This is a genomic window from Streptomyces sp. NBC_00209 (genome assembly GCF_045206345.1).
Taxonomy (GTDB): Bacteria; Actinomycetota; Actinomycetes; order Streptomycetales; family Streptomycetaceae; genus Streptomyces.
The window spans coordinates 3,587,825-3,813,012 of record NZ_CP108121.1; the positions used below are offsets into that span (position 1 = coordinate 3,587,825).

At 70.6% G+C, this 225,188-nt stretch carries 207 protein-coding genes, 2 tRNA genes and 10 pseudogenes (2 of these 219 running past the window's edge); 106 read left to right on the top strand and 113 right to left on the bottom strand.

What is annotated here, in order from left to right:
* Together OG867_RS16190 and OG867_RS16195 are read right to left on the bottom strand one after the other, a co-directional pair.
* Positions 1-110, bottom strand: partial view of a pyridoxamine 5'-phosphate oxidase family protein gene (locus tag OG867_RS16190; protein ID WP_328901109.1) — the beginning only. The gene continues 316 nt to the left of window position 1, outside the view; the window shows 110 of its 426 coding nt (coding positions 1-110); the start codon lies at positions 108-110; the stop codon falls past the left edge of the window.
* A gap of 75 nt (positions 111-185) precedes the next feature.
* Positions 186-845, bottom strand: a complete 660-nt coding sequence (locus OG867_RS16195; RefSeq protein WP_328901108.1) for a response regulator transcription factor — start codon at positions 843-845, stop codon at positions 186-188.
* A 339-nt stretch (positions 846-1,184) separates the two neighbouring features.
* Between OG867_RS16195 and pdhA the strand changes: the two genes are divergently transcribed.
* The 4 genes from pdhA to OG867_RS16215 all read left to right on the top strand — a co-directional run bounded on the left by pdhA (position 1,185) and on the right by OG867_RS16215 (position 5,544).
* Complete coding sequence (pdhA, locus tag OG867_RS16200; RefSeq protein WP_406286089.1) at positions 1,185-2,348, top strand: pyruvate dehydrogenase (acetyl-transferring) E1 component subunit alpha; 1,164 nt, start codon at positions 1,185-1,187, stop codon at positions 2,346-2,348.
* A 2-nt stretch (positions 2,349-2,350) separates the two neighbouring features.
* Positions 2,351-3,331 (top strand): alpha-ketoacid dehydrogenase subunit beta, encoded by a 981-nt coding sequence (locus OG867_RS16205; protein WP_406286091.1) that lies wholly within the window; start codon positions 2,351-2,353, stop codon positions 3,329-3,331.
* Between the two features lie 12 nt (positions 3,332-3,343).
* The gene (locus OG867_RS16210) at positions 3,344-4,744 is read left to right on the top strand and encodes a dihydrolipoamide acetyltransferase family protein (protein WP_406286093.1); all 1,401 of its coding nucleotides are present in this window, start codon (positions 3,344-3,346) and stop codon (positions 4,742-4,744) included.
* A gap of 149 nt (positions 4,745-4,893) precedes the next feature.
* Complete coding sequence (locus tag OG867_RS16215; RefSeq protein WP_406286095.1) at positions 4,894-5,544, top strand: DUF4232 domain-containing protein; 651 nt, start codon at positions 4,894-4,896, stop codon at positions 5,542-5,544.
* Between the two features lie 34 nt (positions 5,545-5,578).
* Here the strand turns inward: OG867_RS16215 and OG867_RS16220 are convergent, their stop codons facing one another.
* The gene (locus tag OG867_RS16220) at positions 5,579-6,241 is read right to left on the bottom strand and encodes a TetR/AcrR family transcriptional regulator (RefSeq protein ID WP_406286097.1); all 663 of its coding nucleotides are present in this window, start codon (positions 6,239-6,241) and stop codon (positions 5,579-5,581) included.
* A gap of 60 nt (positions 6,242-6,301) precedes the next feature.
* Here OG867_RS16220 and OG867_RS16225 point away from each other — a divergent pair, with 60 nt between their 5' ends.
* A complete protein-coding gene (locus OG867_RS16225; protein WP_406286099.1) occupies positions 6,302-6,925 on the top strand; it encodes a class I SAM-dependent methyltransferase in 624 nt (207 codons plus the stop codon).
* Here the strand turns inward: OG867_RS16225 and OG867_RS16230 are convergent.
* Entirely contained in the window at positions 6,897-7,340 is a 444-nt protein-coding gene (locus OG867_RS16230; protein WP_406286101.1) for an ATP-binding protein, read from the bottom strand. The two genes, OG867_RS16225 and OG867_RS16230, sit on opposite strands and share 29 nt — an antisense overlap.
* A gap of 210 nt (positions 7,341-7,550) precedes the next feature.
* Here OG867_RS16230 and OG867_RS16235 point away from each other — a divergent pair, with 210 nt between their 5' ends.
* The 7 genes from OG867_RS16235 (at position 7,551) to OG867_RS16265 (ending at position 11,906) form a co-directional block, all read left to right on the top strand.
* Positions 7,551-8,429, top strand: a complete 879-nt coding sequence (locus tag OG867_RS16235; protein ID WP_406286103.1) for a helix-turn-helix domain-containing protein — start codon at positions 7,551-7,553, stop codon at positions 8,427-8,429.
* Positions 8,430-8,431: 2 nt separating this feature from the next.
* Positions 8,432-8,611: a DUF397 domain-containing protein gene (locus OG867_RS16240; RefSeq protein ID WP_406286105.1), complete on the top strand. Its 180-nt coding sequence runs from the start codon at positions 8,432-8,434 to the stop codon at positions 8,609-8,611.
* 96 nt (positions 8,612-8,707) lie between these two features.
* The gene (locus OG867_RS16245) at positions 8,708-8,974 is read left to right on the top strand and encodes a hypothetical protein (protein ID WP_018101969.1); all 267 of its coding nucleotides are present in this window, start codon (positions 8,708-8,710) and stop codon (positions 8,972-8,974) included.
* Positions 8,955-9,473 (top strand): DUF6879 family protein, encoded by a 519-nt coding sequence (locus OG867_RS16250; RefSeq protein WP_406286107.1) that lies wholly within the window; start codon positions 8,955-8,957, stop codon positions 9,471-9,473. Before OG867_RS16245 ends, OG867_RS16250 begins: the two co-directional genes overlap by 20 nt.
* A gap of 13 nt (positions 9,474-9,486) precedes the next feature.
* Positions 9,487-10,338, top strand: a complete 852-nt coding sequence (locus tag OG867_RS16255) for a helix-turn-helix domain-containing protein (RefSeq protein ID WP_406286109.1) — start codon at positions 9,487-9,489, stop codon at positions 10,336-10,338.
* 120 nt (positions 10,339-10,458) lie between these two features.
* Positions 10,459-10,914: an NUDIX domain-containing protein gene (locus tag OG867_RS16260; protein WP_406286111.1), complete on the top strand. Its 456-nt coding sequence runs from the start codon at positions 10,459-10,461 to the stop codon at positions 10,912-10,914.
* A 41-nt stretch (positions 10,915-10,955) separates the two neighbouring features.
* The gene (locus OG867_RS16265; RefSeq protein WP_406286113.1) at positions 10,956-11,906 is read left to right on the top strand and encodes a hypothetical protein; all 951 of its coding nucleotides are present in this window, start codon (positions 10,956-10,958) and stop codon (positions 11,904-11,906) included.
* Between the two features lie 45 nt (positions 11,907-11,951).
* Here OG867_RS16265 and OG867_RS16270 read toward each other — a convergent pair whose 3' ends face one another.
* The 3 genes from OG867_RS16270 to eno all read right to left on the bottom strand — a co-directional run bounded on the left by OG867_RS16270 (position 11,952) and on the right by eno (position 15,901).
* On the bottom strand, positions 11,952-13,667 hold the full coding sequence (locus OG867_RS16270) for a GAF domain-containing SpoIIE family protein phosphatase (RefSeq protein ID WP_406286115.1): 1,716 nt from the start codon (positions 13,665-13,667) through the stop codon (positions 11,952-11,954).
* 89 nt (positions 13,668-13,756) lie between these two features.
* Entirely contained in the window at positions 13,757-14,539 is a 783-nt protein-coding gene (locus OG867_RS16275; RefSeq protein WP_406286117.1) for a DUF4097 family beta strand repeat-containing protein, read from the bottom strand.
* 75 nt (positions 14,540-14,614) lie between these two features.
* Positions 14,615-15,901, bottom strand: coding sequence for a phosphopyruvate hydratase (gene eno / locus OG867_RS16280; protein ID WP_406286119.1), 1,287 nt, complete (start codon positions 15,899-15,901; stop codon positions 14,615-14,617).
* 169 nt (positions 15,902-16,070) lie between these two features.
* On the opposite strand from eno, the gene OG867_RS16285 reads away from it, so the two are divergent.
* A complete protein-coding gene (locus OG867_RS16285; protein WP_328901092.1) occupies positions 16,071-16,493 on the top strand; it encodes a MarR family transcriptional regulator in 423 nt (140 codons plus the stop codon).
* Positions 16,494-16,546: 53 nt separating this feature from the next.
* On the opposite strand, the gene OG867_RS16290 is transcribed toward OG867_RS16285, so the two are convergent.
* Entirely contained in the window at positions 16,547-17,095 is a 549-nt protein-coding gene (locus OG867_RS16290) for a DUF1062 domain-containing protein (protein WP_406286122.1), read from the bottom strand.
* A 377-nt stretch (positions 17,096-17,472) separates the two neighbouring features.
* Here OG867_RS16290 and OG867_RS16295 point away from each other — a divergent pair, with 377 nt between their 5' ends.
* Positions 17,473-18,621, top strand: a complete 1,149-nt coding sequence (locus tag OG867_RS16295) for a serine hydrolase domain-containing protein (protein ID WP_406286124.1) — start codon at positions 17,473-17,475, stop codon at positions 18,619-18,621.
* Between the two features lie 63 nt (positions 18,622-18,684).
* On the opposite strand, the gene OG867_RS16300 is transcribed toward OG867_RS16295, so the two are convergent.
* On the bottom strand, positions 18,685-19,623 hold the full coding sequence (locus OG867_RS16300; RefSeq protein ID WP_406286126.1) for a D-alanyl-D-alanine carboxypeptidase family protein: 939 nt from the start codon (positions 19,621-19,623) through the stop codon (positions 18,685-18,687).
* A gap of 219 nt (positions 19,624-19,842) precedes the next feature.
* On the opposite strand from OG867_RS16300, the gene OG867_RS16305 reads away from it, so the two are divergent.
* The 4 genes from OG867_RS16305 (at position 19,843) to OG867_RS16320 (ending at position 22,738) form a co-directional block, all read left to right on the top strand.
* On the top strand, positions 19,843-20,163 hold the full coding sequence (locus OG867_RS16305; protein WP_406286128.1) for a hypothetical protein: 321 nt from the start codon (positions 19,843-19,845) through the stop codon (positions 20,161-20,163).
* Between the two features lie 22 nt (positions 20,164-20,185).
* Positions 20,186-20,686: a GNAT family N-acetyltransferase gene (locus OG867_RS16310; RefSeq protein ID WP_406286130.1), complete on the top strand. Its 501-nt coding sequence runs from the start codon at positions 20,186-20,188 to the stop codon at positions 20,684-20,686.
* A gap of 70 nt (positions 20,687-20,756) precedes the next feature.
* Entirely contained in the window at positions 20,757-21,431 is a 675-nt protein-coding gene (locus OG867_RS16315) for a GntR family transcriptional regulator (RefSeq protein ID WP_406286132.1), read from the top strand.
* Positions 21,428-22,738 (top strand): nitrate/nitrite transporter, encoded by a 1,311-nt coding sequence (locus OG867_RS16320; RefSeq protein WP_406286135.1) that lies wholly within the window; start codon positions 21,428-21,430, stop codon positions 22,736-22,738. Before OG867_RS16315 ends, OG867_RS16320 begins: the two co-directional genes overlap by 4 nt.
* Positions 22,739-22,806: 68 nt before the next feature.
* On the opposite strand, the gene OG867_RS16325 is transcribed toward OG867_RS16320, so the two are convergent.
* The gene (locus tag OG867_RS16325) at positions 22,807-23,631 is read right to left on the bottom strand and encodes a maleylpyruvate isomerase family mycothiol-dependent enzyme (RefSeq protein WP_406286137.1); all 825 of its coding nucleotides are present in this window, start codon (positions 23,629-23,631) and stop codon (positions 22,807-22,809) included.
* A gap of 180 nt (positions 23,632-23,811) precedes the next feature.
* On the opposite strand from OG867_RS16325, the gene OG867_RS16330 reads away from it, so the two are divergent.
* Positions 23,812-24,606, top strand: coding sequence for a carbon-nitrogen family hydrolase (locus OG867_RS16330; protein ID WP_406286139.1), 795 nt, complete (start codon positions 23,812-23,814; stop codon positions 24,604-24,606).
* Between the two features lie 66 nt (positions 24,607-24,672).
* Here the strand turns inward: OG867_RS16330 and OG867_RS16335 are convergent, their stop codons facing one another.
* Positions 24,673-25,164: an LURP-one-related family protein gene (locus OG867_RS16335; RefSeq protein ID WP_328901082.1), complete on the bottom strand. Its 492-nt coding sequence runs from the start codon at positions 25,162-25,164 to the stop codon at positions 24,673-24,675.
* A 64-nt stretch (positions 25,165-25,228) separates the two neighbouring features.
* Here OG867_RS16335 and OG867_RS16340 point away from each other — a divergent pair, with 64 nt between their 5' ends.
* Positions 25,229-27,034: an NHL domain-containing thioredoxin family protein gene (locus tag OG867_RS16340; protein WP_406286141.1), complete on the top strand. Its 1,806-nt coding sequence runs from the start codon at positions 25,229-25,231 to the stop codon at positions 27,032-27,034.
* Between the two features lie 46 nt (positions 27,035-27,080).
* Here the strand turns inward: OG867_RS16340 and OG867_RS16345 are convergent, their stop codons facing one another.
* From OG867_RS16345 to OG867_RS16360, 4 genes are all read right to left on the bottom strand, one after another.
* Positions 27,081-29,909: a BTAD domain-containing putative transcriptional regulator gene (locus tag OG867_RS16345; RefSeq protein WP_406286143.1), complete on the bottom strand. Its 2,829-nt coding sequence runs from the start codon at positions 29,907-29,909 to the stop codon at positions 27,081-27,083.
* Positions 29,910-30,020: 111 nt separating this feature from the next.
* Positions 30,021-30,239: a DUF6458 family protein gene (locus OG867_RS16350; RefSeq protein ID WP_328901079.1), complete on the bottom strand. Its 219-nt coding sequence runs from the start codon at positions 30,237-30,239 to the stop codon at positions 30,021-30,023.
* Between the two features lie 122 nt (positions 30,240-30,361).
* Positions 30,362-31,660, bottom strand: a complete 1,299-nt coding sequence (locus tag OG867_RS16355; RefSeq protein ID WP_328901078.1) for a M18 family aminopeptidase — start codon at positions 31,658-31,660, stop codon at positions 30,362-30,364.
* Between the two features lie 129 nt (positions 31,661-31,789).
* Positions 31,790-33,616 carry an acyl-CoA dehydrogenase gene (locus OG867_RS16360; protein ID WP_406286146.1) on the bottom strand — a complete coding sequence of 609 codons (1,827 nt, stop codon included), beginning with the start codon at positions 33,614-33,616 and terminating at the stop codon, positions 31,790-31,792.
* A gap of 148 nt (positions 33,617-33,764) precedes the next feature.
* Here OG867_RS16360 and OG867_RS16365 point away from each other — a divergent pair, with 148 nt between their 5' ends.
* From OG867_RS16365 to OG867_RS16375, 3 genes are all read left to right on the top strand, one after another.
* A complete protein-coding gene (locus OG867_RS16365) occupies positions 33,765-34,205 on the top strand; it encodes an SseB family protein (protein WP_161210872.1) in 441 nt (146 codons plus the stop codon).
* Positions 34,206-34,357: 152 nt separating this feature from the next.
* Positions 34,358-35,314 carry a pirin family protein gene (locus OG867_RS16370; protein WP_328901076.1) on the top strand — a complete coding sequence of 319 codons (957 nt, stop codon included), beginning with the start codon at positions 34,358-34,360 and terminating at the stop codon, positions 35,312-35,314.
* A 95-nt stretch (positions 35,315-35,409) separates the two neighbouring features.
* Entirely contained in the window at positions 35,410-36,471 is a 1,062-nt protein-coding gene (locus tag OG867_RS16375) for an AI-2E family transporter (RefSeq protein WP_328901075.1), read from the top strand.
* Here the strand turns inward: OG867_RS16375 and OG867_RS16380 are convergent.
* A complete protein-coding gene (locus OG867_RS16380; RefSeq protein WP_406286150.1) occupies positions 36,468-38,582 on the bottom strand; it encodes a SpoIIE family protein phosphatase in 2,115 nt (704 codons plus the stop codon). The genes OG867_RS16375 and OG867_RS16380 overlap by 4 nt on opposite strands.
* A gap of 151 nt (positions 38,583-38,733) precedes the next feature.
* Between OG867_RS16380 and aspS the strand changes: the two genes are divergently transcribed.
* The 3 genes and pseudogenes from aspS to OG867_RS16395 form a co-directional block, all read left to right on the top strand.
* Positions 38,734-40,515, top strand: coding sequence for an aspartate--tRNA ligase (gene aspS / locus OG867_RS16385; RefSeq protein WP_328901073.1), 1,782 nt, complete (start codon positions 38,734-38,736; stop codon positions 40,513-40,515).
* Positions 40,516-40,717: 202 nt separating this feature from the next.
* The gene (locus tag OG867_RS16390) at positions 40,718-41,584 is read left to right on the top strand and encodes a L,D-transpeptidase family protein (RefSeq protein ID WP_406286152.1); all 867 of its coding nucleotides are present in this window, start codon (positions 40,718-40,720) and stop codon (positions 41,582-41,584) included.
* A 76-nt stretch (positions 41,585-41,660) separates the two neighbouring features.
* Positions 41,661-41,861 (top strand): annotated as a pseudogene (locus OG867_RS16395) (ATP-binding protein); the annotation flags it as partial.
* Here OG867_RS16395 and OG867_RS16400 read toward each other — a convergent pair.
* Entirely contained in the window at positions 41,810-43,210 is a 1,401-nt protein-coding gene (locus OG867_RS16400) for a VWA domain-containing protein (RefSeq protein ID WP_406286154.1), read from the bottom strand. The pseudogene OG867_RS16395 and the gene OG867_RS16400 overlap by 52 nt on opposite strands.
* 266 nt (positions 43,211-43,476) lie before the next feature.
* On the opposite strand from OG867_RS16400, the gene OG867_RS16405 reads away from it, so the two are divergent.
* Complete coding sequence (locus OG867_RS16405; protein WP_328901070.1) at positions 43,477-43,884, top strand: S4 domain-containing protein; 408 nt, start codon at positions 43,477-43,479, stop codon at positions 43,882-43,884.
* A 28-nt stretch (positions 43,885-43,912) separates the two neighbouring features.
* Here OG867_RS16405 and OG867_RS16410 read toward each other — a convergent pair whose 3' ends face one another.
* Together OG867_RS16410 and OG867_RS16415 are read right to left on the bottom strand one after the other, a co-directional pair.
* Positions 43,913-44,878 (bottom strand): NADP-dependent oxidoreductase, encoded by a 966-nt coding sequence (locus OG867_RS16410; protein ID WP_406286156.1) that lies wholly within the window; start codon positions 44,876-44,878, stop codon positions 43,913-43,915.
* A 43-nt stretch (positions 44,879-44,921) separates the two neighbouring features.
* Positions 44,922-45,812, bottom strand: a complete 891-nt coding sequence (locus OG867_RS16415) for a hypothetical protein (protein WP_406286158.1) — start codon at positions 45,810-45,812, stop codon at positions 44,922-44,924.
* 121 nt (positions 45,813-45,933) lie between these two features.
* Here OG867_RS16415 and OG867_RS16420 point away from each other — a divergent pair, with 121 nt between their 5' ends.
* Together OG867_RS16420 and OG867_RS16425 are read left to right on the top strand one after the other, a co-directional pair.
* Positions 45,934-46,332 carry a hypothetical protein gene (locus tag OG867_RS16420; protein ID WP_406286160.1) on the top strand — a complete coding sequence of 133 codons (399 nt, stop codon included), beginning with the start codon at positions 45,934-45,936 and terminating at the stop codon, positions 46,330-46,332.
* Between the two features lie 92 nt (positions 46,333-46,424).
* Positions 46,425-47,546 (top strand): MerR family transcriptional regulator, encoded by a 1,122-nt coding sequence (locus tag OG867_RS16425; protein ID WP_406286162.1) that lies wholly within the window; start codon positions 46,425-46,427, stop codon positions 47,544-47,546.
* 67 nt (positions 47,547-47,613) lie between these two features.
* Here the strand turns inward: OG867_RS16425 and OG867_RS16430 are convergent, their stop codons facing one another.
* The 3 genes and pseudogenes from OG867_RS16430 to OG867_RS16440 all read right to left on the bottom strand — a co-directional run bounded on the left by OG867_RS16430 (position 47,614) and on the right by OG867_RS16440 (position 49,426).
* On the bottom strand, positions 47,614-48,036 hold the full coding sequence (locus tag OG867_RS16430; RefSeq protein WP_406286165.1) for a universal stress protein: 423 nt from the start codon (positions 48,034-48,036) through the stop codon (positions 47,614-47,616).
* Between the two features lie 97 nt (positions 48,037-48,133).
* Positions 48,134-48,486, bottom strand: a pseudogene (locus OG867_RS16435) (hypothetical protein).
* A 2-nt stretch (positions 48,487-48,488) separates the two neighbouring features.
* Positions 48,489-49,426 (bottom strand): annotated as a pseudogene (locus OG867_RS16440) (LLM class flavin-dependent oxidoreductase).
* Positions 49,427-49,613: 187 nt separating this feature from the next.
* Between OG867_RS16440 and OG867_RS16445 the strand changes: the two are divergent.
* Positions 49,614-50,036 carry a VOC family protein gene (locus OG867_RS16445; RefSeq protein ID WP_328901064.1) on the top strand — a complete coding sequence of 141 codons (423 nt, stop codon included), beginning with the start codon at positions 49,614-49,616 and terminating at the stop codon, positions 50,034-50,036.
* Positions 50,037-50,070: 34 nt separating this feature from the next.
* On the opposite strand, the gene OG867_RS16450 is transcribed toward OG867_RS16445, so the two are convergent.
* The 4 genes from OG867_RS16450 to OG867_RS16465 form a co-directional block, all read right to left on the bottom strand.
* Complete coding sequence (locus OG867_RS16450) at positions 50,071-52,008, bottom strand: NAD-binding protein (RefSeq protein WP_328901063.1); 1,938 nt, start codon at positions 52,006-52,008, stop codon at positions 50,071-50,073.
* Positions 52,009-52,038: 30 nt separating this feature from the next.
* Entirely contained in the window at positions 52,039-56,925 is a 4,887-nt protein-coding gene (locus tag OG867_RS16455; RefSeq protein ID WP_406286168.1) for a DNA repair ATPase, read from the bottom strand.
* A 168-nt stretch (positions 56,926-57,093) separates the two neighbouring features.
* Complete coding sequence (locus tag OG867_RS16460; RefSeq protein WP_406286170.1) at positions 57,094-59,190, bottom strand: flotillin family protein; 2,097 nt, start codon at positions 59,188-59,190, stop codon at positions 57,094-57,096.
* A gap of 117 nt (positions 59,191-59,307) precedes the next feature.
* Positions 59,308-59,952, bottom strand: coding sequence for a hypothetical protein (locus tag OG867_RS16465; protein WP_328901060.1), 645 nt, complete (start codon positions 59,950-59,952; stop codon positions 59,308-59,310).
* A 306-nt stretch (positions 59,953-60,258) separates the two neighbouring features.
* Between OG867_RS16465 and OG867_RS16470 the strand changes: the two genes are divergently transcribed.
* Together OG867_RS16470 and OG867_RS16475 are read left to right on the top strand one after the other, a co-directional pair.
* Entirely contained in the window at positions 60,259-61,344 is a 1,086-nt protein-coding gene (locus OG867_RS16470) for a helix-turn-helix domain-containing protein (protein WP_328901059.1), read from the top strand.
* Positions 61,345-61,444: 100 nt separating this feature from the next.
* Complete coding sequence (locus tag OG867_RS16475; protein ID WP_328901058.1) at positions 61,445-62,941, top strand: MFS transporter; 1,497 nt, start codon at positions 61,445-61,447, stop codon at positions 62,939-62,941.
* 4 nt (positions 62,942-62,945) lie between these two features.
* Here the strand turns inward: OG867_RS16475 and OG867_RS16480 are convergent, their stop codons facing one another.
* A complete protein-coding gene (locus OG867_RS16480) occupies positions 62,946-63,458 on the bottom strand; it encodes a nitroreductase family deazaflavin-dependent oxidoreductase (protein ID WP_328901057.1) in 513 nt (170 codons plus the stop codon).
* A gap of 131 nt (positions 63,459-63,589) precedes the next feature.
* Here OG867_RS16480 and OG867_RS16485 point away from each other — a divergent pair, with 131 nt between their 5' ends.
* Positions 63,590-64,135: a MarR family winged helix-turn-helix transcriptional regulator gene (locus OG867_RS16485; RefSeq protein ID WP_406286173.1), complete on the top strand. Its 546-nt coding sequence runs from the start codon at positions 63,590-63,592 to the stop codon at positions 64,133-64,135.
* A 37-nt stretch (positions 64,136-64,172) separates the two neighbouring features.
* On the opposite strand, the gene OG867_RS16490 is transcribed toward OG867_RS16485, so the two are convergent.
* The 6 genes from OG867_RS16490 to OG867_RS16515 all read right to left on the bottom strand — a co-directional run bounded on the left by OG867_RS16490 (position 64,173) and on the right by OG867_RS16515 (position 70,029).
* Positions 64,173-65,411 (bottom strand): cation:proton antiporter, encoded by a 1,239-nt coding sequence (locus OG867_RS16490; protein ID WP_406286175.1) that lies wholly within the window; start codon positions 65,409-65,411, stop codon positions 64,173-64,175.
* 2 nt (positions 65,412-65,413) lie between these two features.
* The gene (locus OG867_RS16495) at positions 65,414-65,884 is read right to left on the bottom strand and encodes a cation:proton antiporter regulatory subunit (protein ID WP_018102023.1); all 471 of its coding nucleotides are present in this window, start codon (positions 65,882-65,884) and stop codon (positions 65,414-65,416) included.
* Positions 65,885-66,101: 217 nt separating this feature from the next.
* Complete coding sequence (locus tag OG867_RS16500) at positions 66,102-67,565, bottom strand: flotillin family protein (RefSeq protein WP_406286177.1); 1,464 nt, start codon at positions 67,563-67,565, stop codon at positions 66,102-66,104.
* Between the two features lie 69 nt (positions 67,566-67,634).
* Positions 67,635-68,144, bottom strand: coding sequence for a hypothetical protein (locus tag OG867_RS16505; protein WP_328901053.1), 510 nt, complete (start codon positions 68,142-68,144; stop codon positions 67,635-67,637).
* 108 nt (positions 68,145-68,252) lie between these two features.
* Positions 68,253-68,738 (bottom strand): peroxiredoxin family protein, encoded by a 486-nt coding sequence (locus OG867_RS16510; RefSeq protein ID WP_406286179.1) that lies wholly within the window; start codon positions 68,736-68,738, stop codon positions 68,253-68,255.
* A gap of 82 nt (positions 68,739-68,820) precedes the next feature.
* The gene (locus OG867_RS16515; RefSeq protein WP_406286182.1) at positions 68,821-70,029 is read right to left on the bottom strand and encodes an MFS transporter; all 1,209 of its coding nucleotides are present in this window, start codon (positions 70,027-70,029) and stop codon (positions 68,821-68,823) included.
* 77 nt (positions 70,030-70,106) lie between these two features.
* Between OG867_RS16515 and OG867_RS16520 the strand changes: the two genes are divergently transcribed.
* Positions 70,107-70,859, top strand: a complete 753-nt coding sequence (locus OG867_RS16520) for an AraC family transcriptional regulator (RefSeq protein ID WP_406286184.1) — start codon at positions 70,107-70,109, stop codon at positions 70,857-70,859.
* Between the two features lie 104 nt (positions 70,860-70,963).
* Complete coding sequence (locus OG867_RS16525; RefSeq protein WP_406286186.1) at positions 70,964-72,673, top strand: SpoIIE family protein phosphatase; 1,710 nt, start codon at positions 70,964-70,966, stop codon at positions 72,671-72,673.
* A gap of 32 nt (positions 72,674-72,705) precedes the next feature.
* On the opposite strand, the gene OG867_RS16530 is transcribed toward OG867_RS16525, so the two are convergent.
* Genes OG867_RS16530 through OG867_RS16545 form a run of 4 tightly spaced genes read right to left on the bottom strand, consistent with a single transcriptional unit; the run spans position 72,706 to position 75,604 of the window.
* The gene (locus tag OG867_RS16530) at positions 72,706-73,302 is read right to left on the bottom strand and encodes a hypothetical protein (RefSeq protein ID WP_406286188.1); all 597 of its coding nucleotides are present in this window, start codon (positions 73,300-73,302) and stop codon (positions 72,706-72,708) included.
* Positions 73,299-74,546, bottom strand: coding sequence for an MAB_1171c family putative transporter (locus OG867_RS16535; RefSeq protein WP_406286190.1), 1,248 nt, complete (start codon positions 74,544-74,546; stop codon positions 73,299-73,301). Before OG867_RS16535 ends, OG867_RS16530 begins: the two co-directional genes overlap by 4 nt.
* A 47-nt stretch (positions 74,547-74,593) precedes the next feature.
* Positions 74,594-75,154, bottom strand: coding sequence for a toxin (locus OG867_RS16540; protein ID WP_328901046.1), 561 nt, complete (start codon positions 75,152-75,154; stop codon positions 74,594-74,596).
* 3 nt (positions 75,155-75,157) lie between these two features.
* Positions 75,158-75,604 carry a hypothetical protein gene (locus OG867_RS16545; protein ID WP_406286192.1) on the bottom strand — a complete coding sequence of 149 codons (447 nt, stop codon included), beginning with the start codon at positions 75,602-75,604 and terminating at the stop codon, positions 75,158-75,160.
* A gap of 479 nt (positions 75,605-76,083) precedes the next feature.
* Between OG867_RS16545 and OG867_RS16550 the strand changes: the two genes are divergently transcribed.
* The gene (locus OG867_RS16550; RefSeq protein ID WP_328901044.1) at positions 76,084-77,526 is read left to right on the top strand and encodes a DEAD/DEAH box helicase; all 1,443 of its coding nucleotides are present in this window, start codon (positions 76,084-76,086) and stop codon (positions 77,524-77,526) included.
* Here the strand turns inward: OG867_RS16550 and crcB (OG867_RS16555) are convergent.
* The 3 genes from crcB (OG867_RS16555) to crcB (OG867_RS16565) are packed head-to-tail and all read right to left on the bottom strand — an operon-like array spanning position 77,498 to position 78,638.
* Positions 77,498-77,872, bottom strand: a complete 375-nt coding sequence (gene crcB / locus OG867_RS16555; protein ID WP_328901043.1) for a fluoride efflux transporter CrcB — start codon at positions 77,870-77,872, stop codon at positions 77,498-77,500. The genes OG867_RS16550 and crcB (OG867_RS16555) overlap by 29 nt on opposite strands.
* Positions 77,869-78,222: a DUF190 domain-containing protein gene (locus OG867_RS16560; protein WP_328901042.1), complete on the bottom strand. Its 354-nt coding sequence runs from the start codon at positions 78,220-78,222 to the stop codon at positions 77,869-77,871. Before OG867_RS16560 ends, crcB (OG867_RS16555) begins: the two co-directional genes overlap by 4 nt.
* Entirely contained in the window at positions 78,219-78,638 is a 420-nt protein-coding gene (gene crcB, locus OG867_RS16565) for a fluoride efflux transporter CrcB (RefSeq protein ID WP_406286194.1), read from the bottom strand. Before crcB (OG867_RS16565) ends, OG867_RS16560 begins: the two co-directional genes overlap by 4 nt.
* Before the next feature lie 264 nt (positions 78,639-78,902).
* Here crcB (OG867_RS16565) and OG867_RS16570 point away from each other — a divergent pair, with 264 nt between their 5' ends.
* The 4 genes and pseudogenes from OG867_RS16570 to OG867_RS16585 all read left to right on the top strand — a co-directional run.
* On the top strand, positions 78,903-79,679 hold the full coding sequence (locus OG867_RS16570; RefSeq protein ID WP_406286196.1) for a peptidoglycan recognition protein: 777 nt from the start codon (positions 78,903-78,905) through the stop codon (positions 79,677-79,679).
* 47 nt (positions 79,680-79,726) lie between these two features.
* Entirely contained in the window at positions 79,727-80,311 is a 585-nt protein-coding gene (locus OG867_RS16575; RefSeq protein ID WP_406286198.1) for a GNAT family N-acetyltransferase, read from the top strand.
* A gap of 213 nt (positions 80,312-80,524) precedes the next feature.
* A pseudogene (locus OG867_RS16580) lies at positions 80,525-80,704 on the top strand (hypothetical protein); the annotation flags it as partial.
* A 113-nt stretch (positions 80,705-80,817) separates the two neighbouring features.
* Positions 80,818-81,087, top strand: a pseudogene (locus OG867_RS16585) (LuxR C-terminal-related transcriptional regulator); the annotation flags it as partial.
* 4 nt (positions 81,088-81,091) lie between these two features.
* Here the strand turns inward: OG867_RS16585 and OG867_RS16590 are convergent.
* The 3 genes from OG867_RS16590 to OG867_RS16600 all read right to left on the bottom strand — a co-directional run bounded on the left by OG867_RS16590 (position 81,092) and on the right by OG867_RS16600 (position 84,501).
* Positions 81,092-81,430: a P-II family nitrogen regulator gene (locus OG867_RS16590; RefSeq protein ID WP_406286200.1), complete on the bottom strand. Its 339-nt coding sequence runs from the start codon at positions 81,428-81,430 to the stop codon at positions 81,092-81,094.
* Positions 81,427-82,731: an ammonium transporter gene (locus tag OG867_RS16595; RefSeq protein WP_406286202.1), complete on the bottom strand. Its 1,305-nt coding sequence runs from the start codon at positions 82,729-82,731 to the stop codon at positions 81,427-81,429. Before OG867_RS16595 ends, OG867_RS16590 begins: the two co-directional genes overlap by 4 nt.
* Positions 82,732-82,926: 195 nt before the next feature.
* Positions 82,927-84,501 (bottom strand): hypothetical protein, encoded by a 1,575-nt coding sequence (locus tag OG867_RS16600; protein ID WP_406290983.1) that lies wholly within the window; start codon positions 84,499-84,501, stop codon positions 82,927-82,929.
* A gap of 333 nt (positions 84,502-84,834) precedes the next feature.
* Between OG867_RS16600 and OG867_RS16605 the strand changes: the two genes are divergently transcribed.
* Complete coding sequence (locus tag OG867_RS16605) at positions 84,835-85,851, top strand: glycoside hydrolase family 11 protein (RefSeq protein ID WP_406286204.1); 1,017 nt, start codon at positions 84,835-84,837, stop codon at positions 85,849-85,851.
* Positions 85,852-85,993: 142 nt separating this feature from the next.
* On the opposite strand, the gene OG867_RS16610 is transcribed toward OG867_RS16605, so the two are convergent.
* The 3 genes from OG867_RS16610 to OG867_RS16620 all read right to left on the bottom strand — a co-directional run bounded on the left by OG867_RS16610 (position 85,994) and on the right by OG867_RS16620 (position 88,521).
* A complete protein-coding gene (locus OG867_RS16610) occupies positions 85,994-86,914 on the bottom strand; it encodes a glycosyltransferase family 2 protein (RefSeq protein WP_406286206.1) in 921 nt (306 codons plus the stop codon).
* Positions 86,915-87,044: 130 nt separating this feature from the next.
* Positions 87,045-87,803, bottom strand: coding sequence for an SDR family NAD(P)-dependent oxidoreductase (locus tag OG867_RS16615; protein ID WP_406286208.1), 759 nt, complete (start codon positions 87,801-87,803; stop codon positions 87,045-87,047).
* Between the two features lie 133 nt (positions 87,804-87,936).
* Positions 87,937-88,521: a TetR family transcriptional regulator gene (locus OG867_RS16620; RefSeq protein ID WP_328901027.1), complete on the bottom strand. Its 585-nt coding sequence runs from the start codon at positions 88,519-88,521 to the stop codon at positions 87,937-87,939.
* 193 nt (positions 88,522-88,714) lie between these two features.
* Between OG867_RS16620 and OG867_RS16625 the strand changes: the two genes are divergently transcribed.
* Positions 88,715-89,497 (top strand): hypothetical protein, encoded by a 783-nt coding sequence (locus OG867_RS16625; protein ID WP_406286210.1) that lies wholly within the window; start codon positions 88,715-88,717, stop codon positions 89,495-89,497.
* 60 nt (positions 89,498-89,557) lie between these two features.
* Here OG867_RS16625 and OG867_RS16630 read toward each other — a convergent pair whose 3' ends face one another.
* The 3 genes from OG867_RS16630 to OG867_RS16640 form a co-directional block, all read right to left on the bottom strand.
* Positions 89,558-89,905, bottom strand: a complete 348-nt coding sequence (locus tag OG867_RS16630; protein ID WP_406286212.1) for a hypothetical protein — start codon at positions 89,903-89,905, stop codon at positions 89,558-89,560.
* Between the two features lie 34 nt (positions 89,906-89,939).
* On the bottom strand, positions 89,940-90,680 hold the full coding sequence (locus tag OG867_RS16635) for a GPP34 family phosphoprotein (protein WP_406286214.1): 741 nt from the start codon (positions 90,678-90,680) through the stop codon (positions 89,940-89,942).
* 136 nt (positions 90,681-90,816) lie between these two features.
* Positions 90,817-91,155: a MerR family transcriptional regulator gene (locus OG867_RS16640; RefSeq protein WP_328901023.1), complete on the bottom strand. Its 339-nt coding sequence runs from the start codon at positions 91,153-91,155 to the stop codon at positions 90,817-90,819.
* A 673-nt stretch (positions 91,156-91,828) separates the two neighbouring features.
* Here OG867_RS16640 and OG867_RS16645 point away from each other — a divergent pair.
* Positions 91,829-92,188 carry a hypothetical protein gene (locus OG867_RS16645; protein ID WP_328901022.1) on the top strand — a complete coding sequence of 120 codons (360 nt, stop codon included), beginning with the start codon at positions 91,829-91,831 and terminating at the stop codon, positions 92,186-92,188.
* 85 nt (positions 92,189-92,273) lie between these two features.
* On the opposite strand, the gene OG867_RS16650 is transcribed toward OG867_RS16645, so the two are convergent.
* From OG867_RS16650 to OG867_RS16660, 3 genes are all read right to left on the bottom strand, one after another.
* Positions 92,274-92,585 (bottom strand): SCO5918 family protein, encoded by a 312-nt coding sequence (locus OG867_RS16650; protein WP_328901021.1) that lies wholly within the window; start codon positions 92,583-92,585, stop codon positions 92,274-92,276.
* 116 nt (positions 92,586-92,701) lie between these two features.
* Positions 92,702-94,120 (bottom strand): DEAD/DEAH box helicase, encoded by a 1,419-nt coding sequence (locus OG867_RS16655; RefSeq protein WP_406286217.1) that lies wholly within the window; start codon positions 94,118-94,120, stop codon positions 92,702-92,704.
* A 253-nt stretch (positions 94,121-94,373) separates the two neighbouring features.
* Entirely contained in the window at positions 94,374-94,577 is a 204-nt protein-coding gene (locus tag OG867_RS16660) for a cold-shock protein (RefSeq protein WP_020113641.1), read from the bottom strand.
* 372 nt (positions 94,578-94,949) lie between these two features.
* Between OG867_RS16660 and OG867_RS16665 the strand changes: the two genes are divergently transcribed.
* Complete coding sequence (locus OG867_RS16665) at positions 94,950-95,441, top strand: YdeI/OmpD-associated family protein (RefSeq protein ID WP_406286220.1); 492 nt, start codon at positions 94,950-94,952, stop codon at positions 95,439-95,441.
* Positions 95,442-95,489: 48 nt separating this feature from the next.
* Here the strand turns inward: OG867_RS16665 and OG867_RS16670 are convergent.
* From OG867_RS16670 to OG867_RS16680, 3 genes and pseudogenes are all read right to left on the bottom strand, one after another.
* Positions 95,490-95,858, bottom strand: a pseudogene (locus tag OG867_RS16670) (ATP-binding protein); the annotation flags it as partial.
* Between the two features lie 231 nt (positions 95,859-96,089).
* Positions 96,090-96,428 (bottom strand): thioredoxin family protein, encoded by a 339-nt coding sequence (locus OG867_RS16675; RefSeq protein WP_406286223.1) that lies wholly within the window; start codon positions 96,426-96,428, stop codon positions 96,090-96,092.
* Positions 96,429-96,553: 125 nt separating this feature from the next.
* A complete protein-coding gene (locus tag OG867_RS16680; protein WP_406286226.1) occupies positions 96,554-97,693 on the bottom strand; it encodes a PucR family transcriptional regulator in 1,140 nt (379 codons plus the stop codon).
* Between the two features lie 131 nt (positions 97,694-97,824).
* Between OG867_RS16680 and OG867_RS16685 the strand changes: the two genes are divergently transcribed.
* Both OG867_RS16685 and OG867_RS16690 read left to right on the top strand, forming a co-directional pair.
* Entirely contained in the window at positions 97,825-98,835 is a 1,011-nt protein-coding gene (locus OG867_RS16685; RefSeq protein ID WP_406290986.1) for a ferredoxin reductase, read from the top strand.
* A gap of 7 nt (positions 98,836-98,842) precedes the next feature.
* Entirely contained in the window at positions 98,843-99,961 is a 1,119-nt protein-coding gene (locus OG867_RS16690) for a fatty acid desaturase family protein (protein ID WP_406286228.1), read from the top strand.
* Between the two features lie 433 nt (positions 99,962-100,394).
* Here OG867_RS16690 and OG867_RS16695 read toward each other — a convergent pair whose 3' ends face one another.
* The 8 genes from OG867_RS16695 to OG867_RS16730 form a co-directional block, all read right to left on the bottom strand.
* Positions 100,395-101,087: a response regulator gene (locus OG867_RS16695; protein ID WP_406286230.1), complete on the bottom strand. Its 693-nt coding sequence runs from the start codon at positions 101,085-101,087 to the stop codon at positions 100,395-100,397.
* 28 nt (positions 101,088-101,115) lie between these two features.
* Positions 101,116-102,285, bottom strand: a complete 1,170-nt coding sequence (locus OG867_RS16700; protein ID WP_406286232.1) for a sensor histidine kinase — start codon at positions 102,283-102,285, stop codon at positions 101,116-101,118.
* A 17-nt stretch (positions 102,286-102,302) separates the two neighbouring features.
* Positions 102,303-103,091 carry a hypothetical protein gene (locus OG867_RS16705; RefSeq protein ID WP_406286234.1) on the bottom strand — a complete coding sequence of 263 codons (789 nt, stop codon included), beginning with the start codon at positions 103,089-103,091 and terminating at the stop codon, positions 102,303-102,305.
* A 349-nt stretch (positions 103,092-103,440) separates the two neighbouring features.
* Positions 103,441-103,842 (bottom strand): DNA-binding protein, encoded by a 402-nt coding sequence (locus OG867_RS16710; RefSeq protein ID WP_406286236.1) that lies wholly within the window; start codon positions 103,840-103,842, stop codon positions 103,441-103,443.
* The gene (locus OG867_RS16715) at positions 103,839-104,087 is read right to left on the bottom strand and encodes a hypothetical protein (protein WP_406286238.1); all 249 of its coding nucleotides are present in this window, start codon (positions 104,085-104,087) and stop codon (positions 103,839-103,841) included. The genes OG867_RS16710 and OG867_RS16715 overlap by 4 nt, the downstream gene beginning before the upstream one ends.
* Positions 104,088-104,216: 129 nt before the next feature.
* Positions 104,217-104,963 (bottom strand): hypothetical protein, encoded by a 747-nt coding sequence (locus OG867_RS16720; protein WP_406286239.1) that lies wholly within the window; start codon positions 104,961-104,963, stop codon positions 104,217-104,219.
* Between the two features lie 601 nt (positions 104,964-105,564).
* Positions 105,565-105,966, bottom strand: coding sequence for a DNA-binding protein (locus tag OG867_RS16725; protein WP_406286241.1), 402 nt, complete (start codon positions 105,964-105,966; stop codon positions 105,565-105,567).
* Positions 105,963-106,211, bottom strand: coding sequence for a hypothetical protein (locus tag OG867_RS16730; protein ID WP_406286243.1), 249 nt, complete (start codon positions 106,209-106,211; stop codon positions 105,963-105,965). Before OG867_RS16730 ends, OG867_RS16725 begins: the two co-directional genes overlap by 4 nt.
* Positions 106,212-106,637: 426 nt before the next feature.
* Between OG867_RS16730 and OG867_RS16735 the strand changes: the two genes are divergently transcribed.
* On the top strand, positions 106,638-107,492 hold the full coding sequence (locus OG867_RS16735; protein ID WP_406286246.1) for a DUF4231 domain-containing protein: 855 nt from the start codon (positions 106,638-106,640) through the stop codon (positions 107,490-107,492).
* Between the two features lie 688 nt (positions 107,493-108,180).
* Here OG867_RS16735 and OG867_RS16740 read toward each other — a convergent pair.
* Entirely contained in the window at positions 108,181-109,227 is a 1,047-nt protein-coding gene (locus OG867_RS16740; RefSeq protein WP_406281429.1) for an ISAs1 family transposase, read from the bottom strand.
* A gap of 1,331 nt (positions 109,228-110,558) precedes the next feature.
* On the opposite strand from OG867_RS16740, the gene OG867_RS16745 reads away from it, so the two are divergent.
* Together OG867_RS16745 and OG867_RS16750 are read left to right on the top strand one after the other, a co-directional pair.
* Positions 110,559-110,834, top strand: coding sequence for a hypothetical protein (locus tag OG867_RS16745; RefSeq protein ID WP_030595208.1), 276 nt, complete (start codon positions 110,559-110,561; stop codon positions 110,832-110,834).
* 77 nt (positions 110,835-110,911) lie between these two features.
* The gene (locus OG867_RS16750) at positions 110,912-111,607 is read left to right on the top strand and encodes a hypothetical protein (protein ID WP_225994950.1); all 696 of its coding nucleotides are present in this window, start codon (positions 110,912-110,914) and stop codon (positions 111,605-111,607) included.
* Between the two features lie 283 nt (positions 111,608-111,890).
* On the opposite strand, the gene OG867_RS16755 is transcribed toward OG867_RS16750, so the two are convergent.
* On the bottom strand, positions 111,891-112,907 hold the full coding sequence (locus OG867_RS16755; protein ID WP_406286249.1) for an ArsR/SmtB family transcription factor: 1,017 nt from the start codon (positions 112,905-112,907) through the stop codon (positions 111,891-111,893).
* A 56-nt stretch (positions 112,908-112,963) separates the two neighbouring features.
* On the opposite strand from OG867_RS16755, the gene OG867_RS16760 reads away from it, so the two are divergent.
* The 3 genes from OG867_RS16760 to OG867_RS16770 all read left to right on the top strand — a co-directional run bounded on the left by OG867_RS16760 (position 112,964) and on the right by OG867_RS16770 (position 117,625).
* A complete protein-coding gene (locus OG867_RS16760) occupies positions 112,964-114,271 on the top strand; it encodes an MFS transporter (RefSeq protein ID WP_406286252.1) in 1,308 nt (435 codons plus the stop codon).
* Between the two features lie 1,194 nt (positions 114,272-115,465).
* A complete protein-coding gene (locus OG867_RS16765; RefSeq protein WP_406286254.1) occupies positions 115,466-115,798 on the top strand; it encodes a DUF4352 domain-containing protein in 333 nt (110 codons plus the stop codon).
* A 99-nt stretch (positions 115,799-115,897) separates the two neighbouring features.
* The gene (locus tag OG867_RS16770; RefSeq protein ID WP_406286256.1) at positions 115,898-117,625 is read left to right on the top strand and encodes an ATP-dependent nuclease; all 1,728 of its coding nucleotides are present in this window, start codon (positions 115,898-115,900) and stop codon (positions 117,623-117,625) included.
* Between the two features lie 480 nt (positions 117,626-118,105).
* On the opposite strand, the gene OG867_RS16775 is transcribed toward OG867_RS16770, so the two are convergent.
* The 6 genes from OG867_RS16775 to OG867_RS16800 all read right to left on the bottom strand — a co-directional run bounded on the left by OG867_RS16775 (position 118,106) and on the right by OG867_RS16800 (position 123,156).
* Positions 118,106-118,435, bottom strand: coding sequence for a MazG-like family protein (locus OG867_RS16775; RefSeq protein ID WP_406286259.1), 330 nt, complete (start codon positions 118,433-118,435; stop codon positions 118,106-118,108).
* Between the two features lie 26 nt (positions 118,436-118,461).
* On the bottom strand, positions 118,462-119,784 hold the full coding sequence (locus OG867_RS16780) for a UDP-glucose dehydrogenase family protein (protein WP_406286261.1): 1,323 nt from the start codon (positions 119,782-119,784) through the stop codon (positions 118,462-118,464).
* A 104-nt stretch (positions 119,785-119,888) separates the two neighbouring features.
* Positions 119,889-121,121: a hypothetical protein gene (locus OG867_RS16785; RefSeq protein ID WP_406290987.1), complete on the bottom strand. Its 1,233-nt coding sequence runs from the start codon at positions 121,119-121,121 to the stop codon at positions 119,889-119,891.
* 97 nt (positions 121,122-121,218) lie between these two features.
* The gene (locus OG867_RS16790) at positions 121,219-121,431 is read right to left on the bottom strand and encodes a hypothetical protein (protein ID WP_406286263.1); all 213 of its coding nucleotides are present in this window, start codon (positions 121,429-121,431) and stop codon (positions 121,219-121,221) included.
* Complete coding sequence (locus OG867_RS16795) at positions 121,428-121,643, bottom strand: hypothetical protein (RefSeq protein ID WP_406286265.1); 216 nt, start codon at positions 121,641-121,643, stop codon at positions 121,428-121,430. The genes OG867_RS16790 and OG867_RS16795 overlap by 4 nt, the downstream gene beginning before the upstream one ends.
* A 283-nt stretch (positions 121,644-121,926) precedes the next feature.
* Positions 121,927-123,156, bottom strand: coding sequence for a helix-turn-helix domain-containing protein (locus OG867_RS16800; RefSeq protein WP_406286268.1), 1,230 nt, complete (start codon positions 123,154-123,156; stop codon positions 121,927-121,929).
* Positions 123,157-123,374: 218 nt separating this feature from the next.
* On the opposite strand from OG867_RS16800, the gene OG867_RS16805 reads away from it, so the two are divergent.
* Complete coding sequence (locus tag OG867_RS16805; protein WP_406286272.1) at positions 123,375-124,214, top strand: DUF1932 domain-containing protein; 840 nt, start codon at positions 123,375-123,377, stop codon at positions 124,212-124,214.
* A gap of 20 nt (positions 124,215-124,234) precedes the next feature.
* Here the strand turns inward: OG867_RS16805 and OG867_RS16810 are convergent, their stop codons facing one another.
* From OG867_RS16810 to OG867_RS16825, 4 genes are all read right to left on the bottom strand, one after another.
* Complete coding sequence (locus tag OG867_RS16810; protein WP_406286275.1) at positions 124,235-125,938, bottom strand: relaxase/mobilization nuclease domain-containing protein; 1,704 nt, start codon at positions 125,936-125,938, stop codon at positions 124,235-124,237.
* Complete coding sequence (gene mobC / locus OG867_RS16815; RefSeq protein ID WP_406286277.1) at positions 125,935-126,459, bottom strand: plasmid mobilization relaxosome protein MobC; 525 nt, start codon at positions 126,457-126,459, stop codon at positions 125,935-125,937. Before mobC ends, OG867_RS16810 begins: the two co-directional genes overlap by 4 nt.
* A gap of 229 nt (positions 126,460-126,688) precedes the next feature.
* The gene (locus tag OG867_RS16820) at positions 126,689-127,513 is read right to left on the bottom strand and encodes a DUF2637 domain-containing protein (protein ID WP_406286279.1); all 825 of its coding nucleotides are present in this window, start codon (positions 127,511-127,513) and stop codon (positions 126,689-126,691) included.
* A gap of 188 nt (positions 127,514-127,701) precedes the next feature.
* Positions 127,702-128,904 carry a DUF3631 domain-containing protein gene (locus OG867_RS16825; protein WP_406290989.1) on the bottom strand — a complete coding sequence of 401 codons (1,203 nt, stop codon included), beginning with the start codon at positions 128,902-128,904 and terminating at the stop codon, positions 127,702-127,704.
* 295 nt (positions 128,905-129,199) lie between these two features.
* Here OG867_RS16825 and OG867_RS16830 point away from each other — a divergent pair, with 295 nt between their 5' ends.
* The 5 genes from OG867_RS16830 (at position 129,200) to OG867_RS16850 (ending at position 133,215) form a co-directional block, all read left to right on the top strand.
* Positions 129,200-129,688, top strand: coding sequence for a helix-turn-helix domain-containing protein (locus tag OG867_RS16830; protein ID WP_406286281.1), 489 nt, complete (start codon positions 129,200-129,202; stop codon positions 129,686-129,688).
* Between the two features lie 180 nt (positions 129,689-129,868).
* The gene (locus OG867_RS16835; protein WP_406290991.1) at positions 129,869-130,087 is read left to right on the top strand and encodes an excisionase family DNA-binding protein; all 219 of its coding nucleotides are present in this window, start codon (positions 129,869-129,871) and stop codon (positions 130,085-130,087) included.
* Entirely contained in the window at positions 130,087-131,226 is a 1,140-nt protein-coding gene (locus OG867_RS16840) for a tyrosine-type recombinase/integrase (RefSeq protein ID WP_406286283.1), read from the top strand. The genes OG867_RS16835 and OG867_RS16840 overlap by 1 nt, the downstream gene beginning before the upstream one ends.
* Positions 131,227-131,379: 153 nt before the next feature.
* The gene (locus tag OG867_RS16845; RefSeq protein ID WP_406286286.1) at positions 131,380-132,030 is read left to right on the top strand and encodes a hypothetical protein; all 651 of its coding nucleotides are present in this window, start codon (positions 131,380-131,382) and stop codon (positions 132,028-132,030) included.
* Positions 132,031-132,060: 30 nt separating this feature from the next.
* Entirely contained in the window at positions 132,061-133,215 is a 1,155-nt protein-coding gene (locus OG867_RS16850) for a helix-turn-helix domain-containing protein (RefSeq protein ID WP_383292831.1), read from the top strand.
* Positions 133,216-133,448: 233 nt separating this feature from the next.
* Here OG867_RS16850 and OG867_RS16855 read toward each other — a convergent pair.
* Positions 133,449-133,519 (bottom strand) — tRNA-Gly (locus OG867_RS16855).
* Between the two features lie 452 nt (positions 133,520-133,971).
* Between OG867_RS16855 and dcd the strand changes: the two genes are divergently transcribed.
* Together dcd and OG867_RS16865 are read left to right on the top strand one after the other, a co-directional pair.
* The gene (gene dcd, locus OG867_RS16860; protein WP_018102070.1) at positions 133,972-134,547 is read left to right on the top strand and encodes a dCTP deaminase; all 576 of its coding nucleotides are present in this window, start codon (positions 133,972-133,974) and stop codon (positions 134,545-134,547) included.
* A 7-nt stretch (positions 134,548-134,554) separates the two neighbouring features.
* Positions 134,555-135,055 (top strand): phosphoribosyltransferase, encoded by a 501-nt coding sequence (locus tag OG867_RS16865; protein WP_328901008.1) that lies wholly within the window; start codon positions 134,555-134,557, stop codon positions 135,053-135,055.
* A gap of 65 nt (positions 135,056-135,120) precedes the next feature.
* On the opposite strand, the gene OG867_RS16870 is transcribed toward OG867_RS16865, so the two are convergent.
* The 3 genes from OG867_RS16870 to OG867_RS16880 all read right to left on the bottom strand — a co-directional run bounded on the left by OG867_RS16870 (position 135,121) and on the right by OG867_RS16880 (position 139,289).
* Entirely contained in the window at positions 135,121-136,053 is a 933-nt protein-coding gene (locus tag OG867_RS16870; RefSeq protein WP_328901007.1) for a Yip1 family protein, read from the bottom strand.
* A gap of 209 nt (positions 136,054-136,262) precedes the next feature.
* Positions 136,263-138,530 (bottom strand): (Fe-S)-binding protein, encoded by a 2,268-nt coding sequence (locus OG867_RS16875; protein WP_406286290.1) that lies wholly within the window; start codon positions 138,528-138,530, stop codon positions 136,263-136,265.
* 141 nt (positions 138,531-138,671) lie between these two features.
* Entirely contained in the window at positions 138,672-139,289 is a 618-nt protein-coding gene (locus tag OG867_RS16880; protein WP_406286292.1) for a sugar transferase, read from the bottom strand.
* Between the two features lie 254 nt (positions 139,290-139,543).
* Here OG867_RS16880 and dnaK point away from each other — a divergent pair, with 254 nt between their 5' ends.
* From dnaK to OG867_RS16900, 4 genes are all read left to right on the top strand, one after another.
* On the top strand, positions 139,544-141,403 hold the full coding sequence (gene dnaK / locus OG867_RS16885) for a molecular chaperone DnaK (RefSeq protein WP_328901004.1): 1,860 nt from the start codon (positions 139,544-139,546) through the stop codon (positions 141,401-141,403).
* On the top strand, positions 141,400-142,050 hold the full coding sequence (grpE, locus tag OG867_RS16890) for a nucleotide exchange factor GrpE (RefSeq protein ID WP_328901003.1): 651 nt from the start codon (positions 141,400-141,402) through the stop codon (positions 142,048-142,050). The genes dnaK and grpE overlap by 4 nt, the downstream gene beginning before the upstream one ends.
* Positions 142,051-142,182: 132 nt before the next feature.
* Entirely contained in the window at positions 142,183-143,370 is a 1,188-nt protein-coding gene (gene dnaJ / locus OG867_RS16895) for a molecular chaperone DnaJ (protein WP_328901002.1), read from the top strand.
* Position 143,371: 1 nt separating this feature from the next.
* The gene (locus OG867_RS16900) at positions 143,372-143,818 is read left to right on the top strand and encodes a heat shock protein transcriptional repressor HspR (protein WP_328901001.1); all 447 of its coding nucleotides are present in this window, start codon (positions 143,372-143,374) and stop codon (positions 143,816-143,818) included.
* A 19-nt stretch (positions 143,819-143,837) separates the two neighbouring features.
* Here OG867_RS16900 and OG867_RS16905 read toward each other — a convergent pair whose 3' ends face one another.
* The 5 genes from OG867_RS16905 to OG867_RS16925 all read right to left on the bottom strand — a co-directional run bounded on the left by OG867_RS16905 (position 143,838) and on the right by OG867_RS16925 (position 148,929).
* Positions 143,838-144,854 (bottom strand): LuxR C-terminal-related transcriptional regulator, encoded by a 1,017-nt coding sequence (locus OG867_RS16905; RefSeq protein ID WP_328901000.1) that lies wholly within the window; start codon positions 144,852-144,854, stop codon positions 143,838-143,840.
* Complete coding sequence (locus OG867_RS16910; protein WP_328900999.1) at positions 144,851-145,819, bottom strand: LuxR C-terminal-related transcriptional regulator; 969 nt, start codon at positions 145,817-145,819, stop codon at positions 144,851-144,853. Before OG867_RS16910 ends, OG867_RS16905 begins: the two co-directional genes overlap by 4 nt.
* Positions 145,816-146,787, bottom strand: coding sequence for a LuxR C-terminal-related transcriptional regulator (locus tag OG867_RS16915; RefSeq protein WP_328900998.1), 972 nt, complete (start codon positions 146,785-146,787; stop codon positions 145,816-145,818). The genes OG867_RS16910 and OG867_RS16915 overlap by 4 nt, the downstream gene beginning before the upstream one ends.
* Positions 146,784-147,776, bottom strand: coding sequence for a LuxR C-terminal-related transcriptional regulator (locus OG867_RS16920; RefSeq protein ID WP_406286297.1), 993 nt, complete (start codon positions 147,774-147,776; stop codon positions 146,784-146,786). The genes OG867_RS16915 and OG867_RS16920 overlap by 4 nt, the downstream gene beginning before the upstream one ends.
* A gap of 184 nt (positions 147,777-147,960) precedes the next feature.
* Entirely contained in the window at positions 147,961-148,929 is a 969-nt protein-coding gene (locus OG867_RS16925) for a helix-turn-helix transcriptional regulator (RefSeq protein WP_328900996.1), read from the bottom strand.
* Positions 148,930-149,075: 146 nt separating this feature from the next.
* Here OG867_RS16925 and OG867_RS16930 point away from each other — a divergent pair, with 146 nt between their 5' ends.
* Both OG867_RS16930 and OG867_RS16935 read left to right on the top strand, forming a co-directional pair.
* Complete coding sequence (locus OG867_RS16930; protein WP_406286300.1) at positions 149,076-149,264, top strand: hypothetical protein; 189 nt, start codon at positions 149,076-149,078, stop codon at positions 149,262-149,264.
* Positions 149,261-149,581: a (2Fe-2S)-binding protein gene (locus tag OG867_RS16935; protein ID WP_328900994.1), complete on the top strand. Its 321-nt coding sequence runs from the start codon at positions 149,261-149,263 to the stop codon at positions 149,579-149,581. Before OG867_RS16930 ends, OG867_RS16935 begins: the two co-directional genes overlap by 4 nt.
* Before the next feature lie 105 nt (positions 149,582-149,686).
* Here the strand turns inward: OG867_RS16935 and OG867_RS16940 are convergent, their stop codons facing one another.
* Positions 149,687-150,091, bottom strand: a complete 405-nt coding sequence (locus tag OG867_RS16940) for a pyridoxamine 5'-phosphate oxidase family protein (protein ID WP_406286303.1) — start codon at positions 150,089-150,091, stop codon at positions 149,687-149,689.
* Between the two features lie 227 nt (positions 150,092-150,318).
* Between OG867_RS16940 and clpB the strand changes: the two genes are divergently transcribed.
* Positions 150,319-152,913 carry an ATP-dependent chaperone ClpB gene (clpB, locus tag OG867_RS16945; protein WP_406286305.1) on the top strand — a complete coding sequence of 865 codons (2,595 nt, stop codon included), beginning with the start codon at positions 150,319-150,321 and terminating at the stop codon, positions 152,911-152,913.
* 169 nt (positions 152,914-153,082) lie between these two features.
* The gene (locus OG867_RS16950) at positions 153,083-153,643 is read left to right on the top strand and encodes a YbjN domain-containing protein (RefSeq protein ID WP_328900991.1); all 561 of its coding nucleotides are present in this window, start codon (positions 153,083-153,085) and stop codon (positions 153,641-153,643) included.
* A gap of 61 nt (positions 153,644-153,704) precedes the next feature.
* On the opposite strand, the gene OG867_RS16955 is transcribed toward OG867_RS16950, so the two are convergent.
* Positions 153,705-154,883 (bottom strand): pyridoxal phosphate-dependent aminotransferase, encoded by a 1,179-nt coding sequence (locus tag OG867_RS16955; RefSeq protein WP_406286309.1) that lies wholly within the window; start codon positions 154,881-154,883, stop codon positions 153,705-153,707.
* Positions 154,884-155,000: 117 nt separating this feature from the next.
* Here OG867_RS16955 and OG867_RS16960 point away from each other — a divergent pair, with 117 nt between their 5' ends.
* From OG867_RS16960 to OG867_RS17035, 16 genes are all read left to right on the top strand, one after another.
* Positions 155,001-155,336 carry a hypothetical protein gene (locus tag OG867_RS16960; RefSeq protein WP_406286311.1) on the top strand — a complete coding sequence of 112 codons (336 nt, stop codon included), beginning with the start codon at positions 155,001-155,003 and terminating at the stop codon, positions 155,334-155,336.
* Positions 155,337-155,674: 338 nt separating this feature from the next.
* Entirely contained in the window at positions 155,675-156,196 is a 522-nt protein-coding gene (locus OG867_RS16965; protein ID WP_018102088.1) for a DUF2617 family protein, read from the top strand.
* A gap of 84 nt (positions 156,197-156,280) precedes the next feature.
* On the top strand, positions 156,281-157,879 hold the full coding sequence (locus tag OG867_RS16970) for a polyamine aminopropyltransferase (protein ID WP_406286314.1): 1,599 nt from the start codon (positions 156,281-156,283) through the stop codon (positions 157,877-157,879).
* 118 nt (positions 157,880-157,997) lie between these two features.
* The gene (locus OG867_RS16975; protein WP_406290994.1) at positions 157,998-159,170 is read left to right on the top strand and encodes an SRPBCC domain-containing protein; all 1,173 of its coding nucleotides are present in this window, start codon (positions 157,998-158,000) and stop codon (positions 159,168-159,170) included.
* A gap of 21 nt (positions 159,171-159,191) precedes the next feature.
* Positions 159,192-159,989: an aldose 1-epimerase gene (locus OG867_RS16980; RefSeq protein ID WP_328900987.1), complete on the top strand. Its 798-nt coding sequence runs from the start codon at positions 159,192-159,194 to the stop codon at positions 159,987-159,989.
* A 35-nt stretch (positions 159,990-160,024) separates the two neighbouring features.
* The gene (pyrE, locus tag OG867_RS16985; protein ID WP_018102092.1) at positions 160,025-160,564 is read left to right on the top strand and encodes an orotate phosphoribosyltransferase; all 540 of its coding nucleotides are present in this window, start codon (positions 160,025-160,027) and stop codon (positions 160,562-160,564) included.
* Between the two features lie 199 nt (positions 160,565-160,763).
* The gene (gene fbaA, locus OG867_RS16990) at positions 160,764-161,786 is read left to right on the top strand and encodes a class II fructose-bisphosphate aldolase (RefSeq protein WP_406286318.1); all 1,023 of its coding nucleotides are present in this window, start codon (positions 160,764-160,766) and stop codon (positions 161,784-161,786) included.
* A 94-nt stretch (positions 161,787-161,880) separates the two neighbouring features.
* Positions 161,881-163,047 carry a MalY/PatB family protein gene (locus OG867_RS16995; RefSeq protein WP_406286321.1) on the top strand — a complete coding sequence of 389 codons (1,167 nt, stop codon included), beginning with the start codon at positions 161,881-161,883 and terminating at the stop codon, positions 163,045-163,047.
* Between the two features lie 45 nt (positions 163,048-163,092).
* On the top strand, positions 163,093-164,613 hold the full coding sequence (locus tag OG867_RS17000) for an MFS transporter (protein WP_328900984.1): 1,521 nt from the start codon (positions 163,093-163,095) through the stop codon (positions 164,611-164,613).
* 91 nt (positions 164,614-164,704) lie between these two features.
* Positions 164,705-165,118, top strand: coding sequence for a DUF3151 domain-containing protein (locus OG867_RS17005; protein WP_328900983.1), 414 nt, complete (start codon positions 164,705-164,707; stop codon positions 165,116-165,118).
* Positions 165,119-165,275: 157 nt separating this feature from the next.
* Positions 165,276-166,124: a tryptophan 2,3-dioxygenase family protein gene (locus OG867_RS17010; protein ID WP_328900982.1), complete on the top strand. Its 849-nt coding sequence runs from the start codon at positions 165,276-165,278 to the stop codon at positions 166,122-166,124.
* The gene (gene kynU, locus OG867_RS17015) at positions 166,117-167,313 is read left to right on the top strand and encodes a kynureninase (protein ID WP_406286324.1); all 1,197 of its coding nucleotides are present in this window, start codon (positions 166,117-166,119) and stop codon (positions 167,311-167,313) included. The genes OG867_RS17010 and kynU overlap by 8 nt, the downstream gene beginning before the upstream one ends.
* 188 nt (positions 167,314-167,501) lie before the next feature.
* Positions 167,502-168,377, top strand: coding sequence for an alpha/beta hydrolase family protein (locus tag OG867_RS17020; RefSeq protein WP_406286326.1), 876 nt, complete (start codon positions 167,502-167,504; stop codon positions 168,375-168,377).
* Between the two features lie 179 nt (positions 168,378-168,556).
* Positions 168,557-169,816 carry a sensor histidine kinase gene (locus tag OG867_RS17025; protein WP_406290997.1) on the top strand — a complete coding sequence of 420 codons (1,260 nt, stop codon included), beginning with the start codon at positions 168,557-168,559 and terminating at the stop codon, positions 169,814-169,816.
* Positions 169,813-170,493, top strand: a complete 681-nt coding sequence (locus OG867_RS17030; protein WP_328900978.1) for a response regulator transcription factor — start codon at positions 169,813-169,815, stop codon at positions 170,491-170,493. The genes OG867_RS17025 and OG867_RS17030 overlap by 4 nt, the downstream gene beginning before the upstream one ends.
* 185 nt (positions 170,494-170,678) lie before the next feature.
* Complete coding sequence (locus OG867_RS17035; RefSeq protein ID WP_406286328.1) at positions 170,679-171,902, top strand: cytochrome P450; 1,224 nt, start codon at positions 170,679-170,681, stop codon at positions 171,900-171,902.
* Between the two features lie 39 nt (positions 171,903-171,941).
* Here OG867_RS17035 and OG867_RS17040 read toward each other — a convergent pair.
* Positions 171,942-172,793: pseudogene (locus tag OG867_RS17040) on the bottom strand (ABC transporter permease); the annotation flags it as partial.
* 14 nt (positions 172,794-172,807) lie between these two features.
* Here OG867_RS17040 and OG867_RS17045 point away from each other — a divergent pair.
* On the top strand, positions 172,808-173,212 hold the full coding sequence (locus tag OG867_RS17045; protein WP_406286330.1) for a GbsR/MarR family transcriptional regulator: 405 nt from the start codon (positions 172,808-172,810) through the stop codon (positions 173,210-173,212).
* A gap of 13 nt (positions 173,213-173,225) precedes the next feature.
* On the opposite strand, the gene OG867_RS17050 is transcribed toward OG867_RS17045, so the two are convergent.
* The gene (locus tag OG867_RS17050) at positions 173,226-174,077 is read right to left on the bottom strand and encodes a diacylglycerol kinase (RefSeq protein ID WP_406286332.1); all 852 of its coding nucleotides are present in this window, start codon (positions 174,075-174,077) and stop codon (positions 173,226-173,228) included.
* Positions 174,078-174,263: 186 nt separating this feature from the next.
* On the opposite strand from OG867_RS17050, the gene OG867_RS17055 reads away from it, so the two are divergent.
* The 4 genes from OG867_RS17055 (at position 174,264) to dnaN (ending at position 179,009) form a co-directional block, all read left to right on the top strand.
* Complete coding sequence (locus OG867_RS17055) at positions 174,264-175,547, top strand: adenylosuccinate synthase (protein WP_328900973.1); 1,284 nt, start codon at positions 174,264-174,266, stop codon at positions 175,545-175,547.
* Between the two features lie 195 nt (positions 175,548-175,742).
* The gene (locus tag OG867_RS17060) at positions 175,743-176,633 is read left to right on the top strand and encodes a glycoside hydrolase family 19 protein (protein WP_406290999.1); all 891 of its coding nucleotides are present in this window, start codon (positions 175,743-175,745) and stop codon (positions 176,631-176,633) included.
* Between the two features lie 187 nt (positions 176,634-176,820).
* Entirely contained in the window at positions 176,821-177,717 is an 897-nt protein-coding gene (locus OG867_RS17065) for a glycoside hydrolase family 19 protein (RefSeq protein ID WP_328900972.1), read from the top strand.
* A 149-nt stretch (positions 177,718-177,866) separates the two neighbouring features.
* The gene (gene dnaN / locus OG867_RS17070; RefSeq protein WP_406286336.1) at positions 177,867-179,009 is read left to right on the top strand and encodes a DNA polymerase III subunit beta; all 1,143 of its coding nucleotides are present in this window, start codon (positions 177,867-177,869) and stop codon (positions 179,007-179,009) included.
* 71 nt (positions 179,010-179,080) lie between these two features.
* Here dnaN and OG867_RS17075 read toward each other — a convergent pair whose 3' ends face one another.
* Positions 179,081-181,312, bottom strand: coding sequence for a protein kinase domain-containing protein (locus OG867_RS17075; RefSeq protein ID WP_406286339.1), 2,232 nt, complete (start codon positions 181,310-181,312; stop codon positions 179,081-179,083).
* A gap of 142 nt (positions 181,313-181,454) precedes the next feature.
* Between OG867_RS17075 and OG867_RS17080 the strand changes: the two genes are divergently transcribed.
* Positions 181,455-182,171 carry a GntR family transcriptional regulator gene (locus OG867_RS17080; protein ID WP_406286341.1) on the top strand — a complete coding sequence of 239 codons (717 nt, stop codon included), beginning with the start codon at positions 181,455-181,457 and terminating at the stop codon, positions 182,169-182,171.
* Between the two features lie 123 nt (positions 182,172-182,294).
* Positions 182,295-182,945, top strand: coding sequence for a hypothetical protein (locus OG867_RS17085; RefSeq protein ID WP_018102114.1), 651 nt, complete (start codon positions 182,295-182,297; stop codon positions 182,943-182,945).
* A 48-nt stretch (positions 182,946-182,993) separates the two neighbouring features.
* On the opposite strand, the gene OG867_RS17090 is transcribed toward OG867_RS17085, so the two are convergent.
* Complete coding sequence (locus OG867_RS17090) at positions 182,994-183,773, bottom strand: SLATT domain-containing protein (RefSeq protein ID WP_406291002.1); 780 nt, start codon at positions 183,771-183,773, stop codon at positions 182,994-182,996.
* A 383-nt stretch (positions 183,774-184,156) separates the two neighbouring features.
* Here OG867_RS17090 and OG867_RS17095 point away from each other — a divergent pair, with 383 nt between their 5' ends.
* From OG867_RS17095 to OG867_RS17125, 7 genes are all read left to right on the top strand, one after another.
* Positions 184,157-184,495 (top strand): YbaB/EbfC family nucleoid-associated protein, encoded by a 339-nt coding sequence (locus OG867_RS17095; RefSeq protein WP_328904383.1) that lies wholly within the window; start codon positions 184,157-184,159, stop codon positions 184,493-184,495.
* Between the two features lie 79 nt (positions 184,496-184,574).
* A complete protein-coding gene (gene recR / locus OG867_RS17100; protein ID WP_406286344.1) occupies positions 184,575-185,174 on the top strand; it encodes a recombination mediator RecR in 600 nt (199 codons plus the stop codon).
* A 92-nt stretch (positions 185,175-185,266) separates the two neighbouring features.
* On the top strand, positions 185,267-185,926 hold the full coding sequence (locus OG867_RS17105; RefSeq protein WP_328900967.1) for a DUF5063 domain-containing protein: 660 nt from the start codon (positions 185,267-185,269) through the stop codon (positions 185,924-185,926).
* 212 nt (positions 185,927-186,138) lie between these two features.
* Positions 186,139-187,410: an aspartate kinase gene (locus OG867_RS17110; RefSeq protein ID WP_018102119.1), complete on the top strand. Its 1,272-nt coding sequence runs from the start codon at positions 186,139-186,141 to the stop codon at positions 187,408-187,410.
* Positions 187,407-188,471: an aspartate-semialdehyde dehydrogenase gene (locus OG867_RS17115; RefSeq protein ID WP_328900966.1), complete on the top strand. Its 1,065-nt coding sequence runs from the start codon at positions 187,407-187,409 to the stop codon at positions 188,469-188,471. The genes OG867_RS17110 and OG867_RS17115 overlap by 4 nt, the downstream gene beginning before the upstream one ends.
* Before the next feature lie 382 nt (positions 188,472-188,853).
* Positions 188,854-189,429, top strand: a complete 576-nt coding sequence (locus OG867_RS17120) for a SigE family RNA polymerase sigma factor (RefSeq protein WP_328900965.1) — start codon at positions 188,854-188,856, stop codon at positions 189,427-189,429.
* Positions 189,430-189,548: 119 nt separating this feature from the next.
* On the top strand, positions 189,549-190,697 hold the full coding sequence (locus tag OG867_RS17125) for a hypothetical protein (RefSeq protein WP_406286347.1): 1,149 nt from the start codon (positions 189,549-189,551) through the stop codon (positions 190,695-190,697).
* A gap of 34 nt (positions 190,698-190,731) precedes the next feature.
* On the opposite strand, the gene OG867_RS17130 is transcribed toward OG867_RS17125, so the two are convergent.
* Together OG867_RS17130 and OG867_RS17135 are read right to left on the bottom strand one after the other, a co-directional pair.
* Positions 190,732-191,610 carry an SURF1 family protein gene (locus OG867_RS17130; protein ID WP_328900963.1) on the bottom strand — a complete coding sequence of 293 codons (879 nt, stop codon included), beginning with the start codon at positions 191,608-191,610 and terminating at the stop codon, positions 190,732-190,734.
* Between the two features lie 72 nt (positions 191,611-191,682).
* Complete coding sequence (locus OG867_RS17135; RefSeq protein ID WP_406286349.1) at positions 191,683-193,569, bottom strand: S9 family peptidase; 1,887 nt, start codon at positions 193,567-193,569, stop codon at positions 191,683-191,685.
* A 70-nt stretch (positions 193,570-193,639) separates the two neighbouring features.
* Between OG867_RS17135 and OG867_RS17140 the strand changes: the two genes are divergently transcribed.
* Positions 193,640-194,476 carry a class I SAM-dependent methyltransferase gene (locus OG867_RS17140; protein ID WP_406286351.1) on the top strand — a complete coding sequence of 279 codons (837 nt, stop codon included), beginning with the start codon at positions 193,640-193,642 and terminating at the stop codon, positions 194,474-194,476.
* Between the two features lie 45 nt (positions 194,477-194,521).
* On the opposite strand, the gene OG867_RS17145 is transcribed toward OG867_RS17140, so the two are convergent.
* Positions 194,522-195,328: an SGNH/GDSL hydrolase family protein gene (locus OG867_RS17145; protein ID WP_406286353.1), complete on the bottom strand. Its 807-nt coding sequence runs from the start codon at positions 195,326-195,328 to the stop codon at positions 194,522-194,524.
* A 217-nt stretch (positions 195,329-195,545) separates the two neighbouring features.
* Between OG867_RS17145 and OG867_RS17150 the strand changes: the two are divergent.
* Positions 195,546-195,875: pseudogene (locus tag OG867_RS17150) on the top strand (ATP-binding cassette domain-containing protein); the annotation flags it as partial.
* Between the two features lie 312 nt (positions 195,876-196,187).
* Here OG867_RS17150 and OG867_RS17155 read toward each other — a convergent pair.
* From OG867_RS17155 to OG867_RS17170, 4 genes are all read right to left on the bottom strand, one after another.
* Entirely contained in the window at positions 196,188-199,874 is a 3,687-nt protein-coding gene (locus OG867_RS17155) for a SpaA isopeptide-forming pilin-related protein (RefSeq protein WP_406286355.1), read from the bottom strand.
* 169 nt (positions 199,875-200,043) lie between these two features.
* Complete coding sequence (locus OG867_RS17160) at positions 200,044-200,793, bottom strand: L,D-transpeptidase family protein (RefSeq protein ID WP_406286357.1); 750 nt, start codon at positions 200,791-200,793, stop codon at positions 200,044-200,046.
* Between the two features lie 122 nt (positions 200,794-200,915).
* Positions 200,916-201,776 carry a hypothetical protein gene (locus tag OG867_RS17165; protein ID WP_406286359.1) on the bottom strand — a complete coding sequence of 287 codons (861 nt, stop codon included), beginning with the start codon at positions 201,774-201,776 and terminating at the stop codon, positions 200,916-200,918.
* 52 nt (positions 201,777-201,828) lie between these two features.
* Complete coding sequence (locus tag OG867_RS17170; protein WP_406286362.1) at positions 201,829-202,959, bottom strand: Dyp-type peroxidase; 1,131 nt, start codon at positions 202,957-202,959, stop codon at positions 201,829-201,831.
* Between the two features lie 125 nt (positions 202,960-203,084).
* Here OG867_RS17170 and OG867_RS17175 point away from each other — a divergent pair, with 125 nt between their 5' ends.
* Positions 203,085-204,317: a nitrous oxide reductase family maturation protein NosD gene (locus OG867_RS17175; protein ID WP_406286364.1), complete on the top strand. Its 1,233-nt coding sequence runs from the start codon at positions 203,085-203,087 to the stop codon at positions 204,315-204,317.
* 128 nt (positions 204,318-204,445) lie between these two features.
* On the opposite strand, the gene OG867_RS17180 is transcribed toward OG867_RS17175, so the two are convergent.
* Positions 204,446-205,426 carry a transporter gene (locus OG867_RS17180; RefSeq protein WP_406286367.1) on the bottom strand — a complete coding sequence of 327 codons (981 nt, stop codon included), beginning with the start codon at positions 205,424-205,426 and terminating at the stop codon, positions 204,446-204,448.
* Positions 205,423-206,328 carry an ABC transporter ATP-binding protein gene (locus OG867_RS17185; protein WP_406286369.1) on the bottom strand — a complete coding sequence of 302 codons (906 nt, stop codon included), beginning with the start codon at positions 206,326-206,328 and terminating at the stop codon, positions 205,423-205,425. Before OG867_RS17185 ends, OG867_RS17180 begins: the two co-directional genes overlap by 4 nt.
* Before the next feature lie 229 nt (positions 206,329-206,557).
* Between OG867_RS17185 and OG867_RS17190 the strand changes: the two genes are divergently transcribed.
* From OG867_RS17190 to OG867_RS17200, 3 genes and pseudogenes are all read left to right on the top strand, one after another.
* Positions 206,558-207,844 carry a sensor histidine kinase gene (locus OG867_RS17190; protein WP_406286371.1) on the top strand — a complete coding sequence of 429 codons (1,287 nt, stop codon included), beginning with the start codon at positions 206,558-206,560 and terminating at the stop codon, positions 207,842-207,844.
* Entirely contained in the window at positions 207,841-208,548 is a 708-nt protein-coding gene (locus tag OG867_RS17195) for a response regulator (protein ID WP_406286373.1), read from the top strand. The genes OG867_RS17190 and OG867_RS17195 overlap by 4 nt, the downstream gene beginning before the upstream one ends.
* A pseudogene (locus OG867_RS17200) lies at positions 208,508-208,696 on the top strand (helix-turn-helix domain-containing protein); the annotation flags it as partial. The gene OG867_RS17195 and the pseudogene OG867_RS17200, both read left to right, overlap by 41 nt.
* A 297-nt stretch (positions 208,697-208,993) precedes the next feature.
* On the opposite strand, the gene OG867_RS17205 reads toward OG867_RS17200, so the two are convergent.
* A tRNA-Pro gene (locus tag OG867_RS17205) sits at positions 208,994-209,067 on the bottom strand.
* A 95-nt stretch (positions 209,068-209,162) separates the two neighbouring features.
* The gene (locus OG867_RS17210) at positions 209,163-210,104 is read right to left on the bottom strand and encodes a metallophosphoesterase (RefSeq protein WP_406286376.1); all 942 of its coding nucleotides are present in this window, start codon (positions 210,102-210,104) and stop codon (positions 209,163-209,165) included.
* A 79-nt stretch (positions 210,105-210,183) separates the two neighbouring features.
* Here OG867_RS17210 and OG867_RS17215 point away from each other — a divergent pair, with 79 nt between their 5' ends.
* Positions 210,184-210,648 carry a GatB/YqeY domain-containing protein gene (locus OG867_RS17215; RefSeq protein WP_161210836.1) on the top strand — a complete coding sequence of 155 codons (465 nt, stop codon included), beginning with the start codon at positions 210,184-210,186 and terminating at the stop codon, positions 210,646-210,648.
* Between the two features lie 86 nt (positions 210,649-210,734).
* Here OG867_RS17215 and OG867_RS17220 read toward each other — a convergent pair whose 3' ends face one another.
* Positions 210,735-212,978 (bottom strand): transglycosylase domain-containing protein, encoded by a 2,244-nt coding sequence (locus OG867_RS17220; protein WP_406286378.1) that lies wholly within the window; start codon positions 212,976-212,978, stop codon positions 210,735-210,737.
* Between the two features lie 519 nt (positions 212,979-213,497).
* Here OG867_RS17220 and OG867_RS17225 point away from each other — a divergent pair.
* Positions 213,498-213,851, top strand: coding sequence for a WhiB family transcriptional regulator (locus tag OG867_RS17225; RefSeq protein WP_328904381.1), 354 nt, complete (start codon positions 213,498-213,500; stop codon positions 213,849-213,851).
* Between the two features lie 44 nt (positions 213,852-213,895).
* On the opposite strand, the gene OG867_RS17230 is transcribed toward OG867_RS17225, so the two are convergent.
* The 11 genes and pseudogenes from OG867_RS17230 to OG867_RS17280 all read right to left on the bottom strand — a co-directional run.
* On the bottom strand, positions 213,896-215,227 hold the full coding sequence (locus tag OG867_RS17230) for an ArsA-related P-loop ATPase (RefSeq protein WP_406286380.1): 1,332 nt from the start codon (positions 215,225-215,227) through the stop codon (positions 213,896-213,898).
* A complete protein-coding gene (locus tag OG867_RS17235; protein ID WP_406286382.1) occupies positions 215,224-216,213 on the bottom strand; it encodes an ArsA family ATPase in 990 nt (329 codons plus the stop codon). Before OG867_RS17235 ends, OG867_RS17230 begins: the two co-directional genes overlap by 4 nt.
* 578 nt (positions 216,214-216,791) lie before the next feature.
* Positions 216,792-217,745 (bottom strand): IS481 family transposase, encoded by a 954-nt coding sequence (locus OG867_RS17240; protein ID WP_406286384.1) that lies wholly within the window; start codon positions 217,743-217,745, stop codon positions 216,792-216,794.
* A 403-nt stretch (positions 217,746-218,148) separates the two neighbouring features.
* Positions 218,149-218,745 carry a DUF5753 domain-containing protein gene (locus OG867_RS17245; RefSeq protein WP_406291005.1) on the bottom strand — a complete coding sequence of 199 codons (597 nt, stop codon included), beginning with the start codon at positions 218,743-218,745 and terminating at the stop codon, positions 218,149-218,151.
* A gap of 51 nt (positions 218,746-218,796) precedes the next feature.
* A pseudogene (locus OG867_RS17250) lies at positions 218,797-219,000 on the bottom strand (helix-turn-helix domain-containing protein); the annotation flags it as partial.
* Positions 219,001-219,012: 12 nt separating this feature from the next.
* Positions 219,013-219,537 (bottom strand): DUF6879 family protein, encoded by a 525-nt coding sequence (locus tag OG867_RS17255; protein WP_406286386.1) that lies wholly within the window; start codon positions 219,535-219,537, stop codon positions 219,013-219,015.
* Entirely contained in the window at positions 219,506-219,751 is a 246-nt protein-coding gene (locus OG867_RS17260; protein WP_406286388.1) for a hypothetical protein, read from the bottom strand. Before OG867_RS17260 ends, OG867_RS17255 begins: the two co-directional genes overlap by 32 nt.
* Before the next feature lie 1,246 nt (positions 219,752-220,997).
* Positions 220,998-221,381, bottom strand: a complete 384-nt coding sequence (locus tag OG867_RS17265) for a hypothetical protein (protein ID WP_406286390.1) — start codon at positions 221,379-221,381, stop codon at positions 220,998-221,000.
* Between the two features lie 580 nt (positions 221,382-221,961).
* Entirely contained in the window at positions 221,962-222,822 is an 861-nt protein-coding gene (locus tag OG867_RS17270; protein WP_406286392.1) for a hypothetical protein, read from the bottom strand.
* Positions 222,823-222,880: 58 nt separating this feature from the next.
* Positions 222,881-223,150: a hypothetical protein gene (locus OG867_RS17275; RefSeq protein WP_406286395.1), complete on the bottom strand. Its 270-nt coding sequence runs from the start codon at positions 223,148-223,150 to the stop codon at positions 222,881-222,883.
* A 623-nt stretch (positions 223,151-223,773) separates the two neighbouring features.
* Positions 223,774-225,188 carry the 3' portion of a phage/plasmid primase, P4 family gene (locus OG867_RS17280; protein ID WP_406286397.1) on the bottom strand. It continues 25 nt past the right edge of the window, so the window shows 1,415 of its 1,440 coding nt (coding positions 26-1,440); its start codon lies beyond the right edge, outside the window; it ends in the stop codon at positions 223,774-223,776.

Here is a 225,188-nt window from a genome sequence, read left to right on the forward strand (position 1 = left end):
ACGATGTGCCGGGCCACCGTCAGCATCGGGAGGGCCCGCATGCTGGTCGCCAGCCGGCCGTAGGGGACCCGGCCGAGCAGGTCGATCGCGTGGAGTTCCTCGGTGCACATGCCTTCCACTGTCGGTCAGGGCATGTGGGCGGGATAAGAGGCCGGGGCCCCCGTTTCTCCGGGACCAAAGTCCCCTCAGCGCTTCTCCGCCTGGAGCCGTGCCACATAGGCGGCGGCCTGCGAGCGGCGCTCCATGCCCAGCTTGGACAGCAGGCTGGACACGTAGTTCTTGATCGTCTTCTCGGCGAGGTGCAGTCGTTCGCCGATCACGCGGTTGGTCAGCCCCTCGCCGATCAGGTCCAGGATCTTGCGCTCCTGGTCCGTGAGGTTCGCCAGCTTCTCGTCGTCCCGCCCGCGCTTCCCGTCGCGCAGCCGCTCCAGCACGCGCGCGGTCGCGACCGGGTCCAGCAGCGACTTCCCCTCCGCCACGTCCCGTACCGCCGCCAGCAGCTCGTTGCCCCGGATCGCCTTGAGGACATAGCCCGAGGCGCCCGCCATGATCGCGTCGAACAGCGCCTCGTCGTCGGCGTACGAGGTGAGCATCAGGCAGTGGACGGACTCGTCCCGCGAGCGGATCTCCCGGCAGACCTCCACCCCGCTGCCGTCCGGCAGCCGTACGTCGAGCACGGCCACATCGGGACGGACCGCCGGAATCCGTACCAGCGCGTCGGCCGCCGTACCGGCCTCGCCGACCACCTCGATGTCGTCCTCCATCGCGAGCAGCTCATGCACCCCGCGCCGGACTACTTCATGATCATCGAGTAGGAATACAGTGATTTTTCCTTTTTCGCGCACAATCGCAGTCTCACACACTCACCTCTTCCCTGCCGCTGCCGGGCGGGATAACGTGCCGTTGTTCCGGCGGCCTGCGAGGCTGTGATCAGTGCTGTGACCAGCGAGAGTTCCCGAATTCCTCGATTTACTTGGATATCCAAGCAAAATCGCAGGTCAGGGAGGGTTTCGCAGTTACGGGACACACTGGGTAACGTGCCTTGGACAGGGCGCTCGCCGGGGCACCTGTCACGCCTGTTCCCGGACCGAGCGGCACCCACCCCGTGCACGGGTACGGACACAGGCGAGCCGCACTGGTCTCCCGGCAGACCCCGGGGGCCGGACCGACGGAGGAGCACGCACGTGACCGTGGAGAGCACTGCTGCCGCGCGTAAACCGCGACGCAGCAGCAAGCGGACCAGCGCCGCGAAAACGCCCGCGAAGACGCCGGAGGGTTCGACGCCCGAGCTCGTACAGCTGCTGACGCCCGAGGGCGAGCGCGTCGAGCACCCGGACTACTCGATCGACCTGAGCGCGGACGAGCTGCGCGGCCTGTACCGGGACATGGTCCTCACCCGCCGCTTCGACGCCGAGGCCACCGCCCTCCAGCGTCAGGGCGAGCTGGGCCTGTGGGCCTCGCTGCTGGGCCAGGAGGCCGCCCAGATCGGTTCGGGCCGGGCCCTGCGCGACGACGACTACGTCTTCCCGACCTACCGCGAGCACGGTGTGGCCTGGTGCCGGGGCGTCGACCCGACCAATCTGCTCGGGATGTTCCGCGGTGTGAACCACGGCGGCTGGGACCCGAACAGCAACAACTTCCACCTCTACACGATCGTCATCGGCTCGCAGACCCTGCACGCCACGGGTTACGCCATGGGCGTGGCCAAGGACGGCGCGGACTCGGCCGTCATCGCGTACTTCGGCGACGGCGCCTCCAGCCAGGGCGACGTGGCGGAGGCGTTCACCTTCTCCGCCGTCTACAACGCCCCGGTCGTCTTCTTCTGCCAGAACAACCAGTGGGCGATCTCCGAGCCCACCGAGAAGCAGACCCGGGTGCCGCTCTACCAGCGCGCCCAGGGCTTCGGCTTCCCCGGCGTCCGCGTCGACGGCAACGACGTCCTGGCCTGCCTGGCCGTCACGCGCTCCGCCCTGGAGCGGGCCCGGAGCGGCGAGGGCCCGACCCTGGTCGAGGCGTTCACGTACCGCATGGGCGCGCACACCACCTCGGACGACCCGACGAAGTACCGGGCCGACGAGGAGCGCGCCGCCTGGGAGGCGAAGGACCCGATCCTGCGCCTGCGCACGTACCTGGAGAAGCAGGGCGCGGCCGACGAGGCGTTCTTCACCGCCCTGGACGAGGAGAGCGAGGCCCTCGGCAAGCGCGTCCGCGAGGCCGTACGGGCGATGCCCGACCCGGACCGGATGGCGATCTTCGACCACGCCTACGCCGACGGGAGCCCGCTCGTCGACGAGGAGCGCGCCGAGTTCGCCGCCTACCAGGCATCGTTCGCCGAGGAGGGCAAGTAACCATGGCCGTGGAAAAGATGTCCCTCGCCAAGGCGCTCAACGAGTCGCTGCGCAAGGCCCTCGACACCGACCCGAAGGTCCTCATCATGGGTGAGGACGTCGGCAAGCTCGGCGGCGTCTTCCGGATCACCGACGGCCTCCAGAAGGACTTCGGCGAGGACCGCGTCATCGACACCCCGCTCGCCGAGTCCGGCATCGTCGGTACGGCGATCGGCCTCGCCCTGCGCGGCTACCGGCCCGTCGTGGAGATCCAGTTCGACGGCTTCGTCTTCCCCGCGTACGACCAGATCGTCACGCAGCTCGCGAAGATGCACGCCCGCGCGCTCGGCAAGATCAAGCTCCCCGTCGTCGTGCGCATCCCGTACGGCGGTGGCATCGGTGCCGTCGAGCACCACAGCGAGTCCCCCGAGGCGCTGTTCGCGCACGTCGCGGGGTTGAAGGTGGTCTCCCCGTCCAACGCGTCGGACGCGTACTGGATGATGCAGCAGGCCGTCCAGAGCGACGACCCGGTCATCTTCTTCGAGCCGAAGCGGCGCTACTGGGACAAGGGCGAGGTCGATACCGAGTCCATCCCGGGCGCGCTGCACGCGGCATCCGTCGCCCGCACCGGCACGGACCTCACGCTCGCCGCGTACGGCCCGATGGTGAAGGTCTGCCTGGAGGCCGCCGCGGCCGCCCAGGAGGAGGGCAAGTCGGTCGAGGTCGTGGACCTGCGCTCGATGTCCCCGATCGACTTCGACACCATCCAGGCGTCCGTCGAGAAGACCCGCCGCCTGGTCGTCGTCCACGAGGCGCCCGTCTTCTACGGCTCCGGGGCCGAGATCGCCGCTCGCATCACGGAGCGGTGCTTCTACCACCTGGAGGCGCCCGTGCTGCGGGTCGGCGGCTACCACGTCCCGTACCCTCCGGCGCGGCTGGAGGAGGAGTACCTGCCGGGCCTGGACCGGGTGCTCGACGCCGTCGACCGCTCGCTGGCGTACTGAGGAGAGAGGAGCGTGACCACGATGACCGACACTTCCAACGCTGCTCGCTTCCGTGAGTTCAAGATGCCCGACGTGGGCGAGGGACTGACCGAGGCCGAGATCCTCAAGTGGTACGTCCAGCCCGGCGACACCGTCACCGACGGCCAGGTCGTCTGCGAGGTCGAGACCGCGAAGGCCGCCGTCGAGCTGCCGATCCCCTTTGACGGGGTCGTCCACGAACTGCGCTTCCCCGAGGGCACCACGGTCGACGTGGGCCAGGTGATCATCGCGGTGGACGTGGCGCCGGGGTCGGGTGACCCCGTTGCCGAGGAGCCCGCCGCCGCCCCGGCCCCCGAGGCCGCTCCCGAGGCGCCCAAGGGCCGCCAGCCCGTCCTGGTGGGTTACGGGGTGGCCGAGTCCTCCACGAAGCGCCGGGCCCGCAAGGGCGCCGAGACCGCGCCCCCGGCGGCCGCCCCCGCAGCCGTGCAGGCCGAGCTGAACGGCCAGGGCACGGCAGCGATTCCGGAGGCCCGTCCGCTGGCCAAGCCGCCGGTCCGCAAGCTCGCGAAGGACCTGGGCATCGACCTGGCGACGGTCACCCCGACCGGCGTCGGCGGGGTCATCACGCGCGAGGACGTGCACGCGGCGGCGACTCCGGAGGCAGCTGCGGCTCCTTCGGCGCCGGCCGTGGCACCTGTGGTCGCGGAGCCGGAGGCTCCTGTTCAGCAGGGCGCCCGCGAGACGCGTATCCCGGTCAAGGGCGTCCGCAAGGCCATCGCGCAGGCCATGGTGGGCAGCGCGTTCACCGCTCCGCACGTCACCGAATTCGTGACCGTCGACGTGACGCGCACGATGAAGCTCGTGGCGGAGCTGAAGGAGGACAAGGACATGGCGGGGGTGCGGGTCAACCCGCTCCTCATCATCGCCAAGGCCCTCCTGGTCGCGATCAAGCGGAACCCCGAGGTCAACGCGGTCTGGGACGAGGCGAACCAGGAGATCGTCCAGAAGCACTACGTGAACCTGGGCATCGCCGCCGCCACTCCGCGCGGCCTGATCGTCCCGAACATCAAGGACGCCCACGACCGGACGCTGCCGCAGCTGGCCGCGTCCCTGGGCGAGCTGGTCGCCACGGCCCGGGACGGCAGGACGTCCCCGGCCGCGATGGCGGGCGGCACGGTGACCATCACCAACGTGGGCGTCTTCGGCGTCGACACCGGTACGCCGATCCTCAACCCGGGCGAGTCCGCGATCCTCGCGGTCGGCGCGATCAAGCTCCAGCCGTGGGTCCACAAGGGCAAGGTGAAGCCCCGTCAGGTGACCACGCTGGCCCTGTCGTTCGACCACCGTCTGATCGACGGCGAGCTGGGCTCCAGGTTCCTGGCGGACATCGCCGCGATCCTGGAGCAGCCGAAGCGGCTGATCACCTGGGCGTAGTTGTCCGTTGCGAGGGGCCCGCGCGAGGTTCGCGCGGGCCCCTCGTCGTGTGTAACAAGGGTGTATTAGGCACCGGTTGGGCGCAACGTACCCCCGTCCCGAACGGTTCTTGCTGATCGGAACTGTCAACGGATACCGAGGACGAAACGATGCGCGCTCACAAGATCACCTTCGCCGCCCTGGCCGTCATCGCGGGCCTGTCGCTCACGGCCTGCCAGAACGACGACGATGCCGCAGCGAAGACCGACCCGTCGCCCGTGACGACCGCGTCCCCGTCCAGCGGTGATTCGGGCTCGGACGGCTCGGACCCGGCCTCCCCCGAGGCGAGTTCCGGCGGGAAGGACACCTCTGCCGGGACCGGGTCCGACAAGCCCGGCCAGGCCGCCAAGTGCCGCACCGACGGGCTGAAGATCACGGCGATCGACAACTTCATCGACGGCGACCCCGACGGGACGGTCGCTGTGGAGATGAAGAACACCAGCGGCCGGGACTGCGTGATCGCGGGGTTCGCCGGCGTCGACCTGAAGACCAACGCGGGAACGCTGTCCGCCGAGCGCAAGGGTGAGCCCGGAGACCCGTACGTGCTCAAGAGCGGGAAGTCGATCGCCTTCTCCGTCACCTACCCGCTGAACGAGACGGGAGGCTCCGGCGTCCGCATCACCGGCCTGGTGGTGACCCCGCCCAACGAGACGAAGTCGGTCACCCTCCCCTGGCCGGGCAAGCCCTCGCTGCCCGTCACGGACGGTTCCGGCGACCCGGTGAGGGTCGGCCCGATCGGCAGCGCGGGCCAGGGCGGCTGAGCCGTACGACGTACGCGGCGCCCGGCCCGGGCGGTTACCCGGCCCCGCCGCAGAGCTGGGCGGCCAGGGTCGTGCGGGCCCACTCCTCCCAGGCGTCGGGCGTCCAGCCCCGGTCGCGGACGAGGATCAGGTACAACTCCGGGCTGAGCAGCCCGTACAGCAGGTCGGCGGCGCGCTCTGCGTCGACGCCGGGGAGCGCGTCCGGCTTACGGGTCAGCGCCTCGGCCGCCGCGCGCTGGACGACGTAGCGGGGGTCCGGGCCCGCGGGCCACTGCGCGGCGATCTCCGGGTCCGTCGCGGAGGCCGCCGCGATGACCGGCACGATCGGTGCGACCCTGCCCAGGATCTCCCGTACGCCCCTTACGTGGGCGCTCAGTTGGCCCCTCGCGGTGCGCTCGTCGCACGCGTCGCGGAACCAGTCCCGGTTCATCGTGGCGACCGGTTCGGCGTCGCCCGCGATCGTCGTGTCGACCACGTCCTTGAACAGCGCGCGCTTGTTCCGGAACACGAAGTACACGGTCTGGACGGCCACGCCGGCGCGGTCCGCCACCTCCTGGAGGCTCGTCGCCCCGTACCCCTGCGCGACGAACAGCTCCCGCGCCGCCGTGACGATCTTCTCCCGGGTGAGCCGTGAGCGCTCCGCCCGCCCGTCGGGGCGCTTGGCGTTCCGGGTGCCGGGTCCCTTGACACTGTCCATGGTCCGAGCCTATATCTAGAGTCGAACACTAAAGTTCGACTCTAGTATTCTGGAGGAGCGATGAGTGAGCCCGGCACGGCCGCCGAACTCGACCAGGAGGCCGCCGTACGACGCATGCTGGAGGACTACTACCGGGACGGTGCTCCGCCGTGGGACACCGGCGTCACCCCGCCCGAACTCGTCACCCTGGTGGAGGGGTCCGGCGCGCCCGGGCCGGGACGTGCCCTGGAGCTCGGCTGCGGCACGGGGACCAACGCGGTGTACCTGGCCCGGCACGGCTGGCGGGTGACGGCCGTCGACCTGGTCGACCGCGCGGTGCGGCGGGCGAGGGAGCGGGCCAAGGCGGCCGGTGTCGACGTCGACATCTTCTGCGGGGACGCCACCCGGCTCGGCGAGGTGGGTGCGCCCGGCCCGTACGACCTGTTCTTCGACCTGAGCTGCTACTGCGGCATCCCCGCGCACCGCCGCGACGCGTACGCGGCCGGCCTCACGGAGCGGGCCGCCTCCGGCGCGAGGCTCCTGATGTTCGGGTACGGGCCCGAGGTCTTCGACGACCCGATCTCCGGTGTCACCGCCGACGAGCTGGAGACCCGGTTCACGGGGTGGCGCCTGACCGACGTGACCCCGGGTACGAACCCGTTCCCGACGTTCTGGTTCACGCTGCGGCGCGAGGTCGCGGGGTGAGGCGCAGTTCGGCGAACACGGTCTTCCCGACGCTGCGGGGCTCGACGCCCCACCGGTCGGCGATCCCGTCCACGATGGGGAGCCCGCGCCCGTAGCACTCGTCGCGCTCGGCTGCCCGAATCCCGGGCAGCCGCTCACCCCTGGGGTCGGTGACCTCCACGCGGAGGGCGGCACCGGTGAGGACGACCCGCACCCGGATGAGCCGCCCCCGCAGGCTGCCGTGAATCAGCGCGTTGGTGGCCAACTCGGAGACCAGCAAGGCGACTTCGTCGGCGCGGTGGGGGTGCCCCCATGCGCTGACGAGCCGCGCGGCGCGTCGCCGGGCGAGGGTGACGCTGCGGGCGGTGGGGGTGTAGTCGAGGCGGTCCTCTTGGAGTAGGGGGTTGTCTCGGGGGGCCTCTGCGGGTGTGGACATGGGGGCCTCTCTGGGTGTGGGGCGGTGGCATTGCCGCCATTTGCCCGTGCGGGCATGGCAGTGCTCTTCCGCCAATTTCTTGCGCTGTGCCAGCGGCTCTGTACTGAAAGTAGCTACCGTTCATCGATCGCGGCAAGTGAAACGGAGACACTTGTCTCCAACGAGTGAGGCGGGTCGACGTTCGCCCTTGCGGCGCGAGAGACTGGGCCGGTGAATCGCGCGACTCAGCTAGGCAATCGGTCGTCAACTGTTCTTGGGCGCAGGCTCGGTAGCGAGCTGCTGCGCTTGCGGGACGCCTCGGGCAAGACTCAGCAGCAGGCCGCCCAGGTCATCAGTGCCACGAACTCGAAGATCGTCAAGATGGAGCGCGGTTGGGTGCCCATGAGGGACCCGGACATCCGCACTCTGTGCGAGTTCTACGGCCTTACGGACACGAAGCTGGTCGGCCGACTGCTGGAGGTCGCCCGGCTGGACCGGGAGCGACGCAAGGCGAAGGGCTGGTGGAACCAGTACCCGGAGCTGCGATCGCTGGTCGAGTACGTCGCGCTTGAAGACATCGCAACCCAGATCAGAACCTGGCAGGGAGCCTTCGTGCCCGGCCTGCTCCAGACCCCGGACTACGCCAGGGCGCTGGCTGTCGGTAATGCGGACTGGGACGACCCGGACGAGATCGAGCGCTTCGTGGAAGCCAAAATCGCCCGGCAGGAGCGCCTGGCGGACGACAAGCCGCTCGCGTTGTGGGCGATCGTCTCGGAAGGAGCCCTGCGTCAGTTGGTCGGAGGCCGGGACGTGATGCGCGCGCAGCTGGAGCGGCTGGAAGAGGCGGCGAACGAGCCAAATGTCACCGTGCAAGTTGTTCCGTTCCTGGCTGGCTCCCACCCCGGGATGACCGGCGCATTCAGCGTCGTCTCGTTCGCCGAACCAGGGGCGATGGACGTGGTCTACATGGACACCACATCGTCTACGCTGTGGCTGGAGAGCGAGACGGACGCCGAACGGCACAACGTCACGTTCAGTCGTATCGCCCGAAACGGACTCGCTCCCCGCGATTCCATCGCTCTGATGGGGCGTATCCGCAAGGAGTTGTAGTCGTGCCACGCTTCGAGTTCGTCAAGTCCAGCTACAGCAGTGGAAACGGCGAGTGCGTCGAAGTGGCCCGCAACGTCCCCGGCACCGTCGCCGTCCGCGACTCGAAGCGGGCCGCCGGGCCCGTCCTCGTACTCAACCCCACCGCGTGGGCCGCGTTCCACACCGCGCTGCGTCGGCCGTAGTCGGCCACGCGTGGCGCGAAGCGCGCCCTTGACGGTGCGCGGGCGCGGCGCGACGCTCTCCCGCGTATGTCTGTCGACCGGCGGAGAGGGCACACCATGGCGCTGAAGTTCCTCGGTATCTGGCCGAACACCCCGGACGACGGGTCACCCACGATCTGGCTCGATGAGACGAGTGGTGATCTGGTCATCCAGTCCTGGACGGCGGATGAGGAAACCGTCAGGCAGGCGCAGGAAGTCGGTTCAGTACCTGGGCACTCGACCGACATTCCGGCCCACGAGAGTGTGATCCGGCTCCCGGCGAACATGCTTCAGTTCATTCCTCGCCCGGACAGTGAGGTCAACGGTGGCAACGGCGGTACGTGAATGCCTGGCCATGGCGCAACGCTCGGCGATGCACCTGGAAATGCGGGACAGCTACATGCGCGACGACCCGGAGTTCGTCCGATGGCAGGCCGGGCATCGGTACGACAGGGCAGACCGTGATGCGTGGTGGCGGCCATGGCTCGACGTGGTGGCCGAGGCGACGGCACGAGGCGTGGTCATGCGTCGGCTGCGCGTGGTGTCCGAGCCGCTGAGCGACTACGTGCGTTATGAGTACGACGGCACGTACACCAACGTCGCCGCCGGGGAGGACGTGCGTTGGCTCCCTCGATCCCGGGCCCGGGGCCTGCTCCTCCCCGTGCTGGACGGATGGGTCATGGACGAGGAGACCGTGATCCTGCATCACTTCAGTGGTGAGGGGCAGTGGACCGGGCCACGCATGGAGGTCGTCCACGACGCCGAACTTGCAAGCCGGTACGCGGCGGCGTACGAAGCAGCCTGGGAGCGTGCCGTCCCGCACGCCGAATACCGGCCCGCCTGAACCCTGCCCCGCCGTGGTTCACTCCCCTTCCTCAAGCGCTCAGCAGGCCCGGCAGGCTCTCGCTGACCGGCTTACGGAACTCTGCCGGGACGCCGGCCTCACCGGTCTTGACCTGGCCAGACGCTGCGGCTGGAGCGGGTCCAAATCGTCGCGCATCATGAATGCGAGAACTGCTCCCACCGCTGAGGACATCCGCGCCTGGTGCCAGGCATGCGGGTGTGAGGAGCAGGCCGCAGACCTGGTCGCCTCGCTGCGGACGGCTGAGGGAATGTGGGTGGGCTGGCGGCGCATGGAGCGTGCCGGGCTCAAACGTGCGCAGGAGGCCCGCCTGCCGCTGTATGTGCGGACCCGGCGCTTCCGCTCGTACTCGTCGTGGCTTGTGCCCGGCATGATCCAGACGCAGCCGTACACGACGGCCGCACTCCGGGCGCTTCAGAGGCGGCGCGGCCTGGCGGTGGACGACGTGACCGAGGCCGTGGCCGCGCGCCTGGAACGGCAGCGCGTCCTGCATGAGGGAGGCCGGCAGTTCGCCTTTCTCGTCGAGGAATCGGTGCTGCGTGCAGGAATCGGAGGAACCGAGGTCATGAGTGGGCAGCTTCGCCACCTGATGACCGTCGCCTCACTGCCCCATGTGAGTCTGGGCGTCGTTCCCATGACATCGGACCGCGAGCGCTGGCCCGCCGAGGGGTTCTGGATCTATGACGCCACGCAGGTCAATGTGGAGTTGATTTCCGGCTACCTAACGATCACACAGCCCGGCGAAGTGGCCATGTACGCGGCCGCGTTCGCAGAGTTGGCCGAGCTTGCCGCTTACGGCGCAGCTGCTCAGGACAAGATCGCCGCTGCTCTGGCGGCGCTTCGCTGATTCGTGTGCAAGCGCGTGCAATGTTGTGGCAGTGAAGACAGGCGTCTCCCTAGCGTGTTCGTCATCGGCCTCCGGCGAGGGGGACGAACAGCCGGGATCACCTCTACAGAAGGCGTGCGCATGAAACGAATCCTCGCTCGCGGGTGGCGGATCATTCGCGGTCCGCTTCAGTGGCGGATTCTCTGGTTGTCCCACGCCAAGTTCATGATCGGTGTGACTGGCGTGGTGCGCAACGAGGAAGGACAAGTGCTGCTGCTCAAGCACCGGATGTGGCCCGTCGAGCGGCCGTGGGGTCTGCCGACCGGCTATGCGGTCAAGGGTGAGGAATTCCCGCAGACGGTTGTTCGTGAGGTCCGGGAGGAAACGGGCCTCGAAGTCGTCCCCGGCCGACTGGTCCAGGTGACGAGTGGATACAGGCTCCGAGCGGAAATCGCCTACGAGGCACTTCATGTGGGCGGAACTCTCAAGCTCGACAGCTTCGAGATCCTGGAGGCGAAATGGTTCAGCCCGGCTGCGCTCCCGGAGGGAATGCAGGAGTCCCACGTCCAGCTCATCAAGTCCGGCCTGCCGACCTGACCGCGCTCGCGCCGAACGAGTCCGTCAGCGGCGCCGAGGCGATGCGGGCGCTGATCGCCATGCGCACGGACTGCACCGTGCTCACGGCACGGCACCCAGCACATGTGTTCCGGCCCTTGCCCGAAGTTCTCAGGATGTGGGAAGCCGACGGCGTTGACACGGCGCTCTTCCGCTCCGGAATCGGCGTGGTCCGCGAGCGGTACGCCAGGCATGGGCTGACGCGGCTGCTTCCCCTGGAACGCGTATGGGTCGGCTACGAATCCTCGCGCAGCGGTGCGTTCGGGGGTTTTCATCACGCGGACCAGGGCTATCGGCACCTTCAAATGGTGGCTGTGATCACTATGTACGGTCCGATGGAAGACCGGACCCCCGTGGATCCCGCCCTGGCTCTTCTCGATCTTCTGCGCGCGTATGCACACGACTGCCTGCACTACGGTTCGCGCCGAAGATATGTGGAAATGGGCGGGCGGCCGGTGCGTACGCAGTACGGGATCAATTACCGGCGCGCCGGCGGCCAGTCCTATTCGGCTGCGGACGGGCGCGGAAGCCGTCACACACGGAATCTGGGTGTGGTCATGGAGGGTGCGTGCGACAGGGAAGCGCGATCCATGACCAGGCGTACGGCGGAGCGCTTCGGTGTAACTCAACCTGCGGGCCCCATGGGCGCGCTCGCGTATCGCGATGTGACCGGAACGCTGAGTGGGGAGGCTGCCGCCCGCGCCGCGAGGGTCGGGGGCCCGGACGAGCAGATTCGGTACGCGGCATCCCTCGCCGCTTACGAGGAGCGCGTGAACCTTCCGTACGCGTACTTCCTCACAGAGTTCGCACCCGGTGAGGAGGACGACTGCCACGCCCGGCTGGTCGCGGCCACGATCAGCGGTGACACGAGTTCGCTGGGCGCGTGGTTGGACGAACGCCACGGGCCCGGGACGTTCGCTGGCCTGTTTCGTACCCCGGGCTACTTCACTCCTGATGCTGCCCCTGCCCGGTAAGGGGCGCGCCTGGGGCCCAGACGCTGTACGTATGAACGCTGGCTCTCAGCGCTCGTCCCCGGTGACCCGCACCACCAGTACCGCCACATCGTCCCGCTGCGGGACCTCCGAGAGGCCCGCGGAGAGGGTCTGGAGGAGGAGGGGGAGGGGCTTGTCGGCGTGGTGGGACAGGAGCGCGGCCGTGTGGGCCGTGCCCGCGTCGATGTCCGCGTCGCGGCGTTCGACCAGGCCGTCCGTGTAGAGCAGGAGCACGCTGCCCGGGGGAAGGGCACGGGAGTGGTCCTCGCGGGGTGGGGCGTCCGGCAGGCCGAGCAGGAGGAGGTCGTGGTCGGTCAGGGGCGTGACGCCCGAGCCCGGGGTGTGGAGGAGCGGCGGGGGGTGTCCGGCGTTGGACCAGGTCAGGCGCCAGTGGTCGGCGTCGCGGTCGAGGCGGGCGTGCACCGCCGTGGCGCCCACGCCCAGGGGCAGGACGTCGATGGCCTTGTCGATGGCGTGCAGCGCGGCGGCGGGTGAGCGGGCCGGGTCGTCCAGGCTCGCCTGGCGGAGCATGCTGCGGATCTGGCTCATCACGGTGGCGGCCCGGACGTCGTGGCCGATGACGTCCCCGATCGAGATCATGAGGGCCGTGGGCAGCGGATACGCGTCGTACCAGTCGCCGCCCACCATGTCCTGGTCGGCGGCGGGCAGGTACAGGGCCGCCATGTCCAGGCCGGGCACGTCCGGCAGCTCCGTCAGCATCGCGGCCTGAAGCTGTTCCGCGGTGCTGAGCCGGTTCGCGACGAAGCGCGTGCGCTCCACGGCCTGGCTGACGTACGCCGCCACCGTGGTGAGGACCGCCTCCTCGGTCGGCGCCATGACGTGCGGGCGGGACCAGCACCACGTCAGCACGCCGTGGCCGTTCGGCAGCGGCACGCACAGGACGGACTGGAGGCCCAGCGAGTCGTAGCCGGCGACGGCCTCGGGCCCGAAGCCGGCCACGAGCGCCGCGCGGTCCGGGACGAAGACGGTGCGCTGCTCCCGCATGGCCTGCGAGCTGGGGAAGGGCGCGTCCCGGTCCAGACGGTCGATGGTGCTCTCCACCGGGCGTACGTCGTCCGGGTCGATGACCCGCCACAGCCCTTGGCCGTCGGCCAGCATCAGGCCCACGAACGCGGGCTCGGCGGGCCCCTGGAACAGACGGCGGAGGCGGCGGGTCAGGTCGGTCGGGTCGTGGGCGTGGGCGAGCTCGACCGAGGCGCGCAGCAGCAGACCGGCATGGTCGCGGTCCCGCTGGATCAGCTCCGAGGCGATCCTCAGCCGCAGCTCCATCGAGCAGGCGGCGGTGAGGTCCTCCAGGTCGTGCAGCTCGTCCGCCGTCCACTCCCGGGGGTGGTGGTCGATGGCGCAGAGCGATCCGAGCACCCGGCCGTCGGCGTCGGTGAGCGGCATACCGGCGTACGCGATCACCTGGAGGTCGGGGATGGCGAGGCTGGCGCAGGTGCGGGGGTGCACCCGGGTGTCGCTGAGGACCAGCGGGCCGCCGTCCGCGACGACGTGCTGGCAGAAGGAGTGGCTGAGGGGCGTCTCGCGCCGGGCCGCCCAGCGGCCGGACATCCCGAACATGCCGGGGAAGACCTGCCGGTCGGGCTCCAGCAGCGAGACCAGGGAGACCGGGACGCGCAGCAGACGCGCGACCAGCCGCGCGAACCGGTCCATGCCGGGATCGGCCGCCGCGGTCAGCCCCGCCAGCCGCAGCGCCTCCAGCCTTCCGGGGTCCCTCACCCCACGGCCCTCGGCCGGGCGGGGAGGGGCAGCACGAAGCGCATTGTATGAATATAAGGCGGATGGTCCGTGATGTCCTGACCTGCCGGCTACCCCCGTCGGGCCTCCGTGTCGCCGTTGACCGTGCGCAGAGTGAGGCGGTGCGCGTGGTCCGTGGGCTCCGCGGCCGGGATGTCCGAGGTCGAGCGGCCGTTGACGGTGTGCGCGTCGGTCGCGTACGGGGGTGTGCCGGCCGGGAGCGTGACGCGCGCGGAGCCGTTGCGGGTCACGCCGCTGAGCGTGTCCGGAGCGGTGGCGCACCGCACGTCGACGTCCCCGTTGACCGTCTCGGCGTCGATGCCGAGACCCCGGAGGCCGGTCGCGCGGACGGACCCGTTCCGGGTCACGAGGTGCTGGCGGGCGCCCTTCGCGCCGGAGTCCTGCACGGTGATGTCGCCGTTGACGGTGCTGAGGCTCAGCCCGCCCCGTACGTCGCTCACGTCGATCCCGGCGTTGCGCGCCCGCACGGTGAGCGTGACGCCGGCGGGGACGCGTACGAGGGGCATGCCGCCGCAGTTGTCCCGGGCCCGGTCGTCGCGCGCGTCGCCCTCGTCGCAGGGCAGGTCGAGCGTGTACGTATCCCCGTCCCCGTCGTCCCCATGGGCCAGGACCGAGTCGTCCACCGTGACGTGGTCGCCGTCCGTCCCGACGACGCGTACCCCGCCCTCGGTGGTGATGACGAGACGGTCGCCCCGCGCGAGGGAGGCCGTCCGGAAGTCCCCGCTCCGCGGGTCCGCGCCGCCGTGCCCGCAGGCGGTCAGCACCAGCAGCGGTACCAGCGCGCACCCGGCCCGGACCGTGCGGCCCTTGGCTTCGCTCCACGATGAGGTCATGGGAGGCGTGTGCCCGGGGCGCGACCGGCCACGCCCCGGACCGTCGCCGGCGCCGGCCGGTGACCGCCCTCGCCGTCAGGCCGGGCGGGCGCGCAGCGCCTCCGTGCCCGCGTACCGGGCGCCCGCGCCCAGCTCCTCCTCGATGCGGATCAGCTGGTTGTACTTCGCGGTGCGGTCGGACCGGGACAGGGAGCCCGTCTTGATCTGGCCGCAGCCCGTGGCGACGGCGAGGTCCGCGATCGTGGTGTCCTCCGTCTCGCCCGAGCGGTGCGACATGACGACCGTGTAGCCGGCGCGGTGCGCGGTGGAGACCGTGGTCATCGCCTCCGTCAGCGTGCCGATCTGGTTGACCTTCACCAGGATCGAGTTGGCGACCCCGGAGGCGATGCCCTCGCGGAGCAGCGCGTCGTTCGTGCAGAACACGTCGTCGCCCGTGAGCTGGCAGCGGTCGCCGACGCGGGCGGTCAGCTCGCGCCAGCCGTCGAGGTCGTCCTCGGCCATCGCGTCCTCGACCGACACGACGGGGTAGGCGTCGATCAGTTTCACCAGGTAGTCCGCGTGCTCCGAGGGGGTGCGGCGTACGCCTTCGCCCGCGTAGTCGTACACGCCGTCGCGGAAGAACTCCGACGTCGCCGGGTCCATGACCAGCCCGATGTCGGTGCCCGGCCGGTACCCCGTGCGCTCGACGGCCGCCACGACGAAGTCCAGCGCCTCTTCCGCCGTACGGAGGGCGGGCGCGAAGCCGCCCTCGTCGCCGACGCCCGTGGAGTGGCCGGCGGCGAGCAGGTCGCGGCGCAGGGTGTGGAAGATCTCCGAGCCCATGCGGACCGCCTCGGCGAAGGTCTCCGCGCCGATCGGGGCGATCATGAACTCCTGGAAGTCCAGCGGATTGTCGGCGTGGGCGCCCCCGTTGACGATGTTCATCATCGGGACGGGCAGCAGCCGGGCGTCCGACCCGCCCAGGTGCCGGTAGAGCGGCAGGCGGTGCGCGGAGGCGGCGGCCTTGGCGGCGGCCAGCGAGACACCCAGGAGCGCGTTGGCGCCGAGCCGGGACTTCGTGGCGGTGCCGTCGGCGGCGACGAGCGCGGCGTCCAGCCCGGCCTGGTCCTCCGCGTCCCGGCCGATGACGGCCTCGGTGAGCTCGGTGTTGACGTGGCGCACGGCCCGGTCGACGCCCTTGCCGTGCCAGCGGGCCGGGTCGCCGTCGCGCAGTTCCACGGCCTCGCGGGCGCCGGTCGACGCCCCGGAGGGGACCGCGGCCCGGCCGAGCGAGCCGTCCGACAGGACCACGTCCACCTCGACGGTGGGGTTGCCCCGGCTGTCCAGGACGCGGCGGCCGGTGACGGAAGTGATGGCGGTCATGGGAGTCCTTCCCGTTGTCGCGTGCCGCGGTCCGGCTGCGACGACGGTGGCGCGGGACCCGGCGAGAAGAACTCTACAGCAATGCTGTTCAGTGAGGCTGGTTAGTTGTGCTGTTCAGTTCTGCTGTTCAGTCCACCGGCCTGCTTCCGCCCCCGCGTTAAAGTGCGGTATGCCCCTCCCGGAATCCGCCTCCATCGCCGCCGAGCTGCGCACAGCGATGGGCAAGCTCACCCGCCGCGTGAAGCGTGAGGACCAGATGCCGCTCGGCCAGGTGGCCGTGCTCGGCGAGCTGGACCGTAACGGCGCCCTGACCACCAGCGAGCTCGCCGCCAACCAGCGGGTGCGGCCGCAGTCCATGGCGCGCGCGGTCGGGCTGCTGATGGACCAGGGGCTGATCACCCGCCGCGCCCACCCCACCGACGGCCGCAAGAGCCTGGTCGAGCTGTCGGACGCCGGGCGCGCGCTCCTGGAGGAGGAGCGGGAGCGCCGGGCCGACTGGCTGGCCCGCGCGATCGACGCGGAACTGAGCGAGGAGGAACGCGCGTTGCTGGCCCGCGCGATCGGACTCGTGGGGCGCCTCGCGGCGCACTGACGGTGGTACGGGTGATGCGGGGGCCGGTCCGTCGAGGACCGGCCCCCGCCGCCTCACCGCTTCAGCAGGAAGCCGAAGTCCGTCGACGTCCGCCCGGTCAGGCGGACCGGCGAGACGAGCTTCCCCTCGGCCAGCAGGCGTTCCGTCTCGGCCCGTGAGAGGCCGAAGCCGTCCGCGACCAGGCGCAGCGGGCGGACGGGGACGCGGGCGGCGAAGCGGACGGCCACCTCGGCCACCTCGCGGTCGAGGTGATCGGCGCCCCCGGTGTCCAGGCGCCAGGCGCCCGTCCAGTCGAGGGCGATGTGGTTGCGGCGCTGCACGACGCCGTCCTGGAGGAGTTCGCCCGCCAGGGCCGGGTCGTTGGCGTGCATCCGGTCCAGCAGCCCGGGTCGTACGGAGCGGACGTGCGCGCGCTCCAGGATCGTGACCTTGGTGGTGTCCCCGCACCCCGTGCAGAGCGCGAGGAGCCAGGCGTCGAGCAGCTTGTGGTGCGCGTTGACGCGGAACTTGCCGTGGGGCCGGAAGGTCCCGGAGGCGCAGGCGTGGCAGCGGCGCCGGACGAGGGGCAGGCGTGTGGGCATGACGGCCCAATGGGTGAGCACAGGTGTACACCGGTTTCCGTGTGAGAAATCCGCAGCGGGAAGCGGCACGGCGCACAGGGTGCGACGCGCGGCCGATCAGCAGTGGGGAGGTCTCACGCGATGTACAACGGAACGCCCTTCCAGGGGACGGCGGATGCGGGTCCGCGCCGCGAACGGCCGGGCCCGGCTGGACGGTAGTGGGGCGGGCCGGCGGATCGCCAGTGGTTTTCGGGCGGTTGAGGTGGCCGATGCGGGGGAAGGCCCCCGCATCCCAAGGGGGTTGACCGCGACGGGCGCCGGGGGGCCGCAGGATGGCCCGGCCGCCCCGCGGCTGGTGCGATGAGGGTCCATCACCGGTGACGGCGTACCACCGTTCCGGCTCAGAGAAACGGATCACCATGCGCGCATTGCCGAGGCGTCGGCGGGGAATCGCCGTCCTGGCCGGGCTGACCGCCGCCCTCCTCGCCACAGCGACCGGACTGCCCGCCGCGGCGGCACAGCCGCGCCCCGCCGACCCGCTCCAACGGCAGGTGGACGCGATTCACGGGACGGGGGCCGTGGGCGTGCTGGCCGAGGTCTCCGGACCGGGCGGCCGGACCACCGCGCGGGCCGGGACGGCCGTGGCGGGCAGCAGGACGCCGATGCCCTGGAACGGCAGGTTCCGGATCGGTAGCGCCACCAAGACGTTCACCGCTGCGGTTGTCCTGCAACTCGTCAGGGAAGGCCGCATGTCCCTGGACGACACCGTCGAGCGGTGGTTGCCGGGCGTCGTCCGGGGCCACGGCAACGACGGCCGTCTCATCACCGTACGACAGCTGCTGCGGCACACCAGCGGCCTCAGGGACGTGGCCCCCGAGGTCGCCTCCCTGAACAGCGCGGCGGGCTACCGGGCGGAGCGGTTTCGTACGTACACCCCCGGGGAACTGGTGCGGCTCGCCGTCAGCGACGAGCCCACGTTCCCGCCGGGCAAGGGCTGGTCGTACGCGAACACCAACTACGTCCTGGCCGCGATGATCGTGGAGAAGGCCACCGGCCGGAGCTGGGCGCACGAGGTGCGGGCCCGGATCATCCGGCCGCTCGGCCTGAACGGCACCTCCGTGCCCGGCTCCCTTCCCCTCATCCGGGGCCCGCATGCCCACGGCTACGCCGCGTTCGGCTCCGAGGAGGCCACCGACGTCACGACGCTCGATCCGAGCATGGCCTTCGGCTCCGGCGCGGTCATCAGCACGGCGCACGATCTGAACCGCTTCTACGCCGCACTGCTCGGCGGCCGGCTGCTCGCCCCGGCGCAACTGGCCGAGCTGACCGACACCGTGGACGCACCCGAGCTGGGCGTGGAATACGGGCTCGGGATCGCCGAGATCCCGCTGTCCTGCGGCGGCACCTACTTCGGGCACCGGGGCGAACTGCTCGGCTACACCACCTGGGCCGGTGCCACGGCGGACGGCAGGCGGAGCGCCGCGGTCTACATCAACAGCGACGGCGGGCAGGACACGCAGAAGGCCATGACCGCGCTGGTCGACCGGGAGCTGTGTACGACGGGCTGACACGGGGAAGCGCGAAGGGCCCCGCACACCTCGGTGCGCGGGGCCCTTCCTCGTACGACAGGGTTACTTCTTGAAGCCGTAGTCCATCAGCTTCTTCGCGTCCGACGTACGGGTCGCCTCCGACGTCGAGGTCAGGACCGTGCCGATCACCGTCTTGCCCTTGCGGGTCGCGGCGAAGACCAGGCAGTACTTGGCCGCCGGGCCGGAGCCCGTCTTCACGCCGATCGCGCCGCTGTACGTGCCCAGCAGCCTGTTCGTGTTGGCCCACGACATGTAGCGGTAGCCGCCGCTCTTCGTCGTGACCTTCTGCTTGGTCGACTTCGTCTTCACGACCGAGCGGAACGTGGAGTACTTCATCGCGCTGCTCGCGAGCTTCGTCAGGTCGCGCGGGGTCGAGTAGTTGGACCCGTTCCCTATGCCGTCGAACGAGTCGAAGTGCGTGTTCTTCAGGCCGAGCGTCTTGGCGGTGCTGTTCATCTTGCCGATGAACGACTTCACCCGCGCCGCGCGCGTCGAGCCGGAGCCGAACTTGTCCGCCAGCGCGTACGCGGCGTCGCAGCCCGACGGCAGCATGAGGCCGTAGAGCAGCTGGCGCACGGTGACCTTGTCGCCCACGATCAGCCGCGCCGAGGACGCGCCCTTGGAGACGATGTAGTCGCTGTACGCCTTCTGGATCGTGACCTTGGAGTCGAGGTTCAGGCCCTTCTGGGCCAGCACCACGCGCGCGGTCATGATCTTCGTCGTCGAGCCGGTGGAGCGGCGGGTGTCCGCGGCCTTGGTGAACAGCGTCTTTCCGGTGCCGTTGTTCATCACGAAGCCGCCCTTGGCGACGATCGAGGGCGCCTTGGGCGCGGCGGCCCGTGCCTTGGCGAAGTAGGGCGCCTTGGGCGCGGCGGCCTGTGCCGTGGAGGCGAACGCGCCGCCCGCGATCAGGGCGCCCGTGGTGAGGGCCACCGTGACGGTCGCCGAACCGCGCCTTATGCCCTTAATGCCGAGTTTCAAATTGAACGCTCCAAATGCCCCTGAAAGGCGGCCACATGAGGGTGCCGCCGCGCTGATAAGACGAACGACTGCCCCGCATGGTTGGGCCCACGCATGGGTGATTTTTTACGACATCCAGGGGCGGCGGAGCGGCCCGCGGCGTTCGTGAGGCGTGGGCGCGCGGTGGCCAGGGGCTACCATCGGCGTCACATCCGAGCGCCCCAGAGGCCGGAGGTCACCGTGGACGATGTCGTGCGTGCGCAGGAGTCCGTCAGGACATACGGCGAGCTCCTCGCCCTCGCCGAGCGCCTGGAGGCGTTGCGGCAGCTGGGCGAGGACGGGGTCGAGGCGCATACGACGGCCGCGCTGCACGCGGTCCGCTTCGCCGCGACGATCCTGTGGCGGACCGTGCCGGACGTGCCGGAGCCGGACTACCGCCAGGACGAGGAGCGGCTGCTCGAACTGGCCGCGCACTGGCGCGAGGCTGCGCTCGGCCTCGGCGAGTTCGCGCCCCGGCGCCCGACGCTGCGGCTGGTGGAAAACGACGGGTCGTCCGCGTAGCCGCTGGGATAGCGTCCCCGGCATGACGCCTTCCCTGCGCAGCGAGCGCCTGCTGCTCGAACCGTACGTGCCGGCCGACGAGGAGGACTTCGTCGCCCTCTTCGCGGACGAACGGGTCTCCCGCCACATGGGCGACGGACCCGAGCCCGAGGAGAGCACCCGCGCCCTCTTCGCCCGCGTCTTCACGCACGTGTACGAGCCGGGGGCCTTCGACGTCTGGGCCGTGCGCCGGGACGGGGGGTTCGTGGGCCACGCGGAGATCAAACCGTCGAAGGCCGTCGAGGGACATGAGCTGATCTACGCCCTCGCGCACGGGGCGTGGGGCCAGGGCCTCGGCACCGAACTCGCGCGCAGGATCGTCGCGTACGGCTTCGAGACGCTGGACCTGGACCAGGTGTACGCGACCGTGGCCGAGCCGAACGCCGCCTCGCTGGCGGCCCTGCGGAAGGTGGGGTTCCAGCACGTCAGGGACATCGCCGAGGAGGACGGCAGCACGACGCTGCTGCTGTCCATCGAGCGGTAGCCGGCCCACGCCGTCGCCCACATCGTGGACGGGGCGGTGCTTGCGTGCATGTTGTATCTATGCTGTGTCCATGCCTGCCCCCGCACCCGCCCCCGTGACCCCGCCCGCGAAGCGGCCCCCGGCCGCCGAGCGCGTCTACACGCACGTCAAGGACGCCGTCCTGGACCGCCGCTACGAGGGCGGCACCCTGCTCACCGAGGGCGGCCTCGCCGAGGCCGTGGGGGTCTCGCGCACTCCGGTGCGCGAGGCGCTGCTGCGCCTTGAGGTCGAGGGGCTGATCAAGCTCTACCCGAAGAAGGGCGCCCTGGTGCTCGCCGTCTCCGCCCAGGAGATCGCGGACGTGGTGGAGACCCGGCTGCTGGTCGAGGAGTTCGCCGCCCGCAAGGCGGTGCCCGCGTCCCCGCAGCTGGTCGGCCGGCTCGAAGCGCTCCTGGAGGAGCAGCGGCACTACTCCGACACCGGCGACCTGGCCACCGTCTCCGTGAAGGACCGCTGCTTCCACGCCGAGATCGTCCGCCACGCGGGCAACGAGATCCTGTCCCGCCTCTACGACCAGCTGCGCGACCGCCAGCTGCGGATGGGCGTCGCCGTCATGGAGGCCCACCCGGACCGGATCGCCGCCAACATCGCGGAGCACGGCGAGCTGCTGGAGGCGATCAGGTCCGGTGACGCGGAGGGCGCCGCCCAGGTCGTGCGCCGCCACGTCGGCCGGGTCAAGGTGCTGGTCCGGGGTGAGGACCGGTGAGTTCCGCCGCCGCGCCCACCCTGCCCCTGCCCGGTGACCCGCCCGGCGGCCGGCGGGCCGCCCGGGTCTGGGGCGTCGGTGTCGCCGTCTACTTCGTCGCCATCATCTTCCGGACCAGCCTCGGCGTCGCCGGACTCGACGCCGCCGACCGGTTCGACGTCAACGCCTCGGCGCTCTCCACCTTCTCCATCCTCCAGCTGCTCGTGTACGCGGGCATGCAGATACCCGTCGGCCTGATGGTCGACCGGCTCGGCACCAAGCGGGTCCTGACCTTCGGCGCCGTCCTGTTCACCCTCGGCCAGCTCGGCTTCGCGCTCTCCCCCTCGTACGGCACGGCGCTCGCCTCCCGCGCGCTGCTGGGATGCGGCGACGCGATGACGTTCATCAGCGTGCTCCGGCTGGGGACGCGCTGGTTCCCGGCCCGGCGCGGACCGCTGATCGGCCAGGTCGCCGCCCTCTTCGGGATGGCGGGCAACCTGATCTCCACGCTGGTCATCGCCCGCGCCCTGCACGGCTTCGGCTGGACGACCACCTTCGTCGGCAGCTCGCTGGCCGGGGTCGTGGTGCTGGTGCTGCTCCTGCTCTTCCTCAAGGACCACCCCGAGGGCTACGAGCCGCCGCCCGCGCAGCACGCCGGCGGGGCGTATGTGCGCAAGCAGATCGCCGCCTCCTGGCGGGAGCCCGGGACCCGGCTCGGGATGTGGGTGCACTTCACCACGCAGTTCCCGGCGATGATCTTCCTGCTGCTGTGGGGCATGCCGTTCCTGGTCGAGGACCAGGGGCTCGACCGGGGCACCGCCGGTGAGCTGCTGACCCTGGTGGTCCTCTCGAACATGATGCTGGGGCTCGTCTACGGGCAGCTGATCGCCCGTCACCACGCGGCCCGGGTCCCGCTCGCCCTCGGCACGGTCGGCACGACGGCCGCGCTGTGGGCGGTGACGATCTTCCACCCCGGGGGCCATGCGCCGATGTGGCTGCTGGTCGTCCTGTGCGTGGTGCTCGGGGCGTGCGGGCCCGCCTCCATGCTCGGCTTCGACTTCTCCCGCCCGGCCAACCCGCCGGAGCGCCAGGGCACCGCGTCCGGCATCGTCAACATGGGCGGCTTCATCGCCTCGATGACCACGCTGCTCGCGGTCGGCGTGCTGCTGGACGCGACCGGTGACAATTACCGGGTGGCGTTCTCGTCGGTCTTCGTCCTGGAGGCGCTGGGCGTCACGCAGATCCTGCGGCTGCGCGCGAGGGCCGCGCGCCGCGAGCGCGACCACCATGTGATCAGCCGGGTGGAAGCGGTGCACGTGCCGGCGTGATCCGGCCCCGAACGGCGGCGCGCCCGTCCCCCTCGTGGGGGCGGGCGCCGCTGTGTGCCGAAGGGTGTTTACGGGGTGACGGCAAAGTGCTGGAGGATGGCGTCGGCCAGCTCCTGGTCGCCCTCGGCCTTGATCCGGTCCGCCACGGCGGCGGGCCGCACCCGGCCGCAGGCCAGCCGGACGTACGTCTCCCAGTCCATGGACAGCGTCGCGGCGGGCCCGAGCGACGGGGCGACGTCCAGCGAACCGCGCCCCTCGGCGTCGACCCGCACCGTGCGCATGAACTCCAGCGGCCCGTGGACGTCCAGCACCACGGCGGAGTTGGCCGGTGCGCCCGCGCTCTTGGCCACCACCTTCGGCAGCCCCAGCAGCAGGACGTCGCGGGCGACCAGGGCGCCGGGGGAGTCGAGGTTGCCGGGCTTGCCCAGGGCCGTCCGCAGGTCCTGCTCGTGCACCCAGACGTCGAACGCGCGCATCCGCAGCGCCGTCTCCAGGGTCTGCTCCTTGCCCAGGGGCGCCCGCACCATGGTCTCCGGGTCCCGCGTCTCGTTCCGCAGCTGGCGGGAGCGGCGGATGACCGTGTACTCCAGCTCGGAGGTCATCTCCGGCGCGGTGTGGTGGCGCCTGACGTCGACCTGCATCTCCATGTAGCGGGCGAACTCGCTCTGCACGTGGAACAGGTCGCGCGGCAGGGTGTGGATCGGGCGCGGGTCGCCGAGCTGTTCGCACTCCATGCCGATGATGTGCGACACGATGTCGCGTACGGACCAGTTGGGGCAGGGTGTGCGGCCGTTCCACGCCCCCTCGGCGAGCGGGCTCACCAGCTCGGCTATCGACTCGATGGAGTGGGTCCAGGCGTCGGCGTAGGTCTGGAGGCTGGGATGGACGGTCACGGGACCCCTCGTGCAGGTTCTGCGGTGCATGGGCAACTGGGCGCGGACGGTCGGGCTGCGGGCTGCGGGCAGCAATGAGGTTCGGTGGCTAAGTTACGCTGCGAGCAGGCACCCCGGCAGTGCTTTCGTGTGACGATCGTAGGCCGGTGTTGACGGCTCGAATGCCAGGACGGTGGTAGTGTGCGCGCCTCCCTCATCCAGATCGCAGTAGACCCGGACGAACCCGTTGACTCCCGCAGGGAACGCGCCGCCTCGCTGGTGGCGTCGCAGCGGGGCGCGGATCTGGTGGTCCTGCCCGAACTGTGGCCGGTCGGCGCCTTCGCGTACACGGCCTTCGAGGACGAGGCGGAGCCGCTGACGGGACCGACGCACGAGGTGATGGCCAAGGCCGCCGCCGAGGCCGGGGTCTGGCTGCACGCCGGCTCCTTCGTGGAGCGGGCCGGGGACGGCACCCTCTACAACACCACGCTCGTCTTCTCCCCCGAGGGCGAGCGGGCCGCCGCCTACCGCAAGATCCACCGCTTCGGCTTCGACCAGGGCGAGGCGGTCATGATGGGCGCGGGCGAGGACCTGGTCACCGTCCCCCTCCCGGAGACCACGCTCGGCCTCTCCACCTGCTACGACCTCCGCTTCCCGGAGCTGTTCCGGGGCCTGGTCGACGCCGGCGCCGAAACCCTCGTCGTCGCGGCCGGCTGGCCGGAACGCCGCCGCGCCCACTGGACCCTGCTCGCCCGGGCCCGCGCCGTCGAGAACCAGGCGTACGTCCTCGCCGTCGGCTCCGCCGGCACCCACGCGGGCATCCAGCAGGCCGGGCACTCCCTCGTCGTGGACCCCTGGGGCGAGGTGCTCGCGGAGGCGGGCGCGGACGAGGAGGTGCTGACCGTGGAACTGGACACGGCCAAGGTCGCGGCGACCCGGGAGCAGTTCCCGGCGCTGAAGGACCGGCGGCTCGGGCTGGCCGCGCCGACCATCTGACGTGTGAAGGGCCCCTCGTCTCACGGTTTCACGTGAAACAAGGGGCCCTTCGCGCAGTCGGCGCGATCAGTCGTCGTGGTCCTTCTCCGCGAGCACGATCACGCATACCGCCACCGCGATCAGCAGCGACGCGTCGGCGTCGTCCCGCACGATGTCGATGCCGTACGTGTCCCGGATGGACAGCCAGCGACGGGAGATCTGGGCCAGCAGCTCTCCGTCGTAGTCGATGGCGAACTCACGGTCCAGGATCTTGCCGCTGACGTCCAGCTCCGTGCCGTCCGCCAGGGTCACGCGGTAGTGGTTGCGGAGCAGCGACAGATGCTTCTTCTTGATCTTGGCGAGCTGTTCGCCGTCCCGCTCGATCAGCATCGTGTCGCGCAGGCTCAGGAGCTTCTGGCGGATCTCCACGAGAATCCGGCCCTGCGCGTCCTTCAGCTCGAAGGTGTCGCGCACCCGCATGGCCTTGCCGTCGACCAGGAAGACCTTGCGGCCGTCCGCGTCCTCGATCCAGTAGTCGTCGCCGATGCTGAACAGGCGCTCACGCACGAGAAGTCTCATGGCTCACAGGTTCCCCGAGTCACCTGTGGAATGCGGGAACGCCACGGTGATGTTGACTGGTCTCATGGCAACACGTGCACGCGTCAGGGCCCCCGAACTCATCGGCAAGGGCGGCTGGCTCAATACAGGCGACCGGCAGTACACCCTCGGTGACCTGCGAGGACGCATCGTCATCCTCGACTTCTGGACCTTCTGCTGTGTGAACTGCCTGCATGTTCTCGATGAGCTGCGCGAGCTGGAGGAGAAGCACCGCGACACCGTCGTGATCATCGGCGTGCACTCGCCGAAGTTCGTGCACGAGGCGGAGCACCAGGCCGTCGTGGACGCGGTCGAGCGGTACGAGGTTCACCACCCGGTCCTCGACGACCCCGAGCTGGCCACCTGGAAGCAGTACGCCGTACGCGCCTGGCCCACGCTCGTCGTCATCGATCCCGAGGGCTATGTCGTCGCCCAGCACGCCGGTGAGGGCCACGCCCACGCCATCGAGAAGCTGGTCGAGGAGCTGGAGACGGAGCACGCGGCGAAGGGCACCCTGCGGCGCGGCGACGGGCCGTACGTGGCGCCGGAGCCGGTCGCCACGCATCTGCGGTTCCCCGGCAAGGCGCTGCTCCTCGCGGACGGCGGCTTCCTGGTCTCCGACACCACCCGGCACCGGCTGGTCGAGCTGGACCCGGACGGCGAGACCGTGCGCCGGCACTTCGGGGCGGGCGAGCGCGGGTTCGCGGACGGCGGGCCCGACCAGGTCCGCTTCAGCGAGCCCCAGGGCCTCGCCCCGCTGCCCGACGGGCGGATCGCGGTCGCCGACACGGTCAACCACGCCGTCCGCGCGCTCGACCTCACGACCGGGGAGACGACCACCCTCGCCGGTACCGGCCGCCAGTGGTGGCAGGGGGCGCCCACGAGCGGCCCGGCCCGCGAGGTGGACCTCTCCTCGCCGTGGGACGTCGCCTGGTTCGACGGCCGGCTCTGGATGGCCATGGCCGGGGTGCACCAGCTGTGGACGTACGACCCCGAGGACGGCACCGTGCGGGTCGCCGCCGGGACCACCAACGAGGGCCTGGTCGACGGACCGGGCGCCGAGGCGTGGTTCGCCCAGCCGTCCGGGCTCGCGGCGACCGAGGAGCGGCTGTGGGTCGCCGACTCGGAGACGTCCGCGCTCCGCTGGGTCGACCGCGAGGGCGCCGTGCACACCGCCGTGGGCACCGGCCTCTTCGACTTCGGCCACCGGGACGGCGCCGCCGAGCAGGCGTTGCTCCAGCATCCCCTCGGCGTCACCGCCCTGCCCGACGGGTCCGTCGCCGTCTGCGACACGTACAACCACGCCCTGCGCCGGTACGACCCGGCGAGCGGTGAGGTCACCACCCTGGCCACGGACCTGCGGGAGCCCAGCGACGCCGTGCTGGTGGACGGCGACCTCGTCGTCGTGGAGTCCGCCCGGCACCGGCTGACCCGGCTGCGGCTGCCCGAGGAGGCCGTACGCGTCGCCGAACAGGCGCACCGCACCCAGCGGGCCGCCACCGAGGTCGCTCCCGGCGCGCTCCGGCTCGACGTCGTCTTCCAGGCGCCGGCCGGGCAGAAGCTGGACACCCGGTACGGTCCTTCGACCCGCCTGCTGGTCTCCTCGACCCCGCCCGGGCTGCTGGCCGAGGGCGAGGGCGCGGGCACCGACCTCTTCCGCGACCTGGTCCTCGCGGACGGCGTCACCGAGGGCGTCCTGCACGTCTCCGCGATGGCCGCGTCCTGCGACGACGACCCCGCCAACGAGTACCCGGCCTGCCACGTCCACCAGCAGGACTGGGGCGTCCCCGTCCGCGTCACCGAGGGCGGCGCGGCCCGGCTGCCGCTGGTCCTCGCGGGGATGGACGCGTAAGGGGGCACCGGCGCGCCGCGTGAGCGGTCCGCCTCAGCCGTCCGCCTCAGCCGTCCGCCGTGAGGCGGCGGGTCGCCTCGGTGTGGCGGCGTACGTGGTCCGGGCTCGCCGTCACCCGGAGCAGCGCCTCCAGGGCCCGGACCGCGCCCTCGTCGTAGCCGGCGCGCTCCGCCTCGGCGGCGGCCTCGTCCAGGAGGCGGATGCCCTCCACCTCCGCGCCCAGGGCGAGGCGGGCCTCGCCGCTCACGGACAGCAGCAGCACCCGGCGGGCCGCCTCCTCGTGCTCGGGGCCCAGGTCGAAGGCGGTCCGGGCGGAGTCCAGGGCGTCCTGCGGGCGGCCCGCCGTGAGCTGCATCCGGGCCAGGTGCTGGAGCGCGAGCATCCCGGTGTGCGCGTCGGGCTCCTTCCGGGCCAGTTCGAGGGCCCGCTCGCAGCCCTCCATCGCCACGTCCAGGCCGCCCTGCTCGGCCTGGACGATGGCCAGGTTGATGAGCGCCGTCGCCTCGCCGAGCCGGTCCCCGGCCCGCCGGGCGAGTCCGGGCGAGGGCTCCAGCGTGGCGACGGCCTCGCCGGTCCTGCCCTCCTCCGCCAGCACCCAGCCGAGCAGATTGCGGACCCGGGACTCGGCGTACGGGTCCTCGCGGGCGACGGCCGCCGCCAGGGCGAGTTCCAGCATCGGGGTCCAGCCGTCCCGGACCCGCCACACCACGTGCGGCCACTGGAGCAGGATGATCCGCCACGCCCGGTCGTCGAGCCCGGCGGCCCGGGCCGCGGTGGCCGCCAGGGTCAGGTCCTCGCGCTCGGCGGCCAGCCAGCTCATCGCCTCCGCCCGGTCCGTGAAGTCCCGGGTCGCGATGGGCGCGTGGAAGTCGTCGGGCAGCACAAAGCAGGGTTCGCCGCCCGGTTCCGCCGTGTCCGCGGCGGCGAGCGCGGTGGCGATGTAGTGGTCCAGCACACCGATGAGCGCGTCCGGCGCCGCCGCCGGGTCGAGTTCCCGCGCGTACAGCCGCACCAGGTCGTGCAGTATCCAGCGGCCGGGGCCCGCCTCCGTGACCAGATGGGCGGCGGCCAGCCGTTCCAGCGCCGCCCCGGCGGTGACCGGGTCGCTGCCGGCGAGCGCGGCCGTGGTGTACGGGTCGAAGTGGCCGCCCGGGTGGTGGCCGAGCCGGCCGAGGTGGTGGACGGCGTCCGGCGGCAGCTGCTGCACGGTGAGCCGCAGGGCGGCGGACACACCGGTGTCCTCCACGTCCAGGTAGGACAGCCGGCTGCGCTCGTCCGCGAGTTCACCGGCCATGGCGGCCAGCGTCCACTGCGGGCGCCCCGCCAGCCGGGCCGCCGTCACCCGCAGCGCGAGGGGCAGACCGCCGCAGAGCTCGGCGAGCCGCCGGGCCGCCACCGGTTCCGCGAGGACCCGTTCCTCGCCGAGCACCCCGGCCAGCAGCGCGGTGCCGTCCGTCGGTTCGAGTATGTCCACCGGGACCGGGACGGCCGCGTCCGAGGCGATGAGACCGTCGAGCCGGTGCCGGCTGGTGACCAGCGTGACGCAGTCCGCGCCGCCCGGCAGCAGCGGCCTGACCTGCGCGGAGTCCCGGGCGTTGTCCAGCACGACGAGGAGGCTGAGCCGGTCGGTGAGCGAGCGGAACAGGGCCGCCGCACCGGCCATGGACTCCGGCACCCGGCGGGGCGCGACGCCGAGCGCGAGCAGGAATTCCCGCAGCACTTCGAGCGGGGTCGGCTCCGCGGTGTCCCCGAACCCGCGCAGATCCGCGAAGAGCCGCCCGTCCGGGAAGGCGGCGGGGGTACGCCGCGCCCAGTGCAGCGCGAGCGCCGTCTTCCCGACCCCGGCCGGCCCAGTGACCAGGCACACGGGCGCCTCCCCGGCGGCGGCCCGCGACAAGGCGGTCAGCTCGGCCCCCCGCCCGTGGAACCCGCGCGGCGCGCGCGGCAGCAGATCGGCGGGTGCGCCTCCGGCGGTGTACAGGGGAGGCGTCACGTGCGCCGGCACGACGGCCTGCGAGGTGCCACTCCCGGCGGACGGCTGCGGCCCGCCGGACGCCGCACCGGGCAGCGGCGAACCGGCCGGCGGTGCGCCGCTGCCGGCGGCCCCAACGGTGTGCCCAGGAGCGACGGGCCCGCCCTCCCCGCGCAGGATGCGCGCATACGCGTCCGCCAGCTCGCGGCCCGGGTCGATGCCGAGTTCGTCCGCGAGCAGGCGGCGGGTGCGGTGGAAGCAGTCCAGGGCCTCGGACTGGCGGCCCGAGCGGGAGAGCGCGGTCATCAGGGCCGCCGCCAGGGATTCGCGCATCGGGTGGGCGACGGCCTCCGCGCGCAGGACCGCCGCCGCGCGGTGGTGTTCGCCCAGCTTCCCGTACGCGCGGGCCAGCTGCTCGACCGTCGAGAGGCGGGACTCCTCCAGCGCGTGGGCGGCCGCCTGGAGCGGGGCGCTCGCGTAGGTGCCGGTGAGGGCGGGGCCCTGCCAGAGCGACAGGGCCTCCTTCAGCATCAGCACCGTGTCGGCGGGACCCCGCTGCTCGCGGGCCAGCATCAGCAGTTCCTCGAACCGCTGGGAGTCCAGCAGGGTTTCGGGCGCCCGGAGGAGGTACGCGTCGCCGAGCGTCGCCAGCTCGACCCCGTACGCCTGCGCGTCCGCGTCGACCAGCAGGGCGCGCAGGCGGGAGACATGGCCCTGGATGACCGTGCGGGCGTGGAGCGGAGGCTCCTCGTCCCACAGGCAGTCGGTCAGCCGTGCCATGGATACGGGGGTGTTGGCGTGCAGCAGCAGGGCCGCGAGCAGGCTGCGGCGCTTGGCGGGGCCGAGGGGCAGCGGCCCGGTCAGCGTGTCGACGCAGACGGTGCCGAGCAGCCGGAACTCCACGAGCGGCTCCCCTTCGGGGTCTGACGCGCCCGGTTCCGGGTCACGGACAAGTGCCCAGAATATCGGGGATTCCGCCGTGGTGTTCCGGGGGTGTGGCCGGATCGCCCCCGGTCACAGGTGCCGTTCGTCGTCGGAGACGACCGTCGTGGTGGGCGGCACGACCATGCGGCGGCGCCGGATGACGCTCGCGTAGACGAAGACGCCGATGATGCCGACGATCATCATGATCCAGCCGACCAGGTCGACGTTGACGCTGTCCATGTGCCAGTCGGTCGCGAAGGCGAGGATCGCCCCAGCGCCGATGAGGAGAATGCATCCGCCGAGTCCCATGAGTTCCGCCTCCCAGGCGGCCCGGGACCTCCGGGCCGTGTACGGAGCGCGTACCCTGCCCGGCAACGAGCATGCGCGGGCGGGAGGTTGGGAGCCCCCCGCCCGCGCCCGGAGCCCGGGCGTCAGCCGGCCAGGAAGGCCGCCAGCGCGTTCGCGAGGAGGTACGGGTCGTCCGCGCCGCACAGCTCACGGGCGCTGTGCATCGACAGGATGGCGACGCCGATGTCGACGGTCTTGATGCCGTGCCGGGCCGCGGTGATCGGGCCGATCGTCGTGCCGCAGGGCATGGCGTTGTTGGAGACGAACGTCTGCCACGGCACGCCCGCCTTCTCGCAGGCCGCGGCGAACACGGACCGGCCGCCGCCGTCGGTGGCGTACCGCATGTTGACGTTGACCTTGAGGATCGGTCCGCCGTTGACGACCGGGTGGTGCGTGGGGTCGTGGCGCTCCGCGTAGTTCGGGTGGATCGCGTGGCCGGTGTCGGAGGAGAGGCAGACCGTGCCGGCGAAGGCGCGGGCGCGGTCCTCGTAACCGCCGCCCCGGGCGAAGACCGACCGCTCCAGGACCGTGCCGAGCAGCGGCCCGTCCGCGCCGGTGTCCGACTGCGAGCCGTTCTCCTCGTGGTCGAAGGCGGCCATCACCGGGATGTACGGCAGCTCGGCGTCGGGCTGCCCGGCGACGGCGGCGAGCGCGGCGGTCGCCGCGTGCACCGAGAGCAGGTTGTCCATGCGCGGCCCGGCCAGCAGCTCGCGGTCGCGGCCCAGATAGGCCGGCGGCTCGACGGGGTGCGGCATCAGGTCCCAGCCGGTGATGTCCTCGGCGTCGACGCCCGCCTCCTCGGCGACGAACCGGATGAGGTCGCCCTCCTCGACGTCCCCGAGTCCCCAGATCGGCTGCATGTGCTTCTGCCGGTCGAGCTTGAGCCCGTCGGTGTTGGCCGACCGGTCCAGGTGCACGGCGAGCTGCGGTACGCGCAGCAGCGGGCGGTCGATGGAGACCAGCCGGTCCGTGCCGTCACGGAGCGAGATCCGGCCGGCGAGGCCGAGGTCGCGGTCCAGCCAGGTGTTGAGCAGGGTGCCGCCGTAGATCTCCACGGCGACCTGGCGCCAGCCGTACGCCCCGGTGTCCGGAATCGGCTTGACCCGGAGGTTCGGCGAGTCGGTGTGCGCGCCGGCGATCCGGAACGGGGTGTGCGCCCCGGCCCCCTCCGGCACGTACCAGGCGACGATCGCGCCACCGCGCAGGACGTACGTGCCGCCGGTGGTCCCGTCCCAGGCCGCGGTCTCCTCCACCTGCCGGAATCCGGCCTTCTCCAGCCGGGCGGCGGCGGTGGCCACGGCGTGGTACGGGGAGGGTGAGGCCGTCAGGAAGGCCATCAGATCGTCGGTGTGCCCGCGGTCGAAGCGGAGGGAGGAACTCATGTTCTTCACTGTAGCCAGACGTGGCCGAAAGGATTCCCTGTCTCCCCCCGGCCCACCGCGCCCATCATGCGGCCGCCGCCCCCGGGAACGGATCCGGGGGCGGCGGCAGGCAGACGTGCGGGACGGCTCCTAGAAGGCGGCCTCGTCCAGCTCCATCAGGGAGTTGTCGACGGCCTCGGCGAGAGCGCGCTCGGCGCCGACGCCCGGGAGGACGTTCGCGGCGAAGAACTTCGCGGCGGCGATCTTGCCCTGGTAGAAGGGGACGTCCTTCGCGGAGGCCGTCGGCAGCTTCTCGGCGGCCACGGCCGCACCCCTGAGGAGCAGGTAGCCGACGACGACATCGCCGGAGGCCAGCAGCAGGCGGGTGGTGTTGAGGCCCACCTTGTAGATGTTCTTGACGTCCTCGCCGGTCGCGGTGAGGTCGGTGATCATCGTGCCGACGATCGCCTCCAGGTCCACCGCGGCCTTCGCGAGGCTGTCCAGCGCACCGGACAGCTCCTCGTGGTCCTGGGCGCCCGCGAGGAACTTCTTGATCTCCTCGGAGAGCGTGTTGAGCGAGACGCCCTGGTCGCGGACGATCTTCCGGAAGAAGAAGTCCTGGCCCTGGATGGCCGTGGTGCCCTCGTACAGGGTGTCGATCTTGGCGTCGCGGATGTACTGCTCGACCGGGTACTCCTGGAGGTACCCGGAGCCGCCGAACGTCTGGAGCGACTGCGCCAGCTGCTCGTACGACTTCTCGGAGCCGTAGCCCTTGACGATCGGGAGGAGCAGGTCGTTGAGGCCGTGCAGCGCCTTGGCGTCCTCGCCCGCGGCCTCCTTCTCCTGGATCGCGTCCTGGACGGAGGCGGTGTAGAGGACGAGGGCGCGCATGCCCTCCGCGTACGCCTTCTGCGTCATCAGCGAGCGGCGTACGTCGGGGTGGTGCGTGATGGTGACCTTCGGCGCGGCCTTGTCCATGAACTGCGACAGGTCGGTGCCCTGGACGCGCTCCTTGGCGTACTCCAGCGCGTTCAGGTAGCCGGAGGAGAGCGCGGCGATGGCCTTCGTGCCGACCATCATGCGGGCGAACTCGATGATGCGGAACATCTGGCGGATGCCGTCGTGCTTGTCGCCGATGAGCCAGCCCTTGGCGGGGTGGCGGTCGCCGAACGTCATCTCGCAGGTGTTGGACGCCTTGAGGCCCATCTTGTGCTCGACGTTCGTCGCGTACACGCCGTTGCGCTCGCCCAGCTCACCGGTGGTCCAGTCGAAGTGGTACTTCGGGACCAGGAAGAGGGAGAGGCCCTTGGTGCCCGGGCCGGCGCCCTCGGGGCGCGCCAGCACGTAGTGGAGGATGTTCTCCGACATGTCGTGCTCGCCCGAGGTGATGAAGCGCTTCACACCCTCGATGTGCCAGGAGCCGTCCTCCTGCTCGACGGCCTTCGTGCGGCCCGCGCCGACGTCGGAGCCGGCGTCCGGCTCGGTCAGCACCATCGTCGAGCCCCACTGCTTCTCGACGGCGATCTCGGCGGCCTTCTTCTGCGCCTCGTTGCCCTCCTCGAAGAGGATGCCGGCGAACGCCGGGCCCGAGGAGTACATCCAGACGGCCGGGTTCGAGCCGAGCAGCAGCTCCGCGTAGCCCCAGATCAGGGAGCGGGGCGAGGTGGTGCCGCCGATCTCCTCCGGCAGGCCCAGGCGCCAGTACTCGGAGTCCATGAACGCCTGGTACGACTTCCTGAACGTGTCGGGGACCGGCGCCGTGTTGGTCTCCGGGTCGAAGACCGGCGGGTTGCGGTCGGCGTCCGCGTAGGAGTCGGCGAGCTCGTTCTCGGCGAGGCGGGAGACCTCGTCGAGGATGCTCTTCGCGGTGTCGACGTCCATCTCCGTGAACGGTCCGGTGCCGTACAGCTTGTCGCGCCCGAGGACCTCGAAGAGGTTGAACTCGATGTCGCGGAGATTCGACTTGTAGTGCCCCATGGGAAGGCTCCGTAATCAATAGCAGTGGCGCGCAGCGCCCCGTGGAGGGGTGGCCCGGACCTATCAGGTGACCTCTACGATGATGCTACCCGTCAGTAATAAGACGCAACCCCCTGAGCCCCGGATGTGGCCGATTACTCTTTGTCCCATGTACGGCTACGACCAGAACCAGGGCGCGCAGCAGCCGATGGGGGGCGGCTACGGCGAGCAGCCGCTGTACCCCGAACCCTCGCCGCCCTCGTTGGGTGACGCGGTACGGGCCTTCACGACCGGCTCGCTGTCCGCCGAGGACTTCCAGCAGGTCTTCGCGACCTCGAAGGTCTACTGCCCGCGCGGCGACAACCCGGGCTTCCTCGCGCTGCACAACACCCAGCAGCCGGTGATCCCGATGTTCACCACGCTCAAGGAGCTGCGGCGGTACGCGGGCAAGGACTCCAAGTACTTCGTGATCACCGGCGCCGAGGTGATCGACCTGCTGCCCACCGGCTACGGCTTCGTCCTGGACATGGAGGGCGAGCACCGAATGGTCTTCGACGCCAAGGCTGTCGAACAGATGGTCGATTTCGCGATGCGCCGCATGTACGGCTGATCCGCCGCCCGAGACTCCCGGAAGGGGCCCGTACCGCTCTCGGTACGGGCCCCTTCCGGCTGTCCGGGGGTGCGCGGGAATGCGGGGCGCCTTGCAGGATGTTCACCATTCAACTAAATTGATGGCAGTACCGTCCCCCGGAGGTGGCTCCCATGCCCGCAGTGACCGTCGAGAATCCGCTGACCCTGCCCAAGGTGGCCGCTTCCGGCGACGCCGCGGTCCGTCCCGTGCTCGCCGTGACCACGGCGCCGAGCGGCTTCGAGGGCGAGGGCTTCCCGGTCCGCCGCGCCTTCGCGGGGATCAACTACAAGTACCTCGACCCGTTCATCATGATGGACCAGATGGGTGAGGTGGAGTACGCGGCGGGCGAGCCGAAGGGCACGCCCTGGCACCCGCACCGCGGCTTCGAGACCGTGACCTACCTGATCGACGGCAGCTTCATCCACCAGGACTCCAACGGTGGCGGCGGCACCATCGGCAACGGCGACACCCAGTGGATGACCGCCGGTTCCGGGCTCCTCCACATCGAGGCGCCGCCGGAGTCCCTGGTCATGACCGGCGGCCTCTTCCACGGCCTCCAGCTCTGGGTGAACCTGCCGAAGGCCGACAAGATGATGGCCCCGCGCTACCAGGACATCCGCGGCGGCCAGGTCCAGCTGCTCGCCTCCCCGGACGGCGGCGCGCTGCTCCGTGTGATCGCCGGTGAGCTGGACGGCCACGAGGGCCCCGGCATCACGCACACCCCGATCACGATGATCCACGCCACCGTGCGCCCCGGCGCCGAGGTGACGCTGCCCTGGCGCGAGGACTTCAACGGTCTCGCGTACGTGCTCGCCGGGCGCGGCACCGCCGGTGCGGAGCGCCGCCCGGTCCACATGGGCCAGACCGCCGTCTTCGGCGCCGGCTCCTCGCTGACCGTGCGCGCCGACGAGAAGCAGGACGGGCACACCCCGGACCTGGAGGTCGTCCTGCTCGGCGGCCGCCCCATCCGCGAGCCGATGGCGCACTACGGGCCGTTCGTGATGAACAGCCAGGCCGAACTGAAGCAGGCTTTCGAGGACTTCCAGGCCGGCCGCCTTGGCACCGTGCCGGCCGTCCACGGCATGTGACCCGCGCTCCCGCCCCGCCGCCCGCGGGTGACGCTCCGTCACTCGTACGGCGGCGCGGGCGGGACACCGCTGCCGGGCCGTGATCGGCTGGCAGGGTGCAGACCCCGAAGCCACTCCTGCCCGAGGGCGCCCGGCGGACCGCCGCCTGGTGCGGTGTCGTCCTGCTGGTCACCGGTGTCGCCGCCGTCGCGGTCTGGCTGTGCGTCGTCTTCAAGACCGCCGTCACCCCTGTGCTGCTCGCCCTGCTCGGTACGGCGCTGCTCGGCCCCGTCCACCGCCGGATGACCACCCACGGGGTGAACCGCTCGCTGGCCGCCGCGGTCACCTGCGCGGTGCTGGTCGCCGTGGTCGGCGGCGCCGGCTACATCGTCGTCGCCGCGCTGGTCGAGACCGGTGACCAGATCGTCCAGTCGCTGAAGGACGCCGGGCAGTGGGTGACCGACCACTTCCAGGTCGCGGACGACATCGACGTGAACGACCTGGAGGCCAGTAGCCGCAAGCTGGTCGAGAAGTTCGGCGCGACCGCCGCGGGCGGGCTGCTCACCGGCATCAGCGTCATCGGCTCCCTCATCGCGACGAGTGTCCTGGCCCTCCTGCTGACCTTCTTCTTCCTGCGCGACGCGGACCGGGCCGCCGGCCTCGCCCACTCCCTCGCCCCGCGCGGCACCGGCGACATGGTCGAGGCGATGGGCCGGCGGGCCTTCGAGGCCGTCGAGGGCTTCATGCGCGGGACGACGTTCATCGCCCTGATCGACGCCGTCTGCATCACGGTCGGGCTGCTGATCCTGCGGGTGCCGGGCGCGGTGGGGCTCGGCGCGCTGGTCCTGGTCGGCGCCTACATCCCGTATCTCGGGGCGTTCCTCTCCGGGGCCGTCGCCGTGCTGGTGGCCCTCGCGGACCGGGGTTTCGCGATCGCGCTCTGGGCGCTCGGGGTCGTCCTCGCCGTGCAGGTGCTGGAGGGCCACATCCTTCAGCCGATGATCCAGAGCCGTACGGTGCAGATGCACCCCGCGATGATCCTCATCGCCCTGACGGCGGGCGCGAGCGTCGCGGGCATCCTCGGGATGCTGCTCGCGGTCCCGCTCTGCGCGGCGGCCTTCGGCATCATCGGGGAACTCCGCAAGGGCGGCCGTATCGCGCCTGAGGACACCCCCTAGTCCAGCTCCAGGTCGGGGAAGGCCGGTTCCGGGTGCTCGGCCTCGTTCAGCTCGAACCAGATCGACTTGCCCGCCCCCCGCGGATCGACCCCCCACTTGTGCGCGAGCATCTCCATCAGCACCAGGCCCCGGCCGCTGGACGCCATCTCGCCGGGCCGCCGCTTGTGCGGCAGCTCGTCGCTGCCGTCGGACACGTCGACGCGCAGACACCGTTCCCCCGGCGCCCCGGTCGCCTGGGCGACCATCAGCGCGTCCCCGTCCGTGTGCACCAGGACGTTCGTGGCGACCTCGGAGAGCAGCAGCACCGCCGCGTCGACCTGGTCGGGGTCCGCCCAGTCGTGCAGCAGCTCCCGCAGCAGCTGCCGGGCCGTCGAGATCCGCTCCGGCTCGGCCTGGGCGATGGACAGCGCGGTCCGCCGGGGAGCGGGCGGGGACGTGACGGAGCCCTCGCGCCGCAGCAGCAGTACCGCGACGTCGTCCTCCCGCCGGTCCACGAGCGGCCCGGTCGTGTAGTGCGAGCCCGGCCCGTGCACCGCCTGCACCAGCGCGTCCGCCAGCTTCTCCAGGTCGCCGGTGTGCCGTTCCAGGATCGGCCGGAGCCGGACCCAGCCGGTGGCGAGGTCGTGGCCGCCCGTCTCGATCAGCCCGTCCGTGCAGAGCATGATCGTTTCCCCGGCCTCCAGCACGACCCGGGTCGTCGGGTAGTCCGCGTCCGCCTCGACGCCCAGCGGCAGCCCGCCCTCGGTCTGCCGGATGACGGCGGTGCCGTCGGCGGTCATCACCACCGGGTCCGGGTGGCCGGCCCGTGCGATGTCCAGCACACCGGTCTCCGGGTCGGCCTCCGCGTACAGGCAGGTCGCGAAGCGCGCGGCCGTGGAGTCGTCGTCCTCGCCGGGGTCGGTGAGGCCGGAGAGGAAGCGCGAGGCGCGCGCCAGCACCGCGTCGGGGCGGTGCCCCTCGGAGGCGTACGCACGCAGAGCGATCCGGAGCTGGCCCATGAGGCCCGCCGCCCGCACGTCATGGCCCTGGACGTCGCCGATCACGAGGGCGATGCGGCCGCTGGGCAGCGGGATCAGGTCGTACCAGTCGCCGCCGACCTGGAGGCCGCCGCCGGTCGGCACATAGCGCGCCGCCACGGTCATCCCCGGGATGCCCGGGCCGAGCGAGGGCATCATCGTGCGCTGGAGGCCCAGCGACAGCTCCCGCTCGGTGTCGGCGGCGCCCGCCCGGGCCAGCGCCTGGGCGAGCATCCGGGCCACGGTCGTCAGCACCGACCGCTCGTCCGGCGAGAACGCCACCTGGTGCCGGAAGCCGGCCATCCAGGTCCCCATCGTGCGCCCGGACACGATCAGCGGCAGAAAGGCCCAGGAGCGGCGCCCGAACGGCCGGGCCATCGGCCAGGTGGCGGGGTAGCGGGCCCGGTACTCCTCCGGCGTCGGCAGATAGATCGCCCGGCCGGTCCGCACGACCTCCGTGGCGGGGTAGTCCGTGTCCAGCGGCATGTTGGCGAACGGCCCCTCGTCGCTGAGGGAGTGCCCGTGCTGCCCGACGACCGTCAGCCGCTCGCCCTCGACGCCGAAGACCGCGAGGCCGTCCGGCGAGAACCCGGGCATGGAGAGCGAGTAGGCGACCCGCAGCACCTCCGTGGTGGACCCGGCCTCCGCCAGGGCCCGTCCCGCGTCCAGCAGGAACGCCTCGCGGGAGCGCCGCCAGTCGCCCGTGATGGCGATGTGCTTCCCGGTGGTCCCGGGCGGGGGCTCGGCGACCTCCTGGAGCGTGCCGACGAGCACGTAGTCCCGGCGGCACTCACCGGCCGGCACCGGCTTGGAGCGGCTGCGCACGGTGCGCAGGACCCGGCCGCTGCCGTCCACGATGCGCAGCCGGGCCTCGGCCAGGGTGCCCTCGGCCACGGCAAGGCTGACCACCCCGGCGATCTCGTTCCAGTCGACGGGGTGGAAGCGGGAGCGGACCTCCGATTCGCGGAAGACGCCGGGCTCGGTGGGCAGCTCAAGGAGACGGGCGGCCTCCGCGTCGAGCGTGACCGTCCCGGCTCCGTTGTCCCAGCGCCACAGCCCGGTCGCGGTCGCGGCCAGCACATCCTCGGTGCGCATTGCCCCACTTTAAACCGGCATGTGGGTGGAAGGCAGTGGTGCGGGCCCCCGGACGATCTTGGCGCGGACAATGACAATGAAACGCTCCGGTCGCGGGCGGTAGCCTGGGAGGGCTGAATTTCCCCCAACCGCGAAGACTGGATGAACGACGATGCATCGGTACAGGTCCCACACCTGCGGCGAGCTCCGCGCCTCTGACGTCGGCACCGACGTCCGGCTGAGCGGCTGGCTGCACAATCGCCGAGACCTGGGCGGCATCCTCTTCATCGATCTGCGCGACCACTACGGTCTCGTGCAGCTCGTTGCCCGCCCCGGCACGCCGGGCAACGAGGCCCTGGCGAAGCTCACCAAGGAGACCGTCGTCCGCATTGACGGCAAGGTTTCCGCGCGCGGCGCCGAGAACGTCAACCCGGACCTGCCGACCGGCGAGATCGAGATCGAGGTCTCCGAGGTCGAGGTGCTGGGCGAGGCCGGCCCGCTGCCCTTCACGATCAACGCCGACGACGGTGTGAACGAGGAGCGGCGCCTGGAATACCGCTTCCTCGACCTCCGTCGCGAGCGCATGCACCGCAACATCATGCTGCGCTCCGCCGTGATCGCCTCGATCCGCTCCAAGATGGTCGCCCTCGGCTTCAACGAGATGGCGACGCCGATCCTCACCGCGACCTCCCCCGAGGGCGCCCGTGACTTCGTCGTCCCGTCCCGGCTGAACCCCGGCAAGTTCTACGCCCTGCCGCAGGCCCCGCAGCAGTTCAAGCAGCTGCTGATGATCTCGGGCTTCGACCGCTACTTCCAGATCGCGCCCTGCTTCCGCGACGAGGACGCCCGCGCCGACCGCTCGCCCGGCGAGTTCTACCAGCTCGACGTCGAGATGTCCTTCGTGGAGCAGGAGGACGTCTTCCAGCCGATCGAGAAGCTGATGACCGAGCTCTTCGAGGAGTTCGGCAACGGCCGCCACGTCACCTCGCCGTTCCCGCGCATCCCGTTCCGCGAGTCGATGCTGAAGTACGGCAACGACAAGCCGGACCTGCGCGCCAAGCTGGAACTGGTCGACATCTCCGACGTCTTCGCGGACTCGGAGTTCAAGGCGTTCGCCGGCAAGCACGTCCGCGCCCTTCCGGTGCCGGACACGGCGGGCCAGTCCCGTAAGTTCTTCGACGGCCTCGGCGAGTACGCCGTGGAACACGGCGCCAAGGGCCTCGCCTGGGTCCGCGTCGGCGAGGACGGCACGCTGGCCGGGCCGATCGCCAAGTTCCTCACCGAGAGCGACATCAAGACGCTCACCGAGCGGCTCTCGCTCGTCCCGGGTCACGCCGTCTTCTTCGGCGCGGGCGAGTTCGAAGAGGTCTCCAAGATCATGTCCGCCGTCCGCGTCGAGGCCGCCAAGCGGGCCGGCCACTTCGAGGAGGGCGTCTTCCGGTTCTGCTGGGTCGTCGACTTCCCGATGTACGAGAAGGACGAGGAGAGCGGCCGGATCGACTTCTCCCACAACCCCTTCTCGATGCCCCAGGGCGGCCTGAAGGACCTGGAGGAGAAAGACCCGCTGGACATCCTCGCCTGGCAGTACGACATCGTCTGCAACGGCATCGAGCTGTCCTCCGGCGCCATCCGGAACCACGAGCCCGAGCTGATGATCAAGGCGTTCGAGATCGCCGGCTACGACCGCGAGACCGTGGAGCGCGAGTTCGCGGGCATGCTCAAGGCGTTCCGCCTCGGCGCCCCGCCGCACGGCGGCATCGCCCCGGGTGTCGACCGCATCGTGATGCTGCTCGCCGACGAGCCGAACATCCGCGAGACGATCGCGTTCCCGCTGAACGGCAACGCCCAGGACCTGATGATGGGCGCGCCCACCGTCCTGGAGGAGACCCGCCTCCGCGAGCTCAACATCCAGCTCCGCAAGCCGGCCGGGCCGGCGAAGGACGCGCAGAAGTAATTCCGCCTGTTTCACGTGAAACAGCCCCCGGCCGCCACTGGCCGGGGGCTGTTCGCGTGACAGGCCCTCAGCGGTTCCGATTAAGCACACGAATCACCTGAACGGTTACGGCCGGATGGGCTCCGCCCCGGATTGGGCGGTGACGCGGGCGGCAATGACTGGCTGGGCCGACATCGGCGCATCCACTGCTGAGGAGCTCTCCGTGCCCGTGCCCCCTTCGCGCGCGCCCCTGCGCCTGCCGCACGTCGTCTGCTCCCTCATCCTGCTCGTGCTGCTCGCCGGCTGCGGGGCGGGCGGCTTCGCCGGTACGGGGATGAGCGGGGCCGCCACGGAGCAGGCGCGGATCAAGGGCGTACCGGGGCCGTCCGGGGCGGCCGCGTCGGCCGCCGCTTCCGCCGCCGGGGCGCCGCGCGGGTGGTCGCCCCTGCCGGTGTCGCCCGTGCCGTCGGCGCCGGCGGCCTCGCCGCAGCCCACGGAGCTCCCCGGCCTCGGCGCGAAGACCCGGGCGGCGGTCCCGGCCACGGCCCGGCAGGCGTTCGTGGTGACCGGGGACTCGGTGGACTCCAACCGGTCGACCGCCGTCCTCTACACCCGGGACGGGCCCGCCGGGCCGGGCTGGCGGGCCACGCTGGGCCCCTGGCCCGCCCACAACGCCCTCAACGGCTGGACCGGCGAGCACTGGGAGGGCGATCTGCGCTCACCCATCGGTGTCTTCACGCTGACCGCGGCGGGCGGCCGCCTCGCGCCCCCGGACACGGCACTCCCGTACGACCTGAGCCCGGACTTCCGGGTGACGGGCGAGGGGTTCCACGGGGAGCCGCTGGAGGGCTCCTTCGACTACGTCGTCGCCATCGACTACAACCGTCTCCCCGGCACCTCCCCGCTCGACCACACCCGCCCCCTCGGCGAGGAGCGCGGCGGCGGGATCTGGGTGCACGTGGACCACGGAGGGCCGACCCAGGGCTGTGTCTCGGTCACCGAGGACCGGATGAAGGATCTCCTGGGCGTCCTCGACCCGGCCATGAAGCCCGTCATCGTGATGGGGGACGCGGAGTCGCTGGGCCGCTGAACCGCCCGGCCGGAGAGCTTTGCGAAACCTCCCTTCCCGTATCAAGGACGCATCCTGGGAGGGAATGGACACGCATGCACGAGGCGAGGGCAGGGACCGGATGGGGCCGGGGTCGGGGCTCGGCCTGTCGATCGTGCGGTCCATCGCGCCGGCCCACGGCGGTACGGTCACGGCGGTGCCGGGCCCCGGAGGCGGGCTCGCCGTGACCGTACGCCTGCCGGCGTCTCAGGAACGCGTGGCCACCCACGCGGGGAGCGCGGCCAGCAGCTCGCGGTAGAACGTGGCGTCCGGGACCTCGCGGGGCGCGGGGCCCGCGTGGAAGAAGCCGGTGTTCGGGGCGTCCAGCTTCCGCAGGAAGTCGAAGCCCTTGGCGTCCGTCTCGCCGAACGCGACGAACTGGAAGAACAGCGGCAGCCGGGCCGCCGCGTCGATCGCCTGGCGGGCGGCCTGCCGGACGTCCGGGGGCCCGTCCGCCTGGAAGACCACCAGCGCGGGGCCGGTCGCCCCGGACCTCTCGTAGTGCGCGACGACCTCCTCGACCGCGCGGTGGTAGTTCGTCCGGCCGAGCCGGCCGAGGCCCGCGTTGAGGGCGTCGATCCGGCCCTCGTGGCCGTCCAGCTCCACCGTGCCGGTGCCGTCGATGTCGGTCGAGAAGAACACGACCCGCACGGTGGCGCTCTCGTCCAGGTGCGCGGCGAGGGCGAGCGTGCGGTCGCCCAGGTGCTGGGCGCTGCCGTCCTTGTAGAACGGGCGCATGGAGCCGGAGCGGTCCAGGACCAGGTAGACCGTGGCGCGCAGCCCGGTCAGCCCGTGCGCCTTCAGCCCGGCCTGCGCCGCCTTGTACGCCCCCACCAGCTCGGGCGCCCGCGCCCTGACCTTGGCGAGGGTGAGGGCGGGCTTGCCGGCGGCGGGGGCGGCCGGGGCCGCCTCGGGCTCCGGGTCCATGTCGATGATGATCGGCGCGGGGGCGGCGGCCTCCGGCTCGGGTGCCACGACGGGGGCCGGTTCGGCCACCGGCTCGGCGGACGCCTTCGGCTCGGGGGCCGCGACCGGCTCCGGCTCGGCGACCGGCTCCGGCGCCGGGGTCTCGCTCGCGATGACCGGCTCCGGCTCGGGGGTCTCCGTGGCCACGACGGGCTCGGGGGCCGCGATGGGCTCGACGACCGTCTTCGGCTCTGCCACGGGGGCCTCGGCCTCGACGACGGGCTTCGGCGCCTCGGCCTCCGGCTCCGCCACGGGGGCGGCGGTCTCCGCGACCGGCTCCGGCTCGGCGACGGGCTCGGGGGCCTCGGTCTCCGCGACCGGCTCAGGGGCCTCCGGCTCGGCGGCCGCCTCCGGCGCCTCGGCTTCGGGGGCCTCCGGCGCCTCCGCGTCCGGGCCCTTGCCCTGGGCCGGGACCGTGGGTGTGGCCGGGTGGTCGAAGGCCGCGGCCACCAGGTCGGACGCCTTGGCGTCGTCGTCGGACGACGCGGGGGCGGGCACCGAGATCGTGACGGGTGCCTCGTCCGGCTCCGAGGCCGTGGCGCTCGCGCGCTCGCCCTGGGGCGGGACCGTGGCCGTCGTCGGGTCGTCCTGGTCCGTGCGGTCACGGCCGAACACCTTGCGCAGCAAGCTCCGAATGCCCATGGGCGAGCCTTTCGCGTGAGTGGGGTGCGATGAATGTCCGTACTGCGGGAATTGATCCCTGGCCAGGGCGGATACGTAAGGTTAGCGGCCGGATAAGGCCGTTCGACGGCACGGCCCGCATGTGGGACAACCGAGAGCGAACCGAGCCCGGACCGAGTCCTGGGGCCCTGTACGGGCGTTCACCGCGTCCCCATGTCACCTGCACCGCGTAGGCGTCGAGTTGACGCGGGAACATGCCGCCCCGGCGCACCGCTTACAGTCGACGCATGGTTTCGGGTGAGGCTCCGCAGACGGAGGGCAGCGTCCGGGTCGATGTCTGGATCTGGTCGGTCCGGCTCACGAAGACCCGGGCGCAGGCCGCTGCCGCCTGCCGTGCGGGTCATGTGAAGGTCGCGGGCGAACGCGCCAAGCCCGCGCAGCCGGTGCGCGCCGGTGACGAGGTGCGGCTCCGGCACGCGGGGCGGGACCGCGTCGTCGTCGTGTCGAAGCTGGTGAAGAAGCGGGTGGGCCCGCCCGTGGCCGCCGAGTGCTTCATCGACAACAGCCCGCCCCCGCCGCCGCGCGAGGCCGCGATCGAGGTCCCGGTACGCGACCGGGGCGCGGGGAGACCGACGAAGCGCGACCGCCGCGAGATGGACCGGCTGCGCGGAATGGGCCCCGGCCCGACGGAGTAGCGCGGGAGCCCCCCAAGGGACCCCTGCCTCAGCGGTGACCGGACGCGTGCACCACGATCACCGTCTTGCCGCGCGCCCCGCCCGCCCGGTTGCGCGCCAGGGCCGGCGGCGCCTGTGCCAACGGGACTTCGGCGTCGACGGGCACGCGCAGGATGCCGTCCGCCGCGCCCGCCGCCAGCACGTCGAGCAGGACCGGGCTCGGGTCGAGACGGAAGTCGACGCCCCTGACGCCCTCGGGCAGCCGGGCCCCGGCGGCGGCGCCCCGGGTGGAGAGTGCGATGCCGCCCGGCCGGACCGCCGCCGCGTACGCCGCGAACGCGTCCGGGTCCGCCGACGCCAGGTCGGCCAGCGCGTCGATACCGTCCGGGCAGGCCCTCCGCAGCGCGTCGGCAGGCGGTCCGTCCGTCAGGTCCACCGAGGCCGCCGCGCCCAACGACCCCATCCTGGACCGCTCGTCACCGCGCACCGCCGCGATCACGCGGACGTCCCGCGCCCGGGCGAGCTGGGTCAGGCAGCAGCCGACACCGCCCGCCGCCCCGACGACCAGCAGGGTCTCGTGGCCGCGCAGCGCGACCTCCTCCAGGATCTGGGCGGCGGCCATCCCGGTGGACGGGAGCGCGGCGGCGGCCCGGGGGGTGAGGCCGCGCGGGACGAGGGCGATGGCGGAGTCCTGTTCCACGCACAGGTACTCCCCGTACGAACCGCACGCCTCGGCCACGGCCGCCCGCCCGAACACCGGGTCGCCCACCCGGAAGCGGTTCTCGCCGCCGCCGATCATGTCGACGCGGCCCGCGTAGTCCAGGCCGACGACGAACGGGAAGGCCCGGGGCGCCGGGGCGAGTCCACCGGCGGAGCCGTCCGTGACCTGCCAGTCCAGCGGGTTGAGCGAGGCGTATTCGACGCGCACCCGGACCTCGCCGGGCCGGGGCTCCGGCTTGGGCAGCTCGACCAGCACCGGGTCGGCCCGCAGCGCGCTGACGGCGATGGCTCGCATCCGTACACCTCCCAGTCGGGCCGCTCCGTCGGGAGCGGCCGCGTCATTCCGCCGGGGCCGGCAGCACCCGCTGGGCCCAGATCCGGGCCGCCACCGCGCACACCGCGACGGCCAGGCCCAGGCCGAAGACGATCCACACCGTGGTGCGCAGCGAGGAGGTCAGCGCGTCGTAGACGGCCGCGGCGGCGCCGGTGTCGCTGTCCGGGACCTCGTCGAGGACCCGGTCGCGGGCCAGCGCCAGCAGCCCGCGCAGCACCAGCGCGCCGAGCGCGAAGCCCGCGCCCGCCACGGCGGTGCCGGCCAGCGCGGCCATGGCCCGGGCCCGGCGGCCGGGTCCGCCGCGCGTCCGGGCGAGCACGATGGCGAGCAGCGCGAGGACGAGCGTGCCGACGGCCGGCCACACGCTCGCGTTCCGCAGCCACCGGAAGCTCTGCCGCAGCTGGTCCGCGCGGTCGGCGGAGACCAGTTGGATGTCGGTGTGCTGGACGGGGATCTGATCGGCGAACGGCACCCCGTTGTCCACCAGGTTCTGCTTCACCTGCTCCGTGACGGGCGCCAGGTCGATCGTCACGCTCTCGCCGCTCCGCCCGTCCAGCGCGGCGCTGACCGTCTCGTGCGCGGTGCGGTTGGCGGCGGTCCAGGCGTCCTGGAAGGCTTCCGTGGTGGTGAAGGACGCCACGGCCTGGTGCAGGAACTCACGCACGGTGCTCTGGAGGGGGCCGACGTCGATCTGCTTCATCGCGCCGTCGGTGATCAGGTCCGCGACGGTGCCCTGGACCGCGGGGTCGTCGGCGAGCGGGGCGACGGCGGCCACGTAACGGTCCGTGTCGTCGATCTCCAGGTCGACCCAGGCGGACAGCGCGCTCAGCGGCACCAGGACGGCCAGCAGCACCAGGAGTACCGCCGACAGGGCCACCGAGAAATACGTCCGCACCCCTCCAGGGAATCCCGGATGGCGCCGGGGCGCCCCGGGCCATGGGCCATCCGAGTTGCCGGGCGGCCCGACCAGGTGTGCTCTGGAGGGAAAGCGGGGGCGACGGAAGGAGCTCTCTGCCATGGCCGCACACGCTTCGGTGCCGGCACGCGGGAAGCACGCGATGCCCGCCCGGCACCGCCCGGTCCTCAGCTGGGCCATCCCGGTCACGCTGGGCGTGATCATGGGCTGCTACGCGACCGCCATCGTCCGCGGCGGCGGGGTCCTCACGGGCACCCGGCTGGCCCTCGGGCTCGTCTCGGGCGCCGTTCTCGCGGTGCTCTGCTTCGGGCTCGGCCGCATCCAGAACCGGCTGCCGCGCGAGCTGCGGGCCGCCGCGTACGGGGTGCTGACCGGCGGTTCGATCGGCTTCCTCTACAGCCTGTCCGGCGCGAGCATCCTGTCGGCGTCGGTGCTCGGCCTGATCCTCGGAGCCGGCGGACTGCTCGCCGCGTACTACTACTTCTACACGCGGGAGTGACGCCCGCACCCACCCGCACGTCAGCGATCCTTGACCTTCTCCCTGGGGGAAGGCCAAGGATCGAGTGTGCCGGGGCGGGGAGTCCGCCCGGTATGAGGAGGCGTGCGGTGACGGAGTACGGGCAGGGGCGGGGCCCCGGCGCGGAGCTGGTGACGATCGGGGCGTTCGCCCGGCTGTCCCGGCTCTCCGCGAAGGCGCTGCGCCGCTACGACGAGCTCGGTCTGCTCCCACCCGCCCTGGTCGACCCGGTGAACGGCTACCGGTATTACGACCCGGCGCAGGTGCGGGCGGCCCGGCTGGTGGCCTGGCTGCGCCGGATCGGGATGCCGCTCGCCCGGATCAGGGAGGTGATCGCGCTGGACTCCGGCGCGGCCGCCGCGGCGATCCGGGTGTACTGGGCGCGCGTCGAGGCGGAGACGGCGGCCCGCCGTGACCTCGCGGCCTTCCTCATCGACCAGCTGTCGACGGAGGACGTCATGACATCGGTGGGCACACTCGGAATCCGCTACGCGGCCCGCACCGACACGGGTGCGGTGCGCGAGACCAACCAGGACGCGGTCTACGCCGGGGCCCGGCTGCTCGCGGTCGCCGACGGGTTCGGCGCGGGCGGGGCGGGGGCCAGCACGGCGGCGATCGAGGCACTGAAGCCGCTCGCGCCGGGCGCGGTGCCGGCGGCGGAGCTGCTGAACATCCTGCACGACGCGGCGGAGCGGGCTGCGCTGGCGGTGCGGGACGCGGTGGCGCGGAGCGCGGCGCCGGAGGAGTCCGGCACGACGCTGACGGCGATGGTGTGGACGGGCTCGCGGCTGGGCCTGGTGCACATCGGGGACTCGCGGGCCTATCTGCTGCGCGGGGGCGAGCTGTTCCGGATCACGCACGACCACAGCCTGGTCCAGTCGATGATCGACGACGGTTCGCTGACGGAGGAGGAGGCGTTCTCGCACCCGCAGCGGGCGATGCTCCTCAAGGTGCTGTCCGGGGACGGCCCGTACGGCTCCGGGCCCGATGTGGACGTCCGGGACGCGCTGCCCGGCGACCGCTATCTGCTGTGCTCGGACGGGCTTTCGGCGGTCGTGGACGGCGGGGAGCTGGCGCGGGTGCTGGCCGGGTCGGACGGGCCGTCCACCGCCGTGGGCGCGCTGATCGAGCTCGCGGAGGCGGCCGGCGCGCCGGACAACGTGGCGTGTGCGGTGGCGGACGTCGTGGAGCTGTGAGTACGCGGGAGGGCCCCGCACCACGCGTGGTGCGGGGCCCTCCCTTGCGTACCGGATCAGTTCCGGATCAGTTGCGGACGACGGTCACCGGGCAGGCGGCGTGCTGGGTGACGTGCAGGCTGACCGAGCCGAGCAGGGTCGCCTTGAAGCCGCTGTAGCCGCGCGCGCCCACGACCAGCAGGTCGGCGCCCTCGGCCCGGTCCAGCAGGGCCTGTGCCGGGTTGCCGATCACGACGACCTTGCTGACGGCGGCGGCGCCCTGGGCGCCCAGCGCCTCCTCCAGGGTCTCGGTGAGGGACACCGTGGCCATGGCCTGGGGGTCGAAGTCCTCCGGGAGGCCCGGCATCATCGACGCCCAGCTGGTAGCGGGGTACTCCCAGCTGTTGACGGCCTCCACCGTGTCACCGGTCAGCTCCGCCTGGCGTACGGCCCAGTGCAGTGCCTTGACCGACGACTCGGAGCCGTCGACGCCCACCACGATCCTGCCCATCTCTGCCTCCAGCTCGGTTCTGCGGTTGTGCTCGGATCACGTGTTTCCCGTACGACTCTAGTCAAAAGGGGCGAAACGGCGATCTCCGTGGGGCCGGTCAGGCCGTGCGCAGGGCCGCGAGCCGCTGCTCGAAGGGGACCACCTCGTCGTCGAGCCCGGGGGTCCTGGACGCGCCGGAGACCGCGCGGCCGCCGGTGACGGCGTCGGCCAGCTCGCCGCCCGCGAGCGCGTCCTCCAGGGCGGGCGGCGGGAAGCCGGACACCAGGTGGCTCGCGATGTCCCCGGCCAGGTCGCGGAGCTCGATGATCCGGACGTCGACCGGGCGGTCCGGCCGGCGGCCAGCCGCTCCCGGGTGGCGGCGGCCGGCCGGTTGGTCAGCAGCCGGGTCGAGGACGGGTTGCTGAGGCCGGCCGATACGGCGACGATCCTCACGGGTGCGGTGGCGAACACGGTCAGCTCTCCTTCGTGGCGGCGTGGGCGGGGTGCAGCGGAGCGGTCTCGGGGACGCCGGCCGGGCGCAGGGCGGCGAACTCCTTGCGCAGCACGGGGACGACCTCCTCGCCGAGGATGTCCAGCTGCTCAAGCACGGTCTTCAGGGGCAGTCCGGCGTGGTCCATCAGGAACAGCTGGCGCTGGTAGTCGCCGACCGCGTCGCGGAAGGTCAGCGTCCGCTCGACGACCTCCTGGGGTGAGCCCACGGTCAGCGGCGTCTGCTGGGTGAAGTCCTCCATCGAGGACCCGTGGCCGTAGACCGGCGCGTTGTCGAAGTACGGGCGGAACTCGCGTACCGCGTCCTGCGAGTTCTTCCGCATGAACACCTGGCCGCCGAGGCCGACGATCGCCTGCTCGGCGATCTCCGGCAATGGGGTCTCTCCTGCTCTTCAGGAGCTTGGGGAAGGATGGAGCCGTGCCAGACGAACGGCGGCACACCGTCCAGGGGGCGCGGGGTCGCGGTGAACGACTGGAGCGGGCTGCGGAACGTGCCCTCCCAGTCCACGACGTCCTCACGCCACAGCTTGTGCAGCAGGGCGTAGTTCTCGATGGCGAGCGGGATGCCCTGGCGGATGTCCTTGCCGAATCACGGGTACACCGGGCCAGTGTTGCCGCGCCCCATCATCAGGTCCACGCGGCCGTCCGCGAGGTGCTGGAGAGTCGCGTAGTCCTCGGCGATCTTCACCGGGTCGTTGGTCGTGATCAGCGTGGTCGAGGTCGACAGGACGATGTTCTTCGTCTGCGCCGCGATGTAGCCGAGCGTGGTGGTCGGCGACGAGGGGACGAACGGCGGGTTGTGGTGCTCGCCGGTCGCGAAGACGTCGAGCCCGACCTCCTCGGCCTTCCGCGCGATGGCGACGGTGGTGACGTCCCCGACGGTGAAGATCCCGAACTGCACGGCGCCCGCCTCCTGCTCGCTATTTGTTGAACATTGAACTATCCGATCGCCTCGTACGACGGGGGAGGGGCCGTCGTATTCCTTCCCGGCGGAAACGGGGACCAGGACCGATGGCCGATGCGCGTAGGCACGCCCGGCTCATACGCTGCGGCGACGCGGCCGCGTGCCGCCCGACGAAGGGACACCCGTGTCATTCACCGCCGAGACGCATGTCCGCCTCGCCCGCCCCTCCCGCGATCTCGCCGCCGCCGAGCGGTTCTGGGTGGAGGGCCTGGGGCTGACGGTCCTCTTCCACGCGGACGCGGGGCGGGAGCCGGGGACGCATGACCTTCTTATGGTGGGGCATTCCGGCGGCCCCTGGCATCTGGAGCTCACGCGGGGGCCGGTCGCCCCCCGGCCCACCGAGGAGGACCTGCTCGTCCTGTACCTGGACGGGCCGGTCCCGGACGACCTGGTGGACCGGCTGCTCGCCTGCGGCGGTACGAGGGTCAGCTCGCCCAACCCGTACTGGAACGAGTGGGGGGTCACGGTGGAGGATCCGGACGGATACCGCCTGGTCCTGTGCCGCCGGGGCTGGCACCCCGGCATCCCCAGCCCGTCCGGCGTTTGAGGACGGAACCCCGCGCCCCGGTCCGGGCCACCCCTCAGCGTCGCGTGAGTGCCCGGCGCCCCAGCAGCTCCGCGAGGCCCCTCCGCGTCGCCGCGATGATCACGCGGTCCGTCGGGCGGAGTACGTAGCCGGGGTGGAGGTTCCAGACGAGGGCGCCCTCGGGGGCGCCGTTCGGGGCCACGTCCAGGGCCAGGACGCGCCAGGCGCCCTCGCGGAATGCCTGGTCCACCGTGCGGCCCTCCAGCTGGGGGTGGCCGCCGACCTCCACCGCCGCGAACAGGAGCACCTTGCGTTCGACCGGGATCGCGCCCAGGATCTGCCGGCCCATCATGGCGACCGCGAAGGACGGGCCCGCCAGATGGGAGACCGAGCGGGAGCGGGTGATCGCCTGCGGGTGCGCCGTGCGCAGCGTGCGGTAGACCGCCGTGGCGAACTCGTCGTCGAACAGCCGCACCGTCACCCGCAGACTCGGCTTCAGCGAGCGCGCGTACAGCGCCGCCTCCAGGTTCGTCGTGTCGATGCTGGTCAGCGCGAGGAGCCCGCGGGAGCGGCCGATCTTGGCCGCTTCGAGGACCCCCTCGTCCGTGACGTCACCGAGCACCACCGGCACGTGCAGCCGCCGGGCGAGGGGGATGCCCCGCGCGTCCGGGTCCTCCTCCACGCAGACCACCGGGATGCCCAGCTCCCGCAGGTGCACCAGGACCCGGGTACCGATCTTGCCGAGCCCGAGCAGCACCACGTGCCCGGACAGCCCGCGCGGCGGCCGCCGTAGCGAGGACGCGCTCCGCAGCGAGCCGAACGCCTCCAGGACCCCCGCCACCAGCAGCGGCAGGAGCATCAGGCCCGCGATGCCGGAGAGGATCTGGATCACCTGGCGGGCGGTGGGCTCACCGATCGCCGGGTCGCCCATCGCGAACAGGTCGAGCAGGGTGAGGTAGCCCGCGTGCAGCGGATGGTCGCCCGTGGTGAACGAGGACGCCACCGCCAGCCCGAGCACCGCGAGCCCGACGCCCAGCGCCGACCACCGCAGCCGCCGCGAGAAGAACTGGCTCAGCGGCGCGCTCCGCCCGCTCATCCGGACCTTCGGGGCGGCCGGACCGGACTGCGTGACGGCCTCCAGGACGACCGTGCCGCGCCCGGTCGCGGCGGCGATCTCCGCAGGCCCGGGCAGCAGTTGCGGCCCCTCCGCGCCGCTGCTGTCGGAGCCCTCCGCGCCCGCCGGGTCGTGGGTGGTGGAGGAGAGCAGCGCCAGGGTGCACAGGCCCGGGTTCGCGACCTGGCCGCCCGGCGGCGGGGTGCGCTCGGCGGCCCGCAGGAACAGGCCCTCGGCCCGGATCACCCGCGTCGACCCGGCGAGCGCGGTGGCCGCCAGGGCCGGCGCGGCGGTGTCCGCGTCGGACAGCACCGTGGTGGAGGCGTCGATCGCGGCCGGGTCGAGCCCGGGGGACGCGACGGCCGCCGCCTGGTCGAGCAGGGTCTCCAGATGCTGGCCCAGCTTCCGGTTGTAGAGCCGGATCACCAGCCGCACACGGGGGTTGAGCCGGCGCGCGGTCAGCGCGGCCCGGATGTTGCGCTCGTCGTCGTCGTAGACGAGGGCGACCGCCGACGCCCGGGCGATGCCCGCCTCCGCCAGCGACTCGTCGGACGGCTCGGCCGCCTGGAGGATGCGCACCGCCTCGACGCCGGCGTTGGTGTCCCCGTCCGAACCGTGCGGCAGCCCGCCGCCGTTGCGGTTCATCGCGGACGCCATCCGCCCGAACAGCGCGGCGGCCCGCCCGCGCCCGCTCAGCGGCTCGTCCGGCCTGACCGCACCCGGCTCCGGCGATACGACGAGGGTGACCCGTTCCCCGTACACGTAACGCAGCTCCACGGCGAGCCGCTGGGCGAGCGCGTCGTCCCCGCAGACGACCATGTGGCCGGAGAACGGGGAGGGTTGGGGTTGCTGGGGGAATGAGGACACGTGTCCCAGCATGCCTTGCTCCGTTCCGTTGATCGAGGACGGTCAGCGGTCTTCGGGGTGTCTCGCCGGCAGCCTGCGGGGGTCGGCGGCGCGCCCGATCGCCGTCTCGACGGCCGCGATCCGGTCCGCGAGCAGCCCGAGCGCGGCCACCGCGCGGGTCATCGGATCGCCCTCGGGCCCGCCGAGCGCCTGCGTGCGGACGTACGAGGAGCGGAGCGCCGCCCACCGTTCGGCCTGCGGGTCCGTGAGCGTGCCCCGCAGCGCGGCGAGCTTCAGGAGTGCGGCCTCGGCGCCGCTGGTGAGGGTCTGCGCCTCGCCCGCGTAGTGGTCGTCCACGACGGCGGACAGCTCGGCGTCGTTCATCACGGGTGCGATCCGCTCCGCGATCCGGTTCATGTTGCGGTACGAGCCCTGGAGCCGGAACGGCGGTTCGGTGCGGGTGGCGTCGGTCTGCGCGGCGGACGCGATGTACGCGGCGTTGACCGCGAGCACCGTGTCCCGGGCCCGCAGCAGATGCCGCAGTACGGCGGTGATCCGGTCCACCTCGGCGGGCGCGTAGGGGTGTTCGAGCTGTTCCGGGCGCGCCGTGGGGTCCTCGGCGGCGAGCCGCAGCAGCAGCGCCAGATCGTCGCGGGAGCGGCCGGCGAGCGGGGCGAGGACCGGGTTGGCGGTCAGCGCGTTCTCCACGAAGCTCAGCGCGAAGGTGTCCTCGCGGCCGGACAGCACCTCGCCCAGATTCCACACGTCCGCCCGGTTGGCGAGCATGTCGGGCACCTGGAAGCGCGCCCCGGACTCGGTGTACGGGTTGCCCGCCATGCACACCGCGAACCGCTTGCCCCGCAGGTCGTACGTGCGCGGCTCACCGTCCCGTACGCCCTCGACGCGGCGCGTGGCGTCGCAGAGCGGGATGAACTTCTGGAGGAGTTCCGGCGAGGTGTGCTGGATGTCGTCCAGGTAGAGCAGCGTGTTGTTGCCCGCCTCCAGGGCGAAGTTGATCTTCTCGATCTCCTGGCGCGCCGTGGCGCTGCCGGCCTGCGCGGGGTCGAGCGAGGTCACGTCGTGGCCCAGGTTCGGGCCGCTGATCTTGACGAGGACGAGCCCGAGTCGGTCGGCGACGTACTCCATGAGCGTCGTCTTGCCGTAGCCGGGCGGCGATACGAGCAGCAGCAGGCCCTGCGAGTCGGTGCGGCGGTCGGCGTCGGCGGTGGAGAGCTGCTTGGCGAGGCTGTCCCCGATCAGCGGCAGGTAGACCTCGTCCAGCAGCTGGTTGCGCACGAACGCCGACATCACGCGCGGGCGGTGGTCGTCGAGCCGCAGCCGGGTCCGCTCGGCGGCGACCAGGGCGGTGCGGCGGCGCTGGTAGGCGCGGAATCCGGGGACGGCATCGCTGCGGAACTCCTCGGTCCGGGCCAGGAGTTCATCGATGCAGACGGTCAGCCGGCCCCGCTCGATGCGCGGGTGGACGCCGAGGAGACCGTCGACGGTCTCGGTGAGCGGCGCGTCCGCCTCGTAGCGGCCGGGCAGCCCCTCGGGGCACAGCTCCACGGCGACGGCCTCCGCGAGGTCGCCCGGGTCCAGGGCCGTGCCGCTCGCCCCGGCGTACGAGGTGAGCCAGCCCTCCACGAGCTGGCGCCGGGCGGGCAGGTCGTCCGCGAGGGCCGTGAGGTCGTCGTCGTACGCCGACGTGCCGGTGGCGTGGCGGAACTTGTCCAGGAACGCCCGGACGGAGGCGCCCGTCGCGAAGCCCTCGGGCCCGCCGGTCAGCTCCTCGAAGAGGTAGGCGGCGACGGCCCGGGGGCTCTCGCCGCCGATCACCGACGCCCACTCCTCCTGGAGCGCGCCGACCGCCGGGGCGAGCCCGAAGGTCTCCCTGGCGCGGGCCAGCGAGCGGGCGCGGCGCGTCCAGGAGGTGCGGCTGGCCTCGTCCGTCCCATGGGCCCAGAACAACTGGGCGGCGGCCCGGACGGCGGCCGGGAAGCGCAGCAGCCCGGCACCCGCGCGCAGCCGCAGCAGCGCGGCCAGGATCGCGGTCGCGTCCTCGTCGTGGACCCCGCGCTGATAGCCCTCGTCGTACGCGGCGGCGGCTGAATCCCGGACGAGTGCGGCGAGTTCGCCGTCGTCCAGGGAGGCGAGCCGGTCCGCGCCGTGCTCTTCGAGGAGGCGGGCCGCCAGGTGCTCGCCCCGGTAGACCGCCGGGGACTCGGACGGGAGTGTCTGGTCCCAGTACGGGCGGGTCGCGGCGAACTCCGGGTCGGTCACCGGCATCCGGTAGTCGGTCCCGGTGACGGCGAACGCGAGTGTGCCGTCCTGCGGCACGAGGGTCAGCTCGAACGGCTGGGTGTTCACCGCGAACCGGTGCCGGCCGAGGCGGATCACGGAACCGCCGTCCGCGTACAGCTCGTCCCGGTCGCGCAGGGCCCGGCCCGCCTCCTGGCGGGCGGCGAGCAGCTGCCCGTCCAGCTCCTCCGCGCGCACGGTGTCCCCGAGCGCCCGCAGCTCCTCGGCGGTCCGGCGGACCTTGGCGACCATCGGGTCGGAGGCGAAGTAGGTGTGGACGGCGTCCGCGTCGGGGAGGGCGGTGCTGCGCCGGGCGACCGTCTCCAGGACCCGCGCCGCGGAGTCCGCGAGGCGTTCGGTGCGGCGGGCCAGCCCGTCCTGGAGGCCCTGCTTGCGCGCCGAGAACGCCTCGTACACCTCCGTCCGGCGCTCGCCGAGCTCTGCCAGGAAGTCGTCGTACTCCGCGAACCGCGCCTCCAGGTTCTCCAGCTGGAGCAGCAGCCTGGCCAGCTGCTCGTCGCAGGACTCCGGTGTTTCGGCGGCGGCCAGCGCGGCCGTGACGGCCTGCCCGAGCAGCGCGGACTCGGCGGCGAACTCGGCCCGGCCCTCGTGGTCCGCCAGAGCGCGGCGGCGGGCGTCGAGGGTGGCGCGGGCCCGGTTGACGGCGCCCAGCACCTCCGCGATGCGTTCCAGGATCGACGTACGGACCACCCCGTCGCCGACGTCGAGACCGGCGACGACGTCCGTGACGGTGCTCAGTCCGTCCGTCATGGCGGCCAGCCGGTCCCCGAGCGCGGCGGCGTCGGTGACCGTGGCGAGCTCGGCGGCCTCCTCGGTGAGGCGGGCGATGTCCTCGTGGTACCCGGCGAACGCGTCGTCCCTGGCCAGGAAGGCGACCGCGCGGCGGGCGGCCGCCTCGATGTCCTCGGCGGTGGTGGCGGTCAGCTCCGCGACGCGCTCGGTGTCCGCGTACCGCATCTCGGCGAGGGTCGCCAAGTGGCCGTGCGCGCCGCGCAGCTCGGTGAGGCGGTCGACCCACTCGGCGGCGGTGTGCGGGGCCTCGCCGCGGACCCGGCGGACCAGGGCGGTGATGCGGTCGGCGGTCTCGGTGAGCGCGTCGGCGGCCTGCCGGGTGAGGGCCTGGACCGCCTCGAACTCCGCGACGACCTGGCGCGCGGTCTCCCGCAGCTCGCCCAGGGGCTCGGCGAGTCCGCCGAATCCGGCGTCGGCCAGCCAGTGGTAGCGGTCGCCCGCCCGTACGCAGTCGGCGATCAGCCGGTCGTACACGGCGGCCGTCGGCGTCGTCTCGGACGCGGCGTGCGCGAGGGCCAGGCAGTCGGAGATCCCGCGCACGAGGTCGGCGTTGCCGACCCGGGCCAACGGGCCTTCGCCCGCCGGGCGGGACGCGGCGTACGTGTCGGAGACGTACGGCGTCTGCCAGCGCTGCAAGGGGTGGACACGTGCGGCGCCGCCCTCGCCGCCCTCCACCGGGTCGCGCAGCACGACGAGCGTGCCGTCGTCCAGCAGCGCGTGGCCCCGGCCCTGGAGCGGGGTCGCCACCTCCTGGCGGATCACGTTGTACGGAAGCAGCAGGCTGCGGCCGTCCTGCCGGGACCGGAAGACGTGCAGCACGTCCTCACCGTTCGGGGAGCGGACGGCCTCCTCGAAGACCGGGTCGGCGAGCGGCTGCGCGATGTCGAAGGTCCGGGCCTCGCCGGTGGTCAGGTAGAAGCCGCCGGGGAAGATGATTCCCTGGTCCTCCGGGAGCCGTTGGCAGGCCGGGCCGATGCCGTCGAGGCGGGTGACGGTGCCCAGCAGCGCGTTGAAGACGAGGTACCGCCGCGCCTCCTCCTTGTACGGGCGGACCCGCAGCAGCACGAGCGGGCCCAGCTGCGCGTACGCGACCTCGGCGTCCGCGAGCGCCTGGAGGGGTTCGGTGACCGGCTCCTCGTAGATCCCCTCCGGGGTCTCCGTGTCGTTGACGGTCTTCACGGTGAGCGTGCCGCCCAGCGTGTCCACGTACAGCCCGGCCTCGCAGCCGATGGCGATGTGCGGGTGGCGGCCCGCGACGTGGGCCTCGCGGCCGGCGGTCGTCCAGGTGAAGTCGTGCGACGGCGGGAAGACGTGGTCGCGCTCGCCGCGCGCGTCGAGGAACGCGCCGGGGGAGCCGTCGGGGTTGAGCGCCCAGCGCAGGACCCGGATGTCCTTCGCGGTGTCGCCGGTACGGAAGACCGCCAGCAGGCGGCCCTCGGTCCGGCGCAGCCGCAGCAGGCGGGCGGCGCGGAAGTAGCGGTGCAGGCCGTCGAATTCACGGACGAAGGAGGCGTCGGTGAGCGGGGTGCCGGTGCCGGGGGCGAGGTCGGCGGCGTACAGGGCGAGCACGTCGTCCACGGCGGGCGCGTCCTGCCGGCCCGGGCCGCGTTCGAAGCCGAACAGCAGCTCGCCGCCGAGGGCGACGAGGTCGCGGGGGGTGGAGGGGCGGTGCGTCCGGATCCGCTCGCTGCCGAGCAGGTGGAGGCCGGTGGCGCCGAATGCCTCGGTGCGGCGGGTGTTGAGGGCGGTGGCCCTGCGGGCGAGCTCGGTGGCGTGGGTACGGAGGCGGCGCCGCAGGACGTCGTAGTCGCCGGCGGCGGGGGCGGTCACGGTGTCCACGGGGTGCGGTCTCCTTGCGGTGTGGCTTGAGGTGGTGTCCTCAATTGCCGGACGGGCTTGAGGGGCCCGCCGTGCGGCTCTGTTTGATCTGCGGGCGGCCCCACCCGGCCCGTCCGGCTATGGAGGACGGACGGGGCTGGGTGGGGGCGTTCAGGCGACGGACCCCGGTCAGCCGACAGGCGTACCGTTCAGGCCCGGGGCCAAGCCGCTCACCGGGACATCCGCCAGGCCCAGCGACTTCGCGTGGTCCAGCAGCGCCCGGACCTGGTCCGCACCGACACCCGACGACGGCGCGGCCATCAGCCGCATCAGCAGCGCCGACACCGTCAGGTTCTGCACGTCGCCCGTGGAGACCGAGGACAGCACCCGTGTCAGGTCCTCCGTGAACGAGGACTCGCCGTTCAGCCACGGACCGGCCAGCGCCTTCGCCGTATCCGAGTGCGAGACGAAGCCGTCCAGGCTCTTGCCCATCGAGATGGACGAGACCAGCCGGTCGAAGAAGACCGACTCACCGCCGACGATGTCGATGTCCGCGTTCTCCAGACCCGTGGCCAGGACCGTCGCCTGCGCCTCGGCGACCTGCCGCTGGACGTCCAGACCGGCGAGCCGGATCTCCTTCTCGGCGGCCAGCCGCAGCCGGTACTCCTCGTGCCCGCGTGACGCGTCGTCCAGCGCCGCCATCGCGGCCGCCTTCTCCGTGAGGCCCGCGGCCTCCGCCTTCAGCTTCTCGCCGATCATCGCCGCGTCGGCCGACGCCTGCGCCTGCGTGCCCTCCGCGTCCGCGAGGGCCTTGAGACGGGCGCCCTCGGCCTCCGCCTTGAGCCGCGCGGACGTGGCCTCGGCCTCGGCGAGCCCCGTCTTCTCGATCACCTCCGCCTCCGCGTCCCGCACCTGGACATCCGCGAGGCCGGGCGCCGCCGACTCCGCCTGGATGCCCTCGGCCAGCCGCAGCTTGGCCTGCGCGTCGAGGTCGGCGGTCTTCAGCCGGGCCTCGGCGAGCGTCAGCTGCTCGGCGGCGCGGTGCGTGGCCGCGGCCTCCGCCGCCTCGGCCGCCTTGATGTCCTTGACCAGCCGCTCCTGCGCCTCCGCCTCGGCGGCGATGATGACCGACTTGCGGGTGCGCTCGGACTCCTCGACGGACCGCAGCGTCTTGATGGACTCCTCCTGCTCGGCGACCGTACGGTCCACCGCGATGCGCTCGCGGATGACGTCGGCGACCTCGCGGCGCTCCGCCTCGACCTCCTTCGTCGCGGCGATGCGGTTCAGCTCGGTCTCGCGCTCGCGCCCGATGACCTCCAGCATCCGGTCCTTCTCGATGCGCTCGTTCTCCACGGCGATGACCCGCTCGCGGTTCTTCTGCGCCACGGCGATCTCCCGGGCCTGGTTCTCCCGCTGGATGCCCAACTGCTCCTCGGTCCTGATGAACGCGGCCTGGGCGCCGAGGCGTTCCTCCTCCTGGACCCGGGCGGTCACCGCCTCCTCGCGGGCCCGCAGCGTCTCGACCTCGCGGCGCTGCTTGATCTCCGCCTCGGCCTGCCGGCGCTCCAGCTCCAGGATGGTCTCCCGGGCGTCGACGTCCTGCCGGGTGATCTCCTTCTGCTCGGTGCGCTGGAACTCGTTGGTGCGGACGTGCTCGATCGCGGTCAGCTCGGTGATCTTCCGGATGCCCTGGGCGTCCAGGATGTTGGCGCCGTCGAGCTGCGCCATCGGGGTCTGCTCCAGGAAGTCGATCGCCGCGTCGTCCAGGTGGTAGCCGTTCAGGTCGGTACCGATGACCCGGATGATCCGGTCCCGGAACTCCTCGCGCTTCGTGTACAGGTCCACGAAGTCCAGCTGCTTGCCGACGGTCTTCAGCGCCTCGGAGAACTTCGCCGCGAAGAACTCCTGGATGGCGGCCTTGTCGCTGGCGCGCACGGTGCCGATGGACTGGGCGACCTTCTTGACGTCCTCGACGGTCTTGTTGACCCTCACGAAGAACGTGATGTGGATGTCGGCGCGGATGTTGTCCTGGCAGATCAGGCCCTCGCGCCCGGTGCGCCGGATCTCGATGGTCTTGACCGAGATGTCCATGGACTCGGCCTTGTGCAGCACCGGCAGGACGACGGCGCCGGTGAAGGTCACGTCGACCTTCTTGGTCTTGGAGATGATCAGGGCCTTGCCCTGCTCCACCTTGCGGAAGAGCCGGGTGATGATCAGCAGCACGGCTACGGCGATGAGGAGGACCACGGCGACGAGCAGGCCGAGGCCCAAGGAGATGGCATCCATGACAGTCCTTGGCGGCAGGTGGTACGGAAATGAGCGGTTTCACGTGAAACACGGCGCGGCGGCACACGGCGCCCGGGCAGCCCGGACGGGCACACCGCGCCGAGCGGGAGCGGTGGTTCAGACGGCGGGGCCGGAGGCCGTACGGCCGTGCGGCGGACCCGGGTCGAGCGCCTTGTCGTAGGCCGAGACCCAGAAGAACTCCCCGGCCTCGTCGTACGCGTACAGCAGCCCCGAGCATCCGGAGGTCAGCTCCGCGTCGACGGGCTCCAGCTGGCGCACCTGGACGGTGGCGGTGGTCCCGTCGTCGGCGGTGACCTCGGCCTGGCCGAAGTCCGTGCCGACCGAGCCGGTACGGATCGTGCAGACGCGGCCCAGGAAGTCCCGGCGCGATGGCGGAGGCTGGTCGGGGAAGACGCGCCGGAAGTGGTGGACGAGCAGCCGCACCGCGCCCCAGGCGAGCAGCAGCGCCCCGGCGAGCACCGCGCAGGCCAGCACGGCGCGCAGCGGTCCGGTGGCGCCCGAGCGGTGTACCAGGACCGAACCGGTCAGGGCGGAGAACCAGCCGACGGCGATCATCAGGGACACCGAGACGGTGACCGGGACGCCTCCGACGCCCGCGAGATCGGTGTCCAGGTCGGCGTCGAAGGAGTGGTGGTCGGCCGCGCCGACCAGGACGAGCAGCCAGAAGGCGATGACGACGACCAGCGCGGCGGCGAAGAGTACGGCCGGGAAGGACAGCGTCGCGTCCAGGAATTCCCGCATCGGTCCCGCCCCCCCTGCCGTTCCGCCGGCGGTGTCGCCGGCGCCTGCGCGGACCGGTTGGGGACCACGGTGCCGCGGTGTCGCCCTCGACGACACCACGGCAGCCGGGTCTTCCCCCGATCCCCCGTGCACCCCGTGTTTCCCCCGTTGGTCCCCCGGTTGGTGCTGACAGGATCGTGTCATCCGGGGCGGCCCGATCGCATTGCCGGAACACGGCAACGTTCGCCGCTCCCCGATGCCGGGCACCGGCACCGCCTCCCGTGCGTTGGGCTGGTGACGGTACGGAATGGAAACGGAGGCGGACGCGTGGCGGAACCGGTGATTCCCGACAGTTTTCTGGAGGGTTACGCACGCATACTCGGGGAGGTGGCCGTCTCGGGCCGACGGCTCACCCGTGAGGAGCTGGACTCCCGCCGTGCCCTGGGCCGGGAGGCCGCCGAGGCAGGCCACCAGCTCCGCGCACTGGTCCGCATGCATCTCGCGGAGGCCCGCGCCGCCTGGCCCGCCCCCGCCCCCGGCGCGACCCCCGCCGCCATGGCCGCCGCCACGGACAGCGTGCTGGCCGCCATGGAGCAGGCGGTCGACGCCTTCGCGGACGGTTTCGAGCGCGCCCAGCGCCTCACCGTGCGCCGCGAGGAGGCCGCCAGACGGGAGTTCATCGACGACCTGCTGTACGGGCGCAGCGATCTCGGCCGGCTCGCCGAGCGGGCCACCCGCTTCGGGCTGCGCCTCTCGCGCGCCCACGCCGTGGCGGTCGCGACCGGCCCGGAGGCGTACACGGAGACGGAGGCGGTGCCCCGGCACGTGGAGTCGGCGATGCTGGCCCGGTTCGGAGGGCGCAAGATCCTGCTCACCACGAAGGACGGGCGCATGGTGTGCGTCGCGCCCGGCAGCCAGCCCGACGTCCTGCGCTACTTCGCGAAGCAGGCGCACGCGGCGACGGACGGCGGCCGGGTCGCCGTCGGCCGCGCCCACCGGGGCCCCGGCGGCGTCGTCCAGTCGTACGACGAGGCGCTCGACGCGCTGGACCTGGCGGCCCGGATGGACCTGGACGACCCCGTGCTGTTCGCCGCCGACCTGCTCGTCTACCCGGTGCTGACCCGCGACCGGCAGGCCATGGCCGATCTCGTACGCAGTGAGCTCGGCCCGCTCCAGAAGGCCAGGGGCGGCGCCGACCCGCTGCTCAAGACCCTGTCGGTGTATTTCGACGCGGGCTGTGTCGCCGCCGAGACCGCCCGCCGCCTCTCACTGAGCGTCCGGGCCCTCACGTACCGGCTGGAACGCATCCACCAGCTGACCGGCTCCGACCCGAGCGACCCCCAGCACCGCTACACGCTCCAGACCGCCGTGATCGGCGCCCGGCTGCTGGACTGGCCCGCCAAGGAGGTCTGAGCCCGACCGGGCCCGGTTCCACATGCGGGACGGGCGGGCTCCGCCTAGCGTGATCGTCCGGGGGATTCCGGCGGCGTGCGCAGCGAGGGAGATCCGCCCCATGGCCCGTGAAGCAGGTCCCCGAGCAGCAGGAACCCGCAGGGCGAACCCCCGTGAGGACCATCCATCGCATCGCTGGTGGGTGCTCGGGGTGATCGGCCTCGCCCAGCTGATGGTGGTGCTCGACGCGACGATCGTGAACATCGCGCTGCCCTCCGCCCAGCAGGACCTCGGCTTCAGCGACGGCAACCGGCAGTGGATCGTCACGGCGTACGCCCTCGCCTTCGGCTCGCTGCTGCTGCTGGGCGGACGCATCGCCGACCTGGTGGGCCGCCGGGTGGTCTTCCTGACCGGCCTCGTCGGCTTCGCGGTCGCCTCCGCGATCGGCGGCGCCGCCCCGAGCTTCGAGGTCCTGGTGCTGGCCCGCGCCCTGCAGGGCGTGTTCGGCGCGCTGCTCGCCCCGGCGGCGCTGTCCCTGCTCACCACGACGTTCACCGTGCCCAAGGAGCGGGCCAAGGCGTTCGGGATCTACGGTGCCATCGCGGGGGCGGGCGGTGCGGTGGGGCTGCTGCTCGGCGGGGTGCTCACGGAGTACCTGGACTGGCGCTGGTGCCTCTACGTCAACCTGCTCTTCGCGTTCCTGGCCTTCGTGGGCGGCTGGCGGCTGCTGACCGCGGGGGCACCGACGGACCGGCCCCGGCTCGACATCCCGGGGACGCTGCTGGTCTCGGCCGGCCTCTTCTGCATCGTCTACGGCTTCTCGGAGGCCGAGTCGCACGCCTGGAGTTCGCCGCTGACCTGGGGGTTCCTGGTGGCGGGCGCGGTGCTGGTGGCGGCGTTCGCCTGGTGGCAGACCAGGGCGGCGCATCCGTTGCTGCCGATGCGGGTGGTGCTGGACCGGGACCGGGCGGCGTCGTTCCTCGCGATGTTCATCTCCGGCGGCGGGATGTTCGGCGTCTTCCTCTTCCTCACGTACTACTTGCAGAAGGGCCTGGACTATTCGCCGGTCTCCACCGGGCTCGCCTTCATCCCGATGGTCGCCTGCATGATCGCCTCGTCGGTGACGACGACGAACGTGCTGTTGCTGCGGTTCGGTGCGAAACCGATCGTGCCGACCGGGATGGGTATCGCGGCCGCCGCGATGGTGTGGCTGACCGCCCTGGACCTGAACAGCAGCTACGCCGCCCATGTGCTGCCGCCGTTGCTCTGCCTGGGCATCGGCCTCGGCGCCGTCTTCGCCACGGCGATGAACCTGGCCACCGCGGGCGTCGGGGCGCACGACGCCGGGGTGGCCTCGGCGATGGTCAACACCAGCCAGCAGGTCGGCGGCTCCATCGGCACGGCCCTGCTGAACACCCTCGCGACCACCGCCGCCGCGAACTACCTGGTGGGCCGCAGGCCGACCCCGCCCGTCGTCGCCCAGGCCCAGCTGGAGAGCTACGCCACCGCGTACTGGTGGTCCGCGGGCTTCTTCGCCCTCGGGCTCGTCGTCACCCTGTTCCTCTACCGGCCCGGCGCACCCCGCCCGCACCTCACGGAGGAACCGGCGCGGGCGTGAGGGCTCAGCGCCTCGCGCCCTCCGTGAGCCGGACGAACGGGATCGACTCGCCCACCCGCCGGTAGTCCTCCGTACCGCCGTCCACCTCGAAGCCCATGTACGCGCAGAGCCGGCGGGCGACCCTGGGGTGGCGGGGTGCGTACCGCGCCATCAGCTCACCGCCCTCCTCGGCGGTCAGCACCTGCGCGGTGACCGCGTGGAAGCGGCGGCCGGCCTGGACCGTGGCGTGCGGGGTGTGCTCCAGGTTGCGGAACCAGTCGGCGCGGGGGCCGAAGCCCGAGGCGACGGTCCAGCAGGTCCGTCCCTCGTGGGTGCCCGCCTCCACGACCTCGATGGCGGTACGGCGGGGGAGGCCCGAGACGCGGCCGGTGTGGACGAGCAGCAGCAGCCGGCCCCCGAAGAGCGGCCCGAGCCCCATGCGGAACATATGGACGGGCAGCCGGAAGGCGGTGCGCCGCCAGCCGGTCGGCGGGTCCGGGCGCCGGGGAGCGGGCGTAGCCGCAGGTTCATGCGTCACTATGCAAACGTTGCATAATCCAAAGGTTCGTGCCAGCGTGCGCCGCTGTCGGTCCGGTACCGGTTGAGTGGCGTTTCCGTATCGGATGACGGCCGGTTCGAGTAAGCGGGCCGGGCGCGGTAAAAAGGGGCATGGCCGCGCACGGACAGGCACCCGATGACCCCCCGACCGCACCGGACCGGGACGACGTCGACGCGGTGACGCGCGCGGTGCTGACCGCGTCGAGACTGCTGGTCGCGGTGTCCGCCCGGTCGCTCGCGGCGGTCGAGGACCGGGTGACGCTGCCCCAGTTCCGGCTGCTCGTGGTGCTCTCCACGCACGGGGAGGCCAAGCTCGTCACCCTCGCCGAGCGCCTCGGTGTGAACCCCTCGACCGCGATGCGGATGCTCGACCGGCTGATCGCGGCGGGCCTCGCGGAACGTCAGGTCAACCCGGCCAACCGCCGCGAGACGATGCTGCGGGTGACACCCGAGGGCCACCGCCTGGTCGAGGAGGTCACGGCCGGCCGCCGCCGCGAGGTCGCCTCGATCGTGGAGCGCATCGCGCCCGCGCAGCGCTCCGCGCTGATCGACGCGCTGCGGGCGTTCACCGACGCGGGCGGTGAGGCGGCGGCCCCCGCCGAGGGCACCGACGCCTACCCGCTGGGCTGGACGCCGGACCTGCCGGCGGGGGCCTGAGGGGCGGACCTGCCGCCCGCACCCTGACGCCACGCGGTCACTCGGTCGAGGCCGAGACCTCTTCCCGGGCCGCGGGGACCGCTTCACCGCTCGCCGCGACCGGCGTCGGAGCCGCGTCCTTGCCGCGCCACTTCTGGACGCGTTCGACCACCGGCTGGGTCCAGCGCGCGGTGAGCGGGCCGACGATGACCAGGATCAGGACGTACGCGGTGGCGATGGGGCCGATGCGGGGCTCCGTAGCCACGGCCAGACCCGCGATCACGATGGAGAACTCGCCGCGCGCGACGAGCGTGCCGCCCGCCCGCCAGCGCCCGCGCGGTCCGATGCCGGCGCGCCGGGCCGCGTACCAGCCGGTCCCGATCTTCGTGAAGACGGTGACGACGGCGAGCAGCGCGGCCGGCAGCAGCACCGGCGGAATCTCGGCCGGGTTGGTGGAGAGCCCGAAGAACACGAAGAAGACGGCGGCGAACAGGTCCCGCAGCGGGGTCAGCAGCTTGCGCGCGCCCTCCGCGACCTCGCCGGAGAGCGCGATGCCGACGAGGAACGCGCCGACGGCGGCCGACACCTGGAGCTGCTGGGCCACCCCGGCGACCAGGACGGTCAGACCGAGCACGACGAGCAGCAGCATCTCCGGATTGTCGGAGGAGACCGCGCGGCTGATGAGGCGGCCGTGCCGCAGCGCGAGATAGAGCACGAACCCGACCGTGCCGAGCGCGATGAGCAGCGCGATGCTGCCGCCGGCGAGGCCGACGCCCGCGAGCATCGCGGTGAGCAGCGGCAGGTAGACGGCCATCGACAGGTCCTCGATGACCAGCACCCCGAGGATGACCGGCGTCTCCCGGTTGCCGAGGCGTCCCAGGTCCGCGAGGACCTTCGCGATCACGCCGGACGAGGAGATCCAGGTGACGCCGGCCAGCGCGACGGCCCCGACCGGGCCCCAGCCGAGCAGCAGCGCGGCGACCGCGCCCGGGGTCGCGTTGAGCACGAAGTCCACGGCCCCGGACGGGTACTGCGTCTTCAGGCTGGTCACCAGCTCGGACGCGCTGTATTCGAGGCCGAGCAGGAGCAGCAGCAGGATGACGCCGATCTCGGCGCCGACGGCGGTGAACTCCTCGCTCGCGCCGAGCGGCAGCAGCCCGCCCTCGCCGAAGGCCAGCCCGGCCAGCAGGTAGAGGGGGATCGGCGAGAGCCCTATCCGGCCGGCGAACCGCCCGATGATGCCGAGTCCCAGGATGACGGAGCCGAGCTCCATGAGCAGTGCGGTCGTGTCGTGCACGGTCAGCCCTCCGCGATGATCTCGGAGAGCGTGTCGACGCCCTCGCGTGTTCCGACGGCGATGAGCGTGTCGCCGATGGCCAGCCGGAAGTCCGGCCCGGGTGACGGGTGCGCGCTGTGGGTGCGCAGCACCGCCACGATCGAGGCGCCGGTCCGGGTCCGCGCCTTCGTGTCGCCGAGCAGCCGGCCGCCGTACGGCGAGCGGGTGCCGAGCGGGATGTGCTCGGTGACCAGGTCGATGCCCTCGGTCCGTACGGCGTCGATGGGCGCCGCGTCGATGAGGTGGGCGAGCCCCGTCGCCTCCTGTGGGGTCAGGGGGACGGAGAGCCGGCACGAATCAGGGTCGTCCTGGTCGTAGAAGCCGATGAACCGCCGCCCGTCGTGGTGGACGACCACGGAGATGTGCTGCCCCGACTCGGTCGTGTAGTCGTACTGGACGCCGACTCCGGGCAGCGTGGTGCGGTGGGTTCCCATGGCTTCCTCCCGAGGGGCGCGGTACGCGCGAGGCACTTGGCGATCTCTTTAGACCCGCATTACCTTATCCGGAGGTATGTGCCACCCCCGAGGGGCGACTTCCGGCCACGGCTCCTGACGGTCCGGACCCCGGCACACGAATGCCCGGCCGGTTGCGCAACCGGCCGGGCACGCGGGTCTGTTCGTACGGGGGATCAGTCGCCTGTTCGTACGGGGATCAGTCGCCGATCTCGATCTTCCCGTTCTTCTCGGCCGAGGCTGCCGGGACCGCCGGGACCGCCGGGGCCACCGGCTCGGCGGTGGCCGCCTTCGGTACCGCGCCCTTGAGGTTCTGGAGCAGCGCGGCGAGGTCGACCCCGGTGGTGGAGCTGAGCAGCTCCATGCCCTGGGCGACGTTGTCCGTGACCGTACGGGACAGCCGGCTCGCCCCGTCCGTGGAGATGACGGTCATCTTGTCGATGGCGCTCAGCGGCTCGGCGGCCTTGGCGACGACCTGGGGCAGCACCTCGACGAGCATCTGGAGGACGGCCGCGTCGCCGTACTGCGCGAAGGCGTCGGCCTTCTTCTGCATGGCCTCGGCCTCGGCCGAACCGCGCGCCGCGATGGCGGCGGCCTCCGCCTCACCCTCGATGCGCACCGCCTCGGCGAGTGCGGAGCGGTGCAGCTTCTCGCCCTCACCGGTGAGCCGGGCGCGCTCGGCGGCCGCCTCGGCCTCCTTGACCTGGGCGATGCGGCGGGCTTCGGCCTCCTGCTCGGCCTGGTAGCGGGCGGCGTCGGCGGGCTTGCGGACCTTGGTGTCGAGCTCGCGGTCGGTCAGCGCGGCCTGGCGCTCGGCGACCTTCTCCTGCTCGGCCAGGATCTCCTGGCGGCGCGCGGCCTCGGCGAGCGGGCCCGCGGCGTCGGCCTGGGCGGCGGCCGCCTCGGTCTCCGCCTTGATCTCGGCCTGCTTCAGGTAGAAGGTCCGCTCGGCGATGGCGATCTCCTCGGCGGCCTTCAGACGGGCCTGCTCCGAGGCGCGGCGGGCGATGGCCTCCGCGATGTCGGCCTCCTGCTTGGCGCGGGCGGCCTCGGGGCGGCCCAGGTCCTCCAGGTAGGAGCCCTCGGTGGTGATGTCCTGGATCTGGAAGGCGTCCAGGATCAGGCCCTGGCCGGACAGGCTGGCCTCGGCCTCCTCCGCCACCTGGCCGGCGAACGCGGCACGGTCGCGGATGATGTCCTCGACGGACATCCGGCCGACGATGGCGCGCAGCGCGCCGGAGAGCACTTCCTGGGTGAAGCCGACGATGCCGTCCTGCTGGCGCAGGAAGCGCTGGGCGGCGGCCCGGATGGCGTCCTCGCTGCCGCCGACCTTGACGATCGCGACGCCTTCGAGGTGTGCCTTGACGCCGCGCAGGGTGACGGCGCCGCGCACGGCGACCGGGATGTGCCGGCTGGACAGGTCCAGGGTGAACTTCTGCTGGACGAACGGCACGACGAAGACGCCGCCGCCGACGACGACCTTCTGGCCGCTGTTGTCGATGCTGGTCCGGCCGGTCACCGGGTCGACGGACTTCTTGCCCCGGCGGCCGGTGATGATGAACGCCTGGCTGGGGCCGGCCACCTTGTAACGGGTGATCACGGCGAGGGCGAGCAGGAAGAGGAGTACGACGACTCCGACGATCGCGAGCATTACGGGACTCATGCGGTTTCCCCCTCTGCCTCCTGACGGGGGCAGTCGTGAGACGAGCGGTGATGGTGCCGGGCGTACCGGTCAGCGTTCGACGGGACGGACCGACACCGACGTGCTGGAGAGCGACGCCTCGACCCAGACCTCGGCGCCGCGCGCGACGGGCACCGTGCTCCTCGCGGACAGCTTCACGAGGTGGCCGCCGAGGCGGAGCAGGACCTCGCCGTAGCCGTCGGCCGGGATCGCGGTGACCACCGAACCGGACGTGCCGACCAGGTCCTCGCCGCGCGGGGTCGCGTCGGTCTGGTCCCGCATCAGGGCGCGGCTGAACTTCCAGGTCAGCAGGGCGGCGGCCACCCCGGCCGCGGCCCCCGCCACGGTGGCGACGAGGGTGCCCGCGCCGGTCGTGCCGAGCACGATGGCGCCGCCGAAGCCGAGCATCGACAGGAAGCCCGCGATCACCGGAAGGGAGACGAGCCCGCCGAAAAGGCCCTCCAGGAGACCCCCGAAGAGGCCCTCCAGGATCCCGTCGAAGACCAGCGACAGGGCGAGCAGGGCGACCCCCGCGATGCCGAGACCGAGAAACAACGTCATCTGATCACCCCTCCCGGCCCCGCCGACCCCTGTGCTGCTTTTCCGTCGAACTGGCTGGATGGTCCCATACGCACCCCCCGGACGACATTGCCGGAACCCGGCAATCTTTTACTTGCTGTTGATGCCGGACAACTGGTCGGACAGGGTGTCCAGGGACTGGAACGTCGCCCCCAGCAGCGCCACGTGCTTCCACCGCAGCACCCCCTCCGCGTCGATCAGGAAGACGGCGCGCCGCACCCCGATCCCGGGTGCGGCGACGCCGAAGGCCCGGGCGGTCTCCCGGCCCGGGTCCGCGAGCAGCGGCATGCGCAGCCCATGGGCGCGGGCGAACGACTCGTGGCTGTCCACACCCTGTGGGCTGATCCCCCACACCTCCGCGTCCAGCTTCTCGAAGATCTCCATGCCCGAGGAGTACGCGCACAACTGCTTCGTGCACACGGTGGTGTTGTCGCCCGGGTAGAAGGCGAGGACCAGGGCCCGGCCGCGCGCCTCCGCGAGCGCGTAGTCGCGCCGCTCGAAGGCGTCCCCGGCGAGCACCCCACCCGGAAGCGTGAAGTCCGGTACGGCCGATCCCAGGTGCGGTGACGATCCCATGGCGTGCCCTTCGGTGTGCTGCGCCCGGGCGGCGGTGGTGCCGCCCGTGTCGCGTACAGCATGCCTCCGTCACCGGGGACGGTCAGCCACCCGGGGACGGTTCCGGTTCGGTGAGGAACAGCCCGAGGAGCACGGCCGGTACGGGGATGGCGCACAGGACCGTGAACACGCCCTGCGGCCCGTACGCCTGCGCCGTCGCGCCCAGCACCGGGGCGATCAGCCCCCCGATGCTGACGGCGAGGCCCAGCGTGACCCCGGCCGCCGTGCCCGGGCGCCCCGGCAGGTAGTCCTGACCCAGCTTCACCAGGACGGCGAACGGCACGTTGAGCGCCAGCCCCGCCAGGACCGCGAAGACCAGCGGTAGCAGGGTGCCCGGGGTCAGCCGCAGCGCGACCAGGGCCGGCACGGCGGCGAGACCGCCCAGTTGCACCGTACGGACCATGCCGACGCGGTCCGCGATCCGGCCGCCGAGCAGCGTGCCGGCGACCCCGCCGACCAGGAAGCAGGCGAGCGCGACACCGGCGACGCCCCGGCCCGAGTGGAGGTGGCGGATCCAGAACAGCTCGATGAAGGTGATCGCGCCGAAGAACGCCACCGAGCGCACCACCTCGATCCCGGTGAGGAAGAGGAACGGCCGCCACCGGTCCCGCCCCGCCCGCCCGGCCTTGCGCGCGGGGGCGACGGCCGGACGGTGCCGGAGCAGGACGAACGCCATCAGGACGGCGGGCGGGATGAACAGCGCCGTCGCCCCGACCCCCATCGCGACGAGTGCCGGGGTCGCGAGCACCGGGGCCATGAAGAAGCCGACGCTGCCGCCCGCCGCGAAGACGCTCATCGCGGACGCGCTGTCGCCCGCAGCCTCCCGGGCCGCCTTGCCCGCCGCCGGGTGGAACATCGCCACGCCGAGGCCGGAGAGCAGGATCAGCAGCCAGACGGCGGCGTACGGCCGCACCAGACCGGACAGGCCGAGCCCGATCCCGGCGACGGCGAGCCCGGCGGGCGCAAGCCGAGGCAGCCGGTAACGGTCCACCGCGATGCCGATGAACGGCTGCGGCACCGAGCTGCCGAGGGCGGCCGCGAGGGTCAGCCCGGAGGCGGCGACATAGCTGTAGCCCCGGTCGAGCACGAAGTACGGGACGCAGGCGGGGACGAGGCCCTGGTAGAGGTCGTCCACGGCGTGCGCGGCGCCCCACATCCGCATCCGCCGCCAGGCGGAGACGGGCGCGGCGGCCCCGGTGGGCGGGGCATCGGCGGGCGGGGCCCCGGCCTGCGCGGCGTTGTCGGTGGTCATGAAGGTGCTCCTCCTCGAAGGTCCCTTCGAGGATTCCGGCCGCCCGGGGCAGCGGGCTAGCGATAATCTGCCTGCTTATGTCGCCAACCGGCCGCACTCTGCACGGCCCCGCCCGGGTTCCGCTCGCGCACCAGGAACGCATCGAGAGCCACCACCACCTGGAGCACCAGCTCGTCTGCCCCTCGCGCGGCGTCCTCGAAGTCGCCACCCCGCTCGGCGTCTGGGCCGTGCCCCCGCACCGGGCGGTCTGGATCCCGGCGGGCGTCGTCCACGCGCACCTCGCGTACGGCCCGACCGAGCTGCGGGCGCTCAGCTTCGCCCCGGCCGACAATCCGCTCCGGCTCGACCGGCCGACCGTCCTCGCCGTCACCCCGCTGCTGCGCGAGGTCGTGGCCTGCCTGACCGACGACACGGAGCTCGCCGGCGACGCGCGCCGCCGGCGCAACCTGGAGCGCGTCGCGCTCGACCAGCTGCGCCGGGTCGAACCGCTCGGGGTCTGCCTGCCCACCCCGGCCGACGCCCGGCTGCGCGACATCGCCCGCCTCCTCCAGGACGACCCGGCGGACGGGCGGACCCTCACCGAGCTGGGCACGGCCGTCGGCGCGGCGCCCCGCACCCTGAGCCGGCTCTTCCGCACGGAGACCGGGATGTCGTTCCCGCAGTGGCGCACCCAGCTCCGCCTGCACCACGCGCTGACCCTGCTCGCCTCGGGCGGCTCGGTCACCTCAGTGGCCGTGGCCTGCGGCTACAGCGGCCCGAGCGCCTTCATCCAGTCGTTCCGGCACGCTTTCGGGACGACTCCGGGCTCGTACGCGGCAAGCACGTCCTGACCACACCCGCCACCCGGCGGTCTGCGGATGCGGGAGCGGGCGGGGCGACCGAGGATGAAGGGCCGGGCAGCGGGCGGTCCGCGCCCTGCCCCAGGAGGTTCGTCTTGCCGGTGCACGCCTACCATCCGCCGTCCATCGACGTCACGGCGCTCGCCGCCGTGCTCGACGGCACGACGGCCGGCGTGGCCGTGTTCGACACCGAGCTGCGCTACGTGTACGTCAACCCGTCCCTCGTACGCCACAACGGCATCCCGCCCGCCGCCCACATCGGCCGCCGCGCCAGCGAGGTGCTGCCCGACATCGACGCCCGCGAGGACCTGATGCGCGCCGTGCTCGCGGACGGCCGGGCCCGCGAGGTCACCTCCAGCGGCCGGCTGCCCGCCGAGTCCGGGACCGCTCGGGTCTACTGGCACGGGGCCTACCACCGCCTGGAGGTGGACGGCCGGGTCGTCGGCGTCGTCGGGATCGTGCTGGAGGTCATGGCCGACGACGAACAGCGCCGGTTCGCCCAGGCCCAGCGCCACCTCTCCCTCCTCGACAGCGCGAACACCCGTATCGGCACCACCCTCGACATGGACACCACCTGCGCCGAACTGGCCGACCTCGTCGTGCCGGGGCTCGCCGACGTCGCCACCGTCGAGGTCTTCCCGCCGGACGTCGCCCCGCCGGTGCGCCCGGCGCCGCCCGACGTGGTCCGGCTGCGCCGGGCGGCCATGTCGGCGGTACGCGGACTGAGCCGGGGCGTCGCCCGCTTCGGGGTGGCCGGCGACTACATCGACTACCAGGAGGAGGCCGCCGTACCGCGCTGCCTGGCGACCAACCAGCCCGTGGTCGAGGACCTCACCGACACCGAGCGGCTGAGCCGCGCCGCGCCCAGCCCGGAGCGCGTGGCCGCCTACGGGGAGCTCGGGCTGCACTCGGCGGTCGCCGTGCCGATCTCGGTGCGCGGCGCCCCGATCGGCGTGCTCGGCCTGCTCAGGGCCGGCGGCTCGCCCGTCTTCTCGGACGACGACGTGGTGGTGGCCCGGGAGCTCGCGGGGCGGGCCGCCGTCCATCTCGACCACGCCCGCCGCTTCACCCACGAGCACACCATCGCCTTGGAGCTCCAGCGCTCCCTGCTCTCCGAGCCCCGGCCGCCCCACCCGCACATCGAGGTCGCCACCCGCTATCTGCCGGCCGACCGCAGCGTCCTGGTGGGCGGCGACTGGTTCGACGTCATCCCGCTGCCCGACGGGCGGCACCTCAAGGCGATGGGCGACGTCATGGGGCACGGCGTCGAGGCGGCCGTCGCGATGAGCCACTACCGCTCGCTGCTGCGCCTCCTCGCCGACGAGGAGCTGCCTCCGCACCGCATCCTGGAGCAGCTGGACCGGATGGTGGAGCGCTCCGGGATCGACCGGGCGGCGACCTGTCTGCTCGCCGTGGTGAACGCGGACGGCGGGCAGTGCGAGGTGGCGAGCGCGGGCCACCTGCCGCCGGTCTTCCTCGACCCGGGCCCGGCGGGCACCCGGATCTGCGACGTACCGGCGGCCCCGCCGCTCGGCACCGGATTCGGCGGCTACCGGTCGGCGGTGATGGAGTGCGGCCCGGGCACGGTGCTGTTCATGTACACCGACGGGCTCGTGGAGCGGCGCGACGAGGACATCGACACGAGCGTCGCCCGGCTGGGAGAGCTGGCCCTGCCGGACAACGGCGATCTGGAGACCTTCCTGGACCGGGTGCTCGAACGCTTCGGCCCCGGCGCCGAGGACGACATCGCGGTCATGGCCTCGCGGACCCGGGAGGAGCCGGAGGCCACGGTCCCGGAGTCCTGAGCCGGGCCCGCCGCCCGTGCCCCGCCCCCGCGTCACACGAACAGGAACGCCGTCGCCGTCGCCGCGCCCAGCGCCGTACCCGCCGTGACCTGGCCGACCGTGTGATAGCCGAGCGCCACCCGCGACCAGGAGACCGCGGCCGCCATCGCGTACGCGCAGAGCCACCACGGCGAGTGGACGGCGGCCAGCAGGGCGACCACCGCCGAGGCCACGGAGGCGTCCACGGAGATCTTCCACACCGTGTTGACCGCCAGCAGCACGACGGTCATCGCCCACAGCGCGAGCATCGCGGCCAGGATGCCGGTGGGCGCCCCGCCCAGCACCATGACCGCCGAACCGGTGCCGATGGAGCCCAGGATCACGAAGAAGATCGGCGCCCGTTTGGTGCGGTCCACGACATGGCGGTCGCCCCAGGTGCCGCGCCCCCGCTCCCACTCGATGTACCCGGCGGGCACGATCCCCGCGCACAGCGCGCCGAGCAGTCCCCAGAGCAGTCCGGTCCACTCCCCGGCCGCCGCGAGGCCGATGGCGAGCATGCCGACGAGCAGCACGTTGCGGGGCTGGAGGACATCGGTCACCCGCCGCGCGAGGGGGTGGTCGGGGGCGGACGTGGTGTCGGTGGTGGTCATGCCGGCTGCTCCTTGCCCGCGGTGTCACAGGTGTCGAGGATCTGACGGGCCCGCTCCGGGGTCACCGTCCGGTAGGCCGCCGCGACCCGGACCAGCCGGGCGACCTCGCCGTCCTGGTCGGTGGCGTGCTGGGTGGAGACGGCCGCCGCCTCCCCGGGGACCGCCCCGGCGTCCCGGGCGGTCAGCGCCGCCCTGATCCAGTACGCGTCGGCGAGCGGCGAGCCGGAACCGGCCCCGGCGGCGGCCTCGGCGGCGGGCAGCAGGGTGTCCGGCACGTAGTGGCGCAGCTTCTCGACCGCGTCCGCGATGTCCGCCGCCCAGCGGTCGACCCGCAGGTCGGCGGGCGTGTCGAAGCGCGTCAGCTCCCGCAGCAGCGGGCGCGGCGGCTCGAAGGGCTGGTCCGGGAAGGCGGTCATCAGCGCGTACCAGAGGCCGTGCAGCCGGGCCTGCGCCCGCCAGAGCTTGGCCCGGCGGCGGACGTTGCTCAGGGCCGGGATGGAGGCGCCGACCGCGAAGAAGAGGAAGAGGACGACCTGGGCGGCCTCGGTGACCTCGTCGAAGTCCAGCGCGAAGGACTCGCTCGGCCGGTCCACGACGCTGACCCAGAGGAACAGCGTCCGGCTGACGGTGTAGCCGACGCCGATGAACATGGCGAACGTCATCATCCCGAGCCCGACGCGCAGATGGCGCATCGTGGCGCTCCCGGTGGCCAGCGCCCACTGGTACGCGCAGACGGCGGACGCGGCGCCGAGGTAGAGGTAGAACACGCTCATGTACAGCGTGGCGCCCCACTGCCCGGCGTGGTCCGCGACGAAGCGGTCCGAGGGCGTGGAGCGGTCGACCACGGTGAAGAACAGCACGGTGAGCAGCACCAGGGTCGCGACCGACGCCTTGGCCGCGACCTGCTGGATGAGCCGGGCGAACCGCACGTGCCGGGGGATCCCGCCCTCGTCCTCGTACCGGCCGTAGATCGCCACGATGTAGCTGAGAATGGCCAGAATCGCGATGGTCGCGGTGTAGTGCTTGATGAGGACCGACAGGTCGGTCACCGGGCTGTCGTTGAGCCCGACGCGCACGAACCGGGTCTTCGTCCAGAGCGCCAGCGCGAATCCCGCGTAACACCCCCACAGCGCCCGGCGGCGCCGGTCCTCCTCGTCACCCCACAGGGCGGCCGGCATGCGCCACAGGGCGACGGCTGTCATCAGGCCCGCTATGAGATAGCCGGCGAGGTCGAGCGGGGTCACGGCGGACGTCCTCGGGAGTGGGGGAGTGCGGTCGGGCGATACGGGTGTCACGTACGCCGGAACAGGCCGCCGCGGCGGTGGGCGACCGGGCGCGAGAGCGAGTTGGCGAGCCGCCCCACCATGTCATCGGACGTGACGTCCCGGGCCATCCGGGGGATCAGCGAGGCACCGAATTCGGCCATGCGTTCGTCGTGGGTGTCGTACTGCGCGCGCGCCTGCACGGCGTCCGGGGCGAGTACGGCGTCCGGGCCGACCATCCGGGAGATGAGCGAGGTGTCGAAGACGGGCAGCAGCCGCCGGAGCTGTTCCGCGTCGAGCGAGGTGCCGTGGTCGAACCACTCGTGGCACAGCTCGTGCAGGATGACATGCTGGGTCTGGTAGGCGGTGGGGCGCCGGCGGTACAGCACGAAGCTGGTGTCCCCGCTCTTCAGGCGCAGCCCACAGGCGGCGTTGACACGCGCCAGCCGGTCGGGCATCTCGTGCAGCACGATGGTCCGGCCCCGGGCCGCCTCCATGTTGGCCACCAGGCCGGGCAGGGAGAACGGCGAGGGCAGCGGCAGCTCCGCGAGCCCCTCCTCGCACTCCCGCCGCAACTTCCGCAGGGACATGGCTCAGCCCTGCTGTCCGCCGCCGGCCGGGGGCGTGCGCTCCTCGGCGTCCCGCAGCAGGGACATCGCGAACCGCAGCAGTTCCGGCGGCAGCCCGTCCTCGTCGAGCCCGCGCCCGGCGAGCCCGCTGATCTCGCCCGTCCGCCGCTTCGCGAGGAACTGGAGCCCGGCCACGACGTCGTCCACGACCTCGGACTCCTCCTTGAAGAACCGCCAGTCCACGCCGAAGCCCAGGCCGAGCGCCTTCAGGATCTCCTCGGACGGCTGGGTCACCTTGCCGGCCAGGATGTTGGAGAAGTAGCTGTGGGAGAGCGATCCGCCGCGCTCCCTGACCAGGTCGGCGAAGAACCGGCCCGAGATCTTCCGGCCGGGGAAGGTCTTCTCGACCATGTACTCGACCTTCTGGCGCAGCGTCCGCAGCTCCGGCGCGCGCTCTACGCCGTTGTCCATCCGGCCCCCACGTTCACGTCCGCCGCGGACCCCTGTCCGGCCCCCGGGCGGCGCTCGATTCGGTCAACGGGCTCGTACTGTAACGAACCGCGGACCGCGCCCTTCCGGTCGGGCTGCCGGAGCGAAAGGGAAGCGGAACAATCTGATCCGGTGCCCGGAGCGGGCTTGCGCAAACACTCTACGTCACTGTTAACTCGAAAAAACATGGGCAGGGGGCCACGAGGGGAGTCCCTTGCCCGTGAAGACGCCGGTGTGCGCCGCCGCTGCGCACGCCCGCAAAGGGGTGTAGCCCTTCACGACGGGGGATGCGTGAAGGGCTACCCGCACATTATGGCCCCTGCCCGGGCTGTCATCAACTGACCGGCCGGTCAGTGTCCTTGTTCAGGGCGTGTTTTTCGGGCCCCGCGCCCCGCACCCGCCCCGGTTACCATCGGAAAGAGCCGCGGGACGCCGCGCATCCCCAGACGAAAAGGTTCCGCTTGAGCCGCGACCGCACCCCCCGACCGAACGACCGCTCCTCCCGCTCCCGGGGCCAGGGTGCCCCGGGCTCCCGCGCGGGCGGCGGCTTCCGCACCCGGGGCGCCGGCCGCCCCGGAGCCCCCGACCGCCGCTTCGGCGGGAAGGGCGGCAAGCCCGTGGCGCGGCAGGGCGAGTACGAGCTGCCGCGGACCGAGACCCCGCCGCTGCCCCCCGTCGCGGCCTTCGCCGACCTGGACCTGCCCGACGCCGTACTGGCGGCGCTGACCGCGCAGGGCGTCACCGAGCCGTTCCCGATCCAGGCGGCCACCCTGCCGAACGCGCTGGCCGGGCGCGATGTGCTGGGCCGGGGCCGCACCGGCTCCGGGAAGACCCTCGCCTTCGGCCTGGCGGTGCTGGCGCGCACGCCGGGGCACCGCGCGGAGGCCCGGCATCCGCGCGCCCTGATCCTGGTCCCCACCCGCGAGCTGGCCCAGCAGGTGACCGCCGCGCTGACCCCGTACGCGAAGCCGCTGCGGGTGCGCCTGGCGACCGTCGTCGGCGGGATGTCGATCGGCCGCCAGACGGCGGCGCTGCGCGGGGGCACGGACGTCGTCGTCGCCACGCCGGGCCGCCTCAAGGACCTCATCGAGCGCGGCGACTGCGTGCTGGACCGGGTCGAGGTGACGGTGCTGGACGAGGCGGACCAGATGGCCGATCTGGGCTTCATGCCCCAGGTCACCCAGCTGCTCAACCAGATCCCGTCGGCCGGCCAGCGCATGCTGTTCTCGGCGACCCTGGACCGCGACGTCGACCTGCTCGTCCGGCGCTATCTGAACGACCCGGTCGTCCACTCGGTGGACCCGGCCGCGGGCGCCGTGACGACGATGGAGCACCACGTGCTCTACGTACGGCCCTCCGACAAGTTCGCCACCACGACGGAGATCGCGGCGCGCGACGGCCGGGTGCTCATGTTCCTGGACACCAAGCAGGCGGTGGACGAGCTGACCGCCCATCTCCTCAACAGCGGGGTCCGGGCGGCCGCCCTGCACGGCGGGAAGGCGCAGCCGGAGCGCAACCGCACCCTGGAGCGCTTCAAGACCGGGCACGTCTCGGTCCTGGTCGCGACCAACGTCGCGGCGCGCGGCATCCACATCGACAACCTGGACCTCGTCGTCAACGTCGATCCGCCGGCCGATCACAAGGACTACCTGCACCGGGGCGGTCGTACCGCCCGGGCCGGGGAGTCCGGCAGCGTCGTCACGCTGGTGCTGCCCAGCCAGCGCCGCGACATGACCCGGCTGATGGCCGACGCGGGCATCACCCCGCAGATCGCGGAGGTCCGCTCCGGCGGCGAGGAGCTGAGCCGGATCACCGGCGCGCAGGCCCCCTCCGGCGTGCCCGTCACCATCACCGCGCCGCCCTCCGAGCGCCGGGTCAGGCCCAGAGGGCCTCGGCGAGCGTGACGCCCGCGAAGGCCGCGCCGAGCCCCGCGACGACGCTGACCACGACGTTGGCCGCCGCGTAGAACCCGGCCCCGTCCTCCGCGAGCCGCAGCGTCTCGTAGCTGAACGTGGAGTACGTGGTCAGCGCCCCGCAGAGCCCGGTCCCGAGCAGCAGCTGAAGGTGCGAGGAGGCCGCCCCGGCCGCCACCGCGCCGGTCAGCGTGCCCAGGATCAGGCAGCCGGTCACGTTGACGGCGAACGTCCCCCACGGGAAGACCGTGTCGTGGCGGGACTGCACGGCCCGGTCGGTGAGATAGCGCATCGGGGCGCCGACCGCCGCTCCGGCGATCACGAGCAGCCAGTTCACTCCTGGTCCCCCTGTATTCCGGGGCTCCGTACGATCTCGCAGGCGTCCAGCGTGACCGGGCAGCCGTTGGTCAGCTCGGCGATCTCCGGCAGGAATCCCCGTACCGCCTCCTCCGCGTCCACGATCACCACCGCCACCGGCAGGTCCTCGCTCAGGGACAGCAGCCGCTGGGTGTGGATCATCGAGGTGGCGCCGAAGCCCTCGATGCCCCGGAAGACGCTGGCGCCGGACAGCCCGGCGGCGTGCGCCCGGTGCACGATCTCCGTGTAGACGGGCCGGTGGTGCCAGTTGTCGGACTCGCCGACCAGCACGGTCAGGCGCAGCCCCGGTTCGGTCATGGGTGTCGTCATGCCTTCCTCCACGCCAGTACGCGGCGCGTCAGCCACACCGCGCTCCACACCGCCGCGAGAGCCGCGAGCAGTGTTACTCCGAGATAGACCAGTCCGGTGCCGGCCCGGTCCTCGGCCACGAGCTGTTCGATGTCGACCGCGTACGTCGAGAAGGTGGTGAACCCGCCGAGGACCCCGGTCCCGAAGAACGGTCTCACCAGCCGGTGCGCCGCCCACACCTCGCTGATCACCACCATGAACACGCCGATGACCGCGCAGCCGATCACGTTGACCACGAGGGTCGTCCAGGGGAAGCCGCCGGCCGCGGTGGGCCGGAGGAGCCCGGCGCCGTAGCGGGCGCAGGCGCCGGTCGCGCCGCCGAGCGCGACCACGGCGACGACGGCGGTCTGCGGGTTCTTCGTGAGGATGCCGGGCATACGTCTCCTACCTGCCGGGGCGCCCGTCGGTTACGGGCACACGTCTGCGCAAGTAGGGACCGTTGGCGGCGCATGAGCGCTCGCGGTTCGGGTACGGCGGGCCCCACCGCCGCGCAGTGGCCGTCACCGGCCCGCTGCTGCCCCCAGGATATCGCCGGAGCGGGCCCGTCCGGACGCGGCCAGGCGCTATTCCCCGTCCGGGACGATTTCACCCGATCGGCCACCTCATCTGCGGGCCCGGCGGGATAGCCGCAGGGTGGAGCCATGTGGCCCCACCGAATATGGCTGGGTGCCGCGGTCCTCCCGCTGGCTCTGCTGGTGCCGCGGGACGCCCCGGTGCCCCACATCCTGGCCGAGCCGCCCGCCGCCCCCCGACCGCGGGCGGTGGCCGCGCCGCAGCCCGTGATCGTCAGCCGGACGGCCTGGCACGCGGACGAGTCCATCGTCCGGGAGCGAGCCGTCTACACGGGCGCCGTCCGCGCGGTCTTCGTCCACCACACGGGCGAGACGAACGACTACGACTGCGCCGAGGCGCCCGAGCTGATCCGGAACGTCGAGGAGGCCCACATCAAGGGCCGGGGCTGGGACGACATCGGCTACAACTTCCTGGTCGACCGGTGCGGCACGATCTACGAGGGCCGGGCAGGCGGCATCACGCGCTCGGTGCGCGGCGCCCACACGACCGGCTTCAACGCGGACAGCGTGGGCATCGCGGTGCTCGGCGACTACCGCGACGGCGAGAGGGTCCCGGCCCCCGTCGTGCGAGCCCTGGCGACCCTCGCGGCGTGGAAGCTGCGCCCCGGCGAGGACCCGCGCGGCAAGGTGCGGCTGCGCTCGACCAATGACGCGAGCCGCTACCCCAAGGGCGAGGTGGCGGTGCTGAACGTCATCTCCGGCCACCGCGACACGTACCAGACGAGCTGCCCCGGCCAGGCGCTGTACGACGAGCTGCCGGAGATCAGGTCGATGGCGGCGACCATGCGCGCGGCGGCCGGGCGCGAGGGCGAGACGGATACGGAGGACGCCGGGAATACGCACTAGTGCATAAAGTGTTTGACGCTAGTACGTACGAGGGTAGGGTGGCGGGCATGACCGCCAAGCGCCCCCTCCCCGTGACCCTGGCCGGCCGCCATGTCCGCGTCGAACCGCTCGCCCCGGCCCACCTGGACGACCTCTTCGCCGCCGGCGGGGACGACGACGAGGTCTGGCGCTGGCTCGGCGGGCCGGTCCCCCGCACCCGGGAGGACATGGAGGCCGCGCTCGCCGCGATGCTCGCGAACGCGTCGTACGTCCCCTTCGCCGTCGTCCACCTGGCCACCGGGCGGGCCATCGGCTGGACGTCCTTCCTGGACGTCGACGCGGCGCACGAGCGCCTGGAGATCGGCTCGACCTGGTACGGCCGCGCGTACTGGCGCTCGGCGGTGAACACGGAGACCAAGCTGCTCCTGCTCACCCACGCCTTCGAGGATCTGGGCATGGGCCGCGTCCAGTTGAAGACCGACCACCTCAACGAGCGCTCCCAGAAGGCGATCGCCCGCCTCGGCGCCCGCCACGAGGGCGTCCTGCGCCGCCACCGCCGCCGCCCGGATGGGAGTTGGCGCGACACGGTGTACTTCTCGCTGCTCGCGGACGAGTGGCCGGAGGCGAAGGCGCGCCTGGCGGCGCGGCTCTGACGGGTCAGACGGTGCGCGGGACCGGGGCGGTGCGCGCCCGGCCGGGAGGAGATCGTGGACTGGCGCGGGGCCACCGTTCAGCGATATCTCGCCGCTCCCGAAACGCGGTTCGGGTCCACCGGCCGGTGGACCCCCGGTTCACCGGCCGGTGGACCCCCGGTTCCATCAGTCGAGGCTGCCGGACGCACCCCCCTCCGCAACAGCATGGAGGGCATGAGACTTCGCCCCGTACACCTGGCCCGGTGGAGCGCCCGGCACCCCTGGCGCGCGATCGCCGGATGGTTCCTCTTCGTCCTCCTCTGCCTCGGGGCCGGCATCGCGTCGGGCTCCAACGCGGCCACCACCAAGGACTTCCGGGTCGGCGAGGCCGGTCACGCCGAGTCGCCGGCCACCGGCACCATCCGCGTCGTCGCGGCCGTGCTCAGCTCGCTCACCGTGCTGCCCGCGCTGCTGGTCAAGCTGGGCCACCGCGCCGAGCGGCGCGCCGCCAGGAAGGCCGCCATCCACGCGGCGAGACGGTCCTGGCCCCGCGCGTCGCCCAGCGCCTGGTCGCGAAGATGCGGCGCCCGGCCCCGGTCGCCCTGACCGCCCGCGAGCCGGACGTGCTCGAAGCGGTCGCGGACGGCCTGTCGAACGCGGAGATCGGCCGCAGGCTGTTCATCGGCGAGGCCACGGTGAAGACCCACCTCCTGCGCATCTTCGCCAAGCTGGACGTCGACGACCGCACGCGCGCGATGGTGGTGGCCCTGGACACGGGCCTGCTGAAGCGCCGTTGACGCCTCAGAGCGCGTCCGGCCCCCGCTCGCCCGTGCGGACCCGGATCACCGTCTCCACGTGCTGGACCCACACCTTGCCGTCGCCGATGCGGTCCGTCCGGGCGGCCCGGACGACCGCGTCGACGGCCGTCTCCTCGTCCGCGTCGTCCACGACCGCCTCGATGCGGATCTTGGGCACCAGGTCGACGCGGTACTCGGCGCCCCGGTACACCTCGGTGTGCCCGTGCTGGCGGCCGTAACCACCGGCCTCGGTGACGGTCAGCCCCTGGACGCCGACCTCCCGGAGCGCGGTCTTGACCTCGTCCAGGCGGTGCGGGCGTATGACGGCGGTGATGAGCTTCACGATGCGGTCTTCCTGTCCCTCGGGAGCGCCGACTGCGGGGCCGCGTGGCCCAGCGCGCCGTGATCGTAGGCGCTCTCCGCGTGCAGCGTCTGGTCGAGCCCCGTGACCTCCTCCTCCGAGGAGGCGCGCAGGCCCATCAGCCGGTCGACCGCCTTGCCGATCCCGTACGTCGCGAGGAAGGTGTACGCCGCCACCGCGACCACGGCCACCGCCTGCTTCAGGAGCTGGGCCGCCCCGCCCCCGTAGAACAGGCCCTCCGCGCCGCCGGTCATCGTGGCGGTCGCGAACAGGCCGATGAGCAGGGTGCCGACGACGCCCCCGACGAGGTGCACCCCGACGACGTCGAGCGCGTCGTCGTAGCCGAAGCGGAACTTCCACGCGACCGCGTACGAGCAGACGACACCGGCCGCGAGCCCGACGGCGGCACCGCCCAGGATGGAGACCGTGCCGCAGGCCGGGGTGATCGCGACCAGCCCGGCGACCGCGCCCGACGCCGCGCCGAAGGTGGTGGGGTGTCCGTCGCGCTGCTGCTCCACGAAGAGCCAGCCGAGCAGTCCGGTGCAGCCCGCGACGACCGTGTTGAGCATCGAGGCGGCGGCCAGTCCGTTCGCGGCGAGCGCGGAGCCGCCGTTGAAGCCGAGCCAGCCGAACCAGAGCAGACCCGCGCCGAGCATCACCATCGGCAGGTTGTGCGGGCGCATCGCGTCCTTCCGGAATCCGATGCGAGGCCCCACGACGAGGGCCAGCGCCAGCCCCGACGCACCGGACGCGATCTCCACCACGAGCCCGCCCGCGAAGTCGAGCGCCCCGAGCGAGTCCTTGATCCAGCCGCCGGGCCCCCAGACCCAGTGCGCGACGGGCGCGTATACGAGCAGCGTCCACAGCGGTACGAAGACGAGCCACGCGGCGAACTTCGTACGGTCCGCCACCGCACCGCTGATCAGCGCCGCCGTGATGATCGCGAAGGTGAGCTGGAAGGTGGTGAACAGCAGGGTCGGCACTCCGCCGGTCAGCGCGTCCGGCCCGATGTCCGCCAGGCCCAGGTGCTCCAGGCCGCCGACGAGCCCGAACGCGTCGTCGCCGAAGACCAGCGAATAGCCCGCGACCAGCCAGACCACGGTGACCAGCGCGATCGAGACGAAGCTCATCATCAGCATGTTGAGGACGCTCTTCGTGCGGACCATGCCGCCGTAGAACAGCGCGAGCCCGGGGGTCATCAGCAGAACGAGGGCGGTGGCGGCGAGCAGCCAGGCGGTGTCGCCGGTGTCCAGGCCGGGCGCGGCCACGGTCACGGGGGTCACGGGGGTCCCTCCTCGGGGCGGGGAGCGGTGGGAGCGACTGCGAGCGTGACCGGCTCGCGTTTCGCCGAGGGGCCCCGTGTGTTTCCGCCGTATTTCATTGCCCGGGTGTTGCCGGGATCTCACGGTCGCGGCCTCGGGGCGCGGGCCCGCTCCGAGGCCGCACGGGCCGGGGGCAGGGGCCGCCCGTGACCGGTCTCAGCAGCCGCGCTGCGGGAAGCGGCCGAGCCCGTACACCGAGTCCAGCCGGTACGTCCCCGGCTTCCGCACGGTCAGCCGTGTCCACGCGCCGTCCTGCCGCAGACAGGCCCCGGCGGGCCCGTGCACGCGGAGCCAGGGGGAGTGGGCGACCCGTACGGTCACCGATCCGGCCCGTTCCATGCGCAGGACCAGCTCCGCGTCGCCGCCGCCGGCGACCGTGGCGGGCGGGGGCGCGAGCGGGGTCGCCTCCCGGACCCGGTAGACCGTCCAGCCGTCGTCCTCCCACACCTCGTCCAGCCACGGCAACCCGCCCCTGACCAGAGCCGCTTCGGCCTCGGCGGGTCCGTCCGGCCGCCCGTGGTGCAGGACGACGAGGCCCACGGCCCAGCGGTCGAGCCAGGCGCGGTAGCGGTCCGGGGTCAGCTCGCCCTCGTAGAAGAGGCGCCCGCGCTCGACGTCCAGCTGGCGGTTCCAGCCCCGGGCCATGTTCACGTGCGGGGCGAGGACGGCGGCCTCGCGGTGGTTGCGCGCGGGGACGACCTCGACGCGGACCCGGTCCGCGCCCAGCCGGTCGAGCGCGGCGACGACGCCCTCGGTGCGGGACGCCCAGCCCGGCACGGGGGTGGACACGCGCAGGTCGTCCACGGTCTTGTCGACGAGCCAGTACCCGGAGAGCACGAGGACGGCGGCCAGGAACCCCGTACGCACCCGCGCCCCGGCCCGGACCGTGTCGAGGACCGCCGCGCACAGTACGGGCACGGCGACCAGACCGAGCAGGCGCTCGACGTTCGTGCCGATGGGGGACGCGACGAGGAACGTCAGCACCACGCCGACCGCGTACACGACGGCCCCGTACCGCGTGACCCGCCACTTCCGCGTCCGGGGCGCCGCCGCCGCGAGCACCGCGCAGACCAGCACCGGCATCCACACCCGGTCCGCGTGTATGGGCTGCTCGCCCCGGAACGGGAACAGCAGCGTCGTCGCGCCGACGACCACGAAGAACGGGACCATCAGGACCGCGCCCGCGCGCCACCGCCGGTCGAGCAGGTACGCGGCGCTCACGACGACCAGGAAAAGCCCGGCCACCGGGCTCGCCATGGTGGCCAGCGCCCCCGCGCCGGCGGCCACCACGGCCCGGTCGACGTACCGGCAGGCGACGAGCCCGACGGCCACGCCGAGCGCGAAGGTCGTACGCCCCGACGCGACGTTGCACCACAGCGCGAAGGCGCCGAGCAGCGCGGGCGGGAGCGGGCGGCGCATCCCCGTACGGACGAAGAGGAGGGCGAGCAGCCAGGTGGCGGCGAGCCCGGAGAGGACGGACACCGTGCGGACGCCGGCGAGGGCCATCACATACGAGGAGAGGACGCTGTAGTTCGCGGTGTGCATCCCCCCGTACCAGGACAGGTTGTACGCCGATCCCGGGTGGCGCGCGGTGAACCCGGACCAGGCGAGCTGCGCGGCGAGGTCACCGCCGCCGGTGGCCAGGACGGCCGCCCACACGGCGTACAGGGGCAGCGCGACCGCGACGGAGACCAGCGGGACATGGTGGACCCGCCACCACGGCTCCCACATCGACTCGCTTGCCTCCGCGCGCACTTCTTCACCGACCACCACGTGCCAAACCCTAGAGGCTGCTCAGCAGCCTCACCTCCCCGAAACTTTCGAAATGGCTGCCATTCGGTTCGAGGGGAGCTCGTGCTTCCGTGCGCATTCTGCCCCGACGTCCGGTGAGGTGGAGGCCGTTGAGCTGCGAGGCTCCTCAACTCCCTTATGAGTAAGGGCAATCGAAGGTTTCGCAACTCATGCCGAAAGTATTGACACCCCCAGGGGCCGGTCCAACACTGAGCGCCGTCGGCAGGCCCCCGCCGACGCCTACCTGCTCACGGGACGAGGAGGACTCCCCCCATGTACGCAACCCCCGCACATCCGACGAGCCACCCCAGACCGGTGAACGGCCTACGGCTGTTCATCCGCAGCGCCTTCGCCGTGGTGATCGCCGTCGTCGCGGCGATCACCCTGCCCGGCACGGCCACCGCCGACACGACCGTCACCTCGAACCAGACGGGCACCAACAACGGCTACTACTACTCGTTCTGGACGGACAGCCCCGGCACCGTCTCCATGAACCTGGGCTCCGGCGGCAGTTACGGAACGTCCTGGAGCAACACCGGCAACTTCGTCGCGGGCAAGGGCTGGAGCACGGGCGGCCGCCGCAGCGTGACGTACTCCGGCTCCTTCAACCCCTCGGGCAACGCCTACCTGGCCCTCTACGGCTGGTCGCAGAATCCGCTGGTGGAGTACTACATCGTGGACAACTGGGGTACGTACCGGCCCACCGGGACCTTCAAGGGCACGGTCACCAGTGACGGCGGCACGTACGACATCTACGAGACGACCCGGACCAACGCCCCCTCGATCGAGGGAAACAAGACCTTCAAGCAGTACTGGAGCGTCCGCCAGTCGAAGCGGACCGGGGGCACCATCACCACCGGCAACCACTTCGACGCCTGGGCCCAGCACGGGATGAACCTCGGCAGCTTCAATTACATGATCATGGCCACCGAGGGCTACCAGAGCAGCGGCAGCTCCAGCATCACGCTGGGCAGCACGTCCGGTGGCGGCGGTGACAACGGAGGCGGCACCGGTGGCGGCAACAACGGCTGCACCGCCACCCTCTCCGCAGGCGAGAAGTGGGGCGACCGCTACAACCTCAACGTCGCGGTCTCCGGCTCCGACAACTGGACCGTGACGATGAACGTCCCGTCCCCGGAGAAGGTCCTCTCCACCTGGAACATCAGCGCCGGTTACCCCAGCGCCCAGGTGCTGACCGCCAAGCCCAACGGCAGCGGCAACAACTTCGGCGTCACCATCCAGTCCAACGGCAGTTGGACCTGGCCGACGGTCTCCTGCAGCACGGGCTGACCGTCCGGCGTGCTCCGGGGTGGCGGCGACCGCCCCGGAGCACCCGGGTGGCGGCCCGCCCTGGAGCGCCCGGGTGGCGGCGACCGCCCCGGAGCGCCCAGGCGTCGCCCGCCCGAAGCACCCCTTCAGCCGCGCACCCGCCTCACAGCACCGGCGGCCGTCCCAGCCGGGTCATCCGCCACACCGTTCGCCAGCTCATCGGCGCCCGCTCCCCGGCCGGTGTCCTGATCCCCTCGGTGAACCCGCCCCACCACGCCTTCAGCCCCGTCACCGAGCGCATCCGCAGCATGGCCAGCGTGATCCACACGCCGAGATAGACCGGGATCAGCGGCGCCGGGAGCCGCCTGCGCGCGAGCCACACCCGGTTCCGCGCGGTGAACCGGTAGTAGACGGCGTGCCGGGCCGGCGACGTCCGAGGATGCTGGAGGACGAGCGTCGGCACGTAACGGATCTCCCACCCGCCGTCCAGCGCCCGCCACGCGAGGTCCGACTCCTCGTGGCCGAAGAAGAACTCCCCCGGCCACAGCCCGATCTGCCGGAGCATCGGCATCGAGAAGGCATGCCCGCCACCCAGGAACGCGGTCACCGGCCCCCCGCGCATCGGATCGCCCGCCCGCAGCCTCGGCACCCAGCGCCGTTCGGTCCGCCCCTGCTCGTCGGCGACCCGGAATCCGATGATCCCCAGCCTCGGGTCCTCCGCGAACTGCCGCCGCACCTCGCGGAACACGTCCGTCGCGATGAGCAGCCCGTCGTCGTCCAACTCGACCACGACATCGACCTCGTCCCCGCCTCCGTCCCGCAGCAGCTCAAGCCCCACGTTCCGCCCGCCGGGGCACCCCAGATTCTCCGCGAGCGGCACCTTGGTCACCTCGGTCGCACCGGGGGCACCCGCCGCGCCGAGCACATCGGTCGAGACGTCGTCCAGCGAGGTCGCGTTGCCCACCAGCACCACGCGGGCGGCCGGAACATCCTGCTTCGCGACGGACGCGAGCAGCGCCTCCAGCTCCCGGGGTCGGGTCCCCATGGTCACGATGACAACCCCGATGCGCGGCGACAAGGTCATGGCGGCTCACTCCAGTGATCGGTGGGGTCCCGATGCTAGGGCGTTTGCGCCGGGGCCCCGCCGTCCCTCCGGTCGCCGGAGGCCGTTCCGGCCCCCGCCGGTTCCGCCTCGTCCCTCTGGTCCGCCCCCTTCAGGCCGCCGCCCCGCTGTCGATGACCAAGTCCGTGCCGACGACCGCTCCGGCGGCAGATGAGGCGAGGTACAGCACCGCGGCCGCCACCTCCTCGGCCTTCGCAAGCCTGCCGAGCGGGTTCTGTGACTTCACCCGTTCCGCCCGGTCGGCCTCGGTCTCGCCCGGGCGGAGGGACATGGGGGCGTCGGAGGCTCCCGGGCTGACGGCGTTGATGCGGATGCCCTCGTGGACGTGGTCGAGCGCCGCGGCGCGGGTCAGCGCGGAGACGGCCGCCTTCGACGTGATGTAGGCCGCGGCGTTCGGTATCCGCAGGTGCGCCCCGAGATTGGAGGCGATGTTGACGATGGTGCCGCCCCCATGGGCCCGCATGTGGGCGATCTCGTGCTTCATCGCCAGCCACACACCGGTGACGTTGGTCCGCAGCACCGCGTCCCAGTCCTCTTCGCTCACGTCCGCCGCCGGGCCGGAACCTCGCAGTATCCCGGCGTTGTTGACCGCGATATGGAGCCCTCCGAAGCGGCCCACGGCCTCTCCGACCAGGCGGCGGACCTGCTCCGAGTCGGTGACGTCGGCGACGACCGCGGCGGCCGTGCCACCGCTCGCCTCGATGAGCCGCACCGTCTCGTCCAGGGCGGCCCGGGTCCGCCCCGCGACCACCACCGACGCGCCTTCGGCGGCGAAGGCGAGCGCGGTGGCACGGCCGAGACCGGAGCCTCCGCCCGTGACGAGGACGGACCTGCCGATGAAGCGGTTCACTTCCACAACTCCTCTGTAGGGACCTGGGCGGGCCAGCGTTGAAGGCTTTTACTGGACCGATCGTTCCATTATCGCGACGTGCAAGATTGCTTCCGGCCCTGGCCGGGGTGGCGGACCGTTCGGGCGGCAGGGGTCAGTCCAGCAGCGACAGGGCCTGCTCGGCGGCCTCCCGTACGCGGGAGGGATCGCTGGACGCCTTGCCGACGACCCGTATGCCTTGGAGCAGGACGAGCAGCAAGCGGGCCAGTGCGCGCGGGTCGCGGTCCTCCGGCAACTCGCCCTGGGCCTGGGCCCGTATGAGTGCGGAGTGCAGCGGGGTTTCGAGGTGCTCCCAGCTGATCTCGACCCGGCGGGCCACCGCCGTGTCGTGGGATGCCAGCTCGGAAGCGGTGTTGGTGATCAGGCACCCGTGCAGCCGCGCCTCCAGCGATGTGGCCTCTTCCGCGAAGCGGCGCACCACGGCCCGGACCGCGGGCAGGGCCGGCCCCGGCTGGGACAGTTCCGCGAGAAGGAGCGGATCGCGCCCCTCCGCGTAACGGTCCAGCGCCTTCAGGAACAGCTCCTGCTTGTTGCCGAAGGTGGCATAGATGCTGGCCCGGCCGATGCCGAGATGTTCGACGAGGTCGGCCATCGACGTCGCTTCGTAGCCGCGCTGCCAGAACAGCTCAAGGGCCGCCTGCAGTGCGGCCTCGGGATCGAATTCCTTGGTCCTGGCCACATCGAAGAGCCTAGGCGATATTGGAACGATCGGTCAATTACCTCGTTCGGGTGGACGTCGACTGAGGCCGGTCCCACCTTCACGGTTCTCCGTATCACCGTCACGAATTCATCACTTACGGAGGATCTGACTCCCCTTGCCCCGGAGCGCACGGATACGGTCATGCCTCCACTAATCGCACCTGGGGGGACGAATGAACTGGAACAACAACACCCAACAACCCTGGGGCCCAGCACCGGAGAAGCCGTCCGGGGCGGCGTCGGGCCTGCCGGCCTGGACGCGCAAGCGCGTCGTCGTTCCGGCGGCGGTCGGCCTGTTCGTCGCCGGAGCCGTCGCGGGGAGCGCCGGCGGCGGCTCCACGGAGAACGTCGACAGCGCGACGCCCACGCCCCTCGCGACGGTCACCGTGACGGCGTCGCCGAAGGCCGGTGCCCCGGCCGGTGCCGAGCCGCCCGCGCCGAAGGGCACGACCCGGCCGGCCGACGACGAGGACGACGCGAAGGTCTCCGTACCCGACTTCGTCGGTATGGGTCTCCAGTCCGCGCAGGACGCGGCCCAGGCCAAGGGCTTCTACACCCTGACTTCGCACGACAGCGCGGGCCGGGACCGGATGCAGTTGCTCGACCGGAACTGGAAGGTCTGCTCCCAGAGCGTGGCGGCGGGCAAGTCGGTCGCCACGACGACCGAGTTGGACTTCGGTGCCGTGAAGACCGAGGAGAGCTGCCCGGCCAAGGACAAGAAGCCCCCGAAGGTGGTGGGCGACCGGATGCCCGACCTCGCGGGCAAGTCGGTGAACACCGCGCGCGAGGCGCTCGATTCCGGGACCTCACTCACGGTGAAGGACGCCGCGGAGGACCGCATGGTGCTGCTGGAGAGCAACTGGAAGGTCTGCACCCAGGTGCCGGCGGCGGGCGCGCAGCTGCACGGGCGGCCGGTCGAGATCACGGCGGTGAAGTTCGAGGAGAGCTGCCCGTAGGGCGCCCGGGCCGCCCGGCTCCGTCAGGTGCGGCCGATGGCGAGCACGAGTGAGGGGTCATCAACGCGACGCCTCCAGCGCATCGGCCCGTTCCGCGAGCCCGGCGGCCACGTCGTCCCAGTCCGGGCCGTGCAGCCAGAGGTTCTGAGCCGCCTCCCGCAGGAGCGCCGGTTCGTCCGGACGCTGCAACAGCACCAGCCGGTAGGCGAGGTTGCGTACCCACACGGGCAGGCAGCCATCCACGATGCTCGGGGCCAGTTCACGCAGCAGGGCGAGGATGGCGCCCGCGTCGGCGAACGTCAGCTCCTCGATGAAGTAGTGCTCGTGGTGTTCCAGCCCGCATACGGGGGTGGGCCCGTACTCGTCCCCGTACAGGCATCGCGCGTGGGCCGTCAGGCTGCTGTGCATGGACGCGAGGCTACGACGCGGACCGCGCCCGCCCTCAGTCCCCGCCATCGCCGCCGTCCCCGTCGAAGATCCAGCTCAGCGGGTTCCAGCCCGAGCCCGTGCTCTCGGGCAGCGACTCGCCGCCGCGTACGCGCCCGGGCGTTCCTTCCCGCTCGCGGATCAGGTCCCGTACGGTCCGGGCTATGGGGTCCCCCCCGACGGAGGCCGTCACCTCGCTGCGCGGCTGGAGCAACTCGTCCCCCGGCAGTACGTTTCCGGCCAGCCCCGTCGCCCCGACGAGCGCGGCCAACAGCCGGGCGCGCTCGTCGTCGGTCGTCCCGTGCCCCACGGCGGACACCCGCTCGCGCGCGGGCGACGTCCGGTCGTCGGGCCCCACGAGGTGGCGGCGCTGCGCGATGACCCCCAGGGCCCGGGTCCGCTCCTCGCGCAGGGCCCCGCGCGCGACGAGCCGGTGGCGCCACACCTCGTCCGTCCTGCCCGCACTGGTCTTCACGCCCGCGGTATCGCGCACCCACCGCTGGAGCTTGTGCCCCTTGCGACGGCCGGCGACCCCGGCCAGCGCCACATCGAGAAACGAGTCCCCGATCCCCGGCGCACCGGACACGACGATCTTCCCGTCCCGCACCACGACCCGCCCGGCCAGCACCAACTCGGCGGCCACGGCCCCCGCGATCCCGAGCCGCAGAGCGCGCGGCCGGCACACGACCCGCCCCTCGACGGGATCGTACGCAAGCAGCAACAACTCCTCCGGAAGCGTGAAGTGCGGTACGAACACGACGACATGACCCCCCAGGCCGCGACGGACAACACCCCATGCTCGCACGCACTCGCGAATCAGGGTCAGCGGCGGGGCGTGGAGAGGGTGACGGGCGGGGCGCCCCCGACGAGCGCCCGCACAGCCCGGCGCCGCCTCAGTCCTCGCGCGGCGGCTCCGTCGATTCCGTCGCGCGGCGGTACTCGGCGTTGATGCGCTGCGCCTCTTCCAGTTGGTCTTCCAGTACGACGATGCGGCAGGCGGCCTCGATGGGCGTGCCCTGGTCGACCAGTTCGCGGGCGCGGGCGGCGATGCGCAGTTGGTAGCGGGAGTAGCGGCGGTGGCCGCCTTCCGAACGCAGTGGGGTGATCAGACGGGCTTCGCCGATGGCGCGGAGGAAGCCTTGGCTCGTGCCGAGCATCTCGGCGGCCCGGCCCATCGTGTAGGCGGGGTAGTCGTCATCGTCAAGACGGCCGTACGAGTCGTCTGCTGTCACTTGCACCTCTCTTGTGGAACGCGTGGAGGGGCCTTGGCGCCACATGGCACCAAGGCCCCGAAGGAACTACTACACCACCTGCCGGCCCGGACACGGCACCGGCCTTCTGTATCCGCAGCTCCGACCTGACTGCTGTCGGGGGTGCGGGGATCGCGGTTGCTTGACCGGAGACCACCTCACTATCGATGTCCTGCGGTACCCGGGCGGGCCGAAGACGCCGTCCCGGTCGATCCTGATGGCGCGGGCTCCTCCGTTCTTCTTGCGGTGATCAACTTTTATCAGCGGGTACTGCGTACTGCGTTCACGGGCGCCGCGACTGCCGTGCCGACGGTCCCGCTCCGGCGGCCCCTCGCTGCGGGCCACCCGGTCCGGCTGCCAGTCCCGTCGCCGTCACAACAACCCTGGCTTCGAAACTCCACCGCCGCACCGTCCTGCGACTACGTCCACTACCGGCAGTCCGTTTCTGCCGGAGATCACTGTCTCTCTGGGTTACGAAAAAAACCCTAACCGTGCCGGTGCGCAATGTCTACTCTGGCCGCCATAGATTTTCGGGTTCACTCCAAGGAGCTAATCGCTCGCCCCCGAGGTGTCGGCCGCCCCGTGGCCGATCGCCTTGTCCGAGGGGCCAGGGGCCAGGGGACGACGGGGCGACCCGTGCATAAGATCGGCTCTCATGTCGAAGCCTGACGAGCTGCTCGTTGACGTCGCCACGCTGGTGGAGTCCGGGCACAGCAACCAGATGTCCCTGACCGTGGTCGCCGGTGGTGCCGTCATCACCGGCCGCCTGGCGCCCGAAGCCGTGTGGCGGCAGCGGGTGTCGGAGGTCCTGACGGACTCGGCCCGCCTGGGCGAGTTCTCCGCCATGTTCACCGCTACGGCCGGGAGGGAGGGGCCGCCCACCTATCTGCACTTCCACATGGCGCGGATCCTCCAGGGCACGGTGGGGATCCCGGAGACGGGCGGGATGTACCGCGTCGCGATCGAGGACATCAGCGCCTGGACCATGGGCGACTTCACGTACTCCGAGCACTGACGAACCCACCGGTACGCGGAAGGGCCCGACCGGTGTGTACCGGTCGGGCCCTTCCGACTGCTCAGGTTTCGGCTCGCGCTTCCCGTCAGACGGCCGCCGGGCTGCCGAGCATCGCGGAGGCGTGCTGGAGCGGGCTGACGGCCGGGGCGTGCGTGGCCGTCCGGGGAGCGCTGTGGCAGGTGAAGCCGAGCTTGGTCATCGCCCGGAGGACTTCGTCGGAGCTGAAGTCGCGGCGGTCCTGGCGGGTGACGGCCTCACCGACCTGCTTGACGGGGTAGGTGCGGCGGCCGATGGTCACGGAGTCGCCGACGACCTCCTCGGGCTTGACGCCCTTCATGGAGTCCAGGACACCGCTCTTGGTGAGCTCGAACGGGAAGCGGGCGATGACACAGCGCACGATGCCTCACAGGGAGAGAAAGGGGATGTCTCCGTGCGGAGACGTTTCAGAGGGGAGACGCTTCAGGGAGACCGGCGGGCCGCCGGCACGTGGTCTGCTCGGCCGTCAGGGCGGGCTCAGGCCGCCGCGCCCGTGACGGACCGCCGCCCGCTCCCGCGCCGACCGGCGGAGGACGCGCCGCGCTTGCGCCGCTCGGGGGCCGGCGCCGTGATCGTCACGGGGACGCCGGAGGGGGTCCGGGCACCGGTGATCCGGCTGAGCGCCGCCTCGCCGGAGCGGACCTCGGTGGTACGGGGCACGATGCCGGCGGCCGCCATGAGACGGGTCATCTCGCGCCGCTGGCCGCTGGTGACCAGGGTGACGACGCTGCCGGACTCGCCGGCCCGCGCGGTACGGCCGCCTCGGTGCAGGTAGTCCTTGTGGTCGGTCGGCGGATCCACGTTGACGACGAGGTCGAGGTGGTCGACGTGAATCCCGCGCGCCGCGACGTTCGTCGCCACCAGCACCGTGACGTGCCCGGTCTTGAACTGGGCGAGGGTGCGGGTGCGCTGCGGCTGCGACTTGCCCCCGTGCAGAGCGGCGGCACGGACCCCGCTGGCCAGGAAGTGCTGGGTGAGGCGGTCCACCGCGTGCTTGGTGTCCAGGAACATGATCACCCGGCCCTCGCGCGCCGCGATCTCCGTCGTCAGCCGGTGCTTGTCGGCACCGTGCACGTGCAGGACGTGGTGCTCCATGGTGGTGACCGCGCCCTGGGAGGGGTCCACGGAGTGGACGACGGGGTCGGTGAGGTACCGCCGGACCAGGAGGTCGACGTTACGGTCCAGAGTCGCGGAGAACAGCATGCGCTGGCCCCCGGGGCGGACCTGGTCCAGGAGCTCGGTGACCTGCGGCATGAATCCCATGTCGGCCATCTGGTCGGCCTCGTCCAGAACGGTGATCGCGACCCGGTCCAGCCGGCAGTCGCCGCGTTCGATCAGGTCCTTGAGGCGGCCGGGGGTGGCCACGACGACCTCGGTACCGCCCCGCAGCGCATGCGCCTGCCGGCCGATCGACATCCCGCCGACGACGGTGGCCAGCCGCAGCTTCGCGGCCCGGGCGTACGGGGTGAGGGCATCGGTGACCTGCTGCGCGAGCTCTCGGGTGGGTACGAGGACCAGGGCCAGCGGCTGACGGGGCTCGGCGCGCTGACCGGCGGTGCGGGCCAGCAGGGCCAGGCCGAAGGCGAGCGTCTTGCCGGAGCCGGTCCGGCCGCGGCCCAGAACGTCACGGCCCGCCAGGGAGTTCGGCAGCGTCGCCCCCTGGATGGGGAACGGCGTCGTCACCCCCTGCGCGGTGAGCGCGGCCAGCAGGCTCCCCGGCAGGTCGAGGTCGCTGAACGCCTCGACCGCGGGCAGCGCCGGGGTGATCGTCTTGGGCAGGGCGAACTCTCCCCGCATCGGGACGGGCCGCCGGCCACTCGAACGGCTCGGGACGGATGAGCCGGAGCGACGGCCTCGAACCGGACCGGACCGGCTGTTCGTGCGCGTGGGGTTCATGCTGAACCTTCCTTGATACGGCACGCATCAAGGAATTCCACAGCGAAAGAGCGGCGCGGGGAATCGCAGGCACGGACCGAATGAAATGCGAACGCGGCCGGAGGAAGCTCCGTGCCGGCGTAAGGGAAAAAATGAGGGATGGTACGCGGGAGGAAACCCGGCGTTCCCGTGGCTGTAAATCGCCAAGAAAAAGAAAGTAGCTGGGGCCCGCACCCCGAGGGATGCGGGCCCCAGCTACTTATGCGCGCCGGCGTCAGGCGGTGACGATGTTCTCGGCCGTCGGGCCCTTCTGGCCCTGGGCGATGTCGAAGGACACCTTCTGGCCCTCCTGGAGCTCGCGGAAGCCCTGGGCGGCGATGTTCGAGTAGTGGGCGAACACGTCAGGGCCGCCACCGTCCTGCTCGATGAAGCCGAAACCCTTTTCCGCGTTGAACCACTTCACGGTGCCAGTAGCCATGTCAATCTCCTTTGGGCAGTACACCGGAATCCGCACTTTACGGACCCCGTTGTCGCCGCGATGATGCCCTGCCCGGAAATGACCGGAAATACTAAGCGCCCCTCTGCGACCTACGGTCGGCCTGAGGCGCCTGAAGTTTTTTTGGGTACCACAACTGCAACTGACTCCGACCGTAGCACGTCGGGAAGGGTTTATGTGCGCCCGACATTTTCCCGCGCACGCCACAACAGAAACCCTCCTGGTACGGACCGCTAAATTCTGAGACGGCCGACAGAGGTATGGAGTGGTCCCGGCCGGTCAGGAATCGAGAAGCGCTCCCCTCGGCACGTCCCTAACGTGATGGTCATCCGTGGAACAGTCAGGAGGGACTCCATGAAGTTTCGGGCCCACGTCGAACCACCTGAGCCCATGCGGGGCCTGGAGGTCCCGCCCGAGGTGATGGCTGCGCTGGACGGGGGAGCGCGGCCGCCGGTGATCATCACGGTCAACGGGCACTCCTGGAAGAGTCGGGTCGCCCTCCTTCGCGGCCGCCACCTGCTCGGCCTCAGCAAGGCCAACCGGCAGGCCGCCGGTATCGGGACCGGCGAGGAGGTCGAGGTCGAGCTGAAGCTCGACACCGAACCCCGCGTCGTCGTGGAGCCCGCGGACTTCGCCCAGGCCCTGGACGACGAACCCGCCGCCCGCACCGCGTACGACAACCTCGCCTACAGCCACAAGCGCGAACACGTGCGCGCCATCGAGAACGCGAAGAAGCCCGAAACCCGCCAACGCCGCATCGAAAAGGCCATCACCACCCTGCGCGCCACCCAGGACGTACGCTGCCCGAACTCCCCACCTGGGCCGCCGACTGGGGCCCCAGCGTGACGACACAACGTTTTCTGTACGTCGTGGTCTGTGCCGCCGGGAGCGTTTCCGGCGGGAGGTGAGGAGCTCCAGCGAGCGGGAGACCGAGCTGGGGTTGAGGCCGCCGGCGGCTCTGCCGATCAGGGTGAAGGTGCGCTCGCCGTGACCGATGGCGCCCAGGACGGTGCGAGCTTGCGCCTCGGCGGGAAACTCGGCAGCCAGGGACCGCTCGCCGCTGACCAGGAGGGCGGAGGTCGGCCTGCGCAGGGCCAGTTCGAGGTAGTCCCACAGCCCGGCGCCCTGTGGCCATTCCTCCAGGATGAGCGGGAGACCGCCGGAGATCAGGTAGGCGTCGAAGGCGTCGGCGGGCGGCAGATCGAGCATCGTGGCGACCTCTGCCGGATTCAACGGCAGCACCACCAGTTCGGTGCCCCGCTGATCCGCGGCACTCGTACTGACCCCGGGGCAGAAGATGACGGTGCTCGACTCCTACATGAGGGGCGGAGAGATGCTGGCGGTCGAGCAGTGGTGGTCATGCCGGTCACGGCGGGCATGGAGCTGGTGACGAGAATCGAACGGCCCTGCGGTGGTAAGGCGGGCGATGGGCTGCCAATCGCCCGCGTCCGCTTCGAGCGCGACGAGAAGAGGCGGTCAGGGTGCCGCAGCGGCTCAGAGGTGATCGTCCAGGAACTTCCGTACCTCGTCGATGGTCATTGGCCCCGTGCTGTGTGCCACCGCCGCTCCCTCCTTCAGCAGGAGGCAGGTCGGGGCTCCGGTGATCCCGTATCGCTCGGTTACCGCCGGGCAACGCGTGATGTCGGTGCGGACGACCGTCAGGCGGCCCGTGTAGGCGGCGGCGATGTCGCCCACGACGACATCCATCACCCGACAGGGCTCGATTGCCTTGGGCCATGCCCCGGTGAAGTATGCGAGAACCGGAACCTTGCTTATCCCGAGGATGAAATCGAACTCCGCGTCCTCACGAGGTCGGTGAACCAGTTTCGTCATGGGAGCTCCTGACCTCACGTTTCGTACTCCATCCCATCATCCCTCGCGCGGTGTGGCAGGTCGGCCCTGGCCGGTCCTCCGACCGGCTGCCGGGAGGGAGGTACGGGCCACCGCGGTACGGCGCGTCAGCGGACCCGGAGACCGACCGCCAGCGTCAGTTCAAGGACCCGGTGTGGTGATGCGAGATCGGGAAACAGCTCCCGCAGCTGCGACATCCGGTATCGAACCGTCTGGGGATGGACGAACAACGCCGCCGCGACCTCGTCCCGCCTGCCCTGGTGCAGCAGCCACGCTCGCAACGTCTCCTCCAGCCGTCGTGCGGTTGCGGCAGGCAGGGTCTGCAACGGTGCGAGGGCTCGGGCGCGCAGGTCTGCGAACGCGTCCACGTCGGCGCTGAGCACCAGGTCGGGCAGGTGGTCCTCGGTGTCGCGAATGTCGGAGGAAAGGGAGCGCGCGCGTAGAGCTCGTGCGTACGAGGCGGACGCGCGGGTCCATGGCCGGGCCGGGCCGACCACGGCGGCGCGGTCGGTCAGCTGCCGTAGGAGACGCGATCGGTCGGCGTCGGGGACGAGGAGCACACCGGTGGCATCCGGCAGATCGTCCAGGACGAGGGTGCTCGGGTCGAGTGTCCGGTAGGCAGGCCGGGCCTGGGCGGCGGGCAGCAGGACGGCGGTCAGCGAAACCGGAGGCTGCCACCTGGCCCGTTGGCCGGAGGCCAGCAGCACGTCCGGGCCCGCGCCGCCGAGGAGGTCGCGGGCCAGGTGTTCCAGGTGGCGCTCGTGGGCTCTGCCCCGGGCGGCGAGTTCGTCGGCGTGGCCCGCGGCGCTCGCGGCGGAGAGCTCGTCGATGTAGGCGAAGGTCAGCTCGGCGAACTTTGCGACCTCGGCGGCGGGCAGACCCGCGGGTACGGCACCCGCTGCCAGACATCGCCAGGCGACCCGGGCGCCGACGCGGTAGGCGCTGAGCAGGGCGTCCATGGAACGGCCGTCGCGCACCTCGCCGCGGCCCAGCTCGTAGGCGGCGTCCCCGGCGTCGCCGCCTGTGGCATTCCCGCTCGCAAGGTCCAGGTAGTGCCCCAGGGCGGTGCGGACGGCTCTGCGGATGCTGGCGCCCATGCGGCCCGACAAGGCATGGGCGTAGGGGGGAACCTCGTCGATGATCGCCTGGACGACTTCGTCGGCGGTGGTCTTGAGCGCGCTCCGAAGGGCGGTGACCGTCGTCTCATCCAGGGTCAGTTCGCTGGCCCTCCGGATTGCATAGCTCATTTTTTGTTCCCTGCGAACAATTCAGCCGACCAGATTTACGTCCTGTGGTCAGGACTTTACGCCTGGAGGCGCAGCAAGCTGGAGTCATGACGAGTACAGCCCTCCGCGGCAGGGCGTGGAAACTGCTGGAGATGGTCACGACGCCGCTGCTGCCGTCGGACTACCTCGACCTGGTCAGCCCGCTGCGTGCGGGCGCTGACCTGTGTGGGCGCATCGAGGCCGTGCACTCCGAGACCGATGACGCCGCGACTGTCGTGATCAGGCCGGGGCGGGGCTGGCGCGGCCACACAGCCGGCCAGTACGTGAGGGTCGGGGTCGACGTCGACGGGGTGCGCCTGTGGCGTGCCTACTCCATCACCTCGCCTACAAACCGCCGGGACGGCCGTGTCACGATCACCGTGAAGGCGATCCCGGACGGCAAGGTCAGCAACCACCTGGTCCGCAGGGTGAAACCGGGCACGCTGATCCAGCTCGACCAGGCGACCGGTGACTTCGTCCTGCCGCAGGCCAAGCCCGCCAAGGTGCTCTACCTGACGGCCGGCAGCGGCATCACGCCCGTGATGGGCATGCTGCGCGATATCGAACTCGACGACGTCGTCATGGTCCACTGCGCGCCACAGCCTCAGGACGTGATCTTCCGCAAGGAACTGCACAGCCTGGTCGCGGACAAGAAGCTTCGGCTCACCGAGGTGCACACCGACACGGACGGCAAGCTCGACATCGCCCGTCTCCAAGAACTCGTGCCCGACTGGGCCGAGCGCGATACCTGGGCGTGCGGGCCCGCAGGTCTGCTCGACGCCGCCGAGGAGTACTGGAGAGAGCACGGCGTCCATGAGCGCCTGCACACCGAACGCTTCCGCCCCGGCATCGTCGTCGCCGGCGACGGCGGCGAGGTCACGTTCAGCGTCACCGGCAAGACCACCGGCGCGGACGGTGTTACGCCGTTGCTGGACATCGGCGAGGAGATCGGCGTGCTCATGCCCTCCGGGTGCCGTATGGGCATCTGCTTCGGGTGCGTCACGCCGCTCAAGGCCGGCGCTGTCCGCGACCTGCGTACCGGCGAGATCACCGAGGCCGAGCCGGGCGTCCTCATCCAGACCTGTGTGTCCGCCGCGGCGGGCCCCTGCGACATCGAACGGTAGGAACACCTTGACCGCCATCGACCCCACCGCCCACCTGACCGCGGAGCAGATCGAGGAACTGGGCCGCGAGCTGGACGCCATCCGCGACGAGGTGATCGCCGACCGCGGCGAGAAGGACGCCGCCTACATCCGGCGGGTCATCTCGGCGCAGCGCAAGCTGGAGTTGGTCAGCAGGGGTGTGCTGCTGTTCTCGATCTTCCCGCCCGCGTGGCTGATCGGCACCGCCGGGCTGTCCGTGGCGAAGATCATGGACAACATGGAGATCGGCCACAACGTCCTGCACGGCCAGTGGGACTGGATGCGCGACCCGAAGATCCACTCCACCACCTGGGAGTGGGATCACGTCTCGCCGTCCGATCAGTGGAAGCACTCGCACAACGAGCTGCACCACACGTACACCAACGTGATCGGCAAGGACAACGACCTCGGCTACGGCATCATGCGCGTCGACGAGGGCCAGAAGTGGCACCCCTTCCATCTCGGCCAGCCGCTGTGGAACTTCCTCAACGCCTGCTTCTTCGAGTACGGCATCGCCGCGTACGACCTGGAGCTCGGCAAGAACCTCCACAAGCGCCGCCGTAAGAACCCGGAGTTCCGCGCGCGGGCCAGGGCCGTGGGCCGCAAGATCCGCAAGCAGGTGCTCAAGGACTACGTGATCCACCCGCTGCTGTCGGGCCCGTCGTTCCTCACCACACTCGCCGCCACGTTCACCGCGAACGTGGTCCGCAACGTCTGGACCCACTCGGTGATCATGTGCGGGCACTTCCCCGAGGGCGTAAAGGTCTTCGAACGCCGGTCGATCACGGGCGAGACGCGCGGCCAGTGGTACCTGCGCCAGATGATGGGCTCGGCGAACATCAGCGGCAGCAAGGCCATGCACTTCATGACCGGCAACCTGTCGCACCAGATCGAGCACCACCTGTTCCCGGACCTGCCGAGCAACCGGTACGCCGAAGTCGCGGTGAAGGTGAGCGCGCTGTTCGAGAAGTACGAGCTGGAGTACGTCACCGGCCCGCTGCCCAAGCAGGTGTTCTCCGCGTGGCACAAGGTCTTCCGGCTCGCCCTGCCGAACAAGCAGCCCAAGGTCGGAACGCCGGACCGTGAGCAGGACCTCATCGCCGCCTGACTCCCCGGCCGCACAGGGCAGATGAGAAGGGCGACGAGGTTGGACCATGACTTCAGGAAGACCGGGTGGAGCGGCATTCTGTACGGCTGCACCGGCGGTTCGCTCCTCGATCACTCCGCAGACGGCACGGAGAAGCGAAGCACAGCGGGGGCGTCCGCGTTCCGCTCCGGGCCAACAAGAAAGCCCCGGACGGTTGGCCTGGGGCATTTTCATGGAGCGGGTGACGAGAATCGAACTCGTGCTCTGAGCTTGGGAATCACCGGCGCACGATGGGGCTACTAGTCATCTGACCTGCGGAAACGCTTTCATGGACGGCCCATGGCGGTAACCGGACGTACTCGTTCTGACCGCTGTTCACCGCTCCGAAGGGCATGGATGGGGCACGTCGGCGCGCGGGGCTGGACCCCAGTGCGCCCTGCTCCGGGGCTCTCCCTCAGTGAGTTCCCAGGCCGCCGTCGGAGGGCGACACGACTCCCGATTCGTATGCCGCGATCACCAGCTGGGCGCGGTCGCGGGCGGCCAGTTTGGACAGCAGGCGGCCGATGTGGGTCTTCACCGTGCCCATGCTCAGGTGCAGACGTGTCGTGATCTCGTCGTTCGACAGGCCCCGTGCGATCAGCTCCAGGACCTCGCGCTCGCGTTCCGTCACCCCCGCCGGCGGCGCGGCGTCGCGGCAGGGGGCCGGGCCAGGACGGCGCGTGAACTCCTCGATGAGGCGACGGGTCACGGACGGGGCCAGCAGGGAGTCGCCCGCGGCGACGACCCGGACGGCGGCCAGCACCTCCGCGGGCGGGGAGTCCTTGAGGAGGAAGCCCGCGGCACCGGCCCGCAGGGCCGCGAAGACGTACTCGTCCAGGTCGAACGTGGTCAGGATCAACACCCGTACGTCGGCGGTCTCGGGAGAGCCGCAGATCAGCCGGGTCGCCTCGATCCCGTCCATGACCGGCATCCGGACGTCCATCAGGACCACGTCCGGACGGTGCAGGCGGGCGAGCTCGACAGCCGCCGCACCGTCGCCCGCCTCTCCCACGGCGGTGAGGCCGGGTTCGTTCTCGACGAGGATCCGGAAGGAGCCGCGCAGCAACACCTGATCGTCGACCACGAGCACCCGGGTCACGCCCGTCACGCCGTCCTCCCTGCGTCTCTTTCTTCCTTCACATCGTCGTCCTCGTACCGTCCTGCGGCAGGCGGACGGAGACCGCGAAACCCCCTTCGTGGCGCGGGCCGGCGCTGAACGTCCCGCCGTGCGTCAACGCCCGCTCCCGCATGCCGATCAGGCCGTGACCTCCCGCCCGTTCGCGGTCGGCACCTCGTATGCCGTCGTCCGTGACGTCGATGCGCACCTCGTGGAGGTCGGCCTCGACCGTCACCCGGCAGCGGGCGGGGGCCGCGTGCTTCACCGCGTTGGTGAGGGACTCCTGGACGATCCGGTGGATGGCCAGGGCCATGCCCGCGGGCAGGCCGCCGTCCGGCACCCGGACGTCCAAGTCGACGTCCACACCTGCCCGTCGTGCCTGGTCGGCCAGTCCGCCGAGTGCGTCGAGGCCGGGCACCGGGCCCAGCGGGATCGATTCCGGGTCGGTGCGGAGCGCGCCCAGGGTGCGGCGCATCTCGGTCATGGCGGCCCGGCCGGTCTGTTCGATGACGCGCAGAGCGTCTTCGGCCTCCTCCGGGCGGTGCTGGGCCACGTGCCCGGCGACGCCCGCCTTCACCACGATCAGGCTGAGGCTGTGCGACACGATGTCGTGCAACTCCCGTGCGATGCGCAACCGTTCCTCGACGAGGGCGCGTTCGGCGCGGTGCGCGGCGCGATCGGCCTCCCGGGCCCGCCGAGCTCGTACGGCGAAGCCCGCCGCCCAGCCGCCGCCGAGGACCAGCCAGACCATGGCGACGACACCGACCGCCCCGCTCCAGGTCTCGGCAGGGGTGACGGCCGCCTCCCCGGTGAGGACGGCGGTCGCCGCGAGGACTAGCGAGACGGCGAGTACCGGCACCGAGCGCTGCGGGGGCACGGTGAGAGCGACCATGTAAAGAGTGAGGCCAGCCGCGGTCCACGGCTCGCGCGTGATGTCCAGGAGGATGGCGGCGGAGGCTCCGGCAAGGGCTGTCGCCGCGGCCGGTACGGGCCAGAGCCGGCGAACCGCGACCGGGAGGCCGACCGCCGCGGCCACGAGCACGCCCGCCCATGCCGGCCCCGAGTAGGTGGGCTGGGCCCCGTCGTGCGGCATCCGGGTGAAGCCGACGTACACGACGGCGATCAACAGTGCGGTCGCCAGGTCGAGCGTGAGCAGATGGACGCCGTGCATCCGCCGGGGGACACGCATCGTCCGACCGTACATCGTCAACCAGCCCGTCCGACCAGGGTCATGAGAGCCAGTGCGGCGGTGACGGCGAGGGTCCAGCGCCGGGCCGTGGCCCGGCCGGGCGCCGGGCCGTCGCGCAGCACGGTGACGCCCAGCGGGACGAGCGCGAGGCAGAGACCTGCGACGGCCACCACCGACAGCGGTGTGGTGCCCTTGAGCACGCCGAGCGGCAGCACGGCGGTGGCCGCCAGGGCCGACGCCCGGACGGGACCCAGCACGCGCGCCCGCCAGGCCCCGGCGGCGAGGACCGGCCAGCCCGCCATGATCGCAATGTTGAGGGCGCTGAAGATGTGGAAGGCGCTGTACGTCTCCCCGACGAACAGGGCGGCGGCCTCCGCCCCCTGCCGGTCGGCGAACTGGAAGGCGAGGTGGTCCACGCCGGCGTGGAACGTCCGTGCGAAGAGCCCCAGCACGGCGAGGACCCCGCCCCACAGAGCCATTCCGGGACTGCGACGGCCGATCCGTACCGCGAGCACGGCGAGGCCCGGCCACAGCAGGACTGTCCCCGCCGCGAAGGCGCCGTAGGAGACCGCGATCAGTCCGGGGTGCTCGACGCGGGCGGCGAGCTGTTCCGGGAAGAAGAAGTGGAAAGGCAGCCGCAGCAGGACTCCGGCCCCCAGCAGCAGAGGTGCCGCCACCAGCGACATTCCGCCCACCCACCGCCCGGGAAAGGGCGCGTCACCGTCCCACGCCACGGGCAGAAGCCGGGCCTTGGCCGGAGAGACGGCGCCATGTACGGCGGATGTGCTCCGTGTCGTTGTCGTCATGCCGTGAACGATCCCGGCCGGACGGCACCCTTCGCATCGGAGCACGGTCCGATCCTCCCGCCGCGCCCGCATCGGACCGTGGTCCGACCATCGGGACGACGACGAAGCCCCAGGTCTCTGACCTGGGGCTTCGCTGTGGAGCGGGTGACGAGAATCGAACTCGCGCTCTGAGCTTGGGAATCAACCGTTCCTAAGGCGTTGAAGTGGCTCCGACCTGCGATTTCTGATTGGTCAGGTCGTCGGCTCCCAGTCCCTGGGAGCTGTATCTGACCGCTGTTGTCCCCTGTGCTGGGCACGGGTGTGGCACGAGAGCCACCAGTGCGCCGCGTGATCCGGGCGGGCCGGCTGGTCAGAGAGGGATGATGCGGACCTGGCTGCCGCAGAGCTTGGTCATGTCGTCGCTGTCGGAGGTCAGCAGGGCGACGGGTTTCGGCTGGCGGAGCGTGACCTCGGCGACTGTCGCGTCGATGGCGTACTTGTGCCCGTGCAACCCGGCGCCTTTGAGTAGCTCAGCCGCCGCTTTCGCCGCCTGCTCAGTGACGGGCTCCACTTTGAGCCGGGACAGGGCCCAGTTCAGGCGGGGCATGTTGGTACGGGAGTGGGCTACTTCCACGATGGTGTTCGCCCCGATCACCAGGTCGGCTCCCATGTCGTGGAAGACCTGCAGCATCGCGAGGATTTTACGGTCCTGCGTGATCCAGGCGGAGAGTCCTTCCGAGTCCAGGACGACGGTTTCTATGCGCTCGCTCACGCGGCGTCCGCGTCCGTTGAGGAGCTGGCGGAGCCGAAGATCTTCGAACGGGCCTCGGCGAGTTCCTCGTCGGTGAAGCGTCCGTGCTCTTCTTCATGCCGGCGAAGGTCGTCGCCCAGAAGCTGGTGGCGGATCTGGCGGGCCACGGCTTCCGCTACATAGCCGGAGACGTTGTCCGTGAGCTTGCGGAGCTCCGCCACCTGATCGCTGGGAAGCGTGACGGTGATGCGAGTCGTTGAGGACATACGTCAAGCATACTGGAGTATGCACGCAGGCTTGGGTTTGTGGCACCGATCCTTCCGGTCAAGGTTTCGCCACCGGAGGGTGCGGTTTCCGGTGCTGGAGTACGAGCCCGCCGACCATGCGCGTGTCGGTCAGAAGGGAGGTTCGAGATAGCTGGGGCCATCACTGTGTGGCCCCCAGGCCCAGGACTCCTCCAGCAAAGGCTCGGAATCGGGGGCGCCGTGGCCCCACGCTTCGAGCGCCTTCCGGGCAACACGCCGGTTGGGCTCCTCGCCGCTGGTGTCCAGGATGGCGCGCGCGTGCACGGCGAGGTGATCGCGGTGCCCGGCAAGCGCGGAGTGCTCGGCAAGGATGAGTGCGGCGATAACAGCGGCTTCACGCACGTCCTCGTGGCTGTCTCGGAGGAAGGGCGAGACAGCCCGATAGAGCATCGGGCGCAGGTCTCGGAAGGACGCCACGATGGTGCCGGGGGCGAGGAATCCAGGGAAGTACTGCTCCGTGCGGCCCACAATTTCGTCGGAGGCGTCGTAGGCCGTGGAAGCCAACCAGTTCAACAGCGCCGCGCGAATGGGGACGTTGCGATAGGGCCGGGGGGTCGTAGCCGCCGGGTGGGTGAGGATGCCGGCGACATACATGGCGGCGGGGGCAGTGGCTTCGTAGATCGTGTTCTGGTGGCCGACCATCTCACCCAGCTCTGACAGGGCGTTGACCTGAACCTTGGGGTCGGGCGTCAGCAGTCGTGTGAGGGCCTCGGGAAGATCCTCACCGTTCCCGAAGGGCGTCTCGAGCGAACCCCACTCGGTCTCCGACAGGACTACCTGGTACGGCGGCAAGAAGGGCTCGCAGGGTGCGCCGAGGTTGGAACGGCTGTGGTTCACAGGCAAAACCTAGACCAGACGTCGGATGCAATTCTCATGGTCTACGGCGGTGCGGATGGACCTCTTGGCCCCCCAGGAAGAGGCTGAACCATGTCGAAAGGGCGTCGATCTGAACGATCTCACCGTCTGTGCCAGCCAGGCCGCGGAGCTGACCACAGGCAGGCGTGCTGAAGGGGCCATCACGTCGGAAGCGGGCATGCGGTTCGTCGTTCTGTTGGCCTTTCTCGCCTGGAGCGGCAGCGCGAGGTTGCGGCCGGCCTCGACCGGCCCGTGTGGGCCCGGCGTGAAGCGGCGGACGACCCGGCATCTGGCACAGATATGGCATGAGACACCTGAACTGGTCCAGACAACAAAGAAGCCCCCGGCCGCTGGCCTGGGGCTTTTTCATGGAGCGGGTGACGAGAATCGAACTCGCGCTCTGAGCTTGGGAATCAACGGCTCCCAGGCTGTTGCAGGGGCTCTGACCTGCGGTTTCCAATTGATCAGGTCGGCGGCTCCCAGCCTCTGGGAGCCGTATCTGACCGCTGTTGTCCCCTCCGCTGGGCACGGTTAGGGGCACGAGAGCCGGCAGTGCGACGCGCGATCCGATCGGGCCGGCTGGTCAGAGAGGGATGATGCGAACCTGGTTGCCGCAGAGCTTGGTCATGTCGTCGCTGTCGGACGTCAGCAGGGCAACGGGTTTCGGCTGGCGGAGTGCAACCTCGGCGACGGTGGCGTCGATGGCGTACTTGTGCCCGTGCAGTCCGGCGCCTTTGAGGAGCTCAGCCGCCGCTTTCGCCGCCTGTTCGGTGACGGGCTCCACCTTGATGCGGGACAGGGTCCAGTTCAGGCGAGGCATGTTGCTACGGGAGTGGGTCACTTCCACGATGGTGTTGGCCCCGATGACCAGGTCGGCTCCCATGTCGTGGAAGACCTGAAGCATCGCGAGGAGCTTGCGGTCCTGCGCGATCCAGGCTGAGAGCCCTTCCGAGTCCAGGACGACGGTTTCGATGCGTTCGCTCACGCGGCGTCCGCGTCTTTGGAGGCGCCGACGGCACCGAAGATCTTCGCACGGGCCTCGGCGAGCTCCTCGTCGCTGAAGCCTCCGTGCTCCTCTTCATGCCGGCGAAGGTCGTCGCCCAGAAGCTGGTGCCGAATCTGACGGGCCACGGCTTCCGCCACGTAACCGGAGACGTTGTCCGTGAGCTTGCGGAGCTCCGCCACCTGGTCGCTGGGGAGCGTGACAGTGATGCGAGTCGTTGAGGGCATGAGCCTAAGCATACTGGAGTATGCATGCGTCGACCCAGGTCCTTGGTCTTAGCAGTGATGGCTGCGACCGGATGCTCTGAGTGGAGACATGGGGGCGGTCGCTCGCCGGCCGGCCGCGGCACGGTGATTGGCCGCGCCCGAGTCTTGTGGGGTGTGCCCCAGGTCGGTCGGAGGGGGCGATGCGAGCGCGGCTGCCGCACCCAATAGCCATGTAAGTTTGTTCGATTTACCCCCCTGGGGAGGGGTCGATATTCGGCCCTGATTGCTCGTTCGTGAGGGAATCACCTGTTCGGATGGTTGAAGACCAGCCAGATACGGCGAGAGGTGATTTGGACTATGGGCGAGTGGCCGTCTGGCTGCCCTTGCCTGTGAGGCGCCCGAGCCCTTTACTTCCCCTACTTTGATTGACAGGAGAGTGGGGGGCTTATGACGGCTGAATTCGGTGTTGCTGGATCATCTCTTCCGGAAGCGGAAGAGCGGCGGCTTCAGGAGGGTTATCGAAATCGAGTCAGAGAGTTCGATCAAATTGAATCCGAACTCAGAGCGTCTAAGCTGTTTCAGCGTGTCTACTGGCTATGCCTTGCGGGCTCGCTCCTGCTTTCCTGCCTGTTGGGCTATACAGTCGTTGTAGGTCTGTGGCAGACCAAGCCGATCTTCGCCCGCTATGTTGGCCTCCTGGTCGTGGTCGGCCTCATTGGTGCAATGTCCTGGCTGCTCCTGAAAAACGGCAAGGTTGTTGTCAGTCGTGCCGGTGACCTGCGCAACGCTCTGCAGGATCGCCAGACGGCGGCGGCCTGCCTACCTCTCGACTCGTCGTCCGGGCTTCGTATTTATCGGGAGGCATCGCTCGACCTTGTTGCCCAGTATCGGAAATCTGCCAATAATAATCGCCGCATCCATAATTTCTTTCAGCTCATTATCATTACCGGTTCGATTGCTACCTCCACCCTTACGGCAATGAACGAAGGGGCCAACCTTGCCCTTCGGCTCGTTGCGTCGACACTGAGCGCCTTGGTCGGAATCTCCGCGGGTGTGACTGGATACTTCAAGTTTCGCGAGCGCGGATATAACTTGCAGTCGACTGCGGATGAAATCGAAAAGCATTATAATGCTTCGCAGTTTATGTTGGATGAATATAGTGGTGCAGGTGGCGCCAGTCTTACCGAAGGTGAGCGTCTCCGGAAGTATGCAGGCTTCGTGGAACGCCTCAAGGAGGAGCAGCGGAAGCGTGAACTGCAACTTGAGCAGTCCAGTTCCTCGGGCGAGGAGCGGGCGGGATGAGGGTGCGCTCTTCTTCCTTTCGAAAAGGGCTTGGGTGGAGCAGTCGATGGATGTTGGCTCCACGGTGGCAGTGGCGTGCTGTGCGGCTGAGGAAAGCGCATGGGCCTTCCCTGTCACCCATGGTTGCTTGGTGTCTCGTTTCCCTTGCGCAAGACCCCGGCAATGCCCCGTTCGTATGGAGCCTTGTGGTGCGACAGGGGGCGAGTAGAGATGCGCCGGGGGTCAGCCTTGATTGCTGGGCGGCCCTGGAACTGAAGGAAAAGGCCAGGCGCTCCGCGTGGCTGGGAAGGTACGGGGCGACCCCTTTGTTCCGGTTGGGGATACCTGAGGAACTGATAGAAATATCGGGACTTCACGTAGTTGAATGGAGATTACCGCCGGGAGTCGACGCCGCATCTCTCATCTACCAGCAGCGTCCGAACGCGTCGCGGCCCCCTGAGGGATGCTGATACCAGCGGGCCGCTTTCAAGATCGGAAGCGGCCCGACTTTGGTCGCCCGGCGGAGAATGTGAGCGGCGGCCGCTACAGATGCGTGCCGTTCGCGCGGACCGGAAGACGGTAGGAGCGGGTACGGGGGCTCACACAGGTACGCATGACGAGTGGTAGCGAGAATCACTTCGCGTCTTTCACTCTCAGGCGGTGCCTGATCAGCCAAGGCCATTGCGTGATCGCGATCTGTCCGGGTTGATCACGTAAGGCCGAGAGCTGCCAGGGGCCGCCGGTAGTCGCGGCCGGTGTGACGGAGGGCGGCGGCGATGTTGGTATCGCCGTTCTGCCGGAAGATGCTGATGGCGAGGTTGCGTAGGCCGGCCATGGTGCGGGGCAGGTGTCCGGTGCGGACCTTGGAGTCGTCCTCGCGGAAGGTCCGGTCACGGACGTGGTGCAGGAGGTTCTCGATGCCCCAGTGACCTCTGATCCAGGAGGCGAGTTCGGCCGGGGTGGCGTCGAAGACGTCCAGACTCGTGATCACGTAGACCCGCTCGATCGTCAGCTTCCCCGTGCTCAACTCCCGTCGCCACCGGACGATCTGGACGGCCTGGCAGGCGCCGGGATAGTCGAGATGCCGGAAGGCGGCGACCTTGAGGCGACGGATCTCGTCACGGTGGTGGGCACGGTCGCGGGTGCGGTGGTCCAGCGGGATATCCGCCCAGGGAAGCTTCCTGACCTGCGCATACAGGCCGGGGTGGTTCTTCTTCACGATGGCCAGGTAGTGGGCGCCGCGTGTCCGGAGGTAGCGGCCGTGGGCATGCTGCGTGTGCAGCGCGTCGCCGGTGATCACGGTGCCGATCAGCTCGATGGAGTCCAACAGCGGAGCGAAGGCCGGTATCTCGTTGCTCTTGGAAGCGATCTGCCGCTGGGCCAGGACCACGCCGTGGTGGTCCATCGCGGCCAGCAACTGGATCGCCGTGGCTGTGGCGGTGCGGGATCCGCGGACGGTCTTGCCGTCGACCGCGACCGCCCGCAGTTTCGGCGGCTCGTCCGGTGGCGATGCTTGCCCTCGGGCCTGGAGGAATGCGCCGATCGCGGCGTCCAGCGCGTCACCGTCGAGGCGCTGGAGCAGACGCCGGACGGTGGCCGCATGCGGCGTGGGCCGCACCCCGGTGAGCGGATCCGCCGGAAAGCCGAGCAGGCCCAGGACGGACTGCGGGGCGTCATCGATCCACTCGCCGATCGCGATCAGGGAACGCGCGCCGGCCAGAACCGCGCCGGCCGCCGCGCACAGCAGCGGGAGCATCGGATACCTCCGTCCTCGCAGGCCGCGCGGATCCGGTATCCATATCAGGAAGCGCCGCAGGTCAGCGGCATCCTGCAGGGTGACGTGAGGGTTCGGTAGGGCCAGATTACCCAGCCCGGCGGGCATGGGCGATGATGTTCGGGCAGGCACGGTCTCGCTCGGTTCTCATGGGTCTTCGACAACCACATGATCACCGACCACCGTGCCTGCACTGCTTTCCGGGGACATCCCGCCCCACAACGGTCCATGACGTCACGTCACACCCGAGACCGGCGAACCGGACTGATCCTCTTCGTGCAATGACCCTGCCTGATCAGCCCTGCCGAAACCGCACGGCAGCCGCCACCTGCTCACGCTTGACCTGTGTTGATCGTAATTCCGATGACGCTCGCGGCCACACACTCCGTGCTCTGCGCGTATCACAGATGGTTGAGGGGTTCGGCCGCGTACGTGCCGTCGCTGAGTGGGGCATCGGTGAGCTCGAAGCGTTGCGACGGGTCGCCAAACCGAAGGGTGACGACGCTACCGGGAGCCCGAGTGGTCTCGTGGTGACGAACTGAGCCGTCGGCGCCGGTGGTTCCAAGCAGGCTGAAGCGGCGTAGTACACGGGGCAGGTGCCGGGGCCGTCCAGCGACGCCGGCACAGCCAGCCGATCATGGCGCCGAGAAAGGTGACAGCCAGACCGACTGCAATCGGAATCAGGAAGTTGTCGAAGAGTGCGGACACAGTGGCAGCACTCCTGCGATATGGGTACGGCTCGCCAGTGCGACGGGCCTCGCCGACCATGCGGCAGACGGGAGTTAGCCGCGCAACCCCTGATCCCAGGTTCTCTTCGCGGAAAGCGTGGGTGGCCGCATTGGCGTCTACATTCGCTGGCCAAAGCAGCGACAGCGAGAAATGGATCGGGCGCGCGGCGATCATGGCGCGAGTAGTCCGGTCCAGACAACAAAAGAGCCCCAGGCCATCAACCTGGGGCTTTCATGTAGAGCGGGTGACGAGAATCGAACTCGCGCTCTGAGCTTGGGAATCAACGGTTCTTGAACGGCAGTAGTCGCTCTGACCTGCATGTTTGGCTGGATCGGTCGAGGCTGGTGTGGTCTCTGGCCACCGTACTTGACCGCTGCTATCCGCTCCGAAGGGCACGGATGGGGCACGAGGGTGATCGATGCCGCCGTGCCGTGAGCGGGGAAGCGTCACCGTGCTGGATCAGGCGCTTGCCGTCGTGCGATTTCATCCCTGGCGATACGGGCGGTCGGCGGACCGCGTCTCACTGCGGTCAACATCGAGGCAATGTGAGGTACTAAGGTACCGTAGATGTGGAGGTGGGATTTATGACCACGGCTTCGAAGCCGCCCCGGCAGTCGCCGCTCAAGGTGGACCCGGCGACGGACAAGTTGATCAGCCAGGGCGCGCATTTCCTGGGCCTGACGAAGAAGGACCTGGTCGCGGAGGCGGTACGGGTCTATCTGGACCAGAGGCGTGAGGATTTGCGTGAGGGCATGGTGGAGGCGCTCAGCGTCCTGGACGGCTCCCTGAAGTCGGACGTCATGCTCCTGACCGGGCTGACATCGGAGGAGATCGACGCGGTCGGCGGGATCGACGAATGACTGGTCCCGCTGCGATGCGTCCCGCCAGGCCCACCCTGCGATGCCTATGCGATGACCTCGGACTCCCCCTGCCGGCGGTGACCGACCCCCTCGACGGGATCGAGCACCCGATCCTGGCGAAGACCGCCGAGCAGTTCGCGGCGGACGATGCCAAGCATGAGCGCATTCGCGCTGTCGATGACCAGGTGTTGTTCAAGGTGAAGGTCCAGCGCTGGCGCGGGGCGGTCTGGGTGGACGCCGATCTTCCGTGGCTGGTGGCGGCCGGCCGCCGCGAGGACGGCTCCACCGACGACTTCTACGCCGCTCTCGAAGCTGACGGCAAGACCGCCCGAACCCGCTACAACGCTGGCAACGCCGACGCACTCAAGTCCGCCACGTACACCGCCCACTTGCTCCCCACTCGCGACGACCACGTCCGCTATCGCGCCGAAGCGGGAGTGCGTTTCGTCAGGCGGCTCCGGACCACGGTTCTGACCCTGAGCCGTTCTACCCTCCGGGACGGCGAGGAGCACACGGTGGATTTCGACACCTTCACCATCGGCCTTCAGGTCCGCGCCGACGACGGTCACGAAACCTACCTCGCGGTGCGGATCACGGGTTCGGTCCCGCCGAACCTCGCCACTTTGATCCTGCGCAACGTCCCCGGCTGTGAGGCCGACGGCTGGTACCCCGAATACGCCCTGCCGGAGCGGGACCTGCTCCCCGCCGAACAAGCCTGGTCCAACCTGATGGACCCTCGCGAAGCCGCCCGAGTCCTCGACGCAGAGCCGTAGCAGCCGGAACAGAAACAAGGCCCAGGTCACTGACCTGGGCCTTCATTAAAGAGCGGGTGACGAGAATCGAACTCGCGCTCTGAGCTTGGGAATCACTCGGCGCTTGAGCGCTACTTTAGAGTCTGACCTGCAGGAACGCCCTCTGAGCGTCTCGTTCCGACGGCTCTCTGCCTCCCTTTGTTGACCGCTGTTCACCGCCGCTACTGGCACGTTGTGGCACGGCCTGCGGTGTGGCGGCGAGGAGCATGGCGGCCGGAGGGGATCGGGACCCGAGGATCGGTGCTCAGTCGTCGGAGCCGTGGGTGGGATGGGGTTCGCACAGGGCTGAGCCGAGCGCGCTGTGCCGGTAGCGGACGTGGCGCCCGTGGCGGGTTCGCTCCAGGAGGTGGGCTGCTCGGAGGACGGACAGGTGTTGGCTGATGGCGGCGGGGGTGACGCCGAGACGGTGGGCGAGCTCCGTGGTGGAGGCAGGCTCGGCCAGGAGGGTCAGCAGGCGCGCACGGGGAGAGCCCAGGAGCCGTTCCAGGGCCTGGGGGGCGGGCGGCTCGGGGTGTTCGGTGAGGGTGGCCAGGCCGCGTGTGCCGTAGGCGATGTGCGGCAGCGCCTGGGAGTTGAGCATGGTGGAGACGCCGTCCGCGAAGCAACTGGGGGTCAGCAGCAGGCGGCGTCCGTCGATCGGGATCTCGGTCGACGGAGAGGGCCACGGACCACTGCGTTCGATGGTGAGCATGTCCTCCGCCCAGGACAGTCGTGAGCTGATTCCGGCGAACAGGGCGTCCGCGCCGCCTTCGGCCAGGACGCGCGAGCGGTACGCGATGTCGGCCTCCAGCACGGCCTTGGCCCTGGGCCACCAGACGGGCCGCAGACACTCCACCCAGTACTCCTCCAGGGCGTCGGCGATGTCGGTGAGCAGGCGGGCCGGGTCCCCCCAGGCGTCGGCCAGTCTGGCCGGGACCGGCTCGCCCAGCGGCAGGAACGTCTGCTCCAGGCCCGCCCGCACCACGGCCGGGTCGGTGGCGCGCAGCGCGTCGAACTCACGGCGGACGTCGGGTGCCGAGGTGTGCGGCCGGGGGGTGAGGAAATCGGGGACCCAGTACCGGCGGCGGGCCACCAGCGAGGTCAGCAGAACGTGGTCGAGGCGTTCGAAGGCCGGGCGGAGGCCGTTGAAGGTCTCGCGCAGCGCCGGGAAGCGCCGCGCGTGGCCATTCCACATGCGCAGGCTGAGAACGGTCTCCTGCAACGGCGAGTACGCGAACGAGGTCGCCGCGAGGTCGGCCACGCCGAGACGGAAACGAATCATTAAGTATCAGGGTAAATCCATTCCGCGTGCACCAGGCCGAAGGTGTGCTGGCGGCCATGACCACCAAGACCACCTCGGCGCCGATCCCGGCCACTCCCGCCCCGACTCCCCGGCTGAGCGGCGACCCGACCGTGCGCGGGCTCGCCGCGTTGCTGTCGGTCAACGCCGTCGGCAACGGGCTTTTCCTGACCATCAGCACCCTGTGGTTCACCCGGGGACTGGGGTATTCCGTCGAGCGGGTCGGGCTGGCGCTGACGGTGGCGGGACTGTGCGGGATCGTCGCCGCCCTCCCCGCCGGCCGCGCGTGCGATCGCTGGAACGCGAAAAGCGTCCTGACCTGCCTGCACCTCCTGCAGGCAGCCGCGATCGCGCTGTACGCCGTCGCCGATTCCTTCCCGGTCTTCCTTGCCCTGGCCTGCCTGGCCACGGCCGGCAGCCGCGCCAACGCCGCTGCGCGCGGCGCCCTGTACGCGCACGTCCTCCCTCCTGACCTGCGCACCCGTGCCCTGGCGCTGCTGCGGGCGGTCAACAACGTGGGCATCGGAGCGGGCGCCGCCCTCGGATCGGTCGTCATCGTCTTCGACACCGATGCGGCCTACCGGGGGGCGGTCTGCCTGAGTGCCGCCGTGTTCCTCCTCGCGCTGATCCCGCTGCGCGCGATTCCCGCGCCGACCCGTCCGGCACCCGCGCAGCCGCCCCGGACAGCCCGGGCAGCAACAACCCGGCGAGGCGCCCCCGTACTTGAGTCCGGTCGCCACGTGTCTCACCCGCTTCGCGACGTGCCCTATCTCGCCGTCACCGCGCTCAACGCGATCGTGAACACCCTCTACGTCGTTCTCGAAGTGGGGCTGCCGCTGTGGCTCCTCACCCGTACCAGTGCGCCGCAGGCCATGGTGGGCTGGCTCCTCGTCATCAACACCGCCCTTGTCGTCGCCCTTCAGGTCCGGGCTGCCCGCGGTGTCACCGGCCCGGTCCAGGCCGCGCGCGCATTCCGGCGTGGCGGCCTCCTGGTCGCGGCTGCCTGTCTCGCCGTCGCGTGCTCCGCCGACCGCTCACCGTTCACGGCCACGGTGGTTCTCGTGGCCGCCGTCGTCCTGCTCACCCTCGGCGAGGTCGTCTCTCAGGCGGGCAGCTGGACCCTCTCCTACGACCTGGCACCCGATCACGCGCAGGGCACGTACCAGGGCATCTACCAGACCGGGATCTCCGTGAGCCAGGCACTGGGCCCCGGCCTGCTGACCGCGTTCGTCCTCCCGCACGGCATCGTGGGCTGGGCGGCTCTGGCCACCCTCTTCGCCGGCGCGGCACTCGCCCTCCCCGCAACCGCTCGCTGGGCGGTACGAGAACTCCGGGAGGCCCGGTGAGCCGGTCCCCGCGGGCGGGGCACGCGCGGCATGGCCGCCGGGCAGCCCCGGCACCGGCGCTCAGGTCGTCAGGCGGCTGATGGCGGCGCCGGCGTACTTCAGGCCGAGGAGGGTGGTCGTGATCGCGGGGTTGCGGCGGGCCATCCATGTCTCCCAGCCACCGAGGATCGCCGTGAACCTCTCGCGCCCGCCGAGGGGTCCAGACAGAAAGCCCCTGGCCGCTGGCCTGGGGCTTTTGCATGGAGCGGGTGACGAGAATCGAACTCGCGCTCTGAGCTTGGGAATCACCGGTGCTTGAGCCTCAGGAAGGGCTCTGAGCTGCGCTTTCTTGCGAGGAAGCAGCGGGCGCCATGGTCTCTGGAGGCTGCACCTGACCGCTGTTGTCCGCTCTGCTGGGCACGGATGGGGCACGAGGCTAGGGGTGCGGCAGACCCTGCGAGGGGGTGTGCTCGGGGTGGACCGGCTCGTCAGAGAGGGATGATGCGGACCTGGTTGCCGCAGAGCTGGGTCATGTCGTCGCTGTCGGAGGTCAGGAGGGGGTTCTTCAGGACTGACCTGTCGTCCGCCGAGGCATGCGTTGAAGCCACACTCGAGCACTTGGGAAGCCGGCAGATTTCACCCTTCACCTGAGCTTGGGAGGGCGAGCGCTCCCTTGTAAGTTCGGCCATTGGTTCTATGCCGCAGGTAGGCCAGGCCCTACTACTGCCACGGTGGGTCGCTCAAGGATGTGACTGTGCGACGCCGTTGATGTCAACCGTGGATGTCAGGGCCGGGAGGAATTTCGGTGCGGGCGCAGTGGCAGCGGGCCATCCGCAAGGTCCGCCCACTTCGGCCTGTCGCTCGCGAGCGTCACCGTTTCGTCACACTGGTTCCCCAAAATCTGCACAGGCTGGATGATGCGACCACGATCCGCACATCCTTGGGGGAACCATGCGCACCTCCGCCGCCCTGCTCCCCGCCGTATCCGCCACGCTGCTGGCTGGCTGCGGCGGCACTGACTCCCGCACAGATAGCAAGGCTAGCCGCGAACCGAGCCCTGCACCAGGCGCCGAATCGTCCCCTGCCTCGCCGTCCGCCAGCCCAGCCGACCGCGCTGTCCATCGGCGAGCCGTACAAGTGGAAACACCCCGCCACCACGGAGAACGTCGAGACCAGCGGCATCAGCACTGTCGTCGGCTACGAAAGCCCGTCTCCGTGAAGAACTGGCCCGCTGACGCGATCTCTGTGGAGAACCCCGAGTGGATTGCCGTCGAGGTGAAGGTCTGCAATGAGAATGGCGACGACATCACGGTGTCACAGGCCCCGTGGCCGCTCGGTTTCCCGGACGACACTCGTATCGAGACGAGGGGACTGATCGGCTCTGGTCTACCGAAGCCGGAATACCCTGTGGATGGGGGCACGTTGTGGCCGGGCGACTTCCTGCGCGGAAAGATTCCGTTCGTGGTGGAGAAGGGGCAGCGGCCGGATCGGATCGTCTACCAGGGGGGCGAGATCGACCCCGTCGAGTGGGCGGTGCCGGCGAAGTAGTGCTTCGTTGACGGCCAAGGCGTCCCGTGATGGGGCGAAAGCCCGGGGGTGAGCAGGAGTAGAGCCACAGGAATAGGCCGCAGCCCTAATTCTCGCGATGTGAACGACTTGCGTAAGGGAGAAGTTTTACCAATGCATCTTGCCGGTCTGTCTGTTAAAAATTATCGATCGATCAAGCAAACGCCACGTTTGGACTTTGGTGAACTTGCGGTTCTTGTAGGGCCCAACAACGAGGGTAAATCGAACATCCTTCGAGCCGCAGTAACGGGGATGAGGATTCTGCGTCGGTTCGGAATTCTAGGGACTCCTTCTCGAGCCCTGAGCACACGCGTCCGAACTGGCACTTCGTATAGCTGGTTCGACGACTACCCCAAAGACGCCCAGGAAAGAACGCCTGGCGGCAGTACGATTATCGACTTCTGGTTTAGATTGTCGGATGAGGAGCAAGCGGAGTTTAAGCGAAGAGTCGGCGTCAGCCTCAAAACCGAACTGCCGATACGTTTGACGCTTAATAAGTATGCCGAGTTCACTGTTCGCAAGCAGGGCCCGGGGAGGGAGACGCTGAATGCGAAGGCCGCGCAAGTTGCCAACTTCGTCGGACGCCGTCTTCATATTGAGTACGTGCAATCCGTCAGAACTGCCGATGAAGCTAACGAAATGATCCGCGAAATGTTGCGGGATCGAATCTCTGAAGTTCTCGACACCGATCAGTACGAGAGCCTTACTCGGCAACTTTCTAAGGCGGTCTCAGAGTCATTGGAGCCCGTGGCGGAAGAACTGGGCGAGATCCTCAGGGACTTCATCCCGGATGTGCGCGGCGTCAGAATAGAACTCACAGAGGGTGAAATTCTGGACGGCTTGATCAACGAGACCAAGGTGCTGGTAGACGACGGTACGGAGACTGACCTACGATTCAAGGGAGATGGAGTTCAAAGCCTCGCCGCCCTTGCGATTGCGAGAGAGGTCGCAGACAGTGGTAGGCGCTCCCTAATTCTTGCAGTCGAAGAGCCAGAAGCGCATTTGCACCCGAGTGCAGTGCACAGGCTCAGGCAAGTGGTGAACGAAATCGCCGCAAAGCAACAGGTCATTTACACGACTCATAGCCCATTGCTGGTTGACAGATTCAGAATTGAGAATAACATTATCGTGCGAGGGAGTAAGGCTACCGCCGCAAAAAGCGTAAGGGAGCTTAGGGAGGCTCTGGGGGTCAGGACATCAGACAATCTAGCCTCAGCTAACCTCGTTCTCGTTCTGGAAGGCGCGACGGACGCGAATTCTCTTACCGCGATTATTGAGCACAGAAATTCAGAATTTTCCTCGCATGTCTCCAGTGGGGCGCTCGCGTTGGATTACCTGAAAGGCGCCTCCAACCTTTTGCCGAAGCTGGATAACTTGAGGCAGCAGCTTTGTCAATATCACGTCCTTCTCGACCATGACGTAGCGGGACTGACTGCTGGGGAGAAGGCGCGTGACGCTGGCTTGTTGACCGGCCGGGAGGAAACTTATGTAATTGTCCCTTCCCTGAAGGAGTCGGAGTTCGAAGATGCCCTAAGGGTCGAATTGTATGCCGCTGATATTCTGAAGAAGTTTGGTGTATCGCTGGACGCTGCAGAATTCAAAAAAGGAAAGGGGAAGTGGGGTCAGCGAATCGAAAATACATTTCGTGCACAAGGGAAGATTTATGATTCTAAAGTCAGCGCTGATGTTAAGGCGGTGGTTTCAGGGCTAGTGGTGGCGAATCCGGGAAACGCGCTTCACCCCAATCGGTCGGGAAGTATTGAATCGCTACTTCTAGAGTTGACGAGACGACTCTCGGAGATGAGTTAGTTCGGCGTGAGGAGGAACCATCCCTAGTGGGCTCAAAATGCAACGCAAGGTCGGCGGAGCGGGTTTGGTCGGTGTCCTGCCCGGTTTGGGGTCGAGCATGATCAGGGGGCCGTACGCTGGCCCGCAACTTGGGCAGGTTGTGATCCTGCCAGGAATTTGAACGAGTGGCCCCCTGGTCTTGCTCGACGCGGGACCCGACCCGGGGAGGTGGCTAAAGCCGTGGAGCCGGCCGCCCCAGCCGAAGCGGGTTTCCCCACCTTCTGCCCGCAGCACGTAGCGCGCCGCCGGGCGCGGCCAGCCGGGGCGAAGACAGAGGCAGGCCGCGCCGCTGAGGCGGCGCGCGCCCGCGCCGTGCGCGGGTCTTGATGAGGTAGGGAAAGTTCTACCGCGCTGGGAGCAGGTGCCCGACGCAGCTTGTGTGCCGGACGTGGCCGCCGCCCGCGTCCAACCGGAGCGGTCGACGGCCACATCCGGAGGCCGTCAGGCCGCGGCAGCGGCCTCGCGGCCCCTGCGCGTCCTGCGGTGGAAGATCTCGTCGAAGGTGGCGCGGGCGCCTGTGGGGTCGATGTAGTGCATCGCCAGGAGGGCGGCGATGACGGCGCCGACCAGGTCGTTCTGGACCTCGGACCAGGTGTGGTTGTCGTCGCAGGTGGTGAGGCCCTTCAGGCCGTGGAGGGCGTGCATGGCCTCGCCCGCTTCCTCGGCGACCTTGCCGACCTGAAGGGCCTTGAGCTCCTCGTCGGGGAGGTGGGCGCCTGCCGCTCGGCAGACGGCGGAGAGCTTCTCGATGTTGTCCCACAGGGTGTCCACGTCGGACCTCCGATCGATGGGTTCGGTTATTCCTGTGCGGGGCGTCCGAGCTGGCGTACGGTCCATCCGGCCATGCGCCAGGCGTCGGCGTCGATGAGGTTGCGGAGGTCGACGAGGACCGGGGCCGCGACCAGTGGGGCGAGGGCCTTGGGGTCGGCCTCGCGGAAGTGGGGCCACTCCGTGGCCAGGACGATCAGTTCGGCGTCCTGGACGGAGGCGTCGAGGGTGTCGGCGTAGTCGAGTTCGGGGTTGCGGCGCAGCGCACTGGGTACGGCGTGCGGGTCGTGGATGGTGACCGTGGCGCCGCGCTGGTGCATCAGCGCGGCGATCGCCAGGGCCGGGGATTCGCGTACGTCGTTGGTGCCGGCCTTGAAGGAGGCGCCCCACACGGTCACGCGTACGCCGTCAACCGGGCGGCCGAGGGTCTGCTCGATGAGCTTCAGCGCGGCGGTGGGGCGTGATTCGTTGACCTCTTCCGCCGCGCGCAGCAGGGTCGCGGCCTCCGTGGCGCCCAAGGTGCGGGCAGAAGCGGTGAAGGCGCGGACGTCCTTGGGGAGGCAGCCGCCGCCGTAGCCGGGGCCGGCGTTCAGGCCGCCGCGGCCGATGCGCGGGTCGACTCCGATGGCCTCGGTGAGCTGCTGGACGTCGGCCCCCGCCGCGGCGCACATGTCGGCGACGCCGTTGATGAAGGAGATCTTCATGCCGAGGTACGCGTTCGCCGCGCCCTTGATCAGCTCGGCCGTGGCCGGGTCGGTGACGAACAGCGGGATGCCGTCGGCCAGGAGCGGCGCGTACACATGGCGTACGACGTCCTCGGCGCGGGCCGAGGGGACGCCGACCACGATCCGGTCGGGGCGCAGGGTGTCGTCGATGGCATGGCCCTCGCGCAGGAATTCCGGGTTCCAGACGACCTCCACGTTCTCCCCGGCCGGAGAGAGCCGGGCCAGAAGTGCGCCGACATCTCGGGATGTCCCGACCGTCACCGTTGACTTGCCGATGATCACCGTCGGGCGAGTCAGGTGCGGGGCCAGCGCGCGGGCGGCGCCGAAGACCTGCCCGGTGTCGTAACTCCGCCCGTCCGCGTCGATCGGCGTGCCCACCGCGAGGAAGTGGACGTCCGCGAACTCGCCCGCCTCGGCGAGGCTGGTGGTGAACCGCAGCCGCCCGGACGCGGTGTGCGTAGCCAGGAGTTCCGGCAGGCCCTCCTCGTAGATCGGGCACTCGCCAGCGTTGAGGCGGTCGATCTTCGACTGGTCCAGGTCCACGCCGATGACCTCGTGGCCGATCTCGGCCATGGCGGCTGCGTGGGGGATGCCCAGGTGACCGCAGCCGATGACGGATACGCGCATGGTCGACGCTCCATTCCCTGTACTCGCCCGCCCGGTGAGTCCGGGCCGGCCGGGTGCGCCACGCTAGCGCCCGCACCCGTCGCGACCCTCTTTGTGCAGGTGGGTCAACCTCGCTGCGGCTTCAGGACGTTGACGAGGTAGGGCAGAGCTTCGGCGGCGGTGGCCCGGCACACAAGGTCACCGTCCTGGGGCCCTTCCAGCGGGTACGACATGAACTCGCCGTCGTGCCAGAAGCCCTCCGGGTCGAGGTAGACGACCTGCATGCCCCGCTCGCGGGCGCGAGCCTGCACCTTGCGTCGGTCGGCATGCAGACCGACGACGAGGAGGGCCTTGGCGCCGTCGACCCATTCGACATCGGGGACCGCTTGGTCGTACCGGCGCATGAAGCACTCGTCGAGCCCGGCACGGGCGGCCAGAACATCGAAGTTGTTGGTGATGACCGGCCCGACGAGGTGGCCGGCGTCCTTCAGCTCCTTGAGTGCCCCCATCGCTGGGGTGGGCTCGGCGAGGAAGCAGGCGCGGAACATCTCGACGAACTCCGCCGCCTTCTCCTCCGGCTCTGTCAGTACCTCGTGGAGGAGCGTGTCGGCCGTCGGCGAGAGTGTGAAGCGGTGTTCACGTGGTTCGTGCCCCTGGCGGTCTGTGACCCGGTAGATCTCGTGGAGCCGGTGAAGGGGCGGGATGCCCGCCTCCACCGACGTACCGCAGCCGATCTCCACCTGGAACGGCCGCAGGTCCGTCAGCACGGACAGATCCGGGATGCGCGTCGGCGTGCCTGGGCGGTCTTTGCGTCGGATGCCGGTGGACAGCACGTTCCACGGGAGTTGCCGGACTGCGGGCGGAGGGGCATAGGCCACTGAGGCGATCTGCACGTCCAGGCTCTGGTAGCCAGGGGGCAGCGTGCGGCCGACAGCCGCGTCCTGGGGGTGGACGTCGTGTTCGGTGATGCGGCACTTCAGGTCCCGGCGGGTCCATAAGAAGCCGCCGGGTGCTTCTCTCCAACCGCCGGCGGCGAGCGAGTCCATGAGCGCGTCATGGTGCGCGTCGATCTCGTCGGCCGGGGCGGACGTGGAGTGGTAGAGGTACAGGTCGGTCAAGCCGATGGCCGGTGCCGCTGTGGTGGGCACCAGGCCGTACCGGTAGCGGTAGTGAATGATCCGCCGCCGGGCGTCGTCGGAGGTTGCCCAGCCGGACTGGCCGGCGGTGTCCTTCTCCTGGGTGCGGCGCCAGATGCCCTCCTCGATGTAGCGGGGGCGGTCGGCGTCACCGAAGTAGGTGTTCCAGACTCGCTGCTGCTCGGGGACGAGCTGGTCGATGACGATGTACGGGATGTCCACGATTCCTCCCTGAAGAATCACGCGTGGATGTTCCAGATGGCTGACGGGGTGCGGCTGCGCGGCAGACGGATCGCGCTGTGCTGGAGCCAGAGCGGCCTCAGCGGTCCGAGGACGGACTCGCGTCCGCTGCGATGGCAGAGGGTCGGTGGTCGGCGCCGTCGAGAAGCGGAGTGGCCTGCTCGTGCAGCGCCCATGTCGGACCGGCCAGGCCGACGACGGTCAGGAACACGAGCGCGAGCCGGTCCCCGCCGTCGGGCTGCGGGACGATGGATGCGGCGCTTCGGGCGCGGCGGTGTCGAGCCCCGGTCACGGGGCACCGCCGAGAGCACGCTCGTGCGCCACCAGGAGGCGGCTGGTCTGCGCGTACAGCCGCTCCAGCTCCGCCGTGGTGAGGATGAGTGCGCTGTCTAGGGTCGAGCCGTCGTCGAAGTGGAACTCGACGGGGACCGAGCCCTGCCGGGCCCTCCGGTCGTAGACCGCGTCCCGGCCCGCCAGCGTCGCGTGCGTGGCCTTCGCCGGCACGGGCCTGAGCGTCGTCCCGTCGGCGGGCGCGGACCACTGGGTTCCGCCTCCGGGCGGACGCAAGTGGTAGGTCGTGGCGGAGCCCTCACCGGGGAGGGCGACCACGACACCGACACGACCCTCACGGGCGCTGTCGGTGGCGAGGTCGCCGAGCCGCGGAACGAAGGGGGATGCCGTACCTAACTCGGCTCCCTGCGAAGGGAGATGTGGAGAGGGTTGTCGCGTCATGCTCTGAAGTTAGGGACACGACGACCCTCGAATATGAGCCGGAGGAATACGACCCCTATCCGTCCAGGTGGAAGCGGTCGGACATGCGCCGCAACTTCTCCCGCGTCACTGCTCGTTCCGCGTAGACGATGCTGCGTAGCGTCGAACGGGCGATGGGATGATTCCGCACGAGCTGGGGCGCGATCCGCTCGGCTGCCTCCAGCTCGGCCAGGGCCTTTATCCGGTTCCCGTCCCACAGCCAGGCACGCGCGACATCCATGTGGTGGTGCCCCTGACGGGAGTTGGGCAGCGACCCGACCAGGTCTGGGCTGGTACGACGGTTTATCTCAAGGGCCTTGCCCTGCTTGCCCATCTCCAGAGCCACGCTGATGGCGTGGATCTGCACGTTCCCGGCGGAGAAGGTCAGCGAGTGCCGGTCGTACACCGGCGCTCCGACGTACGCGTCCATGCGTTCGGCAGCAGCTTTCGCGTGACCGATCCGGTCCTCGGCCTCCGAGGCGCGGCCGGCTCGGGCGGCGGATACTGCAGCTCGCAGCTGCAGCGTGCCCCAGGCCCGTACGGCCAGCGGTTCGCCACGGTCGTACTCCTGCTCCACCGAGGTGATCGCCTTGTCCGAGAGCGTCAGGGCGTCGGTCCAGTCAGCCGTCGCCCACATGTCCCAGACTCGCATCCAGTCGGCGACCGCGGGCAACACGGGGTCCCCCGACAGCCTGGCCGACCACGCGGCCCGCTCGCACGCCATGGCGACCAGTTCGGGATGCCCGAGGGCATGGGCGGCGGTGTGCGCGAACTTGCAGCACACGGCGTAGACGGCGTACGCCTCCTCCCGCTCGTGCCCCTCCGACTCCTCGGCCAGGGCACGCGCCTCGCGGAACAGGTCGGGGAGAACCCGGAGAATCGCCACGTTCGAAGCGGTGTCCCGCAGGCGGTGCAGCCGGGTCACCTCACGCCACAGCTGCGACGAGGGTCGCGGAGTCCCATCGAAGACGGGGACGAGGTCGTAGCGGCGCAGTTCGCGCAGAATCGATGAGGCGGCGACCTGCCACTGGTTGTCGTCGGGGGAGTTGCTGTACGGGCGCCCGATCAGGTCGTTCGGATGGACGTGCAGCTCGGCGGCCACCTGATTGAGGAGCCCGACCCGGTCCAGCTCGATCAGGCCACGCTCCATCTTCGACACCCAGCCCTGCGACTTCCCCAGGGCCGATGCCAGGTCGGCCTGCGGCATGCCCAACCGCAGCCTCGCCCGGCGAGCGCGCTTGCCGATCTCCTCGGCTTCCTCCAGCATCTGGACACCTCCCGGCCGCCGGACGTTCCGGCGCGACCGCCGGCCTGTCCGTACAGAGTTCGTCTTCTGCACGGTACCCATGCCGCGGCCTCCGCGTGAGAGAGAACTCGTGCCACCGGCGACCGGTCGTTCGTCCGAAGCAGGCGCCGAGTCCTCCGCTGTGCTGCACTACGGCAGGGGATCATGAGATCCACTCATCACATTCCGCCGGAGGCCCAGTGACCGTCGTGACCGTCTTGCACCCTGGGGCCATGGGCGCGGCGGTCAGCGCCGAGCTTGTCGGCGGCGGCCACGAGGTGCTGTGGGTGCCGAAGGAGCGCAGCGCGGAGACGCGGCGCCGTGCGAGGGACGCCCGCGCCACAGACTGTGACTCGCTCGCGGAGGCTCTGTCTCGTAGCGCGGTCGTTCTCTCGGTCTGCCCACCGCAGGCGGCGGAGGACGTGGCCGCGGCGGTAGCTGCGCACGGTTTCGACGGGGTGTACGTCGATGTGAACGCCATCAGCCCTCAGCGCGTACAGCGGATCGCCGAGGGCATCCGCCCCGGCTCCGTAGTCGTGGACGGTTCCGTTTTCGGTCAGCCACCGGGCGGCGGGCGTACGGCACGGCTCTACCTCGCAGGGTCCGGCTCCGCCGTCGACCTGGTCGCGTCGTTGTTCACGGACACCGCCCTGCACGTGTGTCGGGTCGGTGACGTGGTCGGTTCCGCTTCCGCTCTGAAGATGGCCTTTGCCAGTTACCAGAAGGCCGCTCGTACGCTCGCCGGCGTCGCGCACGCGCTCGCCGACGCCCATGGGGTCGGCGAGGAGCTGACGGCCGAAGCGGAGGTCATGGTCTCCGCGATCCTCTCCGATCCGGAGTACCTGCCGAGCGTGGCGGCCCGGGCCTGGCGGTGGGCACCCGAGATGGAGGAGGTCGCCGATGCGCTTCGTGCGGCTGACCTGCCCACGGACCTGGCGGAGGCCACCGCTGGCGTGCTCACCCACTGGGAGAAGGACAGGGACCAGTACGACTTGCCGGTTGCGCATGTCCTCTCCCAGCTCCGGTCAGAGAGGATCTGATCTCCTCATGTCGAGGGCGGTCACCTCCGCCGAGAGCGAGACGTAGGAGCGGCGGGCGGGGTCGCTGTCACGGGGGCCGGCGGAGGCATGGAGTGCAGAACGGTGCTGCGAGCCTGTGCCGCCAGAGCTCGCTGACTGGGAGCGGGCCTCTGCGAGAGTCGGTGTACGCGCCAGGCCAGGGTCCTGGCCGGAGACCGGGCGTCGTCGAGAGCGCGCTCGTCCGCTGCCTGCTGCAGCAGGCGTTTGGGGTCGTGGCCCGTAGCCTCTGCATCGGCCATCGCGGTGATGAGTGCCTGCGCGGCAGGGTCGGCGAGGACCTGACGGGCTTGGGTAGGGGCAGCCTGTCGGATCAGCCGGGCGTATTGGTCTGCAAGAGTCTGGGGCGGTCGCCGTTGGCCGAGGACCAGTAGGGGCGTGGCTGCCGAGTGGTCGTATGCGGCCTGGAGGTGCAGCAGGCTCTCGTGGGCCGCGGCGACCTGTTGCTCATGCTGTCGTCGGTCGTGCCAGCGTGCGGCGGCGATGACGACGAGGAGCGCGGCGTCGAGGAACATCGCCAAAGTGGCTCCGTCCTTCGGCGCCGGTTCGCGGAGCATCGCCTTGACCGCGCCGCGTAGTGCACGAGCGTGGTGGTGCTCGGCGCGAACGCGCGAACGGGTCGCCCGCTCGAACGCTGAGGCTGCCGAGCGGAGTTCGGTACGGATGGACGGCGGCGCGGTGAGAGCTACGGCGTCGAGCGCTTCGCCGAAGGCGGCCAGGTGTGCCTGGGCGGCCTCGGCGTCCGGCTGGTCGAGGTGGTGGGGGATGCGCTCGGTGGCTGCGGTGGCTTGATGCCATGCGTGCGGACCGTGTCGCTCCTCGATGGCGGATGCTGGAACCTCCACTGCGGCGAGACGGCTCTGAATCTTCGGGAGGGAGAGGTCCGGCGCCAGGGTGGAACCGGAGAACCACACCGGCTCGGCTTTGGCGTTCCGGTCGTTCTTCAAGGCGACCTTGTAGCCGCGTGGTTCTCCCGACGGGAAGTACAGGACCTCGATGAGCACGTTCTTGGTGCGGGTGAGAAGACCCAGGAACTCGTCGGTGTCGGTGGCGGCAGCCGCCGCTGTACGGACCACGGTGCGTAGGCGCTCGCGGGCAGCCTTGGCCTGGCCGTTTCGCACGGCCTTCTCCTGTTCGGCGCGGTGAGGCCGTTTGGCGGCCGTGCGGTCGCCGCGGATGACCTGCTGCAGGCCGTATTCCTTCTCGATGGCAACGAGTTCGCGGTCGGCGGTGAGGTAGTCGTTCCAGTGACGCGCGGGGCGCAAGTCGCCTCGGACCTTCGTGGCGGCGATGTGGATGTGATCGGGTGCGTGGCGTACGGCGATCCAGCGGCAGCCGTCCGGGTCGTCCGCCGGTGCGATGCCGGTGGCCGTGACGACGCGGCGGGCGATGTCCGCCCACTCGGCGTCGTCGAGGATGCGGTCGCCGGGTGCCGCGCGGAGGGAGCAGTGCCACACATGCTGCTTCGGGGCGCGGCCCAGTCGGTCAGCCTGCTTGACGCGTAGGTCGAGGTCCTCGACGAGCTGCTGCCTGGCCGCCGCTATGTCGTCGGCGCGGCCGGGGTCGGGGGCATAGCCGTCCCAGGAGGCGACGAGGTGGGGATCGGTGTGTTCGTTGGCGCGGCCTGGTCCGTAGAGGTAGCGGATGAGGCCGGCCGTGCTCTTGCCGCTGCTGATCTTGGCGATCATCGGTGGCTCTTTGTGGCGACGGCGCGGCTGGTGGCCTCCGCGATGTGGCGGACGGCTGTTCCGACTGCGGCGAGGGTGCGTTCGGCCTGGGCCAAGGTGGCGGTGTCGCCGGGGTGAGGGAGGTCGCCGGAGTTGAGCTTCTTGGCGATCTGGTTGATGTTGTGGCCGATCTGGGCGACCTCGCCACGAAGGGTGGTGAGTTCGTCGACGTAGTCGTCGAGCGGGGTGCGCTGACCGGGCAGGGCGAGGTCCCCGTTGAGGTGGGCCATGACGACGGCGCCGACGTAGTGGGCGGCGGCGATGTTCAGCGAGCGGGCCTTGGCGACGATGTCCGCCTTCTCCTCGGTGCTGTAGCGGACATCGACGCGCGCGGTGCGCTGGGTCTCGTTGCGGTCGCGGCGGCGGGCGACGCGGTGGAGCGCGGCGGTTTCGGCGGCACGCGTCGGCGACACGGCAGCGCTGGAGGCGTCGAGGGGCTGATCCGGCTCGGGCGCCCCCTGGCGTCCGACGCCCTCCGCCACCCCCGGGGCGGAGGCACCTGCGTTGGACCGGCCCCTGGACCGTCCAACGCCATACCTTGCTCCGCCTGGGGCCGGGGTGGATGTCGGCTGCTGGGCGGCGTACGGGGAACTGGGGAGGGGCTGTTCGTGCATGCGCGGGCTCTCTGATCGTGCGAGGCGGTGACGGGGGAAGTGGTCTCGCCCCGGAGGAGTTCCGGGGCGAGCGTCTGGTGTGCGGAGGACGGCAGGTCTACACGGAGACCCCGGCAGAGGATTGGTCGCACTCTGCTTGGAGCAGGGCCTTGGCCTTCTCAAGGCGTTCGCGGCGGCCGGGCCTGAGCCCCTTGTCGCGGATTGCCGTCTCCATGTGGCGGCGGGAGACGCGGCCGTTACGGCCCAAGGGGGCGATACGGCCGATCTCGACCACCTGTTCCCACGTGGCCATCGGCTGCTGATCGCCATGCCTGGCGGACGGCTCTTCGGGCTGGGCCACTTGCTCGGCGGCCTGCTCGGCCTCTTCGGCCTGCTCGGCCACGTTGTTGTCTGACGGTGGTTCCGTGGTGGCTGATGCCGCGCCCCCTTCTGGGGCGGCGGCCGCCGTGATGTGGCGGCCCTCGTCGCGAGGCTCCGCGTGTGTTGGGTGGCGCTGGACGAGGAGGTAGAGGTGGACGGCTCCGGCGAGGGCGAGTGGGGCGATGGCGGAGATGGCGCCGACGGTGATGTCGTCGAGGGCGAGCCCGGCTGGGCGGGTCTGCTGGTTGAGGCGGATGGCGTGCAGGACGTTGGCCCAGATGCTGGTGACGGTGGCGATGCCGACCAGGGCCGAGACGTACAGGCGGGGTTTCAGCGGCGCGCTGCGCAGGACGAGCAGGGCGCCGATGCCGATGGCGATGAAGCCGTCGATCACGAGCGGGAAGACGTAGGTGAGCCGCCAGTAGATGTGGCTGGCAGCGGCCATCTGACGCAGGGCGTCGTAAGAGAGTGCGAAGGCCGCCAGGGCCAGGAGGGCTACGCCGACGCGGATGGCGAGGGCCAGTGGAACCGGCACGGGGGCGGTGCGGGCGGTTGTGGTCAAGCGGGGTGCTCCAGGTGCGTGGCCGCCGGGGCGTGGGCGGCCGTGAGCGGTGGGGAGTCGTCCCACTCGTCCCGTCGCTGGTCAGGGCAGGTACGGGTGGGGCGGTGATGTCGAGTCGACTCGTTGCGGGTCGGTGACTCGTCCCCGCGCTGACCTGCGCGGGGACGAGTGGGACGAGTCGGGGAGGGTCAGGCGCCGGGCTCGGCCGGAAGGGTGGTGACTGCCTCGGGCGGGCAGTAGCGGGTCCAGGCGTCGGTGAACTGGGCGCGTGTGAAGCCCTTGGCCTGGTTGCCGCCTGGGAAGCGGCGGTTGGCCGACTTGATGCCGTAGTCCTGGAGCAGGATCTGCAGGCCGCGCGGGGTGAGCCCGTTGGGGCTGTGCTCGGCCCAGGGCGCTTCCTGGTCCTGGTTGAGGATCTCCAGCAGCCGGCCGGTGCGGATCATCGGCTGGTCGCCCTCGGAAGCGAAGGCGCGGCGGATGTCGGCGAGGATGCGGATCTTCAGGCCGCCGTCCTCGTCGCGCCCGGACTCGTAGTCCGTCATGGCCGTGCATGCGGTACGGGCCAGGATGGGCCAGTGTCCGTCAGCGAGGTCGGCGACGCTGACCAGCGGTGCCCAGGTGTCGGCGGCGCGGTCGTCGACCGGCATCTTCGGTTCCAGGGCGAGTGCCTTTTCACGTACGGAGGCCAGCCAGGCCGCCAGCCGCGTACGGAGTTCGCGTACTGCCAGGTCGTCGCGGCCGTAGCGCCAGGCGCTGACCTTCTCGCTCTCGGCTCGGCGGCGCATGCGGATGACGACCGACCGGTCCATGATCGTGTCGGGCAGGTCGCCGATTCCGGCGAGGGCGGCCATGGCGAAGGTGTCGAACTTGACCACCTCGTGGTTGGGGCCGGCGACGCGCAGGGTGGGGCGGTTGCGCTGGTGCCCGGCGTTGAGCAGGCCGCGCATCTCCTCGTTCTTCTCCGCGACCTTCGCGCTGCCGAAGATGGTGTCGACCTCGTCGACCAGGAGCGTGGGCGGGTCGCCCTCACCGATCGACCGGAAGATCGCCGCAGCGGAGGCGTTGACCGTGATCAGCGGCTCATGGACCGTCTCGATCAGGACCTCGAGGAGCCGCGACTTCCCGCACCGCTTGGCGGGCCCGACCACCGCCAGGCGCGGTGCGTGCTGCCACACCGTCTGCAGGTGGGTCGCCGCTGCCCACAGCGTGGTCGCGGTCAGGGCTTCGTCGCTCGGCATCACGACGTAGCGCCGGATCGTGTCCCGGACCAGGTTCAGGACCTCTACGCCCTCGGGGTCGCTGGCGGTCGGTGGGGTGGTCGGCTGGCCGGGGATCGCTGTCGGCGGCCACTCGACGGGTAGCGATGGCGTGTTCGGGGTGGCTTCGTCCATACTGGACATCGAGCTCCTCAATCTGCGGGCCATACGGGACGGCAATCCCGGCCTTGCAGCTAGTCGTTCAGGGATGGGCGGCGTGAGGTTTGCGCTTTGAGCCCCTCGGTGTCGCAAGCACCGAGGGGCTTTTTGCATGTCTGGCTAGGTGCTGGAGGGCTCCTGCGGGTAGCAGCGGTCCAGCACAACAACCATGCCACGTGCATAGCTGCTATGCAAGCGGCAGAATGTGGTGTACTGTTTACGGTGCTGCGAAATGCAGTGACGCGCTGCACTAGGAAGGAGAGTGGCCTCCGTGGACGACCACGAGGACGCGCCCGAGGGCGTCCTGCTCAAGGGCGAGGACAACGCCGCCAAGCGGATCAAGGCCGAGCGCGAGCAGCGAGGCTGGAGCACTACCACGCTCTCCGACCGTCTCAACGAGGCCGGCTACGAGATGAACCCGTCGGCGGTGTGGCGGATCGAGAACGGCAAGCGCCGCATCAATCTCGACGAGGCCATCGGCTTCGCCGAGGCGTTCGGAGTCTCGCTCTCCAACCTCGTCGGCCCACCGGCCCTGGCTGCCGCCGGCCGCACCATGGAGCTGATCGACACGGTCGTTGCCGCCAACGGTGCCGCCCAGAGAGCCCAGCATGCGTACCGCAGGGCCAACGCCGAACTCATCGCCTACCTCGACGAACACCCGGACATCCGCGAGGCGGCCGACGTGATGGTCAGCAACGCCATCGCCGAGAGCACCATGAAGATCAACCAGGAGGAGTTCGGCCTGCCACCCCAGTCTTAGCCCGCCCCGGTCGCCCTGGACCGCAAACCCCAGGATCCGGCCGGCCACGCGCCCATCCCATCCCTGAACGACAACGGCCCGGCCGGGGTTGCCGCCCCACCTGCCGAGGCCAAGAGAGGTCCCCGCTTGCGCCAGACGGCGATACCCCACGCCTTCGCCCATCCCCGCCCGGCGAAGGAGGTGAACAACAACGACCGCCTGCTCACGGTTGACGAGGCCGCCGAGCGCCTCGGCACCGGCGTCCGCTTCATCCGCCGGCTCATCCAGGAGCGCCGGATCCGCTACGTGAAGCTCGGCAAGCACGTCCGCATCGCCGACAGCGTGCTGACCGCCTACGTCGGAGAGCGCACCGTCCCCACGATCCGCGAAGCGCGCTCCCGCTTCGAGAAGGCGGCCTGATGGCGGGCCGCAAGCCGCAGCGGCGGCGCGAGTTCGGCACGGTACGCCAGCTTCCCTCGGGACGCTGGCAGGCCCGCTACTGGGCGCCGGACGGGTCCCGGCGCACCGCCCCGGAGACCTTCAGGACGAGGACCGACGCCCAGGACTGGCTCACCCTCACCAAGGCGGACATTCAGCGCAACGTCTGGGTGGACCCCGAGGTTGGGGCGGTCAACTTCGAGGAGTACGCCTTGAAGTGGGTGGTGGAGCGCGGCCTGTCCGCCACCACGGACGAGCTCTACCGCCGCCTTCTGCGGCTGCACCTCCTGCCGTTCTTCGGTGAGGTGGATCTCGATGAGATCACCCCGCCGACGGTGCGGACGTGGCGGGCCGAGCGCCTGGCCACCACCGGGGCCACGACCGTCGCTAAGTCCTACCGCCTGCTCAAGGCGATCATGGAGACGGCGGCGGACGACGAGCTGATCCGCCGCAACCCGTGCCGGATCAGGGGCGCCGGCAGCGAGAAGGCGAAGGAACGCATGACGGCCACCGTGGAGCAGGTCGACGCTCTCGCCGAGGCCATCGGGATCCGCTGGCGCCTGATGGTGTACCTCGGTGCCTACGGCCCGATGCGCCCAGAGGAGCTGGCGGCCCTGCGCCGAACTTCCGTCAGCCTCGACCCGCTCGCCGTGCGGGTCACGGAGGCCGCTCCGGAGCTGAACACCGGCCGCCGCGCAGAGGGCGACACCAAGTCCGCGGCCGGTGTCCGCACCATCCACCTGCCAGCCTTCCTCTGCATAGAGGTCAAGCGGCACCTGGACTGGTTCGCGGAGAAGGAGCCCGACGGGCTGCTGTTCGTGGGGGAGAAGGGAGCCCCGCTCCGGCGGACCACCTTCGGCCGCAAGTGGGCGAAGGCCCGTGTCAAGGTCGGCCTGCCGGAGGACTTCCGCTTCTACGACCTCCGGCACACGGGCCACACCCTCTCCACCCAGTCCGGCGCCACCTTGAAGGACACGATGGTCCGCGCCGGCCAGTCCTCGGAGAAGGCCGCGATGATCTACCAGCACTCCGACGACGCCCGCCAGCAGGAGGTCGCCGGAGGCATCGACGCCAAGGTCCGTGAGCTGCGAGTACGTGCGGCTCGCGTCGAGTCTGACTGAGATCCGTTACGTCCCCGGTCAGAGCGATTCACGATCAGCTCTGACCGGGGATGGCCGAAGCACGACAGTCGACTGACCAGCAGTGCTTCTTGATTTTCTCCCTCGAATGAGGGAGGATTTCCGGAAATCGTACTCCGTGGTCAGGGGCTGAATATGGCAGTCATGCACGTTGAGGACTCACGCGGCCAGAACCGTCTCGCAGACTTGGGGCTCTCGGCCGAAACCATCGAGAACGTGCTGCGGCGCGCTGAGGCGGAACGCAACTTCTGCACGCCCCTCGACCCGGTCTCGCTCCCGGGCAACATCTTCTGGGGTAGGACTATCCGCTTCCTGCGCGAGGCGTACATCCCTGACGGATGGCGCAGCGTGAGCCCTCAGAACGTCTCGCTCCTGCTGTCGCCGGAAGAGGACTTCGCCATCACCGCCTCCAGCGGTAACAAGGCCACCGGCTACGCCGCGCTCACCCCTGCCACCCGCTACTCGAAGGGCACGGCGGTCATCCGCCGAGTTGAGACCAACCGGCAGCTGATGTTCCCTGGCTACGAGGCTGAATCTGAGCCTCAGGGAGTCGGCGAGGGGATCCCGACCTGGTTCCTCCTGTACCAGCATGTGAACACCCTGACGGGCACGCGGCTCTACTACGAGCTGTCGCTGCCGACCAACCCGGGGAGCCGTGGCAAGATCGACAGCTGGCACGAGCGGATCATCTTCCCCTACATCGACTTCGAGGGCTTCAATCCGTTCCCGAACGACGACGACGGCGAAGACGGTATCGACATTCCGATCGAGCGTCTGGGCCGCTGATCGTCTACCCCACAACCCATTGGCACTCCCATGACCACCGCATCCCGGCTTGTCCTGGCGCGCAAGCGCCGCGGGCTCACCGTCACCCGTCTTGCCCAGATGGTCGGACTCACCGCCCGCCGGTTGTCCGACTACGAGAACGGCCGGGCCTACCCTCCCCCGGCCTCCCTGGCCAGCCTTGCCGAGGCTCTGGAGTTCCCAGAGTCCTTCTTCGTTGCTGAAGAGGTTGCCGACCTGCCCGTCGAGTCGGTCAGCTTCAGGGCGCTCAGTAAGATGACGGCCTCACAACGGGACATCGCACTGAGTAGTGGTCGTCTCGCCCGGATTCTGCAGGACTGGATCCGGGCTCATTTCAAGCTACCGGCGTCAGACCTCCCGTCGCTGACCTCATTCAGTCGTCTCGGCAGCGACGATGAACCGGTGTTCCCCGGCGAGGCAGGTGCCGAGAACTGTCCCGCCGAGCGCGCAGCCGAACTGGTTCGCACTCGATGGGGATTGGGAGTGGTCCCGATCCCCAACATGGTTCACCTGCTCGAAGCGCACGGCACGCGCGTGTTCTCGTTGTCCCGGGACTGCCCGGAAGTGGACGCCTTCTCCTTCTGGGACCGCGGCATTCCGTTCGTACTGCTGAATACCGGGAAGACTGCCGAACGCGGACGCTTCGACGCCGCACACGAGCTGGGCCACCTTGTTCTGCATGGCGAGGAACAGGTCCCCCATGGGCCCCAGGCCGAAGGAGAAGCGCACCGCTTCGCGGCCGCCCTGCTCATGCCGGCCGCAGACGTCTTGGCGCACGCCCCTCGCAACCCGAGCACCGCCTGGATCCTGCAGGCGAAGCGCCGCTGGAAAGTTGCCGCCATGGCACTCGCCCACCGCCTGCACGAACTCAACCTCACCACCGAATGGCAGTACCGCACGCACTGCGTCGAGCTCAGCCGCATGGGCTACCGGAAGTCGGAACCCCAGAGCACACTTACGCGGGAGACCTCCCAGGTGTTGGGCAAGGTCTTCGCCGCCCTTCGAGCGGAAGGCACCCCACTGGCGGAAGTCGCTCGTGATCTCGACCTGAGGCCGGCGGACCTCAGCGACCTGATCTTCGGCTTGGTGGTCGTCGCCCAGGAGGGCGGGCGCGGTGCCGCTCTTACGACTGCCTCCCGCAGGCCGCAGCTCTCCATCGTGCGCTGACACTCACCGTTACATGAGCGGAGGGATCGTCCGTCCGTTGGAAGTGGCGCGAGTCACAGCGAAGTTGTGCTCGCCTTCTGTGTCAGGGCTGCCCCTGCACCACCTGCGTGGTGCAGGGGCAGCCCTGTCGGCAGGGCATATCCCTGAGTTGGGGCACGCGGAGGGCACGGCAGACCATGAGAGGTCTAGACAACAATGAAGCCCCAGGCTGTTGACCTGGGGCTTGAGAAAAGAGCGGGTGACGAGAATCGAACTCGCGCTCTGAGCTTGGGAAGCTCATGTTCTACCATTAAACTACACCCGCGAAATCGGCGGCCGCTTATTCAGCGGCGCATCCTCGGACACTGTACCCCATCGTGATCCCCTCTCGGCGGCGTCCCGGATCGGCTGTGTGTGTGGCGGGAGTTGGGGGCGTAGCGTGGGTGTCGGAGTGCCGCGTGGAGGGGGGTCCTGTTCATCCCCTAATGTGGCGGTCTCGTCCACGGCTTGATGGGGAAGGGACTTGATGGACTCCATGGAGCGCACCGTCGTCCGCTGTGCCGAAGGGCACGTTTTCGCTACCAGCTCGTTTCCGATGCAGCAGCTCGGGGCAGGGCGGATCGGGCCCGGGCGGCTCATCCGGTGTCCCCGGTGTGCTCGGTTGCGGCAGGCCGTGCCCGTGGTGTTCGAGCGGCGGTAGCGGCGGCGGGTGACGGATGACAGGCGCGCGGGCGGCCCGATGAGGGCGGGCCCGCGCGTTCTGCGTATCCTCGGTGGGTGCTTCTCTCAGACAAGGACATCCGCGCCGAGATCGACGCCGGACGCGTACGCATTGATCCATTCGACGCGTCGATGGTGCAGCCGTCGAGTATCGACGTGCGGCTCGACCGCTATTTCCGGGTGTTCGAGAACCACCGCTACCCGCACATCGACCCCGCCGTCGAGCAGGTGGACCTGACCCGCACCGTCGAACCGGAGGGGGACGACGCGTTCATCCTGCACCCCGGGGAGTTCGTGCTGGCGTCGACGTACGAGGTCATCTCGCTGCCCGACGACCTCGCGTCGCGGCTGGAGGGGAAGAGCTCGCTCGGCCGGCTCGGGCTGGTCACGCATTCCACGGCCGGCTTCATCGACCCGGGCTTCTCCGGGCACGTGACCCTGGAGCTGTCGAATCTCGCGACGCTGCCGATCAAGCTCTGGCCCGGTATGAAGATCGGCCAGCTGTGCATGTTCCGGCTGAGTTCTCCTTCCGAGTTTCCTTACGGCTCCGAGCGGTACGGGTCGCGCTATCAGGGGCAGCGCGGTCCCACCGCGTCGCGCTCCTTCATGAATTTCCACCGGACGCAGGTGTGAGGGCCCGATGACCGACGATGTACGGGAGAACCTGACGTACGACGGCTTCGGGCACGCCGTACGGGAGCTGGCGCAGGCCGTGGCCGACGACGGGTACGAGCCGGACGTGGTGCTGAGCATCGCGCGCGGCGGGGTGTTCGTCGCGGGCGGTCTGGCGTACGCGCTGGACTGCAAGAACATCCACCTGGTGAACGTGGAGTTCTACACGGGCGTGGGCACCACCCTGGAGATGCCGGTCATGCTGGCGCCCGTGCCCAACGTCATCGACTTCTCGGACAAGAAGGTCCTGATCGCCGACGACGTCGCCGACACCGGCAAGACGCTGAAGTTGGTGCGCGACTTCTGCATCGACCACGTCGCCGAGGTGCGGTCCGCGGTCATCTACGAGAAGTCCCACTCGCTCGTGCAGTGCGAGTACGTGTGGAAGAAGACCGACCGCTGGATCAACTTCCCGTGGAGCGTGGAGAAGCCCGTCGTAAGGCGCGGTGGGCAGGTTCTCGACGCGTGATCGCGTGAGTACGTGAAAGGGCCCCGGTCGCCCCGGGGCCCTTTTGCGTACGTACCGCGCAGCCGTCAGATCGTGCCCAGCTTCAGGATCGAGACCAGCGCCAGCAGCTGGATCGCCGAGGCGCCCAGCGCCTTCGGCCACGGCAGGTCGTGGGACTTGCTCACCATCGAGGTGAGGAGCGCCGCCGCGGCCAGCCAGGTGACCCAGCCGAGGATGACGACCAGCGCGTTCTCGCCGCCCAGGAACATCGCGAAGACCAGGCGCGGGACGTCCGTGATCGACATGATCAGCATGGACAGGCCCACCGTCGGCTGCCACGCGCCGTCGCCGCCGAGCTGGCGGGCCAGCGTGTGGGTGACCGCGCCCAGCACCAGGCCGCCGAGCACGAAGCAGACACCCGTGAGGATGACGTAGGGAACGGCGCTGGAGACCGGGGCGTGGATCGCGTCGTCGCGGGCCTGGTCGAAGCCGAAGAGCGCCAGCAGGCCGTAGAGGAATGTCACGGTCAGGGCCGCGCCCCAGACCGGGTAGTCGCGCATCTGCCAGAACGTCGGGCCGGGGCGCGTCACGATGCCGCTCAGCAGCTGCTTCCAGTGCAGGCGCGGGCCCACGGGGGCGGCGGGCGCGTGGCCGGCGCGGTAGGCGTTGCCGTCGCTGTACGGCTCCTCGTCCACGCGGAACGCCTGCGTGTGGCCCGGATTGTTCGCGTACGGGTCGCCGGGGTTGGGGCCCTGGGGATACGGGTACGGCGTCGGGTCGGCGAAGTACTCCGGCTCATCGGGGCCGGCGCCGGTGTAGCCGCCGCCGGCGGGGTACGCACCGCCGCCGTGGTAGCCCGGTGCGGCGTGGTGCGGGGCGCTCTGTCCTCCCGACGGCGGCCATTGCTGCTGCCCGTACGGCGGCGGTGCCTGATTGCCGTACGGCTGCTGCCGCGGTTGCTGTTGCCCTTGCTGCGGGGTGCGGTTGTCCCGGCCGCGTCCGATCCTGAATCCAGCCACGTCATCGAACGTACCCGGTCCGCCGGTTACGGGAGCCCGGGGCCGGGGAAGTACCGGCCTTTGACGCCCAGCTGTGACATCCCCTAAGGGAACCCCGGGGGGCCTTCCCCACCCTCCCGGAAGGGAAACGCGGCGGGGAAACGCGGAAGCGGCCGGTCCTGCCCCCGAGGCAGGTCCGACCGCTCCATCGCGCCGTGACGCAGGTCCGGCTACTTCGCCGGTTCCGGCTCCGGCTCGTCCGCCGACTCCTGGTCGCCCGCCGGGTCGGCCGGGGTCTTCACGGAGTCGAGCAGCAGCTGGGAGACGTCCACGACCTGGATGGACTCCTTCGCCTTGCCATCGTTCTTCTTGCCGTTGACCGAGTCGGTCAGCATGACCAGGCAGAACGGGCAGGCCGTCGAGACGATGTCCGGGTTGAGGGAGAGGGCCTCGTCCACGCGCTCGTTGTTGATGCGCTTGCCGATCCGCTCCTCCATCCACATCCGGGCACCACCGGCGCCGCAGCAGAAGCCGCGCTCCTTGTGGCGGTGCATCTCCTCGTTCCGGAGGCCCGGCACCTTCGCGATGATCTCGCGCGGGGGCGTGTAGATCTTGTTGTGACGGCCCAGGTAGCAGGGGTCGTGGTACGTGATCAGGCCCTCGACCGGGGTCACCGGGATCAGCTTGCCCTCGTCGATGAGGTGCTGGAGCAGCTGCGTGTGGTGGATGACCTCGTACTCGCCGCCGAGCTGCGGGTACTCGTTCGCGATCGTGTTGAAGCAGTGCGGGCAGGTCGCGACGATCTTCTTCGCGGCCTTGGCCTTCTTGGTCGAGTCGTCCTCATCGTCCTCGCCGAAGGCCATGTTCAGCATCGCCACGTTCTCCGCGCCGAGCTGCTGGAACAGCGGCTCGTTGCCGAGACGGCGGGCCGAGTCACCGGTGCACTTCTCGTCGCCGCCCATGATCGCGAACTTGACGCCCGCGATGTGCAGCAGCTCCGCGAAAGCCTTGGTGGTCTTCTTGGCGCGGTCCTCCAAGGCGCCGGCGCAGCCGACCCAGTAGAGGTAGTCGACCTCGGTGAGGTCCTCGACGTCCTTGCCGACGATCGGGACCTCGAAGTCGACCTCCTTGGTCCACTCGACGCGCTGCTTCTTGGCGAGCCCCCAGGGGTTGCCCTTCTTCTCCAGGTTCTTGAGCATGGTTCCCGCCTCGGACGGGAACGCGGACTCGATCATCACCTGGTAGCGGCGCATGTCCACGATGTGGTCGACGTGCTCGATGTCGACCGGGCACTGCTCCACGCACGCACCGCAGGTGGTGCAGGACCAGAGGACGTCCGGGTCGATGACGCCGTTCTCCTCGACCGTGCCGATCAGCGGGCGCTCGGCCTCCGCGAGGGCGGCCGCGGGAACGTCCTTCAGCTGTTCCTCGGTCGCCTTCTCCTCGCCCTCCATGTCCTTGCCGCCGCCGGCCAGCAGGTAGGGGGCCTTGGCGTGCGCGTGGTCGCGCAGGGACATGATCAGGAGCTTCGGGGAGAGCGGCTTGCCGGTGTTCCAGGCGGGGCACTGCGACTGGCAGCGGCCGCACTCGGTGCAGGTGGAGAAGTCGAGGATGCCCTTCCAGGAGAACTGCTCGACCTGGGAGACGCCGAAGACAGCGTCGTCGGCCGGGTCCTCCCAGTCGATCTCCTTGCCGCCCGTGGTCATCGGCTGCAGGGCGCCCAGCGCCACCGCGCCGTCGGCGTTCCGCTTGAACCAGATGTTCGGGAAGGCCAGGAAGCGGTGCCAGGCGACACCCATGTTGGTGTTGAGGCCGACGGTGATCGCCCAGGCCATGGTGACGCCGAGCTTGATCATGGCGGTGAGGTAGACGAGGTTCTGGAGCGTACCGAGGCTGAGCCCCTTGAACGCCGCGACCAGCGGGTATGAGGCGAAGTACGCGGCCTCGTAGCCGCCCACGTGGTGCAGCGCGCCCTCAAGGCCGCGGAGCGTCATGATCGCGAGACCGATGACGAGGATGACGGCCTCGACGAAGTACGCCTGGCCCATCTTCGACCCCGCGAAACGCGACTTGCGGCCGGCCCGGGAGGGCAGGTTCAGCTGGCGGACCGCGATGAGGACGAGGATGCCCACGGTGGTCGCGAGCGCGATGAACTCCGTGTACACCTCGTACGGCGGCCAGCCGCCGAGGACGGGCAGGACCCAGTCGGCCTTCAACAGCTGACCGTACGCCGTGACGATGGTCAGGCCCAGGGTCAGGAAGCCGACGGCGACGAACCAGTGGGCGATGCCGATGATGCCCCATCGGTTCATCCTGGTGTGGCCGACGAACTCCTTGGCCAGGGTGATCGTGCGCTGTTTCACGGAGTCGGTGCGGCTGCCGGCCGGGACCGGCTGTCCGAGCGTGACGAACCGGTAGATCTGCGCGACGGCTCGGGCGATGAGCGCAACGCCGACCACGGTCAGCACCAGCGACACGATGATCGCGGCGAGTTGCATTGGGGGCTCCTCGGGCCTGCGGCGAGGGTGGGATCGATCCAGCGTCTACTAGCGGGTACTGCGTCTTCCAGTGACCACCGGGACTACGAGTATCGCTACTACTAAGCAGTAACTTAATCAGTCCGTGCCGACACTACCCACTTATTCCGCCGTGCTGTAGCCGGGCAGGCGGTGATCTGTGTCGCTCAGGCGTGCCTTGCCGGGCCGCGGCAGGGTGTGGGCCGCCTCGCGCAGGGGTACGCGTACGGCCTCGGCGAGGACCGCGAGGTCCAGCCGCAGCCCCTGGTGCGCGGCGTAGTGCTGGTCCAGGAGGTCCGCCTCGTCCCACGGCATCGCCGACCGGTGCCGTACCTGGGCCAGACCGGTCAGCCCGGGCTTCAGCTCCTGGCGCCAGTGCCGGGCGCCCCCGGTGCCGTTCCGTGCGTCGCCCGGGGCGAGCGGCGCGGGCCCGACGAGGGAGAGCTCGCCGCGTACCACGTGGTGCAGGCGCGAAACCACGTCGAGCTTCAGCCACCGGGTGTCCAGGGAGTACAGGACGAAGGGGTGGCCGTGCAGGCCGATGCGCGGGGAGCGCCGCGTCACACGGCGGCCCCGTGCGGCCAGCGTCAGGGTGGCGGCGGCCAGCAAAGGGGACGCGAGGAGCAGCAGGGTCGAACCGAGGACCAGATCGAGGGTGCGTTTGGCGCTCGGGCGGGGGAGCCGGGGCGGGCGCCGGAGGCGCGGCCGGGGTCCTCTTCCCCACTGCTTCTGCGTACGCATCGTTTCGTTCGCACCTGCCTGCAATCGGCGGATCGAATGCCACTTTTGCGCTGCTCGCGGCATTTTGTGCCAGAACGATCCCATGCGGCCATGATGGGGGAGGGCTGTGCGGCGCATGAGGCGCCAGGTGTCGCCGATGGCGCGTATAGGGAGCACGTAAGTTGAGTCAGGTCGACTCAGGTCTGTTGACTCCGGGAGGGGAGTCGTGCATCCTTGAGTCAGATCCACTCAAGTAGTCAGTTGGAGGAATCGAAATGGCACGTGCGGTCGGCATCGACCTGGGCACGACTAACTCCGTCGTCAGCGTTCTCGAAGGCGGCGAGCCCACCGTCATCACCAACGCAGAGGGCGCCAGGACCACGCCGTCCGTCGTCGCCTTCGCGAAGAACGGCGAGGTGCTGGTCGGCGAGGTCGCCAAGCGCCAGGCTGTGACCAACGTCGACAGGACCATCCGCTCCGTCAAGCGCCACATGGGCACTGACTGGAAGATCGACCTGGACGGCAAGAGCTTCAACCCGCAGCAGATGAGCGCCTTCATCCTGCAGAAGCTGAAGCGCGACGCGGAGTCCTACCTGGGCGAGAAGGTCACCGACGCGGTGATCACCGTCCCGGCGTACTTCAACGACTCCGAGCGCCAGGCGACCAAGGAGGCCGGCGAGATCGCGGGCCTGAACGTCCTGCGCATCGTCAACGAGCCGACCGCCGCCGCGCTGGCGTACGGGCTCGACAAGGACGATCAGACGATCCTCGTATTCGACCTCGGTGGTGGCACCTTCGACGTGTCGCTCCTGGAGATCGGCGACGGCGTGGTCGAGGTGAAGGCCACCAACGGTGACAACCACCTCGGTGGTGACGACTGGGACCAGCGTGTCGTCGACTACCTGGTGAAGCAGTTCGCCAACGGCCACGGCGTGGACCTGTCCAAGGACAAGATGGCTCTCCAGCGTCTCCGCGAGGCCGCGGAGAAGGCGAAGATCGAGCTGTCCTCCTCGACGGAGACCACGATCAACCTGCCGTACATCACGGCGTCGGCCGAGGGTCCGCTGCACCTGGACGAGAAGCTCACGCGCTCGCAGTTCCAGCAGCTCACCGCGGACCTCCTGGACCGCTGCAAGACCCCGTTCCACAACGTCATCAAGGACGCGGGCATCCAGCTCTCCGAGATCGACCACGTCGTTCTCGTCGGTGGCTCGACCCGTATGCCGGCCGTCGCCGAGCTCGTCAAGGAGCTGACCGGCGGCCAGGAGGCCAACAAGGGTGTGAACCCGGACGAGGTCGTCGCCATCGGCGCCTCGCTCCAGGCCGGTGTCCTCAAGGGCGAGGTCAAGGACGTCCTGCTCCTCGACGTCACCCCGCTGTCCCTCGGTATCGAGACCAAGGGCGGCATCATGACCAAGCTCATCGAGCGCAACACCACGATCCCGACCAAGCGGTCCGAGATCTTCACGACGGCCGAGGACAACCAGCCGTCCGTGCAGATCCAGGTCTACCAGGGCGAGCGCGAGATCGCGGCGTACAACAAGAAGCTCGGGATGTTCGAGCTGACCGGTCTGCCGCCGGCCCCGCGCGGTGTCCCGCAGATCGAGGTCTCCTTCGACATCGACGCCAACGGCATCATGCACGTGACGGCCAAGGACCTCGGCACCGGCAAGGAGCAGAAGATGACCGTCACCGGCGGCTCCTCGCTGCCGAAGGACGAGGTCAACCGGATGCGTGAGGAGGCCGAGAAGTACGCGGAGGAGGACCACTCCCGCCGCGAGGCCGCCGAGTCGCGCAACCAGGGCGAGCAGCTCGTCTACCAGACGGAGAAGTTCCTCAAGGACAACGAGGACAAGGTCCCGGCCGACGTGAAGACGGAGGTGGAGACCGCGGTCGCCGAGCTGAAGGAGAAGCTCAAGGGCGAGGACTCCGCCGAGATCCGCACGGCCACCGAGAAGGTCGCGGCCGTCTCCCAGAAGCTGGGCCAGGCGATGTACGCCAACACCCAGGCCGAGGGCGGCCCGCAGGGTGACGCGCAGCCGGGTGCCGAGCAGGCCCAGGGCGACGCCCAGGACGATGTCGTCGACGCCGAGATCGTGGACGACGAGAAGGACTCCAAGGGCGGTGCGGCGTGACCGAGGAGACTCCGGGCTTCGAGGAGAAGCCCGACGTCCCCTCCGGCGCCACCTCTGACGACGCCGAGCCGAAGGCCGCCGCCCCCTCCGAGGAGGAGGCGGCGGCCCCGGCCGGGGACGCGAACGAGAACACGGCCCTGACCGCGCAGCTGGACCAGGTCCGCACGGCGCTCGGCGAGCGGACCGGCGACCTCCAGCGGCTTCAGGCCGAGTACCAGAACTACCGCCGCCGTGTGGAGCGGGACCGGGTCACGGTCAAGGAGATCGCCGTCGCGAACCTCCTGTCCGAGCTGCTGCCCGTCCTGGACGACGTCGGCCGGGCCCGGGAGCACGGCGAGCTCGTGGGCGGGTTCAAGTCGGTGGCCGAATCGCTGGAGACGGTCGTCGCGAAGCTGGGCCTCCAGCAGTTCGGCAAGGAGGGCGAGCCCTTCGACCCGACGGTCCACGAGGCCCTGATGCACAGCTACGCGCCGGACGTCACGGAGACGACCTGCGTGGCGATCCTGCAGCCCGGGTACCGGATCGGCGAGCGCACCATCCGCCCCGCGCGGGTCGCGGTCGCCGAACCCCAGCCGGGGGCGGCTCCCGCGGCCGCGAAGGAAGAGAAGGCAGACGACGAGGAGAGCGGTGGCGGCGAGGAGGTCTGACATTCCGTCCGATCACCTGGCAGCACACCGCCCGGCCACCAGGGCCTCCCGTCCGGTCGGTGCCAGGGCCTGCGGGCCCGGCGCCGACCGGACGGGGGGCTCCCGGCCGGTCGTCCGGAAGGAGGGACGTCGATGAGTACGAAGGACTTCGTCGAGAAGGACTACTACAAGGTTCTCGGCGTCCCCAAGGACGCCACCGACGCCGAGATCAAGAAGGCGTACCGGAAGCTCGCCCGCGAGTTCCACCCGGACGCCAACAAGGGTGACGACAAGGCGGAGGAGCGCTTCAAGGAGATCTCCGAGGCGAATGACGTCCTCGGTGACGCCAAGAGGCGCAAGGAGTACGACGAGGCGCGCGCCCTCTTCGGCAACGGCGGCTTCCGCGCCGGGCCCGGCGGCGCCCAGGGCAACTTCAACTTCGACCTGGGGGACCTCTTCGGAGGCGCCCAGGGCGGGAGCCAGGGCGGCGCCGGCGGTTTCGGCGGCGGCGGCGGCCTCGGCGACGTGTTCGGCGGTCTCTTCAACCGCGGCGGCGGCGCCGGTACGAGGGTGCAGCCGCGGCGCGGCCAGGACATCGAGTCCGAGGTGACGCTCAGCTTCACCGAGGCGGTCGACGGGGCCACGGTCCCGCTCCGGATGTCCAGCCAGGCGCCCTGCAAGGCGTGCTCCGGCACCGGTGACAAGAACGGCACGCCCAGGGTCTGCCCGACCTGTGTCGGCACCGGCCAGGTCTCGCGCGGCAGCGGCGGCGGCTTCTCGCTCACCGACCCGTGCGTGGACTGCAAGGGCCGCGGCCTCATCGCCCAGGACCCCTGCGACGTCTGCAAGGGCAGCGGCCGGGCCCGCTCCTCGAAGACCATGCAGGTGCGCATCCCGGCGGGCGTCTCGGACGGGCAGCGCATCCGGCTGCGCGGCAAGGGCGCCCCGGGCGAGCGCGGCGGACCGGCCGGCGATCTGTACGTCGGGGTCCACGTCGACGCCCACCCGGTCTTCGGCCGCAAGGGCGACAACCTCACCGTCACGGTGCCCGTCACCTTCACGGAGGCGGCGCTCGGCGGCGAGGTGAAGGTCCCGACGCTCGGCGGCCCCTCCGTGACCCTCAAGCTACCGGCCGGTACGCCGAATGGGCGTACGATGCGGGCCCGTGGCAAGGGCGCGGTCCGCAAGGACGGCACCCGGGGCGACCTCCTGGTCACCGTCGAGGTGACCGTTCCCACCGACCTCGGTACCGAGGCCAGGGACGCGCTGGAGGCATACCGCAAGGCGACCGCGGGGCATGACCCGAGGGCGGAGCTGTTCCAGGCGGCGAAGGGAGCTTGAGGTGGAAGGCCGACGGCGTAATCCTTACGAACTGACCGACGAGTCCCCGGTGTACGTGATCTCGATCGCGGCCCAGCTCTCGGGCCTGCATCCGCAGACACTGCGCCAGTACGACCGCCTCGGCCTGGTCTCGCCCGACCGCACGGCCGGACGCGGCCGGCGCTACTCGGCCCGCGACATCGAGCTGTTGCGTACGGTGCAGCAGCTGTCGCAGGACGAGGGCATCAACCTCGCCGGCATCAAGCGCATCATCGAGCTGGAGAACCAGGTCGCGGCGCTCCAGCAGCGTGTCGCCGAACTCTCGGCGGCGGTGGACGGGGCCGCGGCGGCCATGCGGCAGCGCGAGGCCCAGGTCCACGCGTCGTACCGGCGCGACCTGGTCCCGTACCAGGACGTGCAGCAGACCAGCGCCCTGGTGGTCTGGCGCCCCAAGCGCCCCAAGGACTGACCTCGCGCCACGCGGCCCGTCACCCCGGTTTTCCGGGCGTGGCGGGCCGTTTCGCGTATTCCGGCGGTACGGGGCCGGCGGGGCCCTCCGCGAGGCCGGAGCGGATGAGGAGGGCGCCGAGGTGGGTGCGGCTGGTGGCGTTGAGCGTGCGCATGAGCTTGGCGATGTGGGCGCGGCAGGTGCGGACGCTGATGCCGAGTTTTTCGGCGGCGGCCTGGTCGGTGCAGCCGTCGATGAGGAGGCGGGCGATGCTCTGCTGGACGGCGGTGACGGGGGCGCCGGGGAGTGCGGTGGGCAGGTGCTGGGTGAAGGGGGTGGCTCCGGCCCAGAGCGTTTCGTAGATGCCGGCCAGGTAGTGCACGAGGGCGGGGTGGCGGATCTCCAGGGCGGCGCGGCCCTCGGGGTCGGCGGGGAGGTAGGCGACGGCCCGGTCGAAGATGATGAGGCGGTCGATGGCCCGCTCCACGGTGCGGACCTCCAGGAGCCCGCTGGGCAGTTGGGCCACGTACGCCCTGAGGTCGGTGCTGTAGCGCGCGGAGTGCTGGTAGATGTGCCGGACCCGGACGCCCCGCGCGGCGGTGGGCAGTGTGCCCGAGAGCGCTATCCGGAGCTTTTCGCGGGGACGGGTGCTGCCGGGCTGGATGGTCAGGATCTCGTCCCGGACCTCGCGGGCCGAGCCGTTGATGGACGCCTGGATGGTCGACTGTCCGTGGAGCGTGGTGAGGGAGATGGGTTCCCGGTCCGTCGAGGTGAGCGGGACGAGGGACTTCGCCAGCAGGTCGATCGCGCGTACCTGGTCGTGGACTTGGCGGGCGAGCGGATGCAGCAGGTGCGCCAGGCCGGCGGTGGGCGGTACGGGGCGCAGCCGGAGGCTGTCGTGGGGGTCGGGGACGAGCAGGGCGCCGTCGGCGACGCAGGGTACGTGCGCGGCGGCGGACCGGGCGATGCTGCCCTGCGTGAGCGCCTGGGTGTAGAGGCTGATGGCCGCGTCGCACAGTTCGCCTCCGCCGTGGCGGTGTTCGGTGGGCACGGTCATCGGGTGGGCTCCGCGAGGCGGGACTGGACGAGCAGGGCGCCGAGGTGGGTGCGGCTGGTGGCGTTGAGCGTGCGCATGAGTTTGGCGATGTGGGCGCGGCAGGTGCGGACGCTGATGCCGAGCTTCTCGGCGGCGGCCTGGTCGGTGCAGCCGTCGGCCAGGAGGCGGGCGATGCTCTGCTGGACCGCGGTGACGGGGGCGCCCGGGGTGGCGGCGGGGAGGGGATCGCCGAAGGGTGTGGCGAGGGCCCAGAGTACGTCGTACAGCTGCGACAGGTAGCGGACGAGGGCGGGGTGGCGGATCTCCAGGGCGGCGCTGCGGTCGGGGTTGGCCGGGAGGTAGGCGACCTTGCGGTCGAAGATCATCAGGCGGTCGATCCCGCGCTCCATGGTGCGGACCTGGAGGAGGTCGCCGGGCAGTTGGGCGAGGTATGCCTTGAGCCCGGGACCGTAACGCGCCGAGTGCTGGTAGATGTGGCGCAGCCGGACGTTCCGCCTGACGATCGGCAGCGTGCTGGCCAGGGCCACCCGGAGGATCTCCGGCGACCGGGTGCTGCCGGGCTGGACGGTGAGGACTTCGTCGCTCGCGTCGCGCAGGGCGGCGTCGATGGCCGCCTGGATGGCGGACTGCCCGGCGACGACCCTGATGGCGAGATCCGCGGGCTCGTCGGCGAGCGCGCTCAGCGTGTCCAGGGTCCTGGCCAGGAGATCGGCGGCACGCACCTGATCCAGGATGTCCCGGGCCAGCGGATGCAGCAGCCGCGCCAGGGCGGCCGTGGGCGGTACGGGCCGCAGCCACGTGCCGTCGCGGGGGTCGGCGGCGAGCAGGGCGTGCTCGGCGAGGCAGGGCACCTCACCGGCGGCGGCCTGGGCGATGCGGCCCTTGGCCAGGGCCTGCGTGTACAGGCCCACCGCTTCGTCGCACAGTGCGCGCCCGCTGTGACGGTGTTCGGTGGGCACGGTCATCGGGTCGGTTCCGCGAGGCCGGAGCGGATGAGGAGGGCGCCGAGGTGGGTGCGGCTGGTGGCGCCGAGGGCCTGCATGAGCTTGGCGATGTGGGCGCGGCAGGTGCGGACGCTGATGCCGAGCTTCTCGGCGGCGGCCTGGTCGGTGCAGCCGTCGGCCAGGAGGCGGGCGATGCTCTGCTGGACGGCGGTGACGGGGGCGCCCGGGGTGGTGGCGGGGAGGTGCTCGGTGAAGGGGGTGGCTCCGGCCCAGAGCGTTTCGTAGATGCCGGCCAGGTAGCGGACGAGGGCGGGGTGGCGGATCTCCAGGGCGGCGCGGCCCTCGGGGTCGGCCGGGAGGTAGGCGACGGCCCGGTCGAAGAGGATCAGGCGGCCCACGCTCTGCTCCATGGTGCGGATCTGGAGGCGGCCGGCCGGGATCTCCGCCAGGTACTCCTTGAGCCGGGGGCTGTAGCGCGCCGAGTGCTGGTAGAGGTGTCGGAGCCGGCCGCCCGAGGCGAGGACGAACTCCGCGTTCATCCGGCCCTGGCGCATGTTGTGGACCAGGCGGTTGCCGCCGGGCTGGGCGGTGAGGACTTCGTCCCTGGCCGACTGCGAGGCGTCGCGGAGCGCCGCGTTGATCCGGTCGTGCCCTTCGATCACGGTGATCGAACGGTTCGGGTCCTCGTCGGCGCCCGCGAGCAGCGGCAGCAGGGACCGGGTCAGCCCGGTGGCCAGCCGGACCCGTGCGTCGATCTCCCGGCTGAGGGGGCTGAGCAGTTCCCCCAGGACCGCGGACGGCGGCACGGGGCGCAGCCACGCCTCGTCCCGCGGGTCGGGGAGGAGCAGACCGAGCGCGGTGAGGCAGGGGGCGGTCTCCGCGGCGCTGCGGGCGATGCGGCCGGCGGCGAGGGCCTCTCCGTAGAGGGCGAGGGCGGCTTCGCAGAGCTCCCGATCGCTGTGGGGGTGCGTCGTCACCGGCACGGTCATTCCTCGGGGCCCTCCTCGGTACCCTCCACGACGCCGGATTGGACGAGCAGCGCGCCGAGATGGGTGCGGCTGGTGGCGCCGAGGGTGTGCATCAGCTTGGCGATGTGGGCGCGGCAGGTGCGGACGCTGATGGCCAGTTTGCGGGCCACGATCTGGTCGGTGTTCCCCTCGACGAGGAGGCGCGCGACGCTCAGTTGGGTGGGGGTGATCGGGGTGTCGTGCGCGGGGGCCTGGAGCGGGGCCGTCAGCGGCTTGGCCTGGGCCCACAGCACCTCGTAGACCTGGATCAGGTAGCGCACGAGGGCGGGGTGGCGGATCTCCAGGGCGGTGTCGCGTCGTGGACTGGCGGGGATGAACGCGACGGTGCGGTCGAAGACGAAGAGACGCTCGACCGTCTGCTCGATGGTGCGCACCTGGATGAAGCCCGACGGCATGTCGTCCACGTACGCCTTGATGGCCGGGCTGTAGCGAGCGGGGTGCTGATAGATGTGGCGGAGCGTCACGCCTCGCTCGGCAACGTCCAACGCGAGAGCCAGCGCCTTCTTGAGCTGGTCCACGGGCCGGTTGCCGCTGGGCTGCAGGGTGAGGATCTCGTCCTGCGCGCCGTCCGTGGCGTTCTGGATGGCGGCCTCGATCAGTGGCATGCCTTCGAGGACGGTGATGGCGAGGTTGGGGTCGGTGCTGGCGACGGAGGCCAGGGGGGCCAGGGAGTCGGCCAGGGCGGCGGAGAGCCGGATGCGCTCGTGGATCTCCCGGGTGACGGGCTGGAGCAGATGGGCGAGGGCCGCGGACGGAGGAACGGGTCGGATCCAGCCATCGTCCTGGGGATCGGGATGGACGAGGGCCAACTCGATGAGGCACGGAGCGGGTTCGAGAGCGGAGCGGGGCAGTCGGCCGACTCTGAGCGCCTCGGTGTAGGTCCTGATGCCGGCGTCGCACAGTTCCAGATCACCGTGCGGCTGATGGGATATGCCCTCGTCCCCGCCCATTCGTGACCCCCCACTTTCGGCAGTGCAGCAAGATGACGGTGGTGCCAGCCTAGTTCCCGGGCCAGTGTGGAGGTGTCGGGGGAGCCGGGAACTCCCCCGGCTGATCAAGGGCGTGGCCATGCTCTCCCCCATTGCGTGGCACGCCCACCCGGCCCGGGGGGTGGGGATCTTTGGGGCCGGCCGGTCAGGAATCCTGGTCCAGGATTCCTGACCGGGCGATCAGATAGCCGAGTTGGGCGCGACTGGTGCTGCCGAGCGCGGCGCTGAGCTTGGCGACGTGGGCGCGGCAGGTGCGTACGTTCATGCCCAGGCGGCGGGCGATCGCCTCGTCCACGTAACCCTCGACCAGGAGTTTCGCTATGGATCGCTGGACGCCGGTGATCCCGTCGTTCGGCGGAGTGTACGGAGCCTCTTCGCTGAGGGGCGTCGCCAGCTGCCAGAACTGGTCGAACACGGAGACGAGGTACTCGACCAGTCCGGGATGGCGCAGTTCGAGGGCGACCTGCCTGTCGCGGCGCGCCGGTATGACGGCCATGGAACGGTCGAAGATGATCATGCGGTCGATCAGCTCTTCGAGTGTCCTGATTTCGACGTTTCCCGCGTGGAGGCGTTCCAAGTAGGCGAAGACGCCGGCGCCATGACGTGCCGTGTGCTGGTAGAGAGTCCGCAGCCGCACGCCCCGGCTGAGAGGGCCCGCCACGCGCTCCAGCGACTGGGTGAGCACGTCGGGATTCCGGACCCCGCCCGGCTGGATCGTCAGGATTTCCTTGGTGCACTGGGCGGTGGCGACGTCCAGCGTCGCGTTGATCGCCTGAAGTCCTTCCAGCACGGTGATCGCGTGCGTGGTCGCCGCAGGCTGCGTGCTGATCGCCATAAACGGCTCGAATGTGTCGGTCAGTTCGATCGTCGTGCGTCGACGGTCACGGATCTCGCGTTCCAGGGGCTGCAGGCGCTGGGCGAGTATGGCCGACGGCGGAACGGGTCGCAGCCAACTCGCGTCGTCCGGATCGGGGCGCAGAAGCCCGAACTCCAGGAGGCAGGGCGCCGGGCCTGTTTCCGAGCGGGCGATGCGGCCGGCGCCCAGGGCGCTGCCGTACAGCCGGGCCCCCTCGTCGCAGAGTTCCGTGATGAGGTGAGGATGCGTAGGTTTCACGCTTGTTGTGAGCAAATCTCCGCCCCCCAGGGTCCTGAACGTACAGGAACATGATGCATCGCTTCTGTGGCCTGGACGTGCTCCCTTGCGACATGGTCTTGGTAGAGCCGGGGGAGAGGGACTACCAAGTGAGGACGAAGCCGACCATGTACAACAAATTGCTTCGCTCGGTTCTCGCCGTCGCCTTTGCCGCCGCGGCGTTTGCCGTGGCGACTCAGACGGATGTTTCGAGTTCGGGCGGAGATGTGTCCTGGGACAACGCATCGGCGGCCAAGCTCGGGACGGCGGACGTGTCGTGGGACATCATGCCCGCACGTAAGGCCGCAGAGGCATGACCGCCCCGCCGGACGACCGGACCTTCCGGCGCGAGATGGCGACCGCCTACCGGTCAGGGTGGCATTTCATCGATCTCGTCACGGCGCTGCCGCATCGTGGCGACTCGTTGATGGTCACTCTGTTCGGCGACCCGGTCGTCGTCGCCCGCGAGGACGACGGTGAGGTCCGCGCCTACCGGTGTCTGCGCAAGCCGCGGGGTGCGCCGCAGCCGGTGCGCTGTGCCATCCGGTACGACATGATCTTTGTGAATCTCGCACAGCGTGACCACCAGTTGTTCGAACCTGAAGCCATTGCCGCCACCCCCCGCAGTGCCTGAGCGATCCCCCGTCGTTCCACGTCGCTCAGTCACTTCCCCCACACAACGGCGCCACCGTGACCTGAACACGGTGGCGCCGTTGTGCTGTGCCGGCGGGCGGAATGCTCAGCCGCGGCCCAGTGCCCGGTCCAGGGTGATCTCGATGACGACCCGGTCCGGGTTGGGCGAGGGCACCCGGTCGTAGCGCTCCGTGTGGCGGCGGACGGCCTCCGCGACGCGCTCCGGGTCCGTGCTGATCCGGGCCACGCCCTCCAGGGTCGCCCAGCGGCGGCGGTGCACCTGGCACGCCGCGACCCGGGCGCCGTCCGGGCCCGCGGCCAGGATGTTGGCCGCCTTGCGGCTGTGCCTGTTGGTGATGACCCGGGCGAGGCCGGCCTCGGGGTCGTACGTCACGCACACCGGGACCACGTGCGGCGTGCCGTCGGGGCGGGGCGTGGTGAGCGTGCACACGTGGCTCTCGCGCCAGAACGCGAGGTACTCGGGGCTCGGCTGGTGTACGTCGACTGCCATGGGCCCCAGCGTATGCGGGCGGGAACGGCCTGCGGTGGCGGGTGCCCACGACGGCCGGTTCACTCGGAAGAGGGGTGTGACCGTGTTCCGCCTTGAGTGGAATGCGCTCAGGAATGCACTCACCCCTCGGCGCGCGCGGCCTTGAGTGGAATAGACTCAACTTTGTACACGTTGACCGTGTCAGTAGTGGGGAACGGACCAGTCGTCGCAAGGAGGAGACAGCGCACGTGGACGCCGAGCTGACCAACAGGAGCAGGGACGCCATCAACGCGGCCACCAGCAGGGCCGTGAAGGACGGGCACTCCGATCTGACCCCGGGGCATCTGCTGCTCGCGCTGCTCGCGGGCGAGGACAACGAGAATCTGGTCGATCTGCTGGCCGCCGTCGAGGCCGACCAGATCGCCGTACGCACCGAGACGGAACGGCTCCTGGCCGCGCAGCCCAGCGTGACCGGGTCGACCGTCGCACCGCCCCAGCCCAACCGCGAGCTGCTGGCCGTCATCGCGGACGCCGCGCAGCGCGCACAGGAGCTGGGCGACGACTACGTCTCCACCGAGCACCTGCTGATCGGGATCGCCGCGAAGGGCGGCCGTGCCGGTGAGATCCTCGACGGGCAGGGGGCCAGTGCGAAGAGGCTGCTGGACGCGTTCGAGAAGAGCAGGGGAGGGCGCCGGGTGACCACTCCCGACCCGGAGGGCCAGTACAAGGCCCTGGAGAAATTCGGCACGGACTTCACCGCCGCCGCGCGCGAGGGCAAGCTCGACCCGGTCATCGGCCGGGACCAGGAGATCCGCCGCGTCGTCCAGGTGCTCTCGCGGCGCACCAAGAACAACCCGGTGCTCATCGGTGAACCGGGCGTCGGAAAGACCGCCGTGGTCGAGGGGCTCGCCCAGCGCATCGTGAAGGGCGACGTTCCCGAATCCCTCAAGGACAAACGGCTCGTCTCGCTCGACCTGGGCGCCATGGTGGCGGGCGCGAAGTACCGCGGCGAGTTCGAGGAGCGCCTGAAGACCGTCCTCTCCGAGATCAAGGAGAGCGACGGCCGGATCATCACGTTCATCGACGAGCTGCACACCGTGGTGGGCGCGGGCGCCGGCGGCGACTCCGCGATGGACGCGGGCAACATGCTCAAGCCGATGCTGGCCCGCGGCGAGCTGCGGATGGTCGGCGCGACCACGCTGGACGAGTACCGCGAGCGGATCGAGAAGGACCCCGCCCTGGAGCGCCGCTTCCAGCAGGTGCTGGTCGCCGAGCCGTCCGTCGAGGACACCATCGCGATCCTCCGCGGCCTCAAGGGGCGTTACGAGGCCCACCACAAGGTCCAGATCGCCGACGCGTCCCTGGTCGCCGCGGCGACCCTGTCCGACCGCTACATCACCTCCCGCTTCCTGCCCGACAAGGCCATCGACCTCGTGGACGAGGCGGCCTCCCGGCTGCGCATGGAGATCGACTCCTCGCCCGTCGAGATCGATGAGCTCCAGCGCTCCGTCGACCGGCTGCACATGGAGGAGCTGGCCCTCAGGAACGAGACCGACGCCGCCTCCAAGCAGCGCCTGGAGAAGCTGCGCCGCGACCTCGCCGACAAGGAGGAGGAGCTGCGCGGCCTCAACGCCCGCTGGGAGAAGGAGAAGCAGGGCCTCAACCGGGTCGGTGAGCTGAAGGAACGCCTGGACGACCTGCGCGGCCAGGCCGAACGCGCCCAGCGCGACGGTGACTTCGACACCGCGTCGAAGCTGCTGTACGGGGAGATCCCCGGCCTGGAACGCGAGCTGGCCGAGGCCGACGAGGCCGAGCAGGAGGCCGCCCGCGAGCCCAAGGAGACCCTGGTCAAGGAAGAGGTCGGGCCGGACGACATCGCCGATGTCGTGGGCGCCTGGACCGGTATCCCGGCCGGCCGCCTCCTGGAGGGCGAGACGCAGAAGCTGCTGCGCATGGAGTCGGAGCTGGGCAGGCGCCTGATCGGACAGACCGAGGCCGTGCAGGCCGTCTCGGACGCGGTACGCCGCACCCGCGCCGGCATCGCCGACCCCGACCGCCCCACCGGCTCGTTCCTGTTCCTCGGCCCGACCGGGGTCGGCAAGACCGAGCTGGCGAAGGCCCTCGCGGACTTCCTCTTCGACGACGAGCGGGCCATGGTCCGCATCGACATGAGCGAGTACAGCGAGAAGCACAGCGTCGCCCGGCTGGTCGGTGCCCCGCCCGGTTACGTCGGCTACGAGGAGGGCGGCCAGCTCACGGAGGCGGTCCGCCGCCGTCCGTACACCGTCGTCCTGCTGGACGAGGTCGAGAAGGCCCACCCCGAGGTCTTCGACATCCTGCTCCAGGTCCTGGACGACGGCCGGCTCACCGACGGACAGGGCCGGACGGTGGACTTCCGGAACACCATCCTGATCCTGACGTCCAACCTCGGCAGCCAGTTCCTGACCGATCCCCTGACCAAACCGGAAGAGAAGAAGCGCCAGGTTCTGGAGATCGTCCGGGCCTCCTTCAAGCCGGAGTTCCTGAACCGGCTGGACGACCTGGTGGTCTTCTCCGCCCTGTCCGGCGACGAACTGACGCACATCGCGGGCCTCCAGATCGACCGGCTCGCCAAGCGCCTGGCCGACCGGCGGCTCACCCTGGACGTCACCCCTGAGGCCCTGGCCTGGCTGGCCGAGGAGGGCAACGACCCGGCGTACGGCGCCCGGCCGCTGCGCCGCCTCATCCAGACGGCGATCGGGGACCGGCTCGCGAAGGAGATCCTGGCGGGCGAGATCAGGGACGGCGACACGGTCCGCGTGGACCGTGTCGAGGACGGCCTGATCGTCGGAGCAGCGAGCTGAGAGCGGCCGCCGACGCCGTAAGCGGAACCCGTACGGCGTAACCGGAACGTCCCGGCCCCGTTCCTCACCGGCTGAATATCAGCTTGTGGCGGATCGGGGCCTTCCGGGCTTGCCACGCCCCGCCCGGCATAAGAGAGGATGGCAGCCAACCGCACGAAGGGAAATTACGGTGAGCATCGATCCGTCCTCGATTCCTAACTTCGGGGGCCAGCCCGAACCGCAGGCGGCAGGACCGGAGGGCCCCGTCGTCCCTGACCAGGACCTCGTCAAGCAGCTCCTGGACCAGATGGAGCTGAAGTACGTCGTCGACGACGAGGGCGACCTCGCCGCGCCGTGGGAGGAATTCCGCACGTACTTCATGTTCCGCGGCGAGGGCGAGCAGCAGGTCTTCTCGGTCCGTACGTTCTACGACCGCCCGCACGACACGGACCAGCGCCCGGTCCTCCTCGACGCGATCGACGACTGGAACCGCCGCACCCTGTGGCCCAAGGTCTACACGCACACCCACGAGCCCGAGGAGGGCGAGGAGGGCGGCCCCTCCGTCCGCCTGATCGGTGAGGCGCAGATGCTCATCGGCACCGGCGTCTCCCTGGAGCACTTCGTCTCCTCGACGGTCAGCTGGGTGCGCGCCTCCATCGAGTTCGACAAGTGGCTGCTGGAGCGCCTGGGCCTGGCCCCGGCCGAGCAGAAGGCCGAGGACGGCACGGAGCAGTCCGCTCCGGACGCCTGAGTCCTCCCAGCACGCAGGAAGAGGCCCGGACGGGGGAACCCGCGCCGGGCCTCTTCCTGTATCAGAGCCGCTTCAGCCGGGAAACGGCCTCCTGGAGCACGTCCGTACGTTTGCAGAACGTGAAGCGGACGAAGGGGGCGCCCTGGTCGCGGTGGTCGTAGAAGACGGCGTTGGGGACCGCCACCACTCCGCAGCGTTCCGGCAGCGCCCGGCAGAACGCGATGCCGTCGCCGGCGGCGTCGAGCGGGCGGATGTCGGTGGTGACGAAGTACGTGCCGGCCGGCCGGTAGACCGCGAACCCGGCCTCGGCGAGGCCCGCGCACAGCAGGTCCCGCTTGGCGCGCAGGTCCGCGCGCAGCTCCTCGTAGAAGCTGTCGGGCAGCCGCAGCGCCTCGGCGACGGCGTACTGGAGGGGGCCGCCGGAGACGTACGTCAGGTACTGCTTCGCCGAGCGCACCGCCGTCACCAACTCGGCGCTGCCGGTGACCCAGCCGATCTTCCAACCCGTGTACGAGAATGTCTTGCCGGCTGACGAAATGGTGACCGTGCGCTCGCGCATGCCGGGGAAGCCGGCCAGCGGCAGGTGTTCGCCCTCGAAGACCAGGTGCTCGTAGACCTCATCGGTGACGACGAGCAGATCGTGCTCGCAGGCCAGCTCGGCGATGGCGCCCAGTTCCTCGCGGCTGAGGACGGTGCCGGTCGGGTTGTGCGGGGTGTTGATCAGCAGCAGCCGGGTACGGCGCGTGACCGCCGCGCGCAGTTCGTCCAGATCCAGCCGATAGGTGCCGGCGGAGGTGTCAGGACGCAGCGTGACGGGAACGCGCGTCGCGCCCGCCATCGCGATGCAGGCGGCGTACGAGTCGTAGTACGGCTCCAGCGCGATGACCTCGTCGCCGGGCTCCAGGAGCGCCAGGAGCGAGGCGGCGATGGCCTCGGTGGCACCCGCGGTGACCAGCACCTCCGTGTCGGGGTCGTACGCCAGGCCGTAGCGCCGCTGCTGGTGGCCGGTGATCGCGGTGCGCAGCTCGGGAACGCCGGGGCCGGGCGGGTACTGGTTTCCCTGCCCGGCGCGCAGGGAACGCACCGCGGCCTCGCGGATCTCCTCGGGGCCGTCGGTGTCCGGGAAGCCCTGGCCGAGATTGATGGCTCCGGTGCGGACGGCCAGCGCGGACATCTCCGCGAAGATCGTCGTACCGAACTCGGCGAGGCGGCGGTTGAGCAGCGGTCGTCCGTGTGTCATGGCCGCCATCCTGCGCGCAAGCTCTGGAGTTGCTCAAGTCTGCTTTGGCCGTCCGGCGGCGGGGGCATCTCCCCTGCACGCCGGAACGGCGCGGAGCGGGGGGCCTCGCTTCGGGGGATGGAAGGACGTGAGGTCATGGGCGGTGTGCTGGTCGGCTTGATTCTGGTCGTGCTGGTCGTGGTCCTCGTCGCGATGGTGGCGGGGGCCGGCGGGCGGGGGCGTGCGCCGGCGCGCAGCCGGCGGCGCGGTACGGCGGGCGGCTCGGCCGCGGGGGGCAGCTGGTGGGCCGGGGACAGCGACGGCGGCTCGTCCTGCGGGAGCGGTGGCGGGCACTCCGGCGGCGGGCACTCCGGCGGCGGTGGGCACTCGGGCGGCCACTCCTGCGGCGGGGGGTCCTCGTGCGGCGGGGGTTCCTCCTGCGGCGGCGGAGGCGGATGCGGCGGAGGCAGCTGACACGGGGCAGTTGGTCCGCGAGGGCGTGTCCGCTGACACGCCCTGAGGCCCGGCGGGACGCGCGATGCACGCGCCAAGTCCCGCCGGGTTCCTTTTTGTTGGGGCCTCTCATGGGTCTGCGGTGAACAGGTGAGCGGAAGGCCCCCCGAGGGGGATGGAAACCCCGGCAAGTTGGGCAAAAACGCTGTGAGTGCGGCGTAGTTCGTGATTCCCTCGTTGGAGAGAACATTCAGCCCTCGGACCCCAGTTGGACCTGATCGGGCGCTTCCCACCTCCCACGCGTACGACGCGGGGGCGTCCCCTGTCCATGTGTCCACGCGTGTTTGCGGAGCCGACCCATGCTCACGACCCTTCATACGGCCTATTCCGATACCCGTGCCGCCGATCTGGCCTGGGCGCTGGGGCGCGAGCCGCTCCCCGCGCTGGCCGTCCTCGACCTCGAACTCGCCGGCGCCACCCTGCAGCTGCGGCTGCTCGGCGCCTCCCACCAGGTGCTTCTGGAGGAGGAACAGGGCAGCTGTTCCGAGACCGTCGCCTGTATGCCCGGCAGCAGCACCCCGCTGCCGCTGGGCGTCGCCAAGCGGATCGGTGGCTGGGAGTACGAGTTCGCGGCCCGCGTCGAGACGCTGAGCGCGGGCTCCTTCGCCGGGCGCGCGCAGGAGCTGCTGGCGCTCGTCTCCGACCACCCGCACGGTCTGGCCGGAACGTTTCCGGGCAGCCCGCACGCCTTCACGGCCATGCTCGCCCAGCGGACCGAGGGCCAGGTGCGGTGGCGCACCTGGCACGCGTACCCGCAGGAGGGCCAACTCGTCGTGACGCGGACCCGGGTGGGCGTGCGGGTGCCCGCGGTGGCGCTGTGACGCACACCTGCCGCGCCTCGGGTGCGCCACTTACACCCTTGTGGGTGACAAGCGGCGAGCGATCGGTGACGTAGCGTTCGCGGCATGATCGACCAGCAGGTGTCGCTGCGAGGGGGCGCGGCGCGGCTTCCCGTCCGGCCGAGGACCGGTCGGTATCTCGTGCTGGCCGCCGTCTTCGTCTGTGCCGCCTGCGGACTGGTGTACGAACTCGAACTGGTGGCGCTGGCCTCCTACTTGATCGGCGACTCGGTCACCCAGGCGTCCGTCGTGCTCTCCGTGATGGTGTTCGCGATGGGGATCGGCTCGCTGCTCGCGAAACGTTTACGCAACCGGGCGGCGGTGGGCTTCGGGCTGATCGAGGCGGCGCTCGCCCTGGTGGGCGGCTTCTCGGCGCTGGTGCTCTACGCGTCGTTCGCCTGGTTCGGCGAATCGCGGTACGCGCTGGTCGGGTTCTCGCTGACGATCGGCATCCTGATCGGCGCGGAGATCCCCCTGCTGATGACGCTGATCCAGCGGGTGGACCGGCAGGACGCGGGCGGGGCCGTCGCCGACCTGTTCGCGGCGGACTACGTGGGCGCGCTCGTCGGCGGCCTCGCCTTCCCGTTCCTGCTGCTGCCCATGCTCGGCCAGCTCACCGGCGCGCTGCTGACCGGCGCGGTGAACGCGGCGGCGGGCGGGGCGCTGGTGCTGTGGGTGTTCCGGCGGGACCTGACCCCCAGGGCTCGACGGCTGCTGATCGCCGCCAATGTCATGGTGATCGCGGTGCTGGCCACGGCCGCGCTGCTGGCCGACGACTTCGAGCGGGCGGCGCGGCGCGCGGTGTACGGGGACCAGGTGCGGGTCGCTGTCCAGACCGATGTGCAGGAGGTCGTGCTGACCGGGGCCGGCCGCAGCTCCCTGGACCTCTATCTGGACGGGCGGCTGCGGGTCAGCTCCCGCGACGAGTACCGCTACCACGAGGCGCTGGTGCACCCGGCGATGAACGGGGCGCGCGCCCGGGTCCTGATCCTGGGTGGCGGGGACGGGCTGGCGGCGCGGGAGGTGCTGCGCTATCCGGACGTGCGGAGCGTGACCCTGGTCGAGCTGGACCCGGCCGTCACCCGACTGGCCCGTACGGACCCCGCGCTCTCCGCGCTGAACGCGCACGCGCTGGACGACCCCCGCGTGACCACGGTGACCGGCGACGCGTTCGCCTGGCTGCGGACCGCCCGCGGCCGCTACGACGTGGTGATCTCCGACCTCCCCGGCCCCGGGATCTCCGCCGCCACGAAGCTCTACTCGGCGGAGTTCTACGGCCTGGTCGCCGAGGCCCTCGCACCGGACGGACGGCTCGCTGTGCACGCGGGACCGGCCGTCGTCCGGCCGCGCACCTTCTGGACGGTCGACGCCTCCATGCGGGCCGCCGGGCTGCGTCCGCGCCCCTATCGGATCAGCGGGCGCCGATCGGGCTTCGCGGCCGGCCCCGATCGGGCCGAGGGCGGCACGGACGGGGCCGGCGGCTGGGGGTTCCTGCTGGCCAGGACGGCGGCGACACCCACGCTCGGCCTGGCCCCGGACGCACCCGCGCTGCGCTCCCTGAGCGTGCCGGGGCTGCTGGACGCGGGGCGCGGGGCGGAGGCCGGGCGGCTGTCCGGCCTCGCGCCGTCGACGCTGGTGCACCCGCGCTACTGGGAGGAGCGGTGAGGTGCGGCGGGCGTGCGGTGCCGGGCGAGCGAGGTGCCGGGGTGCGGGGCGGTCGTGGATGCGGAAGCGCTGACGGGACGGCCGGGGCTGAGTAGGCTCGTTCACCATGGAGCATGAGGTGTTCGTTCCGGTTCCGGTCCCGGCCCTGCGGCGGACGCTGGGTGACCCCGTCCGGGTCGCCCGCTGTGTACCGGGGTTCCAGCAGGACGCCGACGCGTCGGCGGGCCCCCTGGCGGGCCGGCTCAGAATCCGGGCGGGCGGCCACACCATCACGTACCGGGGCACGCTGCGCCTCACGCCGTTGCCGGGCGACCCGGATGTGGACTCCGTGCACGCCGTCCTGGTGGAGGGCGAGGGCGCGGAGGCCCGGGGCGGCGGCTCGGCGAAGCTGTCCCTGACCCTTCGGCTGACGGAGGGCGACGAGGGCACGTCGATCTCCTTCGAGGGCGGCGCGAGCGGTGACGGCCGCCTGCGGGGCCTGGAGCCGGCGGCGGCGCTGTCGACGGCCCACCGCCTGCTGGACCGGTTCGCCCAGCAGCTCGTGACGGAGTCGCTGGCCGCCCAAAGCGAGGGCGCGGCCGACGAGGCATGGGGCGGCGGGGCGGCGGGTGCCGGCAGCGCGGGGACTGCGGAGAGCGGGACTGCGGGGAGCGGCGCTTCGGGCGACGGGGCCTCGGGCGCCACGGCCTCCACCGACGAGGCTTCTGCCAGTAGGCCGGAGACGCCGGGCGCTGCCGAGGTCACCGCCGATGAGCTGGCCGTCGGGGAGGCCGTGGAGAAGGCGCTCGAAGAGGCCGCCGAGGAGGCGGACCAGACCGGCCCCGAGCCCTCAGCCGGCTCCCCGCTCAGCGCCTCCGGGCCCCTGAGCGGCGCCGACGAGTCGCTGCCGACGCACGAGGCCGCCCCCGACGAGGCGCCGGGCGCGGAGCAGCCGGGGGAGCGGGGCGCGGAGCAGGACGGGGGAAAGGACGGGGAGCAGGACGAGGAGCCGTCGCAGGACGGGGAGTCGCTGTTCGACGCGCCCATCCCGCCGTCGTCGCTGGACCCGGTCGCCGGAATCGAGTTCACCGTGCCGGACGGGCCTCCGTCCGAGGCCGCGCACGCCCGGCGCACCATGATCGGGCGCAGCGCGGAGGAGGTCGACCACGCCCCGCCGCGCGGCCGGTACGCCCCCGTGCCCACGCCGGACTCGGGCGGCGCGGGCGCGACGCTGCGCTGGGTCGCCCCGGCGGCCGCGCTGGCCCTCGCCTCGGCGGTGGTCGTCAGCCGGGCGTTGCGGCGCCGGAGGTAGTGGCGCCAGTAGGCTCGTCCCGTGAGCAGTAGCGAGAAGGACGTCCGGCTCTCCGTCGGCGACACAGAGTTGACCGTGAACCCCGCCAACGGCTGTCGGATCAGCAGCCTGCGGATCGGCGGTACCGAACTGCTGCGGCAGGGGGAGCGGTACGGCTGCTTCCCGATGGTGCCGTGGTGCGGGCGGACCGAGAACGGGCAGTTCCGCGACGGCGGCGTCCTCCACCAGCTGCCGCTGACCGCTCCGCCGCACGCCATCCACGGCACGGGCCGCGACACGGCGTGGCACACCGCCCTGGAGAGCGGGACCCAGGCGTCGTTCTACTACGACCTGGCCGACCCGTGGCCGTACCCGGGCCGGGTGACGCAGACCTTCGAACTGGCCGAGGACTCCCTCACGTTGGCCTTCGGCATCGAGACGTACGGGGACTCCTTCCCGGCCCAGGCGGGCTGGCACCCGTGGTTCCGCCGCCGCCTCGACACCGGCGAGGAGGTCCGTATCGACTTCGACGCCGCCTGGCAGGAGGAGCGCGGCGAGAACCACCTGCCGACCGGCCGCCGGATTCCGCCCCTGCCCGGCCCGTGGGACGACTGCTTCGGTATGCCGGACGGTGTCGATGTCACCCTCACCTGGCCGGAGCGGCTGGAGCTGACGGTGAAGAGCCGGTCCGAGTGGGTCGTGATCTACGACGAGCAGGACGAGGCGGTCTGCGTGGAGCCGCAGTCGGGCCCGCCGAACGGGCTGAACACCGACCCGCGCTATGTCACCCCGGTCGACCCGCTGGAGATCGCCACCACCTGGAGTTGGCGCCGGCTCTGAGCGCCGCGGAAATCGCGCGCCTTATCCTCGTAGCCATGACTGACGTACGTGCTGAGCTGCTCCAGCAGATCAAGGACAAGGCCGTGGTTCACGGCAAGGTGACGCTCTCCTCCGGCCTGGAGGCCGACTGGTACATCGATCTGCGCCGCATCACGCTGGACGGCAAGGCCGCCCCGATGGTCGGTCAGGTCATGCTCGACGCGACGGCCGAGCTGGACTACGACTGCGTGGGCGGGCTGACGCTCGGCGCCGACCCCGTCGCCACGTCGATGCTGCACGCCTCCGCGGCCCGTGGCCAGGAGCTGGACGCCTTCGTGGTCCGCAAGGCGCAGAAGGCGCACGGGATGCAGCGCCGGATCGAGGGCGCGGACGTGAAGGGCCGTCGCTGCCTCGTGGTCGAGGACACCTCGACCACCGGCGGCTCGCCGCTGACCGCCGTCGAGGCCGTGCGCGAGGCCGGTGGCGAGGTCGTCGCCGTGGCCGTGATCGTGGAGCGCGGTGCCGCCCCGGCCATCGCCGAGGCGGGCCTTCCGTACGTCCACGTGTACACGGTTCCGGACCTCGACCTCGCCTGAGCTGGCAGTTTGCCCGAAGGCGGTCGGTTTCACGTGAAACCGACCGCCTTCGTCGTACGTCTGCGCGCAGGACCGCCCGGGCTGGGAGGCACCGCCGGGTGGAGCCGGAACCAGAGTCTGGGAAGATGGGGGCGACGATGACGTCGCCCCCAGGTCAGGGACCCAGCACGCACACCCGCACATCCCAAGGAGCGGACAGATGCCCATCGCAACCCCCGAGGCATACGCCGAGATGCTTGACCGGGCGAAGGCAGGCAAGTTCGCCTACCCGGCCATCAACGTGACGTCGACCCAGACCCTGCACGCCGCCCTGCGCGGCTTCGCGGAGGCCGAGAGCGACGGCATCGTGCAGATCTCGACCGGCGGCGCGGAGTTCCTGGGCGGCCAGTACAACAAGGACATGGTCACGGGCGCCGTTGCCCTCGCCGAGTTCGCGCACATCGTCGCCGCCAAGTACGACATCACCGTCGCGCTGCACACCGACCACTGCCCCAAGGACAAGCTGGACACGTACGTCCGTCCGCTGATCGACGTCTCCGCGGAGCGCGTCGCCAAGGGTCTGAACCCGCTGTTCCAGTCGCACATGTGGGACGGCTCGGCCGAGACGCTGGCCGACAACCTGGCCATCGGCCAGGAGCTGCTGGCCAAGGCCGCCGCCGCCAAGATCATCCTTGAGGTCGAGATCACCCCGACCGGTGGCGAGGAGGACGGCGTCACCCACGAGATCAACGACGAGCTCTACACGACCGTGGACGACGCGCTGCGCACCGCCGAGGCGCTGGGTCTGGGCGAGAAGGGCCGCTACCTGCTGGCCGCCTCGTTCGGCAACGTGCACGGTGTCTACAAGCCGGGCAACGTCGTCCTGCGCCCGGAGCTCCTCAAGGACCTCCAGGAGGGTGCCGGCGCCAAGTACGGCAAGACGTCGCCGTTCGACTTCGTCTTCCACGGCGGCTCCGGCTCCACGGCCGAGGAGATCGCCACCGCGCTGGAGAACGGCGTCGTGAAGATGAACCTCGACACCGACACCCAGTACGCTTTCACCCGCCCGATCGTGGACCACATGTTCCGCAACTACGACGGTGTGCTGAAGGTCGACGGCGAGGTCGGCAACAAGAAGTTCTACGACCCGCGCAGCTGGGGCAAGGCCGCCGAGGGTGGCATGGCCGAGCGCGTCACGGAGGCGTGCGCCAACCTGCGCTCCACCGGCACCAAGCTGAAGTAATCCGGTACGGATGTGTGCCGTGGGCCCGGCACCCCTCGGGGTGCCGGGCCCACGGCATGTCCGGCCCCGTCACGCACGACCCGAGGGAACAGCTGTGAGTACGTCCTACGACTTCGACACCGTGATCGACCGCCGCGGAACCTGGTGCGTCCAGTGGGACGGGGTCGCGGACCGCTTCGGGGTGGACGGGCTGCTGCCGTTCACCATCTCCGACATGGACTTCGAGACCGCCCCCGAGGTGCTGGCCGCCCTGCGGGCCCGGCTCGAACACGGCGTGCTCGGCTACACGGACTGGCGGCTGGGCGACTTCCGGCCGGCCATCGCCCACTGGTACGCGACGCGGTACGGCACCACCATCGACACCGGGAGCCTGGTGTACGGGCCGTCCGTCCTCAGCCAGCTCTCGCAGCTGCTCCAGATGTGGACGGCCGAGGGCGACGGCGTGGTCCTGCACACGCCCACGTACGACGGCTTCCGCAAGGCGGTCCACGGACTCGGGCGGGAGCTGCGGGGCGTGCCGCTGGGGGACGCGGACGCGCTGGAGCGGGAGCTCGCGCGGCCGGACAGCAAGGTCCTCCTGGTCTGCTCCCCGCACAATCCGTCCGGGCGGGTGTGGACGGAGGCGGAGCTCGCCGGGATGGCCGAGCTCGCCGCTCGCCACGGTGTGGCCGTGATCAGCGATGAGATCCACGCGGACTTCGTGCACGACGGACGCCCGCACCTGCCGTGGAGCCGGGTGGGAGGCGACGCGCGCTGGGCGGTCATCACCTCGGCCTCGAAGTCGTTCAACTTCCCGGCGCTGACCGGTTCGTACGGCCTCATCGGGCGGCCGGAGGACCGGACCGAGTATCTGCGCCGGATGGAGACGGCGGAGGGCCTCGCCTCACCGGCGGTGCTCTCGCTGACCGCGCACATCGCCGCGTACCGGGAGGGCGGGCCGTGGCTGGACGCGGTGCGTGCGTACGTCGTGGAGAACCTGGCCCTGGTCGCCGAGCGGCTGAACACCGCGTTCCCCGAGCTCGCGTGGGAGCCGCCGCAGGCCGGGTACCTGGCCTGGATCGATCTGCGGCGCGCGGGTGTCCAGGACGACGAGGCGTTGCAGCGCGTGCTGATCGAGCGGGAGCGCGTCGCGGTGATGCCCGGCAGCACGTACGGGGCCGAGGGCTTCGTGCGGCTGAACGTGGGGTGCGCGCGGAGCAAGGTCGAGGCGGGGCTCGATGCGCTGATCCGGGGTATCGAGGCGGTACGGGTCGCCGGCTGAGGGCTCCCGGTGGCCCTTCGGCCGGGTGCCGACGATGCTGAGGCCATGGAGAAGAGCGAGGCGGACGGGCCCGCGATCCGGGTGGCCTCCGCCGCTGGGCGCTGGGTCGTCCTGACGACGGTGCTCGGGTCGAGCATGGCCATGCTCGACTCCACCGTCATCAACGTCGCCCTGCCCCGCATCGGCGACGACCTGGGCACCGACCTGGCCGCGCTCCAGTGGACCGTCAACGCCTACATGCTGACCCTCGCAGGGCTGATCCTGCTCGGCGGGGCGCTCGGCGACCGCTACGGGCGGAGGCGGGTCTTCGTGGTCGGCGTCATCTGGTTCGCCGCCGCCTCGCTGGTCTGCGGCCTCGCGCCGAACGCCCCCGTGCTCATCGCCGCCCGCGCCCTCCAAGGAGTCGGCGGAGCGCTGCTGACGCCCGGCTCGCTGGCCCTGATCCAGGCGAGCTTCCATCCCGACGACCGGGCCCGCGCGGTCGGGCTGTGGTCCGGGTTCGGCGGGGTCGGCGCCGCCGTGGGGCCGTTCCTGGGCGGCTGGCTGGTCGACGGGCCGGGCTGGCGCTGGGTGTTCCTGCTCAACCTGCCGCTCGCCGCCGTCTGCGTGCCCGTCGCGCTGCGCCACGTACCGGAGTCCCGGGACCCGAACGCGCAGGGGCGTTTCGACGTCGCCGGGGCGGCCCTCGGCGCCCTCGCGCTCGCACTGGTGACGTACGCGCTGATCGCCGCACCGGCGCAGGGCGCTTCCCCGGCCGTGATCGGGTCGGCGGTGGGCGGGGTGCTCCTCGGTGCCGCCTTCGTCCAGCTCGAACGGCGGCGGGCCCATCCGATGCTGCCGCCGTCGGTGTTCGCGTCCCGTCAGTTCACCGCCGTCAACGTAGTCACCCTGTGCGTGTACGCGGCGCTCGGCGGCTACTTCTTCCTCTCCGCGATCCAGCTTCAGGTCGTCGCCGGCTACTCGGCGCTGGGCGCCGGCACCGCGCTGCTGCCGACCACCCTCCTGATGCTGCTGTTCTCGGCCGCCTCGGGCGAGCTGGGCCAGCGCATCGGCCCGCGTATCCCGCTCACCGTCGGACCGCTGACCGCCGCCGCCGGCATGCTGCTGATGCTGCGCGTGGGGCCGGGCTCGAACTCCGTCACCGGGTACCTGACCGACGTACTGCCCGCCGTGGCCGTCCTGGGCGTCGGTCTTGTCACCGTCGTGGCCCCCCTCACCGCGACCGTCCTGGCTTCCGTGGACACGGGCCGGGCCGGGCTCGCCAGCGGCATCAACAACGCCGCCGCCCGCGCCGCCGGCCTCATCGCGGTGGCCGCGTTGCCGCTGCTCGCCGGCATGGGGCCGGAGGCGTACCGGGACGCCGGGGAGTTCGCCGCGACGTTCCGGCGGGCGATGCCGATGTGCGCCGGACTGCTGGTGCTCGGCGCGTTGATCGCCTGGGCGACCGTACGCACACCCGCCCCCGTGGACGACACCGCGCGGCCCGAGTGCGCGGTGCACTGCGGCGTCACGAGCCCGCCGCTGGAGCCCGCGCCGGAGGCCGCCCGGCCGGACACCACCGGCTGACGGGGGCCGGGCGCTCCCCGGCCGCGCGGGCCGGGGCCGGATTCGGACCCACCGGGTCCTCGGCGGGCCCCGTGCCAGGCACACTGGGAGCATGTCGATCCACGAGAACCTGCTCGGGGGCCCGCCCCCGACCCACCTGCCCGACGACCCGGAGCCGCGCGAACTGCTCGCCGCCGGCACCGCGCCCGCCGACGTCGCCGCGAAGTACCCGACCTCCTCGCTGGCCTGGGCGCAGCTCGCCGACGAGGCGTTCGAGGGCGGCCGGGTCGTCGAGTCGTACGCCTACGCCCGCACCGGCTACCACCGCGGCCTCGACGCGCTGCGCCGGGCCGGCTGGAAGGGCCACGGCCCCGTGCCGTTCGAGCACGAGCCGAACCGCGGTTTCCTCCGCGCCCTGCACGCCCTCGCCCGGGCCGCGCAGTCGATCGGCGAGCAGGAGGAGTACGAGCGCTGCTCGTCGTTCCTGCGCGACTCCTCGCCGACCGCCGCCGAGACCCTCGGCTAGCCGACGCCCTAACGCAGGCCCCGCAGCTCCGCATCCGCGACTGCGGGGCCTGCGCGTGTCCGGGGACGGCGATTACTATGCGAACAGGGGACCGGGGCTCCACTTCCGCAGGGAAGGGGCGGACCGCTACCCGGAAGCTCGTGTCGAGGAGACAGCGATGTCGACGATTCACCCCGACCCCGAAGCCACCGGTGCGGCCACCCCGCACCTCGACTTCGCGGGCACGACTCCGTACGAGGACTATGTCCAGGCGGATGTCCTGACCCACCTCCAGCACCTCCGCTCGGACGATCCCGGCGAGATGGTCTTCCTGGTCACCACCCAGGTCATGGAGCTGTGGTTCACCGTCATCGTCCATGAGTGGGAGACCGCCGCGCACGCGATGCGCGAGGACCGCCTGGACGTCGCGCAGGACGCGCTGAAGCGGTCGCTGCGGGAGCTGGAGGCCCTGAACGCCTCCTGGACACCGCTCGCCCAGCTCACCCCCGCCCAGTTCAACTCCTACCGGTCCTCGCTCGGCGAGGGTTCCGGTTTCCAGTCGGCGATGTACCGGCGGATGGAGTTCCTGCTCGGTGACAAGTCCGCGTCCATGCTGGTGCCGCACCGGGGTGCGCCCCGCGTCCACGCGGAGCTGGAGAAGGCCCTCGCGGAGCCCGGCCTGTACGACGAGGCCCTCGCCCTGCTCGCCCGGCGCGGGCACGCGATCCCGGCGTCCGTGCTCGGCCGGGACCTGACCCAGAAGTACGAGCCGTCTGCCGAGATCGAGGCCGTCTGGGCGGAGATCTACGCCAACCCGGACCAGAACGACGAGCTGGTCCGCCTCGGCGAGGTGCTCACCGATGTGGGCGAGCTGGTGTGGCGATGGCGCAACGACCATCTCCTCGCCACCCGGCGGGCCATGGGCTCCAAGACCGGCACCGGCGGCTCGGCCGGCGTGGCCTGGCTGGAGAAGCGCGCCACGAAGAACGTGTTCCCCGAGCTCTGGACGGCCCGCAGCCATGTCTGACCTGCAGGAGCGCGCACAGGCGCTCGACACCGAGGACGCCCTCGCACCGCTGCGCGAGCTGTTCACCCTGGACGACACCGTCTACCTGGACGGCAACTCGCTCGGCGCGCTGCCCCGTCACGTGCCCGCCCGGGTGCAGGAGGTCCTCACCCGCGAGTGGGGTGAGCTGCGCATCCGGTCCTGGGGTGAGAGCGGCTGGTGGACGGCTCCGGAACGGATCGGTGACCGTATCGCCCCGATCGTCGGCGCGGCGGCCGGCAGGATCGTCGTCGGCGACTCGACCAGCGTGAACGTCTTCAAGGCCCTCGTCGCCGCGACCCGGCTGGCACCGGAGGGCCGCGACGAGATCCTGGTCGACGCGCAGACGTTCCCCACCGACGGCTACATCGCCGCTTCGGCGGCCCGGATGACCGGCCACCGGATCGTCCCGGTCGCCCCCGCCGATGTGCCGGACGCGCTCGGTCCGCGGACCGCCGCCGTCCTGCTCAACCACGTCGACTACCGCTCGGGCCGGCTGCACGACCTGCCGGGGCTGACCACCGCGGCGCGGGCCGCGGGCGCGATCGCCGTCTGGGACCTGTGCCACAGCGCGGGCGCGCTCCCCGTCGGCCTGGACGAGCACGGCGTGGACCTGGCGGTCGGCTGCACGTACAAGTACCTCAACGGCGGCCCCGGTTCGCCCGCCTACCTGTACGTCGCCGAGCGCCACCAGACGTCCTTCGACTCGCCCCTGCCGGGGTGGACGTCGCACGCCGACCCGTTCGCGATGACGCCCGGCTACACCCCGGCGGACGGTGCGGTCCGGGGCCGGGTCGGCACGCCGGACATCCTGTCCATGCTGGCCCTGGAGGCGTCGCTCGACGTCTGGGACGGGGTCGGGATCGAGGCGGTCCGGGCCAAGTCCCTGGCGCTGACGGACTTCTTCCTGGAGTGCGTCGAGGCGTACGCCCCCGAGGGGCGGGTCACCTCCGTCACCCCGGCCGCCCACGCGGAACGGGGCAGCCAGGTCGCGCTGCGGTGCGACGACGCCGAGCCCGTGATGGCCGAGCTGATCGCGCGCGGTGTCGTCGGGGACCTGCGCCGGCCCGATGTGCTGCGGTTCGGTTTCACACCGCTGTACGTGGGGTTCGCGGACGCGGAACGCGCGGCGCGGGTGCTCGCGGAGGTTCTGGGCGCTCCGGCGGCGTAGGCTGCCGCATCCGTCCGGTGACCGGCTCGCCCCAGTCACCGGACGGCGCCGTGCGAGGGCTCGTGCGGGGCCTCGCACGGCGCGGTGTGCGGGGTGCCGATTCCCGGTAAGCGGGGTTGTCCGTCGTACTGGTACCGTCCCCGCAGGTCAGGCCAGTTGGGCCGGACGACAGGGAGGGTGGGAGCAGGATGTCGGATTCCGCCGCGCGCGAGCGGGACGCCGCCGAGACCGAGTCGGCCTTCTCGCATCCGGCCGTCGCCCCCGACGCGTCCGCCGCCTACGGCAGCCACCCCGACCAGGTCATCGATTTCTATGCCCCGCGTGGGGGCCTCACCGGTGCGCCGGTCGTGGTCGTGCTGCACGGTGGGGCGTGGCGGGCTCCGTACGACCGGGCGCATGTGTCGCCGTTCGCGGACTTCCTGGCCCGGCACGGGTTCGCCGTGGCCAGTGTGGAGTACCGGCGCGGCAGCGAGCTTCCGCAGCAGCGCGGGACCGGCCCGGTCGCGGGGCGCTGGCCGGAGACCTTTGACGACGTCGCCGCCGCGATGGACGCGTTGCCGGAGCTGCTGGCGCGGGAGTTGCCGGCGGCGGACGTCCGCAGGATCGTCGTCACGGGGCACTCGGCGGGCGGACAGCTGGCCCTGTGGGCCGCCGCCCGGCACGTACTGCCGGAGGGCTCGCCGTGGAGGCTCCCGAGGCCGCCCGCGCTGCGGGGCGTGGTGGCGCTGGCACCGATCGCGGACTTCGGCTCGGCGGTCGCGCTCGACGTGTGCTCGGGGGCGATCGGGCAGCTTCTGGGGGCTGCGGAGGACTTCGCCGAGCGGAGCGCGCACGCCGATCCGTCCCGGCTGCTGCCCACGGGCATCGCGACCGCGGTCGTCCAGGGCACGACGGACCTCACGGTCCCTGCGGCCGTCTCCGAGGCGTTCGTGGACGCGGCGGCGAAGGAGGGCGAGACGGTGGGGCTGACCCTGCTGCCGGACGTCGGCCACTTCCCGCTGATCGACCCGGCCGCCGACGCGTGCGCGGTGGTCGCGGAGGAGATCGCCCAGCTCGCCTGGTAGATGGCGGAGGAGATCGCCCAGCTCGCCTGGTAGATGCGTGAGGGCGGGCGCGTAGTACTTGCGACGGACGGCCGGGAATCCGCAAATCTGCTGACGACCCGGCCCGCCGCCCCGCCTACCGTGGAGGCGTGACCGAGACCAAGACCAGAAGCCCGGAGCTACGGCTCGCCGCGCGTGCGATGGACGACCTCTGGGAAGACCTCTTCGAGGACGCCTTCGCCTACCGGCCGATGTCACCGATGCGCACGGACGGGCCTCTGACCAGGCGGTTGCCGCGGCGGCTCGCGGCACGGGCCGCGTGGATCCCGCACGCGGCGGTGCTGGGCGTCGCGATGATCACCTTCATGGCGGGGTTCACGGTCACCGGCAACGCCGGCGTCCTGCTGGCCGGGCTGCTGCCCGCCGCCTGTGTGGCGATGACACTGATCAGGCCGGTCGGGGCGTTCTGGATGTCGATGGTCCTGATGCCGGTGAGCGTGGTGGTGGGTGGCTACGACCCGTGGTCGGCGAGCGTCTTCATCTGCCACTTGGTGGTGCTGTTCGTGGTCGCGGCCAGGACCCGGCCGCGCACCGCCGCCTGGATGTGGGTGCTCACGCTGCTGCTGGGCCTCGTCGTGGAGGGTGTCGTCACCGGCGGGGCCGGCGGGCCGAACACCGCGGGCATGGCGGTGGCCTCGGCGTTCGCGCTGCTCTTGGTGAGCATGGTCCAGGTCCGGCGGGAGGCGCAGCGCGAGGTCACCGTGCAGCGCACCGTCACCGCCGTCGAGCGCGACCGGCGCACGCTGCTGGAGGAGCGCAGCACGATCGCCCGCGAACTCCACGACGTGGTCGCCCACCACATGTCCGTCGTCGCCATCCAGGCCGAGGCCGCCCCGTACCGGGTCGAGAACCCGCCGCCGGAGCTGGAGCAGGCGTTCGTCACGATCCGGGAGAACGCCGTGGCCGCGCTCACCGAGCTGCGCCGGGTGCTCGGCGTCGTCCGGGCCGACGACTACGAGGCACCGGACGCGCCGCAGCCCACCCTCGCCGACCTCGACCGGCTGCTCACCAACGTCGGGGACGCGGGCCTGGTGACGGAGAAGGCGGTGACCGGGGCGGTCCGCGAACTGCCCCAAGGCGTCGAGCTGTCGGCGTACCGGATCATCCAGGAGGCGCTCAGCAACAGCCTTCGGCACGCCCCGGGCGCCACGGCCAGGGTCGAGATCGGCTACGTCCTCGGCGGGCTCGGCCTGCGCGTGGTCAACGGACCGCCGACCGCTCCCGTGAAGCCGTCGCCGGGGGCCGGGCACGGGATCACCGGGATGCGGGAGCGGGTCGCGATGCTGAACGGCGAGATGACCGCCGAGCCCACCGAGGAGGGCGGCTACGAGGTCGCGGCCTTCATTCCGGCCCAGCAGACGGCGCCCGGTGCGTCCGGCGCCTTCAAGGAGCAGGCATGACGACGCAGCCCGCAGCTCCGCCGATCCGGGTCCTGATCGTGGACGACCAGATGATGGTCCGCGAGGGCTTCTCGGTCCTGCTCAACGCCATGCCGGGCATCGAGGTCGTCGGCGAGGCGGTGAACGGCCGCGAGGCCGTCTCCCAGGTCGCCGCGCTCCGCCCCGACGTGGTGCTGATGGATATCCGCATGCCGGAGCTCAACGGCATCGAGGCGACCCGCGAGATCGTCGCCGCGGACGCGGACGCGAAGGTTCTGGTCCTCACCACCTTCGACCTGGACGAATACGTCTACCAGGCCCTGCGTGCCGGGGCCTCCGGCTTCCTTCTCAAGGACGCCTCGGCCCGACAGCTGGCCGACGGGGTACGTGTGGTCGCCTCCGGCGAGGCGCTGCTGGCCCCCACCGTGACCCGGCGCCTGATCACCGAGTTCTCCAGACTCGCCTCCGCCCCCCGCCCTCCCGCCTTGGCCCGGGTCGGCGACCTCACCGAGCGCGAGACCGAAGTGCTCGTCCTCATCGCCCAGGGCCTGTCGAACGCGGAGATCGCCGGACACCTGGTCGTCGCCGAGTCGACCATCAAGACCCATGTGAGCCGCATCCTGGTCAAACTCGGCCTTCGCGACCGCACCCAGGCCGCGGTCTTCGCCTATGAGGCCCGCTTGGTCACTCCTTCCTGAGCACCGTGGTCTAGGGCCTTTCGTTTGGATCAGGCTGGGCTCGCGGGGCGTGGCACGCGTGTCTGCGGCGTTGTCGTCGGTTGCCAACGCTCTGCGTTGTCGCCCTCCTCCGCCTTGCAGCCACACGCACCACGCCCCGCTCCCTGATCCAGCCTGATCCAAACGAAAGGCCCTAGCGTCGGCCCATGGAACAGCCCAGCACCTCCCCTGCCTTGTTCGACCCCTGGTCGTCGGCGTTCGTCGCCGACCCGTACCCCGCCTACGCCGAGCTGCGGGCCACCGGCCGGGCGCACTACTTCGAGGCCACCGACCAATGGCTCGTCCCGCACTACGCCGATGTGTCGGCCCTGCTGCGAGACCGGCGGCTGGGGCGCACCTACCTCCACCGGTTCACGCACGAGGAGTTCGGCCGGACGCCGCCGCCCCCGGAGCACGAGCCGTTCGAGACGCTCAACGGGCAAGGGCTGCTGGACCTCGAACCGCCGGACCACACCCGCATCCGGCGCCTGGTGTCCAAGGCGTTCACCCCGCGCACCGTCGAACAGCTCATCCCCACCGTCCAGCGGCTGGCCGCCGGACTCGTGGACGACTTCGTGGAGCAGGGCGGGGGCGACCTGCTGGGGGCCGTCGCCGAGCCGCTGCCCGTCGCCGTGATCGCCGAGATGCTCGGTATCCCGGAGTCCGACCGGGCCCCGCTGCGGCCCTGGTCCGCGGCGATCTGCGGGATGTTCGAGCTCAACCCGTCGGAGGACACCGCCCGCGCCGCCGTCCGTGCCTCCCTCGAATTCTCCGCGTATCTGCGCGAGTTGATCGCCGAGCGGCGCGCGCACCCTGGCGCCGACCTCATCTCCGCCCTCGTCGCCGCCCACGACGAGGGCGAGCGGCTGACCGAGCAGGAGATGGTCTCCACCTGCGTCCTCCTCCTGAATGCCGGGCACGAGGCGACCGTCAACACCACGGTCAACGGCTGGTGGACGCTGCTGCGCCACCCCGGGCAGCTGGCCGCCCTCCGTGCCGACCACGGGCTTCTGCCCACGGCGCTGGAAGAACTGATGCGGTACGACACCCCCCTTCAGATGTTCGAGCGCTGGGTCCTGGACGACATCGAGATCGACGGCACCGTCATTCCGCGGGGCTCCGAGGTGGCCCTGCTCTTCGGCTCGGCCAACCGCGACCCCGCCCGCTTCGCGGCCCCGGACACCCTGGACCTCGCCCGGCGGGAGAACCCGCACATCACCTTCGGCGCCGGCATCCACTTCTGCCTGGGCGCCCCGCTCGCCCGGGTCGAGCTGGCCGCCTCCTTCGGTGAGCTGCTGCGCAAGGCCCCCGGTCTGCGACTGGCCGCCGAGCCCGAGTGGAACCCGGGCTATGTCATCAGGGGCCTGAAGGAGCTGCGGGTCGAGGTGTGAGGTCGTGGGCGGGCGGCCCTCCCAGGCCCCCGCCCCACCTCAGGTCACCAGATCCCGGCGGCGCAACGCCCTCAGGGCCGCAGCCACCAGGGCCGCCGACAGCGCGGTGAGGAGCGTCACCGGCCCCCACTCCATCCCCGCTCCCGGCAGCTTCGGCAGGTGCGTGAACGGCGACGCGTCCATCACCGGCTGCGGCAGGTCCAGGGCGGGCCCGATCCAGCCGAGCGCCAGGCAGAGCCCCACCACCCCCCAGCTCGCCGGGGCCGCCTTCGGTATCGCCCCGTGGAGCAGGGCCGTGACCCCGCCGAGCAGCCAGACGGCGGGCAGTTGCACCAGGCAGGCGCCGAGCACGGCCGGAAGCGCGTGACCGTACCCCGCCGCCAGGCCGAGACCGCCGACCGCCATGATCAAGGCCGCCCCGCCGAAGGCGATGAGCAGATGGCCCCCCTCCCAGCGGAGCCGACCGACGGCCCCCGCGAGCACCGGCTCCGCGCGGCCGGCGGTCTCCTCCCCGTGCGGCCGGAGCACCGACGCGGTGATGTACAGAGCGGTGATCGTGCCGAGCACGGAGACCATCGAGGCGAGGAACGCGTCGGTCAGACCGGACTGCCCGCCCATCCGCTCGAAGATCTCGCGGGCCTTCTCGTTGTCCCCGACCAGGTCCGCCGCCCCGCCGGCCAGTCCACCGAAGACGAAGCCGACGACCGCGAAGGACACCGTCCACCCCAGCAGCGCACCGCGTTGCAGCCGTATCGCGAGGCCCCAGGCGGTGGACATCCGGCCCCGCGCCGACCCCGGACGCGCCGCCAGGAAGCTCATGCCGACGTCCCGGCGCCCGGTCAGCGCGTACGCCACGAGGCACTGCACCGCCACCGCACCGGTGATCAGGAGGGAAGAGGAGCGGGATGAGCGGCGAATCCGCGGAGAAGAGCGCGGCCGAGGGCGCGGTCCGGGGCCCCGGGGACCGGGACACCGAGGCCGCCGTATCCGGTGCGGTCAACTACCTCACGCAGGTCAGCATGGTCGGCCGCGAACGTGAACCGGGCTCGCGCCGCGACCGGTACCGCCTGCACAACGAGATCTGGTACACCACCTTCGCCGGCCGCGACCAGGTCCTCACCCGCTGGGAGCGCACCCTCAAGGACGGCGCGCGCACGCTCGGCGAGCACACCCCGGCCGGCGCCCGGATCGCCGAGACGGCGGCGTTCTTCGAGTTCCTGCAGTCGGAGCTGGAGGGGCTGATGGGGCGCTGGGAGGAGCACCGCAAGACCCTCGACCTGCCGGCGGGCAGGCCCGGCGCGAGCACCTGACCGCCCACGCCCGCTACCCCGCCGGAAGCATCAGCCCCCAGGCCCCCGCCCGTACCGTCCACGTACGCGTCCGCACCGGCCCCGCGACCTGTATGTCCGCCCGGTAGCGGAAGTCCGCCCCCGAGACCGTGACCGCCTTGGCCTCCGTGGTGACCGGGGCGGTGTCCGGCGCGTCGATCGTCACAGCGGCCAGACCGTCGTCGCAGCAGCCCGACGTCACCGTCACGGAGGCGACCGGGCGGTCGAGGTCGTTCAGCACGACGCCGTCGGCCTCCACACGCAGCCGGTGCGTCGGCGGCACGGCGGCCGGTTCCGGAGGCGCGGGGCGCACCAGGGTGCGGACCAGGGAGCGACAGGCGTCCCAGACGGAGGACGCGCCCAGCCGGTCGGCCCCCGTGCCGGGGGCCCCGTTCAGCGCGGGGATGCGCAGCGCGCCCAGGACCACGCCGTCGCTGTCGTCCACGAGCAGGTCGAGGCGGCGCACCGCCCCGTCCAGCGCCGTGCGCGCCGCCGCCACGGCGCCGTTCGGCACGCCGAGCGAGTGCGCGAGTTCCAGCGCGCCCGACGCGCCGACGGGGACGAGGGACAGCGCGCTCATGGCGGGCTCCCGCTCCCGGTGCAGCAGGGACACGGCACGCCGCAGCGCCCGGTCGTCGCCGATCACCACCGGCCGCCGGCCGCCCCGGCGGGACAGGGCCCGGGCGAATTCCCCGGGGCTGTCCGGGAGGCAGATCTTGGCGTGCGAGCCCGCGCTCAGCACGTCCTTCGCGATGCGGACGGACTCGCCGTCCGTCCGGCGGGCGACCGGATCGATCACCACCAGCAGGTGGGGCGCACCGTTACCGGGGGGCTGGGCAGCCGACACCTCGGTCCTTCCTCGGGTAGCATCTTGGTGCAAGAGCCCCTTGCGCTATTGCGCCAGGGGTTTCGTCTATTCCGGGGCACCCGGTTCGACGGTTCGGACTGTGCCGTACAACGACGTACGGCATGTACGGCGTTTTCGTACGCCCCCTGACCTTGGACATGCCCCGCCCGGAAGGGGTGTACGCCTGTGCCCGCACTTGTGCTGCTCGGTGCTCAGTGGGGTGACGAGGGCAAGGGAAAGGCCACCGACCTCCTCGGTGGATCCGTGGACTATGTGGTGCGCTACCAGGGCGGCAACAACGCCGGCCACACGGTGGTCGTCGGTGACCAGAAGTACGCACTGCATCTCCTCCCCTCCGGCATCCTGTCACCGGGGTGTACCCCGGTCATCGGTAATGGTGTCGTCGTCGACCCGGCGGTCCTGCTCTCCGAGCTGAGTGGGCTGAACGACCGCGGCGTGGACACGTCGAAGCTGCTGATCAGCGGCAATGCTCATTTGATCACCCCGTACAACGTCACCGTCGACAAGGTGACGGAACGGTTCCTCGGGAAGCGCAAGATCGGCACCACCGGGCGCGGCATCGGCCCGACGTACGCCGACAAGATCAACCGGGTCGGCATCCGCGTCCAGGACCTCTACGACGAGTCGATCCTGGAGCAGAAGGTCGAGGCGGCCCTGGAGCAGAAGAACCAGCTTCTGGCCAAGGTCTTCAACCGGCGCGCCATCGAGGCCGGCAAGGTCGTCGAGGACATGCTCCAGTACGCGGAGCAGCTCAAGCCCTACGTGGCCGACACGACGCTCCTCCTGAACGACGCCATCGACGCGGGCAAGGTCGTCCTGTTCGAGGGCGGCCAGGGCACGCTGCTCGACGTCGACCACGGCACGTACCCGTTCGTGACCTCCTCGAACCCGACCGCGGGCGGCGCCTGCACCGGTGCCGGGGTCGGTCCGACCAAGATCAGCCGGGTCATCGGCATCCTGAAGGCGTACACCACCCGTGTCGGCGCCGGCCCGTTCCCGACGGAGCTGCACGACGAGGACGGCGAGGCGCTGCGGCGGATCGGTGGCGAGCGCGGTGTCACCACCGGCCGTGACCGCCGGTGCGGCTGGTTCGACGCGGTCATCGCGCGGTACGCGACCCGGGTCAACGGCCTCACCGACTTCTTCCTCACCAAGCTGGACGTGCTGACCGGCTGGGAGCAGATCCCGGTGTGCGTCGCGTACGAGATCGACGGCAAGCGTGTCGAGGAGCTTCCGTACAGCCAGACCGACTTCCACCACGCGAAGCCGGTCTACGAGATGCTTCCGGGCTGGTCCGAGGACATCACCAAGGCGAAGACGTTCGCCGACCTGCCGAAGAACGCGCAGGCGTACGTGAAGGCGCTGGAGGAGATGTCCGGCGCCCCGATCTCCGCGATCGGTGTCGGCCCCGGCCGTACCGAGACCATCGAGATCAACTCGTTCCTGTAGTCGTACGGGGGCATGGGAGGGCCGGGGCGGCGGATGAGCCCCGGCCCTCCGGCATGTGCGCGTCTCAACCGGACCGCCTGGTCTAGACCTTGACAGGTTCAGACCAGCGACGGTTGGGTGCAGGGATGCCCGCACGGCCTGCCCGCCGAGGTGTGCGGCGCACCGTGCCCGTCCTCGTAGAAGGAGTGAGCAGCGCTGAACCGCATCAAGAGCATCCTGACCGTACTGAGCGCGGTCGTCGCCACGGCGGCCTTCCTGCCCGGCGCCGCCAACGCCGCACCGGCCGCTTCGGACACCGCAGGCTCCACCTCGTGCGCACCCCTGTGGAAATCCTCGACCGCCTACACGGCCGGCGGCACGGTCTCGCACCACGGCCGCAACTGGACGGCGAAGTGGTGGACGCAGAACGAGAACCCGGGTGCCGCCACGGTCTGGGCGGATGAGGGCGCCTGTGCGGGAGGGGTCTCCGACTTCGTCATCAGCGAGGCGGAGTTCGAAACGATCTTCCCCAAGCGCGACCCCTTCTACACCTACCAGGGCCTGATCGACGCGCTGCACGCGTATCCCCGCTTCGCCAACACCGGGACCGAGCAGACCCGGAGCCGGGAGGCCGCGGCTTTCCTGACGCACGCCGACTTCGAGTCGGTCGGCCTGCAGTACGTGAAGGAGATCAACGAGGCCAACTACTGGATCAAGTGCGACTACAGCCAGCCGTTCGGCTGCCCGGCCGGCCAGTCCGCCTACTACGGGCGCGGCCCGATCATGTTCAGCTGGAACTTCAACTACAAGGCGGCCGGAGACGCGCTCGGCCTCGATCTGCTCAACGACCCGTGGCTGGTGGAGCGCGATCCGTCCGTCGCCTGGCAGACCGCGCTCTGGTACTGGAACACCCAGAACGGGCCCGGAACCATGACCTCCCACGACGCCATGGTCGGCGGGGCCGGCTTCGGCGAGACCATCCGCTCACTCAACGGCTCGCTGGAGTGCAACGGCGGAAATCCTGAGTCGGTTGAGGCTCGGGCGGCCAAGTACGAGCACATCACGGATGTCATCGGCGTCGACCCGGGTTCGCACCTCACCTGCTGACGCCGTCCCGAACTTCGGGGCCACGCGATCTTTGCGTCGTGGGAGGGCCCCGGGGTTCTCGCGGCGGAAGAGGTTCCGTTTTTTGGTCTAGACCTTGACAGGTCCAGACCAACCGCGCTTGAGTGGCGGCAACCCCCCACAGCGGTGCGCCGCGACGATCGGTGCACCGCGACGAAGGAGTGTGCAGATGTTCCGTCGCATCATGGGCCTGCTCGCCGCGCTGGGCGCGGTCGTCGCAGGACTCGTCGTACTCCCCGCCACCACCGCGTCGGCCGCCGACTGCGCGGCTGCCTGGAACGCCTCGTCCGTGTACACCGGAGGCGGCGCCGCCTCGTACAACGGGCACAACTGGACCGCGAAGTGGTGGACACAGAACGAGAAGCCGGGCAGCTCGGACGTCTGGGCCGACCAGGGCGCCTGCGGAAGCGGAGGCGGCACGGACCCGGGTGACCCGGGCTCGTCCTCCGGCTTCGTGGTCAGTGAGGCGCAGTTCAACCAGATGTTCCCCGGCCGCAGTTCCTTCTACACCTACAGCGGGCTGGTCGCCGCGCTCGACGCCTACCCGGGCTTCGCCAACACCGGCAGTGACACCGTCAAGAAGCAGGAGGCCGCGGCCTTCCTTGCCAACGTCAGCCACGAGACCGGCGGACTGGTGTACGTCGTCGAGCAGAACACCGCCAACTACCCGCACTACTGCGACAGCAGCCAGCCCTACGGCTGCCCGGCGGGCCAGGCCGCGTACTACGGGCGCGGCCCGATCCAGCTCAGCTGGAACTTCAACTACAAGGCCGCGGGCGACGCACTCGGCATCGACCTTCTGGGCAACCCCTACCTGGTCGAGCAGGACGCCGCCGTGGCCTGGAAGACCGGCCTCTGGTACTGGAACACCCAGAACGGCCCCGGCTCCATGACGGCCCACAACGCCATGGTGAACGGCGCCGGCTTCGGTGAGACGATCCGCTCCATCAACGGCTCGATCGAGTGCAACGGCGGAAACCCCGCCCAGGTCCAGAGCCGCATCGACAAGTACCAGGCGTTCGTGCAGATCCTCGGAACCACGCCCGGTTCCAACTTGAGCTGCTGAACAGGGCTTTCGCCCGGCAACTTCACTCGTGTGGGGGACGCCTCCGGCCTTGTGGCCGGAGGCGTCCCCCGCCTCGTTGTCAGTGGTCGCCTCTAACGTCGCAAACGTCGGGACCACAGGCGGTCGGCGCATGAGGAGAGGGCATCACGATGGAGTTCCGGATCGAACGAGGCGAGCTGACGGACGCCGTCTCCTGGGCCGCCCGCGTGCTGCCCACCAGGTCGCCCGTGCCCGTCCTGGGCGGGCTGCTGCTGGAGGCGGCGGACGACGGACTGAGCATCTCCGGCCTGGACTACGAGGCGTCCGCCCGCATCGAGGTCGCGGCGCGGACCGAACGGCCCGGGAAGGTCCTGGTCATGGGCCGCCGCCTGCTGGACGTGTGCAAGGTGCTGCCCGAAGGACCGGTGGAATGCGCGGTCGAGGGCTCACGGTTCACGGTGACGGCCGGCGGCGCCGGATTCGGCCTGTCCGTCCTTCCGCTGGACGACTATCCCGCGCTGCCCCCACTGCCGGCGATACTCGGTGAGGTGGACGGGCAGGAGTTCGCGGCAGCCGTCGCCGACGTGTCGGTGGCCGCCGGCCGGGACGACACCCTCCCCACGCTCACCGGAATCCGCCTGGCGCTCGACGGCGAGCGGATGACCCTCGCCGCCACCGACCGCTACCGCTTCGCCGTCCGTACGCTCGGCTGGCGGCCAACGGGCCGCGCGGTGACGGCCGACGTCGTCGTCTCGGCCCGCCGGCTCAGCGAGATCGCCCGCTCGGTCGGCAGCCGCCCCGGTACGGTCCGCCTCGCCCTGGACGGCGGTTCGGCGGGCTTCGAACGGGAGGGCATGCGGACCACGGTCCGGCTGCTCGACGGCCGGCTCCCGCGCCACGACAAGCTGTTCGTGCTGAGCGGGCCGGTCCAAGCGGTGATCGAGCGCGAACCGCTGGTCGAGGCGGTGAAGCGGGTCGCGGTCGTGGCGGACGGCGACAGCCCGCTCCAGTTCGCGTTCACCGGGGACTCCGTCCTGCTCCAGGCCGGGTACGAGGACGACGTGGCCTCCCAGCGCCTGCCCGCCGGGCTCCAGGGCGCCGACGAGATCGCCGTGGGGTTCAACCCCTCCTACCTGATGGACGCGCTGGCCACGTTCGACGCCCCGGTGGTCCGGTTCCAGCTCATGGGTCAGGGCCAGCGAGCCATGATCACCGGGCACCGGGACCACGAGGAGGCGGCGGCCGCGGCGGACGGGGTGGGGGACACGGTCCACCAGCACCTGCTCATGTCGCTCCGGCAGCTGGTCCAGTGAAGCCGGGGGCGGGGCCGCCGGGCAGGGGGCAGCCGTGCGCACGCATGGGCAGCCCCGCCCGGCCCGGTGGGTCAGCCGGACTTCGTGTACGTGAGCTTCTCGCCGCTCGACGTGTTCTCACGGCTCAGGCTGCCGTCCGGGAGCAGGGTGAGCGTGGTCGGAGCCCCCGGAGTGCAGGAAGCCGCCGGTTCGCCCTCCGTCACGGTGGAGGGGCCGATGCTGACGGGCTCGCCGTCGCCGGCCTCGACGCTCAGGGTCGCCTCGAAGACGCAGCGGTAGGTGCCGCCGGTGGCGAGGGGGCCCTCGGCGGTCAGGGTGAGAATCGTGTCGCCCACCTCGCCCTGACGGATGACGAGTTCACGGGTGGAGTGGCCGGTGGCGTTGTCGATGCTGCCCGACCAGGAGCCCAGGTAGTCGTCGGGGACGGCGCCCTCCTCGCCGTTGTCCCCGTCGTCGGGCGAGGGATCCGGGGAGACGTCGGGGGTGGGGGAGTTGTCGATGGCCTGCGACGGGGAGGGACCGGCCGAGCGGGTGGGCTTTGCCGTTGGCGTCCCGCCCTTGTCGCTCATGAGGGCGTAGACGGAACCGCCCGCGCCTATGGCGACCAGTACGGCGACGAGGATCAGCGCGATGGTCGAACCGCTGCTCCTGCGGGCCGGTTCGGGAGCGGGGGCCGGATGCTGGGTGCCCGTGGGGTACCCGGGGCCGTACGGGGGAGTGGCGCCCTGGCCGGGCTGCTGCGGGTAGCCGTACGGGTGGTAGCCGTGGTCCGGGCTCGGCTGCTGGGGGTAGCCGTATGCCTGGCCTTGGCCGGGATGCTGTGGATAGCCGTATCCCTGGCCGGGGTTGGGCTGCTGCGGGTGGCCGTAGCCCTGGGCCTGCTGTGGCTGGGCGGCCTGGTGCGGGTAGCCGTAGCCGGGAGGCGGGGTGGCCGGGGGCGGCCCGCTCGGCGGCGTGGCGGCGGCACCGGCCGCGCCGGCGGCCGCGGTGGGGAGCGCTCGGACGGGCCCGGGCCCGGGCTGCCCGGGGGACGGGAGCGAGGCGGGCGCACTGGTGGGGGCGTCGAGGACCGCGGTCTCGGGCTCGGCCGCCGACTCGGCGCCCGGGTCGGACGGGGAGCCGACGGGAGCATCGGACGGGGCGCCGGGGGCAGCGTCGGACGGGGCGTCGCCCACCGCGTCGGCGGGGGCGCCCGGCTTGGTGAGGGAGACCGCGCCCTGCGGCTTCCCGCCGACCGGGGCGGGGGAGGCGCCGGGGGTCCGGTCCGGGTCCGGCACCGCGTCGGCCGGTGCGGCGCCACGGGGCCCCGCGTCGGCGGGCGCCCCGCCACCCGGCACCACAGCGTCCGCCGGCACCGCGTCCTCGGGGTCCTCCGAGTCGAGCAGTTCCACGGCGTGGCGGCCGAGTTGGGCGAGGAGCGCACCCGGGAGCCAGGGCTCCGGGCTGTTGTCGCCGTCGGCCAGGAGCGCCAGGATGTCGTCGGTGGACGGCCGGGCCTGCGGGTCCTTGTGGAGGCAGCCGCGGATCAGGTCGTCGAGCCCCGGTGTGACCCCGGTCAGGTCCGGGTCCTCCTGCGCGATGCGGAACAGCAGGGCGTGCATCTCGTTGGCCGCGGCGCCGAAGGGAAGCCGTCCGGTCAGGGCGTACGTCAGCACAGAGCCCAGGCAGAACACGTCGCTGGCCGCGCTCACCCGCTCGCCCCGCACCTGCTCCGGAGACATGAAGCCGGGCGTGCCGACCAGGGCGCCGGTACGGGTGAGGCCGCCGTCGGTGATGGTGTCCAGGGCCCTGGCTATCCCGAAGTCGATGACGCGCGGGCCGTCGATCGTGAGCAGGATGTTGGAGGGCTTCAGGTCCCGGTGGATCAGGCCGGCCGTGTGGATGGCCTTCAGGGCGTGCGCCAGACCGGAGCCGAGGACGCGGACGGACCGCTCCGGCAAGGGGCCGTAGGCGCCGGGGGCCGGCGGGCCGGACGCGGTGCCCGGCCTGCCCGAGACGGTGGCGTGAAGGGAGGGGCCGGCCACATACCCGGTGGCGACCCACGGGACGTCGGCCTCGGTGTCGGCGTCCAGGACGGGCGCGGTCCACGTGGAACCCACCCGCCGGGCGGCCCGCACCTCTTGGCGGAACCGGTCGCGGAATTCCTGCTGCGCGGCCAGTTCCTCGCGTACCAGCTTGAGCGCGACCGTACGGCCGCGGTCGGACCGGGCCAGATAGACCTGCCCCATCCCGCCCATGCCGAGGCGCCCCAGCAACCGGTAGGCGCCGATGCGCTGTGGATCGGTGGACCCGAGCTTCTCCATGGTGTGCGGCCTCCCCCGTACGACAACACGCCGGACGGGGACGAGAATAGCGGCGTGGATCGTCCGGGCGGGCCCCTCCGGGGCTCAGGGCCGGTACGACCCCGGTCTAAGGTGACCCGGAACCGAATGGGGGAGGGGCGCCATGTGCCCGAGCGGAGCCGTCACCCGCAGCACCCTGCGACAGCAGATCGCGGACGCGCTGCGTGACGAAGTGCTCGCCGGGCGTCTCCTGCCGGGGCGCGAGTTCACCGTCAAGCAGATCGCCGAGCAGTACGGGGTGTCCGCGACGCCCGTCCGCGAGGCGCTGTTCGACCTGTCCGCGCAGGGCCTGCTCGAATCCGACCAGCACCGCGGATTTCGGGTGCACCAGTTCACGGTCGCGGACTACCGGGCGATGGTGGAGGCCCGCGCCCTGGTCATGGACGGGGTCATCCGGGACGTCTTCCACGAACCGCTTCCGGACCGGCGGGCCGACTACCGGGACGCGCTGGTCTCCGTACGCCGCCGGGCCGAGGAGGCCGCCCGCGCGGCGCGCTGCGGTGACCTGGACATCCTCATCGGCTACGACCTGCGCTTCTGGCGCGAGCTCGGCGGGCTCATCGGCAACGGCTACATCAGCGACTTCCTGCACCGGCTGCGCGTCCAGGCGTGGGTGTTCGCCGTGCCGTACCTGCGGGGCGACGCCGATCTGCGGGACTGGCTGTGGAACGGCCACGCCGAACTGGTCGCCGCGATCACGCACCGGGACCGCGAGGCCCTGCGCGCGGTGATAGACGGGTACAACGGCCATGCACTGAGCTGGGCCGACCGCCTGGCCGGGCTGGAGCCGTCCGAGGCGGAGACCGAGGGGCCCGCCTGAGCCCCCGGCACCGTCGTCGCCCCTTTGCGCCCCGGGCCGGTCGTGAGCGACCACTGTGCGCGCGGTGCCGGTCGCATTACGCTGTCCCGACCACCGCACGCCCCCGTTGGAGAGCGAGACTTCGTGGCCTGTGACCTGTGGCTGGTCCCCCTCGTCGATGTGCTGTGCCACAGCCCCGACAACCCCTTCGCCGAAGAGATCGCCCTCTACGACAAGGCCCTGGGCGAGGCCGGACTGCCGCCCGTCCCCGTCTACGCCTACATGCCGGGACTGACCGGAGACGTCGCCCCGGTCGCGGGCTTCGACTACGACGCCCTGCACTTCCTCCGCCGCGCCTATCTGCTCCAGCTCAGCGGCCTCGCCGTCACGCCGGTGGGTGAGCTGGGCGGGGACTACGAGCAGTTGCTGGAGATGTTCGAGTCCACGGCCCGGCAGTCGCACCTGGTGTGGCACTTCGACCACGCGGGGGCGTACGTCCCCCTCGACTTCGCCGCGCCCGTCTCCACCGACGACCTGCTGGCAGCGGGCGGCCCGCTCGGTTCCGCGCACGGGCTGTTGCGGGAGCTGGAGTTCGTCGCCCCGGCCATCGGAATCGACCCGGCGAACCCGCCGGCCGCCCCCCTGCCGCCCGCCGCCCCCACCGAGCTGGAGGAACCGGCGACCTCCGTCCCGTACGACGACAACCCCTTCGCCCGGGAGCGCCACGTCTGGCTCGGCCTGCACGCCGCGGCCACCCGCAGCCTCGCCCAGGGATCGATGATCGTCTTCAGCTGACGTGGTCCCGGCGTCCCGCGCCGGAGCCCCGCACCGGCCGGCGAACGGTCAGCGCGGGGACTCCGGCGGGCGCTGCCGGGGCATGTTCGGCCGGCCCATCGACTGGAGCGGGAAGCGTCCGGGCGCCGCTCCCGGCTCCGGGCGCCCGTTCCCGGAGCCGCCGGAGACCAGGGCCTGCATCCCCAGGGGCGCGGGACCGGCCCGGAACTCCACCATCCAGTCGGCGGTCTCCGACCGCACGAGCTCCGTGATGTCCTCGGAGAAGCGCCGCAGCACGCCCAGGCACCGCTCGGTCGCCTCGCTCGCGGTGCCCTCGGCCGGGCCGAGCACCTCCCGTACGCACTCCGACGCCCAGTCGAACCGGAGCACCTGAAGCCTGCGCTGCACGGCCTGCGCGGTCGCGAGGTTCCTTATCCAGCCCGAGGTCAGGCCGAAGTAGCGGTCGCACGCCATGCAGGCGGCGCCGAGCAGCAGCGACAGATAGCCCCAGCCGGCCGCGCCGTGCAGCGCGCCCGTCAGGTCGAGCAGCGGCAGGGCGGCGCCCGCGACCGCCCCGGCGGCGGTGCCCATCCGCAGCAACCTGGCGCCGCGCCGCTTCCACAGCCGGTCGTTCAGATACCAGTCGGCGGTGCGCAGCGCGTCCGCCTCCAGCCATCGGTAGAGCTCGTCCAGCCGCTGGGACGGCTCTCCCCAGTCTCCCAGCGGGAACGGCTCCCCGGTCAGGTCACGGGCTCGCCCCGCACGGTCCTCGGAGTCCGTACCGGAGGGAGCGGCCGCACCCGCGGGGCCGGACGTGCCGGACTTGCGGGGCGGCACTTCGGGCTGCATCTCCGGCTGACTCACCGGGGTACTCCTCTGCATGCTGCATAGCGACGCGTGCTCTCGACCGCGTACTCGACGACGGGGCGGATCTCTGCTCTGCTCCCGGTCCCTCGACGCGACGGGCAGTCCCCCATGCGTAACCATGCGTGACGAGGGGTAGGCGCGTGCGTGCCGGGACGCATGCCCTTCCTACCGCCGAATGGTGGGGCGTGGGGTCGAAATCGCGGTATTCCCGGGTGTGCACGGCCTCTGGTCAGGTATAGGAGTCCCGGCACCGCTCCCTCGATCTCACTCGAAAGAGTTGCTCCTCGGCGGGTGGGGCGCGCCGCCCGGGGACAACGTAGGCTCGGCGTACCGAAACATTTGTCGTCGAAATGCCTGGAGTGACCGTGATTCCCGGTGGTGGTCAGCCCAATATGCAGCAGCTGCTGCAGCAGGCCCAGAAGATGCAGCAGGAGCTCGCCCAGGCCCAGGAAGAGCTTGCCAGGACCGAGGTCGACGGTCAGGCGGGCGGCGGCCTGGTCAAGGCGACGGTCAACGGCTCGGGCGAGCTGCGCTCCCTGGTGATCGACCCGAAGGCGGTGGACCCGGAGGACACCGAGACCCTCGCGGACCTCGTCGTCGCGGCGGTCCAGGCGGCCAACGAGAACGCCCAGCAGCTCCAGCAGCAGAAGCTGGGCCCGCTGACCCAGGGCCTGGGCGGCGGCATGCCCGGCCTGCCGTTCTGACCGGCCGCATATCCAAGACCGTACGTACCCCCTACGGTACGTACCACGACTCAGCCGACTCAGTCAGGAAGGCGTTCCGTTGTACGAAGGCGTGGTTCAGGACCTCATCGACGAACTGGGCAGGCTGCCCGGTGTCGGTCCCAAGAGCGCGCAGCGGATCGCCTTCCACGTGCTTCAGGCGGAGCCCACGGATGTGCGGCGCCTGGCCCACGCCCTCCTGGAGGTCAAGGACAAGGTCCGCTTCTGTGCGGTCTGCGGCAACGTGGCCCAGGAGGAGGAGTGCGGGATCTGCCGCGACCAGCGGCGCGACCGGTCGGTCATCTGTGTGGTCGAGGAGCCCAAGGACGTCGTCGCGATCGAGCGGACCCGTGAGTTCCGGGGGCGCTACCACGTGCTGGGCGGGGCCATCAGCCCCATCGAGGGCGTCGGCCCGGACGACCTGCGCATCCGTGAGCTCCTCGCCCGTCTCTCCGACGGCTCCATCACCGAGCTGATCCTGGCGACCGACCCCAACCTGGAGGGCGAGGCCACCGCGACGTACCTGGCGCGGATGGTCAAGCCGATGGGCCTGCGCGTCACCCGGCTCGCCAGTGGCCTGCCGGTGGGCGGCGACCTGGAGTACGCGGACGAGGTCACGCTCGGCCGGGCCTTCGAGGGGAGGCGGCTGCTCGATGTCTGACGGTCGCGTTTCCACACCTCACGACGGCTTTACGTTCAGCGCGGTTATCTTCTACTCACCGTCTCCGACCGTTCACACGGGAGGTCTCCTCGATGTCTGACGCCACGTTGAACACCGTCACGCAGGACCCCGGCGATTTCGCGGTCCAGATCGCCGACCAGATCAAGACGTTCATCGTCGCGGTCACCGAGGTGTCCAGGGTCGAGGAGCCGGAGGAGGCCGTTCCGGTCCTGCTTCTCCAGGTCTCCCAGCTCCTGCTGGCCGGCGGCCGGCTCGGCGCGTACGAGGACATCGTCCCCGACGAGCGCTACGAGCCCGACCTGGGCGCCGAACCGGACGCGGACGGCCTGCGCGAGCGCTTCGCGGCCCTCCTGGAGCCGATCGACGTCTACTCCGAGGTCTTCGACCCGTACGAGCCCCGCAAGGCCCCGGTCGCGTCCCGCATCTCCGACGACCTGGCCGACCTCGTCACCGACCTGCGCCACGGCCTGGCGCACTACGAGGAGGAGCGCACCACCGAGGCCCTGTGGTGGTGGCAGTTCTCCTACTTCTCCAACTGGGGCTCCACCGCTTCCGCCACTCTCCGCGCCCTTCAGTCCCTGATCGCCCACATCCGCCTCAACCAGCCCCTCCAGGAGCTGGACGGCCTGGACACCGACCAGGACGCCGGCGACGACACCCTCGCCGAGGAGGCGGGCCGCGTCATGTTCGAGGAGATCGCGGGTCCGCTGGGCCTGCGCCCGGCGAAGTAGGGGCCACAGGTGGCCCGGCTCGTGTGTGGGCTGGGACACAAAGGGGAATGCGTACGTGCTCGGTGGGCAGCAGGGCGGTACGAGCAGTTCGGAACGACGCGCCGATGATCACTTAGTGAGCGGGACATCTCACCATGTGGTATCAGCGGGGCGTTTCCGGGCTGCTCGTTAAACTGAGCCGACCGCAGTAATGGACTGAGCGAGGAGCGCACGTGGGCCTTGTCGTGCAGAAGTACGGAGGCTCCTCCGTAGCCGATGCCGAGGGCATCAAGCGCGTCGCCAAGCGAATCGTCGATGCCAAGAAGAACGGCAACCAGGTGGTTGTCGTGGTGTCCGCGATGGGCGACACGACGGACGAGTTGATCGATCTCGCCGAGCAGGTATCCCCGATACCGGCCGGGCGTGAGTTCGACATGCTGCTGACCGCGGGAGAGCGGATCTCCATGGCGCTGCTGGCCATGGCGATCAAAAACCTGGGCCACGAGGCCCAGTCGTTCACCGGCAGCCAGGCAGGCGTCATCACCGACTCGGTCCACAACAAAGCGCGCATCATCGATGTGACGCCGGGCCGTATCCGTACGGCGCTGGACGAGGGGAACATCGCGATCGTCGCGGGGTTCCAGGGTGTGTCCCAGGACAAGAAGGACATCACCACCCTCGGCCGCGGCGGGTCCGACACCACTGCCGTCGCGCTCGCGGCCGCGCTGGACGCCGAGGTCTGCGAGATCTACACCGACGTGGACGGCGTGTTCACCGCCGACCCGCGGGTCGTCAAGAAGGCCCGTAAGATCGACTGGATCTCCTTCGAGGACATGCTGGAGCTGGCCGCGTCCGGCTCCAAGGTGCTGCTGCACCGCTGCGTCGAGTACGCACGCCGATACAACATCCCGATCCACGTCCGTTCGTCCTTCTCCGGACTGCGCGGCACCTGGGTCAGCAACGAGCCGCAAGGGGACCAGAAGGTGGAGCACGCGATCATCTCCGGAGTCGCCCATGACGTCTCCGAGGCCAAGATCACCGTCGTCGGCGTGCCCGACAAGCCGGGCGAGGCCGCCGCGATCTTCCGTACGATCGCGAACGCCGAGGTCAACATCGACATGGTGGTGCAGAACGTCTCCGCCGCGTCGACCGGTCTGACGGACATCTCGTTCACGCTCCCGAAGGCCGAGGGCCGCAAGGCCATCGACGCCCTGGAGCGCAACCGCGGCGTGATCGGCTTCGACTCGCTGCGCTACGACGACCAGATCGCCAAGATCTCCCTGGTCGGCGCCGGTATGAAGACGAACCCCGGGGTCACCGCGGGCTTCTTCGAGGCGCTGTCCGACGCCGGCGTCAACATCGAGCTGATCTCGACGTCCGAGATCCGCATCTCGGTGGTCACCCGCGCCGACGACGTCAACGAGGCCGTGCGTGCCGTGCACACCGCCTTCGGTCTCGACAGCGACTCCGACGAGGCCGTCGTGTACGGGGGCACCGGCCGATGACCGCACGCCGCCCTTCGCTCGCGGTCGTCGGTGCGACCGGGGCGATCGGTGGCGTCATGCTCCAGATCCTCTCGCAGCACGCGGACGTCTGGGGCGAGGTCAGACTCGTCGCCTCACCGCGCTCGGCCGGTCGCAAGTTGGTCGTACGCGGTGAGGAGTGCGAGGTCCTCGAACTCACCGAGGATGTCTTCGAGGGCATCGACGTGGCGCTGTTCCTGATGCCCGCCGAGGTCTCCGCGCGCTGGGCCCCGCTCGCCGCGTCCAAGGGCGCCGTCGTCATCGACGACTCCGCCGCCTTCCGGACCGACGACGACGTTCCGCTCGTCGTGCCCGAGATCAATCCGCATGCCGTACGGATGAGACCGCGCGGCATCGTCGCGAACCCGAACTGCACCACGCTGGCGCTGATCGTCGCCGTCGGTGCCCTGCATGCCGAGTTCGGTCTGCGGGAGCTCGTCGTCTCCTCGTACCAGGCCGTCAGCGGCGCCGGCCGCGACGGGGTCACCGCACTGCGCGAACAGCTGTCGATGGTGGCCGGCACCGAACTCGGTACGAAACCGGGCGACGTGCGCCGCGTCGTGGGCGACACGCACGGCGGCCCGTTCGCCGCTCCGGTCGCGCTCAACGTCGTCCCGTGGGCCGGGACGGACGCCGGCGACGGCTGGTCGTCGGAGGAGTTGGCCATCCGCGAGGAGTGCCGCAAGATCCTCGGTCTGCCGAGCCTGCGGGTGTCGGCGACCTGCGTGTACGTACCCGTCGTCGCCACGCACTCGATGTCCGTGCACGCCCGTTTCGAGAACGAGGTCGCGGTCGACCGGGCCCACGAGATCCTGGCCACCGCTCCCGGGGTGGTGCTGTACGACAGCCCGGGAGCCGGTGACTTCCCCACCCCGTCCGACGTGGTCGGCACCGACCCCACCTGGGTCGGCCGGGTCCGGCGCTCGCTGGACGACCCGCAGGCGCTGGAGCTCTTCGTCTGCGGCGACAACCTCCGCAAGGGGGCCGCGCTCAACGTGGCGCAGATCGCCGAATCGGTGGCCGCCGAATTTCCCCGGTCCTGAACGGTCGTCATCATGAGGTCCGGATCGAACCCCTTTTGTACTTTCTGTGAACGCTCTGTGAGCAACTCGTGGTCTGAACCTCTTGAGCTGGGCAGTCGCCGTGACCGACGATGACCTTTCGGTTCGTTGCAACCGCGGGTCGGGCGCCAGGCGTCTAAGCGGTCACTTCTTGCGCGGCGGGGCGCATGTGCGGGGCATCAGGAGAAGAGCGGGTACGTATGAAGGCATATCGCAGGCCCTCAAACGCTGTGCCGTATGCGTACAACCCTGACGGGGGGAAGCGTGTCCAACTGGCGTGGCAGAGGTTCTCGATATCACAGTGGTGGGCCCCTTGCGCGGCGCTTCGGTGCGACCGCTCCGACGGGCCCGTGCAGCCGGTGGCATGCCGGTGATCGCGCCCATGCCCGCCGCGCGTCAGTCGGGGCTGCCGACGCAGCGCGAGGGTGCTGAAGAGAGCGTGGCAGCCGGAACAACCGTCGACCATCTCACCGAAACCTACCGCGCCCACTACCGTTCGCTGCTGGGCCTCGCGGCCCTGCTGCTGGACGACACGGCGTCCTGCGAGGACGTCGTGCAGGAGGCGTTCATCCGCGTGCACTCCGCGCGCAACCGGGTCCGCGAGCCCGAGAAGACCCTCGCGTACCTGCGCCAGACCGTCGTCAACCTCTCGCGCTCCGCGCTGCGCCGCCGCATCCTCGGGCTGAAGCTCCTCTCGAAGCCGATGCCGGACATGGCGAGCGCGGAGGAGGGGGCGTACGACCAACTGGAGCGGGACGCGCTGATCAAGGCGATGCGCGGCCTGCAGAGGCGACAGCGCGAGGTGCTGGTCCTGCGCTACTTCGCGGACATGACCGAGGCTCAGGTGGCCGAGACGCTCGGGATATCCCTGGGCTCGGTGAAGGCGTACGGGTCACGCGGTATCGCGGCCCTGCGCGTGGTGATGGAGGCGCAGGTATGACCCGGCGCGGTGAGCACCACGATCACGACCATGAACAGGACCCGCGGCCGGTGGGCCGTAACGGATACCGGCGCGGTTCCTCGCGCGGGTTCCCGCTGGACCGGACTGGGAACGGAACTGTGAACCACGGGCCGGAGAACGCTCCGCACGCGGACCGCGACGACGACACCCTGGGCCTCGCGGCCACGGCGGGCCCGTTCGGCGGAGGCGGCTCGTCCGGCGCGGGCGAGCCCTTCGGCGACGACGGTGGCGAGGACGCGCTGCGCCGCATGATGCACGGTGTCGTGCAGGGCCTGGAGCCGAGCGAGGGCAGCCTCGACCGGCTGCAGCGAGCGGTGCCCGCCCGGAGGGCCCGCCGACGGCAGGCCCTGGTCGGCGCCGCCGCGGCGGCGCTGCTCATCGGCACCGCGATCCCCGCGTTCGTGCACGTCGCCAACTCGGACGGCTCCAGCACGGCCAGCCCCGCCATCGCCGGACACGGCGAGCAGGCCCAGGGCGGCAGCGGCGACGACTCCGGCGCGGACTCCGGCAACGGCGGTGGCGGCGAGAACGGCGGCGGCCACCCGAACGGCGGCCAAGGGCTTCCGCAGAGCACCGCGAGCCCGTCCGACAGCAGCGGCCAGGGCCAGGAGGGCGACCCGGCCGGGGCGTCCGCCGATCCCTCCAGAAGCGCGGTGGACACCATGCGTCCGTGCGACCCGGGACAGCTCGGCGTCGAGTCGGCCAGGACCGGTGCGGCAGGTGCCGACGGCACGGTGTACGGGGCCTTCCGCATCGCCAACGTGTCCGGCGAGAACTGCGCGGTGCGGAGCAGCGGCACCGTGGGCTTCGAGGCGATGGGCGCGGCCGACCCGACCCGGATCGAGGTCGTCCGGCACACCGAGGGCGATCCCGCGTCCGGTCTGCCCGACCCCGCGACCGAAGAGGCCATCGTGGTGCTGAAGCCGGACGCGGTCTACGAGGTGCAGTTCGCCTGGGTCCCCAAGGACACCTGTCCGTCCACCGGTGGTTCGCCCTCCCCGACGCCGACCGAGGGTGCGGCGGTTGCCGGCGGCGGCGGTTCGGCCGGATCCGGGGCGGCCGGCGACACCGGAGAGAGTGAGACGGGTACGGAGACGCAGTTCGGCACCGACGGCGGCACCCCCGCCCAGGGCAGCGTCTCCGTGCAGCACACCCCCGAGCCGGGGGCCCCGGTCGCCGCCGCGAAGATCGACAATGCCTGCGCGGGAACGATCTACCGGACGGGCGTCCTGGAACCGTCGTCGTAGGAGCGGGGGTGGCCCGTACCGCCGGGCCATCCGCTCACGCCCCCGAGCGGATCTCCGCCTCGGGAGCCGGCGGGGAGGCGGGCTCCGCCTCGGGGACCAGGCCGAGCCGCACGTCCCGGGCGGCCTCGGCCTCGCGCCGGAGCAGCCGGAACCACATGAAGACCACGAACCCGGCGAAGACGAACCACTCACCCGTGTAGCCGAGGTTCTGGAACGCCTTGAGATCGAGCCCGCCGCCCTCCGGCGCGGTGGCCGGCACCGGGCGCAGCGCGGTCGCCTCGGACCGGGCGGCACCGCTCGCCGCGTCCCCCGAGGCGCCCACGGCCTTCTCGGAGCCGCCCGCCCCGCTCGCCGGGAGCGTCACCCAGGCGTCGTACACCTCGTACGGCACCAGGTTGACGAGCGACGCCGCGCTGATCATGCCGACCTGGCCGTCCGGCAGCCCGCCCGTCGCGCCGACCCCCGCGGTGCCCGCGTTCTCCGAAGCCTGGAGGTCGCCGGTCACCGTGACCCGGCCGGACGGCGCGGGCGGCACCCGGGTCTGTCCGGGCTTCCCGGGCAGCCAGCCGCGTACCACCGGCAGGGCCTTGCCGCTGTCCGTCCGCAGCATGTCCAGGACGTAGAAGCCCTTCCGGTCGTCCAGCTCACGGCCGGGCACCAGGAAGCGGTCCGCGTACCGGCCGGTCGCGGTGGCGGGCCGGCCGGAGGTCTCCGTGTCGACGGGCAGCAGCTCGTCGAGCGGTTTGGCGGCCCGGGTGCCCGGCGCGGGCTGCTTCTCGGCGGCCTCGTGCGTGTGCACGCGGTCCTCGAAGCGGCCGAGCTGCCAGGTGCCCATGAACACGCAGAACGGGATCGCCAGCACGACGAAGAGGTTGATCCCCCACCATCGCGGGGTCAGCAGGAACCGGTACACCCCTCCACGGTACGGTCCCCGCTCCGGCCGACCGGAGCGGGGGCACCCGGAAAGCGGCCCTTTATCCGTCCCCTACGCGCCTCCGGCCGGCACCTCCTCGCCCTGACCGACCGGGTCTCCGGGCCCCGCCGGCGATACCCCGGACAGGTGCCGCCGGGCGAAGTCGAGCTCCAGCCGGACCTGCTTGATCCGCTCCTCCACGACGAGCGAACCGTGCCCCGCGTCGTACCGGTAGACCTCGTGCACAGCGTCCCGGTCCTTCAGCCGGTCCACGTAGTTCTCCACCTGGCGGATCGGGCAGCGCGGGTCGTTGACCCCGGCGGAGATGTAGACCGGGGCGCGCACGGCGTCGACGTACGTCAGGGGAGACGATGCCTCGAAGCGTTCGGGCACTTCCTCCGGCGTCCCGCCCAGCAGTGTGCGGTCCATCGCCTTCAGGGCCTCCATCTCGTCGTGATACGCCGTGACGTAGTCCGCGACGGGGACCGCGGCCAGTCCCAGGGCCCAGTCGCCGGGCTGCGTACCGAGGCCGAGCAGCGTGAGATAGCCGCCCCAGGAGCCGCCGGCCAGGACGAGCTGCGCCGGGTCCGCGAGGCCGGACTTCACCGCCCACTCCCGTACCGCCGCGATGTCCTCCAGCTCGATCAGCCCGACCCGGTGCTTGAGCGCGTCCGTCCACGCCCGTCCGTAACCGGTCGAGCCGCGGTAGTTGACCCGGACGACCGCGTAGCCGTGGTCGACCCAGGCTGCGGGGCCGGCCGCGAAGGCGTCGCTGTCGTGCCAGGTGGGGCCGCCGTGGATCTCGAAGACCGTCGGGAACGGCCCCTCGACGGGGGCCGCCGGACGCTGGACGAGCGCGTGGATCCGGCCACCGGGGCCGTCCACCCACACGTCCTCGACGGGCACCGAGGCCGGGGCCTTGGCGCCCGGCGGGTCGAGCACCACCGCGCCGGTCGTGGAGCGGACGACGGGCGGCTCGGCCGCCGACGACCACAGGTATTCGACCGTCCCGTCCGGACGGGCCGTGGCGCCGGAGACCGTGCCGGTCGGCGTTCCCACCCGGACCGGCTTGCCGTCGGCCGCGGCGGGCCCGTACCGCCAGAGCTCGCTGCGGGCCTCGAAGCCGTGCTCGATGAGCAGCGCGGAGGCGTCCGGATACCACTCGGCGCCCACATCGCCCGGCAGGTCGATGGCCAGGTCCGTCTCCGTGCCCGCCACCGGGTCCCAGATCATCGGCTCCCAGCGCCCGCGCCTCTGGTGTCCGACCAGCAGCCGGGTGTCCCCGGCGACCGGTGCGAAGCCGAGGACCGCGAGGCCCAGCTCCTTCGTACCCCCCTCGGTGTCGTCCAGCTCCGCGACCGTCGTCCCGTCCGGCCGGACCACGCGCAGCGCGGAGTGCATCGCGTCCCCGTGCTCGGTGTGCTCCAGCGCGATCAGTGTCCCGTCGTGGCTCAGGTCGCCGACCCCGGCCGACTCGCGGTGCCGGTAGATCTCCACGGGGGCCTCGCCGGGCCGTACGACGTGGACCGTCGTACCGTCCTCGTCCGTCGAACGGCCGATCACCGCCGTGTTGTCCCGGCCGATCGCGAGCCCGGCCGGATAGGACGGCCCGAGGCCGGGGGCGGCCGGTGCGGACTCGGTGTTCATTTCGCCGTGGAACGGCCGGCGCATCCACACCCCGAACTCGTCGCCGTCGGTGTCGTCGAACCACCACACGGCCTCGCCGTCCGGCGTCAGCACGCCGTCCGTCGTCCCGTTCGGCCGGTCGGTCACCTGGCGTTGCTCACCGGTCGCCCGGTCCCACGCGTACAGCTCGTAGGTCCCCGTCGCGTTGGAGACGAACAACGCGCGGTCCGGCGCGTCCTCGGCCCAGTCGGGCAGCGACACCCGGGGAGCGCGGAAGCGCTGCTCCCACAGCGGCACGGATGCGGTCGTCGGTGAACCAGTGGCCTCAGTCATGACCCCATTCTGCGCAGAACTCCCGACAATCCGTTCGCTTCGTCCGCAGCCTGTGGATAACCTCGCGCACATGTCCACCGCTCCGATACCGTCCGACTGGCGCGAGGCCAACCGCAGGATGTGGGATGAGCGTGTGCCCATCCATGCAGGCAGTGACTTCTACGACCTGGGCTCCTTCCGCGCGGGGAAAGACGCCCTGCGGCCCTTCGAGCTGGCCGAGGTCGGTGATGTGAGCGGCCGGTCGCTGCTGCACCTGCAGTGCCACATCGGACTCGACACGCTCTCCTGGGCGCGGCACGGCGCGGCGCAGGTCGTCGGCCTCGACTTCTCCGAACCGGCGGTCGAGACCGCCCGCGCTCTCGCCGAGGAGCTGGGGCTCGGCCCCGACCGCGCGGCCTTCGTCGCCGCCGACGTGTACGACGCGGCCCAGGCCGTACCGGACTCCTCGTACGACATCGTCTATACGGGCGTCGGCGCGCTGAACTGGCTGCCCGACATCGAGCGCTGGGCCGAGACGGCCGCGTCGCTGGTGAAGCCCGGTGGCTTCCTCTACCTCGCGGAGTTCCATCCGCTCACGGACTGCCTGGACGACGAGACGGGTTCGCGGATCGTGCACGACTACTTCAGCCGCGAGGCGTGGGTGGACGAGACGCCGGGTACGTACGCGGACTTCGATGCCCCGACCGTCCACAACCGCAGCGTCGAGTGGCAGCACCCGGTGGGCAGCGTGGTGTCGGCGCTGGCCGCCGCCGGCCTGCGGATCGAATTCCTCCACGAGCACGATGTCTCGCTCTTCGCGCGTTTCCCGGTCCTGAAACGCGGAGGGGACGACTTCTTCCGCTTCCCGTCGGAGCGTCCGCGCATCCCGCTGATGTACTCCCTCAAGGCCACCCGCCCGGCGGCCTGACGGTGGAGCGGCGCCCCGGTTCTCCACCGGGGCGCCGCCGCAGTGTCACGCCGCCGAGCGGAACGCCGGCAGATAACCGCCGGACTGGCCCTCGGGCTTGGGGTGGTACGAGTTGTAGACGGGGATCGAGACGCTGTGCAGCCACGGGTCTCCGGAGCACAGCTCGTGCCCGGTGAACTCGTCGGCGACCCCGGAGAAGGTGAACCCGGCGTTCGCCGCCTGCTTGGCGATGACACCGTTCAGCACGTCGGACGCGTTGTTGATGGCCGTACGCGCCTTGTCGGACAGGCCGACGACGCAGCTCCCGCCGACCTTGTAGAAGCGCGGGTACCCCAGCACCACGACATGGGCCTGCGGCGCCTTGGAGTGGATTGAGGAGTACAGCGAACTCAGCCCTGACGGCAGGGCGTTGTTCATCTTCCCGACGGCCGCGTTCACGGCCGAGATGCAGGCGGACTCGCCGGACAGCACGCAGTCCTGCATGACATCGGCGAACCCGACGTCATTGCCGCCCGCGGTGACGCTCACCAGCGAGGTGGACGAGCTGAGCGCTCCGAGCTGACCACTGGCCACGGTGCTGGTGGTGGCGCCCGAACAGGCGACGAAGGTGAACGAGGACGGCGAGTTCGCCGCCGCCCAGAGGTACGGGTACGCCTTGGTGCTGCGCTTGCAGTCACCGCTGTCGGACAGATAGCTTCCCGCGCCGACACCGGACGAGTACGAATCGCCCAGGGCGACGTACCCGCCGGCGGCGGCCGAGGAGGACGCCGAAGCCGGCTGGGCAATCCCCAGAGCGGCAGCGGCGGCGAGGAGCAGAGTGGATGCGGACGCCCAGAATCTCCGTACTGACATAGCTGTCAGCCCTCCGAAGTGTGGGGGGTGGGTGGGGGGTTGAGTGAGCGATCCCTGTTGTAGCAGCTCCCGGTACCGGTCGGTAATAGCTCGGTGAGAACCCGCCTGAATTGCCCGAATGATCGGTCGGTAGTCATAGCTCCGCGCGTAGATAAACCCCCAACACCCCCTGAAATAAAGGTTCTAGAGCGATTGCGCCGACGCTTCACAGGGGTGCGCAGTGGACGAGGCGGCGGGGGAGGTGCTCGGCCGGCTGGGCCTCACCGAGCTCCGGCAGCGCAGGACTTCGCAGATCTCGGGTGGCCGGGGCCAACGGGTCGCGGGGGCGAGGGCACTCGTCCACCGCCCCGCAGTTGTCTTCGCGGACGAGCCGACAGGCGTCCTCGACAGTGCCAACGCCGATGCGGTGCTGGAGGAGTTCCTGGACCTGGCGCGCTCCCAGGACACCGCCGTGATCATGGTGACGCACGATGCCTCGGTGGCCGCCCGCGCCGACACTCGGTACGCCATGGCCGACGGGGCCCTGACCAGGCAGGCAGTGGCGTGAACGAGTTCCGGGTGCCACTCCCGCCCGACGCCCTGACCATCCGGGCGCACCAGCCCTCGGCCTTCGTCGGCGCCGACGTGCCCATCCCGCCCTCCGCCCTTCCTGCCGGAAGCCGGCCCACGACGGGCAGCTTCCTCCTGCTGTCGGGCTCGGGCCCGGACACCGTACGCGCGGTGCTCGACGGCCTCGTAGCTCGCGAGCCCACCGCCGAGGTGGAGGCGGTGGGCGTCAACGTGGAGACGCCACACGCGAAGCGGCCCTCCCGCCTCGGTGAGGTGGGAGGGCCGCTTCGGTGGGGCCGGCCGGGGCCGGCTACTTCTTCTTGTTGGGGGGCTGCGGGCGGTTCTTCAGGGTGTACGTGGCCTTGTCGTGGTCCGAGTCCACCTCGACGGGTCCGGTGACCGGGTTCCTCGGGAGGACGTATCCCTCGGGTGCGTCGGTCTCGACCAGGTAGTAGGAGCCGGACTCCAGCCCGGTCCAGGTGCACCGGCCGCGGGCGTTCGTGGCGCAGCCGCTGTCGATGAGGGTGTCCGGGTCGTCACCGGTGCGCTGCAGGCCCTCGGTGCCGTTGGTCTCCTCCCACAGCTGGAACACCGCGCCCTGGAGGGCGTCACCGTTGTCGGCGTCCTTCTTGTTGATGGTGATGCTGTGGCCCGGGGTCTTCCAGTTCCACGGGTCGCTGTCGTCAACGGGGTCGCCGCTGGTCGCGCCGGCTCCGTTCACCGTGGCGTTGTCGGTGTGGAGCCGGCCCGCCGGCACACCGGTCACGACGGCGGTGCACTTGAAGGAGGCGCCGACCTCGAAGACGGTCGGGTTCTCCTCGGCCCAGGTGGCCTCCCACCGGACCGACCGGCCCGCCGGGTCGTCGGCGCTGGTGCCGTCCGGGAAGTCGCAGTGCAGGTCCTTGACCTGGCCATCACCGGCGGTCACCTCGTCGGTGACCGTGATGTGCACGAGGTCCTCGGTGCCGTTGTTGACGATGGTCATGTAGACCGGCTCGTCCTGCACCTTCGGGCCGATCACGGCACTGGCCGGGGTGTCGGCGTCGGAGTCGGTGCGCTCGTCCTTCTTCTCGATGTCGATCGACGGGACCCTGCGCTCGTTCTTCTGCTTCACCGAGAACGACGGGTTGGCGTTGTCGATCGTGAGAGGGCCGACGACGGGCTCGTCCGGCAGGAGGTATCCGTCCGGCGCGGCCGTCTCGACGGCGTAGTAGGTCCCGGGGTCGAGGTTGCGCCAGCGGCAGACGCCTCGGGCGTTGGTGGTGCAGGTGTCACCGACCTGCGTGTCGGGGTTGACGCCGTCGGTCTGCAGGCCGTCGGTGCCGTTCGTCTCCTCCCACAGCTGGTAGGTGGCACCCGCCAGCGGCTTCCCGGTCTTCGCGTCGACCTTGTGCACCGCGATCCGGTGGCGCAGGGCGTTGGTGAGCTCCACGGTCTTCGACGTGGTCGCGGCGTCCAGGGTGAACGGCCCGGTCACGCGCTGCGCGGGGATCATGTAGCCGGCGGGCGAGGACACCTCGTAGAAGTAGTACGCACCCGGCTCCAGACCGGTCCAGTCGCAGACCCCGTCGGCTCCGGTCGTGCAGTTCCCGTCCACCTGCGTGTCGGGGTCCGCCCCGTTGCGCTGGAGTCCGTCGGTGCCGTTGGTCTCGCGCCACAGCTGGAAGACCGCGCCGGGCAGCGGCTCGCCGGTGTCGGCGTCCGTCTTCTCGACCTTGGCCTCGAAGTCGGCGTTGAAGCCGAAGTCGTACGAGTGGTTGTTCTCGCCCGGTCCGCCGGTCGTGAACGTGTGCTCGGGGTACGTACCACCGGCCGGGACGACGCCATCGCTGTCGATGAAGTCGTTGGTGCCGGCGTCGGGCGTGGTCGGGACCCACTTGTAGAGCGGGCCGCCCTCCGCGTAGTCGTCGGGGTTGTCGACGGCGACCTTGTACGCGGTGTCCGGGTTCCACGCGTCGGCCGGGACGTTCCCGGTGAGCGTGGAGTCGAAGTAGTACTCACCGCGGTCGCTGGTCGTCGTCGAGGCGATCTTCGTACCGCTCTCGTCGTAGAGGCTGACGGTGGCACCGGGGACCGGAGCCTCGCCCGGGTCCTGGATGCCGTCCTTGTCGACGTCGTACCAGACGCGGTTGCCGATCTGCAGCGGCGCGAGGTCGCACAGGACCTCCATGTCGCCGATGGAGCCGCCCTTGCCGAACGAGGTGGCCAGCTGGTTTCCGTCGCCCGCGCCGCTGGTGCCGTCGGTGCGGTCGAGGAAGGCCACGCCGCCGGTGCGGATGTTGGAGATCGGGTCCATGGCGCCGACGGCGATGTCCGTCTCGGGCTTGCTCAGGGCAAGGCCGCCGTCCGTCATCTCGTCATGGGTGAGGCGGTTGTCGCCGGGGTAGAACTCGAGGACGTCGTCGGGCTCGCCGCCGTTGTTGTCCGGCGTGCCGTTGTTCCGGCAGCCGCCGTTGCCGTCCAGGACGAACGTTCCGCCGGTGAGGCAGGCGCGGTTGATGTCACCGCCGAGCATGTGCGACTGGAAGGCGCCGCCCGGTGCCATCTCGACGTTCTGGCCGCCCTGGTCGGGGAAGCGGTCACGGAACCCGAGGATCAGCGCGCCGTCGGTGTCGACCTCGATGTCCATCATCAGAGGCTGCGGGAATCCGTACTCGCCCGTGCAGGTGTTGCCGTTCTGCTGGCGTGTGGTGTCGTCGGACCAGGTGAACCAGCCCGCTCCGGGGCACTCCGCGCTGCCTTCGTACGCGGCACCGCGCGGGAAGTCCAGCGGGTCGTTCATGATCACGTCGCCGAACGTGCCTGCCGCGGGGTCGTACTTCATCACCACGGCGCGCATGTCGTCGCGGCTGCCCGTGCTCTCGCCCGAGCACACCCCGCCGACGTAGACGACACCGTCCTGCACGTCGAGGGCGCCGGGACGCCAGTCGGCGGTGCCACCCGCGCAGCCGGGGTCGGGGATGGCCACCGAGCGCTCGGGCGCGGAGCCGTCCGAGGTGTCGTAGGTGTACAGCGTTTTGTCGCTGAGCCCGACGACGTAGAGCTCGGACCCGTCCGGGTTGACGTCCAGGTCGCCCAGTGAGGTCTTCCCGGCCTTGGGCGCGAACGCCAGGTCGTGGTACGTGTCCATGTCGTGCGTGGTGGCGCCGTCGTCACCGGGCACCGTGGCGAACTGCGAGGTCTCGTTGGTCGCCGGGTCGGTCATGTAGACGGCGTTCGGGCCGCCGGGTCCGAACGCCGACAGGCGCTTGCTGAACGCGGCGCTGTAGAGCTTCTTGTGGACCTTGTCGTACCCGAGACCGTTGATGGCTCCGGTCTGCGGGGACTCGGCCTCGGTCTCGGCGCCCACGTTGTCGCCACGCCCATTGAAGGGAACCGTGACGAGGGTGCGGTCCTCCGGGGAGTACGGCCCGCCCTGGTCCGTCGCCGATCCGGTGTTCCCGGTCTCGTCCGGCAGCAAACAGGTCGCCAGCGTGGGATTGGACTGACAGTAGTCGTCCGGGTTCCAGAAGCCGGTCGTCAGCTCGACGCTCTTCCCACCGGACAGGTCCACGAACTCCTCGGCGGAGGAAAGTTTCGTCGGAGCGCCCGAGAGCCCTTCCTGAGAGGCGAACGCCGGGGAGTAGATCGTCGCGTCCGGGTTGAGGGCCTGCACCCGGTACTTGCCGCCGGTCAGGGTGGTCCCCGGCGCCAGCTCCACCGTGCCGTCGGCGCCCGTCGTGCCCGTGACGGAGACGCCGGCGTCATCCGTGAGCGTGACCTGCACGCCGCTCCAGCCGGGCTCCAGGGCGGCATCCCACGCCCCGTTCGCATTCACCTCCCGCACGACGCGGACAGTGACGGTCCCATCGCCCGCGTCCCGCGGCTTCGCCTGGGCCACGGGCCCCGGCAGGGCGCCTCCCCACGCGGCGCCGGTGGCGGTGAGCACCGCCATGGCGCCCATGGCGGCCCGGCCCCATGGGCGTCGGCCCTGGTGTCTGTTGCGTCTCGCTGTCACTCGCGGACTCCTCATCCGGACGTACAGCCACGCGTCATGCACGCGGCAGGTCCGGACAGCGTCCACGCAATCTGTAGACGATTTATTACATAAGGTGCGTTTCGTGCGGTATTCCGCCCATCCGGTCCAGGCGGCTCGAACCCGGGTTCGAGCACTCGCGGGGGGCGGCTCAGTCTTCGAGGGCGGCGAAGCCCTGGGCGATGAGCAGATCGTCGGAAGGCAGCCCGCGCTGATTGGTGCCCGGCTTCTTGCCCCAGATGTACACCTGGTCATCGACGTGCAGCAGGTCCCAGAGCGCCTTGGCGTCCTTGATCCGCATGTTCACGCAACCGCCGGAGCCCGAGGTGAACAGGTCGTGGTCGGTGCCGTGGATGGCCTGACCGCCGTCGAAGAACTGGGCGTACGGCATCGGTGCGTTGTCGTAGAGGTCGGAGACATGGTCGATGTGACGCCAGTAGATGCTGTGCCACCCGGTCCGGGTCTCCGTGGTCCGCAGACCGCTGCGGACAGGCGCCGGTGCGAAGAGCAGCTCACCCGTGTCGGCGCCCTGCACCCACAGCACCTGCCGGTTCAGGTCCACGCAGGTGACGCGGTAGCTGCGGACCGGGCACTCCTTGCGGGAGTTGGGGTCGCGGCGGACCTCGTCCACCAAGAGCATGCGGTACGTCTCCAGGTCGGCCTTCCCCGTCTCCTTGAGGCCCAGACGCTTCTGCAGGGCACGTACCGCCTCGCAGTCCTGCACCGAGGCGCGGCCGTCCTGGGGAAGTCCGAGCCTCTCCTCCAGCTCCCACTGATAGGCGCCTGTCTGAGGGGTGCACTCCGCTTCCCCGGCCCCGCTCGCACCCTCTGCCGCGGAGACGTTGGTGGTGAGGAGGCCGAGGGCGATGAGGGCGGCCGAGCCGAGGCGGAACACACGCATGCCACATTCCCTTCGGGGTGAACGTTCCGGAGCGAACGTTTGGTGCCATTCAGGCGCGTGAAGAGAACATCGGCATGTGCGGCTGGTCCAGGTGGCGCAATGGTGTGGCCGCCGAGGGAGCGTCAGTTCCCGTACTGCGTGCCGCTGGAGGGTGCCGAACCGCCGGGCACCTGGCTCCACGGCTCGGGCGGAACCGCGTGCCGGAGCCTGGAAGCGGTGAAGTCGATCACGCCCGGGCGCGCCTGTCCCGGCAGCTGTGTGGTCACCCGGCGCAGTTCGCCGTCGGCCGAGACGAAGAACCGGAGCGGCGAATCGCCGGTGCGGCGCGGTGCGGCGGACGGCTGACCGTTGCCGCTGTGCGCTGTCGGACGAGGGGCGGCGAAGACGTCGTACGTACGCCCGCCGATCTCCGCCGTTCCCGTCCAGCGGGCCCCGGACTGGGCCAGCAGCTGCGCGTTCTCCGGACGGTCCCGGCCGAGGAGCATCGACAGCTTGAGCATGGAGTCGAGCGGGTCGGAGGTGTACCTGCGCGGGACCCAGTCGGATGTGGGCATGTGCGCGGCGTCGGACAGGGCGAGCCGTGCCGGACGTGACGGTTCCCTCTGCGGACCCGGCTGCCCCGACGGCTGGTCGAGGGCGACGCCGACCCCTGAGCCGTCCCACGCCAGCAGCCCGCCGCCGGCCCCGTCGAACCGGCCCACGGCGTGGTGGCTGCGGTAGTCGATGACTCCCTCGACGCCGATGGTCCGGTCGCGCAGCGGCACGGTGATCTCGATGCCGGCCGGACTGGCCTCAAAACGGCTCAGCCGGGCGAGCGCGAACCGCTGCGCCTCGGCGGTGGTCACCCGGTGGGGCGGTGCCGACGCGTCCTCGGTCAGGTGGACCACTACGGCGGCCGACGCCACCGCGAGGAGCGAGCCGGCCGCGGTCAGCATCACCCGACGGGGTGGGGCCGCCGAGAACCGGCGCATCAGGGAACGCATGGAGCACCTCGTCGGTCGTGGGGTTCGGAGGGAGCGGAACGGGGAACGCCGGTCACCAGAGCGAAGCGCCCAGGGGCAGCCCGCGACGTGCCCCCGGCAGGACGAAGGCCACGGCGGAGGCCGTGTGGAGTGTGAACCGGGAGAGGGCGTCGGCCGTGGCCAGACGTTCCTGCACCCGTACGAAGAGGCCGGGGTCCTTCATGAAGGCCAGGAAAAGCAGCCCCTGGTCGTCGGCGTCCGCGGCGTAGCTGTAGCCGCGGCGCAGCATCTGCGCCCCACCGTCCAGCCGCGGGTGGGCCAGCCGCACATGGGCGTCGGCGGGGACGACGTACTGCCCGTCCGGGGTCTTGGCGAACAGATTGATGGCGTCGCTCGCCCGGGACCCGCCGAGCGGAACTCCGTCGCTGCGTCGCCGGCCGATGGCCCGGTCCTGCTGCGCGACTGCCAGCTTCCCGAAAGCGCCCACGTCCATGCGGATTCGGCGATAGACCAGATAACTCCCCTGGGCGTCTGCGCCGTTGGAGACGTACACATGCCGATTCGCCTCCTGTCCCGCCGGGTTGCCGGAGCCGTCGAGGAAGCCGAACAGGTTTCGCGGCACCTCGCCCGGGGAGGTCGGCGGCAGGAATCCATGCTGTCGCCAGCGTGGCGTCAGGGCGGATGCCGCAGCACGGTCCAGCGCGGCAGCGGCCCCGACACACGTCCACTGGTCGTCCGCGCACAACTGGACGAGCACATCGCCGTCGGAGATGCCGGGACGCAACTGGTCACCGGCGAAGGTGGGCAGGGGCCGCAGGAGGCTCGGACGCCGAAGACCGAGGCGGTCCGGGAGCCGGGGCCCGACGGCCACGGTGGCGGACAGATGCGAGGCGGCGGCGGTCGTCAGTCCGCTGTCAGACAACGCGTGTTCCGATTCCGTGCCGCCCAACAGGCGCGTCCACCGGGCGAACACGTCACGCACGGCCTGCCGGGCGACGGATTGCGTGGCTCCGGGGGCGATGTCGTACGACAGCAGCAGGACGCACGACTGCGCCGGCGATGTGACCCCGGCCTGCCGGACTCCGTAGAAGGAAGGGCGCGGCCGGTCTTTGTTGTCGGAGCGTACGTCGCCGGAGCAGGCGCTCACGGACAGGGCTGCGGAGGCGGTGGTGGCGAGCATCCGGCGTCGGCTGAATGTGCGCATCCCCATCCCTGCATGTCTTATTTGCTTAGTAATTACGAGATACGGCGTTTTGTCGCCAGGGCAGTGCAGTGGACGGTACACCTGATGCCATGTCCTTGCCCTCACGTGTGTGCCGGACGGCCCGAGTGGTTCTCACCCTGCTGGCCGTCTCGGTGGCAGCGGCCGGATGCGGCGCCGAACAGAGCGACGACCGGCCGGGTTCGCGCGACCGGACGGCGGTGATCCGGGTGCCTGCCGACGCACCGACCATCCAGCGTGCCGTGGACGCCGCCCTGCCGGGAGACCTGGTGCTCGTCGCGCCGGGTGTCTACAAGGAGGACGTGTCACTTCGGGCACGGAACGTGGTTCTGCGCGGAGCCGACCGCGACAAGGTCGTGATCGACGGTGAGTTCAAGCGGAGCAACGGCATCACCGTCACGGGCGCGGGCTCGGTCGTGGAGAACCTGACCGTACGGAACCACCTGGCCAACGGCGTGCTGTTCACCGGAGTCACCGACGAAACCCTCCAGGGCACCGGGGCGGGCGGCGAACTCTACGACCCCCTGGACACGGCGAAGTTCCCGCCGCTGAAGGGATTCCGGGGCTCGTACATCACCGCGTACAACAACGCCCTGTACGGCATCTACGCCTTCGACGCCCGCGATGGCGTCATCGAGCACTCGTACGCCTCCGGGCAGGCCGACTCCGGGATCTACGTCGGCCAGTGCCGCCCCTGCAACACGACGGTGCGCCGCAACACCGTGGCCCACAACGCGGTGGGCATCGAGCTGACCAACGCTTCGGAGAAGCTGACGGTCGAGGACAACGAGGTGCGCCGGAATCGGGTGGGCCTCACCCTCAACTCCAACGACCTCGAAGCGCTGGGCCCGCAACGCCATGCGCTGATCCGCCGGAACGTCATCGCCGACAACAACGAGCCTTCCTCGCCGGCCCAGGCTGACGGCGGTTTCGGCATCGGCATCGGGATCGGTGGCGGCGTCGGCAACCGGATCGAGGACAACACCATCACAGGCAACCGTTCCACCGGGCTCCTGCTCCGCGACGAACAGGGGTACCCGGCCCGCGACAATGCGGTACGCGGTAATCGCGTCCACGCGAACGGAACCGATCTGGTGCTGGCGGTCGCCGCCCTCCGCGGCAACTGCTTCACCGACAACGGCAAGCCCGCGACAAGCCCCCGGAGCTGGCCGCCCAGCTGCGGCAAGGCGGACCAGGACGCACCCATCGCCCAGGGCCAGGGAACCCCGGTGACCCCGCCCCCGGGCGTGTCCTTCCGCTCCGTCCCGGCCCCGCCGCCCCAGCCCCAGCGCCCCGGCCACCCCGAGGACCGGCCCTCGGCCGCGGCCGAGCTGCCGTAGCGGCCCTCCAGAGGAAGACCATCTCCCAGATTTCTCCCAACGGTGGGCGCCGCGCCCAGGACCTGCATCCGAGTCGTGCCTGGAAGACGCATTGTGGGAGCGACGGCACTTTGAACAGCGAGCGGACGTCAGCTCAGGCGTCTCCGCGTCCACCAGACGCACAGGGCTCCGAGCCCGATGGCGAGGGCGAGATAGACCCCGGCCTCGATCCATTGCAGGGCCCAGAAGTTGTCGGCGGGCTGGTACGTGATGCGCTGCTGGTAGCCGGCCTTGGTCAGGGCGCTGACGCACTCCTTGATCGATTCGCAGTCCTCGTAGCCGGGCGGCATGCCGTGTGCGGGATGGCCGGTGCCGTCGAGGGTCTGTTCGGCGGTGACCCAGACGTCCGACGTGCCGAACTCGACCTGCGAGACGGAGTCGAGCCCGTAGTTGCCCAGGCGGCCGGGGGTGAACGGGACCGTGACGGTGGTGGTGGGGGCCAAGTGCTCACGGACCCACATCGGCATGACGAGTTGGACCACGGTGTACGTCGTCAGGGTGGCGGCCATGGCCGGCAGGGTGCGGCGGATGACGACGCCGAGGGTGGCGCCCAGGACGAAGGCGAACGCGGCGTAGCCGAGTGGGGCGATGCCCCGGATGAGGAAGGCCGCGGGGTCGATGCGCGGGACGAAGCTGTCGCCGTTGTCCGAACCGCCCGTGGCCACGGCCTGGTCGATGGGGCCGGCCCACCAGGACACGGCGAGGCTGAGCAGACCCGCTGCGGTCATGGCGACGAGGCCGGCGAGGACGAGCCTGGTCAGCAGCCAGCGGGTACGGGTGACGCCCTGGTTCCAGGCGAGCCGGTGGGTGCCCGTCTCCAGCTCGCGCGCGACGAGCGGGGCGCCCCAGAACATGCCGAGGAGGGCGGGGAGGACGAGGACGGCCACTCCGCCGGCGAAGTACAGAGCGGTGTCGGTGCCGGTGAGCTGCTGGATCAGGCCGCGGCCTGCGGTGGTGTGCAGGTCGGCCAGCCGAGGTCCGGTGGCGGCGAGGATGAGCGCCAGAACGGCCAGTACTGCGAGGGTCAGAGTCGCCTGCGTACGGAGCTGGCGCCAGGTCAGCCAGATCATCGGAGGGGCTCCAGAGCAGTGGTCGGGCGGGAATCGGAGGTGGTGCGGCGGCCCATGTAGGCGAGAACGACGTCTTCGAGGGGGAGTGGGCCGACGGCCCATGCGGGGTCGTGCGGTGCGCGGTCGGGGACGTCGGTGCGTACGACGAGGGTCGTCCGCCCGTCCGCACGGCTGGTGGAGACGACGTGGCTGCCCGTGGGTGGGACGGCCCGGCTGTCGTCCGTTGCCGTGAGCCGCTGGTGGCAGGCCACCAGCCCGTCGATGTCGCCGGCGACCTGGACGCGGGAGTCGACCAGGACGATGACGTGGTCGCAGACCCGCTCGACATCGGAGACCAGATGGGAAGAGAGAACGACGCTCGTTTCCTGTTCTGCGACGGCATCGGTCAGGTCTTCCAGGAACTCACGGCGGGCCAGCGGGTCCAGCGCGGCGACCGGCTCGTCGAGGATCAGCAGCTCGGGGCGCTTGGCGAGGCCGAGCGTGAGGGCGAGCTGGGCGCGCTGGCCACCTGACAGGCGCCCGGCGCGCTGGCCGGGGTCGAGTCCGAGGCGGTGGATCCGTGTTTCGGCGAGGGCCGCGTCCCAGCCCGGGTTGAGGCGGGCGCCGAGCCCGAGGTGCTCGGCGACGGTCAGGCCGGCGTAGGTGGGGGTGTCCTGGGCGACGAAGCCGACCTTGGAGAGTTGTGCGGGGCCGCCGGCAGGGCGGCCGCCGCACACCGCGATCGCGCCAGTGGTCGGGGTGAGCATGCCGGAGGCCAGATTCAGCAGGGTTGATTTTCCTGCCCCGTTGGAGCCGACCAGGCCGACGATCCGGCCCGCCGGCACGTCGAGGGTGCAGTCCGACAGGGCCCAGCGGTGTCGGTATTTCTTGCCCAGAGATCGGGCTTGCAGTACGGCGTCCATGGGGATGGCGTCCTCTTCGGCAGGGAGTTCCGGCCTGTGCGGCCGACCTGCTGCACGCTATGAGCGGGAGGCGGCCGCGCGCGTCCGGCGAACGAACCCTTCCGGTCCTGCGTCGGGAGGAACCGGCATCGGGGTCCTCCATGAGATGTGGACGAGGGAAGTACGACGTCGTCCGGAGACCGCCGGTGAGGACGATGAGGGGTGAGAAGAGGGAGGCGACAATGGGGCGGTGAAGATCGCATCGGCCGCAGAAGCACGCCACCGGCTGCAGGTCGGATTCGTGTCGCTGGCCCGCCCCAGTGGCCCCCTGCCCCGGCCGACCCGGCGCAACCTGGCCTTCGACGTGCTCCTGGCGCTGACTGCGGTCGTCATCGGGGTCAATGACGCCCTCAGCGTGGGGACGGGCACGACGTACGTCCTCGTCGACGGCGTACGGGAGGCCCGCCCGGAAGGGGCGAGCACCTGGTTCGGCGCGGTCGGCCCGATGCTGCTCGCGACACTGCCGCTGGCGCTGCGCCGCCGGTACCCGCTGGCCCTGCTGTGGGTCGTCATGGGGGCGTCGCTGCTGGCCCCGGACAGCCTGGCGCGGTCTGTCTTCTACGTCTTCGTGATCGCCACGTACAGCGCGGTCGCCTACAGCCCGTACAGGATTCTGGCCGTGGCGAGCGTTCCCCCGGCGTTGTTCGTGATCAGCGTTCCGCAGGGCAACCCGGACCTGCCGACGGTCCCGACCGAGTATGTTCCGGCCCTCATCCTGGTGCCTCTGGCCGTGGCCGCGTACGGCATGCGGACGTGGCGGCTGCGCGCCGACGAACGGCAGGAGCGGATGGCGGAGTTGGAACGGCGGCGGGCCGAGGAACTGCGCCGGGCCGCCGAGCATGAGCGCTCCCGTATCGCACGTGAACTGCACGACGTCGTCACGCACAACGTCAGCATGATGGTCATCCAGGCCGGCGGCGCCCGCAAGATGCTGGACATCGACCCCGGCGACACCCGTGAGGCACTGCTCGCCATCGAAGCGGGCGGGCGCGCGGCGATGGCGGAGCTGCGGCATGCGATGGGGCTGCTCACCATGAACACCGAGGACGCAGCCGACCGCGGCATCGCCGCGAGCCGCGCGCCGCAGCCCGGCCTCGACCAACTGCCCGCCCTGGTCGGGCGGGTGCAGGACACCGGCGTGAGTGTCGAGTACACAGTGGTCGGCGAGCCGCGCGACGTTGCCCCCGGCGTCGGCCTGACCGCCTACCGCATTGTCCAGGAAGCCCTGACCAACACGGTCAAACACGCGGCCGGCGGGAAGGCGACCGCCCTCCTCACCTACGACGACGACCAGCTCCGCGTCGAGATCACCGACACCGGGGGAACCCCGAGCGCATCCGCTGCGACCGGCAACGGACACGGCCTCATCGGCCTGCGCGAACGCCTCACCGTCTACGGCGGAACCCTGGAAACAGGCCCGAGTCCCGACGGCGGCTTCCGCGTCGCCGCCCTGATCCCCCTGGAGACAGCCCCGTGACCGACCACCCGCTGCGCGTCGTGGTCGCCGACGACCAGGCGCTCGTGCGTACCGGCTTCCGCATGATCCTCAAAGCCGACGGCATCGAAGTGACCGCCGAGGCGGGCAACGGGATCGAGGCCGTCGAAGCGGTCCGCCGCACCCGCCCCGACGTGGTCCTGATGGACATCCGCATGCCGGAGCTCGACGGCCTGGAAGCCACCCGCCGCATCGTCACCGGTGCCCCCGACGACCCGCGCGTCATCATCCTGACCACCTTCGACCTCGACGAGTACGTCTACGAGGCCCTGGCCGCCGGCGCCAGCGGCTTCCTCCTCAAGGACGTCACCCCGGAACTCGTCACCGCCGCCGTGCGCATGGTCCGCGCCGGCGACGCCCTCCTCGCCCCGACGATCACCCGCCGCCTCGTCGAGCGCTACGCCCGACCCGCCGCCCCCGAGCGAACCGTCCTCCACCGGGACCTCGACGCCCTCACCCCACGCGAACTCGACGTGCTCCGCCTGATCGCACAGGGCCTCAGCAACAGCGAACTCGCCACTCGCCTCCACCTGTCGGAGACGACGGTGAAGACGCACGTCTCCCGCATCCTCGGCAAGCTCCAGCTCCGCGACCGCGTGCAGGCCGTGGTCATGGCGTACGAGACGGGCCTCGTCGGCCCGACTGATGGCTACGCTGCTGGTCAGGCGGGACGTGGCGAAGAGTGATCTGACAGGACGGGCGCGGTTGCGCGAAGCGGCGCTCGGGCTGTTCGCCGAGCGCGGCTTCGAGGCCACGTCGACACGGGCGGTGGCAGCAGCGGCAGGGTTCTCGCCCGCACTGGCGACCCGGCACTTCGGATCGAAGGAAGGGCTGCGCGCGGCAGTCGACGAGTACGTCCTCGACCGATTCGGGTCCGAGTTCCAACGGATCGACACCGAGGATCTTGGTGAGGCTGGCAGCGTCGAAGACGGTGTCCAGGCGCATCGGAGCATCCGGCTCGTCGGGACCGAGGACGCCTGCCGTGCCCGACCAACCGCCCCAGCCGGCCGGCGAATCGCAGGATCGGTGCCGGGCGGTGCGGCGTCCGATTCGCGGACGTACACGTGGGTGAGATGCAGGAAGGGCCTGACCCTCAGAGAGGATCAGGCCCTTGACCTGGTGTTTCAGCTGTCGGGGTGGCGGGATTTGAACCCACGACCTCTTCGTCCCGAACGAAGCGCGCTGCCAAGCTGCGCTACACCCCGATCGCCGCCGGTCTCCCGGCGACATCGACAACTCTAGCCCACCGGCGCCCGGAGACGAAATCCGGTTTATGTCGTGATCGGCGGGCGCGGGCCGGTCAGGCGTCCCGGGATGTCAGGGTGAGCAGGGTCGCCTCCGGGGGGCAGGCCACGCGGACCGGGGCGTAGCGGCTCGTACCGCAGCCCGCCGAGACGTGGAGGTAGGAGCGGTTGCCGCCGGTGTGGTGGGTGGAGAGGCCCTTCACGCGGTCCGTGTCCAGGTCGCAGTTGGTGACCAGGGCGCCGTAGAAGGGGATGCACACCTGCCCGCCGTGGGTGTGACCGGCGAGGATCAGGGGGTAACCGTCCGTCGTGAACGCGTCCAGGGAGCGCAGGTACGGGGCGTGGACCACGCCGATCGAGAGGTCGGCGCCCGTCTCCGGGCCACCGGACACCTCGGCGTAGCGGTCGCGCTTGATGTGCGGGTCGTCCAGGCCGGTGAAGGCGAGCTCCAGGCCGTCCAGCTTCAGGCGGCCGCGCGTGTTGGACAGGTTGAGCCAGCCCGCCTCGTCGAAGGCGTCGCGCATCGGCTCCCACGGGTTGTGGACGACGCCGGTCGCCGGGCCGTTGCCGTTGAGGCCGTGCTTGCCCGACGCCTTCTCGAAGAGATAGCGGACCGGGTTGCGCAGCTTGGGGCCGTAGTAGTCGTTGGAGCCGAACACGTACACGCCCGGGAGCTCCATCAGCGGGCCGAGCGCGTCCAGCAGCTCCGGCACGGCCTCGGGGTCGGAGAGGTTGTCGCCGGTGTTCACCACGAAGTCGGGGCGCAGACCGGCCAGGGACTGGAGCCAGGCGCGCTTCTTGCGCTGTCCGCCGACCATGTGCACGTCGGAGATCTGGAGGACGCGCAGCGGGCGTGCCCCACTCGGAAGCACCGGGACCGTGACCCTGCGCAGGCGGAACGAGCGGACCTCGAAGCCTGCCGCGTAGGCGAGACCGGCGGCGCCGGCCGCGGCGGTGACCGCCGTGATTTTCAGGGGTACTCCGTAGCGTGCGCGCATGCGCCCATCGTCGCAGACGTCGTGTGCCCGCAGGAAAACAGGCGGGCGCCGGGCGCCCCGCACCTGCCACAATCACCTCATGACCACGCTCAAGTCCAAGCTCAAGGAAGACCTCACCACGGCCATGAAGGCGCGTGACGAGCTGACCTCGTCCACGCTCCGGCTGACCCTCACCGCGATCACGAAGGAAGAGGTCGGCGGCAAGACCGCCCGCGAGCTCTCCGACGACGAGGTGCAGAAGGTGATCGCCAAGGAGGCCAAGAAGCGCCGTGAGGCCGCCGATGCCTTCGCCAAGGGCGGCCGGACCGAGCAGGCCGAGCGGGAGAAGAAGGAGGGCGCGATCCTCGATGCGTACCTCCCGCAGCAGCTGAGCGACGAGGAGCTGACCGCGATCGTGGCCTCCGCCGTCGAAGAGGCTAAGGCCGCCGGGGCCGAGGGGCCCCGCGCGATGGGCGCCGTCATGAAGATCGTCAACCCGAAGGTCGCGGGGCGCGCCGAGGGCGGCCGGGTGGCCGCCACGGTCAAGAAGCTCCTCGCGGGCTGAGCGAAGCCGGGGCCGGCCGTATACGTATGAGGGCGGGGCGCCCCGGATGATCCGGAACGCCCCGCCCTCGTATGCGTAACGGCTGATCAGGGGCCGTTCGTGCCGCCGTCGTTCTGGCCGCGGCCGTGGCCGTTGTTCCCGCCGAGGACGTCCGGCGGGATGCTGATGCCGGGGAACGGGTTGTTGTCGCCGCCGGGCTTGTTGTCGCCCGGCTTCTTCTTGTCCCCGCCCTTGTTCTTGTCCTTGTCCTCCTTCTCCTTCGCCCGCGGTACGTCGACCGGGTTGAAGGAAGGGGTCTCGGACGAGCTCAGGGCGCCGGTCATCGCCGTCCGCCAGATCGGACCGGGAAGGCAGCCACCGCAGACCTTGTCGTAGTACTGGCCGCCGATGACGATGTCGGTCATCTCGTCCTGGCGGGCGCCGTCGCTGCCGACCCATACCGCAGTGGACAGGTTCGGCGTGTAGCCGACGAACCAGGCGTTCTTGCGCCCGTCGGTCGTACCGGTCTTGCCCGCGTTGTCACGGTCGCTGAGGCCGGCCTGCGTGCCGGTGCCGTCCTCGACCACGCCCTTGAGCATCTGATTGACGGTGTCGGCCGTGTGCTCGCTCATCGCGCGGTTGCACTGCGACTTCGGTACGTCGATCGGCTTGCCGTCCGGCTTGGTGACCGAGAGGAGCGCGACCGGGGTGCAGTACGTGCCGCGGTTGGCGAAGGTCGCGTACACCGACGCCATGGCAAGCGGGGTCGACTCCTGCCCGCCCAGCGTGGTGTTGGCGACCTGCCACAGCGGCTTGTTGTCGCCGCGTTCGTAGCCGACCTTCTTCGCCATCGCGAGCGTCTCGCAGAGGCCGGTCTTCTGTTCCAGTTTCGCGAAGTAGGTGTTGATCGACCTGCCCAGCGCGCTGGTCATGTCGAACATGCCCTTCTCCGACTCCGTCTCGTTCTGCACATCCCACGGCTTGTCGTCCGTGGGGGCGCCCTCACAGGTGCGGAAGGCGTCGGCGGGCAGGCTGATCTTGCGCGGGGTGTCGAAGCTCTGCGCCGGGCTGATGCCCTTCTCCAGTGCCGCCGCCGCGGTGATCGGCTTGAACGTCGACCCGACCTGGAAGCCGACGTAGCTGCCGCCCATCGCGTGGTCGACGGAGAGGTTCAGCACGGTCTGGTGCTTGGAGGGGTCGAGACCGTACGGCCGGGACTGGGCCATCGCCAGGATCCGGCCGGTGCCGGGCTGGACCTGGACGACCGCGTCGGCGACCTTGTCGTCCTTGTTGACCCGGGAGACGGCGGCCTCGTTGGACGCGGCCTGCGACCTCGGGTCCAGGGTCGTCTTGATGGTCAGACCGCCGGTCGCCCAGAGCTTGGCGCGGTCCTTCTCGGTCTTGCCGAAGGCCGGGTCGTTCTTGACGATCTTCGAGACGTAGTCGCAGAAGAACCCGGCACCGCTCACGGCGGTGATGCAGCCGTTCCGCGGCCGCTTGACCTTCAGCTTGATCGGGGTGTTCTTGGCCTTGTCCGCATCTTGCTGCGAGACCTTGCCGATGTCCGCCATCCGCTGGAGCACGGTGTTGCGGCGCTTGGTCGCTTCCTCCGTGTCGTTGATGGGGTCGTAGCGGCTGGGCGACTGCACGATCCCGGCGAGCAGCGCCGCCTCCTCCAGCTTCAGGTCCTTGGCCGACTTGGAGAAGTAGCGCTGGGAAGCCGCCTCGACGCCGTATGCCTGCTGCCCGAAGAAGGTGATGTTGAGGTAGTTCTCCAGGATCTTCCGCTTGCCGAGCTCTTCCTCGACCTGGATCGCGTACTTCAGCTCCTGGACCTTGCGGCCCAGCGTCTGCTGGGTGGCCTCGGCGACCTTGGCCGGGTCGTCGCCGGCCTCCTCCACGAAGACGTTCTTCACGTACTGCTGGGTGAGGGTCGACGCGCCTTCCGCCGTACCGCCCGTCTGAACGTTTCGGTTCAGCGCGCGCAGGATGCCCTTGAGGTCGACCGCGCCGTGCTCGTAGAACCGGGCGTCCTCGATCGCGATGATCGCGTTCTGCATGTACGGGGAGATGCTCGTGAGCGGCACCACCGTGCGGTCGCGCGAGTAGACCGTGGCGATCAGGCCGCCCTTGTTGTCGAGGATCTTGGTGCGCTGGCTCAGCGGCGGGGTCTTCAGGTTCGCCGGGATCTCATCGAACCCGTCGACCGTCCCCTTGGCCGCGAGGCCCAGTGCTCCGGCCGCCGGCAGCGCGATGCCCGCCAGGACGACTCCGGAGAGTGCGGCGACACCGAGGAACTTGGCGGCCTGCTGGGTCGTGGTGAGACCCCCGCCCGAGCGCTTCTTTGGCATGGGGGCAGCCTAATCCGTAGATATGAGCGTTCCGTAGGACCGGGGGTCTCTCGGAGCGTTCGCGTACCGGACCGTGACATTCGGAACCGGCGTGGATGCCGCGCTGCGGCTGCTGGACCTGGTGGCATGGTGACGCGAGGCGGCTACGTTCCCATTCGCCGGACACACGGATATGCCTTGGCCTAAGCTGCTCTCAACTGTCACAGCAGTCCGGTTCCGTATCAACCCCCGTGCACGATCCGGCCACATGCCCGGCGCTCCCGAATTCGCCCCGTGTGTCACCGAACGTCCGATGCGGTTCTGGCAGACTGTCCCGATTCTGACGGGATAGTCCCGCATGTCCTCACCTCACTCCCCTGGGTGATCTGCCGTATACGCATAGTCCGTTCGGGCCATTCAAGATTGGGCCCGAAGGGGGTGTTGTGCTGTCGCCACCTTCCGTAACGTCCTCAACTGGCAGCGGTGAATATGCCGCTGCCGCCGTGGGGGAGCCTCGATTCGGGAGAGGACGGCGCCGGGATGGGCTGGGTAACCGACTGGAGTGCGCAGGCAGCCTGCCGCACTACTGATCCGGATGAACTGTTCGTACAAGGGGCAGCGCAGAACAGGGCCAAGGCGGTGTGCACCGGATGCCCGGTGCGGACCGAGTGCCTGGCCGACGCGCTGGACAACCGCGTCGAATTCGGCGTGTGGGGTGGGATGACCGAGCGGGAGCGCCGCGCGCTGCTGCGCAGACGGCCGACGGTGACGTCCTGGCGCCGGCTGCTGGAGACCGCCCGCAGTGAGTACGAGCGCGCCTCGGGCATCCTGCCCGTGGCGATCGGGCTGGATGGCAGCGAGGAGCTGCACGAGACGTTCGCCGCCGTCGGCTAGTCCCCGGCGTTCCGTACGTTGTACGGCTTACGTAGGACGAGGGGCTAGGCAGCTCCGGCCGGTGCGGCACCGGTCGCGAGGCGGTCCCCGATGGCTCGCAGGCCCGAGAGGTCATGGACGTCTCCGGGCAACGCGGCCACGGCGGTCACGGCCACCTCGGGGTGCAGCGTGGTGAAGCGGTCGCGTGTGTTCTGTTCGCGCGCGACCACCTGCATCCGCTCGGCATGCAGACGGAGCAGGCCCGCGGTCAGTTCTTCGGTGGTGATGGCCGCCGTGCTGCCGGGCCGGGGTTCGGAGTCCGTGGTGGGTGCGTGCCCGGCCGCGGGGGAGTCGGCGGGCTCACGAAGTCCAGCCTTCCCGGCCGCCTGATCCACAATGCCGTCGATTTCAAGATTTTCTGCTTCAAGTTTCTCCGCGCCGGCGAGCGCCTGCTCGGCGGAGAGCCGCGCCGCGTCGCTGCCGTGGACCCGATTGAGCACCAGCCCCGCGAGCGGCATGTCCTCCGCGGCCAGGCGCTCCACGAAGTACGCCGCCTCGCGCAGGGCGTCCCGCTCCGGAGTCGCGACGACGAGAAACGCCGTACCGGGTGCCTGAAGGAGTTTGTACGTGGCGTCCGCCCGGGTACGGAAGCCGCCGAACATGGTGTCCATCGCGGCGACGAACGTCTGTACGTCACGCAGGAACTGGCCGCCCAGCAGCTTGCCCAGCGTCCCGGTCATCATCGACATGCCCACGTTGAGAAACTTCATCCCCGCGCGGCCGCCCATCTTCGCGGGCGCCATCAGCAGCTTGATGAACTTCCCGTCCAGGAACGAGCCCAAACGCTTCGGGGCGTCCAGGAAGTCCAGCGCGGACCGCGACGGCGGCGTGTCCACGACGATCAGGTCCCACTCGTCCCGCGCCCGGAGCTGCCCCAGCTTCTCCATCGCCATGTACTCCTGCGTGCCCGCGAAACCGGCCGACAGGGACTGGTAGAAGGGGTTCTCCAGGATCGCGCGGGCCCGCTCGCCGTCCGCGTGCGCCTCCACGATCTCGTCGAAGGTCCGCTTCATGTCGAGCATCATGGCGTGCAGCTCGCCGGAGCCCTCGATGCCCTTCACCCGGCGCGGGACGTTGTCCAGCGAGTCGATGCCCATGGACTGGGCGAGCCTGCGGGCCGGGTCGATGGTGAGGACGACGACCTTGCGGCCGCGCTCCGCCGCCCGCACCCCGAGCGCCGCGGCGGTGGTCGTCTTGCCGACACCGCCGGAACCGCAGCAGACGATGATCCGGATGCCCGGATCATCGATCAGGGCGTCGGTGTCCAGTGCCGGTACGGGAGCCGCCGCGTCGCCCCCGGCACCGCTCCCCGTCCCCGCCTTCGTGCGCGCTGTCATGAACCCGCCCCTCGTCCGGCTCCCGCTCGGCCCGCGCCCTGTTCGCGGAGCGCGGCCGCCAGGTGGTCGAGCCCGGCCCGGTCCACCCCCTCACCGATCAGCGGCAGCTCGTACCCCGGCAGACCGAGGCCGGCCAGCACACTGCGCTGCTCGCGCTCCAGCTCGACCCGCTGGGTGTGCTCGGCGGCCTGCTCGACCAGCGGGCGCACGAGCCCCGCCGCGCCGGTCACGCCCGCCCGCGTCAGCGTCTTGGCGATCTCCTTGCGCCGTCCGCCCACCGTGGCGCGCAGCGCGTCCCCGTCCAGCAGCTGCGGGCGCACCATGTTCACGATGACCCGGCCCACCGGCAGTTCGGCGGTGCGCAGTTCCGCGATGCCGTCCGCGGTCTCCTGGACCGGCATCTCCTCCAGCAGTGTCACCAGGTGCACCGCGGTCTCCGGGGACTTCAGCACCCGCATCACGGCCTGCGCCTGATTGTGTATCGGGCCGATCCGGGCGAGCCCGGCCACCTCGTCGTTCACGTTGAGGAAGCGGGTGATGCGGCCGGTCGGCGGGGCGTCCATGATCACGTAGTCGTAGACGAACCGGTTCTGCCGGTCCTTGCGGCGGACCGCCTCGCACGCCTTGCCCGTCAGCAGGACGTCCCGCACCCCGGGCGCGATGGTGGTGGCGAAGTCGATCGCGCCGAGCTTCTTGAGCGCCCGGCCCGCGCTGCCGAGCTTGTAGAACATCTGGAGGTAGTCGAGGAGCGCCAGCTCCGCGTCGATGGCGAGCGCGTAGACCTCGCCGCCGCCCGGGGCGACGGCGATCCTGCGCTCCTCGTAGGGGAGGGAGTCCGCCTCGAAGAGCTGGGCGATGCCCTGCCTGCCCTCGACCTCCACGAGGAGGGTGCGCCTGCCCTCGGTCGCGAGGGCGAGCGCGAGGGCGGCGGCGACCGTGGTCTTACCGGTACCGCCCTTGCCGCTGACGACCTGGAACCTGCTCACGTATTCGAGCCTAACCAGTCGCACCGCAGGCTACGCACGAGGCTGCGCGTGCCCGGGATCGCGCAGGCATTACAGTCGGGCCATGACCAAGTGGGAATACGCGAAAGTTACACCACATGACGTGGCATAGCTAGGATGGCCTCTGACCTGCGGTTATGGCCACGCGAAGACCCCGCCCATGCGCCACGGGGGCAGCACACGGACGGGGCCGAAACACCCGCTCCTACCGCACCGCGCCGACGCGATCACGGGAGGGACGGGAACCTAGCGGGCAGCCCCGAGGATGTACCCGAGGACGGCCCACAGCGAGAGACCGGCGAGACGCCAGGCATACCGGTTCACCATCGGATGCGCTCCGCATTCCCGCCGACGCACGTAGGGCACGGGCGCTTGTACGTCCACCCGCACAGCGAGCACCCAGCGAACCCACAGCAGCCGTCGCACCAAATGGCGCGGTGTCCGGCGCACGTGCCGCAGTAGGACGGGACCGGGGCGGGGGGCGGGGCGACCGGTACCGGGTCCGGGATATGTCGCTTCCGCCGTGGCTTGATGCGGGGCCGCTCCGGGGCCGTCGTCACCTAGTTGTACTGACCTGTGAGGTTGGGGACGCGGCTGGCGGGTGGTTGGCCGTTGAGCGCGGTGTGTCCGCGGTGGTGATTGTAGGTGTGCAGCCATCGCGGGTAGGCGTCGCGTCGTTCGGTCTCGGTCCGGTAGGGCTGGGCGTAGGCCCATTCGTCCAGCAGAGTGCGGTTGAAGCGTTCGACCTTGCCGTTGGTCTGGGGCCGGTAGGGGCGGGTGCGCTTGTGTGAGATCCCTTGTCCGGCCAGGGTGTTGCGCCACAGGTGGCTCTTGTAGCAGGAGCCGTTGTCGGTGAGCACGCGCTCGACGCTGATCCCGGCCTGGGTGAAGTAGGCGTGGGCCCGCTGCCAGAAACCGACGGCGGTCTCCTTCTTCTCGTCGGTGAGGATCTCGCTGTAGGCGAGACGGGAGTGGTCGTCGACGGCGTTGTGGAGGTAGCCGTAGCCGGCGCCGGAGCGGGTCTTGCGGCCGGCCCGGCGCCCCAGGGTCTTGTGGCCGCCGCCGTCGGGGATGTTGCCGAGCTTCTTGATGTCGACGTGCACCAGCTCGCCGGGGCGGTCGCGTTCGTAGCGGCGGATCGCCCGGCCGGTGGCCCGGTCCAGATGCGTGAGCCGGGCCAGGCCGTAGCGGGTCAGCACGCGGTGGACGGTGGCCGGGTTCAGGCCCAGGAGGTAGGCGATGCGGGCGGGTCCCCATCGCCGCAGGACGCGCACCTTGATGATCCGCCGCTCGGTGCGGGGCGGCGTGCGGTGCGGGCTGCGACGGGGCTGGGAGGAGCGGTCGGTCATGCCGGCCTCGCCGAGTTCACGGTAGCGGCCGGCCCACCGCTGAGCCGTGGTGGGCGAGACTTGGAAGCGCTCGGCGGCCCGCCGAAGCGGCCAGCCGTCGTCCACGACGCAGCGGGCCAGACGCAGCCGTCCGGTCTCAGTCAGGGGTGCATTACGGTGGGGCACGAGGGCCTTTCTGGTCGGTGTAGACGTCGCAATCCACACCGAACCCGGAAGGCCCTCACTCGTTCAAGATCACTCCACCGTGAACCCTGTCACCAACCTCCGTGGACAGAACACCTAGTGCCCCTCGGGGTGCCGCCCCATGAGGACGTTCGCGTCTGTGACGGTCGTCCAGTCGCCACCCGTTCGGGCACGATCCCGGACGTTGGCCAGCTCCCGGCAACCGGCGCAACCGTCCACGGGCGTCGGCTCTAGCTCGCCGGAGCGGTCGGGCAGTACAACCGGTGCACTCGGATACGTTCTCGGCTCGCTCATGCCGACCCCTTTGCGTCGTCCGTATGACGACCAAGCTAGGGAGACCGGTCCCTCAACTCCTAGCCAGTTCTACGTTGTTGCACGCGACTTCCTACCGCACAGCGTCGAGTGCAGCCGCTACGAGCGCGCGGGCGTCCGGGCCGTAGGCGGCCAGCTCCTGGAGGTCCGCCCATGCCTTGACGTACATCCCCACTTCACCCGGTGCGGTGAGCGTCACTTGCGCTGTCAGCAGTTCCACATGCACGCGCTGGTCATCGAAGATGTCGAACGTTTCCAGCGTCCACATGCTCCGCTCACGCGCGGCGAACGGGATGATCCCCAAGGAGACAGCGGGTAGCGACATGATCGAGAGAAGGTGCCCCAACTGGCCCACCATTGCTGCCGAGTTGCCTACCTGATAGCGCAACACCGACTCCTCGACCAGCAGCGCGAACCGGTGTGTCCCCTCGTGGAGCACGCGGGCGCGGGCCATGCGGGCGTCTACCGCTTCCTCGGTGTCGTTGGGGGTGCCGTGAAACCGGCTGATGGACGAGAGCAGAGCGGCGGCGTAGGCGGGCGTCTGGAAGAGTCCCGGCACGACGTGCGAGGCGTAGGCCCGGTGCAGCTTGGTGCGCTCGTACAGCGGGATGCGAGCCTCTTGCAGGCGGCGCAGGCCGGTGCGCTGTAGTCGCTTCCACTCCAGATACATGGAGTCCGCCGTACGCGATGCGGCCACTATGTCGGCCGCCTGATCATCCACCCCGCAGGCGGCGCACCACGTGCGGATGTCAGCGTCAGACGGGGGCGTACGGGCGCTCTCGATGCGAGAAGTCTTGGACTTGTGCCAGCCGCAGCGAGAGGCCAGCTCATGCCCCTTCAAACCCGCGTCTAGGCGCGCTTCACGGAGTCGTGCCGCAACAGCCTTGCGGGCGCTCTCAACGCTGGATGACTGGTACTGGGGCATGAGCTAGAGCGGCTAGACCGTGAACCTCTCGTGCGGGGTGGCGCGCTGCCACACGGCCTCGAACGCCTCGCTGAACTTCTTGATCACTGCCGGGTCATCGCACATCTCGTTGCAGTCCAGCGCGCCGTTTCCGGTGAAGTGCCCGAACCTGATCAGCCGGTCATCAAAGATCCACAGATCAGCGCCCGGCAGGAGGAGCGTTGCGGCGTCCCTGCGCGGCAGCCACCGCACCTGTTCCCCCGCTTCCTGGTTGAGGTGCGATGCCTCGTGCTCGAACCGGATGTAGTCGGTAACCGGCTCGGACACGACGCGGGCCCGCCGCATCTCCACCCCCCGCCCGACTGCTTCCCGCACCGTTTCCATCCATGGGCGGAAGTCCTCGGCAAAGGCCGGAGTGATCCCGCCCGCCCGCTTCCACTCGGCGAAGCGGCCCCCGTCGTCGTACCCCTCGTACGTGTCCCGCATTTCGAGGTGTACGGCGGAGCGCTGACAGTCCCCGATCAGCTCACTGAACGGCGGAACGCTGCTCGGCCTCATCACACGCCTTCCTGATCAGATGCACCATGCTCGCCGGGACGCGGATCACCGCCTCAGAGTCGGGGATGTGCCCGACCGTCAGGCACTCCGCTTCCGTCTCCTCGTCGGCCTTCCACCCCTGGAACACCATGTCAGCCGATTTCTCGTCCACCCACACCGTGGGGCAGTTGTCGCCGTTGGTGTTCGGGTCCTTGCCGAAGAACTTTAGAGCCATGACCTTGACCCCTGCCTACTCGGTTGCGTCTTGTTGCATGAGCGTCACCCTGTCGAGTGGCCAGCGTCAAGGCCGCCTGCATCTGCGGAACTTGATCCCTCCATATCTGTCTACCCGCCAGTAATGTGACGCTCAGTCAGAAACGTAGGAAACCCCGACGTCGAACCGCAGCGGGGCCGGTGGTCGGGGTCACCTAGGAACGTTCCTAGGTGCTCAGCGTGCGGCGCAGTGCCTAAGAATCGCAGGGACGGAAAACCCTTGGTATAGCTGGACTACCCCCACCCTCGACCCCCACACGCCGGCCAGATACCCGGCCTTTCTTTCGAAGGCGTCCCGGAGACGCAAGAAACCCCCGACGCCCGAACCCACAGCGGGGCCGGTCATCGGGGGTCACATAGGAACGTTCCTAGGTGGTCGGGGCGTCACGGCCGCCCGTACGCGTTGAATAGCTCGGTAAGTAGCGGCGGCCATTCCTCGGAACTGTAGAGGCCATCAGACAGCAGCTTGCCGAACAGCGCGTGATCTGATTCAACCTCCCGCCCGAGGGCCGCACCGCCAGCGGCGAAAGCCTCATAAGAGCGCTGCCACAAATCGCACCGGCGCGCACAGAATGGCCTGCGTCCGCTGTTATCGGAACGGCGGTGTGTTGGTCGGTCGCAGCCAACACGACGACAAATGCGCTCAGGCATCCGTGTACTCCTCGCACTCGTCACAGCGGGGCGCACGGTGATCCGGGTAATTCAGGTCAATGGCGAATCGGCGCACGCTCAACAGGCGGCCGCACTCTCGGCATCGCTTCCGCGCGCTGTGGTCTAGGTCTATCTGGACGTACTGCATTACGGGTTCCCTTGGGCGTTTAGCCGGTCGGTGCAACGGTCGGACCAGCGGAGCGCGGGCAGATCAAATACAGGGTTAACCTCGGGGTGCCAGATGGCGCGGACATCCGGGAAATTAGGCGATCGGCAGATGTCACGCCAAGCGAAACCGAGGGAACGAAACCATTCGGTAATCGCCCTCTCGCGGTTCAGCTCGGCCATCATTACCCCGTGATCCGGTCCGCTGAAAAACGTTGGGGAAAGCTCCCGATCCGTGATCCAGTCGGCGGCATCCTCGCTGTAGAGCTTCGCTCCGTCCGGGTGCTCCCACAGCACATCGCGAACAACAGCGGGAGTAGGCGCGCTAAGCGTCAGGAGACGGCTCACACGGACGCGCAATGGGGCGGCAGCGACGTAACGGCGACGGCTCATTAGCGGTTCCCCCAACGGGCGTTGGCGGCCTTACGTGCCGAAGCGCTCCGAGCTAGAGCCGCTGCGGCCTCAAGGTCCACGACCTCGGCACCCTCGGCGCTGATACTCGCGATTTCGGCGGCCGTCTCACGGGGGAGATTGAGCGACTTCAGCAGCGCCATAAACGTCTTGCGGTGCTTATCAGCCTGCTCTAGAGCGGGGTTAATCTGCGGACCATAGCGGCCTTGGACAATCGCACCGTGTTGGGCAATGGCCGATTCCATCAGGTCGAGTTCATCGAGAATGCGGGCGGCCTGATCAACGATGCGGGCATGATCCGGGTCAAGGTCGAAAGCCTCCGTAATCTCGTCACGGAATGCAGCCGACCGGCTAGTTTCGGGCATGGCACCTCCTTACGGTGCGTATTGGTTTGCTGGACCTGAGAGCTATGCGGGCACGCATCCGGGAAGGTGCTATACGCATGCGATCCGGAAAGGTGCTGTTAAGGGGGCATGGCCCACCCCCTCGGCCTTCCCTTGTCAACTCTCCGTGACATCCGCTCTGTCACGCACTGTGAAATGCTCGGGCGAAATCACAGCGGGAATGATGCGATCACCAAGGATCGGGCGCGGCTTCCCTGTCCCGCCCTAGGTGGGTTATTGGCCGGGGGCTAGCTGCTCTCGCTGTGGCGGATTCAGCCTGCGTCTTTTGGGTGTGGTGCCAGCGGCACAACAGTTGGAGATTGTCTAGGCCGTGGTCGTCGCCAGGGGTGATGTGGTCCACGTCCGTGCCGGTCGCATTGCAGCGCTGGCCGGTGTCGAATAGCACCCCCTGGCAAACACCCCCCGCCCGTCGAATCACGCGCGCCCGTAGACGCTCCCAGTTGGCCGGTAGGCGGTCGCGCCGGTTGCTTGTTGCCCATGCCATAGGGGCGGCTCCTTTCGGCGGACAGCGGGGCCGGTGGCGTGCCGACCCCGCAAGACGTCAGATGATCATTCGGCTACTGACAATGCCCGTGGGCGAGAAATGGTTCTCCTGTGGCCCCTTTCGATCTTCGGCTAGCTCCTCGGCTACGTCGGCGATCTCGCCTAGCGGCAGCGTAAGAAAGTCACCGGAGAACAGCGAGTCAGTCTCGTTGACCTGCTGACGAAGAACGTCTAGGGAGGCCGTCAGACCAGCCTGAGCCCAACCTGTACCGCGCATCGGTAGGTACTCGTAAGACTCCTCCGGGATTGCGTCAAGGAAGTTCACCGTAAGGTCATGCAGCGTCCCGTAACGGCGTCGCGTCTCACCAATCGCACCGGCAACAGCGCTGAATGCCTCGGCTGCTACAGCTCGCTTTTCCTTGAAGTCAGCGATCACGGAATCGCGGTACTCGGTGAGGAACTTTCGATCCTTCCAGAGCGCGTTATACGCCGAGCGTGCCTTGCGTAGATCCGCCACCGACTCGGTCAGCACGAGAGAACAGCTCTCTAGGGCCGTCTCAGCGTCCAGAATCGCAGCGGCCACACTCGGTGCCTTCTTACCAGCCCGCAGCGCCTCGGCACCCTTTCGCACGGCAGCAACGCGGACGCTTTCGGCCTCGGCCTCCAGGTCGTTCCAGCGGTCGGCAAGCGACTCGCAATCCTCATACGCCGCGATCACCTTTTCCCAACGGTCACCAGCAACAGCAGGGGAAAGATCGCAATGCATCGGGCCGGACGCGAGATCAATAACGCTGTCGGTCAGAATGTCGTCAGGACGCTTTGCGCGGTTGACCTTTCCAGCCAGTTCAGCGATATCACGCTTAGCGGCGGCGGAGGCGTCTAGGGCCATGCGTACGTTTCCGGGGGCGAGTTCAATCATTTCATTTTCCTCTCGGTGAATATCAATGGTGGGGCAATGCGGGCTGCTAGCGCCGGTACTAATCTCCCAGGTCGATGGAGAATTGGTTACCGATACGGTCGGCTAGCTCCGCACCCTTTCGCGCAATCTCGGCGGCCTCGGCAGCGCTCTGCACATCGGTTTCTTGCTGCCTCGCGCGACCGCCCGATGGCACGGAAGCGGTGATCAGCGGGTGGCCCTCCACTGTTACGCCCGGCTCTCGATCAACTAAGCCGTTAGCGGGTGCGCGCTCGAAGGCTCGGCCCTGGCTTTGCTGACTAAGGGATGCGTAATCCCACGCGGTCGCCATGGTTGTTCCTTCCGGGGACACAAAAAGGCCCCCTTACTCACCGGGTCTCTGTCACAGACCACAGCGGGCAAGGGGGCCCATCGGGGAGGAGTGCGCCGACTATGCGCGCGTGGCTCAACTCGCCGAAGAATAAGGGGGATTGCGGGTGACAGCCGCAGGGTGGGGGTGGATCACATAGGAACGTTCCTAGGTGCTCGACGCGTGAACCGGCCAGAAGGAAGAGAGAAAGACTGACCGGCCACGCGACGAACCTAGAGGCACTCCGAGAACGGCTACCACCCCGTTCACTCTCCAGTGAGTGAGTTTGTTAAGGGTGAGAGTGAAGAAACCCGGATAATACCTCGGGGCCCGTCATTCCGTTACCTAACCGGTACCGGCCGGCTCGGGGTCAATGGAGAATTCGCGAATTCGCGGAGACATCTACAGCGGAGAGGGGGCGGCGCAACGCAACAACACTTCAAACAGTTGCCCCGCAGACATTCCAAATGCCATGGGTACTGTCTGAGTTAGATGTCTTCAATTCCTATGTACAGTCTGTTGCTCTGTTGCTTTACCCAGGTCAGAGGGGGTATGGACGTGCAACACATAGCGTGCACACGCAACACACCCCCTCCGCGCTGTCCTTACTCAGCTCGGAACAGCTCCGGGGAATCCGACCAATCCGCCTGCGCTGCAATACGGATGCCGGTAAACCCGCGCTTCCCCGCGCTGTTGTACGTGCCCATGGTGCGGCAACGTTCCTTGAGTGCGGCCGTCAGGGAACGCTTAGTGCGGTACGCGTCCATGCCCTCATCCTCGGCCCACGCTGTGTAGGCGTTCCATAGGTCAGCGCCCGTAACGCGCCCCTGTGGGTCCTCCACGAGGATGCCGGGGAAGAACCCTGCCAAGGTGTCCGACTCTTCCTTGTACGCCTCCACGGCCGCCTTCACGCTGTCCGGGTCGTGCAACCCGTCGGCGTACCAATCGGCGCTGCCACGGACCAGCCACGCGAGAATGCCGGGCATCTCGGCGCGTAGCGTCTCCTCTAGGTTCAGGTCCTTATTGGCACCTTGGAAACTCTGGAGAAAAGGAATCAGCTTTACGCGTCGCCATGTGCCGTTGTCCTGCTCCTTAACGACCGGCTTGTAATTGCTGGCCAGCAGGATCAACGCTTGCGGCTTGAACGCGTACGGCTTGCGATACTTGGGATTAACCGTGATCTCTTCCCCGCCGGTCGCATTCTTGATAGCAGCACTGTCGAGAACGGCGGATCGGTTCGTCTCGCTGGCCAGCGCTAGGCGAGTGCCAACGAGCATTTCGGCATCCGGCCCGCCGCGCGTCTTCCCGCTGGTGGTGAACATGTCGAAAGGCACCGTGGTGGCGTGCGCGCCGAGTAGATCCCGCAGCGTGGTTAGCAGGGTGGACTTTCCATTTGAGCCGGACCCGTAGAGAACAGCGAAACACTGTTCCCGCGTGCTGCCGGTGATCCCGTAGCCCAACAGTCGCTGGACGTAGCCGGGCAACTCCGGGTCATGGGCGAACACTTCGGCGAGGAACTGTTCCCACCGAGGGGCCTTAGCATCCGGGTCATAGGCCACGCCGACAGCCTTTGTGATCCGCTGTTCCGGCGCACCCTCGGAAAGCTCCCCGGTGCGTAGGTCGATGACCCCATTAGGCGCAGCGAGTAGCCACGGGTCGGCGTCCCACTCTCCGCTGTAGCGCACATCGGATAGTCCCTTGAGCATTTCCACGACGTTGTCTCGGCGCTGCTTGCTCCCGAGATACTGCGAACGCCGCTGGTCCTTTTCGGTCCGGCGGAGATCGCGCAGCATGGTTTGGACGGTTGACGTTACGTCGTCGCCCTCGGCGTCCGTGTGCCAGTGGTGGGCATCCTCGGGGAACGAGTGCCAGCCGCGCGCCCGGTTGAATGTCAGAGCACCATTGAACCGGTCATTGAGTGCATGTATAGCTAGATCGTCGTCGGCCATGCTGCCGATTTCCTCGGCGGTGCCGGTGCCGTTCGCTGTCTGCTGTAGTAGAGCTAGCAGCGCATCGGTGT

Excerpts from the sequence above, each read along its gene's own strand:
- OG867_RS16610 (WP_406286206.1), bottom strand. The coding sequence starts at position 86,914 with ATGACCTTGTCGCCGCGCATCGGGGTTGTCATCGTGACCATGGGGACC.
- OG867_RS16265 (WP_406286113.1), top strand. The coding sequence starts at position 10,956 with ATGCGGGCGCTGATCGCCATGCGCACGGACTGCACCGTGCTCACGGCA.
- OG867_RS17025 (WP_406290997.1), top strand. The coding sequence starts at position 168,557 with ATGGACGACCTCTGGGAAGACCTCTTCGAGGACGCCTTCGCCTACCGG.
- OG867_RS16220 (WP_406286097.1), bottom strand. The coding sequence starts at position 6,241 with ATGGACAGTGTCAAGGGACCCGGCACCCGGAACGCCAAGCGCCCCGAC.
- OG867_RS16335 (WP_328901082.1), bottom strand. The coding sequence starts at position 25,164 with ATGAGACTTCTCGTGCGTGAGCGCCTGTTCAGCATCGGCGACGACTAC.
- OG867_RS17255 (WP_406286386.1), bottom strand. The coding sequence starts at position 219,537 with ATGAGGCCGAGCAGCGTTCCGCCGTTCAGTGAGCTGATCGGGGACTGT.
- OG867_RS16825 (WP_406290989.1), bottom strand. The coding sequence starts at position 128,904 with ATGGACGAAGCCACCCCGAACACGCCATCGCTACCCGTCGAGTGGCCG.
- eno (WP_406286119.1), bottom strand. The coding sequence starts at position 15,901 with ATGACCGCCATCACTTCCGTCACCGGCCGCCGCGTCCTGGACAGCCGG.
- OG867_RS17230 (WP_406286380.1), bottom strand. The coding sequence starts at position 215,227 with ATGACAGCGCGCACGAAGGCGGGGACGGGGAGCGGTGCCGGGGGCGAC.
- dnaK (WP_328901004.1), top strand. The coding sequence starts at position 139,544 with ATGGCACGTGCGGTCGGCATCGACCTGGGCACGACTAACTCCGTCGTC.
- OG867_RS16225 (WP_406286099.1), top strand. The coding sequence starts at position 6,302 with ATGAGTGAGCCCGGCACGGCCGCCGAACTCGACCAGGAGGCCGCCGTA.
- OG867_RS16450 (WP_328901063.1), bottom strand. The coding sequence starts at position 52,008 with ATGCTGGGACACGTGTCCTCATTCCCCCAGCAACCCCAACCCTCCCCG.
- OG867_RS16600 (WP_406290983.1), bottom strand. The coding sequence starts at position 84,501 with ATGTGGGAGCCGTGGTGGCGGGTCCACCATGTCCCGCTGGTCTCCGTC.
- OG867_RS16400 (WP_406286154.1), bottom strand. The coding sequence starts at position 43,210 with ATGGGCATTCGGAGCTTGCTGCGCAAGGTGTTCGGCCGTGACCGCACG.
- dnaJ (WP_328901002.1), top strand. The coding sequence starts at position 142,183 with ATGAGTACGAAGGACTTCGTCGAGAAGGACTACTACAAGGTTCTCGGC.
- OG867_RS17115 (WP_328900966.1), top strand. The coding sequence starts at position 187,407 with ATGACCGCACGCCGCCCTTCGCTCGCGGTCGTCGGTGCGACCGGGGCG.
- OG867_RS16705 (WP_406286234.1), bottom strand. The coding sequence starts at position 103,091 with ATGACGACAACGACACGGAGCACATCCGCCGTACATGGCGCCGTCTCT.
- OG867_RS16515 (WP_406286182.1), bottom strand. The coding sequence starts at position 70,029 with ATGACCACCGACAACGCCGCGCAGGCCGGGGCCCCGCCCGCCGATGCC.
- OG867_RS17105 (WP_328900967.1), top strand. The coding sequence starts at position 185,267 with ATGTCTGACGCCACGTTGAACACCGTCACGCAGGACCCCGGCGATTTC.
- OG867_RS16955 (WP_406286309.1), bottom strand. The coding sequence starts at position 154,883 with ATGACACACGGACGACCGCTGCTCAACCGCCGCCTCGCCGAGTTCGGT.
- OG867_RS16215 (WP_406286095.1), top strand. The coding sequence starts at position 4,894 with ATGCGCGCTCACAAGATCACCTTCGCCGCCCTGGCCGTCATCGCGGGC.
- OG867_RS16275 (WP_406286117.1), bottom strand. The coding sequence starts at position 14,539 with ATGACCTCATCGTGGAGCGAAGCCAAGGGCCGCACGGTCCGGGCCGGG.
- OG867_RS17270 (WP_406286392.1), bottom strand. The coding sequence starts at position 222,822 with ATGATTGAACTCGCCCCCGGAAACGTACGCATGGCCCTAGACGCCTCC.
- OG867_RS16505 (WP_328901053.1), bottom strand. The coding sequence starts at position 68,144 with ATGACGTTGTTTCTCGGTCTCGGCATCGCGGGGGTCGCCCTGCTCGCC.
- OG867_RS16625 (WP_406286210.1), top strand. The coding sequence starts at position 88,715 with ATGAACTGGAACAACAACACCCAACAACCCTGGGGCCCAGCACCGGAG.
- OG867_RS16875 (WP_406286290.1), bottom strand. The coding sequence starts at position 138,530 with ATGCAACTCGCCGCGATCATCGTGTCGCTGGTGCTGACCGTGGTCGGC.
- OG867_RS16645 (WP_328901022.1), top strand. The coding sequence starts at position 91,829 with ATGTCGAAGCCTGACGAGCTGCTCGTTGACGTCGCCACGCTGGTGGAG.
- OG867_RS16915 (WP_328900998.1), bottom strand. The coding sequence starts at position 146,787 with ATGACCGTGCCGGTGACGACGCACCCCCACAGCGATCGGGAGCTCTGC.
- OG867_RS16910 (WP_328900999.1), bottom strand. The coding sequence starts at position 145,819 with ATGACCGTGCCCACCGAACACCGTCACAGCGGGCGCGCACTGTGCGAC.
- OG867_RS16485 (WP_406286173.1), top strand. The coding sequence starts at position 63,590 with ATGGCCGCGCACGGACAGGCACCCGATGACCCCCCGACCGCACCGGAC.
- OG867_RS16530 (WP_406286188.1), bottom strand. The coding sequence starts at position 73,302 with ATGACCACCACCGACACCACGTCCGCCCCCGACCACCCCCTCGCGCGG.
- OG867_RS16360 (WP_406286146.1), bottom strand. The coding sequence starts at position 33,616 with ATGGGGCACTACAAGTCGAATCTCCGCGACATCGAGTTCAACCTCTTC.
- OG867_RS16500 (WP_406286177.1), bottom strand. The coding sequence starts at position 67,565 with ATGAGTCCCGTAATGCTCGCGATCGTCGGAGTCGTCGTACTCCTCTTC.
- OG867_RS17000 (WP_328900984.1), top strand. The coding sequence starts at position 163,093 with ATGGAGAAGAGCGAGGCGGACGGGCCCGCGATCCGGGTGGCCTCCGCC.
- OG867_RS16545 (WP_406286192.1), bottom strand. The coding sequence starts at position 75,604 with ATGGACAACGGCGTAGAGCGCGCGCCGGAGCTGCGGACGCTGCGCCAG.
- OG867_RS16380 (WP_406286150.1), bottom strand. The coding sequence starts at position 38,582 with ATGCGCACCGAGGATGTGCTGGCCGCGACCGCGACCGGGCTGTGGCGC.
- OG867_RS16660 (WP_020113641.1), bottom strand. The coding sequence starts at position 94,577 with ATGGCTACTGGCACCGTGAAGTGGTTCAACGCGGAAAAGGGTTTCGGC.
- OG867_RS17260 (WP_406286388.1), bottom strand. The coding sequence starts at position 219,751 with ATGGCTCTAAAGTTCTTCGGCAAGGACCCGAACACCAACGGCGACAAC.
- OG867_RS17210 (WP_406286376.1), bottom strand. The coding sequence starts at position 210,104 with ATGCGCGCACGCTACGGAGTACCCCTGAAAATCACGGCGGTCACCGCC.
- OG867_RS16920 (WP_406286297.1), bottom strand. The coding sequence starts at position 147,776 with ATGGGCGGGGACGAGGGCATATCCCATCAGCCGCACGGTGATCTGGAA.
- OG867_RS16935 (WP_328900994.1), top strand. The coding sequence starts at position 149,261 with ATGACCGCCCCGCCGGACGACCGGACCTTCCGGCGCGAGATGGCGACC.
- OG867_RS16370 (WP_328901076.1), top strand. The coding sequence starts at position 34,358 with ATGCCCGCAGTGACCGTCGAGAATCCGCTGACCCTGCCCAAGGTGGCC.
- kynU (WP_406286324.1), top strand. The coding sequence starts at position 166,117 with ATGTCTGACCTGCAGGAGCGCGCACAGGCGCTCGACACCGAGGACGCC.
- OG867_RS16800 (WP_406286268.1), bottom strand. The coding sequence starts at position 123,156 with ATGCTGGAGGAAGCCGAGGAGATCGGCAAGCGCGCTCGCCGGGCGAGG.
- OG867_RS16295 (WP_406286124.1), top strand. The coding sequence starts at position 17,473 with ATGCGCGCATTGCCGAGGCGTCGGCGGGGAATCGCCGTCCTGGCCGGG.
- OG867_RS16755 (WP_406286249.1), bottom strand. The coding sequence starts at position 112,907 with ATGATTCGTTTCCGTCTCGGCGTGGCCGACCTCGCGGCGACCTCGTTC.
- OG867_RS17010 (WP_328900982.1), top strand. The coding sequence starts at position 165,276 with ATGTCGACGATTCACCCCGACCCCGAAGCCACCGGTGCGGCCACCCCG.
- OG867_RS17045 (WP_406286330.1), top strand. The coding sequence starts at position 172,808 with ATGAGCGGCGAATCCGCGGAGAAGAGCGCGGCCGAGGGCGCGGTCCGG.
- OG867_RS17020 (WP_406286326.1), top strand. The coding sequence starts at position 167,502 with ATGTCGGATTCCGCCGCGCGCGAGCGGGACGCCGCCGAGACCGAGTCG.
- aspS (WP_328901073.1), top strand. The coding sequence starts at position 38,734 with ATGCATCGGTACAGGTCCCACACCTGCGGCGAGCTCCGCGCCTCTGAC.
- OG867_RS16680 (WP_406286226.1), bottom strand. The coding sequence starts at position 97,693 with ATGAGCTATGCAATCCGGAGGGCCAGCGAACTGACCCTGGATGAGACG.
- OG867_RS16965 (WP_018102088.1), top strand. The coding sequence starts at position 155,675 with ATGCTCACGACCCTTCATACGGCCTATTCCGATACCCGTGCCGCCGAT.
- OG867_RS16465 (WP_328901060.1), bottom strand. The coding sequence starts at position 59,952 with ATGCGGGAATTCCTGGACGCGACGCTGTCCTTCCCGGCCGTACTCTTC.
- OG867_RS17170 (WP_406286362.1), bottom strand. The coding sequence starts at position 202,959 with ATGCGCACATTCAGCCGACGCCGGATGCTCGCCACCACCGCCTCCGCA.
- OG867_RS16230 (WP_406286101.1), bottom strand. The coding sequence starts at position 7,340 with ATGTCCACACCCGCAGAGGCCCCCCGAGACAACCCCCTACTCCAAGAG.
- OG867_RS16880 (WP_406286292.1), bottom strand. The coding sequence starts at position 139,289 with ATGCGTACGCAGAAGCAGTGGGGAAGAGGACCCCGGCCGCGCCTCCGG.
- OG867_RS16475 (WP_328901058.1), top strand. The coding sequence starts at position 61,445 with ATGGCCCGTGAAGCAGGTCCCCGAGCAGCAGGAACCCGCAGGGCGAAC.
- OG867_RS16540 (WP_328901046.1), bottom strand. The coding sequence starts at position 75,154 with ATGTCCCTGCGGAAGTTGCGGCGGGAGTGCGAGGAGGGGCTCGCGGAG.
- OG867_RS17265 (WP_406286390.1), bottom strand. The coding sequence starts at position 221,381 with ATGCCCGAAACTAGCCGGTCGGCTGCATTCCGTGACGAGATTACGGAG.
- OG867_RS17160 (WP_406286357.1), bottom strand. The coding sequence starts at position 200,793 with ATGCGTGTGTTCCGCCTCGGCTCGGCCGCCCTCATCGCCCTCGGCCTC.
- OG867_RS17245 (WP_406291005.1), bottom strand. The coding sequence starts at position 218,745 with ATGTATCTGGAGTGGAAGCGACTACAGCGCACCGGCCTGCGCCGCCTG.
- OG867_RS16340 (WP_406286141.1), top strand. The coding sequence starts at position 25,229 with ATGGCAACACGTGCACGCGTCAGGGCCCCCGAACTCATCGGCAAGGGC.
- OG867_RS16425 (WP_406286162.1), top strand. The coding sequence starts at position 46,425 with ATGAGGAGGCGTGCGGTGACGGAGTACGGGCAGGGGCGGGGCCCCGGC.
- OG867_RS16420 (WP_406286160.1), top strand. The coding sequence starts at position 45,934 with ATGGCCGCACACGCTTCGGTGCCGGCACGCGGGAAGCACGCGATGCCC.
- OG867_RS16410 (WP_406286156.1), bottom strand. The coding sequence starts at position 44,878 with ATGCGAGCCATCGCCGTCAGCGCGCTGCGGGCCGACCCGGTGCTGGTC.
- OG867_RS16310 (WP_406286130.1), top strand. The coding sequence starts at position 20,186 with ATGACGCCTTCCCTGCGCAGCGAGCGCCTGCTGCTCGAACCGTACGTG.
- OG867_RS16760 (WP_406286252.1), top strand. The coding sequence starts at position 112,964 with ATGACCACCAAGACCACCTCGGCGCCGATCCCGGCCACTCCCGCCCCG.
- OG867_RS16460 (WP_406286170.1), bottom strand. The coding sequence starts at position 59,190 with ATGGATGCCATCTCCTTGGGCCTCGGCCTGCTCGTCGCCGTGGTCCTC.
- fbaA (WP_406286318.1), top strand. The coding sequence starts at position 160,764 with ATGCCCATCGCAACCCCCGAGGCATACGCCGAGATGCTTGACCGGGCG.
- OG867_RS16715 (WP_406286238.1), bottom strand. The coding sequence starts at position 104,087 with ATGTCCTCAACGACTCGCATCACCGTCACGCTTCCCAGCGATCAGGTG.
- OG867_RS16905 (WP_328901000.1), bottom strand. The coding sequence starts at position 144,854 with ATGACCGTGCCCACCGAACACCGCCACGGCGGAGGCGAACTGTGCGAC.
- OG867_RS16405 (WP_328901070.1), top strand. The coding sequence starts at position 43,477 with ATGGTTTCGGGTGAGGCTCCGCAGACGGAGGGCAGCGTCCGGGTCGAT.
- OG867_RS17145 (WP_406286353.1), bottom strand. The coding sequence starts at position 195,328 with ATGTCAGTACGGAGATTCTGGGCGTCCGCATCCACTCTGCTCCTCGCC.
- OG867_RS16850 (WP_383292831.1), top strand. The coding sequence starts at position 132,061 with ATGACCACCGCATCCCGGCTTGTCCTGGCGCGCAAGCGCCGCGGGCTC.
- OG867_RS16810 (WP_406286275.1), bottom strand. The coding sequence starts at position 125,938 with ATGATCGCCAAGATCAGCAGCGGCAAGAGCACGGCCGGCCTCATCCGC.
- pyrE (WP_018102092.1), top strand. The coding sequence starts at position 160,025 with ATGACTGACGTACGTGCTGAGCTGCTCCAGCAGATCAAGGACAAGGCC.
- OG867_RS16285 (WP_328901092.1), top strand. The coding sequence starts at position 16,071 with ATGCCCCTCCCGGAATCCGCCTCCATCGCCGCCGAGCTGCGCACAGCG.
- OG867_RS16700 (WP_406286232.1), bottom strand. The coding sequence starts at position 102,285 with ATGCGTGTCCCCCGGCGGATGCACGGCGTCCATCTGCTCACGCTCGAC.
- OG867_RS17005 (WP_328900983.1), top strand. The coding sequence starts at position 164,705 with ATGTCGATCCACGAGAACCTGCTCGGGGGCCCGCCCCCGACCCACCTG.
- OG867_RS17090 (WP_406291002.1), bottom strand. The coding sequence starts at position 183,773 with ATGCAGCCCGAAGTGCCGCCCCGCAAGTCCGGCACGTCCGGCCCCGCG.
- OG867_RS17120 (WP_328900965.1), top strand. The coding sequence starts at position 188,854 with ATGCCGGTGATCGCGCCCATGCCCGCCGCGCGTCAGTCGGGGCTGCCG.
- OG867_RS17180 (WP_406286367.1), bottom strand. The coding sequence starts at position 205,426 with ATGATCTGGCTGACCTGGCGCCAGCTCCGTACGCAGGCGACTCTGACC.
- OG867_RS16430 (WP_406286165.1), bottom strand. The coding sequence starts at position 48,036 with ATGGGCAGGATCGTGGTGGGCGTCGACGGCTCCGAGTCGTCGGTCAAG.
- OG867_RS16655 (WP_406286217.1), bottom strand. The coding sequence starts at position 94,120 with ATGAACCCCACGCGCACGAACAGCCGGTCCGGTCCGGTTCGAGGCCGT.
- OG867_RS16605 (WP_406286204.1), top strand. The coding sequence starts at position 84,835 with ATGTACGCAACCCCCGCACATCCGACGAGCCACCCCAGACCGGTGAAC.
- OG867_RS17135 (WP_406286349.1), bottom strand. The coding sequence starts at position 193,569 with ATGACTGAGGCCACTGGTTCACCGACGACCGCATCCGTGCCGCTGTGG.
- OG867_RS16510 (WP_406286179.1), bottom strand. The coding sequence starts at position 68,738 with ATGGGATCGTCACCGCACCTGGGATCGGCCGTACCGGACTTCACGCTT.
- OG867_RS17030 (WP_328900978.1), top strand. The coding sequence starts at position 169,813 with ATGACGACGCAGCCCGCAGCTCCGCCGATCCGGGTCCTGATCGTGGAC.
- OG867_RS17220 (WP_406286378.1), bottom strand. The coding sequence starts at position 212,978 with ATGCCAAAGAAGCGCTCGGGCGGGGGTCTCACCACGACCCAGCAGGCC.
- OG867_RS17165 (WP_406286359.1), bottom strand. The coding sequence starts at position 201,776 with ATGCGTTCCCTGATGCGCCGGTTCTCGGCGGCCCCACCCCGTCGGGTG.
- OG867_RS16970 (WP_406286314.1), top strand. The coding sequence starts at position 156,281 with ATGATCGACCAGCAGGTGTCGCTGCGAGGGGGCGCGGCGCGGCTTCCC.
- OG867_RS16840 (WP_406286283.1), top strand. The coding sequence starts at position 130,087 with ATGGCGGGCCGCAAGCCGCAGCGGCGGCGCGAGTTCGGCACGGTACGC.
- OG867_RS17140 (WP_406286351.1), top strand. The coding sequence starts at position 193,640 with ATGTCCACCGCTCCGATACCGTCCGACTGGCGCGAGGCCAACCGCAGG.
- OG867_RS16930 (WP_406286300.1), top strand. The coding sequence starts at position 149,076 with ATGTACAACAAATTGCTTCGCTCGGTTCTCGCCGTCGCCTTTGCCGCC.
- OG867_RS16865 (WP_328901008.1), top strand. The coding sequence starts at position 134,555 with ATGACCGACGATGTACGGGAGAACCTGACGTACGACGGCTTCGGGCAC.
- OG867_RS16960 (WP_406286311.1), top strand. The coding sequence starts at position 155,001 with ATGGAAGGACGTGAGGTCATGGGCGGTGTGCTGGTCGGCTTGATTCTG.
- OG867_RS16365 (WP_161210872.1), top strand. The coding sequence starts at position 33,765 with ATGTACGGCTACGACCAGAACCAGGGCGCGCAGCAGCCGATGGGGGGC.
- OG867_RS17275 (WP_406286395.1), bottom strand. The coding sequence starts at position 223,150 with ATGGCGACCGCGTGGGATTACGCATCCCTTAGTCAGCAAAGCCAGGGC.
- crcB (WP_406286194.1), bottom strand. The coding sequence starts at position 78,638 with ATGCCCGGCATCCTCACGAAGAACCCGCAGACCGCCGTCGTCGCCGTG.
- OG867_RS16665 (WP_406286220.1), top strand. The coding sequence starts at position 94,950 with ATGAAGTTTCGGGCCCACGTCGAACCACCTGAGCCCATGCGGGGCCTG.
- OG867_RS16745 (WP_030595208.1), top strand. The coding sequence starts at position 110,559 with ATGACCACGGCTTCGAAGCCGCCCCGGCAGTCGCCGCTCAAGGTGGAC.
- OG867_RS16575 (WP_406286198.1), top strand. The coding sequence starts at position 79,727 with ATGACCGCCAAGCGCCCCCTCCCCGTGACCCTGGCCGGCCGCCATGTC.
- OG867_RS16630 (WP_406286212.1), bottom strand. The coding sequence starts at position 89,905 with ATGCACAGCAGCCTGACGGCCCACGCGCGATGCCTGTACGGGGACGAG.
- OG867_RS17225 (WP_328904381.1), top strand. The coding sequence starts at position 213,498 with ATGGGCTGGGTAACCGACTGGAGTGCGCAGGCAGCCTGCCGCACTACT.
- OG867_RS16730 (WP_406286243.1), bottom strand. The coding sequence starts at position 106,211 with ATGCCCTCAACGACTCGCATCACTGTCACGCTCCCCAGCGACCAGGTG.
- OG867_RS16355 (WP_328901078.1), bottom strand. The coding sequence starts at position 31,660 with ATGAGTTCCTCCCTCCGCTTCGACCGCGGGCACACCGACGATCTGATG.
- OG867_RS16780 (WP_406286261.1), bottom strand. The coding sequence starts at position 119,784 with ATGCGCGTATCCGTCATCGGCTGCGGTCACCTGGGCATCCCCCACGCA.
- OG867_RS17080 (WP_406286341.1), top strand. The coding sequence starts at position 181,455 with ATGTGCCCGAGCGGAGCCGTCACCCGCAGCACCCTGCGACAGCAGATC.
- OG867_RS16735 (WP_406286246.1), top strand. The coding sequence starts at position 106,638 with ATGACGGCTGAATTCGGTGTTGCTGGATCATCTCTTCCGGAAGCGGAA.
- OG867_RS16315 (WP_406286132.1), top strand. The coding sequence starts at position 20,757 with ATGCCTGCCCCCGCACCCGCCCCCGTGACCCCGCCCGCGAAGCGGCCC.
- OG867_RS17035 (WP_406286328.1), top strand. The coding sequence starts at position 170,679 with ATGGAACAGCCCAGCACCTCCCCTGCCTTGTTCGACCCCTGGTCGTCG.
- OG867_RS16205 (WP_406286091.1), top strand. The coding sequence starts at position 2,351 with ATGGCCGTGGAAAAGATGTCCCTCGCCAAGGCGCTCAACGAGTCGCTG.
- OG867_RS16245 (WP_018101969.1), top strand. The coding sequence starts at position 8,708 with ATGGCGCTGAAGTTCCTCGGTATCTGGCCGAACACCCCGGACGACGGG.
- OG867_RS16520 (WP_406286184.1), top strand. The coding sequence starts at position 70,107 with ATGTCGCCAACCGGCCGCACTCTGCACGGCCCCGCCCGGGTTCCGCTC.
- OG867_RS17075 (WP_406286339.1), bottom strand. The coding sequence starts at position 181,312 with ATGGAGAAGCTCGGGTCCACCGATCCACAGCGCATCGGCGCCTACCGG.
- OG867_RS17065 (WP_328900972.1), top strand. The coding sequence starts at position 176,821 with ATGTTCCGTCGCATCATGGGCCTGCTCGCCGCGCTGGGCGCGGTCGTC.
- OG867_RS16740 (WP_406281429.1), bottom strand. The coding sequence starts at position 109,227 with ATGCTCCCGCTGCTGTGCGCGGCGGCCGGCGCGGTTCTGGCCGGCGCG.
- OG867_RS16675 (WP_406286223.1), bottom strand. The coding sequence starts at position 96,428 with ATGACGAAACTGGTTCACCGACCTCGTGAGGACGCGGAGTTCGATTTC.
- OG867_RS17185 (WP_406286369.1), bottom strand. The coding sequence starts at position 206,328 with ATGGACGCCGTACTGCAAGCCCGATCTCTGGGCAAGAAATACCGACAC.
- OG867_RS16845 (WP_406286286.1), top strand. The coding sequence starts at position 131,380 with ATGGCAGTCATGCACGTTGAGGACTCACGCGGCCAGAACCGTCTCGCA.
- OG867_RS16350 (WP_328901079.1), bottom strand. The coding sequence starts at position 30,239 with ATGGGACTCGGCGGATGCATTCTCCTCATCGGCGCTGGGGCGATCCTC.
- dnaN (WP_406286336.1), top strand. The coding sequence starts at position 177,867 with ATGGAGTTCCGGATCGAACGAGGCGAGCTGACGGACGCCGTCTCCTGG.
- OG867_RS17215 (WP_161210836.1), top strand. The coding sequence starts at position 210,184 with ATGACCACGCTCAAGTCCAAGCTCAAGGAAGACCTCACCACGGCCATG.
- OG867_RS16560 (WP_328901042.1), bottom strand. The coding sequence starts at position 78,222 with ATGACGACACCCATGACCGAACCGGGGCTGCGCCTGACCGTGCTGGTC.
- OG867_RS16940 (WP_406286303.1), bottom strand. The coding sequence starts at position 150,091 with ATGGCAGTCGACGTACACCAGCCGAGCCCCGAGTACCTCGCGTTCTGG.
- OG867_RS16570 (WP_406286196.1), top strand. The coding sequence starts at position 78,903 with ATGTGGCCCCACCGAATATGGCTGGGTGCCGCGGTCCTCCCGCTGGCT.
- OG867_RS16260 (WP_406286111.1), top strand. The coding sequence starts at position 10,459 with ATGAAACGAATCCTCGCTCGCGGGTGGCGGATCATTCGCGGTCCGCTT.
- OG867_RS16685 (WP_406290986.1), top strand. The coding sequence starts at position 97,825 with ATGGTCACGACGCCGCTGCTGCCGTCGGACTACCTCGACCTGGTCAGC.
- OG867_RS16495 (WP_018102023.1), bottom strand. The coding sequence starts at position 65,884 with ATGGGAACCCACCGCACCACGCTGCCCGGAGTCGGCGTCCAGTACGAC.